At 62.7% G+C, this 228630-nt stretch carries 204 protein-coding genes, 3 tRNA genes, 2 rRNA genes, 3 pseudogenes and 1 riboswitch (2 of these 213 running past the window's edge); of the genes and pseudogenes, 108 read left to right on the top strand and 104 right to left on the bottom strand.

Translation table 11 applies throughout. The annotated features are described in order from the left end of the window. From A9K68_RS09940 to A9K68_RS09950, 3 genes are all read left to right on the top strand, one after another. Positions 1-1216: ribosomal RNA gene (locus A9K68_RS09940) — 23S ribosomal RNA — on the top strand; it begins 1605 nt to the left of the window's first position. Between the two features lie 294 nt (positions 1217-1510). After that, a 5S ribosomal RNA gene (rrf, locus tag A9K68_RS09945) occupies positions 1511-1625 on the top strand. Positions 1626-1767: 142 nt separating this feature from the next. Then, positions 1768-1844, top strand: a tRNA-Met gene (locus A9K68_RS09950). A gap of 172 nt (positions 1845-2016) precedes the next feature. On the opposite strand, the gene A9K68_RS09955 is transcribed toward A9K68_RS09950, so the two are convergent. Next, positions 2017-2805 carry an IclR family transcriptional regulator C-terminal domain-containing protein gene (locus A9K68_RS09955; protein WP_203546923.1) on the bottom strand — a complete coding sequence of 263 codons (789 nt, stop codon included), beginning with the start codon at positions 2803-2805 and terminating at the stop codon, positions 2017-2019. 146 nt (positions 2806-2951) lie between these two features. Here A9K68_RS09955 and A9K68_RS09960 point away from each other — a divergent pair, with 146 nt between their 5' ends. The 13 genes from A9K68_RS09960 (at position 2952) to A9K68_RS10020 (ending at position 14063) form a co-directional block, all read left to right on the top strand. Next, positions 2952-4148, top strand: coding sequence for an ABC transporter substrate-binding protein (locus A9K68_RS09960; protein WP_065007639.1), 1197 nt, complete (start codon positions 2952-2954; stop codon positions 4146-4148). Between the two features lie 67 nt (positions 4149-4215). Beyond that, positions 4216-5079, top strand: a complete 864-nt coding sequence (locus A9K68_RS09965; RefSeq protein WP_065007638.1) for a branched-chain amino acid ABC transporter permease — start codon at positions 4216-4218, stop codon at positions 5077-5079. 65 nt (positions 5080-5144) lie between these two features. Then, entirely contained in the window at positions 5145-6089 is a 945-nt protein-coding gene (locus A9K68_RS09970; protein WP_246811406.1) for a branched-chain amino acid ABC transporter permease, read from the top strand. Continuing rightward, positions 6086-6850 carry an ABC transporter ATP-binding protein gene (locus A9K68_RS09975; protein ID WP_065007637.1) on the top strand — a complete coding sequence of 255 codons (765 nt, stop codon included), beginning with the start codon at positions 6086-6088 and terminating at the stop codon, positions 6848-6850. Before A9K68_RS09970 ends, A9K68_RS09975 begins: the two co-directional genes overlap by 4 nt. After that, on the top strand, positions 6831-7547 hold the full coding sequence (locus tag A9K68_RS09980; RefSeq protein ID WP_065007636.1) for an ABC transporter ATP-binding protein: 717 nt from the start codon (positions 6831-6833) through the stop codon (positions 7545-7547). The genes A9K68_RS09975 and A9K68_RS09980 overlap by 20 nt, the downstream gene beginning before the upstream one ends. An 8-nt stretch (positions 7548-7555) precedes the next feature. Further along, positions 7556-8350 carry a 3-oxoadipate enol-lactonase gene (gene pcaD / locus A9K68_RS09985; protein WP_065007635.1) on the top strand — a complete coding sequence of 265 codons (795 nt, stop codon included), beginning with the start codon at positions 7556-7558 and terminating at the stop codon, positions 8348-8350. Continuing rightward, positions 8343-8732, top strand: coding sequence for a 4-carboxymuconolactone decarboxylase (gene pcaC / locus A9K68_RS09990; RefSeq protein WP_065007634.1), 390 nt, complete (start codon positions 8343-8345; stop codon positions 8730-8732). Before pcaD ends, pcaC begins: the two co-directional genes overlap by 8 nt. Before the next feature lie 32 nt (positions 8733-8764). After that, positions 8765-9490 (top strand): protocatechuate 3,4-dioxygenase subunit beta, encoded by a 726-nt coding sequence (pcaH, locus tag A9K68_RS09995; RefSeq protein ID WP_065007633.1) that lies wholly within the window; start codon positions 8765-8767, stop codon positions 9488-9490. Further along, positions 9490-10116 (top strand): protocatechuate 3,4-dioxygenase subunit alpha, encoded by a 627-nt coding sequence (pcaG, locus tag A9K68_RS10000; protein WP_065007632.1) that lies wholly within the window; start codon positions 9490-9492, stop codon positions 10114-10116. Before pcaH ends, pcaG begins: the two co-directional genes overlap by 1 nt. 32 nt (positions 10117-10148) lie before the next feature. Then, positions 10149-10994 (top strand): CoA-transferase, encoded by an 846-nt coding sequence (locus tag A9K68_RS10005; RefSeq protein WP_065007631.1) that lies wholly within the window; start codon positions 10149-10151, stop codon positions 10992-10994. A gap of 4 nt (positions 10995-10998) precedes the next feature. After that, positions 10999-11781, top strand: coding sequence for a CoA-transferase subunit beta (locus A9K68_RS10010; protein WP_065007630.1), 783 nt, complete (start codon positions 10999-11001; stop codon positions 11779-11781). A 1-nt stretch (position 11782) separates the two neighbouring features. Continuing rightward, positions 11783-12988, top strand: a complete 1206-nt coding sequence (pcaF, locus tag A9K68_RS10015) for a 3-oxoadipyl-CoA thiolase (protein WP_065007629.1) — start codon at positions 11783-11785, stop codon at positions 12986-12988. 10 nt (positions 12989-12998) lie between these two features. Next, positions 12999-14063: a 3-carboxy-cis,cis-muconate cycloisomerase gene (locus A9K68_RS10020; protein WP_065007628.1), complete on the top strand. Its 1065-nt coding sequence runs from the start codon at positions 12999-13001 to the stop codon at positions 14061-14063. Here A9K68_RS10020 and A9K68_RS10025 read toward each other — a convergent pair. Next, the gene (locus tag A9K68_RS10025; RefSeq protein WP_065007627.1) at positions 14060-14962 is read right to left on the bottom strand and encodes a helix-turn-helix domain-containing protein; all 903 of its coding nucleotides are present in this window, start codon (positions 14960-14962) and stop codon (positions 14060-14062) included. The genes A9K68_RS10020 and A9K68_RS10025 overlap by 4 nt on opposite strands. A gap of 131 nt (positions 14963-15093) precedes the next feature. Between A9K68_RS10025 and pobA the strand changes: the two genes are divergently transcribed. Next, the gene (pobA, locus tag A9K68_RS10030) at positions 15094-16269 is read left to right on the top strand and encodes a 4-hydroxybenzoate 3-monooxygenase (protein WP_065007626.1); all 1176 of its coding nucleotides are present in this window, start codon (positions 15094-15096) and stop codon (positions 16267-16269) included. A gap of 353 nt (positions 16270-16622) precedes the next feature. On the opposite strand, the gene A9K68_RS10035 is transcribed toward pobA, so the two are convergent. Then, a complete protein-coding gene (locus tag A9K68_RS10035; protein ID WP_065007656.1) occupies positions 16623-17450 on the bottom strand; it encodes a MurR/RpiR family transcriptional regulator in 828 nt (275 codons plus the stop codon). Between the two features lie 153 nt (positions 17451-17603). On the opposite strand from A9K68_RS10035, the gene A9K68_RS10040 reads away from it, so the two are divergent. From A9K68_RS10040 to A9K68_RS10095, 12 genes are all read left to right on the top strand, one after another. Further along, positions 17604-18425, top strand: coding sequence for an N-formylglutamate amidohydrolase (locus tag A9K68_RS10040; protein ID WP_065007625.1), 822 nt, complete (start codon positions 17604-17606; stop codon positions 18423-18425). 21 nt (positions 18426-18446) lie between these two features. Continuing rightward, positions 18447-19961 (top strand): amino acid permease, encoded by a 1515-nt coding sequence (locus tag A9K68_RS10045; protein WP_065007624.1) that lies wholly within the window; start codon positions 18447-18449, stop codon positions 19959-19961. A 94-nt stretch (positions 19962-20055) separates the two neighbouring features. Continuing rightward, positions 20056-21426, top strand: a complete 1371-nt coding sequence (locus A9K68_RS10050; RefSeq protein WP_065007623.1) for a glutamine synthetase family protein — start codon at positions 20056-20058, stop codon at positions 21424-21426. A gap of 87 nt (positions 21427-21513) precedes the next feature. Continuing rightward, on the top strand, positions 21514-22902 hold the full coding sequence (locus A9K68_RS10055) for an aldehyde dehydrogenase family protein (RefSeq protein ID WP_065007622.1): 1389 nt from the start codon (positions 21514-21516) through the stop codon (positions 22900-22902). A 17-nt stretch (positions 22903-22919) separates the two neighbouring features. Beyond that, entirely contained in the window at positions 22920-24092 is a 1173-nt protein-coding gene (locus A9K68_RS10060; RefSeq protein ID WP_065007621.1) for an iron-containing alcohol dehydrogenase, read from the top strand. A gap of 244 nt (positions 24093-24336) precedes the next feature. Continuing rightward, positions 24337-25443, top strand: a complete 1107-nt coding sequence (locus A9K68_RS10065) for an ABC transporter substrate-binding protein (RefSeq protein WP_065007620.1) — start codon at positions 24337-24339, stop codon at positions 25441-25443. A gap of 58 nt (positions 25444-25501) precedes the next feature. Beyond that, positions 25502-26410, top strand: coding sequence for an ABC transporter permease subunit (locus tag A9K68_RS10070; protein WP_065007619.1), 909 nt, complete (start codon positions 25502-25504; stop codon positions 26408-26410). Beyond that, positions 26407-27201 (top strand): ABC transporter permease, encoded by a 795-nt coding sequence (locus A9K68_RS10075; RefSeq protein ID WP_065007618.1) that lies wholly within the window; start codon positions 26407-26409, stop codon positions 27199-27201. Before A9K68_RS10070 ends, A9K68_RS10075 begins: the two co-directional genes overlap by 4 nt. A gap of 29 nt (positions 27202-27230) precedes the next feature. Continuing rightward, a complete protein-coding gene (locus tag A9K68_RS10080; RefSeq protein ID WP_065007617.1) occupies positions 27231-28295 on the top strand; it encodes an ABC transporter ATP-binding protein in 1065 nt (354 codons plus the stop codon). Between the two features lie 190 nt (positions 28296-28485). Then, positions 28486-30036: a sodium:proton antiporter gene (locus tag A9K68_RS10085; protein ID WP_065007616.1), complete on the top strand. Its 1551-nt coding sequence runs from the start codon at positions 28486-28488 to the stop codon at positions 30034-30036. 96 nt (positions 30037-30132) lie between these two features. Next, the gene (locus A9K68_RS10090) at positions 30133-31047 is read left to right on the top strand and encodes an endonuclease/exonuclease/phosphatase family protein (RefSeq protein WP_065007615.1); all 915 of its coding nucleotides are present in this window, start codon (positions 30133-30135) and stop codon (positions 31045-31047) included. Between the two features lie 7 nt (positions 31048-31054). Then, on the top strand, positions 31055-31900 hold the full coding sequence (locus A9K68_RS10095) for an EamA family transporter (protein ID WP_065007614.1): 846 nt from the start codon (positions 31055-31057) through the stop codon (positions 31898-31900). A 1-nt stretch (position 31901) separates the two neighbouring features. Here A9K68_RS10095 and A9K68_RS10100 read toward each other — a convergent pair whose 3' ends face one another. From A9K68_RS10100 to A9K68_RS10160, 13 genes are all read right to left on the bottom strand, one after another. Beyond that, positions 31902-32153, bottom strand: a complete 252-nt coding sequence (locus tag A9K68_RS10100) for a Dabb family protein (RefSeq protein ID WP_246811407.1) — start codon at positions 32151-32153, stop codon at positions 31902-31904. Positions 32154-32225: 72 nt separating this feature from the next. Then, complete coding sequence (locus tag A9K68_RS10105) at positions 32226-33854, bottom strand: GMC family oxidoreductase N-terminal domain-containing protein (RefSeq protein WP_065007613.1); 1629 nt, start codon at positions 33852-33854, stop codon at positions 32226-32228. Between the two features lie 12 nt (positions 33855-33866). Then, on the bottom strand, positions 33867-34628 hold the full coding sequence (locus A9K68_RS10110) for a 3-ketoacyl-ACP reductase (protein WP_065007612.1): 762 nt from the start codon (positions 34626-34628) through the stop codon (positions 33867-33869). Next, on the bottom strand, positions 34625-36127 hold the full coding sequence (locus A9K68_RS10115) for a GMC family oxidoreductase (RefSeq protein WP_065007611.1): 1503 nt from the start codon (positions 36125-36127) through the stop codon (positions 34625-34627). Before A9K68_RS10115 ends, A9K68_RS10110 begins: the two co-directional genes overlap by 4 nt. Before the next feature lie 5 nt (positions 36128-36132). Continuing rightward, the gene (locus A9K68_RS10120) at positions 36133-37248 is read right to left on the bottom strand and encodes an ABC transporter ATP-binding protein (RefSeq protein ID WP_065007610.1); all 1116 of its coding nucleotides are present in this window, start codon (positions 37246-37248) and stop codon (positions 36133-36135) included. Positions 37249-37252: 4 nt separating this feature from the next. Next, entirely contained in the window at positions 37253-38197 is a 945-nt protein-coding gene (locus A9K68_RS10125; RefSeq protein ID WP_065007609.1) for a carbohydrate ABC transporter permease, read from the bottom strand. Further along, entirely contained in the window at positions 38194-39150 is a 957-nt protein-coding gene (locus tag A9K68_RS10130; protein ID WP_065007608.1) for a sugar ABC transporter permease, read from the bottom strand. Before A9K68_RS10130 ends, A9K68_RS10125 begins: the two co-directional genes overlap by 4 nt. A gap of 163 nt (positions 39151-39313) precedes the next feature. Beyond that, the gene (locus tag A9K68_RS10135) at positions 39314-40567 is read right to left on the bottom strand and encodes an ABC transporter substrate-binding protein (RefSeq protein ID WP_065007607.1); all 1254 of its coding nucleotides are present in this window, start codon (positions 40565-40567) and stop codon (positions 39314-39316) included. 59 nt (positions 40568-40626) lie between these two features. Then, the gene (locus A9K68_RS10140) at positions 40627-42138 is read right to left on the bottom strand and encodes an aldehyde dehydrogenase family protein (protein WP_065007606.1); all 1512 of its coding nucleotides are present in this window, start codon (positions 42136-42138) and stop codon (positions 40627-40629) included. A gap of 25 nt (positions 42139-42163) precedes the next feature. After that, on the bottom strand, positions 42164-42940 hold the full coding sequence (locus A9K68_RS10145) for an enoyl-CoA hydratase/isomerase family protein (protein ID WP_065007655.1): 777 nt from the start codon (positions 42938-42940) through the stop codon (positions 42164-42166). After that, a complete protein-coding gene (locus A9K68_RS10150) occupies positions 42933-44534 on the bottom strand; it encodes an acyl CoA:acetate/3-ketoacid CoA transferase (protein ID WP_065007605.1) in 1602 nt (533 codons plus the stop codon). Before A9K68_RS10150 ends, A9K68_RS10145 begins: the two co-directional genes overlap by 8 nt. Then, positions 44531-45547, bottom strand: a complete 1017-nt coding sequence (locus A9K68_RS10155) for a Gfo/Idh/MocA family oxidoreductase (RefSeq protein ID WP_065007604.1) — start codon at positions 45545-45547, stop codon at positions 44531-44533. The genes A9K68_RS10150 and A9K68_RS10155 overlap by 4 nt, the downstream gene beginning before the upstream one ends. Then, the gene (locus A9K68_RS10160) at positions 45544-46587 is read right to left on the bottom strand and encodes a LacI family DNA-binding transcriptional regulator (RefSeq protein ID WP_065007603.1); all 1044 of its coding nucleotides are present in this window, start codon (positions 46585-46587) and stop codon (positions 45544-45546) included. Before A9K68_RS10160 ends, A9K68_RS10155 begins: the two co-directional genes overlap by 4 nt. A gap of 237 nt (positions 46588-46824) precedes the next feature. Between A9K68_RS10160 and A9K68_RS10165 the strand changes: the two genes are divergently transcribed. Further along, positions 46825-47979: a dihydrodipicolinate synthase family protein gene (locus A9K68_RS10165; protein ID WP_065007602.1), complete on the top strand. Its 1155-nt coding sequence runs from the start codon at positions 46825-46827 to the stop codon at positions 47977-47979. 144 nt (positions 47980-48123) lie between these two features. Then, entirely contained in the window at positions 48124-49086 is a 963-nt protein-coding gene (locus tag A9K68_RS10170) for a GDP-L-fucose synthase (protein WP_065007601.1), read from the top strand. A gap of 197 nt (positions 49087-49283) precedes the next feature. Here A9K68_RS10170 and A9K68_RS10175 read toward each other — a convergent pair. Together A9K68_RS10175 and A9K68_RS10180 are read right to left on the bottom strand one after the other, a co-directional pair. Next, positions 49284-49358 (bottom strand) — tRNA-Val (locus A9K68_RS10175). Between the two features lie 117 nt (positions 49359-49475). After that, positions 49476-49838 (bottom strand): response regulator, encoded by a 363-nt coding sequence (locus tag A9K68_RS10180; RefSeq protein ID WP_006199474.1) that lies wholly within the window; start codon positions 49836-49838, stop codon positions 49476-49478. A gap of 146 nt (positions 49839-49984) precedes the next feature. On the opposite strand from A9K68_RS10180, the gene A9K68_RS10185 reads away from it, so the two are divergent. From A9K68_RS10185 to A9K68_RS31645, 4 genes are all read left to right on the top strand, one after another. Then, a complete protein-coding gene (locus tag A9K68_RS10185; protein WP_065007600.1) occupies positions 49985-50941 on the top strand; it encodes an N-formylglutamate amidohydrolase in 957 nt (318 codons plus the stop codon). A gap of 26 nt (positions 50942-50967) precedes the next feature. After that, positions 50968-51102 carry a hypothetical protein gene (locus tag A9K68_RS32245; protein ID WP_281409498.1) on the top strand — a complete coding sequence of 45 codons (135 nt, stop codon included), beginning with the start codon at positions 50968-50970 and terminating at the stop codon, positions 51100-51102. Between the two features lie 243 nt (positions 51103-51345). Beyond that, entirely contained in the window at positions 51346-52119 is a 774-nt protein-coding gene (gene hisN / locus A9K68_RS10190) for a histidinol-phosphatase (protein ID WP_065007654.1), read from the top strand. A 290-nt stretch (positions 52120-52409) separates the two neighbouring features. Continuing rightward, positions 52410-52619, top strand: coding sequence for a hypothetical protein (locus A9K68_RS31645; RefSeq protein WP_246811338.1), 210 nt, complete (start codon positions 52410-52412; stop codon positions 52617-52619). 188 nt (positions 52620-52807) lie between these two features. On the opposite strand, the gene A9K68_RS10200 is transcribed toward A9K68_RS31645, so the two are convergent. After that, the gene (locus A9K68_RS10200) at positions 52808-53782 is read right to left on the bottom strand and encodes an alpha/beta hydrolase (protein WP_065007653.1); all 975 of its coding nucleotides are present in this window, start codon (positions 53780-53782) and stop codon (positions 52808-52810) included. Positions 53783-54323: 541 nt separating this feature from the next. Here A9K68_RS10200 and A9K68_RS10205 point away from each other — a divergent pair. Beyond that, on the top strand, positions 54324-54791 hold the full coding sequence (locus A9K68_RS10205; RefSeq protein ID WP_029349636.1) for an Hsp20 family protein: 468 nt from the start codon (positions 54324-54326) through the stop codon (positions 54789-54791). A gap of 69 nt (positions 54792-54860) precedes the next feature. Here A9K68_RS10205 and A9K68_RS10210 read toward each other — a convergent pair whose 3' ends face one another. Beyond that, on the bottom strand, positions 54861-55913 hold the full coding sequence (locus tag A9K68_RS10210; protein WP_065007599.1) for a low specificity L-threonine aldolase: 1053 nt from the start codon (positions 55911-55913) through the stop codon (positions 54861-54863). 468 nt (positions 55914-56381) lie between these two features. On the opposite strand from A9K68_RS10210, the gene gltB reads away from it, so the two are divergent. After that, entirely contained in the window at positions 56382-61118 is a 4737-nt protein-coding gene (gene gltB / locus A9K68_RS10215; protein WP_065007652.1) for a glutamate synthase large subunit, read from the top strand. A 144-nt stretch (positions 61119-61262) separates the two neighbouring features. Beyond that, positions 61263-62717: a glutamate synthase subunit beta gene (locus A9K68_RS10220; RefSeq protein ID WP_065007598.1), complete on the top strand. Its 1455-nt coding sequence runs from the start codon at positions 61263-61265 to the stop codon at positions 62715-62717. 174 nt (positions 62718-62891) lie between these two features. Here A9K68_RS10220 and A9K68_RS10225 read toward each other — a convergent pair whose 3' ends face one another. Together A9K68_RS10225 and A9K68_RS10230 are read right to left on the bottom strand one after the other, a co-directional pair. Continuing rightward, positions 62892-64130 (bottom strand): DUF459 domain-containing protein, encoded by a 1239-nt coding sequence (locus tag A9K68_RS10225; RefSeq protein WP_065007597.1) that lies wholly within the window; start codon positions 64128-64130, stop codon positions 62892-62894. A 122-nt stretch (positions 64131-64252) separates the two neighbouring features. Next, complete coding sequence (locus A9K68_RS10230) at positions 64253-65479, bottom strand: lytic murein transglycosylase (protein WP_065007651.1); 1227 nt, start codon at positions 65477-65479, stop codon at positions 64253-64255. Positions 65480-65682: 203 nt separating this feature from the next. On the opposite strand from A9K68_RS10230, the gene galU reads away from it, so the two are divergent. Further along, positions 65683-66597: a UTP--glucose-1-phosphate uridylyltransferase GalU gene (gene galU, locus A9K68_RS10235; protein ID WP_245485863.1), complete on the top strand. Its 915-nt coding sequence runs from the start codon at positions 65683-65685 to the stop codon at positions 66595-66597. A gap of 141 nt (positions 66598-66738) precedes the next feature. Here galU and A9K68_RS10240 read toward each other — a convergent pair whose 3' ends face one another. Next, a complete protein-coding gene (locus A9K68_RS10240) occupies positions 66739-68481 on the bottom strand; it encodes an outer membrane beta-barrel protein (RefSeq protein ID WP_065007595.1) in 1743 nt (580 codons plus the stop codon). Between the two features lie 151 nt (positions 68482-68632). On the opposite strand from A9K68_RS10240, the gene A9K68_RS10245 reads away from it, so the two are divergent. Next, positions 68633-69634, top strand: coding sequence for a KpsF/GutQ family sugar-phosphate isomerase (locus A9K68_RS10245; RefSeq protein WP_029349650.1), 1002 nt, complete (start codon positions 68633-68635; stop codon positions 69632-69634). Positions 69635-69686: 52 nt separating this feature from the next. Here A9K68_RS10245 and A9K68_RS10250 read toward each other — a convergent pair whose 3' ends face one another. From A9K68_RS10250 to A9K68_RS10285, 8 genes and pseudogenes are all read right to left on the bottom strand, one after another. Further along, a complete protein-coding gene (locus A9K68_RS10250; protein WP_065007594.1) occupies positions 69687-70151 on the bottom strand; it encodes an NfeD family protein in 465 nt (154 codons plus the stop codon). Positions 70152-70161: 10 nt separating this feature from the next. Next, a complete protein-coding gene (locus A9K68_RS10255; protein ID WP_029349653.1) occupies positions 70162-71112 on the bottom strand; it encodes an SPFH domain-containing protein in 951 nt (316 codons plus the stop codon). Positions 71113-71259: 147 nt separating this feature from the next. Next, on the bottom strand, positions 71260-72324 hold the full coding sequence (gene hemH, locus A9K68_RS10260; protein ID WP_065007593.1) for a ferrochelatase: 1065 nt from the start codon (positions 72322-72324) through the stop codon (positions 71260-71262). A gap of 144 nt (positions 72325-72468) precedes the next feature. Then, complete coding sequence (locus A9K68_RS10265; protein ID WP_065007650.1) at positions 72469-74571, bottom strand: bifunctional UDP-sugar hydrolase/5'-nucleotidase; 2103 nt, start codon at positions 74569-74571, stop codon at positions 72469-72471. Between the two features lie 178 nt (positions 74572-74749). Beyond that, positions 74750-75124, bottom strand: coding sequence for a hypothetical protein (locus A9K68_RS10270; RefSeq protein ID WP_065007649.1), 375 nt, complete (start codon positions 75122-75124; stop codon positions 74750-74752). A 196-nt stretch (positions 75125-75320) separates the two neighbouring features. Next, positions 75321-76766, bottom strand: coding sequence for a homospermidine synthase (locus A9K68_RS10275; protein ID WP_065007592.1), 1446 nt, complete (start codon positions 76764-76766; stop codon positions 75321-75323). A gap of 344 nt (positions 76767-77110) precedes the next feature. Continuing rightward, complete coding sequence (locus tag A9K68_RS10280) at positions 77111-77371, bottom strand: nitrate reductase (RefSeq protein WP_065007591.1); 261 nt, start codon at positions 77369-77371, stop codon at positions 77111-77113. Positions 77372-77399: 28 nt separating this feature from the next. Beyond that, a pseudogene (locus tag A9K68_RS10285) lies at positions 77400-78049 on the bottom strand (GTP-binding protein); the annotation flags it as partial. Between the two features lie 506 nt (positions 78050-78555). Between A9K68_RS10285 and aztC the strand changes: the two are divergent. Together aztC and aztD are read left to right on the top strand one after the other, a co-directional pair. Next, a complete protein-coding gene (gene aztC / locus A9K68_RS10290) occupies positions 78556-79542 on the top strand; it encodes a zinc ABC transporter substrate-binding protein AztC (protein WP_065007588.1) in 987 nt (328 codons plus the stop codon). 68 nt (positions 79543-79610) lie between these two features. Then, on the top strand, positions 79611-80822 hold the full coding sequence (aztD, locus tag A9K68_RS10295; RefSeq protein WP_065007648.1) for a zinc metallochaperone AztD: 1212 nt from the start codon (positions 79611-79613) through the stop codon (positions 80820-80822). A gap of 133 nt (positions 80823-80955) precedes the next feature. On the opposite strand, the gene A9K68_RS10300 is transcribed toward aztD, so the two are convergent. The 4 genes from A9K68_RS10300 to A9K68_RS10315 form a co-directional block, all read right to left on the bottom strand. After that, positions 80956-81618, bottom strand: coding sequence for an aminotransferase class IV family protein (locus A9K68_RS10300; RefSeq protein ID WP_065007647.1), 663 nt, complete (start codon positions 81616-81618; stop codon positions 80956-80958). Next, on the bottom strand, positions 81567-82712 hold the full coding sequence (locus A9K68_RS10305) for an aminodeoxychorismate synthase component I (RefSeq protein ID WP_065007587.1): 1146 nt from the start codon (positions 82710-82712) through the stop codon (positions 81567-81569). The genes A9K68_RS10300 and A9K68_RS10305 overlap by 52 nt, the downstream gene beginning before the upstream one ends. A 173-nt stretch (positions 82713-82885) precedes the next feature. Then, positions 82886-83689, bottom strand: a complete 804-nt coding sequence (locus A9K68_RS10310) for an NADH dehydrogenase (protein ID WP_065007586.1) — start codon at positions 83687-83689, stop codon at positions 82886-82888. A gap of 378 nt (positions 83690-84067) precedes the next feature. Then, on the bottom strand, positions 84068-85906 hold the full coding sequence (locus A9K68_RS10315; protein WP_065007585.1) for a M3 family oligoendopeptidase: 1839 nt from the start codon (positions 85904-85906) through the stop codon (positions 84068-84070). Between the two features lie 193 nt (positions 85907-86099). Here A9K68_RS10315 and A9K68_RS10320 point away from each other — a divergent pair, with 193 nt between their 5' ends. Next, a complete protein-coding gene (locus A9K68_RS10320) occupies positions 86100-87635 on the top strand; it encodes a sigma-54 dependent transcriptional regulator (protein WP_065007584.1) in 1536 nt (511 codons plus the stop codon). Positions 87636-88014: 379 nt separating this feature from the next. Next, complete coding sequence (locus tag A9K68_RS10325; RefSeq protein WP_065007583.1) at positions 88015-89889, top strand: DUF882 domain-containing protein; 1875 nt, start codon at positions 88015-88017, stop codon at positions 89887-89889. A 107-nt stretch (positions 89890-89996) separates the two neighbouring features. Here the strand turns inward: A9K68_RS10325 and A9K68_RS10330 are convergent, their stop codons facing one another. Then, positions 89997-90635 carry a 2-dehydro-3-deoxy-phosphogluconate aldolase gene (locus A9K68_RS10330; RefSeq protein ID WP_065007582.1) on the bottom strand — a complete coding sequence of 213 codons (639 nt, stop codon included), beginning with the start codon at positions 90633-90635 and terminating at the stop codon, positions 89997-89999. Positions 90636-90826: 191 nt separating this feature from the next. On the opposite strand from A9K68_RS10330, the gene A9K68_RS10335 reads away from it, so the two are divergent. The 3 genes from A9K68_RS10335 to A9K68_RS10345 all read left to right on the top strand — a co-directional run bounded on the left by A9K68_RS10335 (position 90827) and on the right by A9K68_RS10345 (position 93783). Next, positions 90827-91750: a rhodanese-related sulfurtransferase gene (locus A9K68_RS10335; RefSeq protein ID WP_065007581.1), complete on the top strand. Its 924-nt coding sequence runs from the start codon at positions 90827-90829 to the stop codon at positions 91748-91750. Between the two features lie 214 nt (positions 91751-91964). After that, the gene (locus A9K68_RS10340) at positions 91965-92747 is read left to right on the top strand and encodes a tellurite resistance TerB family protein (RefSeq protein WP_065007580.1); all 783 of its coding nucleotides are present in this window, start codon (positions 91965-91967) and stop codon (positions 92745-92747) included. A gap of 280 nt (positions 92748-93027) precedes the next feature. Continuing rightward, positions 93028-93783 carry an SDR family oxidoreductase gene (locus A9K68_RS10345; RefSeq protein WP_065007579.1) on the top strand — a complete coding sequence of 252 codons (756 nt, stop codon included), beginning with the start codon at positions 93028-93030 and terminating at the stop codon, positions 93781-93783. Between the two features lie 24 nt (positions 93784-93807). On the opposite strand, the gene A9K68_RS10350 is transcribed toward A9K68_RS10345, so the two are convergent. Together A9K68_RS10350 and A9K68_RS10355 are read right to left on the bottom strand one after the other, a co-directional pair. Further along, positions 93808-94188: a YciI family protein gene (locus tag A9K68_RS10350; protein WP_029349689.1), complete on the bottom strand. Its 381-nt coding sequence runs from the start codon at positions 94186-94188 to the stop codon at positions 93808-93810. A gap of 125 nt (positions 94189-94313) precedes the next feature. Further along, a complete protein-coding gene (locus A9K68_RS10355) occupies positions 94314-95498 on the bottom strand; it encodes a pyridoxal phosphate-dependent aminotransferase (protein WP_065007578.1) in 1185 nt (394 codons plus the stop codon). Positions 95499-95581: 83 nt separating this feature from the next. On the opposite strand from A9K68_RS10355, the gene A9K68_RS10360 reads away from it, so the two are divergent. From A9K68_RS10360 to denD, 5 genes are all read left to right on the top strand, one after another. Beyond that, positions 95582-96268 (top strand): GNAT family protein, encoded by a 687-nt coding sequence (locus A9K68_RS10360; RefSeq protein ID WP_065007646.1) that lies wholly within the window; start codon positions 95582-95584, stop codon positions 96266-96268. A gap of 15 nt (positions 96269-96283) precedes the next feature. After that, positions 96284-96445, top strand: coding sequence for a hypothetical protein (locus tag A9K68_RS10365; RefSeq protein ID WP_163603006.1), 162 nt, complete (start codon positions 96284-96286; stop codon positions 96443-96445). A gap of 13 nt (positions 96446-96458) precedes the next feature. Then, the gene (locus A9K68_RS10370) at positions 96459-97463 is read left to right on the top strand and encodes a cation diffusion facilitator family transporter (protein WP_065007577.1); all 1005 of its coding nucleotides are present in this window, start codon (positions 96459-96461) and stop codon (positions 97461-97463) included. A 63-nt stretch (positions 97464-97526) separates the two neighbouring features. Further along, positions 97527-97733, top strand: a complete 207-nt coding sequence (locus A9K68_RS10375; RefSeq protein WP_065007576.1) for a hypothetical protein — start codon at positions 97527-97529, stop codon at positions 97731-97733. Position 97734: 1 nt separating this feature from the next. Beyond that, entirely contained in the window at positions 97735-98712 is a 978-nt protein-coding gene (gene denD, locus A9K68_RS10380) for a D-erythronate dehydrogenase (RefSeq protein WP_065007575.1), read from the top strand. Between the two features lie 32 nt (positions 98713-98744). Here denD and A9K68_RS10385 read toward each other — a convergent pair whose 3' ends face one another. The 4 genes from A9K68_RS10385 to A9K68_RS10400 all read right to left on the bottom strand — a co-directional run bounded on the left by A9K68_RS10385 (position 98745) and on the right by A9K68_RS10400 (position 102732). Next, positions 98745-99872, bottom strand: a complete 1128-nt coding sequence (locus A9K68_RS10385; RefSeq protein ID WP_065007574.1) for a nickel/cobalt transporter — start codon at positions 99870-99872, stop codon at positions 98745-98747. Between the two features lie 4 nt (positions 99873-99876). Then, a complete protein-coding gene (locus A9K68_RS10390) occupies positions 99877-100545 on the bottom strand; it encodes a DUF1007 family protein (RefSeq protein ID WP_029349704.1) in 669 nt (222 codons plus the stop codon). A gap of 86 nt (positions 100546-100631) precedes the next feature. Beyond that, on the bottom strand, positions 100632-101531 hold the full coding sequence (locus A9K68_RS10395; protein WP_029349706.1) for a LysR family transcriptional regulator: 900 nt from the start codon (positions 101529-101531) through the stop codon (positions 100632-100634). Between the two features lies 1 nt (position 101532). Then, positions 101533-102732, bottom strand: a complete 1200-nt coding sequence (locus A9K68_RS10400; protein WP_065007645.1) for an amidase — start codon at positions 102730-102732, stop codon at positions 101533-101535. Positions 102733-103272: 540 nt separating this feature from the next. Here A9K68_RS10400 and odc2 point away from each other — a divergent pair. Together odc2 and A9K68_RS10410 are read left to right on the top strand one after the other, a co-directional pair. Further along, positions 103273-104406, top strand: a complete 1134-nt coding sequence (gene odc2 / locus A9K68_RS10405; RefSeq protein WP_029349710.1) for an ornithine/lysine decarboxylase — start codon at positions 103273-103275, stop codon at positions 104404-104406. A 265-nt stretch (positions 104407-104671) separates the two neighbouring features. Next, positions 104672-105235, top strand: a complete 564-nt coding sequence (locus A9K68_RS10410; RefSeq protein ID WP_065007644.1) for an N-acetyltransferase — start codon at positions 104672-104674, stop codon at positions 105233-105235. Positions 105236-105297: 62 nt separating this feature from the next. Here A9K68_RS10410 and A9K68_RS10415 read toward each other — a convergent pair whose 3' ends face one another. After that, a complete protein-coding gene (locus A9K68_RS10415) occupies positions 105298-105582 on the bottom strand; it encodes an SCP2 sterol-binding domain-containing protein (RefSeq protein ID WP_029349714.1) in 285 nt (94 codons plus the stop codon). A gap of 519 nt (positions 105583-106101) precedes the next feature. Here A9K68_RS10415 and A9K68_RS10420 point away from each other — a divergent pair. Continuing rightward, positions 106102-107523: a hypothetical protein gene (locus A9K68_RS10420; protein ID WP_065007573.1), complete on the top strand. Its 1422-nt coding sequence runs from the start codon at positions 106102-106104 to the stop codon at positions 107521-107523. A gap of 88 nt (positions 107524-107611) precedes the next feature. Here the strand turns inward: A9K68_RS10420 and A9K68_RS10425 are convergent, their stop codons facing one another. After that, positions 107612-109255: an MFS transporter gene (locus tag A9K68_RS10425; RefSeq protein WP_065007572.1), complete on the bottom strand. Its 1644-nt coding sequence runs from the start codon at positions 109253-109255 to the stop codon at positions 107612-107614. 283 nt (positions 109256-109538) lie between these two features. Further along, positions 109539-110570: a histone deacetylase family protein gene (locus A9K68_RS10430; RefSeq protein WP_065007571.1), complete on the bottom strand. Its 1032-nt coding sequence runs from the start codon at positions 110568-110570 to the stop codon at positions 109539-109541. 169 nt (positions 110571-110739) lie between these two features. Between A9K68_RS10430 and A9K68_RS10435 the strand changes: the two genes are divergently transcribed. From A9K68_RS10435 to A9K68_RS10470, 8 genes are all read left to right on the top strand, one after another. Continuing rightward, entirely contained in the window at positions 110740-112407 is a 1668-nt protein-coding gene (locus tag A9K68_RS10435) for an amidohydrolase (RefSeq protein WP_065007570.1), read from the top strand. A 126-nt stretch (positions 112408-112533) separates the two neighbouring features. Then, positions 112534-113628 carry an ABC transporter ATP-binding protein gene (locus A9K68_RS10440; protein ID WP_065007569.1) on the top strand — a complete coding sequence of 365 codons (1095 nt, stop codon included), beginning with the start codon at positions 112534-112536 and terminating at the stop codon, positions 113626-113628. Then, positions 113628-114548: an ABC transporter permease gene (locus A9K68_RS10445; protein ID WP_065007568.1), complete on the top strand. Its 921-nt coding sequence runs from the start codon at positions 113628-113630 to the stop codon at positions 114546-114548. The genes A9K68_RS10440 and A9K68_RS10445 overlap by 1 nt, the downstream gene beginning before the upstream one ends. Then, positions 114541-115347 carry an ABC transporter permease gene (locus A9K68_RS10450; RefSeq protein WP_065007643.1) on the top strand — a complete coding sequence of 269 codons (807 nt, stop codon included), beginning with the start codon at positions 114541-114543 and terminating at the stop codon, positions 115345-115347. The genes A9K68_RS10445 and A9K68_RS10450 overlap by 8 nt, the downstream gene beginning before the upstream one ends. Before the next feature lie 13 nt (positions 115348-115360). After that, positions 115361-116395, top strand: coding sequence for an extracellular solute-binding protein (locus A9K68_RS10455; RefSeq protein WP_065007567.1), 1035 nt, complete (start codon positions 115361-115363; stop codon positions 116393-116395). A gap of 67 nt (positions 116396-116462) precedes the next feature. Then, the gene (locus A9K68_RS10460; protein WP_082982297.1) at positions 116463-117659 is read left to right on the top strand and encodes a serine hydrolase; all 1197 of its coding nucleotides are present in this window, start codon (positions 116463-116465) and stop codon (positions 117657-117659) included. Positions 117660-117833: 174 nt separating this feature from the next. Further along, positions 117834-119015, top strand: a complete 1182-nt coding sequence (locus A9K68_RS10465; RefSeq protein ID WP_065007566.1) for a serine hydrolase — start codon at positions 117834-117836, stop codon at positions 119013-119015. A gap of 128 nt (positions 119016-119143) precedes the next feature. Further along, a complete protein-coding gene (locus tag A9K68_RS10470; RefSeq protein ID WP_065007565.1) occupies positions 119144-121456 on the top strand; it encodes a Tex family protein in 2313 nt (770 codons plus the stop codon). Here the strand turns inward: A9K68_RS10470 and A9K68_RS10475 are convergent. Next, positions 121457-122136, bottom strand: a pseudogene (locus A9K68_RS10475) (LysR family transcriptional regulator). 102 nt (positions 122137-122238) lie between these two features. Between A9K68_RS10475 and A9K68_RS10480 the strand changes: the two are divergent. The 9 genes from A9K68_RS10480 to A9K68_RS10520 all read left to right on the top strand — a co-directional run bounded on the left by A9K68_RS10480 (position 122239) and on the right by A9K68_RS10520 (position 137073). Next, entirely contained in the window at positions 122239-123429 is a 1191-nt protein-coding gene (locus A9K68_RS10480) for an acyl-CoA dehydrogenase (protein ID WP_065007564.1), read from the top strand. A gap of 380 nt (positions 123430-123809) precedes the next feature. After that, positions 123810-127187, top strand: a complete 3378-nt coding sequence (locus tag A9K68_RS10485) for a transglutaminase family protein (RefSeq protein ID WP_065007563.1) — start codon at positions 123810-123812, stop codon at positions 127185-127187. A gap of 6 nt (positions 127188-127193) precedes the next feature. Continuing rightward, complete coding sequence (locus tag A9K68_RS10490) at positions 127194-129599, top strand: circularly permuted type 2 ATP-grasp protein (protein WP_065007562.1); 2406 nt, start codon at positions 127194-127196, stop codon at positions 129597-129599. A 24-nt stretch (positions 129600-129623) separates the two neighbouring features. Continuing rightward, positions 129624-130508 (top strand): transglutaminase family protein, encoded by an 885-nt coding sequence (locus A9K68_RS10495; RefSeq protein ID WP_065007561.1) that lies wholly within the window; start codon positions 129624-129626, stop codon positions 130506-130508. Between the two features lie 159 nt (positions 130509-130667). Then, positions 130668-131774, top strand: coding sequence for a DNA topoisomerase IB (locus A9K68_RS10500; RefSeq protein WP_065007560.1), 1107 nt, complete (start codon positions 130668-130670; stop codon positions 131772-131774). Between the two features lie 113 nt (positions 131775-131887). Beyond that, entirely contained in the window at positions 131888-132262 is a 375-nt protein-coding gene (locus tag A9K68_RS10505) for a YciI family protein (RefSeq protein ID WP_029349747.1), read from the top strand. Further along, on the top strand, positions 132259-133533 hold the full coding sequence (locus A9K68_RS10510) for an RNA polymerase sigma factor (RefSeq protein ID WP_065007559.1): 1275 nt from the start codon (positions 132259-132261) through the stop codon (positions 133531-133533). Before A9K68_RS10505 ends, A9K68_RS10510 begins: the two co-directional genes overlap by 4 nt. 230 nt (positions 133534-133763) lie before the next feature. Then, positions 133764-135275: an aldehyde dehydrogenase family protein gene (locus A9K68_RS10515; protein ID WP_065007558.1), complete on the top strand. Its 1512-nt coding sequence runs from the start codon at positions 133764-133766 to the stop codon at positions 135273-135275. 682 nt (positions 135276-135957) lie between these two features. Beyond that, a complete protein-coding gene (locus A9K68_RS10520) occupies positions 135958-137073 on the top strand; it encodes an AI-2E family transporter (RefSeq protein WP_128340418.1) in 1116 nt (371 codons plus the stop codon). Between the two features lie 258 nt (positions 137074-137331). Here the strand turns inward: A9K68_RS10520 and A9K68_RS10525 are convergent. The 4 genes and pseudogenes from A9K68_RS10525 to A9K68_RS10540 all read right to left on the bottom strand — a co-directional run bounded on the left by A9K68_RS10525 (position 137332) and on the right by A9K68_RS10540 (position 140068). Further along, positions 137332-138344 (bottom strand): annotated as a pseudogene (locus A9K68_RS10525) (ABC transporter substrate-binding protein). Further along, positions 138341-139099, bottom strand: a complete 759-nt coding sequence (locus tag A9K68_RS10530; protein ID WP_065007557.1) for an ABC transporter ATP-binding protein — start codon at positions 139097-139099, stop codon at positions 138341-138343. The pseudogene A9K68_RS10525 and the gene A9K68_RS10530 overlap by 4 nt, the downstream one beginning before the upstream one ends. After that, a complete protein-coding gene (locus A9K68_RS10535; protein WP_065007556.1) occupies positions 139096-139896 on the bottom strand; it encodes an ABC transporter permease in 801 nt (266 codons plus the stop codon). The genes A9K68_RS10530 and A9K68_RS10535 overlap by 4 nt, the downstream gene beginning before the upstream one ends. A gap of 25 nt (positions 139897-139921) precedes the next feature. Next, on the bottom strand, positions 139922-140068 hold the full coding sequence (locus A9K68_RS10540; protein WP_156768265.1) for a hypothetical protein: 147 nt from the start codon (positions 140066-140068) through the stop codon (positions 139922-139924). Further along, a riboswitch (TPP riboswitch) is annotated at positions 140059-140171 on the bottom strand. Its footprint overlaps the gene before it by 10 nt. A gap of 259 nt (positions 140172-140430) precedes the next feature. On the opposite strand from A9K68_RS10540, the gene A9K68_RS10545 reads away from it, so the two are divergent. The 4 genes from A9K68_RS10545 (at position 140431) to A9K68_RS10560 (ending at position 143762) form a co-directional block, all read left to right on the top strand. Continuing rightward, entirely contained in the window at positions 140431-141207 is a 777-nt protein-coding gene (locus A9K68_RS10545; protein ID WP_065007555.1) for a sulfite exporter TauE/SafE family protein, read from the top strand. Between the two features lie 133 nt (positions 141208-141340). Then, the gene (locus A9K68_RS10550; RefSeq protein WP_065007641.1) at positions 141341-141850 is read left to right on the top strand and encodes a superoxide dismutase family protein; all 510 of its coding nucleotides are present in this window, start codon (positions 141341-141343) and stop codon (positions 141848-141850) included. 97 nt (positions 141851-141947) lie between these two features. Then, entirely contained in the window at positions 141948-142931 is a 984-nt protein-coding gene (locus A9K68_RS10555) for an ATP-binding cassette domain-containing protein (protein WP_246811339.1), read from the top strand. Between the two features lie 24 nt (positions 142932-142955). After that, positions 142956-143762, top strand: coding sequence for an ABC transporter permease (locus A9K68_RS10560; RefSeq protein ID WP_065007554.1), 807 nt, complete (start codon positions 142956-142958; stop codon positions 143760-143762). A gap of 127 nt (positions 143763-143889) precedes the next feature. On the opposite strand, the gene A9K68_RS10565 is transcribed toward A9K68_RS10560, so the two are convergent. Continuing rightward, positions 143890-144849, bottom strand: coding sequence for a DMT family transporter (locus A9K68_RS10565; protein ID WP_065011884.1), 960 nt, complete (start codon positions 144847-144849; stop codon positions 143890-143892). A 392-nt stretch (positions 144850-145241) separates the two neighbouring features. Next, positions 145242-145318 (bottom strand) — tRNA-Met (locus A9K68_RS10570). Positions 145319-145666: 348 nt separating this feature from the next. Here A9K68_RS10570 and A9K68_RS10575 point away from each other — a divergent pair. Then, positions 145667-146632, top strand: coding sequence for a Gfo/Idh/MocA family oxidoreductase (locus A9K68_RS10575; RefSeq protein ID WP_065011885.1), 966 nt, complete (start codon positions 145667-145669; stop codon positions 146630-146632). 56 nt (positions 146633-146688) lie between these two features. Here A9K68_RS10575 and mnmA read toward each other — a convergent pair whose 3' ends face one another. After that, positions 146689-147879 (bottom strand): tRNA 2-thiouridine(34) synthase MnmA, encoded by a 1191-nt coding sequence (mnmA, locus tag A9K68_RS10580; protein ID WP_065012039.1) that lies wholly within the window; start codon positions 147877-147879, stop codon positions 146689-146691. 273 nt (positions 147880-148152) lie between these two features. On the opposite strand from mnmA, the gene A9K68_RS10585 reads away from it, so the two are divergent. Next, positions 148153-148428: a DUF1153 domain-containing protein gene (locus A9K68_RS10585; protein WP_006203587.1), complete on the top strand. Its 276-nt coding sequence runs from the start codon at positions 148153-148155 to the stop codon at positions 148426-148428. A 465-nt stretch (positions 148429-148893) separates the two neighbouring features. Here the strand turns inward: A9K68_RS10585 and A9K68_RS10590 are convergent, their stop codons facing one another. Then, positions 148894-149271 (bottom strand): flagellar export protein FliJ, encoded by a 378-nt coding sequence (locus tag A9K68_RS10590; RefSeq protein WP_029349790.1) that lies wholly within the window; start codon positions 149269-149271, stop codon positions 148894-148896. A 450-nt stretch (positions 149272-149721) separates the two neighbouring features. Here A9K68_RS10590 and ctrA point away from each other — a divergent pair, with 450 nt between their 5' ends. After that, positions 149722-150417 (top strand): cell cycle two-component system response regulator CtrA, encoded by a 696-nt coding sequence (gene ctrA, locus A9K68_RS10595; protein WP_006203583.1) that lies wholly within the window; start codon positions 149722-149724, stop codon positions 150415-150417. A 119-nt stretch (positions 150418-150536) separates the two neighbouring features. Here the strand turns inward: ctrA and A9K68_RS10600 are convergent, their stop codons facing one another. Then, the gene (locus tag A9K68_RS10600) at positions 150537-150905 is read right to left on the bottom strand and encodes a response regulator (protein WP_065011886.1); all 369 of its coding nucleotides are present in this window, start codon (positions 150903-150905) and stop codon (positions 150537-150539) included. Between the two features lie 234 nt (positions 150906-151139). Then, positions 151140-151778: a histidine phosphotransferase family protein gene (locus A9K68_RS10605; protein WP_065011887.1), complete on the bottom strand. Its 639-nt coding sequence runs from the start codon at positions 151776-151778 to the stop codon at positions 151140-151142. Positions 151779-152257: 479 nt separating this feature from the next. Here A9K68_RS10605 and A9K68_RS10610 point away from each other — a divergent pair, with 479 nt between their 5' ends. Then, positions 152258-152797 carry an EipA family protein gene (locus A9K68_RS10610; protein WP_065011888.1) on the top strand — a complete coding sequence of 180 codons (540 nt, stop codon included), beginning with the start codon at positions 152258-152260 and terminating at the stop codon, positions 152795-152797. 137 nt (positions 152798-152934) lie between these two features. Further along, positions 152935-154104, top strand: a complete 1170-nt coding sequence (locus tag A9K68_RS10615; RefSeq protein WP_065011889.1) for a hypothetical protein — start codon at positions 152935-152937, stop codon at positions 154102-154104. 29 nt (positions 154105-154133) lie between these two features. Here A9K68_RS10615 and A9K68_RS10620 read toward each other — a convergent pair whose 3' ends face one another. The 7 genes from A9K68_RS10620 to A9K68_RS10645 all read right to left on the bottom strand — a co-directional run bounded on the left by A9K68_RS10620 (position 154134) and on the right by A9K68_RS10645 (position 159097). After that, positions 154134-154937: an RNA methyltransferase gene (locus tag A9K68_RS10620; protein WP_065011890.1), complete on the bottom strand. Its 804-nt coding sequence runs from the start codon at positions 154935-154937 to the stop codon at positions 154134-154136. A 242-nt stretch (positions 154938-155179) separates the two neighbouring features. After that, complete coding sequence (locus A9K68_RS10625) at positions 155180-155518, bottom strand: metalloregulator ArsR/SmtB family transcription factor (RefSeq protein ID WP_065011891.1); 339 nt, start codon at positions 155516-155518, stop codon at positions 155180-155182. 173 nt (positions 155519-155691) lie between these two features. After that, positions 155692-156486, bottom strand: coding sequence for a HugZ family protein (locus A9K68_RS10630; RefSeq protein ID WP_065011892.1), 795 nt, complete (start codon positions 156484-156486; stop codon positions 155692-155694). A gap of 36 nt (positions 156487-156522) precedes the next feature. Continuing rightward, positions 156523-156813, bottom strand: coding sequence for a CoA transferase (locus A9K68_RS31650; protein WP_082982742.1), 291 nt, complete (start codon positions 156811-156813; stop codon positions 156523-156525). 172 nt (positions 156814-156985) lie between these two features. Continuing rightward, positions 156986-157567: a CoA transferase gene (locus A9K68_RS31655; protein ID WP_246811340.1), complete on the bottom strand. Its 582-nt coding sequence runs from the start codon at positions 157565-157567 to the stop codon at positions 156986-156988. A 69-nt stretch (positions 157568-157636) separates the two neighbouring features. Beyond that, a complete protein-coding gene (locus tag A9K68_RS10640) occupies positions 157637-158398 on the bottom strand; it encodes a 3-hydroxyacyl-CoA dehydrogenase (RefSeq protein WP_065011893.1) in 762 nt (253 codons plus the stop codon). 162 nt (positions 158399-158560) lie between these two features. After that, positions 158561-159097: an N-acetyltransferase gene (locus A9K68_RS10645; RefSeq protein ID WP_065011894.1), complete on the bottom strand. Its 537-nt coding sequence runs from the start codon at positions 159095-159097 to the stop codon at positions 158561-158563. Between the two features lie 283 nt (positions 159098-159380). On the opposite strand from A9K68_RS10645, the gene A9K68_RS10650 reads away from it, so the two are divergent. Beyond that, positions 159381-160370 carry a glutathione S-transferase family protein gene (locus A9K68_RS10650; RefSeq protein ID WP_065011895.1) on the top strand — a complete coding sequence of 330 codons (990 nt, stop codon included), beginning with the start codon at positions 159381-159383 and terminating at the stop codon, positions 160368-160370. A gap of 1 nt (position 160371) precedes the next feature. Here A9K68_RS10650 and A9K68_RS10655 read toward each other — a convergent pair whose 3' ends face one another. Next, positions 160372-160872 (bottom strand): NUDIX domain-containing protein, encoded by a 501-nt coding sequence (locus tag A9K68_RS10655; protein ID WP_065011896.1) that lies wholly within the window; start codon positions 160870-160872, stop codon positions 160372-160374. A gap of 53 nt (positions 160873-160925) precedes the next feature. Here A9K68_RS10655 and A9K68_RS10660 point away from each other — a divergent pair, with 53 nt between their 5' ends. After that, positions 160926-161840 (top strand): metallophosphoesterase, encoded by a 915-nt coding sequence (locus A9K68_RS10660; protein ID WP_082982765.1) that lies wholly within the window; start codon positions 160926-160928, stop codon positions 161838-161840. Between the two features lie 110 nt (positions 161841-161950). On the opposite strand, the gene A9K68_RS10665 is transcribed toward A9K68_RS10660, so the two are convergent. The 8 genes from A9K68_RS10665 to A9K68_RS10700 form a co-directional block, all read right to left on the bottom strand. Next, a complete protein-coding gene (locus tag A9K68_RS10665; RefSeq protein WP_065011898.1) occupies positions 161951-162574 on the bottom strand; it encodes a hypothetical protein in 624 nt (207 codons plus the stop codon). Between the two features lie 120 nt (positions 162575-162694). Then, on the bottom strand, positions 162695-163519 hold the full coding sequence (locus A9K68_RS10670) for an alpha/beta fold hydrolase (RefSeq protein ID WP_065011899.1): 825 nt from the start codon (positions 163517-163519) through the stop codon (positions 162695-162697). 120 nt (positions 163520-163639) lie between these two features. Beyond that, a complete protein-coding gene (locus A9K68_RS10675) occupies positions 163640-165418 on the bottom strand; it encodes a hypothetical protein (RefSeq protein WP_065011900.1) in 1779 nt (592 codons plus the stop codon). Between the two features lie 296 nt (positions 165419-165714). Continuing rightward, entirely contained in the window at positions 165715-167454 is a 1740-nt protein-coding gene (leuA, locus tag A9K68_RS10680) for a 2-isopropylmalate synthase (protein ID WP_065011901.1), read from the bottom strand. Between the two features lie 463 nt (positions 167455-167917). After that, a complete protein-coding gene (locus A9K68_RS10685; protein WP_065011902.1) occupies positions 167918-169006 on the bottom strand; it encodes an AbrB family transcriptional regulator in 1089 nt (362 codons plus the stop codon). A gap of 57 nt (positions 169007-169063) precedes the next feature. Further along, positions 169064-169372, bottom strand: a complete 309-nt coding sequence (locus A9K68_RS10690) for a putative quinol monooxygenase (RefSeq protein ID WP_065011903.1) — start codon at positions 169370-169372, stop codon at positions 169064-169066. A 46-nt stretch (positions 169373-169418) separates the two neighbouring features. Next, positions 169419-170219, bottom strand: coding sequence for an SDR family oxidoreductase (locus tag A9K68_RS10695; protein WP_065012040.1), 801 nt, complete (start codon positions 170217-170219; stop codon positions 169419-169421). A gap of 69 nt (positions 170220-170288) precedes the next feature. After that, on the bottom strand, positions 170289-170726 hold the full coding sequence (locus A9K68_RS10700; protein ID WP_065012041.1) for a DsrE family protein: 438 nt from the start codon (positions 170724-170726) through the stop codon (positions 170289-170291). 98 nt (positions 170727-170824) lie between these two features. On the opposite strand from A9K68_RS10700, the gene A9K68_RS10705 reads away from it, so the two are divergent. Continuing rightward, positions 170825-171904: a hypothetical protein gene (locus tag A9K68_RS10705; protein ID WP_065011904.1), complete on the top strand. Its 1080-nt coding sequence runs from the start codon at positions 170825-170827 to the stop codon at positions 171902-171904. 27 nt (positions 171905-171931) lie between these two features. Here the strand turns inward: A9K68_RS10705 and A9K68_RS10710 are convergent, their stop codons facing one another. The 5 genes from A9K68_RS10710 to A9K68_RS10730 all read right to left on the bottom strand — a co-directional run bounded on the left by A9K68_RS10710 (position 171932) and on the right by A9K68_RS10730 (position 178397). Further along, positions 171932-172861: a cation diffusion facilitator family transporter gene (locus tag A9K68_RS10710; protein ID WP_065011905.1), complete on the bottom strand. Its 930-nt coding sequence runs from the start codon at positions 172859-172861 to the stop codon at positions 171932-171934. A gap of 28 nt (positions 172862-172889) precedes the next feature. Beyond that, entirely contained in the window at positions 172890-175079 is a 2190-nt protein-coding gene (locus A9K68_RS10715) for an anthranilate synthase (protein ID WP_065012042.1), read from the bottom strand. Positions 175080-175339: 260 nt separating this feature from the next. Beyond that, positions 175340-176413, bottom strand: coding sequence for a succinylglutamate desuccinylase/aspartoacylase family protein (locus A9K68_RS10720; RefSeq protein WP_065011906.1), 1074 nt, complete (start codon positions 176411-176413; stop codon positions 175340-175342). A gap of 149 nt (positions 176414-176562) precedes the next feature. Then, positions 176563-177939, bottom strand: coding sequence for an FAD-containing oxidoreductase (locus A9K68_RS10725; protein WP_065011907.1), 1377 nt, complete (start codon positions 177937-177939; stop codon positions 176563-176565). After that, entirely contained in the window at positions 177936-178397 is a 462-nt protein-coding gene (locus A9K68_RS10730; RefSeq protein ID WP_065012043.1) for a DUF4126 domain-containing protein, read from the bottom strand. Before A9K68_RS10730 ends, A9K68_RS10725 begins: the two co-directional genes overlap by 4 nt. A 145-nt stretch (positions 178398-178542) precedes the next feature. On the opposite strand from A9K68_RS10730, the gene A9K68_RS10735 reads away from it, so the two are divergent. Next, complete coding sequence (locus tag A9K68_RS10735) at positions 178543-179100, top strand: sugar O-acetyltransferase (RefSeq protein ID WP_065011908.1); 558 nt, start codon at positions 178543-178545, stop codon at positions 179098-179100. Positions 179101-179109: 9 nt separating this feature from the next. Here A9K68_RS10735 and A9K68_RS10740 read toward each other — a convergent pair whose 3' ends face one another. Then, positions 179110-180096, bottom strand: coding sequence for a helix-turn-helix domain-containing protein (locus A9K68_RS10740; RefSeq protein ID WP_065011909.1), 987 nt, complete (start codon positions 180094-180096; stop codon positions 179110-179112). A gap of 129 nt (positions 180097-180225) precedes the next feature. Here A9K68_RS10740 and A9K68_RS10745 point away from each other — a divergent pair, with 129 nt between their 5' ends. Next, on the top strand, positions 180226-180873 hold the full coding sequence (locus A9K68_RS10745; RefSeq protein WP_065011910.1) for a cysteine hydrolase family protein: 648 nt from the start codon (positions 180226-180228) through the stop codon (positions 180871-180873). A 69-nt stretch (positions 180874-180942) separates the two neighbouring features. Here A9K68_RS10745 and A9K68_RS10750 read toward each other — a convergent pair whose 3' ends face one another. Next, entirely contained in the window at positions 180943-182622 is a 1680-nt protein-coding gene (locus A9K68_RS10750) for a formate--tetrahydrofolate ligase (protein WP_065011911.1), read from the bottom strand. 39 nt (positions 182623-182661) lie between these two features. On the opposite strand from A9K68_RS10750, the gene A9K68_RS31660 reads away from it, so the two are divergent. Then, the gene (locus tag A9K68_RS31660) at positions 182662-183240 is read left to right on the top strand and encodes a hypothetical protein (RefSeq protein ID WP_246811341.1); all 579 of its coding nucleotides are present in this window, start codon (positions 182662-182664) and stop codon (positions 183238-183240) included. Further along, positions 183237-183461, top strand: coding sequence for a hypothetical protein (locus A9K68_RS10760; protein WP_065011913.1), 225 nt, complete (start codon positions 183237-183239; stop codon positions 183459-183461). Before A9K68_RS31660 ends, A9K68_RS10760 begins: the two co-directional genes overlap by 4 nt. A gap of 33 nt (positions 183462-183494) precedes the next feature. Here A9K68_RS10760 and A9K68_RS10765 read toward each other — a convergent pair whose 3' ends face one another. From A9K68_RS10765 to A9K68_RS10790, 6 genes are all read right to left on the bottom strand, one after another. Continuing rightward, a complete protein-coding gene (locus A9K68_RS10765) occupies positions 183495-184637 on the bottom strand; it encodes a DUF2333 family protein (RefSeq protein ID WP_065011914.1) in 1143 nt (380 codons plus the stop codon). Between the two features lie 34 nt (positions 184638-184671). Next, positions 184672-185976 carry a DUF6638 family protein gene (locus A9K68_RS10770; RefSeq protein ID WP_065011915.1) on the bottom strand — a complete coding sequence of 435 codons (1305 nt, stop codon included), beginning with the start codon at positions 185974-185976 and terminating at the stop codon, positions 184672-184674. 141 nt (positions 185977-186117) lie between these two features. After that, on the bottom strand, positions 186118-188028 hold the full coding sequence (locus tag A9K68_RS10775) for an ATP-binding protein (RefSeq protein WP_065011916.1): 1911 nt from the start codon (positions 188026-188028) through the stop codon (positions 186118-186120). Between the two features lie 24 nt (positions 188029-188052). Further along, complete coding sequence (locus tag A9K68_RS10780) at positions 188053-189198, bottom strand: hypothetical protein (RefSeq protein WP_029349869.1); 1146 nt, start codon at positions 189196-189198, stop codon at positions 188053-188055. A gap of 35 nt (positions 189199-189233) precedes the next feature. Next, positions 189234-190322 (bottom strand): hypothetical protein, encoded by a 1089-nt coding sequence (locus A9K68_RS10785; protein WP_065011917.1) that lies wholly within the window; start codon positions 190320-190322, stop codon positions 189234-189236. A gap of 296 nt (positions 190323-190618) precedes the next feature. Further along, a complete protein-coding gene (locus tag A9K68_RS10790; RefSeq protein ID WP_065011918.1) occupies positions 190619-191230 on the bottom strand; it encodes a thymidine kinase in 612 nt (203 codons plus the stop codon). A gap of 217 nt (positions 191231-191447) precedes the next feature. On the opposite strand from A9K68_RS10790, the gene A9K68_RS10795 reads away from it, so the two are divergent. From A9K68_RS10795 to clpS, 4 genes are all read left to right on the top strand, one after another. Then, positions 191448-192395: a choline ABC transporter substrate-binding protein gene (locus A9K68_RS10795; protein ID WP_082982767.1), complete on the top strand. Its 948-nt coding sequence runs from the start codon at positions 191448-191450 to the stop codon at positions 192393-192395. A 157-nt stretch (positions 192396-192552) separates the two neighbouring features. Further along, positions 192553-193407: a choline ABC transporter permease subunit gene (gene choW, locus A9K68_RS10800; protein WP_065011919.1), complete on the top strand. Its 855-nt coding sequence runs from the start codon at positions 192553-192555 to the stop codon at positions 193405-193407. Then, the gene (choV, locus tag A9K68_RS10805) at positions 193404-194585 is read left to right on the top strand and encodes a choline ABC transporter ATP-binding protein (protein WP_065011920.1); all 1182 of its coding nucleotides are present in this window, start codon (positions 193404-193406) and stop codon (positions 194583-194585) included. Before choW ends, choV begins: the two co-directional genes overlap by 4 nt. A gap of 164 nt (positions 194586-194749) precedes the next feature. Continuing rightward, positions 194750-195055, top strand: a complete 306-nt coding sequence (clpS, locus tag A9K68_RS10810; RefSeq protein ID WP_065011921.1) for an ATP-dependent Clp protease adapter ClpS — start codon at positions 194750-194752, stop codon at positions 195053-195055. A gap of 170 nt (positions 195056-195225) precedes the next feature. On the opposite strand, the gene A9K68_RS10815 is transcribed toward clpS, so the two are convergent. From A9K68_RS10815 to A9K68_RS10830, 4 genes are read right to left on the bottom strand one after another with little or no spacing between them, the layout of a single operon-like run. Continuing rightward, positions 195226-197313, bottom strand: coding sequence for a hypothetical protein (locus A9K68_RS10815; protein ID WP_065011922.1), 2088 nt, complete (start codon positions 197311-197313; stop codon positions 195226-195228). A gap of 3 nt (positions 197314-197316) precedes the next feature. Next, entirely contained in the window at positions 197317-200142 is a 2826-nt protein-coding gene (locus tag A9K68_RS10820) for a DUF4159 domain-containing protein (protein ID WP_065011923.1), read from the bottom strand. Beyond that, positions 200139-201053 carry a DUF58 domain-containing protein gene (locus A9K68_RS10825; protein WP_065011924.1) on the bottom strand — a complete coding sequence of 305 codons (915 nt, stop codon included), beginning with the start codon at positions 201051-201053 and terminating at the stop codon, positions 200139-200141. The genes A9K68_RS10820 and A9K68_RS10825 overlap by 4 nt, the downstream gene beginning before the upstream one ends. After that, a complete protein-coding gene (locus A9K68_RS10830; protein ID WP_065011925.1) occupies positions 201053-202057 on the bottom strand; it encodes a MoxR family ATPase in 1005 nt (334 codons plus the stop codon). Before A9K68_RS10830 ends, A9K68_RS10825 begins: the two co-directional genes overlap by 1 nt. 146 nt (positions 202058-202203) lie before the next feature. Between A9K68_RS10830 and A9K68_RS10835 the strand changes: the two genes are divergently transcribed. Genes A9K68_RS10835 through A9K68_RS10845 form a run of 3 tightly spaced genes read left to right on the top strand, consistent with a single transcriptional unit; the run spans position 202204 to position 204761 of the window. Further along, a complete protein-coding gene (locus A9K68_RS10835) occupies positions 202204-202833 on the top strand; it encodes a DUF1285 domain-containing protein (RefSeq protein ID WP_065011926.1) in 630 nt (209 codons plus the stop codon). A 30-nt stretch (positions 202834-202863) separates the two neighbouring features. Beyond that, complete coding sequence (locus A9K68_RS10840; protein ID WP_065011927.1) at positions 202864-203496, top strand: CoA pyrophosphatase; 633 nt, start codon at positions 202864-202866, stop codon at positions 203494-203496. After that, positions 203493-204761 (top strand): CCA tRNA nucleotidyltransferase, encoded by a 1269-nt coding sequence (locus tag A9K68_RS10845; RefSeq protein ID WP_065011928.1) that lies wholly within the window; start codon positions 203493-203495, stop codon positions 204759-204761. Before A9K68_RS10840 ends, A9K68_RS10845 begins: the two co-directional genes overlap by 4 nt. Before the next feature lie 152 nt (positions 204762-204913). On the opposite strand, the gene A9K68_RS10850 is transcribed toward A9K68_RS10845, so the two are convergent. The 3 genes from A9K68_RS10850 to hemF form a co-directional block, all read right to left on the bottom strand. Further along, entirely contained in the window at positions 204914-205099 is a 186-nt protein-coding gene (locus A9K68_RS10850) for a DUF1059 domain-containing protein (protein ID WP_029349897.1), read from the bottom strand. 344 nt (positions 205100-205443) lie between these two features. After that, a complete protein-coding gene (locus A9K68_RS10855; RefSeq protein WP_029349900.1) occupies positions 205444-205704 on the bottom strand; it encodes a DUF1344 domain-containing protein in 261 nt (86 codons plus the stop codon). A 246-nt stretch (positions 205705-205950) separates the two neighbouring features. Continuing rightward, complete coding sequence (gene hemF, locus A9K68_RS10860; RefSeq protein WP_065011929.1) at positions 205951-206865, bottom strand: oxygen-dependent coproporphyrinogen oxidase; 915 nt, start codon at positions 206863-206865, stop codon at positions 205951-205953. A 107-nt stretch (positions 206866-206972) separates the two neighbouring features. Here hemF and A9K68_RS10865 point away from each other — a divergent pair, with 107 nt between their 5' ends. Then, a complete protein-coding gene (locus tag A9K68_RS10865) occupies positions 206973-207230 on the top strand; it encodes a hypothetical protein (RefSeq protein ID WP_065011930.1) in 258 nt (85 codons plus the stop codon). On the opposite strand, the gene soxR is transcribed toward A9K68_RS10865, so the two are convergent. Then, a complete protein-coding gene (gene soxR / locus A9K68_RS10870; RefSeq protein ID WP_065011931.1) occupies positions 207227-207673 on the bottom strand; it encodes a redox-sensitive transcriptional activator SoxR in 447 nt (148 codons plus the stop codon). The genes A9K68_RS10865 and soxR overlap by 4 nt on opposite strands. Before the next feature lie 171 nt (positions 207674-207844). Continuing rightward, the gene (locus tag A9K68_RS10875; protein WP_065011932.1) at positions 207845-208303 is read right to left on the bottom strand and encodes a tRNA (cytidine(34)-2'-O)-methyltransferase; all 459 of its coding nucleotides are present in this window, start codon (positions 208301-208303) and stop codon (positions 207845-207847) included. A gap of 416 nt (positions 208304-208719) precedes the next feature. On the opposite strand from A9K68_RS10875, the gene A9K68_RS10880 reads away from it, so the two are divergent. The 4 genes from A9K68_RS10880 to A9K68_RS10895 are packed head-to-tail and all read left to right on the top strand — an operon-like array spanning position 208720 to position 213269. Next, positions 208720-209172 (top strand): hypothetical protein, encoded by a 453-nt coding sequence (locus A9K68_RS10880; protein WP_065012045.1) that lies wholly within the window; start codon positions 208720-208722, stop codon positions 209170-209172. Next, complete coding sequence (locus tag A9K68_RS10885; RefSeq protein ID WP_065011933.1) at positions 209156-211030, top strand: ABC transporter ATP-binding protein; 1875 nt, start codon at positions 209156-209158, stop codon at positions 211028-211030. The genes A9K68_RS10880 and A9K68_RS10885 overlap by 17 nt, the downstream gene beginning before the upstream one ends. A 10-nt stretch (positions 211031-211040) precedes the next feature. Continuing rightward, on the top strand, positions 211041-212924 hold the full coding sequence (locus tag A9K68_RS10890) for an ABC transporter ATP-binding protein (protein ID WP_065011934.1): 1884 nt from the start codon (positions 211041-211043) through the stop codon (positions 212922-212924). Positions 212925-212954: 30 nt separating this feature from the next. After that, a complete protein-coding gene (locus A9K68_RS10895; RefSeq protein ID WP_029349917.1) occupies positions 212955-213269 on the top strand; it encodes a DUF6665 family protein in 315 nt (104 codons plus the stop codon). Positions 213270-213498: 229 nt separating this feature from the next. Here the strand turns inward: A9K68_RS10895 and A9K68_RS31285 are convergent, their stop codons facing one another. Both A9K68_RS31285 and A9K68_RS10905 read right to left on the bottom strand, forming a co-directional pair. Further along, positions 213499-213819, bottom strand: coding sequence for a hypothetical protein (locus A9K68_RS31285; protein ID WP_203546946.1), 321 nt, complete (start codon positions 213817-213819; stop codon positions 213499-213501). Then, the gene (locus tag A9K68_RS10905) at positions 213794-215170 is read right to left on the bottom strand and encodes a winged helix-turn-helix domain-containing protein (RefSeq protein ID WP_065011936.1); all 1377 of its coding nucleotides are present in this window, start codon (positions 215168-215170) and stop codon (positions 213794-213796) included. The genes A9K68_RS31285 and A9K68_RS10905 overlap by 26 nt, the downstream gene beginning before the upstream one ends. An 89-nt stretch (positions 215171-215259) precedes the next feature. On the opposite strand from A9K68_RS10905, the gene A9K68_RS10910 reads away from it, so the two are divergent. Further along, a complete protein-coding gene (locus A9K68_RS10910) occupies positions 215260-215628 on the top strand; it encodes a hypothetical protein (protein WP_065011937.1) in 369 nt (122 codons plus the stop codon). A 252-nt stretch (positions 215629-215880) separates the two neighbouring features. Here the strand turns inward: A9K68_RS10910 and A9K68_RS10915 are convergent, their stop codons facing one another. Next, positions 215881-217164 (bottom strand): tetratricopeptide repeat protein, encoded by a 1284-nt coding sequence (locus A9K68_RS10915; RefSeq protein WP_065011938.1) that lies wholly within the window; start codon positions 217162-217164, stop codon positions 215881-215883. Further along, positions 217136-217570: a winged helix-turn-helix domain-containing protein gene (locus tag A9K68_RS10920; RefSeq protein WP_082982746.1), complete on the bottom strand. Its 435-nt coding sequence runs from the start codon at positions 217568-217570 to the stop codon at positions 217136-217138. The genes A9K68_RS10915 and A9K68_RS10920 overlap by 29 nt, the downstream gene beginning before the upstream one ends. Before the next feature lie 192 nt (positions 217571-217762). On the opposite strand from A9K68_RS10920, the gene A9K68_RS10925 reads away from it, so the two are divergent. Together A9K68_RS10925 and A9K68_RS10930 are read left to right on the top strand one after the other, a co-directional pair. Then, positions 217763-218119 (top strand): hypothetical protein, encoded by a 357-nt coding sequence (locus A9K68_RS10925; protein ID WP_246811343.1) that lies wholly within the window; start codon positions 217763-217765, stop codon positions 218117-218119. 264 nt (positions 218120-218383) lie between these two features. Beyond that, complete coding sequence (locus tag A9K68_RS10930; protein ID WP_065011940.1) at positions 218384-219001, top strand: cupin domain-containing protein; 618 nt, start codon at positions 218384-218386, stop codon at positions 218999-219001. A 140-nt stretch (positions 219002-219141) separates the two neighbouring features. Here the strand turns inward: A9K68_RS10930 and A9K68_RS10935 are convergent, their stop codons facing one another. Further along, complete coding sequence (locus A9K68_RS10935) at positions 219142-219498, bottom strand: cupin domain-containing protein (protein WP_065011941.1); 357 nt, start codon at positions 219496-219498, stop codon at positions 219142-219144. Between the two features lie 313 nt (positions 219499-219811). On the opposite strand from A9K68_RS10935, the gene petA reads away from it, so the two are divergent. The 4 genes from petA (at position 219812) to A9K68_RS10955 (ending at position 223413) form a co-directional block, all read left to right on the top strand. Beyond that, entirely contained in the window at positions 219812-220372 is a 561-nt protein-coding gene (petA, locus tag A9K68_RS10940) for a ubiquinol-cytochrome c reductase iron-sulfur subunit (protein ID WP_029349928.1), read from the top strand. Positions 220373-220389: 17 nt separating this feature from the next. Then, on the top strand, positions 220390-221694 hold the full coding sequence (locus tag A9K68_RS10945) for a cytochrome b N-terminal domain-containing protein (protein ID WP_065011942.1): 1305 nt from the start codon (positions 220390-220392) through the stop codon (positions 221692-221694). An 89-nt stretch (positions 221695-221783) separates the two neighbouring features. Further along, entirely contained in the window at positions 221784-222656 is an 873-nt protein-coding gene (locus tag A9K68_RS10950) for a cytochrome c1 (RefSeq protein WP_065011943.1), read from the top strand. A gap of 211 nt (positions 222657-222867) precedes the next feature. Next, positions 222868-223413 carry an adenine phosphoribosyltransferase gene (locus tag A9K68_RS10955; protein ID WP_065011944.1) on the top strand — a complete coding sequence of 182 codons (546 nt, stop codon included), beginning with the start codon at positions 222868-222870 and terminating at the stop codon, positions 223411-223413. 191 nt (positions 223414-223604) lie between these two features. Here the strand turns inward: A9K68_RS10955 and A9K68_RS10960 are convergent, their stop codons facing one another. The 3 genes from A9K68_RS10960 to corA form a co-directional block, all read right to left on the bottom strand. Then, on the bottom strand, positions 223605-224075 hold the full coding sequence (locus tag A9K68_RS10960; protein ID WP_065011945.1) for a MaoC family dehydratase: 471 nt from the start codon (positions 224073-224075) through the stop codon (positions 223605-223607). Further along, entirely contained in the window at positions 224072-224533 is a 462-nt protein-coding gene (locus A9K68_RS10965; protein WP_065011946.1) for a MaoC family dehydratase, read from the bottom strand. The genes A9K68_RS10960 and A9K68_RS10965 overlap by 4 nt, the downstream gene beginning before the upstream one ends. A gap of 122 nt (positions 224534-224655) precedes the next feature. Further along, positions 224656-225630, bottom strand: coding sequence for a magnesium/cobalt transporter CorA (corA, locus tag A9K68_RS10970; protein ID WP_065011947.1), 975 nt, complete (start codon positions 225628-225630; stop codon positions 224656-224658). A 434-nt stretch (positions 225631-226064) separates the two neighbouring features. Between corA and A9K68_RS10975 the strand changes: the two genes are divergently transcribed. After that, positions 226065-226982 (top strand): three-Cys-motif partner protein TcmP, encoded by a 918-nt coding sequence (locus A9K68_RS10975; protein ID WP_082982747.1) that lies wholly within the window; start codon positions 226065-226067, stop codon positions 226980-226982. Here A9K68_RS10975 and A9K68_RS10980 read toward each other — a convergent pair. Both A9K68_RS10980 and ychF read right to left on the bottom strand, forming a co-directional pair. Beyond that, positions 226937-227689, bottom strand: coding sequence for a DUF5131 family protein (locus tag A9K68_RS10980; RefSeq protein ID WP_065011949.1), 753 nt, complete (start codon positions 227687-227689; stop codon positions 226937-226939). The two genes, A9K68_RS10975 and A9K68_RS10980, sit on opposite strands and share 46 nt — an antisense overlap. A gap of 143 nt (positions 227690-227832) precedes the next feature. Beyond that, positions 227833-228630, bottom strand: the 3' portion of a protein-coding gene (gene ychF, locus A9K68_RS10985; RefSeq protein WP_065011950.1) for a redox-regulated ATPase YchF. It continues 306 nt past the right edge of the window; the window shows 798 of its 1104 coding nt (coding positions 307-1104); its start codon lies beyond the right edge, outside the window; its stop codon occupies positions 227833-227835.

Consider the following 228630-nt stretch of genomic DNA (forward strand, 5'->3'; position numbering starts at 1 on the left):
GCTTGAGAGAACTATGCTGAAGGAACTCGGCAAATTGCACGCGTAACTTCGGAAGAAGCGTGACCCTTTTCCACGCAAGTGGAGGAGGGTGGCACAGACCAGGGGGTAGCGACTGTTTATCAAAAACACAGGGCTCTGCGAAGTCGCAAGACGACGTATAGGGTCTGACGCCTGCCCGGTGCTGGAAGGTTAAGAGGAGGGGTGCAAGCTCTGAATCGAAGCCCCAGTAAACGGCGGCCGTAACTATAACGGTCCTAAGGTAGCGAAATTCCTTGTCGGGTAAGTTCCGACCTGCACGAATGGCGTAACGACTTCCCCGCTGTCTCCAGCATAGACTCAGTGAAATTGAATTCCCCGTGAAGATGCGGGGTTCCTGCGGTTAGACGGAAAGACCCCGTGCACCTTTACTATAGCTTTACATTGGCATTCGTAGTGGCATGTGTAGGATAGGTGGTAGGCTTTGAAGCCTGGGCGCCAGCTCAGGTGGAGCCACCCTTGAAATACCACCCTTATCACTATGGATGTCTAACCGCGGCCCGTTATCCGGGTCCGGGACAATGTATGGTGGGTAGTTTGACTGGGGCGGTCGCCTCCTAAAGAGTAACGGAGGCGCGCGATGGTGGGCTCAGAACGGTCGGAAATCGTTCGCTGAGTGCAATGGCATAAGCCTGCCTGACTGCGAGACTGACAAGTCGAGCAGAGACGAAAGTCGGTCATAGTGATCCGGTGGTCCCGCGTGGAAGGGCCATCGCTCAACGGATAAAAGGTACGCCGGGGATAACAGGCTGATGACCCCCAAGAGTCCATATCGACGGGGTTGTTTGGCACCTCGATGTCGACTCATCGCATCCTGGGGCTGGAGCAGGTCCCAAGGGTATGGCTGTTCGCCATTTAAAGCGGTACGTGAGTTGGGTTCAGAACGTCGTGAGACAGTTCGGTCCCTATCTGCCGTGGGTGTAGGAATATTGAAAGGATCTGTCCCTAGTACGAGAGGACCGGGATGGACGGATCTCTGGTGGACCTGTTGTGGCGCCAGCCGCATAGCAGGGTAGCTATATCCGGACGGGATAACCGCTGAAGGCATCTAAGCGGGAAACCCACCTTAAAACGAGTATTCCCTGAGAACCGTGGAAGACGACCACGTTGATAGGCCGGGTGTGGAAGAGCGGCAACGCTTGAAGCTTACCGGTACTAATAGTTCGATCGGCTTGATCGTTCTCATTACTTATGCCCATTTTGGGCGACAATCCTTCGGATTGCGCCGAGATGGTTTGTTCTCACTCACGCTTGTTCCGCCCTGCGGGCGGCGCTACGTGGGTGCGGCGCATCGGCGCCGACGGTCGGTCGACCTTGCGAAGCTTCGCTTCGAAAGGCGCCATGACCATAAGAACGCTAAAGGCACACATAAGACCAGCGAACAGCTCAGAGAGAGCAGAACAGGGTTCCCTATTCGCTACTCACTATTGGCTATTCGCTCAAAAAGCTTCTCGAACAACGTGCGCTTTGCCGACCTGGTGGTTATGGCGGAGCGGCTGCACCCGATCCCATTCCGAACTCGGCCGTGAAACGCTCCAGCGCTGATGGTACTTCGTCTCAAGACGCGGGAGAGTAGGTCGCTGCCAGGTCTGCAAAACGCACGTTGTCAAAAAATCCAAATCTTCTCTCTACCAAAACAGGCCCGCCAATCGGGAACCCGGGCCGCGCAAGCGGCCCTTTCAGTTGGCGGAACTTGTACCTAAGTAAAGCGCTGACTTGCTTAAAAGTTGACGCGGGGTGGAGCAGCCCGGTAGCTCGTCAGGCTCATAACCTGAAGGTCACAGGTTCAAATCCTGTCCCCGCAACCAAATACCAAAACGGCCCGCCTCACGCGGGCCGTTTTGCGTTGGGAGACAGGCACGGCGCGGCCAGTTTGATCCTCATCAAGTTACCCGTGGTGACGACGCCCATTGTGAGTAGGCGCATATCGGCGATTGAACCCATCAGGTGCGCTTTCAGAGAAATAGATGTCTTTCGTCGTTACAACGTATAGCGGATCGCTTGGCTCGCCGCCTGAAGCACGGGCAGAAAGCGTTCCACCATCTCGGCCGGTTGGAAGCGCGCGGCCTGGGTGCCGATGTTGATGGCGATGGTGACGGTGCCGTTCTGCTGCCGGACCGGCACGGCGATGGAGCGCAGGCCGATCTCCAGCTCTTCGTTGATCGCGGCATAGCCCTGCTCGCGCACGTCGCGCAGCGTTTCGCGCAATCGATGCTTGTCGGTGACGGTGAAGCGGGTGCGCGGCTCCGTGCGAACACGATCGAGGTAGGCATCGATCTCGGCTTCGGGCTGATGGGCCAGGATCGCCCGGCCGAGAGAGGTACAATAGATCGGCAGGCGACTGCCGACGCCCAGGCCCACAGACATGATTCGGCGTGTGGCGGAACGGGCGATATAGACGATCTCATCGCCATCGAGCATCGCCGCCGAACTGGACTCTCCCGTTTCCTCGGAGATTTTCTCCAGGAAAGGCTGGAGCCTTGCCGGCACCGAAGCGGATGACAGGTAAGCATAGCCGAGGCGCAGGATGCGCGGACTGAGACTGAAGTAGCGTCCGTCGAATTCGGCATAGCCGAGCCGGGTCAAGGTGCGCAGATAGCGCCGCGCCGCGGCACGTGTGATGCCAGTCAGCTTCGCCACGTCCGTGAGCGTCAGGCGCGGGCGGACCATGTCGAATGCCTCGATGACCGCGAGGCCTTTTTCCAGGCTGGCGACGAAATCCCGGTCCTCGCCCCGTATTTCCCCAGCTCCAATCCGATCAGCTTGCATCGACATCTGTCCTCCCGGCGAGCCGCCATTGCGCAAAGGGCGCCCTCACTTGACTCTCAGATTCAATAGAGTACACATGTTCGTATTGGCTTGCAATGTTCGCAATGCGCACATTTATCGTCAACTGCCGCATCTGCGGACGAGTTATGGGAGGAAGGAACGTGAATTTCAGGAACTTGCTTGGCGCGGCTTTCGGCGCACTTCTTCTGGGCGGCGTCTGCTCCGCTGCAGCCGATACGGTCAAGGTCGGCATTATCGGGCCGTTCTCCGGTCCCTTCGCCCTCCAGGGGAAGAATTTCCAAGCGGGCGTCCAGGCCTATATGGGGCTCAACGGCAAATCGGTGGCCGGTCATGATGTCGAGGTCGTCTACCGCGACCTGCCTGCCGCCAACCCGGCGCAGGCGCGCGCTCTCGCGCAGGAACTCGTGGTGAAGAACAAGGTCCAGTATCTCGGCGGGGTCTATTTCACGCCGGATGCCATGGCGATCGCGCCGCTTCTGGTGCAAGCGAATACGCCCCTGGTGATTTTCAACGCCGCGACCTCGGCAATCCTGACGAAGTCGCCGCTGGCGGTGCGCACGTCCTTCACCACCGCGCAGACCACGACGCCGCTCGGCCAGGTCGTGGCGGATAACGGCGTCAAGAAGGTCATTTCCGCCGTCAGCGACTATGGACCGGGCATCGACGCGGAAGGCGCCTTTAAGAAGGCCTTCTCGGCGGCGGGCGGTGAGATCGTCGATTCGATCCGCATGCCGATGAACACCAACGATTTCAGCCCGATAATGCAGCGCGTCAAGGATTCCGGCGCCGAAGCTGTCTTTGCCTTCCTACCATCCGGTCCGACCACGCTCGGCTTCGTCAAGTCGTTCAACGAGACTGGGCTCAAGAAGAGCGGCATCAAGCTGTTCGCGCCCGGCGACCTGACGCAGGAGTCCGATCTTCCTGCGCTTGGCGAGGCGGCGGACGGCACGCTCACCACATTCCACTACGCAGTCTCGCACGACTCGCCGGAAAACAAGGCCTTCGTCGAGGCGGCCGGCAAGGCGCTGGGTAACCCCGCCGAGCTTTCTTTCCCGGCAGTCGGCGCGTTCGACGGCATGCACGTCATCTACAAGATGATCGAGGCGACCGACGGCAAGCAGGACGCCCAAAAGGCCGTCGATGCGGTCAAGGGCCTCTCCTGGACAAGTCCGCGTGGTCCCGTTTCCATCGATGCCGACACGCGCCACATCACCGAGAACATCTATCTGCGCCAGGTGGCGAAGGACGCCGACGGCAAGTTCATCAACAAGGAAATCAAGACCTTCGAGAACCAGAAGGATCCTGGTTTGGCCGCCAAGTAGGCAGCCCATGCCGGGATGCGGCTGCGAAGCCGCATCCCCAACCGCTCTCCACGGCCTGGCAGTTTTCATGCAGACGACCCTCAGCATCGCCACGGACGCCTTCGCCTACGGCATGGTGCTATTCATCATCTCGATCGGCCTGTCGCTGACAATGGGCCTGATGCGGGTTGTGAACCTCGCCCACGGCGCGTTCGCCATGATCGGCGGCTATATCGCCTCCTATATCACACGCGATCTTGGCTGGGGATACGTGCCGGCGATCCTGCTGGGCATTGCGGGTACCATCATCATCGCCGCGCCGTTCGAGCGCCTGCTGTTTCGCCGCATTTATGGCAAGCCGGAACTGCTGCAGGTGCTGATGACCATCGGCATCACCTTCTGTGTCATCGGCGTCACCAACTATTTCTTCGGCCCGACGCTCAAGACCATTCCCCTGCCGGATATCCTGACCCAGCCGGTCGATATCGGATTTCGCACGATTGCCGCACACCGGCTCTTCGTGATGGCCTGCGGCGTCGGCGTGGCTGCGGCGCTGTGGTTCCTGATCGAAAAGACGGGCTTCGGGATCAAGCTGCGTGCCGCGGTCGACAATGCCGCCATGACCGATGCGCTCGGCGTGCGCACGCCGGTCGTCTATGCCATCGCCTTTGCTGTCGCCGTCGGCCTTGCCGCCTTCGGCGGCATCATCGGCGCCGAGTTCCTGCCGGTGGAGCCCTATTATGCGCTGCGTTATATGGTGCTCTTCCTGGTCGTCGTCTCGGTCGGCGGCGCGGGCTCGATCCTGGGCACGCTCGTGGCTTGCCTGGCGCTCGGCGCGGTCGATACGGTTGGCCGCTACCTGATGCCCGATTTCGGCAATTTCTTCTTCTACGCGGCGGTCATCGCCATCGTTTTCGCCTTTCCTCGCGGTTTCTTCGGGAGAGCGCAATGACCCAGCCAGCCATGGACGTCTCCGCAGGCGCGCCGACCCGATCATACCCGCTCTATCTGCGCGACATGGCGGGTGTTGCCGCGATCCTCGTGGCCGGAGCGGCCGGTTACTGGCTGTTTCCGGACAACCTTGCGCTGCTTACCCGCATTATCGCCGTGGCGCTTTTGGTGCTCTCTCTCGACCTCATCACCGGCTATTGCGGCGTCGCTTCGCTCGGCCAGGCGACCCTGTTCGGCGTTGGCGCCTATGCGGTTGGCTTCGCCTGCGTGCATGGCGGTGTCACCGAACCGCTGACGCTTATGCTGATCGGAGCCGTTGCCGGGGCGACCGCCGGACTTGCCATGGGCGCCATCATGCTGCGCGCGCACGGGCTGGCGCAGCTCGTGCTCTCCATCGCCATCGTGCAATTGGGCCACGAGGCAGCAAACAAATTCACCGGCTATACTGGCGGCAGCGACGGTCTTGCCGGCCTGTCCGTCAGTCCGCTGTTCGGCGTCTTCGAATTCGATCTGTGGGGGCGCACGGCCTATCTGTTCGGACTCGCCCTCCTCGTTGTCGTCTTCGCGCTGCTGCGCGTTGTCGTCTCCTCGCCCTTCGGCGTCCTGTGCCGAGGCGTTCGTCAGGATCCGGTGCGGGTGAAGGCAATGGGAGCTTTCGTCTTTCCGGTCATCTTGAAAATGTTCGTTATTTCAGGGGCCGTAGCCGGTCTGGGCGGCGCGCTTGCGGCGATCTCGACTCAGGTGGTCGGGCTGGACAGCATCAGTTTCGAGCTTTCGGCGAACGCATTGGTCATGCTCGTTCTCGGTGGTCTCGGCACGCTCTACGGCGCGCTGGTCGGTACGGTGATCTTCATGGCGTTCGAACATGTCGTCTCGGCCATCAACCCCTTCCACTGGCTGACCATGGTCGGTGCGCTGCTGGTCGCGGTGGTGTTGGTCGCGCCGGGCGGGCTGGTCAATCTGGCGGGGAAGGTTGGCCGCATCGGTCGTAGCAAGGGGAGCAAGCCATGAGCGATCTCTTCCGCGTCGACGATCTGACCAAATCCTTCGGCGGACTTGCCGTCAGCCGCGCCATATCGCTGGCCATGGCTCCGGGCGAGCGGTTGGCGCTGATCGGGCCGAACGGCGCCGGCAAGACGACCTTCGTCAATCTGGTGACCGGCCAGCTCAGGCCGAATGCTGGCCGCGTCGTGCTGAACGGCGAGGACGTGACCTCGCTCGGCGCGGTGCGGCGGGTGCGTAAGGGGCTGGTCAGGACCTTCCAGGTGACGCGGCTGTTCGCCGAGATGACGCCGCGCGAGCACGTGACTCTTACGGTTCTCCAGCGCGAAGGTAAGGCGACCGGAATCATCGGCCGCTTCCTCGGCAATCACACGGTGGCGGAGGAAGTGGACGATCTGCTCGATGTCCTCGGCCTCGCCGAGAAGGCGGACCGTCCGGTTGGCGAGATCGCCTATGGCGAGCAGCGGCTGCTCGAGATCGCCATCGCGCTCGCATTGAAGCCGAAGGTGCTTCTGCTCGACGAGCCGGCCGCAGGCGTGCCCTCCAGCGAGACGCCGCGAATCGAACAGGCGCTGGCCCGCCTGCCCGACAGCCTCGCGATCATGATGATAGAGCACGACATGGACCTTGTCTTCCGCTTCGCCCGGCGTGTCGTCGTGCTGGCGGCGGGCGCGATCATCTTCCAGGGCCCGCCGGCCGAAGTCGCCGCCGACGCCAGGGTGCGCGAAGCCTATCTGGGGAATTACGCCAATGCCCGCCGCGTCGCTTGAGGTAAAGGGACTGAAGGCCGGCTACGGGCCGACGGTCGTGCTGGAGGATATCTCCTTTGCTGTGCCGGCGGGGTCGCGGCTTGCCGTGCTCGGTCGCAACGGCATGGGCAAAACGACGCTGCTGTCCAGCCTGATGGGCATGAACCGGCGCTATGGCGGCGCCATTCTACTCGACGGCGGCGATGTCGCTGCCTTGCGCAGTTCGGAGCGGTGCCGGCGCGGCCTGGGGCTGGTGCCGCAGACGCGTGACATCTTCAGGTCATTGACGGTGGAGGAGAACCTTCTCGTCGGCATCAAAGACAGGAGCCGTGGCGTCATCGCCGAGGCCTACGACATGTTCCCGCGGCTGAAGGAACGCCGGCGCAATCTCGGCTGGCAATTGTCCGGTGGCGAGCAGCAGATGCTTTCAGTGGCGCGCACCATCCTCGGGCGGCCTACGGTACTCCTTCTCGACGAGCCGCTCGAAGGACTGGCGCCGGTGATCTGCGAGGAACTGATGGCGGCATTCACACGGCTGGCCGCCAAGGGCGAGACAACGATCCTGCTGGTCGAGCAGAGGCTGGAAAGCGCGCTGGATTTCGCCCAGTCCATCGTCATATTGGAACGCGGCCGCATTGTCTGGCACGGCGCCGCCCACACGCTGCGTGCCGACCATGGACTGGTGGAACGCTACATCGGCGTCGGCGGACTGCATTGAGATCGCAAATGGCATTCGTACGCGCGAACGGCATCGTCCTCCACACGAAACTTCTCGGTCAGCCGGAGGGACCGGCGCTGGTGTTCAGCAATTCGCTCGGCAGCGATTTCCGCATCTGGGAGGATGTCGCAACGCTGCTCGGGCAGCGCTACCGCATCCTTCTCTACGACAAGCGCGGACACGGCCTGTCGGACGCGCCAACAGGCCCGTACACGATCGACGATCATACTGACGACCTTCTCGCTCTGCTCGATCAATTCGGCTTCGAGGCCACGGCGATCGTCGGCGTCTCGCTCGGCGGCATGATCGCGCAGCGCCTAGCGGCGCGGGCACCTGACCGGGCGAAGGCGCTAGTACTCTGCTGCACGGCCACCAGGATCGGGACGGCGGAAGGCTGGGCGAACCGCATCACCTCCGTGGAAAGCGGCGGCATCGAATCGGTCGCCGATGGCGTGCTGAAATTGTGGTTCACCGAGGCCTTCCGCCGAGACCGCGCCGCTGAGTTTGAAGGCTGGCGCAACATGCTCGTGCGCACGCCCGCCCATGGTTATCTCGCAAGCTGCGTGTCGGTGCGTGACGCCGACCTGCGCGCCGACGCGGCAGGGATCGCGGCGCCGGTGCTTTGTGTAGCGGGCGATCAGGACGGCTCGACGCCGCCCGACCTCGTGCGCGGCATGGCGGATCTCATCCCCAATGCCCGTTTCGTCCTGATCGAGGGCGCCGGCCACATTGCCTGCGTGGAAAAACCGGGCGAGCTCGCGGGCCTTATTGAAAACCATCTCGACGGAGCAGGTCATGGCTGAGGAGAGCGCGCACTACAAGGCAGGCACCGCTGTGCGCCGCAAGGTGCTAGGTGACGCTCATGTCGACCGCGCCAGCGCGCAGGTCGACGACCTCGACCACGATTTCCAGATCTTCATCTCCGAGGGCGCGTGGGGTTCGGTCTGGTCGCGGCCGCATTTTTCGCTGCGCGAGCGCTCGATCGTCACAATCGCCCTGCTGGCCGCCCTGGGCCAGCACGAAGAGCTCGCCATGCACATCCGCGCGACGTTGAACACGGGCGCGACGAGGGAGGATGTGCGCGAGGCGCTGATGCATGTGGCCGTCTATGCCGGCGTGCCGGCCGCCAACCACGCCTTCAAGATCGCCAAAGCAGTCTATGCCGAGCTGGAGCCAGAGAAATGAAGCTCCACAATCCGGGGCAAGGATGAAACCTCATGTCTGACCAGGGATCGTTCTTTCAGCGCGACAGAAGCTGGCATCCGCCGGCCTTCACGCCGCAATACAAGACCTCGGTGCTGCGTTCGCCGCAATTCGCGCTGCTGTCGCTCGAAAACACCGTTTCGGAGATGACCGGCCCGCGCTTCGGCCACAGTCAGCTCGGACCGCTCGATAACGACCTGATCCGCAACTACATGCAGACCGGCGAACCGATTGGGCAGCGCATCGTCGTGCACGGCAGGGTGCTGGACGAGAACGCCAAGCCTGTTCCGGGCGTGCTGCTGGAGTTCTGGCAGGCGAATGCGGGCGGCCGCTACCGGCACAAGAAGGAGGCCTACCTCGCGCCGCTCGATCCCAATTTCGGCGGCTGCGGACGCACCATCACCGACGAGGAAGGCCGCTACCGGTTCCGCACCGTCAAGCCCGGCGCCTATCCGTGGCCGAACGGCGTCAATGACTGGCGGCCGGCCCACATCCACTTCTCGATCTTCGGTCACGCTTTCACGCAGCGGCTGATCACGCAGATGTATTTCGAGGGCGACCCGATGATCTGGCAATGCCCGATCGTCTCCACGATCCCCGACCGCAACGCGGTCGGGCGGCTCGTCGCCGCGCTCGACCGCAACAACACTCTGCCGATGGACGCGCTGGCCTACAAGTTCGACATCGTGCTGCGCGGCCGCCGCTCGACGTTCTTCGAGAACCGCATGGAGGGCAACTGATGGTCCAGAGACTCGACATGCTCAAGGAATCGCCCTCGCAGACGGCGGGTCCCTACGTTCACATCGGCTTGACCCCGAACTGGTGCGACATCACCGGCGTCTATCCCGAGGATCTCGGCCGCACCATGGTTGGACCTCAGGCGAAGGGCGAGCGAATCGTCGTCACGGGCCGCGTCCTTGACGGCAGCGGCACGCCGCTCAAGGACGCGCTGATCGAGATCTGGCAGGCGGACGCCGCGGGCCTCCACAACAGCCCAATAGAGAAGCGTGGCAAGGCCGATCCACACTTCACCGGCTGGGGCCGCCAGCCGACGGACGGCGCGACGGGCGAATACCGCTTCGAGACGATCAAGCCCGGCCGCGTCCCCTATGTGGATGGCCGGCCGATGGCGCCGCACATCATTTTCTGGATCGTCGCGCGTGGTATCAATATCGGCCTTCACACCCGCATGTATTTTGCCGACGAAGAAACGGCCAATGCCGAGTGCCCAGTGCTGGCGTGCATCGAACTCCGGGTGCGCGTGCCGACACTGATCGCCCGGCGCATGGAGGAAGACGGCCGCGCCGTCTACACCTTCGACATCCGCCTCCAGGGCGAAAACGAAACCGTGTTTTTCGACGTCTGAATGCGCAATCGCAGAACCACTGAAAGCAGATCATGGCCAAGTTCCAGAGCCTCCCGGAGGCCGTCGCCGAGAACCTCCACGACGGCGACACCGCCGCCTTCGAGGGTTTCACCCACCTCATCCCGCACGCCGCCGCGCATGAAGCGATCCGGCAGCGCCGCATGGACCTGACCCTCATCCGCATGACGCCCGACATCATCTACGACCAGATGATCGGCATGAGGATGGCGAAGAAGGTGATCTTCTCCTATGCCGGCAATCCGGGCGTCGGCCTGCTCAGGCGTATGCGAGACGCGATCGAGAACGGATGGCCGCGCTCGATCGAGACCCTCGAGCACAGCCACGCCGCGATGGCCAACGCCTACGAGGCCGGTGCCGCCGGCCTGCCCTGCGCGGTCTTCCGCGGCTATGTCGGCGCCGACCTGCCCAAGGTCAATCCCGAGATCAGGAGCGTCACCTGTCCCTTCACCGGCGAAAAGCTCGCCGCGGTCCCGGCGCACCGTCCCGATGTCGCCTTCATCCACGCCCAGAAGGCCAGCCGCCGCGGCGACATTCTGATCGAAGGCATCATTGGCGTACAGAAGGAGGTGGCGCTGGCAGCCAGGCGCGTCGTGGTGACCGTGGAGGAGATCGTCGATGATTTCGATGACCTGCATCCGAATCTGTGCATCCTGCCGCACTGGACGATAGCGTCGGTGGCGCATGTTCCCGGGGGCGCCCACCCATCCTACACGCAGGGCTATTACGCCCGCGACAACGCCGCCTATCTCCTGTGGGACAAGATCTCGGCCGACCGGGCGCTTTTCACCGAATGGATGCAGAAGAACGTGCTCGACGCCGGACCCGAGGTCTTCGCAGCGCGCGTCGAAGGATTGTGAGCCGATGACCAGCGATTTCACGCCCAACGAGATGATGACGATTGCAGCCTCGCGCGCGCTTTCCAACAACGACGTCTGCTTCGTCGGCATCGGCGCCCCGTCGGCCGCCTGCAACGTGGCGCGACTGACCCACGCGCCCGAGATCACGCTGATCTACGAAAGCGGCACGATCGGCACCGCACCGGACGTGCTGCCGTTGTCCATCGGCGATGGCGAGCTTTGCGAGACGGCGCTCACCACTGTGGCCGTGCCGGAAATGTTCCGTTACTGGCTGCAGGGCGGGCGCATCTCGATCGGCTTCCTCGGCGCCGCCCAGCTCGACCGCTTCGGCAACATCAACACCACCGTCATCGGCGACTACCGCAAGCCGAAGGTGCGTCTGCCCGGCGGCGGCGGCGCGCCGGAGATCGCAACCTCTTGCGGTCAGATCTTCATCACCATGAAGCAGGCCACGCGCGGGTTCGTCGAGAAGCTCGATTTCTATACCTCCTTCGGCCACGGTGACGGCGGCGACCATCGCCAGCGCCTCGGTCTCAAAACGAAGGGACCGACGCTGCTGATCACCGATCTGGCCGTCTGGAAGCCCGATCCGGAGAGCAAGGAATTCACGGCCGTTTCCATGCATCGCGGCGTCACGCGCGACATGGTGCAGGAAACCTGCGGCTGGAAGGTGCGCTTCTCCGACAGGCTGGAAGAAACGCCATCGCCTACCGAACTGGAGCTTTCGACCTTGCGCGACCTGCAGCGGCGGACTGAACTGGCGAATGGCGGAAAGAGGGGCCAATGAGATGAGTGAGGCTTTCATCTGCTCCTTCGTCCGCACGCCCATCGGCCGCTATGGCGGTGCGCTGTCGACGGTGCGGGCCGACGATCTTGGCGCGATCCCGCTGAAGGCCCTGCTCGAGCGCTATCCGGGCGTCGATTTCGAGGCGGTCGACGACGTCGTCTACGGCTGCGCCAACCAGGCCGGCGAGGACAACCGCAACGTGGCGCGCATGTCGCTGCTTCTCGCCGGCCTGCCACATACGGTGTCTGGCACGACCATCAACCGGTTGTGCGGCTCCGGAATGGAAGCGCTGATCACCGCAGCGCGAGCCATCAAGTCCGGCGAGGCGGAACTGATGATCGCCGGCGGCGTCGAGAGCATGTCGCGCGCGCCCTTCGCTATTGGCAAGGCGGAGGTCGCCTTCTCGCGTGCGGCCGAGATTTTCGACACCACGATCGGCTGGCGCTTCGTCAATCCGCTGATGAAGAAGCAATACGGTGTCGATTCCATGCCGGAAACCGGCGAGAACGTCGCCGAGGCGTTCCAGATCTCGCGTGCCGACCAGGACGCCTTCGCCTTGCGTTCGCAGCGGAAGGCGGTGTCCGCGCAAGAGAACGGCCGTCTGGCGAAGGAGATCGTTCCCGTGACGATCCCGAAGGGAAAGGGCGATCCGGCCGTCGTCTCAAAAGACGAGCATCCGCGCGCCGACACCACGCTGGAGGTCCTAGCCAAGCTGCCGACACCGTTTCGGGAAGGCGGCACCGTCACGGCGGGCAATGCGTCCGGCGTCAATGACGGCGCCGCGGCGCTGATCGTTGCCTCCGAAGGCGCGATGCGCAAATACAGGCTCGAACCGCTTGCCCGCGTGGTCGGCGGTGCCGCGGCCGGCGTACCGCCGCGCATTATGGGGTTCGGCCCGGCGCCCGCAACCCGGAAATTATGCGCGCGGCTCGGTCTCAAGCCGTCCGACTTCGACGTGATCGAACTCAACGAAGCCTTCGCCAGCCAGGGCATAGCGGTGCTGCGCGATCTGGGCATTGCTGAAGACGCCGATTTCATCAACCCGAACGGCGGGGCGATCGCGCTCGGCCATCCGCTCGGCATGTCGGGCGCACGCATTGCCGGCACCGCGGCTCTGGAGTTGAAGCTGACGGGCAAGCGCCGGGCACTGGCGACCATGTGCATCGGCGTCGGCCAGGGCATTTCCGTCGTGCTCGAGGGCGTCTAAGGTAAGCCTGATGACCGGTGCAACCTCACGACCGCTGGTTTCGGCCCTCGTCGGCGGCGAGGCGGTCGGGGCGATTTTCTCCAACGAGGCGGAACTCGCTGCGTTGCTCCAGGTGGAAGCCGCGCTCGCGGCAGCCGAGGCGCAAGCTGGATTGATCGAGGCGGATGCGGCATCGGCCATCGCGGAGACTTGTGACAATTTCCGCCCAGACTGGCCGGGGCTGGCCGAAGGCCTGGCGAAGGACGGCGTCATCGTACCGGAACTGGTCCGCCAGCTTCGAGCCACGGTCGGTGCGTCCCACGCGGCGGCGGTCCATAAAGGCGCGACCAGCCAGGACATCATCGATACGGCGCTGATGTTGCGCCTGAAACACGCGGCGGCAACCTTCATGAACGGGCTCGGCACGCTTGCAGCGCTGTTACGGCAACTCAAGACGCGCCATGGAGCCGTGCCGCTAATGGCGCACACGCGCATGCAGCGGGCGGTTCCCTTCACCGTCGCCGACAAGATCGACACCTGGGTTGCGCCGCTGGAGCGGCAGACGGCGGCGCTGGATCTGATGAACAGTGACCTCTTCGTCGTTCAACTCGGCGGCCCGGTCGGCACGCGGGCCAGCTTCAATGGCATGGGCGATGCCATCGCGCGGGCAATGGCCGACATGCTGGGCCTTGGCGATGCACCTTGCTGGCATTCCCAGCGCGACCGGATCGCGGTCTTCGCGTCCTGGCTTTCGGTGACGTCGGGCATTTTCGGCAAGATCGGCCAGGACATCGCGCTGATGGCGCAAAACGAGGTCGGCGACGTTGGCATCGTCGGTGGTGGTGGGTCTTCCGCCATGCCGCATAAATCCAATCCAGTGCAGGCGGAGCTGCTGGTCGCACTGGCTCGCCTGAACGCCGGGCTGCTCGGCACGCTCAATCAGGCGCTGGTGCATGAGAACGAGCGTTCCGGGGCGGCCTGGACGCTGGAATGGCTGGTGCTGCCGCAGATGACGGTCGCGACGGCGGCGGGCATGGAAAAGGCGGCCACACTGTTCGAAGGGTTGCACTTCCTGCCTGGCGAACCCGACAGCTAGGGTCGGGACTCGGGCGAACCGCGCCGCTGTTGCAGCGCCCTGTATTGCAGCGGGGTCATTCCCGTCCGCTGCCTGAAAAAGCGCGCGAAATAGGCAGGGTCGTCGAAGGAAAGCGTGAGCGCCACCTGCTTGGCGCTCAGCGTTGTGAAGGTCAAATGCCGCTTGGCCTCCAGCACAAGCCGCTGGTGAATGACGTCAAGCGCGCTCGAACCGAGATGCTGCCGGCAAAGGCGGTTGAGATGCGCGGCCGTCAACCCTAACCGCTGAGCATAGGCTTCTATCGGCAGGTGCCTGCGGTAATCCTGGCCGACGAGATCCCGAAAGCGTTGCAGATGGCGCATTGCCTTTTCGGCGGTCGACGCATCGCTTCGGTCGTGCGGCAAGCGCTGCCGATGCAGCGTGACCAGAATTAGCGCCAGCCTGGCCTCGATGACGGCGAGCCGCCCCGGCGCATGGCCCTCGAACTCCCGCGCCAGCGCTGCGATGTCGGCAGCGATCGCATCAGCCTGATCTTGTGCGTCGAGCGGCACGATGCGCGGCGCGCGGAAACTAGCCATCGCTTCCGGCACTGCGCCGAGGATGTCGCCAAGCCGGTTGTCGAACAGGGTCAGAACGCTGCCCTCCACGTCGGGCGAGAAGGTGTAGCCGTGCACGATCAGCGGCGGCAGGACGATGACGCATGGGCCGGTCAGCGTCCGCTGCTGGCCGTCCGAGATGAACTCCGCCCGGCCGCTCTTCAGATGCAGGATCTGGAACAGGGTCTCGTGCCGATGCGGCTCGATGAGGTAGCCGTGAAGGCTGCTGCGTGACTGGATCGTCTCGCAGTGCAGCCAGTCGGCGCCGGGATCGGCGGCGACTTCGCCATAGAGCGCATAAGTTGGAATGGCATGGGCGGTCATGGCGGCGCCGATCTCTCTAGGAATGTTCGGATTGTCCTATCCTAAGCCTGCTTTGTCCATTGGCAGGCGGTCGCTCAGGCGCGATTGTGCGTTCAGAGCGCCGACGCACAAGGCCGGCGGGAGGAATTGTCATGCGCACGAAGGTCGTCATCGTCGGAGCCGGCCCCGCCGGTCTACTGCTCGGCCGGCTTCTGGACACGCATGGCATCGACAACGTCATCCTGGAACGCCGCAGCCCCGACTATGTGCTCGGCCGCATCCGCGCCGGCGTGCTTGAACGGGGCACGGTCGAACTGCTGGAGCGTTCCGGCGTCGCGGAACGCCTGCACCGCGAGGGCTTGGTGCATAACGGCGTCGAACTGAGTTTCGACGGCCACCGGCAGCGTCTGGATTTCTTAGCGCTGGTCGGGAAGACCGTCACCGTATATGGCCAGACTGAGGTGACGCACGATCTGATGGATGCCCGCGCCGCCTCGCACGCGACGACCGTCTATGAGGCGGAGAATGTCACGCTGCACGGTTTTGATAGCGCGTCGCCTTCCGTACGCTACGAAAAGGGCGGCGTTGGCCACGAGATAGCCTGCGACTTCATCGCCGGCTGCGACGGCTTCCATGGCGTCTCCCGCGCCAGCGTGCCAGACAAGGCGCTCTCGACCTTCGAGCGCGTCTATCCCTTCGGCTGGCTGGGCGTGCTGGTTGAGAAGCCGCCGGTTTCGGACGAGCTGATCTATGCCAACCACGAGCGCGGCTTCGCGCTGTGTTCCATGCGTTCGCCGACGCGCAGCCGCTATTACGTACAGGTGTCCACTGACGAGCATGTGGAGGCGTGGTCGGACGAGCGCTTCTGGGACGAACTCAGGAACAGGCTGGACGCCGAAACCGCCGGGCGGCTGCAGACAGGAGCCTCGATCGAGAAATCCATCGCACCGTTGCGCTCCTTCGTGGCCGAGCCGATGCGCTTCGGTCGCCTGTTCCTTGCCGGCGACGCCGCCCATATCGTGCCGCCGACCGGCGCCAAGGGGCTCAACCTGGCGGCGCATGATGTCGGCTTGCTCGCCGACGCGCTGATCGAATTCTATGAGGAGCGCTCGCAGGCGGGCATCGATGCCTATTCCGCCCGCGCCCTCGAACGGGTGTGGAACGCCGAACGGTTTTCCTGGTGGATGACCTCGATCCTGCACCGGCTGCCGGAAACGGATGCGTTCGGCCGCCGCATCCAGAAGGCGGAACTCGACAATCTAAGGCTGTCGAGGGGGGCAGCTAGCGCTTTCGCGGAAAGCTATACCGGAGCGTTCGCGGCGAGCTGAGCGCAGATCGCCCACCGTCGCTTTCGCCAGATTTGCGGCTTGGCGCGGCCAATTTGATTCTCATCAAGTTGCCCTACGGTGAATACCTTGCAGACCGGACATGGACCGGTGGGGACGAATAGGCGGGCTGACCGGCCGCAGTCCTGAAAATTGATGCACCTGCGGAACAGCCATGAAAAACCGGGCCTCGCATTCGAATTTTTTGGGTACAGTTCACCAAAATCCCTGAAAAATGGCTCTAACTTATGAAAAAATGATGCGTCAAATGCGGATGTCTCGAAAAGTGATTCTGAAAGTAGTTGAAAAAACTACTCGAAAAGTACGTTTTGCTGCGGTCGAGTCAGGCCGCGTTCCTACCGCAGGCTTTCCAACTCGCGGATGCGTTTGGCGCTGTCGGCCTCGAGCTGCCGGGTGACGGCGCCAATCAGCGTTTCGGCAACGACGAAAAGGGCCGCCGAAGAGTCCCAGGCCGAGGGCACGGCGGTGCGCCCGGCGATGACATGGCGGGCGAAGCGGGCGATCGGCGACAGCCACTGGTCGGTGAACAGCACGATCTGCACGCCGCGCTGGTGCGCCGTCTCGGCGAAACGGACGAGGCTGTCCTGGTAGCGCCTGATGTCGAAGATCACCAGCACGTCGCGCTTGCCCATGTCGATTAGCCGGTCGCGCCAGACGCTTTCCTGCCCGGCGAGGTGAAAGACATTGGGCTGGACGATGGCAAGGTGGGCGGCCATGTAGCGCGCCAGCGGATCGGTGAAGCGGCCGCCGATCAGGAAGGTTTTGCCGCGGCGGTCGGCAAGTTTTGCGACGATGTCGGCAAGCTGCTTGTCGGACAGGTGCCTGAACGTCTCGCGCATGTTGTCGAGCGTCGCCTCCAGCATTGGCGACACCGCGCCGCCGTTCGGCGATGGCGGGTTGAGCGTGCGTGACGCCGGCGACTGCAGTTGCGCCGCCAGTTCGTCCTGCAGCGCCGACTGGAATTCCGGGTAGTTCTGGAAGCCGAGCCGGGCGACGAAACGCAGGATGGTCGGCGAGGAGACACCAGCGGCAGCCGAGAATTCGGCGACCGTCTTCAGGCCGATCAGCGGATAGCTGGCGATCAGCGTCTGCGCTGCGCGGCGCTCGCCCGCCGGCATCGCGCCGATGCGGTCCGAGATCAGTTCGGCAATGCTCGAAATCATCTTTTCCCCAAGCCCCGGCCGTTTTGCCGAAATCGCATTTGACCCGAAATCGCGTTTGACAAAGCCCGGCAAACTGTATGAAATCATCCACAGGGACGCAATGAGGCAAAATACGTAACATACAATACAGCGCTCCCCGGGGACGACAGGATAATGGAGACAGCACGGCCCGCCAGCCTTGCATCGCCTGAGACCGTGAGGGTGACGAACCCCGGCGGATCGAGCCCTTTCGTGCTGACCTGCGACCACGCCTCCAATTTCCTGCCGCCGGAATTCGGAACGCTCGGCCTTGCTGCCGAAGAGCTTTCCCGCCACATCGCCTGGGATCCCGGCGCGCTGCCGGTGGCCCGACGCATGGCCGCGGCGCTTGACGCGACGCTGGTCGAGACCGGCATTTCGCGCCTTGTCATTGACTGCAACCGGCCACTGGACGCGCCCGACCTGGTGCCGCCGGTCAGCGAGACCACGGCCATTCCGGGCAATACCGGCCTGTCGGAAAAGCAGCGAACCGCGCGCATCGCTCTGTCCTGGCAACCCTTCCATGATGCGGTCGCGAGTATCATCGACAAAAGGCTGGCGCGCGGGTTCGAGACGCGGCTGGTTTCAATCCATTCCTTCACCCCGGTCTACAAAGGTATGAGCCGGCCCTGGCACATCGGCATCATCCATGACGAGGATCGCCGGCTGGCAGCGCCGCTTGTCGCCGCGCTGCAGCGGCTCGCCGGCGTCACGGTCGGCATCAACGAACCCTATTCGCCGGCCGACCGCGTCTATTTCACGCTGGAACGGCACGCGCGTCCGCGGGGGCTGCCCTGCGCGATGATCGAAATCCGCAACGACGAAATATCCGACGAAGCCGGGCAGCGAAAATGGGCGGATCTGCTCACGGGGATTTTGTCCGATCTCGAGCCGTCATCCGGATCCCAGGGATCTGGCCGGCGCGGGCTCGGCCATCCGGTGGAACCGGTCAACTGACAAGAAGAAGGGGACTTTCAAATGGCAGGCGGTAATACGAAGCAAGTCGGCAGCGTCGCATACGCGAAGCGCGACAAATCTTATTTCGAGGACCGGCAACTGGTGCGTCACGCCAATGTCTGGCATCTGTGGGCGCTCGGCGTGGGTGCCGTCATATCGGGACATTTTTCGGGCTGGAATTTCGGATTCGGGACGGGCGGCTGGGGCGGCATGCTGGTGGCCGGCATCATCATCGCCATCATGTATATCGGCCTCGTCTTCTCGATCGCCGAGATGAGCCCGGCTTTGCCGCACACCGGCGCTGCATACTCCTTCGCCCGGACGGCGATGGGGCCATGGGGCGGCTTCATCACCGGACTTTGCGAAAACGTCGAGTATGTTGTGACGCCCGCCGTCATCGCCTTCTTCATTGGCTCCTACATGGGAGGCATCTGGTCGGTCGCCTTTCCCGACTCCAGCGTCTGGCCACCACTTTGGTGGCTGGTGACCTATGCCGTGTTCCTGGCGCTGAATATTTTCGGCGTCGCGCTGTCCTTCCGCGTCACCCTGGTCGTGACGCTGCTGTCGCTCGCCGTGCTGATCGTATTCTGGATCAGCGCCATTCCGAGCATGGACTTTTCGCGCTGGGCGCTGAACATCGGTGTCGGCCCGGACGGAGCGGCGATGGAGCTTCCCGAAGGCAATGGCTCGATGTTCCCGTTCGGCTTCTCGGGCGTGCTGGCGACGCTGCCCTTCGCGGTGTGGCTGTTCCTGGCGATCGAGCAGCTTCCGCTGGCGGCCGAAGAGTCGGTCGACCCCAAGCGCGATATGCCGCGCGGCATTATCGCCGGCATGCTGACGCTGATCGTCTCGGCCTTCATGATCGTGCTGCTCAACCCGTCGGTCGTCGGAGTCGGTTCCTTCAAACTCGCCACTTCCGGCGAGCCTTTGCTTGACGGGTTCCGGGCGATTTATGGCGACTCGGGCGCAGTGCTGCTTGGCCTCATCGCGCTGATTGGGTTGATCGCAAGCTTCCACACCATCATCTTCGCCATGGGCCGCCAGGTCTATTCGCTGAGCCGCGCGGGCTATTTCCCGTCGGCGCTGTCGGTGACCCACAAATCCTACAAGACTCCCTATGTGGCGATGTTTGCGGGCGCCATCGTCGGCTTCGGCATCATGCTGATCATGTGGTTCGCGCTTGGCGGCGATACGGCCGGTTCGCTCATCGGCTCGGTGTTGCTGAACATGGCGGTGTTCGGGGCGATGTTCTCCTACATCCTGCAGGCGGTGTCCTTCATCTTGCTGCGTCAGAACCAGCCGAACATGGAGCGTCCTTATCGCAGCCCGCTCGGCGTCCCGGGCGCCGTGCTGACGATCGTCATCGGCGTGGTCACCCTGCTCTACCAGATTCAGGACGCGAACTTCACCAAGGGCGTGGTGTGGGTGGCGCTGTGGTTCGCCATCGCGATCGTCTATTTCGGGCTGGTCGGCCGTCACAAGCTGATCCTGTCGCCGGAAGAAGAGTTCGCGCTGGAGCACGCGCAGAAAGCCTGACCTTCCTCGAACCCGAAAAACACCCGGCCGCTTCTCGCGGCCGGATCCAGATTTGAACTCTCGAAGCGCCACAAAGGCGGCGGAGCTTGCAAGAATGGCCGGAAATTTTTCTTTCGATCAGTTGAAGAAGGCGGTCTCAAGCGGTGAGGTCGACACGGTGCTGGCCTGCATCGTCGACATGCAGGGGCGGCTGGCGGGAAAGCGGTTCCTGGCCCAGTATTTCGTCGATTCCGCCCATGATGAGACGCATGGCTGCAATTATCTCTTGGCCGCCGACATCGATATGGAGCCGGTGCCCGGCTACAAGGCGGCGAGCTGGTCGAAGGGTTACGGCGACTTCGTCATGAAGCCCGATTTGTCGACGCTGCGGCGCATTCCATGGCTGGAAAAGACGGCGCTTGTGATCTGCGACGTGCTTGACCACCACACCCATGATGACCTGCCGCATTCGCCGCGCGCCATCCTGAAGAAGCAGGTCAAACGGCTGAGCGAGCGCGGCTATATCGGCTATTTCGCCTCCGAGCTCGAATTCTATCTGTTCAGCGAAACCTACGATTCGGCTCGTAAGAAGCACTGGCAAGGCCTCGACACAGCCTCGCCCTATATCGGCGACTACCAGATCGGCATCACCACCAAGGAAGAAGGCGTCATGCGCCGGCTGCGCAACGAGATGGAAGCGGCCGGCATACCGATCGAGAACTCCAAGGGCGAGTGGGGTCCGGGCCAGGAAGAAATCAACGTCCGCTATGCCGAGGCGCTCGACATGGCCGACCGCCACGTCATCCTGAAGAACGGCGCCAAGGAGATCGCCGAGTCTGAAGGCAAGGCGATTTCGTTCATGGCCAAGTACAATTACGGGCTGGCCGGCAATTCCAGCCACATCCACAATTCGCTGTGGAGCGCCGACGGCAAGACGCCGCTTTTTTATGACAAGAATGCCGAATGGACGCTGTCTACGCTCGGCCAGCAATGGGCGGCGGGCCAGCTCAAATACGCCAAGGAATTCACCTGGTTCCTGGCGCCCTACATCAACTCCTACAAGCGCTTCCAGGCCGGCACTTTCGCGCCGACCAAGATCATGTGGAGCCAGGACAACCGCACCGCCGGTTTCCGCCTGTGCGGCGAGGGCACCAAGGGCATCCGCATGGAATGCCGCATCGGCGGTGCCGATCTGAACCCCTATCTCGCCTTCGCCGCGCTGATCGCGGCCGGCCTTGCCGGCATCGACGAAAAGCTTGAACTGCAAAAACCCTTCGTCGGCGATGCCTATCAAGCCTCGCAGCTGCCGGAAATTCCGAAGACCCTGCGTGATGCCACCGAGACGCTGGCGAAATCGGAGATGCTGAAGCAGGCGCTCGGCGACGGCGTGCTCGAGCATTATGTCCATACGGCACACTGGGAGCAGTTCGAATACGACCGCCGCATTACCGATTGGGAACTGCACAGGGGGTTCGAGCGGTACTAAACTACGCCAGTGCTGCCTTCGGCCTTTGGTGCCGGACGGACGGGCGGCCAAACCGAGATTGTCATCTAACCGTGAGGACCCAAAGGAATGACCGAAACGGTCAAGATAAAATCTCCCGTTGATGGTTCGATCTATGCCGAGCGGCCTGTGGCCACGGACCAGGCGATCAATGCGGCGGTCGAGCGTGCCAAGGCGGCGCAGGAGAAATGGGCTGAGACACCGATCGTCGAGCGCGGCAAATACATGCTTGCCATGTTGGAAGCGTTGGTCGCCATGACCGACGAGATTGTGCCGGAGATCGCCTGGCAGATGGGTCGTCCGGTGCGCTATGGTGGCGAGTTCGGCGGCGTCAGGGAACGTACCAGCTACATGGTCGAGATCGCCGAAGCGGCACTCAAGCCGGTCCTCGCCTCCAATCCGAAGGACGGGTTTCGCCGCTATGTGAACAAGGTGCCGCTCGGCGTGGTCATGGTGATTGCGCCGTGGAACTATCCCTATCTCACCGCCGTCAACACCATCGTGCCGGCGCTGATGGCCGGCAGTGCCGTCATCCTTAAGCATGCGGCGCAGACGCTGCTGGTCGGCGAACGTTTTCAACAGGCGTTCGACAAAGCGGGCCTGCCCAAGGGTCTGTTCCAGAACCTCATCATGAACCATGTGCAGACCGAAAAACTGCTCGGCACGGGCAAGATCGACCATGTCAATTTCACCGGCTCGGTTGGCGGTGGCCGCGCCATCGAAAAGGCCGCGGCAGGCACCTTCATGACGCTCGGCCTCGAACTCGGCGGCAAGGACCCGGCCTATGTCCTGGCCGACGCCAAGATGGATCATGCCGTCGCCAACCTGGTCGACGGGGCCTTCTACAATTCCGGCCAGTGCTGCTGCGGCATCGAGCGCGTCTATGTCCATGAGAACGTCTATGATGAATTCATCGAAGGCTTTATCGCCGAAACCAAGAACTACGTCGTTGGCAACCCACTCGACCAGGCGACGACGATGGGGCCGATGGCACAGGCGCGCTTCGCCGACCTGATCCGCGAGCAGAAGGCCGAGGCGCTGCGCAAGGGCGCCAAGGCCCACATCAACATGAAGGTTCCCAATGACGAGCAAGGCTCGCCCTATCTGGCGCCAGAGGTGCTGACCGAGGTCGATCATCAGATGAGTGTCATGCGCGAGGAAAGTTTTGGGCCGATCGTCGGCATCATGAAGGTGCGCAACGACGAAGAGGCGATCGCGCTGATGAACGACAGCCCCTATGGGCTGACAGCCTCGATCTGGACGCGCGATATTGAGCATGCAGTGGCGATCGGCGACCGTGTCGAGACCGGCACCGTGTTCATGAACCGCTGCGACTATCTCGATCCGGCGCTGGTCTGGACCGGTGTCAAGGACACCGGCAAGGGCGCCGCCCTGTCGGCCATCGGCTACGACAATCTGACGAGGCCGAAATCATATCACTTGCGTGAAGCCATCTGAATTTCTGAAAGATAAAAATGTCAAAACTCATTTCCAAATGGAATTATCCGACAACCGTGCGCTTCGGCGCGGGACGCATCAAGGAATTGCCTGATGTGCTTGATGCCACGGGCATCAAGCGGCCGCTCTTCGTTACCGATCCGGGGCTAGCCAAGCTGCCGGTGGTCGCCTCGACGCTGAAGATCCTCGACGACGCCAAGGTACCCTATGGCGTGTTTTCCGAGGTCAAGCCGAACCCGGTCGACTCCAACCTGACCGCCGGCATTGCCGTGTTCCAGAAGGGCAAGCATGACGGCGTCATCGCCTTCGGCGGCGGTTCGGCGCTCGACCTCGGCAAGCTGATCGCCTTCCAGGCCGGCCAGGCGCGGCCGGTCTGGGATTTCGAAGATATCGGCGACTGGTGGACGCGCGCCAACTCCGATGCGATCGCACCGATCATCGCCGTGCCGACCACCGCCGGCACCGGCTCGGAGGTCGGCCGCGCCGGAGTCATCACCAATGAAGCGACCCACACCAAGAAGGTCATCTTCCATCCGAAACTTTTGCCGGCCATCGTCATCGCCGATCCGGAATTGTCGGTCGGCATGCCGGGCTTTATCACAGCCGGCACAGGCATGGACGCGCTTGCTCACTGCCTCGAGGCCTATTGCGCGCCGGGCTATCATCCGATGGCCGACGGCATCGCTGTCGAAGGCGTGCGGCTCGTCTTGGAGAACCTGCCGAAGGCCTATGCCAACGGTAAGGATCTTGTCGCCCGCGCCCACATGATGAGTGCGGCCGCCATGGGCGCCGCCGCTTTCCAGAAGGGGTTGGGCGCGATCCACTCGCTGTCGCATCCGATCGGCGCGCTCTACGACACCCATCACGGCATGACGAACGCCGTGTTCATGCCTTATGTGCTGGCCTTCAACCGCGACGCCATCGAGGTGCGCATCGCCCGGCTCGCGGCTTATTGCGGCATCAAGGGCGGCTTCGAAGGCTTCGCCAAGGCCGTCATCAAGCTTCGCAAGGAATTGAAGGTGCCGCACGCGCTGCCGGGCCTGATCAAGGGGCTTGACATGGACAAGAAGCGCAAGGGCCTGATCGCCGACATGGCGGTGGTCGATCCGACCGCCGGCGGGAACCCGGTCAAGCTGACCAGGAAGGCGGCGCTGACGCTGCTCGACAATGCCATTGCCGGCACCGTCTGAGACGGTTTTTCGCGCCGAAAGTTGATCTGGGAAATTGAGGGCAAAGAAAGGGGAAAAAATGGAAGTTAAGACAGAAGTTCGTTAGCCGGAAAAATAATCGCAGAGCGATTGCTACAGCCGGTTAAAAAGAGTTTACTTTTTCGTACTGCAGGGCATCGCTTTCACAAAGCTTTCATCGGGCTGTCACACGAAAACGATACCGCATCGCAGGCGTCCAACGGCGTCAGTTCAACGGAGAGAACACATGTTCAAATTCACGGGAAAAGTGCTTTCCCTTACGGCCGTCGCCCTGATGGCGACCTCTGCCATCTCGTCGGCGCAGTCCATGGATGAACTGGTCGCCGCCGCCAAGGCGGAAGGCCAGCTCACCACCATCGCGCTGCCGCACAGCTGGTGCGGCTATGGCGACGTCATCGCCGGCTTCAAGGCGAAGTATCCGGAAATCACCATCAACGAGCTCAATCCCGATGCCGGCTCCGGCGATGAGATCGAGGCGATCAAGGCCAACAAGGACAATAAGGGCCCGCAGGCGCCTGATGTCATCGACGTCGGCCTGTCTTTTGGCCCGTCCGCCAAGGCAGACGGCCTGATCCAGCCCTACAAGGTGTCGACCTGGGATACGATCCCTGACAGCGCCAAGGATGCCGATGGCTACTGGTACGGCGACTACTACGGCGTGCTCGCCTTCGGCGTGAACAAGGCCGTCGTGCAGAACGCACCACAGGACTGGGCTGACCTGCAGAAGCCGGAATACGCCAACTCGGTGGCGCTCGCCGGTGACCCGCGCACCTCGAACAACGCCGTCATGTCGGTCTACGCCTCGGGCCTCGCGGCTGGCGGTACCGGCGGCCAGGACGCAGCCGCCAAGGGTCTGCAGTTCTTCAAGCAGCTCAACGATGCCGGCAACTTCGTGCCGGTCGACGGTGAAGCGGCAGCTGTCGCCCAGGGCACGACGCCGATCGTGATGAACTGGGACTACAACCTGCTCGCCATGCGCGACAAGATGGCCGGCAATCCGGAAATCGAAATCGTCGTGCCAAAGGGAGCAGTGGTCGCAGGCGTCTACGTACAGGCGATCAGCGCCTATGCGCCGCATCCGAACGCCGCCAAGCTGTGGATGGAGTATCTCTACTCGGACGAAGGCCAGCTCGGCTGGCTGAAGGGCTACTGCCACCCGATCCGCTTCAATGATCTCGCCAAGAAGGGCGTGATCCCGAAGGAGATGCTGGACAAGCTGCCGGCTGCCGAGAACTACGAAAAAGCGATATTCCCAACCTTGGAGGAACAGAACGCCGCCAAGAAGGAAATCAGCACGAACTGGGATGCCATCGTTGGCGCCGTCGTGAAGTAATTCATAGGGCGCCGGCCGGTTCGCCGGCCGGCGCCCTATGCCAGACTTCGGGAATTCCATGGCAGAGTCCACAATCTCCCAGACAGCCCGCGTCAGTCCTGGCGCGCCGGAGATCAGCCGCCTTCGGCTGCCACTGCATTGGTTAGGCGTAACGCCGTTCTTCGTTTTCGCGCTGGTCTTTCTGATCCTGCCCACTGTAGGGCTGATCGCGGGCGCGTTCAAAAATGCAGCCGGCGACTATACGTTCGACAACATCATAGCGTTGTCGCAACCCAAGCTCGCCGCGGCCTATTGGGTATCCATTCAGATCAGCTTTGTTTCTGCGGTCCTTGGCGCGTTGATCGGCCTGGCCATGGCGGTGGCAGTGGTTCGCGGAGGCTTGCCGCCGTGGTTACGCTCGGCGACCTTGACCTTCTCGGGCGTCGCCTCGAATTTCGCGGGCGTACCGCTGGCATTCTCGTTCATTGCAACGCTAGGTCGGCTCGGAGTGGCGACGATCCTGTTGCGTGACGTTTTCGGCATCAACATCTATTCGCTCGGCTTCAGTATCTTTTCGTTTTGGGGCCTGATTCTCACCTATCTCTATTTCCAGATCCCATTGATGATCGTCATCATCACGCCGGCGGTCGATGGGTTGAAGAAGGAATGGGGCGAAGCTGCCGCGACGCTCGGGGCAACCAATTGGCAGTATTGGCGCATGGTGGTCATCCCGGTGTTATGGCCGAGCTTTCTCGGTACGACGGTCCTCCTCTTTGCCAATGCCTTCGGGGCGGTCGCAACGGCCTATGCACTGACGGGGCCGTCACTCAACATCGTGCCCATCCAGCTGTTCGCGCAGATTCGCGGCGACGTGCTGTACAATCCGAATCTAGGCTATGCGCTTGCATTCGGCATGATCGTCATCACCGGCCTGGCCAACCTCTTCTATATCTTGTTTCAACGGAGAGCCGAACGGTGGCTGAAATGAAGCAAGGCAGCCGCTTTTGGGCTTGGCTCGTTTTTGGCGTGGGAACCACTTATTTTGTCCTGCCGCTTTTGGCGACCTTTGAATTCTCGTTGCGTAAGCGGCGAGGGGAATATTCCTTTGACGCCTACCGCTCAGTCTTCGGAGATCCGAATTTCCAGACGACATTTACCTATTCCGTCGTTGTGGCGGTCTTCACCATCCTTCTGGGCGTACTGCTCGTTGTCCCGACGGCTTACTGGATACGGCTGCGGCTACCGAATCTGCGGCCGGTCGTAGAGTTCATCACGCTGCTGCCCCTGGTTATTCCCGCTATCGTCATCGTCTTCGGCTACATCAGAATGTTCGGTTCGAATTCAACGCTGCCTTTTCTGGCGACAGCGCGCGGCACCGATGCTCTGCTGGTCATCGGCTATGCAGTGCTGGCGCTGCCCTATATGTACCGGGCGGTCGATACCGGTCTCAGGACCATCGACGTCAGAACGCTCACCGAAGCCGCACAAATCCTCGGCGCCGGCTGGACCACCATCATCGCTCGCATCATCCTGCCGAACGTACTGATCGCTGTCTTATCCGGCGCGTTCCTGAGTTTCGCCATCGTCATCGGCGAGTTCACCATGGCCTCGCTGTTGAATCGCCCAGCCTTCGGCCCCTATCTGCAGAACATCGGCGCCAACAGTGCCTATGAGCCGTCGGCACTGGCGCTCATTTCGTTCGCCATCACCTGGGGCTGCATGTCGCTGATCCAGATCCTGTCGCGTTTTGCGCCGCGATCGGCGAACCGGCCAAACTGATCGAAAAGTACTGATCGAAAGAAAAAGCCATGGCCGAGCCATTCCTCTCCATCCAGCAGGTGCGAAAAGCCTTCGGCGCCACCACCGTCGTCCAGGACTTCAATCTCGACGTCGAGCCGGGCGAATTCGTCTCCTTCCTCGGACCATCGGGCTGCGGCAAGACGACGGTGCTGCGCATGGTCGCCGGCTTCGAGGAACCGAGCGCCGGCAAGATCGTGGTGGCCGGCAAGGACATCACCCGGCTCAAGCCCAACCAGCGCAATGTCGGCATGGTGTTCCAAGCCTATGCGCTGTTTCCGAACCTGACGGTGGCGCAGAACATCGGCTTCGGGCTGAAGGTTGCGGGCATGCCAAAGGCCGATGCCGACAGGCGCGTTGCCGAGATGCTCGACCTCATCAAGCTGCCGCAGATGGGCGACCGCTATCCCTATCAGCTCTCCGGCGGCCAGCAGCAGCGTATCGCGCTGGCGCGGGCCATCGCGCCGAAGCCGAAGCTCCTGCTGCTCGACGAACCGCTGTCGGCGCTCGACGCCAAGGTGCGCGTGTCGCTGCGCGAGGAAATCCGCTCGATCCAGAAGAAGCTCGGCATCACCACCGTCTTCGTCACACACGACCAGGAAGAGGCGCTGTCGATTTCCGACCGCATCGCCGTCATGTATGGCGGCAAGGCCGAGCAGGTCGGCACGCCGTTCGAGATCTACAACCGGCCGGCGACCAAGTTCGTCGCCAATTTCGTCGGCACGCTGAACGTGATCGAAGGCACCGTCACCGACGCGGCGTCGGGCAAGGTGCGCGTCAACGCGCAAGAGATCTCGCTGCAGGGAAAGCTCAACGGCTCCAAGTCCGGCGACACGCTGTCGCTGGCACTGCGGCCCGAGGCGATTTCGCTCGGCCGCCATCCCGGCCGTGACGCCAGCCTTTCGGGCGAGATCACCGAAGTGCATTTCCTCGGCTCGGTCATCCGGGTTCGCGTCGGCATCGGCGGCAGCACGGTGTCGCTCGACACGTTCAACAGCCCGGCCACCCCGCCGCCCGCCGTCGGCGAAAAGGCCGAGATTTCCTTCTCGTCGGGCGACATGCTGGTGCTGCATTAGGGGAAGAGTGAATGATGAATAGTGAATGGTGAATAGTGAACAACAAGAAGTCACTTTACGCGCCGAAATTTCTCTGCAAGCGACCATTCACCATTCACCATTCACCATTCACCATTCACCATTCACCAGCACCCGAAGCCGTCGCCTTTTTTGCAGTGCCAATCGCCCGGCTTCACCGCTACGATGAGGCATGGCGCTTTTCGAGCTGACCCTTGTTCTCCTGCTGATCGCCGTCGCGCTGACGGCGTTGTCGCGGCGTCTCCAGGTTCCTTATCCCTCCTTGCTGGCGTTGGCAGGCGCGGGCATCGCCTTCCTGCCGTTTGCACCGACCATCGAGATCGATCCCGAACTAGCGCTCGCTCTGTTCATCGCGCCGGTGCTTCTCGATGCTGCCTACGACACGTCGCTGCGCGATCTCAATCGCTACAGACTGCCACTTGCCTTGCTGGCGCTTGGCGCCGTCGTTTTCACCACTGCTGCCGTGGCGCTTGTCGGATGGACAATGGCAGGCTTGCCGATCGCCGCGGCAATCGCCCTCGGCGCGATCGTGGCGCCGCCCGATGCCGTCGCAGCGTCGGCCGTGCTTGGGCAGTTCAAGGTGCCGCACCGCGTCACCGCGATCCTGCAAGGGGAAAGCCTGCTCAACGACGCCACCGCGCTCCTGATCTACCGCATGGCGGTTTCCTCAGCTGCCGGCTCCATCCTGCTGAGCAGCGCGGTTCCGATGATCCTGCTGTCGACGGTTGGCAGCCTTGCCGCTGGTTACGTGCTCGGCCGGTTGTCCCTCGTCACCCTCAGCCGCATCAGAGATCCGGCAAGTGGCACGGTGGTGCAATTTGCCGGAACGTTCGGCGTCTGGATCCTGGCCGACAGGATCGGGCTCTCCGCCATCATAACGATCGTGGTCTACGCCATGACCATCGCGCGCACCGCGCCGCGCCGCATGCCGGCCAGGAATCGCGTCAGTTCCTACTCGGTCTGGGAGACTGCTGTCTTCGTGCTGAATGTTCTGGCCTTCGTCCTGATGGGACTTCAGGCACGGTTGATCGTCGGAAGGCTTGCCGAGCAGGGGCAGGTCGAAGCGTTCGTCTTCGCCGCAGCCGTGCTGGCTGTTGTCATCGTCTCGCGTCTCGTCTGGGTGCTGGGATGCGGCGCGATCATGAGGTGGCTTGCCAGCTTCGGTGACGCGGATCGGCAGGCGGAAGCCCCGTCGTTCCGCGGCGGCGTGCTGATCGGCTGGTGCGGCATGCGTGGACTGGTCACCCTTGCGGCAGCGTTTGCCTTGCCGGCCGACTTTCCCGGCCGCGACCCGATCGTGCTCGCCGCCTTCTCGGTCGTTCTCGGCACATTGGTGCTGCAAGGCATCAGCCTGAAGCCGCTGCTGCGCTTGCTTCGTCTCGATCCGGACGAAATTGTCGACCGCGAAGTCGCGCAGGCGCGCGTCGCCATCATGCAGGCAGCGCTGGACGTGTTGAGCGGCAAGACATCGAATGCCGCGGCTATGGTCCGCGAGCAATTTGCCGCGCAGCGCGTGATCGCCGAAAATCCTGACGACGCCCAGGCAGCGACCGAGTACGACAGATTGCGTCTCTATGCGATAAAGAGCCAGCGTGACGCGCTGGAACAGCTGCGTATCGACGGCACGATCGGCGATGAAGCGTATCATCGCCTGGAGGAGGAAATCGACTGGTCGGAATTGGCCGCCTCTCCGCCGGGACGATTCCAGCCGCTGACGACTTAGCTGCGCGCTGTCTGGCCCAAGCTCTCTCCATCCGGCTGCACATTGCAACCAATCCGCCAACCCGCTACTGCCATCACGAAATGAGCCGGTTAAGCAATGAAGCTGGTCAGCTACAACATCCAGTACGGTTTCGGCAGCGACGGCCGCTACGATCTCGCGCGCTCCGCCGAGGTTGTCGCTGGCGCAGACATCATCGCGTTGCAGGAAGTGGAACGGCACTGGCTGCGCAGCAACGAAGATGACCAGCCGGAAATCCTTTCCCGGCTACTGCCGGAATACCATTGGGTTTATGGGCCGGCCATCGACATGGACGCCAGCGAGCGACATGACGGTCGCATCGTCAACCGGCGGCGGCAATTCGGCACCATGATCCTGTCCAAGCTGCCGATCGTCTGGTCGCGCCTGCACACGTTGCCGCTGCGCCGCACGGTGTGTCCCCTCAACACCCGCAACGCGGCGCTTGAATGCATGATCCGCACCCCTGCCGGTCCGGTGCGGGTGCTGTCGCTCCATCTCGCGCATATCGCCGTCGAAGAGCGGCTGGAGCAGATCGATTACCTGCTCGCCGAGCATCGCCGTGCACCGTCCGACGGCGGCCCGTGGAGCGGCGCCGATGACGAACCCGAGCGCAATTGGAGCAATGGCGAGCCGGAGCCGGAAAACCCGCTGGCGGCGATCTGGATGGGCGATTTCAACATGGAGCCGGGCAGCGCCGAGTGCCGGCGCATAGTCGGCAGCACGCCGTACCATCGCGGTGCTGCCTATCTCGACGGTTTTGTCGATGCCGCCGCTGTCGCCAGCGAACCGACGGCGGATTTCCATACCCATGTGAAGACCATCGACGGCAGGCTGGCAAAGCGCCGGCTCGACCATTGCTTCGTCGGCGGGATGTTGGCGGGCCGCGTGCGCTCGGTCAGTGCCGATATCGACGAAATCGCCTCCGACCACTTTCCGCTGCGGGTCGACATCGACCTGGAAACACCGTTCGCGACCGGGACCGGAGGCGGATGAGCCGCCGATGACCTTGTCCGTCTTCCTCGCGGTGCTTGCCGCCGCCGCCATGCACGCGATCTGGAACGCGCTGGTCAAGGTCCATCTCGACCGCTTCCTGTCGATCACGCTGATGACGCTCGGCATGGGCGCCGTGGCGCTTCTGGCACTGCCCTTCGTCGAGGTGCCGAGGGCGGAAGTGTGGCCGTACATCATCGCCTCGGTGATCTTCCATATGGGCTACAGGACGTTTCTGATCGGCGCCTACAAGGCCGGCGATTTCGCCCAGACCTATCCGCTGGCGCGCGGCACGGCACCGCTGCTGGCTGCGCTTGGCGGCATGGTGGTTGTCGCTGAAGTTCCGACACCGCTGGCCATCGTCGGGATCGTTCTTTTGTCGGCCGGGACGCTGGTGCTGTCGTTTCGCGGCGGCGCGCATCTGGAAAGGCTGAACGCGCGTGCCGTCGGCTTTGCGCTGGGTACATCGATCTTCATCGCCGGCTATACGCTTTCAGACGGCAGCGGCGCGCGGCTGGCCGCAACTGCATCGAGCTATGCGGCATGGCTGTTCGTCTGTGATGCGGCATGGGCGCTGGTGCTGTGCCTGATCTTTCGCGGACCAAAGGCGCTGCCGGTGCTGGCGCGCGACTGGAAGGCGGGCGTGTACACCGGCGTGCTCAGCGGCGCCGCCTACTGGATCGTGATGTGGGCGATGACCAAGGCGCCGATCGCCTCGGTCGCGGCGCTGCGCGAAACCTCGATCCTGTTCGCCATGATGATTTCGGTGTTTGCGCTCGGCGAGAAGATGACGGGATGGCGCGGTGCCGCCGTGCTCAGCATTGTTGCCGGGGTGGTCGCGCTGAGGCTCGGGTAAGCTAAGCGCTTATATCCAAATCGAACACCATCAGTCCATCCGTGCCGCCTTCAAGCGCCGCGACCAGCCGGGCGCCGGCTCGGCTGTGAGCCTCATGCATCAGATAGGCGTCGCGTGCTGCGGCATCGCGGAAGTCGATGGTGAAGCCGTGCGTGAAGCCGCGCGCGAACGGTTCCGGGCTGGTGTTGGCGCTGAATTCGAGCTTGCCCATGCCGTCGATCAGCCTTCGCAATGCTTCGAGAGCGGCATGGATTGCCGCTCGCTCGTCGTCAGTGACGTCATTCCGGAATCGAGCGAAGACACAGTGCCTGTCATTCTTGGGATCTCATGCCGCTTGGTTGGTGGAAAACACGGCCGGCGGCAGCGGTTCGCGGCCAAGGATCAGATCGGCGCCTTTTTCGCCGACCATGATCGTCGGTGCATTGGTGTTGGAGGAGGGGATGCGCGGCATCACCGAGGCGTCGCAGACGCGCAGACCCTCGATGCCGCGCAGCCTGAGGTCGGGCGTTACCACGCTCATCGCGTCATGGCCCATGCGGCAGGTGCCGACAGGGTGGTGGTCGGTCTTGGAACTGCGGCAGGCATAGTCGAACAGCTCGTCGTCGCTGGTGAGTTTCGGTCCCGGCAGCACCTCGCGCAGCACGTAAGGGGCAAGCGCCTTCTGCCGCATGATCGCGCGCGCCAGCCTGAGCCCCTTGATCGACATGTCGCGATCGTGGGGATCAGCCCAGTAATTCGGATCGATCAGCGGGCTGTCGGCCGGGTTGGCACTGTGCAGCCGTACCGTGCCGCGTGAACGCGGGCGCAGGAAGGCCGAGTTCAGCGTCACGCCCGGATTTTTCAGCTTCTCGACGCCGGCCTCGATGCCGGAGCCGAGGCCGAGATGGAGCTGGATATCGGGCGACGCGGCGGTCGGATCGGCGTACCAGAAGCCGCCGGTCTCGAAGAGGCTGGAGGCAACCGGTCCCTTCTTGAGCAGCAGATACTGCAGGCCGGCCCACACCGTCCGGTGCAGCTTGGCGTAGTTGTCGTAGGTGTGGTCGCCGGTGCATTCGGCAATGACGAACAGGTCGAGATGGTCCTGCAGGTTGGAACCGACACCGGGCAGGTCGTGGACCGGCGTCACGCCGACCGACTTCAGTTGGTCGGCCGGGCCGATGCCCGACTGCATCAGCAGCTTCGGCGAGCCGATGGCGCCGGACGAGACGATCACTTCGCGCTCGGCGCGCAGGATCGTCGGCTGACCGCCCGGCCTGTCGATGATCTCGACCCCGACGGCGCGGCCCTTGTCGATGACGATGCGCGTCACCAGCACATTGGTCCTGACGGTCAGGTTCTTGCGCTCGCGGATCGGCCTGAGATAGGCGACCGAGGCGGAGGAGCGCCTCGCGTCCTTCTGCGTCAATTGATAGTAGCCGACGCCTTCTTGGGCTACGCCGTTGAAGTCCGGATTGAACGGAATGCCTATCTCCTGTCCGGCGCGGAAATAGGCTTCGCAGATCGGCAGCGGCGCAATCGGGTTCGAGACGCCGAGCAGGCCCTGATCGCCGTGAAAATCGTTGGCGTAGCGCTGGTTGTTCTCGGCCCGCTTGAAATAGGGCAGCACGTCGCGATAGCCCCAGCCGACAAGGCCGTCTTCCTTCTCCCAGGCGTCGTAATCGCGGGCATTGCCGCGCGTGTAGATCTGAGCGTTGATAGAGGAGCCGCCGCCGATCACCTTGGCCTGCGTGTATCGAAAGACGCGGTTCTTCATGTGCCTCTGCGGCACGGTCGACCAGCCCCAGGCGGCAATGCCCTTGGTCATCTTGGCGAAGCCGGCCGGCATATGGATCAGCGGATGCCAGTCCTTGCCGCCGGCCTCGAGCAGCAGCACCTGATGCGAGGGATCTTCGCTCAGCCGGTTGGCGAGGACGCAACCGGCCGGGCCGGCGCCGACGATGATGTAGTCGGTCATGGCGTCACCTGTTCACAGCCTCGGCACCGACAGTGCGCCGTCGACATTGATGATCGAGCCGGTCGAAAAGCCGAGCTTGCCGCCGGCGAGTGCCGCCACCGCGGCGCCGACATCGGCGGCTTCGCCCCAGCGCTTCGCCGGCACCAGCCCGCCGTCGATCAACGCGTCGTATTTGGCGGTTACGCCTGATGTCATGTCGGTGCGGATAATGCCCGGCCGCACCTCGAACACACCGATATTTTCGGCGGCGAGCCGCAGCGCGAGGGTCTTTACCCACATCGAAAGCCCAGCTTTGGAGATGCAATAGTCGGCACGTTCGGGCGACGCCATTTCGGCGCTGACCGAGGTGATGGTGATGATCGATCGGGGGTAATCACCCGGCGTTGCAAGCATCGCCCTGGCAACGGCCTGGCCGAGGAAGACCGTGCCGCGCAGATTCACGCTGAGGATCCGGTCGAAATTGTCCGGTCTCAGTTCCAGCAGGTCGCCGCGCACGACCGCGCTGATGCCGGCATTGTTGATCAGGCAATCGATGCGACCGAAGGCGCTTGTCGCGGCATCGACCAGCGCTGCATGGCTGTCGAGATCGGCGATGTCGCCGCAATGATAGGCGAATTTCGCGCCATGGGCGGTGATGTCAGCGGCAAGTCCGTCGGCGGCTTTTTCGGCAAGGTCCACGACAAGGAGGTCGAAGCCCGCATCGGCCAGCGCCGCGGCGCAAGCGAGGCCGATGCCACGTGCGCCGCCGGTGACGATGGCTGCCGGGCGGGTCATGCGACAAGCTCCGTCTTGCGGATGTGGTCGGCGACGCGCAGTGCTTGTGCTGCGATCGACAGCGCCGGATTGACCGCCGCCGAGTTCGGCAGGAAGCTAGCGTCGACGACAAACAGGTTCCGGTGGTCGAACGAGCGGCAGAACGGGTCGAGCGGCGAGGTCGCCGGATCGTCGCCCATCTTGACCGTTCCGCACTGATGCGACGGCGTGCGCTTGTCGAAAGGCCGCGACAGGACGATCGGATAGCCGCAGGCACGGAAATTCTCGCGCATCACCTTGGTCAGCCCGTCGAGCGACTGCATGTTGGAGCGCCGCCACTGCATGACGATATCCTTGCCGTCGACCATGATGCGGCTTTCGGGATCGGGCAGGTCCTCGCACATCAGGTACCAGTCGACGGCGTGGCCGGCCATGAAGTCCAGCGCGAATTTGGGTGCAAGCCTGACGTTGCCCCTCAGGATATGGCCGTCGATCTTGCCGAGAAGCTGGACGTTGCCGAGCGGCTTGCCGCCTTTGCCGTCGGACAGATAGTAGTCGTTGAGCATCAGCGTCTTCTGGTAGACGGATGTGTTCCTGCGGCGCGGATCGATCGCCAGCATAGCGCTCGAATTGTGGTTCATGAAGTTGCGGCCGACCTGGTTGGAGCGATTGGCAAGGCCCTTTCCGTCAGAGGACGGCGAGCGCAGCAGGATGACCGCCGAATTGACCGCGCCGGCCGAGAGGATGACCAGCTTTGGCGTCACTTTCTTCAGCGTGCCATTCTGGCGATAGTGAACGGCGGCGATTGTCGTGGCATCCGATGAGGCTTCGAGATATTCGACATGAGCACCGGTCTCGAGCCTGATGTTCCGGTCGGCAAGTGCCGCCGCCAGCGGCCCCGTTTGGGCGTCGACCTTGCCGGCTCCGGTGTTGGGAAATGCGTCCCAGCCTGTCTTGCCGTCCTTTAGCCAGGCATCGATATCGACGCCGAGCGGCAGCGATGCCGGATGCAGGTCGAGGCCCTTGAGTTCGGCGCGGGCGCGGGCGATCGGCGGCTCGTCCGGCACCGGCCCGAAGGGATAGGGGATCGAGTGGAACGGTTCGGTCGGGTCTTCGCCGAGTGCGCCGCGCACGCGAAAAAGCTGCTCGGCCTTGGAGTACCACGGCTCGAACTCCTCATAGGAGAACGGCCAGGCCGGCGAGACGCCGCCATAGTGCTCCATGGCGGAAAAGTCTTCCTTGCGATAGCGGATCAGCACTGCGCCATAGAATTTCGAATTGCCGCCGACATAGTAATAGTTGCCGGGGTTGAACGCAGCACCCCCGGCCTCGCGCCACATTTCCTTCGGCCGGTAGTGGCCGTCGACGAAGATGGCGCGCGTGTCGCGGGTGTGCGGCGTCGCTGGCAGCTTCTTGCCGCGCTCCAGCATCAGGATCGAGGCGCCACTGCCGGCAAGGCCGGAAGCGATCGTGGCGCCGCCGATGCCGGAGCCGATGATGACGATGTCCGGGTTTGTCATGGCTGTCAGAGGATACGGTTCTCGGTCGCCGGATCGAAGAACACCGCCTTGGTCAGGTTGAAGGCGAGCGGCGTGACCGTGCCCGGCTGGATGTTGGCGTCGGCGCGCAGACGCGCCACCACCGCCTTGCCGCCGAGATTGGTGACGGCGAAGGTATCGGAGCCGGCCGGTTCCACGACTTCGATGTGACAGTCGGCGGTGGCGATGTTCGATGCGTTGCGTTCGGCTCCTTCAGGATCGGTCAGGGCCTCGGGGCGAACGCCGAAGATGATCGGCTTGCTGTGGAATGCCGACAGACCCGTCGGCGCATCGGCCAGCGGCAGCGAGATCGACTCGCGCGCCTCGCGCTGCAGCACCACGGAAAGCGCATTGCCATTGCCGCCGATCGTCGCCGGGATCAGGTTCATCGCCGGCGAGCCCATGAAGTCGGCAACAAACAGGTTGGTCGGGTTGTTGTAGATTTCGGCCGGCGTGCCGAACTGCTGCACCTCGCCGTCGCGCATCACCGCGATCTTGGTGGCCAGCGTCATCGCCTCGATCTGGTCATGGGTGACGTAGACGATCGTGGTGCCGGTGGTCGCGTGCAGGCGCTTTATCTCGATGCGCATGTCGACACGCAGCTTGGCGTCGAGATTGGAGAGCGGCTCGTCAAAGAGAAAGAGCTTGGGGTCACGCACCAGCGCCCGGCCCATGGCTACGCGCTGGCGCTGGCCGCCGGAGAGCTGGCTCGGCTTGCGCTGCAAGAGATGGCCGATCTGCAGCACTTTCGCCACCTTGTCGATCGCCTTCTGGCGCTCCGCTGCCGGGACGCCGCGCATCTCCATGCCGAAGGCAATGTTTCCCGCGACCGTCATATTCGGATAGAGCGCGTAGCTCTGGAACACCATGGCGATGTCGCGCTTCGAGGGGTGGAGATCGTTGATCGTCCGTCCGTCGACACGGATTTCGCCTTCGGTGATGGTTTCCAGGCCGGCGATGGTGTTGAGCAAGGTCGACTTGCCGCAGCCGGACGGGCCGACCAGCACGAGGAAGCCGCCCTTTTCGAGATCGAGGTCGATGCCCTTCAGGATCTCGACCGATCCGAACCGCTTCCTCAGCCCATCAATTTCGAGAAAAGCCATTCGATTATCCTTTGACGGCGCCGGCCATCAAGCCGCGCACGAAATAGCGGCCAGCGACCACGTAGACGAGAAGGGTCGGCAGTGCGGCGATCATCGCCGCCGCCATGTTGACGTTGTATTCGACGACACCAGTCGAGGTATTGACGACGTTGTTCAGCGCCACGGTCATCGGCATCGCGTCACCGGTGCCGGCATAGGCCGAGGCGAACAGGAAGTCGTTCCAGATGTTGGTGAACTGGTAGATGACGGTGACGACGAAGATCGGCATCGAATTCGGCAGCATGATGCGCCGGAAAATCTGGAAGAAGCTGGCTCCGTCGACCTGTGCCGCCTTGACCAGTTCGGTCGGGAACGCCTCGTAATAATTGCGGAAGAACAAAGTGGTGAAGCCGAGCCCGTAGACGACGTGGACAAAGACCAGGTTGACCGTCGGATTGCCCAAACCGAATGAAAATCCCGTTGCGTTGCGCAGCGTCACGCCGAAACGGCCGAGGCTGCCGAGGATCGTCGCCATCGGCAACAGCACCGACTGGAACGGGATGAAGCAGGCAAACAGCATCAGCCCGAAAACCAGCGTGTGGCCGCGGAAGCGCCATTTGGTCAGGACATAGCCGTTGAGCGCGCCGAGCAGCGTCGAGATCAGCACCGCCGGAACCACCATCTTGATGGAGTTCCAGAAATAGCCCTTGATGCCGGCGCAGGTCAGGCCGACGCAGGTCTCGCCCCACGCCTTCAGCCACGGCTCGAAGGTCGGCGCCTGCGGCAGCGCCAGCATGTTGCCGTTCTGGATCTCGTCCATGGTCTTGAACGAAGTCACCAGCATGACGAACAGCGGCATCAGGTAGAACAGCGCGAACAGCGCCAGCAGGCCATAGATGACGATACGGTTGATGGTCCTGGCGCTGATGCCGCCAGTGCTCTGGCGAGCGGGGGTGGCAATGACACTCATCGCGGCCGCTCCCTAAGCTCGGAATAGAGATAGGGCACGATGATCGCTGTGATGGTCATCAGCATGATCACGGCGCTGGCCGAGCCGACGGCCATTTCGTTGCGCTTGAAGGTGTACTCATACATGAAGTTCGACGGCAGCCAGGCCGAGCCGCCTGGCCCGCCGCTGGTCAGTGCTACGACCAGATCGTAGGACTTGATGGCGAGGTGGGCGAGCACGATGAAGGCCGACAGGAAGATGGGCCGCAGCAGCGGGATGACGATGCGGCGATAGAGCTGGAAGGTGGTGGCGCCGTCGATCTGCGCCGCCTTCATGATCTCGCCGTCAATGCCGCGCAGGCCGGCGAGGAACATTGCCATGATGAAGCCGGACGCCTGCCAGACGCCGGCGATCACCACGGTGTAGATGACGAAATCCTTGTTCTTGATCCAGTCGAAATGGAAGCTCGTCCAGCCCCACTGGTGCAGCGTCTGCTCGAGGCCGAGGCCGGGATCGAGGAACCATTTCCATGCGACGCCGGTGACGATGAAGGATAGCGCCATCGGGTAGAGGTAGATCGGCCGCAACATGCCTTCGCCGCGGATCTTCTGGTCGAGCAGGATGGCCAGGAAAAGGCCGAGCGCCAGGCAGATGAAGATGTAGAGAAAGCCGAAAATGCCCATATTGGTGATCGACGTGTACCAGCTCGACGGCGGGTCGCTCTCGAAAGTCCAGCGCCACAGCCGCTGATAGGCGCGCGGCCCTGATATGGCATAGGACGGGAAGGTCTTGGAGTTGGTGAAGGACAGATAGACCGTCCACAGGATGAAGCCGTAGACGAAGACGATGGTGATCGCAAAGCTTGGCGCCAGTACGATCTTCGGCAGCGCGTCCTGCAGGCGCGAACGCATGGAGACACCCGGGCGGGCACTATGCTCCGGCGTCAGCTTGATCTGGGTCGTGACCGTAGTCATGGGCTCCTCCCTCTCGGGGTCCCTTCACCGCCAGGCGGGGAAGGATAGCCCCGTCGAGACGGGGCGTGTTGGTTGATCGCCGGCGCCATTCCGACCAGAGGCCGACCATCCTGCTTGGTGGAACCTCCCCACCGGAGCGGGGAAGGTCCTTTCATGCCGGTTCTTATTTGGCGTCTTCGATTGCGTTAACCAGCTGGGTCACGGCCTCGTCCGAGGTCTTGATCTGGCCGTGGACGAATTTCGAGACGACGTCCTTATAGGCATTGGCGACGGCCGGCGGCGCGCCATAGCCTTGCGCCAGCGAACCGAACAGCGTGCCGCCTTCGTTGGCGGCCTTCAGGTCGGCCATGCCCTTCTTGCCGCAAGCGTCGAAGTCGGTGTCGGGCACGTCGGTGCGGGCCGGGACGGAGCCCTTGACGACGTTGAAAGCCGACTGGAAGCTCTTCGACAAAGTGGCGGTGGCTAACGCAACCTGGGCGGCCTTGCGGTCCTCCGGAACGTCGAACATGCCGAACATGTCGGAGTTGTAGACCACGCTGCCGTCGGTGCCCGGGAAGCGGTAACACAGGAAGTCGGTGCCCGGGGTCTTCTTGGCGGCGTTGAATTCGCCCTTGGCCCAGTCGCCCATGACCTGCACCAGCGCATCGCCCTTGATGACCATGGCGGTGGCAAGGTTCCAGTCGCGGCCGGAGAAGTTCGGGTCGACATAGGTGACGAGCTTGGCAAGGTTGTCGAACGACTTCTTCATCGTGTCGGACTTGAGCTGCTCCTCGTCGAGGTCGTTGAAGGCCTTCTTGTAGAACTCAGGTCCGCCGGTCGACAGCACGACCGAATCGAACATGGTGGCTTCCTGCCAGTTCTGGCCGCCGAGCGCGAGCGGGATGACGCCCGCCGCCTTGGCCTTGTCGAGCAGCGCGATGAATTCGTCGAAGGACTTGGGCTCGGTGCCGCCGATCTTGTCCATCACCGCCTTGTTGATCCACAGCCAATTGACGGAGTGGACGTTGACCGGAGCCGCGACCCACTTGCCGTCATAGACCGAGAATTTCTGCAGGGCGGCCGGAACGGATTTGTCCCAGCCTTCCTTTACCGCCGTCTCGGTCAGGTCGCCCATCACGCCGGCCGCGGCATAATCGAGCACGGTATAGCCGAGCATCTGCGAGGCGGTCGGGTAGTTGCCAGCCGCGACCATCGCCTTCAGCGCGGTCATGGCGGCGTCGCCGCCGCCGCCGGCCACGGGCACGTCCTTCCAGGCAAAACCTTGCTTGGCCAGATCCTCCTTGAGCACGTTCAAAGCAGCCGCTTCGCCGCCAGACGTCCACCAATGAAGCATCTCGACTTCCTTGACGTCCTGAGCGTGAGCCGCGAACGCAAGACCCGAGCCGAGAGCCGTTCCGATAAGCAATTTGCGCAACATGTACTTCCTCCCTTGTTGCAGCTACACGACCGGCGGTTGTCCGCCGGGTTCTTCCCAACTCAGCCGACCCACCATCCGGTGCGCTGGCCGCGATGAAACTGGATCGTCTTTTCCTCGGTATAGTCCTCGACGGCGCGCTTGCCGAGTTCGCGTCCGAGACCGGACTGCTTGTAGCCTCCGAAAGGCAGCTCGGGATAACCTTCCATGAACGTGTTCACCCAAACGGTTCCCGAACGCACATTCCGCGCCACCGACATGCAGGTGTCGATGCTGGCGCTCCACACGCCCGCCGATAAACCATAGGGCGTGTTGTTGGCGATGCGCAACGCCTCTTCAATCGATCCAAAGGTCAGGACCGACAGCACCGGGCCGAACACTTCTTCACGTGCAATGGCCATGTCTTCGGTGACGCCGCGAAGGATGGTCGGGTCGAGATACTGACCGGCACTGGAGGCGATCTGCTTGCCGCCGCTATAGACGCTGCTGCCGTCGTTTGCCGCCGCCGCCACGTAGCCGGTCACCTTGGCCAGGTGCTCGGAAGAGATCATCGCGCCGACCTTGGTGCTGTCGTCGAGCGGATCGCCGACGGTGACTTTGGCGGTGAGCGCCTTCACTGCGCCGAGGAAGTCGTCGGCGATCGCCTCGTGGACGATCAGCCGGCTGCCGGCGTTGCAGCATTCGCCGGCGTTGAAAAAGCCGCCGAATACCGCCGCGTCGGCTGCCGCTTCGAGGTCGGCGTCTGGAAAGACGATCTGGCCGTTCTTGCCGCCGAGCTCCATCGATACTTTCTTCAGAGAGTTCGCAGCCGACGCCATGGTCATCTTGCCGACCCGGGTAGAGCCGGTGAACGACACCATCTCGACCAGCGGATGGCTGACCATCGGCGCGCCGACATCGGCGCCCAGGCCAGCGAGGATGTTGACGACGCCATCCGGCAAGCCGGCCTGCATCAGGATGTCGCCGAGCACGAAGGTCGAGGCCGAGGTCATCTCGCTCGGCTTGACCACCGCCGTGCAGCCGGCGGCGAGCGCGAACGGCAGTTTCTGGCTGACGATGAGAAAGGGAAAATTCCACGGCGTGATGATCGAGACGACGCCGATCGGTTCACGCAGCACGACGCCCAGCATGGCGTCGCCGAGGTTGGCGTAGCTTTCGCCGTGGAGCGTGCGGGCAAGCGCCGCGGCATAGCGCCAGATGTCGACGGCGCCGCCGATCTCGCCGCGCGCCTGGGCGATCGGCTTGCCGGATTCCAGCACGTCGAGCCGGGCGATCTCCTCGAGCCGCGCCTCGATCAGGTCCGCCGCGTTGAGCAGGATCGCGGCGCGTTCGCCGGCCTTCATGCGCGGCCACGGGCCGGTCTCGAAAGCCTTGTGCGCGGCGGTCACCGCCGCCTCGACTTCCGCCGCGCCGGCTTGCGCATAGCGCGAAACGGTGAAGCCGTGGCCGGGGCTGTCGCGCTCCAGTGTGCGGCCGTCGCGCGCATCGACGAACTTGCCGTCGATCAGCAGCCGGTAGCTTTTCGGCGCTGCGGCTGCCTCGGCGGGCATGGCGATGGTGAGGGGCAAGTTCATGTGATTTCCAGGTTCCGCATGCTTTTTAGGATCTTGAAAACGCTGGTTTCTGCTTGGTCTTGAAAGCGTCGATGCCGGCCTTGAGGTCGCCGGTCAGCGCGATGAAGCCGCTGGCCAGCGCCTCTGTCGCGGCAGCACTTTCCTCGCCCTCGGCGACCGCGATCATCAGCTTGGCGGCCTCGGTTGCCAGCGGGCCGCGCTCGGCAATCTTGCCGGCCCAGCCCTGGGCCTGGGTGAATGCCTTGCCTGTGTCGACCACCCGGTCGACGATGCCCAGTGTGAGTGCTTCGGCCGCCATGAAAACTTCGCCGCCGATTGCCATGCGCCGCACCGTCTGCGCACCGAAACGGCGTACCGCGCGCTGCGTGCCGGACCAGCCGGGCACTACGCCGATTGAGGTTTCCGGAAAACCTAATTTCACCTGCGTCTCGGCGACGCGGAAGTCGCAGGCGACCGCCAATTCCAGCCCGCCGCCCAGCGCATGGCCGGACAGAACGGCGATGGTCGGCTGCCGCAGCCGCGCCAGCCGGTCGAAGACGCGGTGGCCATAGCGCACCCATTGCACCTGAAAATCGGCGGCATTCATTCGCGACCACGCTTCGACGTCGCCGCCGGCGCAAAAGCCCTTGCCTTCGCCGCACAGCAGCACGACGCGGACGCCGTCCGCGGCCTCGGCCGCGTCGAGCGCGGCCTCCAGCGCGCGCAGCATCGGGATGTCGAGCGCATTGAATTTCTCCGGCCGGCGCAGTGTGACGATGCCGAGGTCGCCGTCGGTTTCAAAGGTGACGAGACGCTCAGCCATGCGCGCCTCCAAGGGAGGCGCCGCCATTGAGCGACAGTCCGATCGGCCGGTCACGATAGAGCGCGTCCGGTGTCACTTTCAGGTCGTTGGCGACACCGAGCGGGATCTCGGCCTGCGCCAGCACGTCGCGCTGAAGGTCGATGCCGGGTGCCAGCTCAGTCACCATCAGCCCATCCGGCGTCAGCTTCATGACGCAGCGTTCGGTGACATAGGTGATGTCCTGCCCTTGCGCGACGGCGCGCTTGCCCGAGAAGGAGATATGCTCAACCTCGCCGACCACCTTCTTGACCTTGCCTTCCCCGTCGATGCGGATGCCGCCATCGGCCAGCGACAGCTTGGCCCCAGCAGTGAAGAAACCGGAAAACACGATCTTCTTCGCCCGCGCGGTGATATCGACGAAGCCGCCGGCGCCGGCGGTGACGTGCGGCCTCGCTGAAAGCTTCGACACGTTGACCGAGCCGTGGCGGTCGATCTGCAGGAAGGACAACAGCGACGCGTCGAAACCGCCGGCCTGGAAGTAGATGAACTGGTGTGGCGAAGGCATGAAGGCGTCGGCGTTCGACGAGCAGCCGAACTTGAAGTCGAGCAGCGGCACGCCGCCGACCGCGCCCTGTTCGATTACCCAGGTGACCTTGCCGTGCTGGCCTTCTTCGAGAAGGATGCGCGGCACATTGGCCGAGATGCCGAAGCCGATATTGACGGCCATGCCGTCGGCAAGCTCCATGGCGACGCGCCGCGCGATCACCTTCTGGACGCTCATCTCGGCGTTGCGGAAGGTCGACAGCGGGCGGAATATCTCGCCCGAGATGGCCGGGTCGTAGGGTGTCAGCGTCGTTTGCAACTGGTCGGGCGCGACCACGATGTGGTCGACCAGCACACCGGGCACGCGCACGTCATGCGGTTTCAGCGTGCCGTTCTCGACGACGCGCTTGACCTGCGCGATGACTATGCCGCCGTTGTTACGGGCAGCGAGCGCCTGTTCCAACCCGCCGAGATAGGCGCCCTCATGCTCATAGGTGAGGTTGCCGCGCTCATCGGCCGTCGTCGCCCGGATGATCGACACATCAGGCACGATCGAGCGGAAATAGAGCCATTCCTCGCCGTCGAACTGCTGCACCGAAACGATCGGCTCGCTCGCGGCCGCATTCATGGCGCAGCCCTGGTGACGCGGGTCGGCGAACGTGTCGAGGCCGACCTTGGTCAGCACGCCGGGGCGCTTGGCGGCAGCCTCGCGATGCATGTCGAACAATATGCCGGATGGCACGTTGTAGGCGGCGACCGAATTGTCGCCGATCATCTTCCAGATCTGCGGCGGCTCCGAAGATGACGGGCCGGAGGGATAGGAGCCGCACAGCGTCCGCCTCAGCAGGCCGGGCTTGGCCAGATGGTCGATACCCTTGATGCCGTACATGTCGCCGGCGGCGATTGGATGCAGCGTCGTGATGTTCTTCGGATGGCCTTCTGCCTCGAAACGCTCGCCGATGGCGGCAAGCACCGCATCCGGGCAGCCGAGACCGCTTGACGACGACACGGAAACGACCATGCCGTCCCTGATCAGGCTGGCGGCTTGCGCTGCGGAGACGAGCTTGCTCACCCTGCGCCTCCGAGTTTCGGATCGATCGCGGCTGATTTGCCGGACTTGGCGGATTGCAACGCCGCTTCGGCTGATGTCAGCGACCAGACGCCGTCCTCGCCGGTGGCCGACGGCTGGCCTTCGCCACGGATCGCCGCATGGAACTGGCGCAGGGAACGGACATAGAGATCTTCGCGGTCGAAGCTCAATTCCTCCTCGCCCTTTGCCGTGCGCAGCAGCACAGAGCCGATCGGCTTCTGCGTCATCACATCCTTCGCGATCAGGGAGCCTTCGCTGCCATGCACCTCGAAGCCGGTGCCGGCGAATTTGGTAGTGAAACCCTCATGCGATTGGGCGATGACGCCCGATTTGAAGCGCCAGATGCACATGGCGCCGTCCTCCAGGCCGCCGGCGGCCATGCCTGCGGCCTGGGTGAACGCCGAAACCTCGAGCGGATCGTCGCCGAGCACGAAGCGCAGCGTATCGGCGTCGTGCACCGTAATGTCGAGCACCACGCCGCCGCCGGCTTCCGGCCTGGTGATACGCCAGCCCTGCAGATTCTCAGGCAAATAGACGGAGTGGAAGACGCGCGCGGCAATCGGTCTGCCGATGCGGCCGGCGGCGATGGCTTCGCGCATCGCCCGGTGCGAGCCGGCATTACGCAGATGGTGGTTGGTGCCGAGCACGATGCCGGCCGCTTTGGCGGCGGCGACCATTGCGCGCGCATCGGCGCTGGTCAGCGCCAACGGCTTTTCGCACAACACATGTTTTCCCGCCCTGATGGCGGCTAGTGCCTGTTCGAGATGCAATTCGTTGGTGGTCGAGATGTAAACGGCATCGATGTCGGAGCCGAGCAATTCAGGGAGCGTCGAGACGGCAAGCGGAATGCCGTTCTCCTTGGCATAGGCCGTAGCTCGCTCCGGGCTGGAACTCATCACCGCCGCGATCTCGTTGTTTGATTGCGCGCGGATGGCGCTGATCATGAATTGCTTGGCTATCGTGCTCGCGCCGATCAGTCCCCATTTGACGGTCATGCCGCGTCTCCCATTCCCGCACGGCGATCAGGACCGCAACTGTCCCTGACGACGAGATTGACGGCGCCGATATGATCCTCGGCGCGCGTGGTGCGCGACTGGATCATCTTCAGCATGACATGCGCGGCGCGCTCGCCGAGCCCTGCCGAATCCACCGCGACGCTGGTCAGCGCCGGCATGTAATGCTGGGCTTCGATCACGTCGTCGAAGCCGACGACGGCGAAATTCGCACCGGGCTCGAGGCCGCGCTTGCGCAGCGCCAGCATGACGCCGAAGGCGACCGCATCGTTGAAGCACAGCGCCGCGGTCGGCGGCTCGGCCATCGCGAGAGCTGTTTCCAGGCAGGCAATGCCGCCCTTGCGGCTGGTTTCGCCTTCAACTACAAGTGTATCGCGTTTGGCTATGCCGAGCGCCTCACAGGCTTCGCGAAAACCGCCCAGCCGCTCGTGATAGACCACCAGGTCCGATGAGCCGCCGAAGAACGCCAGCCGGCGATGCCCTTTGCCGATCAGATGGGCGGTGGCGAGCCAGGCGCCGCGATGATTGTCGGGCGCGATCACCGGAATGCGGCTTTCAGGAAGGCGGCGCATGGTGAAGACGATCGGAAGGCCCGCCATTTCGATGCGGCGGAACGCACCGGGAGTCGTGCCGCGCGCCGGGGACACGATCAGCCCGGCGACACCTTGCTCCATCAGCGATTTCAGCACTTCTTCCTGGCGCACCGGGTTCTCCGCCGTGTTGGCGATGAACGGCACGACGCCCGCCGACTGGAAGACACGCTCCATGCCGACCGCCATTTCGGCGAAAAACGGGTTGGTGAGATCGTTGATGACCATGCCGATGACGTTGGAATGGGCCTTGCGCAGATTGGCGGCACCGCGGTTGTAGACATAGCCGACATCCTCGATCGCCTTGCGGACCTTCAGCGCGGTTTCAGGCCGGATCAGATCGCTGCCCTGCAGCACGAGCGACACCGTCGATTTGGACACGCCCGCCTCGCGGGCAATGTCGAGTATTGTCGCCTTGGGCCTGCTGGCCATCCAGATCCGTCCTCCCGGTATTTTCTGGTCAGATTATTGGAACGTTCTAATTCGGGGCTGGATTTGAGTCAATCAGGATTCTTCCCGAATTCAGAAAAACGAGCTCTCAACGGCTAAAGGCCACACTTTAAGGGTCTTTCTCGCTGCGTGCAGCATTTCGGCGCCGTGGACTGAGAAATCGTAGAAGGTTGATTTATTGGAACGTTCCATTTATAAGGGCGATCAAGGGAGAGATCGATGGACATTGCCTTGCCCGAGGACGGCGGTCGCGGCACTCGCTACCGCCTTGTCGGCCAGCCGGCACAGCCGGTGATCGGCGCGCGGTTTTCCCGCATCGCCTATGCCGCCGCCCATGTCGTTGCCGACCCCCTCGCGATGACCGATCCGTGGTCTCATCCAGCGGTCGACTGGGAGCGCACGATGGCGTTCCGCCACCATCTGTGGCGGCTCGGCTTTCGTATCGCCGAGGCGATGGATACCGCACAGCGCGGCATGGGTTTCGACTGGACAAACGCCAGGGAATTGATCCGCCGCTCGACCGCCGACGCGCGAACCGTCGACGGCGCCGATCTCGCCTCGGGTGCCGGAACAGATCATCTGGCGCCAGGCACCGTCAGGACGCTCGACGATGTCATCGCGGCCTATGAAGAGCAGTTCGGTTTCATCGAAGGCCTGGGCGGCAAGGCGATCATGATGGCCAGCCGCGCGCTGGCGGCTGTCGCCAAGGGTCCCGACGATTATATCAGCGTCTATGACCGCATCCTGTCTCAATCGTCAGGCAAGGTCATCCTGCACTGGCTGGGCGACATGTTCGATCCGGCGCTGAAGGGTTATTGGGGCAGCCCTGATTTCGACACCGCGCTCGACACGGTGATCGCCGTCATCGAAAGCCACGCCGGCAGGGTCGAGGGGATCAAGATATCGCTGCTCGATGCCGGCAAAGAGGTTGCCCTGCGCGACCGGCTGCCTGAAGGGGTCGTCATGTTCACCGGCGACGATTTCAATTACCCCGAGCTGATCGCCGGCGATGGCGAAAGACATTCGCACGCGCTGCTCGGGATTTTCGACGCCATCGCGCCGGTCGCCAATGCCGCGCTGGGGAAACTGGCCGACGGCGACCGCGCCGGCTATGACGCGCTGATGGCGCCGACGGTCCCTCTGTCGCGGAAAATCTTCGAGGCGCCGACCGAGTACTACAAGGCCGGTATCGTCTTTATGGCGTGGCTGAACGGCCACCAGGACCATTTTTCGATGGTCGGCGGCATGCAATCGGCGCGCGGCATTTGCCACTACGCCGATGTGTTCCGCCTTGCCGACCAGGCCGGGTTGCTGGCCGACCCGGAGCTTGCCGTCGCAAGAATGAAGAGCCTGTGCGCCGTGGCGGGTGTCTGACCGCCATACCACAAGAAGAGTTCGTCCAAGTCTCCGATTTGCCTTGTCCGTGCAAATCTGTATGCGGTATGCGTCCGAGGGCAGGACCATCCGGCGCGCCGACGCCCGTTGGTCACAGCAGCCGTTCTGCATAGGGATACGCCAATGGATTTCGACCTTCACGGCAAGCGCATTTTCGTGGCCGGGCATCGCGGCATGGTCGGCTCGGCCATCCTGCGCAGGCTGGCGGACGAGGACTGCGAGGTCCTGACCGCATCCCGCGATGAACTCGATCTCAGGGATCAGGCCGGCGTTCGGCGCTGGATGGCTGGCCACAGGCCCGATGCGGTGGTGATGGCAGCGGCCAAGGTCGGCGGTATCCTGGCAAACAACAGGTTGCCGGTCGATTTTCTGCAGGACAATCTCATCATGCAGACCAATGTCATCGAGAGCGCCTTTCGCAACGAGGTGCAGAAATTGCTGTTCCTTGGTTCGTCCTGCATCTATCCGAAATTTGCGGCGCAGCCGATCTCCGAGGACGCCTTGCTGACCAGCCCGCTGGAACCCACCAACGAATGGTATGCGATCGCCAAGATCGCCGGGCTGAAGCTGTGCCAGGCCTATCGGCGCCAATACGGTGTCGAGTACATCTCGGCGATGCCAACCAACCTCTATGGCCCCGGCGACAATTTCGACCTCTCCACCAGCCATGTCGTACCAGCCCTTATGCGCAAGGCGCACAAGGCCAAGCGCGCCGGCGACAAAACCCTGGAGGTCTGGGGATCTGGCACGCCGATGCGCGAGTTCCTGCATGTCGACGACGCCGCCGACGCTCTGGTGTGGCTGCTGAAAAACTATTCCGGCGACAGCCACGTCAATGTCGGCTCGGGCGAAGACATCACCATCGCCGAGCTGGCCCGCACCATGCTGTCCGTCGTCGGCGCCGAGGCGGTGCTCACATTCGATGCGACGAAGCCGGACGGCACACCGCGCAAGCTGATGGACGTGTCGCGCCTGTTTGCCACGGGCTGGCGTCCGCGATACTCGCTTCAGAGCGGATTGGAGCAGACCTATGCCTGGTTTCTCCAGCATATCGAGACGGGCGATCTCCGCCTCGGCGCGGCCTGAGCCTCAATCGACGCTGGTTGCTGCTACCAGACATGACGGTTTGGGCGGTCTATTGGCCATGGCCATTTCAAAATCGCTCGCCGAAGCATTGGCTGGGCTAAAAAATCAAGGCGTCCGATTTTGGCATTCTCGAAAATGCGGCACACGCCGCCCAGCCTAGAAATGCCCGCAAGACGAGAGACGGTGGATTGTCTGGATGGTGGGCGTGACAGGGATTGAACCTGTGACCCCTGCAATGTCAATGCAGTGCTCTCCCGCTGAGCTACACGCCCATCCGAAGCCGCGCATACACCATTTTTGCCACGGCGCGTCAATAGGAGGAAAAGGAAAGGACGGTTCGCCTTGCCGCGCCGTTGGAGACGCGCCGAAAGCCGGCAGCGGAAAGCGCGTCAGGCCGCCTGCAGCATCTTTTCGACCTCGTTGACGAGGTCGCGCAGATGGAACGGCTTCGACAGCACCTTGGCGTCTTTCGGCGCCTTGGAATCCGGATTGAGCGCAACGGCGGCGAAGCCGGTGATAAACATGACCTTGAGGTCGGGATCGATCTCGGTGGCGCGGCGGGCGAGTTCTATGCCGTCCATCTCCGGCATGACGATATCAGTCAAGAGCAGCGAGAAGGGCTCTTCGCGCAGCCGCTCATAGGCGCTGGCGCCATTGTCGAAATCGCTGACCTGGTAGCCGGCACGCTCCAGCGCCTTGACGAGGAACCGGCGCATGTCATCGTCGTCTTCCGCCAGTAGAATGCGTGCCATCTTATCCTGTCCGAATCACCCGCCCGAGACTGCCGTGGGCAGCCCGTTAACCATCCTGTATATGAGGAGGTGAGGGTAAACATCAAGTGAACGATAAAGGCCCGATCGGCCTTTAACAATGCGGTCCGGACGCCGAAACGCTGGACATGCGGCCGGCGAGGTGGCACTTTTCCAATCATGATGCATTGGTGTTTCCGGATTCGTTCAAATTGAAAACGGCAGCCGAGGATTTTTCGGTCGTTCCCCCCTTCGAAATCCGGTCGGGCGCCGAACAGCGCGTCCCCTTCCTCTTCAACTCACCGCATAGCGGCCGTCACTATCCGGACCGGTTCCTGGCGATGGCAAGGCTGGATCGAAACGCCATCCGCCGCTCCGAAGATTGCTACGTCGACGAATTGTTCGGCGGCGCCGTCGCGCTCGGCGCGCCGATGCTGGCGGCAAACTTCCCGCGCGCCTATCTCGATGTCAACCGGGAGCCGTGGGAACTCGATCCGCGCATGTTCGCCGAACCCGTGCCGTCGTTCTGCAACATCCGCTCGGCGCGCGTAGCCGGCGGGCTTGGCACGGTGCCCAAGCTGGTGGGGGAGGGGCTCGAAATCTATGCCGGCCGCCTGCCGCTGGCGGAAGCCGTCGCGCGCATCGAGGCTGTCTACAAGCCTTATCACGAGACGCTAAAACGGCTTTTGACCAGGACCCATGCGCGGTTCGGCTTTGCCGTGCTGATCGATTGCCACTCGATGCCGGCGAGCATCAGGGTCGGCGACAGCGGTGTCAGACCCGACTTCATCGTCGGCGATCGTTTCGGCATCTCCGCCTCGGCAGCGTTGACCGAGACGGCGATCGGCCTGCTGATCGGCATGGGCTACACCGTCGCCCACAACAAACCCTATGCCGGAGGCTTCATCACCGAGCACTATGGCCGCCCCGTCCGCCATCTCCATGCACTGCAGATCGAGGTCAATCGCGGGCTTTACATGAACGAGCGGACGTTCCAGAAATCCGCCGGCTTCGATGCACTCGCCGACGATCTGGCACAATTCTCGGCCGACCTGATGGCGATGCCCGATCACGATTTTATCGATCTGCCGCTTGCCGCCGAATGATGCCAAAAATCGGAATCGATTTTTACATGGGAATTCTGGGCCAAATAACAGGTCTTGCGCCAGATAAAGGCATCCGTGTGCTGGTCGGAAAGGCGCGCGATGCGCTGGATGCCGCGCCGAAAAAAAGACCGCATCGTTTGCACGACACGGTCGAAGTCTAGGGAGGAAACGCCCAAGGAGGGCATGGACAGGAAAGCCTGTCCGAGAACAAATCTATTGTGCGATGCACAAATGTCAAGCCGTCGACCGGCGTTTTTAATTCACTATGATGTGGAAATTGGATATCGAGGGCGCTAGCGTTGCATTCGAGCAACAGTTGTCGATGCGCAAAAGTTCCGCACGCCCTTGTTTTGGCGGAAAACCACAGGCAAACGACGGTTCCAGCACGCACGCGGGAGAATCAGTTGGACATCAGCATCGATTTCATGCGGCGCATTGCGCATGCCGCCGCAGCCGAAACCTTGCCGCGCTTCCGCAGCCAAGGCGCGGTCGCCAACAAGGAGCAAGGCAGCTTCGACCCGGTCACCGAGGCCGACCGCGAGGCCGAGCGGGTCATCCGGGCGCTTATATCAGCGGAATATCCCGATCACGGCATCCTCGGCGAGGAGCATGGCAGCGAGAACATATCCAGCAGGCATGTGTGGGTGATCGATCCGATCGACGGCACGCGCGCCTTCATTTCCGGCCTGCCGGTGTGGGGAACATTGGTCGGCCTGACGGTCGACGGCGATGCCATTGCCGGCATGATGTCGCAGCCCTTCACCGGCGAGCTTTTCTACGCCAACGCGTCCGGTGCCCATTATGAAGGCCCGGGCGGGCCGCGAAGACTGACGACGCGCAAGACAACAAGCCTTGCCGAGGCGACGCTGTTCACCACCACGCCGGCACTGTTCAAGGGAGACGCGCGTCTGCGCTACGACCTGTTCGAGCGGCAGGTCCAACTCGCCCGCTACGGCACCGACTGCTATGCCTTCGCCATGGTCGCGGCAGGAAGCGTCGACATCGTCGCCGACCCCGGTTTGAAACCCTACGATATCGTCGCGCTGATCCCGATCATCGAGAACGCCGGTGGCGTCGTCACCACCTTCGAAGGCGGACCGGCGGAAAGGGGTGGCGACATCCTGGCTGCGGCAACGCCGGAGCTTCATGCCGCCGCGATGTCGGCGCTGCGTGGCTGAGCGTGGAAAGCGTTCGGGCGGTGATTCCGCTCTCTGCTATGGAAGTGATGTCCCGGAGGGATTCACATGCCGACCCAGCCAACAACCAACCATTCCGAAGATGGGTCGGCAGAAAACGCTCCGGCAGACGGGCGGCCCGATTTCGATTTCTTCTTTGGCCGCTGGAACGTCAGCCATCGGAGGTTGCAGAAGCGCCTGCAAGACGACACAAACTGGGACGTGTTTGGCGGGACATGCGAAGTGCGCCCGATCCTTGGCGGCCTCGGCAATGTCGATGACAATGTGATTGAATGCCCGTCGAGGCCTATCGCGCCGCCACGTTGCGGACGTTCGATCCGGCGACGAGCCAATGGTCGATCTGGTGGATCGACGGCCGCAACCGGGCGACCATCGATATTCCGATGCGCGGCACCTTCGAAGCAGGCGTCGGCACGTTCCTGTGCAAAGACGTCTTCGACGGACGCAATCTACGTTCGCTTCCTGTGGTCGCGGATCACTGAAAAATCGGCGCGCTGGGAGCAGGCTTTTTCACCGGATGTCGGCAAGACCTGGGAGACCAATTGGATCATGGATTTCGTCCGGCAAGTGTAGGCAGCCGATCGACTTGGAAGGCATTTTTTCAAGCCGAGGCATGGATTTCAATGAGTTGAAGCGCTCTTTGCGCGTCCGGAGGGAGTGCGGTACTCAATCAACTCGTGTCGTCGCTTCCCGGGATGAAGGCATTGAAGGCGGCAAAGAACTGCTCGCGATAGAAGTCGGCTTCCTGCAATATTTCATGGCGTGCACCATCGATCACCAGCAGCGAACCGAGGCGCAGACGCCTGGTGTAGGTTTCCACCGCCTTGGTCGAGACGACCTGGTCGGCGCCGGCGGCGATCACCAGCAAGGGTACCTGGATCCTGGCCATGAAGTCGGGGTCGCTGATGGCCTCGGACGCCTCCGCCGCCGCTTTCAGCCAGCGTATCGTCGGGCCGCCGAGTGCCAGTTGCGGGTAGGTTTCGTAGATCAGCGTGTTGCGCCGATACCGCTCCGGATCCGATGTCACCATGTTGGCAGCAAACGGAATGGTTCTTCTGGGCCGCGGACCCCAGGCGGCATAAAGCTTGCCAAGGCCCAGAAGACAGAACAGCGAGCAGAGGCGGCGAACGGTGGTTGTCGAGACCGGCAGGTCGGGCACGGCCAGGAATGGCGCGATCAGCACCATGCGCCGTACGCGGTTCACCATCGACGGCGCAGCAAGCAGCGTAATCACCGCCCCAGCCGAATGGGCCAATATGTAATATGGGCCCCGGCAGTCGGGCAGCACGATCTCCTCGAAGAACTGTTCCAGGTCGCCGGTGTAGTCGAAGAAGCTCCGGACATAGCCGCGCTCACGGTCGCTGATCAGCCGATCGGAACCGCCCTGGCCGCGCCAGTCGAGGGTGGCAACGCCAAAGCCGCGATCGGCAAGGTTGCGGATGGTCTCGAAATACTTTTCGATGCACTCGTTGCGGCCGGTCAGCACGACCACGGTGCCCTTCATCGGGCGGGCAACGGCGGGAAAGAGGCCATAACGGATCTTCTTGCCGTCGCGCGTGGTGAAGAAACCACCGGCCGCATTTTCCGGTAGCGGATTGCCCGGAACTTCGCGGAAGAGGGGAATTTCGTTAAGAAGGTCCGTCATTCGGCGCTGCGTTTGTGTGTCGCTGCCTGCATGGCGCAAGCTTTGGTAGGCATAGACGTCCATGCAGCAAAAGCAAAGGAATTCCGGACGCGTTGGAGAGGCTGAACGAGGCAGCCAGCAAGTGAGGCCGAAAGCAGCTTGCGGCATGCTTCCGGCCCCCGTCGATCCGGGAGGAAGGGACGTTACACCCGGTCGGCCTCGTTGCGGTATCTCGCGCATAACCCCGAAAATCGCACCCGATTTTCGCTGTGAATCATGCGCAATCAAAGTGTTACAGCGTCGTTTGCGTGTCCGAGGGAACGCGCGACGCCGTAACCGCCGCCTGTTCCTTGATCCTGGAACCAGTCTAGCGCGACTTAGCTGAACGCCCGCCGAAGCCGCGGTTCATCTGCCGTTCATCGAGAAATCTTGAAATGCTTTCACGTGTTCCCCAAATGTCTGTTGCGGCCGCCAATGTCGGGGCCGCTGGCCTATCCGGAACGCCGTCACGGGTTTCGCACCGGCCATACGCAAACCTTGTTGCTCAACAGGAGAACACACTATGCGTCACGTTGATTTTTCCCCGCTCTATCGTTCGACCGTCGGTTTCGACCGGCTGTTCACCATGCTCGATTCGCTTGCGCAGCCTGAAAGTGCGCAGACCTATCCGCCCTACAACATCGAGCGCACAGGCGAGGATTCCTATCGCATCTCGATGGCGGTCGCCGGCTTCTCGGACGACGAGCTCTCGATCGAGGCTCACCGCAACGTCCTGACTGTCACGGGTGAGCGCAAGGAAGAGGGCAATGGCGAAGGCTCCGAACTGCTTTATCGCGGTATCGCCGGCAGGGCCTTTGAGCGCCGCTTCCAGCTTGCCGACCACGTTGACGTCGTCGGCGCCTCGCTGAAGAACGGCCTGCTCTTCGTCGACCTCAAGCGCAATATTCCCGAGGAGCTGAAGCCCCGCAAGATCGCCATCACCGCGTCTTCGGCGAAGGCCAAGCAGATCGAGGCTAACACCGCCGCGTAAGCCGCGTCACAAGCCTCAGGGACGAAGGGCGGCGCCTGGCGCCGCCCTTTTTTGGTGGATAAGGTGTCGCTATCCAGTAACTAGCTGGCCAAAGCGGTCGACCTCTTCGGCCGTGGTCGCAAAGCTGGTGACGAAACGGTAGAGCGCCTCGTCCTCGCCGATATGGCCGTCGAAGCCATGCGGCTTGTGCCAGTCGTAGAAGGCGGCACCGGCCAATTGCACCCGTTCAGCCTCGGCCTTTTTCATCACCGCGAACACTTCGTTTGCTTGCGGCAGCCAGGCCAGGCGAGCCGACGGGGAAACCTCGATCAGTGCAGCAAGGCGTGCTGCCGTAACGTTGGCGTGCCGGGCCGTGTCAAGCCACAGGTCGTCCTTGAAATAGGCTTCGAACTGCGCGGCGACGAAGCGCGATTTCGAGAACAATTGCGCCGCGCGCTTGCGCAGGAAGGCCAGTTCCCTGGCGCGGTCGAGATCGAATAGCACGATAGCCTCGGCGCACCAGCAGCCGTTCTTGGTACCGCCGAAAGAGAGGATGTCGACGCCGCGCTTCCAGGTCATCTCCGCCGGCGTCGTCTCTAGCGCGACCAGCGCATTGGCGAAGCGGGCGCCATCCATGTGCAGCGGCAGTTTGTGATGCTTGGCGATCGCCGAAATCCGGGCAATTTCGTTCAGTGTGTAGATGGTGCCGACTTCGGTCGACTGGGTGATCGACACCGCCATCGGGCGCCCGGAATGGACGATTTCAGGCGCGAATCTGCCCACTGCCCTGTCCAGGTTGTTCGGATCGATCTTGCCCAGCGCACCGTCGACGGGATAGAGCCGTGAGCCGCCGGTAAAGTATTCCGGCGCGCCGCATTCATCCTCAATGACATGCGACTCTCGATGGCAGAAGGAAATGCCGCCTGATTTGTTATAGGCGGTCAGCGACAGCGAATTGGCGGCGGTGCCGGTCGCCACGAAAAACACAGCGACCTCGCGCTCGAAAATTTCGTTGAAGCTCTGGTAGACAGCCTGGTCAAGGGCGCCGTCGCCATAGGCGGTGGAGAAGCCGCCGGCGTGGGCGGACAGGCCCGCGGCGATGTTGGGATGGGTGCCTGCCCAATTGTCGGAAGCGAACTTCATACGTTTGCCTGTGCTAGAAAATTCGATGCAACCTTGGCCGCTTTCGCATGCCGCTCGCAAGTGCCAAGCACCGAATAGGCGGTAACGCCAGCGAGAGCGGAAAACAGGACATAGGGGCGAAGGTTGCGTTTTGGCGTGGCCGCGCGTAATTTTCTGTCGCGGACAGCCCAAGATTGTTGTGAATCGGTCTTGTGCGCGTACGTGATTTCTGTCATAAAAATTTAGGACAGTAGTGCTGTCTTATTTTGTCGCACAAAACAGGCTGGATTGGCGTATCATTAGGCCTCTCCGGCCGCTGCCGCGAGCGACAGATAGACGGCCCGCTCTGGCCTGTACGATTACCGGATGCGAACCAGACCGCCTGGTTCGGCAAGGATTTCGCAAGACGTGCCGTAAGGATGAGAGGGAAGCTCATGCGCTTCCCAACGGAAACCAGCGCCCTAAGGGCTGGGGATGGAGGACAGGACGATGACGGAAGTGACGCCATCTGCGACGAACGGCCCGGCCGCGCAGACGAAAGCGCCAGCCGTCAAAAATCGGTCCCGAACCAAAATTGAGCGAACCGACACCGGCTTCGCCGCGCACGGCCTGTACGATCCGCGCAACGAGCACGATGCCTGCGGCGTCGGCTTCATCGTCAACATGAAGGGCGTGAAGTCGCATCAGATCGTCAAGGACGGCCTTGCGGTGCTCGAAAACCTGACGCATCGCGGCGCCGTCGGCGCTGATCCGCTGATGGGCGACGGCGCCGGCGTGCTGGTGCAGCTTCCCGACCGCTTCTTCCGCGAGGAAATGGCTAGCCAGGGCGTCGAATTGCCCAAGCTCGGCCACTATGCCGTCGGCCATGTGTTCATGCCGCGCGATCCGGAGCTTCAGGCGCATATCGAAGGCATCATCGCCGAGGTGGCGCAGCTCGAGGGCCAGCCGCTGCTCGGCTTTCGCGATGTGCCGGTCGACAATTCATCGCTGTCCAAGGCGCCTGATATCGCGGCTTCCGAACCGGTCCAGCGGCAGGTGTTCCTGGGCCGTGGCGCCGAGATCGAGAGCGACGACGATTACGAGCGGCGGCTCTACATCCTGCGCAAAGTCATTTCCGGTCGTATCCACGAGGAGACCAAGGGCGTCGACAATGGCTTCTATGTCGTGTCGATGTCATCGCGGACCATCGTTTACAAGGGCATGTTCCTGGCTTATCAGGTCGGCGCCTATTACAAGGATCTGACCGATCCGCGTTTCGAGACGGCGCTGATCCTGGTCCACCAGCGTTTCTCGACCAACACCTTCCCGTCGTGGAAGCTAGCGCATCCCTATCGGATGGTCGCCCACAATGGCGAGATCAACACCCTGCGCGGCAACGTCAACTGGATGGCGGCGCGGCAGGCTTCGGTCGATTCCGAACTGTTCGGCAACGACATCTCCAAGCTGTGGCCGATCTCCTATGAGGGGCAGTCGGACACCGCATGTTTCGACAATGCGCTCGAATTCCTGACGCAGGGCGGCTACTCGCTCGCTCACGCGATGATGATGCTGATCCCGGAAGCGTGGGCCGGCAACAAGTTGATGGATCAAGATCGCAAGGCCTTTTACGAATACCACGCCGCCCTGATGGAGCCGTGGGATGGGCCGGCGGCGGTGGCCTTCACCGATGGCCGCCAGATCGGCGCCACGCTCGACCGCAATGGGCTGCGCCCGGCGCGCTACATCGTCACCGACGACGATCGCGTCATCATGGCCTCGGAAGCCGGCGTGCTGCCGGTGCCGGAGGAGAGGATCGTCAAGAAGTGGCGGCTGCAGCCCGGCCGCATGCTGTTGATCGACCTGGAAAAGGGCCGCATCGTTTCCGACGAGGAGATCAAGTCGGAGATCGCGACCAGGCATCCCTACAAGAACTGGCTCGCCAACACCCAACTTATTCTGGAAGACCTGAAGCCGGTCGAGCCACGCGCATTGCGCAGGGACGTCAGCCTGCTCGATCGCCAGCAGGCGTTCGGCTACACCCAGGAAGACACCAAGCTGTTGATGTCGCCGATGGCGACCACCGGCCAGGAAGCGGTCGGCTCGATGGGCACCGACACGCCGATTTCGGCGATGTCGGACAGATCGAAGCTGCTCTACACATATTTCAAGCAGAACTTCGCCCAGGTCACCAACCCGCCGATCGACCCGATCCGCGAGGAACTGGTGATGAGCCTGGTGTCCTTCATCGGGCCGAGGCCGAACATCTTCGACCTCGTCGGCAATTCGCGTCGCAAGCGGCTCGAAGTGCGCCAGCCGATCTTGACGAATGGCGATCTCGAAAAGATCCGCTCCATCGGTCATACCGAGGACCGTTTCGACACCAAGACGATCGACATCACCTATGCTTCGAACGAAGGCGCAGCCGGCATGCAGGGCGCCATCGACCGGCTGTGCGAGCGCGCCGAGGCGGCGGTCGCCGGCGGCTACAACATCATCATCCTGTCCGACCGTCAGCTCGGGCCGGACCGCATCGCCATCCCGGCATTGCTGGCGACGGCGGCGGTCCACCATCATCTGATCCGCAAGGGCTTGCGCACCTCGGTGGGGCTCGTTGTCGAGTCCGGCGAACCACGCGAGGTGCATCATTTCTGCTGCCTTGCCGGCTATGGCGCCGAGGCGATCAATCCCTATCTCGCCTTCGACACGCTGCTCGACATGCATAAGCGCGGCGAGCTGCCGGCCGAGGTCGACGCCTATGAGGTTGTGTCCCGCTACATCAAGTCGATCGGCAAGGGCATTCTCAAGGTGATGTCGAAGATGGGCATCTCGACCTACCAGTCCTATTGCGGCGCGCAGATCTTCGACGCCATCGGGCTGAAGACCGATTTCGTGCAGAAGTATTTCACCGGCACCGCGACGCTGATCGAAGGCGTCGGGCTGGAAGAGATCGCGGCCGAGACGGTCAGCCGCCACGCTGACGGCTTCGGCAACGACCCGGTGCTGCGCAACAGCCTCGAGGTCGGCGGCGAATACATGTTCCGCATGCGCGGCGAAGCACATATCTGGTCGCCCGATGCGGTGGCCACTCTGCAGCACGCTGTGCGCCAGGGGTCGTGGGAGACGTTCAGGGACTATTCCGCTCAAATCGACAGCGAGACGGCGCGGGCGCAGAGCATTCGCGGCCTGTTCAAGATCAGGTTCGCCGAAGAAACCGGGCGCAAGAAGGCCGCGCTCGACGAGGTCATGTCGGCGGCCGATATCGTCAAGCGGTTCTCGACCGGAGCGATGTCCTTCGGCTCGATCTCCAGGGAAGCGCACACCACGCTGGCGCGCGCCATGAACACCATCGGCGGCAAGTCGAACACCGGCGAGGGCGGCGAAGAGGCCGACCGCTACCTGCCGCTGCCGGGCGGCGGCAAGAACCCCGAGCGTTCGGCGATCAAGCAGGTTGCCTCCGGCCGGTTCGGCGTGACGGCGGAATATCTGGTGAATTCCGATGTGATGCAGATCAAAGTCGCGCAAGGCGCGAAGCCCGGCGAGGGCGGTCAGCTGCCCGGTCACAAGGTCGATGCCACGATTGCCAAGGTCAGGCATTCGACGCCCGGCGTCGGCCTGATCTCGCCGCCGCCGCATCACGACATCTACTCGATCGAGGATCTGGCGCAGCTGATCTACGATCTCAAGAACGTCAATCCGGCGGCTGATGTCTCGGTCAAGCTGGTGTCCGAAGTCGGTGTCGGCACGGTTGCGGCCGGCGTCGCCAAGGCGCGCGCCGATCACATCACCATTTCCGGCTACGACGGCGGCACCGGCGCATCGCCGCTGACCTCGCTCAAGCACGCCGGCAGCCCGTGGGAATTGGGCCTTGCCGAGACGCATCAGACGCTGGTGCTCAACGGCCTCAGGTCGCGCGTCGCGCTGCAGGTCGATGGCGGCCTGCGCACCGGCCGCGACGTCGTCATTGGCGCGCTGCTTGGCGCTGACGAATTCGGCTTCTCGACCGCGCCGCTGATCGCGGCCGGCTGCATCATGATGCGCAAGTGCCATCTCAACACCTGCCCGGTCGGCGTCGCGACGCAGGATCCGGTCTTGCGCAAGCGCTTCAAGGGTACGCCGGAACATGTCATCAACTTCTTCTTCTATGTGGCTGAAGAGGTCCGGGCGTTGCTCGCCGAGATGGGTTACACCCATCTCGGCCAGATCATCGGCGACACCGATCTCTTGGAAAAGCGGGCGCTGATCCAGCACTGGAAGGCGCGCGGGCTCGATTTCGGCAAGATGTTCTTCAAGCCGGATGCCCCGCATGAGGCGGTGCACTGGACTGAGCGGCAGAAGCATCCGATCGACGACGTGCTCGACCGCAAGCTGATCGAGTTGGCCAAGCCGGCGCTGGAAGCCAGGCAGCCGGTCAGCATCGAGCTGCCGATCCGAAATGTCGACCGTTCGACCGGCGCCATGCTGTCCGGTGAAGTGGCAAAGCGCTTCAAGCACAAGGGCCTGCGCGAGGACACGATCGCCGTGAAACTCACCGGTACCGCCGGCCAGTCGTTCGGCGCCTTCCTGGCGCGTGGGGTTTCGTTCGAGCTGGTCGGTGCGGCCAATGACTATGTCGGCAAAGGCCTGTCGGGCGGCCGCATCGTCATCCGCCCGCCGGAGAACACCAAGATCGTCGCAGCGGAGTCGATCATCGTCGGCAACACGGTGCTCTACGGCGCGACCGAGGGCGAGGCCTATTTCAGCGGCGTCGCCGGCGAGCGTTTTGCGGTCCGCAATTCGGGCGTGGCCGCCGTCGTCGAAGGCGTTGGCGACCATGGCTGCGAGTACATGACCGGCGGCATTGTCGTCGTCATCGGCCAGACCGGCCGCAACTTTGCCGCCGGCATGTCGGGCGGCGTCGCCTATGTGCTCGACGAGGAAGGTGATTTCGCCGAGCGCTGCAACATGGCGATGGTCGAACTGGAACCCGTTCCCGAAGAAGACGACCTGATGGAGAAACTGCTCCATCATGGCGGCGACCTCGACCACAAAGGCCGCGTCGACGTGTCCGGCGACATGACCAGCCATGACGAGGAGCGGCTCTATCAGCTGATCTCGAACCACGTCCATTATACGGGTTCGGTGCGCGGCCGCGAGATCCTCGACAACTGGGCGACTTTCCGGCCGAAATTCCGGAAGATCATGCCGGTCGAATACCGTCGCGCGCTGATCGAAATGGAGCGCATGCGCATGGGCGTGGCGGCGGAATAGGCTTTGGGAGTTGCCGGGAAGCCAGGCTTCCCTGTCGACGCCTTCATCAACAATCCTAGCCTCGGACTGAAGGTTGCCATGGCTGCCTTATGAGGTTAACGGGTGCGTCTTCGAGCGCGCCATCTGGACAGCAGGGACTGGACTATGGGCAAGGTAACAGGGTTTCTCGAGATCGATCGGCAGGTGCACAAGTACCAGCCGGCTTCCGACCGCATCCGGCATTTTCGCGAGTTCACGCTGCCGATGTCGGACAAGGAGGTCGAGAAACAGGCCGCGCGCTGTATGGATTGCGGCATCCCGTACTGCCACGGGCCGACCGGCTGCCCGATCCACAACCAAATCCCGGACTGGAACGACCTCGTCTACAATGGCGACTGGGACAATGCGATCCGCAACCTGCACTCGACCAACAATTTCCCGGAATTCACCGGCCGCATCTGTCCGGCGCCTTGCGAGGAAGCCTGCACGCTCAACCTCGAGGACATTCCGGTCGCCATCAAGACGATCGAGCAGGCGATCGCCGACAAGGCCTATGAAACCGGTCATATCCGGCCCTATCCGCCGGAAAAGAAGACCGGCAAGCGCGTCGCGGTCATTGGCTCGGGGCCGGCCGGCATGGCGGCCGCCCAGCAGCTTGGCCGCGCCGGCCACGACGTTCACGTCTATGAGCGCGAGAGCCGGCCGGGTGGGCTGATGCGCTACGGCATCCCCGACTTCAAGATCGAGAAACACTATATCGACCGGCGCATCGAGCAGATGCAAGGCGAGGGCGTGAGCTTCCATTGCGGCGTCAATGTCGGCGTCGACAAACCGGTGGCGGAGCTGCTCGCCGAATACGATGCTGTGCTTTATTGCGGCGGTTCGGAAACACCGCGCCCGGCCAACATTCCCGGCGACGATCTCGACGGCGTGCATGATGCGATGCCCTATCTGGTGCAGCAGAACAAGCGCATCGGCGGCGAGCCGATCCAGTCGGTGGCGTGGCCCTCGCGGCCGATCGTCGCCGGCGGCCAGCATGTTGTCGTCGTCGGTGGCGGCGACACCGCATCCGACTGCGTCGGTACCGCCTTCCGCCAAGGCGCCGTTCGTGTCACCCAGCTCGACATCCGGCCGCAGCCGCCGGAAAAGGAGGACAAGCTTTCGGTCTGGCCCTACTGGGCGACGAAGATGCGCACCTCGTCCTCACAGGCCGAAGGCGCCGAGCGCGAGTTCCAGGTGGCAACGCTCGAATTCATCGGCGAGGACGGCGCGTTGACCGGCGTCAAATGCTGCGAGGTCGATGAAAAGCGCAAGCCGATCGCCGGCACGGAATTCGTCATCCGCGCGGATCTCGCCTTCATCGCCATCGGCTTTGCCGGGCCGGCTACCGTCGGACCGGTGTCGGAACTGGCTGGCCAGATGAAGATCGTCATCGACAGCCGCCGCTCGAACAACGTCGAGGCCAATGACCGCGACTACAAGACCAGCGTCGAAAAGCTCTATGCGGCGGGCGATGTGCGCCGCGGTCAATCGCTGGTCGTCTGGGCGATCCGCGAGGGCCGGCAGGCGGCTCGTTCGATCGACGAGGCGCTGATGGGATCGAGCGTGCTGCCGCGCTGAGTCTGTCTCGAGCGCTACTCCTGCGGCCATCTGAAGGCGCTTTCTGCCGTTCCGGTGCCCGGGGCAGGTTTAATGCATGTCGCGCAAAAGTGTGCAGCGGTTTTGCGATAACGACATGCTTAAAAAACAACAACCTAAAGCGCGTCGCATGAGGCCGGTCACACGCGACGCGCTTTAGGGAGTGATCGCCGTGGTCGTTTCGGTTGCGGCCGCCGCCGCAGGCTGTCCCCTGGGCGGCCAGGAAAAATCATCGGCGCGGCCGGGCGAAGCAGCGGGCGCCTTGCCCTCGACGACAAGTTTTTCGCCGGGCCCGTCCGCCTTCGCCGGCGATGCGGCGCCGAGAAGTTCAGAACCGCCATCGAGCGCCGGATCGTTGAGCAGCATCGGCACGGTGCGATCGACGGCCATGGGTGCCGGTGCCGGCGCCCCGACGGGAGCGCCCGCTGGCGCGTAAGCTGCCGGTGTGCCCGTGGGCGCGGTCATTCCAAGGATCTTCATCAAGGGTTTTTCGGCATAGAAGGCGAGCTTGCGTTTGCCGGCTTTCGACACATAGATGCCGTCGTCGGTGCGCAGGCGCACCGGCTGGCCGTTGATATCAGGTCCGCTGGTGACAAAGGCGCCGTCCTCGTCGACGAAACCGTCCCAGATGTCGACGAATTCGCCGCCATGGCTTTCGGCCGTCGAGCGGTAAATGTCGTTGAAAGCCAGCATGTCTGAGGTCATCTTCGGCGCCTTGAATGCCGGCATGCCGACCCATAGATACGGCACCTTGGCCGCTGCAATGGCGTTACCGAACGCTTCGGTCCGGCGTTCGTATTCGTTGGTCCAGGCCTCGGACCGCGGCTGTTCGCGTTCCCCGTTCACGCGCATTTGCTGCCGATCGTTGGAGCCCAGCATGACGATTACGGCCGCGGGCTTTTCGGTCTCGATCAGCGACTTGATCTGTTCGGGCCAGTTGTAGAAATCGTCACGCACGAAACCGGACGAACCGTTGCTGCGAACGACGATCCTGATCTTGGTGTTTTCGGCAAAGGCGGTATCGAGACCTTCGCCGAGGCCGCTCGCCATGAAATCGCCGACCACCAGAACGGTGCGGGCATCCGGCGCCTTCTCGACAATCGGGGTTGCCGGCTCAGCCGGCCGGCGCGGCGCGGCGCGGGGCTTTCTTGCTTTTAGCTTCCGTGGCCCGGCCCTCTGGATCTGTCGCGGTGGTTCCATCCACTCGGTTCGGCCCACCCGCTCGCTTCGGCGCAGAAACAACAAGTCGCGCAGCGACCAGCCACGCCTTTGTTCTTCCTGCGCCACGGCCGGCGTGTGAAAGACGGCGGCAGTGCTGACTGCCAGGACGGCAATAGCCAGAATCAGGATCGGCACGCGACGAAGGATCACACGGATACGCGAAGCCGAAACCAATTACCCTCTCCATCCCTTAAGAGCGCCGGACCCTCAACCGTGCCGCCGCTCAATCTTTTTTTGAGCATCGGATTTCCCCAAAACCGGTTTGGGCCGATGCTCCAGGTCTGCCCTATGCGAGGCTAGTTCTGCCTGAGCCATTTGAGCACTTCCATGCTCGGATGTCCGTCCTGGGTCAAGCCAGCCTTCGCCTGGAAGGCCATGATGGCGGCTTTCGATCCCTCGCCGATCTTGCCGTCGAACTTGCCGTCATAGTAGCCGTACTGGGAAAGCCGCTGCTGAAGCTCTTGCCTCTCCTCGAAGGAGAGCTTCGTGAAAGGCCGCTTCCAGTCCTGCACCAGCCCACCATGGCCGGCGATTTCGTCGGCAAGAAGGCCAACGGCAACCGCGTATTTGTCGGCATTGTTGTAGCGCTTGATGACCGAAAAATTCTTGATCATCAGGAAAGCCGGGCCGCCGCGGCCGCCTGGCACCTTCAGCGTGGCCTTCTCCGCGCTATTCTTGAACGGCTTGCCGTTGACACGCGTGACACCCAGCGCTTGCCATTGCGACAGTGACTTCGATCCGGCGGGGAACTTCTTTCCGTCGGGAAGGCTGACTTCATAGCCCCAGGTCTTGCCGGCCTGCCAGCCGTTCTTCTTGAGCAGATTGGCGGCCGTTGCCAATGCATCGGGAATCGAATTCCAGATGTCGCGCTTGCCATCGCCGTCCATATCGACCGCATAGGCCTGATAGCTGGTGGGAATGAACTGGGTATGGCCCATGGCGCCGGCCCATGAGCCGCTGAGGTGGCGTTTGTCGATGTCGCCCCTTTGCAGGATTTTCAGCGCCGCGATCAACTGGGTGCGGGCAAATTTCGATCGTCTCGAGTCGGCATAGCCAAGCGTTGCCAGCGAACGCACGACATTGCGCATGACATCGTCGCGCTTGAGGATTTCGCCGTAATTCGATTCCATAGACCAAATTGCCAGCAGGATATGACGGTCGACGCCGTATTTTGCCTCGATCCTGTCCAGCCATGGCTTCCACTTCCTGGCCATCTGCTGGCCGACAGCGACCGACTGGTCATGGACGCGGTTGTCGAAATAGTCCCAGGCGGGCGCGGTGAATTCGGGTTGATAACGCGCTTTTTCCAGCACGACCGGGTCGGCATCGCTGATGCCCTCGAATGCCCGGTCGTAAACGGCGCCGGAAACACCGCTCCGCACCGCGGTGGCGCGGAAGCTGGCCACCCATTGCCGGAAACCGGCGTCGGCAAAAGCCGATCCGGTGGGCATCAGCAAGGCAAGCGACAGGCTGGCGGCCGCAACGATGCTTGTGAAGCGCTTTGCGGCGTTGCGAACGGACATCTTTTCCTCCTTCTTCATCACAGGAAGACTATTCATCGCCGAACCCGGTTAGCATTTAGTTTACCATAGGTGGCGTTGGGAACGAAAAGGCGGGTTGGTGCTTTACAGACTACGAATTTCTTCTGACCAGCCGTTCCATAATCCTCGATTCCGGCACGAAAATGTCTTGAAGCGGGATTGCCGAACAGGCTTAGAAGCGGATAATTGACAGCATGAAGAGAGTTCGCAAGGCAGTTTTCCCGGTCGCCGGCCTCGGCACGCGTTTTCTCCCGGCCACCAAGGCCATACCCAAGGAAATGCTGACCGTCGTCGACAGGCCAGTCATCCAGTATGTGGTCGACGAGGCACGCGAAGCCGGGATCGAGCATTTCATCTTCGTGACCGGCCGCAACAAGGCGGTCATCGAGGACCATTTCGACGTCCAGTTCGAACTCTATGACACGCTCGCCCAGCGCGGCAAGGACGACGAGCTCGCCCGCCTGCAGCGGCTGCAACCCTCGCCTGGGCAAACCAGCTTCACGCGCCAGCAGGTGCCGCTGGGCCTTGGCCATGCCGTCTGGTGTGCCCGCGAACTGGTCGGCGACGAGCCCTTCGCGCTGCTTTTGCCTGACATGATCATGCAGTCGGAAAAAAGCTGCATGAAAGAGATGGTCGAGCTTTATGCCGAGACCGGCAACAACATCGTCGCGGTTCAGGAATGCGACCCCGCCGAGGCCCATAAATACGGCATCGTCGGCCGTGGCGAGGATACACATCACGGTTTCCGCATCACCGGTATGGTGGAGAAGCCGAAGACCGGCACGGCACCCTCCAATCTATACATCAACGGGCGCTACATCCTGCAGCCGGAGATATTTGGGATTCTCGAGGGCCAGGAGAAGGGCGCCGGCAACGAGATACAACTCACCGATGCGATGCTGAAGCTGGAGAAGCAACAGCCCTTTTATGGGTGCCACTACCAGGGGCGCACCTTCGATTGCGGATCGCCGGAAGGCTTTGTCGAGGCCAATGTCGCCTTCGCGCTGTGGCGCAGCGACATAAACGGACGCATGGCGGGCGTTATCCGCCAGCTTTTCGACGAGATGAAACTTTCAGAGCAGCGGGGCGCGGCGTTCTAGCTATGTCGCCCAAAAGCATGCCCTCGGGCTTGAACCGATGGTGCGCAACGGTTTTGGCATAAGAACAAGGTCCTCAAAACCACCGTTCCCGCCACGGCCTGACTTGAATCTCGACATGCCCCAAACCTTCAACGGTTTGTTTTACGGCTGCAGTGTCACCCCGACGAAGATGCTGTGGGCGGTGTAGTCGCGGCCCTCCAGATTGCTGGTCTGTTTTTCAGTCCTGGCGCGGGTGGTCAGTCCGGCATACCGGTTCAGCCACCATGTCAGTCCGGCCTCGGCGCTCAGCGTCAGATCATGGCCGTCCGACCCGATGTAGTCGCGCCAGTCCACGCCGAGAGCTGCGTTCCCGATCAGGTTGGCACGGATTTCCCGCTCGCCGGTGAGGCGGCCGGAGTAAAGGATGTCGCCGCTTTCGTTGGCGGTCGTTGTACCCTCGACGATCGTCTGCCCGGTGAGGCCGATCGTGGTGCCGCGTTCCGGCGACCATCTGAGGTCGGCGTTCACCGTGGCACCCGAAATTGCCGGCAGGCGGTCGTCGTCAATCGCCTCCCGCAGCCAGCCGGCCGAGAATTCGCCGGCAAGCTTCTCGCCAAGATCGACCTCGGCGCCGGCCCGAACGCCAAGCCGCGTCGAGGATCGTTCGAAACCATTGGTGTCGACGCGCAAATCATAGACCCGGCGGCCGATTTCAACCTCGGTGAAGGGAGTGATAGCGGGGGAAATCTCGTAGCCGGTGCGCAAAGTGGCGGTATAGAGCGTCGAGTCGCGGTCTTTCTGCGACAGCGTGCCGCCCGTCGAAAGCTTAGCGTCGCCGTAAATGTCGTGTTCGACAGCGCCGGTCAGGGCGAAGCGCATCTTGCCGGCATCCTTCTCGAGCGCAAGGCTGCCGTCAATGGTCTGGCGCACCGGCTGCTCGACGGTGCCTTCGATGACGACTGGCGATGAAGCCGATTCGGGCGCCGCCTCGTAACCGAGCTTGGCGATAGCGCGCAGATCGTTGTCGAGGTCGACATTGAGCGTGCCATCGACACGGCCCCGTGCCTCCTGAACCTCGTCGCCCGATATAGTCTTGAGAAAGGTGCCGTAGCCGTCGATGACAGCCAAATTCTCCCGCCAGTCGGAGATGGCATTGAAGCGCAGCGTCGTTTCCGACAGCAGGGCCGGCTTGCCTTCGCTGCTTGAATCGGCATTTGATGACGCCGTCAGGCCTTGCTCGAGCGTTGGCCTGATCACGAAGGAGCCGACTTTGATGCCGGTGGCGGCGAACGGGTCGTCCTCGGCCCTTTTATCCCTGCCTTCGATGGCTTCGGCGCGCTCAGCGCCCGGATCGAGTTGCTGCCTGTCGGCGGAATCAATGGTCATGGCACGGCGATTGGTGGCGTCCTGGTCAGTTTCGCCGGTGTCCGTGTCATCCATCGTGGCTGCAGTCGCGGCGGTGGCTTGTGTCTCGGCGGCTTCGTCTTGATCGGCCGCCCCTTGCGTTGCGCTCGATGGCCGGCGCGGCGGGACGGGAGCGGGGGTGTCCGCAAACGCATCGTCGGTGGCCTCCGGCGGATCAAAAATGGTGCCAGTCGCGGGTGCCGTGTCGTCGTCCTGTACGGCGCCCGGGCTGGCCGGCTGATAGGTGGGCGCCGGCGCAGTGCTCTGGGTGGTTGCGCCGGCCTGCGCCGTCTGATCCTCGGCGCTGGCCATGCTCAATTGCCTGGTCTTGCGCTGCTGGTCGTCCAGAATTGCCGATTCTGAAACCTCGCCGCGCAGCTCGGTTACCTGGGCATAGGGCTGCGCAGGCCGCAGCAAGGCAAAGACGCTGGTCGCCAGCAGCAAGGCGCAGACCGCTTTGCCGTTTCGTCTTCTTTTCTTTTCAGGCTGGGCCCCGGACATCGCCACCACTGCTTGCGCGGCGCACGCGCGCCATACTTACCGAACCGTAAATGGGGATGGTTAACGGAGGGTTGAGGCAGCGGTGGATCAGGCCTCGCTGGATGGCAATTCCGTTGGACAGGCGCGCGGCAAAGCGCTAATCGCATCAGCCATGCATGCGAGATCCCCAGACAAGAAGCGGCTCGATGGGCAAGCTTCGATCGCCTCGGCGCTTAGAACGGTAGCGACTGAGCAGGCCGGTGTCGCGGCGCTCGCGGCCGCGCTCGAAAACGGATTGACCGAACCGTTCGCGCACGCCGTCGACATGGTGTCGCAAATCGAGGGCCGCGTCATCGTCACCGGCGTCGGCAAGAGCGGCCACATCGGCTCAAAGATCGCCGCAACGCTCGCGTCGACCGGCACGCCGGCTTTCTTCGTCCATCCTGCCGAGGCCAATCATGGCGACCTCGGCATGATCGCCAAGGACGATGCCATCATCGCCATGTCGTGGTCGGGCGAGAGCCGCGAGCTCAAGGGCATCATCGCCTATTCCAGGCGCTTCTCGATTCCGCTGATCGCGGTCACTGCCGGAGAGCGATCGGCGCTGGCGCGTGCTGCCGATGTGGTGCTCCTGCTGCCGCGTGCGCCGGAAGCCTGCCCGCACGGCTTGGCACCGACGACATCGACGCTGCTGCAACTGGTGATCGGCGATGCGCTGGCCATCGCGTTGCTCGAAGCGCGCGGCTTCACGCCGGATCATTTCCGCACCTTCCATCCCGGCGGGCAACTTGGCGCCAATCTGACGCAGATCCGCGACATCATGCATGTCGGCGACAGGCTGCCGCTGGTGCCTTCGGGCACCGGAATGCGCGAAGCGATCCTCGAATTGTCGCGCAAGGGGTTCGGCTGCGTGGCGATAACCGCCGCGGATGGTGCGCTGATCGGCATCGTCACCGATGGCGATATCAGGCGCCACATCGGCAGCAATCTTCTGGCGATGAGTGTCGATCAGGTCATGACCAAGAAGCCGAAGACCGCCGGGCCGGATACGTTGGTGGCGACGGCGCTGCAGACGATCAACAATTCGGCCATCTCCAGCCTGATGGTTGTCGAGGGCGGACGGCCGGTCGGACTTGTCCATCTGCACGACCTGCTGCGCATCGGCGCGGCCTGACAGACCTCAGGCCTGTTTGAAAAGTCGCCCGCCGAGATGGGTAGGATCGGTCCTAAACCGCCTCGACCGTCAGCTCCAGATCGGTGTCGGCCGCGCCCGTCACGCGCACCTGCGTGCCGGCCGGCAGATCGGGGCCTGAGACGCGCCATAGCGTGTCGCCCAGCTTTATGCGGCCGCGCCCGTCCTTGATCGGCTCGGCAAGTGTCGCCATTCTGCCGATCATTTGTTCGCCGCGGCGATTGAGCAGCGGCTGGTCGGTCGGGTCATGGCGTCCGCCCGCCAGTCTCTTGCCGACATAGGCTGAGATCAGCGACAAAGCGAGGAAGGCGAGAACCTGGATCTGCCAGGTCCAGAATCCTGCGTCCCAGATGAGCAGGGAGACTGCACCGATCAGCAGCGCGGCGATGCCGATCCATAGCATGAAGATGCCCGGTGCGATGACCTCCATTACGAGGAGAACAAAGCCGATAACCATCCAATTCCAGGGACCGAGTTCCGAAATGATGCGGTCGAACATCGGATCGGCCTCAGCTTTCGCTCGGGCGAACTACCGGCGGACGTGAAGCTTGCCGCGGCGGGCCGGCATTGCCCTCGCTCCCGAAGACTTCCTTGGCGATCGCGCCGATGCCGCCGAGCGTGCCGATCAATGATGAAGCTTCCATCGGCATCAGCACGACCTTGCTGTTTGTGGCGGAGCCGATCCTGGTCAGCGCTTCGGTGTATTTCAGCGCAACGAAGTAGTTGAGCGCCTGCACGTCGCCCTTGGCGATCGCTTCCGACACCACCTGCGTGGCGCGGGCCTCGGCCTCGGCCGAGCGTTCGCGCGCCTCGGCGTCGCGGAAGGCGGCTTCCTTGCGGCCCTCGGCTTCCAGGATCTGCGACTGCTTGAGGCCTTCGGCGTCGAGGATCTGCGCGCGCTTGTTGCGTTCGGCCATCATCTGGCGACCCATCGATTCGACGAGATTGGCCGGTGGGTTGATGTCCTTGATCTCGACGCGGGTGATCTTGATGCCCCAGGGATGCGCCGCCTCGTCGACGACGCGCAGCAGGCGTTCGTTGATGGCGTCGCGGTTCGACAAAAGCTCGTCCAGGTCCATCGAGCCCATCACGGTACGGATATTGGTCATAGTCAGGTTGAGGATGGCGTTCTCCAGCCCGGCGACCTGGTAGGCGGCCTGCGCGGCGTTGAGCACCTGGTAGAACGCCACGCCGTCGACGGCGACGGTGGCGTTGTCGCGGGTGATGATCTCCTGGGTCGGGACGTCGAGCACCTGCTCCATCATGTTCAACTTGGCGCCGATGCGGTCGACGAACGGCACGATTAGGTTGAGGCCGGGGCTCAATGTCTTGGTATAGCGGCCAAAGCGTTCGACGGTATAATTATAGCCTTGCGGGATTGTCCGGATGCCTTTGAAAAGCACGAGCACGACAAGAGCGACAAGAACAAGAAGCGCGATATCGAAACCACTGAAATCCATTTGGCCCTCCCTCAGATGCCGGCCACGGAACTGTTTCACGCGGCCGACTTCACCAAACACTTAAGTGTGTTTCAGGAACGTTACAATCAGGTGATAGTGGATTACGGTGCATAGAAAGCGGGTTAGCGGCGCGCGATTGTATCCGCTTCAGATCCAGCCCGACAATTCGCGCCGCACCATCGCCTCGATCACCGCCATGCCCTCGGCACTGTCATTGAGGCAAGGGATGTGCGCGAACTTCTCGCCCCCGGCATGATGGAAAGTCTCGGCCGCCTCCCTGCCGATCTCGTCCAGCGTCTCGATGCAGTCGACGGAAAAGCCCGGATTGACGATGGCGATCGATTTCACGCCTTCTCCAGGCAATTTCTCGACCGTCTTGTCGGTGTAAGGCTGCAGCCACTCCTGCGCACCGAAGCGCGACTGGAACGTGGTGATCAGCTTCTTCTCATCCCAGCCGAGCTTTTCCCGCAGCAGCCGGGTCGTCTCAAGGCAATGGGCCTGATAGGGGTCTCCCTTGTCGGAATAGGGTTTCGGAATGCCGTGATAGGAGGCGATGACCACCTCCGGCTCGAAAGCGAGGGTCGCCAGATGACGCTCGATCGAACGGGCAAGCGCCTCGATATAAACCGGTTCGGCATAGTAGGGCGGCACGCTGCGGATCGCCGGGGCGCGGCGCATCTTCATCAGCGCGCGAAACAGCTGGTCGTTGGCGGTCGCGGTGGTGGTCGCGGAATATTGCGGATAAAGGGGAAAAGAGAGAATGCGGTCGCAGCCCTGCGCGACCAGCCCTTTGGTGACGCTCTCGGTGGAAGGATTGCCGTAACGCATCGCCCAGTCGACGGTGACGCCGGGCAGGTCGCGCAGCGCCTCGGTCAGCTTTTCGCTCTGAGCGCGGGTGTATGTGCGCAGCGGCGACTCGTTACGCTGCCGGTTCCAGATCCTGGCATAGTTGGCGCCCGACTTCTTCGGCCGCGTGGTGAGAACCAGCCCGTAGAGGATCGGGTACCAGATCGCCTTGTTGAGCTCGATGACGCGCGGATCGGACAGGAATTCCCTGAGATAGCGCCACATCGGCTTGAATTCTGTGCCGTCGGGCGTGCCGAGATTAACCAGCATGACGCCGATCCTGCCCGCCCCGACCGGCGGCTGTCCTGTCGGCGGCGGGCCGAGGACCTTCGCAGCCTTGGGATCGACAGGGTTGGAAAGCGTCATAAGGGATCTCCGGACACCGCGCGAAACTAGCGATGCCGCGCCGGTTTTCAATGCAGCGTCTGGCCGCACCTTATCTTATCTCAGGGGGAAAGCAGAAAACCCGCCCGGTTACCCGGACGGGTTTTCCAACAATGACGGAAGAATTTAGTTTGCGGCCGGGATGGTCAAGGTCACGCCGACGGGAAGTCGGCGCGCCTCATAGTCCTTGTTGGCGTCGGAGATCGTTTTCCACTTGGCGCCATCGCCATAGGCTTTTTCCGCCAGATCCCAATAGGTGTCGCCGGCAACGATCACATGGCTGCTTTCGGCCGGCTTTGCCGGCTCGGCAGGCGCAGCTTCGGCTGGCTTGGCTGGTTCCTGGGCCGGTTCCGCCGCAGGAGCCGGTGCCGCGGGCGCCGTCTCGGCTGGCTTTGCCGGCTCGGCAGGTGCCGGCGTTGCCGGGGCGGGTTCCGCCGGCACGGCTGGCGGCGTCGTGGCGATATCGTCCGAACCGGCCGGCGGTTCGGGCATCGCTGGCTCCGCAGTCGCGGCTGGAGCCGTTTCTGCTGGTTTTGCGGGCTCGGCCGGAGCGGGCGCAGCCTCGGCCGGCTTCGCCGGTTCCTGGGCCGGTTCCTTGGCCGGTTCCGCCGCGGCGGCGGCCGTGATCTCGGTGATGCGGCCATCGAGCTTCGGCGTATAGGGCCGATGTGCACTGAGATAATCGGCGACCACCTGTTCGAGGCCCGGTCCGTAATCATAGGCGTTCTTGGCCTTGTCGGCGAACACCTTGTAGCCGTCGCCGCCCTGGCGCACATAGTTGTTGGTGGCGACCAGGTAATCCTTGTCCGGATTGATCGGGGTCCACGCGCCGCCTTGCATGAGTTCGACCGACTTGACGCGCCCGGCATTCGGGGCAGCCGATTTGTCGAATGAGTACTTCAGGCCGGCAACCTGCGGGAAGCGTCCGGCGCCGTCCTCGATCTGGCTGAGACCGTTCTCGAGCCCGGTAATCAGATCCTTGCCGGAAATCTGGAAGGTCGCCAATGTGTTCTGGAACGGCAGCACGTTCAGCACTTCGCCCATGGTGACGGTGCCCTGGTCGATCGAAGCGCGCAGACCGCCGCCATTCGTGATGACGATCTCCACACCCTGGTCCTTGACGCGGTCAAGGACGGCATCGGAGACGAGATTGCCCATCTCGCACTCGCGGGTGCGGCAGTTCTCACGGCTGCCGTCGATCGCTTTGGTGGTTTCGGCGACCTCCTGGTTCTTCAACGCCTCGATCGGCGCGCCGAGCTCCTTGATGCGGGCAAGCACCGCGGGATCTGGCGTGATCGACTTGTCGAGGTAGATCGGGTCGCCGCTGGCTTGCTTGACGACGCCGTTGTCGTCAAACACGACCTTGAACTCGCCGAGATATTTCGAATAGGACGCCGCCTGGACGACCGGCACTTTGTAGCCGTCCGGATTGTCGACCATCGTCGGGTAGGGGCCTTCAGCCTTGGGGTCAGTGTTGGACAGCAGCGAATGGCTGTGGCCGCCGACCACCACGTCGACACCCGGGATCTTGGCGATGACGTCGCGCTCGCGCTTGTAACCGATATGGGTGACCGCGATGATCTTGTTGACGCCTTCTCCCTTCAGCTTCTCGACCTCTGACGTGATCGACTTGACGTCGTCCTCGATCGTGACGTTAGGGCCTGGCGAAGCGAGCTCCGGCGTGTCGTTGGTGACCGCGCCCACGACGCCAATCTTCTGGCCGCCGACCTCGATCACGATCGACGGTTTCACGCGGTCACCCAGCTTGGATTGCGCGTTGGCCTTCACATTGGCGCCGAGCACCGGAAATTTGATCATATCCAGGAACGGCGCCAGCGCCGCCTCGCCGTCGTCGAACTCGTGATTGCCGACCGCCATGGCGTCGAATTTCATCTGGTTGAGGAATTCGCCTTCGGTCTTGCCCTTGTAGGTGGTGTAGAAGAGCGAACCCTGGAAATTGTCGCCGGCGCTGAGCAGCAGCACGTTCTGACCTTCCAGCTTCTTGCGCTCCTGGCCGATCGCCGTGATCAGCCGCGCCGCGCCGCCGGTGCACTCGCCCTTGGCCTCCTCTTCGGCAGAGCAGGTCGATTCATATTTGTTGTTGCTTTCGATGCGGCTATGCCAGTCGTTGATGTGCAGGATGTTCAGCGTGTAGTCGGCAAAGGACACGCCGGCTGACAGGCCAAGCGTAGACGCCGACAGGGCGGCAATGGCGGCGATCTTCTTCATCTTCGTCTCCCGGATGACCTGTTTAACGCCCTTGCTCGACTGGAACATAACAGCCAGCTTTTCGCCCATGTTCACATCGCGTTTTAGGTGATGCAAGCGGAATCGGGGCCAGCTTTGCCGGCGCAAAAAGGACGGCGTCCTCAAGCCGCCGTCCTTTGCAAAGCAGTTCAGTATGGGCTCAGGTGCGTCGCGTCAGCACAAAGTTCTGCCCGCTCGCACTGGTGCAATTAAGCTGCGAGGTGGAGATCAACAAGCAGTTGAAGCTTATCGGCGTCTGGCGGATCAGCGAAGTGCCATTGATCGCGACCGAAGTACCGCCGGTCATGGTGTAGCTGCCGTCGGCAAGTTTCTGGCCGGTGTCGGTCGCGACGGTATTGAAGCTGCCGGCGGCGAAGGTCGACAGGCCGGTGCCTTGCGCGTCGATCCATGAGCCTTCGACCGCGTTGCGCGTGGCCAATGACGGCCCGCCCGGGCCGGCGGTGGTGCACGCCGCCAAGGCGACGGCAGCGGCCGCGACAATGCCGGCCGAAAGCTGTTTGCGCGCAATCGTCATCATCAAAATCCTCTCCTCTCGCATCGGCCGGAAAATCGATCCGATTTTTCGGTAAGCACGATGCGTACATTCAAAGCGCTATACTTTGTGCGTCCAAATGGACGCACGTCGCTCTAGGCCCCACCTTTCCTTCAATCGCCCGATTTCCAGGCGATTGCAAGGCAGTGAAACATTGCTATCGAACGAGGATGTTGCACTATCGAACGAGGATGTTGCGGAATTGCCATGGGTCGTTTTTGTCGAGGTCTTCCGGGAACAGACCAGGGCGGTTATCGAGCGGCGTCCAATCGGTGTAGTAGCCCTTGATCGGCCCCAGATAGGGGGACTGCACTTCCAGGCAGCGCCTGTAGTCCATCTCGTCTGCCTCGACGATGCCGGCCTCGGGATTTTCCAGCGCCCAGACCATGCCCGCCAGCACTGCAGACGTGACCTGCATGCCCGTGGCGTTCTGATAAGGCGCCAGCTTGCGCGCTTCCGCCAGCGACAGTTGCGAACCGTACCAATAGGCGTTCTTGTCGTGGCCATAGAGCAGCACGCCGAGCTCGTCGACACCGTCGACCAGTTCGTTTTCATCGAGCACGTGATGCACGGATTGCGCCTTGCCGGCGGCACCGAACATCTCGTGCAGCGACAGCACGGCGTCGTTGCAGGGGTGGTAGGCGTAGTGGCAGGTCGGACGATATTGAACCTTGCCCTTCCTGCCGCGCAAGGTGAAAAAGTCGGCGATCGAAATCGACTCGTTGTGCGTCACCAGGAAACCGTATTGCGGACCGGGCGTCGGGCACCAGCTGCGCACACGCGTGTTGGCGCCCGGCTGCTCCAGATAGATCGCGGCCTTCGAGCCATGCTTGTGCTTCTTGCCGTTCTTCGGCATCCACGTCTCATGCGTGCCCCAGCCTAGCTCGGCCGGTTGAAGCCCTTCCGAGATGAAGCCTTCGACCGACCAGGTGTTCCAGAACACGTTCATCGGCTTCGGCTTCTTGGTGCGCTGTGTGTCGCGTTCGGCGATGTGGATACCCTTGACGCCGGCCTTCTTCATCAGCCTGGCCCAACTTTCGCGATCGTGCTGCGCGGGCTCCGAGAACTCGAGGCCGAGATCGGTGGCGAGGTTGACCAGAGCCTGCTTGACGAACCACGAGACCATGCCTGGATTGGCGCCGCAGGTGGAGATTGCGGTCGCCCCGCCGGGATGCGCGTGCTTTTCTTCGATCATGGATTCACGCAGCGCGTAGTTGCTGCGGCTGGCATTGTCGGCCTTGGTATCGAAATAGAAGCCGAGCCACGGCTCTACGACGGTGTCGATGTAAAGCACACCCAGCTTGCGACAGAGCCGCATCAAATCCACTGAGCCGGTGTCGACCGAGAGGTTGACGCAAAAGCCCTGGCCACCGCCTTTGGTCAGCAAAGGCGTCAGCAGCTTCTTGTAGTTCTTCTTGGTCACCGCATCCTGCACGAAGGTGATGTCGCGCTCGTCGAGCAGCTTGCGATCGGTATCGCGTGGGTCGATGACCGTCATGCGGGACTTGTCGAACTTGAAATGGCGCTCGATCAGCGGCAGCGTTCCCCGCCCGATCGAGCCGAAGCCGATCATCACGACAGGGCCGGTGATCTCGCCGTAAACGGGCCAGTTTTCATTCGCCATTTTATCGATTACTCCCTCAGACACGCTGAAAAGCCGGGGCGTTCTTTGCCGGACGGCCAAGCGCTACAACCACAGATCATTGTCATAAACCAGCGAAAAACCGCGAGCTACGCCGCATTGGCCACGTGGTTAAGAGGACGACCAGCCGATCGTGGCCGTCAGAACCTTGTAGTCGCGTTGAGCAAAGTCGAGCGCCAGCAAATTGCGCGGCGAAAGATGCGGCGAGCATTAGCTCTCGTCGACGGTTCCCGATCCGGGTCGCAGCACGATGCCTCGGCGACTCTTCCGCAAGCGCTCACAGCTTTGGCCTACAGGCCAAACATTCTGCGGATACGCCAATCTATTCACCCTTGCGGCAGATCGCGCGAGGTGACATCGGCGATTGCCTTGTGAATCCGGATCGTCTCGATTTTCTCGCCGGGACGCATTATGCCGATCACCGTTTCGATGTCGGGACAGCCATCTTTGCGGCATACGAGCTCCGTGACGGACACCACGACGTCGCCATCGAGCCCGCGGGCCTCGCGAACCCAGACCTTGATCTGGCCGGTCTTCTCCGGCAGGGCAAGCCCGCGCGGGGCGAGTGGGTTCGCGAGGCGATTCATATACAGTCCTGTCCCAAAGGCGCCTTGCCTACGCACTCAGAGCCTCTACAGAGTCCACGTCGACACAGCATTTGAGGAAGCCGTCTTCAATCATGCCCTTGGGAAGGTTGCGGCCGATAAACACCAGCCGGCTTACGCGCTTCTCCCCTGCTTTCCATGGGCGCTGGTGGTCGCCTTCGAGCAGCATGTGGACGGCCTGGACGACAAAGCGGTCGTCATCGCCCTTGAACGCCAGGATGCCCTTCATGCGTAGCATGTCGATGCCGAATTTCTGTGTGATCATCTGGATCCACGGCAAGAACTTGCCCGGATCGATCGAAGTTTCCGTGACGAGAGAAAAGCTGGTGACGTGATCGTCATGCTCATGCTCGTGTTCTGCGTCGAGAAAGTCCGGCTCGACTTCGAGGACACGGTTCAGATCGAACGCGCCGCGATCCAGAACCTCGTCGAGTGGAACATTGCAATGTGTGGAATGCTGATTGCAGCCGTCGGGTTGATCCTGCGAATGCGCGCCTCCACTGCATTGCGTTCGATCGGCCTTACCAGGTCGGTCTTGTTGAGTATGACGATATCGGCGAAAGGGAGTTGCTCCTGCGCCTCGTGCGCATGATCCAACTCGCCGAGGAGATGCTTCGCATCGACGACCGTGACGATCGCGTCGGATCGCGCTCAGGCTTTCGATCCTGTGAACCAGGCCCTCCTCGATGAGCCGATCCAGCGCGCGATAGATCTGTAGCGGTGAGCGGAGCCCTTCCTGACGAAGGAATTCAAGCAGTTCGTAGGCCCCCATCGGCCGCTCGGAGCGCGCGAGCGCACCGAGAACCAACTGGCTGATTACGTCTAGGCATCCGTTGTTCCTTAGTGTTCCACGCAGTTTCGAGCACAACGGTTACCGTGAGTTATAACATAACGGTTTCGATTGACGAACGTGATAACATAACATAACGCATCGTCAAGAGCGGGGCTGACTTTGATGCTTTCCATGGAGATGGAGCAAATGGCGGTCGGTGTGACCTTTCAAGACCTCACGCTGGGCTACAACAGCCATCCCGACGGAATCGTCCGGCCCGGCGGTCATCCGGTCGGCGGGCGTACATTCTTCCATCTTTGCCGGCGCGCAGCGTGCTCGGCACGCGTCCGGCATATGTCCCAACAGAGCCACTTGAACAGAAGGAGTTGATCGAATGTCCTGGACGCTGAAGCTTGCCGCCGTGGTGGGCGTCATAACATCATTGCCAATCATCCCGTCGGTGGCCGCGGCCGAGAACCTCAAGGTTGTCGCCAGCTTCTCGATCATCGCCGATTTCGCCAAGAATGTCGGTGGCGACCGTGTCGACATCATCACGCTGGTCGGCCCTAATGGTGACGCCCATGTCTACGAACCGAAGCCGGCCGACGCGGCCACCGTCGGTTCTGCCGACGTGGTGCTGGTCAACGGCCTTCAGTTCGAGGGCTTCCTTCAGCGTCTCGTCGAGGAGAGCGCGACGAAGGCGCCGGTCGTGGAGTTGACCAAAGGCGGCGAGGTGTTGCGCAACACCGAGGAAGAAGGTCACCACGACCAGGATAAGGCCGCCAAGGGCGGGGAAGGGCACGCCGCGGAGGCGGAAGAGGGCCGTGAGGAAGGGCACCATCATCACGGCGAGTCCGATCCTCATGCATGGCAGTCGGTGCACAATGCCGAACTCTATGTGAAGAACATCGCCGATGCCTTCTGTGCCGCCGATGCGGCCGGCTGTGACACCTATCGGGCCAATGCCCAAACATACGGCCGGCAGCTCGAGGGACTGGAAGCGGAGATCAAAGCTGCTGTAGCTGACGTTCCCGAGGACAAGCGCACGATCATCAGCTCCCACGACGCCTTTGGGTATTTTGAGCACGAATACGGCATAAAATTCCTCGCACCGGAGGGCGTCTCCACCGAATCTGAGGCTTCAGCCTCCGACGTCGCGGCCCTCATCAAACAGATCAGGCAAGACAAGGCTTCGGCAATCTTCGTGGAAAACGTCACCAATCCCCGCCTGATCGAACAGATCGCCAGCGAGACGGGCCTGAAAGTCGGCGGTGAACTCTACTCCGACGCCCTGTCGGATAGGAACGGCCCGGCTGCGACCTATCTCGAGATGATGCGGCACAACATCACGACGATGAAAGGCGCGATCCTCGGAAGCTGACCGCCACGGAGCAATCCGCCTCTTCGTCGACCACAATCAGTTATGTGATAACATTCAAGGAGAATACCGTGAGGACAAATTGGGCGTCAGCCACGGCCATCGCGCTGTTTCTGTCTCTATCAACAAGTGCTGCCCATGCCGAGGAGGTGACCGCCTGGCGCCTCTTCATCTCAGATCACGCGGACCCGAAGGTGACCGTAGTCGATGCAGTCGATGGCGAAAAGCTCGACACGTTCCATCTCAAAGGGCCGGCATCGCTCCATCGGAGCGAAAGCGGCCGGACCGTGTTCGCCGTGCAGGGCGCGGCCGGCGTCGTTACCGGGATCGCGAGCGGCATTTCCTTCGAGGACCACGGCGAGCACGGCGACATCGACGTCGAAGCGCCGAAGCTTGCCGGCGTCGAGATCGCAGGCAAGAAGCCGTCGCATTTCGTCGAGCATGACGGAGACCTCGCCGCTTTTTTCGACGGCGAAGGTGTCGCCCGCATCATCTCCGAGAAGGCCGTTCTGGAAGGCAAATCGGATTTCAGGGAAGTGAAGACGGACGCGCCGCAGCACGGCGTCGCAGTCGCCTATGGCTCCCATGTTCTCCTGTCGGAGCCGAACAGGGAAAAGCCGGACGAACTCCCGGTCGGCATCAGGGTCGCTGACGAAGCCGGCGCGCCGATCGGCGGCATCCACGCCTGCCCCGACCTCCACGGGGAGGCGTCTTCCGGCAATATCCTGGCTTTCGCCTGCGCGACCGGTCTGCTTGTTGTCACCGATGGCGACGGCACCCCGGCGATCCGTCACCTACCCTATGCCGATAGCCTGCCGGACGGCAAAACGACGACGCTGATCGGCGGCAGAGGCCTGCAATATTTCCTCGGCAACTACGGCGCCGACAAGGTGGTGCTGATCGATCCGACGGTCGAGAGCGACGCATTCCGGCTGATCAGCCTTCCGACGCGCCGCGTGCATTTCGTGGTCGATCCCGTTCGTGCGAAGTTCGCCTACGTCTTCACCGAGGACGGCCAGCTTCACCAACTCGACGTGGTGAAGGGGGAGATCGCAAACTCGCTCAAGCTGACCGATCCCTATTCGATGGACGGTCACTGGAGCGAGCCGAGGCCGCGCGTCGCGGTCGCCGGCGACAGGATCGTGGTTACGGATCCTTTGAAAGGCGTGCTGCGTCTCGTTGATGCGACATCGTTCGAGAAAACCGGCGACATGGCTGTCGAAGGCAAACCCTTCAACATCGTTTCCGTCGGCGGCTCCGGTCAGACCCACGAAGGCGAATAGTCGCTCCTCCCAAGCGGCTGCCGCGCGTCCGGCCCTTTCTTGCCGGGCCGGACGCATCTTCCCAACTCGCAAAGCAAAACCATGCTCGAGACAAAGTCATGGGCGTGTCGTCTGGTGCCTTTTCGGTGCGTTTTCAGCCCAGCCGTGCCGGGATCAATCCGCGCAGGGAATTGCCGACGAACAGCGCTTTGGCCGATTTCAGATCATCCAAGGTGTAGATTGCTTCGCGGGCGCGGCCTTCGTCCAGCAATTCGCCGCGCAGTACGCCAGGCAGCAGGCCGCAATCGAGCCGCGGCGTTGCCAGCGCGCCGTCGCCGAAATCGGCGAAGAGATTGGTGATCGTGCCCTCACAGATTTCGCCACGCTCGTTGGCCAGCAGCACCTCGTCGGCCCGGCTGATCAGATATTCGGCTCGCGCCCGCTGATAGGTGTCCCGGCGACTCGTCTTGTGGCGCAGCAGCGTGTCGCTTGAATCGAGCCGCACCCGCGCCAGTTGCAGCCTCCACACCTTGTCGGCTCCATGCGGCTCGTAAGGCAGCGCCGAGACCGTCACCTTGCCGCTGCGCGACAGGACGAGGCGTGTGCGCAAGGCCATGTCCGGCCGGTCGACGGCGTTCCTGAGCATCTCGCCGACCTTCTGCGGATCGCAGGCAAAACCCAGTTCGGCTGCCGAGCCATAAAGGCGGGCCAAATGGCGGTCGAAACGGAGGAAGCCTTGGCCCGGCTGCCAGCGCATGGTTTCGATCAGCTCGAAATCGGCGGTGTTCCCGTCGCGTAGCGCGCTTTCAGCAGGCACTCCTGATACTCCTCCTCGGCGGTCGAATCGAAGACGACGCCACCACCGATATTGTAGACGGCTTCGCCACTGGAAAAGAGCGATATGGTGCGGATCGCCACCGAAAAGCGCATCCTGCCGCCAGGCGCGATCCAGCCGATGGCGCCGCAATAGACATCGCGCGGCGTGGCTTCCAAGTCGTGCAGGATTTCCATGGCGCGGATTTTTGGAGCGCCGGTGATCGATCCGCATGGAAACAGCGCAGCGAAGATCCGGCGGATGGTGAGGTCGGGCAAGAGCTTGGCCCGCACGCGGCTCACCATCTGATGGACGGTCGGGTAGCTCTCGATGCGGAAAAGCTCCGGCACCTCCAGCGTGCCGACCTCGCTGATCAGCGAGATATCGTTGCGCAGGAGATCGACGATCATCCGGTTCTCAGCCTGGTTCTTCTCGTCGTTGCGCAAGAACGCCTTCAGCCGCTTGTCCTCCGCCTTGGTCGCGCCGCGCGGGGCGGTGCCCTTCATCGGATGCGTCTCGATCATGCCTTCGGCGTCGACCTCGAAGAACAGTTCCGGCGAACGCGACAAGACGACCGGATCGCCGAGTGCGATCAGCGCGCCATATTTCACCGGCTGGCGCTCCGTCAGCGCGTCGAAGGCGGCCAGCGGATCGCCCGACCACTGCGCATGAACTGGGAAGGTCAGATTGCCCTGATAGCAATCGCCCTTGCGAATGTGATTGTGGAGCCGCGCAAAGCGTTTTGCGTAGTCTTCTGAAGACCAGGCAGCCCTTGCATCGAAGATCGGACCGTTGGTCGCCGGCGCGTTGCTGGACACGACCGCCTGTTCGACAGGGGCGTCGAAGATCCCCAGGCAGACAAGCGGGGCGCGGCGTCCGCCCGGCAGCAGCGGAACGAGCTTCGGTTCGAGCAGGTAGCCGGCCTCGTAGGAGAAATATCCGGCCAGCCATTTGCCAGCGTCATGCGCGGCCTGGGCGATTTCCAGCGCCGGCAGGAAATCCTCCGCCTCATGCGCCACGATGATGTCGGCCGGACGGTCGAAAACGAGCTGATGCGCGCGCTCGTCATTTCTGAAAATTGCAGAGGGCAGGGGCATGGGACTCGGATGCTGCGATCGATGACGCCAGCTATCGCTCTATATGGGGGCTCGAACGCGCGCAATCGAGAGAGCGTCGTCTCAAGACGCAAAGGCAGCCTTGGTGCAAAAGCAAACCGGCGGCACCTCGAAGGCACCGCCGGTCTGTTATGTGCTCGATACCGGCAGGCAATTCAGGTGTTGCTCGCGGTTCCCCCGGTCGGGAAGCGGCGCGCGAATTCCTCCTCATCGCCGGCGGCAAGCAGTTTCGCCTGCTCGATCCAGCGCTCACGCTCGATGCGGCCGTCGAAGTTCAACGTCTCCTCGATTCGCTCGACGTCGGCGGCCGTCCAGGCGGCGATTTGCGCATAGGTTGTGACTCCGAGCCCGTTGAGCAGTCGCTCGTTGGCCGGGCCGATGCCGATAAGGCGGCGCAGATTGCTGGCTTTGCCAGCCGCCGCCTTTGTTGTCGCGGCTTTCTTTGCCGCTGACGCAGCGCTCTTCGGTGCAGCACCAGTTTTCGATGCGGGAAGTTTTGGCGCACTTGCCTGTGACGCGCTCGCTTTCGACGCACTGGCCTTCGGAGCGGCTGCGGCCTTCGCGGCCGCCGGTTTCTTGGACGTGGTCGTGGCTGGCGCGGTCTTTGCTGGCCCGTTCTTGGACGCGGTCTTTGCCGGTGTCGACTTGGCCGGCGCGGTCTTGGCCGGCGCGGATGTCGCCATCAATGCCGACGGCGCCGGGATTGCTGCGTTTGTCGCACCGGTCTTGGTGCCATGTGCATCGCCCAACTGGCGCTCCAGGTCGGCGCGGGCGCCGCGGCATACTTCCAGCTCGCCGGTCAGGCGGTCGGCGTCGGCGCGCAGCCTGTCGCGCTCGCTGCGCGTGCGGTCCATGTCACCGCGCAGGCTGTCGAGCTCGCCACGCAGGCGTCCCCAGATGAACCAGCCAACCAACACACCTACCAGGAACGCCAGGAGCATGTAGAAAAAAGTGCCCATTGTCTTTCTCTCCAGTCCGATCCATCTGCCGTGGCCTGGAGTGGTGACCTTGGCACAAGGACCATTCAATGGTGGCTCCGCTGTTCGCGGAACAGCCGGCTTAGATCGAGCTGTCGGCGACCGGCTTTTCCTGCCATGACCAACGGCCGCTGTCGCATTTGCCGAAGCGCCGTGACCGGACCGAAGATTTTTTCCTGGCCTGAGCCCCGCGCCCGACTGAGCTTGAGGCGGGACGCTATCATACAGCTTCCGGAAAGCTAACGGAAAAATTCCACGGAGAGTTATTTAAGAACAGATATTTAGGGCCAAGAATAGAATGGTCTCAATATGCATTGCGGCTAATCTGTTCTGTCAGCCCCGGATGTTCAGCGCTGTGCGTCAATTGTCCAAAGCTTCGAGCTCGTCGATCAGCCCGCCGATCACGCCAAGTCCGATCTGCCAAAAGGCAGGGTCTGTGGCGTCAAGGCCGAAGGGTGCCAGGAGCTCGGAATGATGCTTGGTGCCGCCGGCGCGCAGCATGGCAAAATATTTCTCCTGAAAGCCACGCTCGGCATTCTGATAGACCGCATAGAGCGAATTCACCAGGCAGTCGCCGAAAGCATAGGCGTAGACGTAGAAAGGCGAATGGATGAAGTGTGGAATATAGGTCCAGAAGACCTCGTAACCGTCGCGCAGCTTGATCGCCGGCCCGAGGCTTTCCGCCTGCACTTCCAGCCAGAACTGGCCGAGCCTGTCGGATGTCAGTTCGCCGTTCTTGCGCTCGGCATGCACCTTGCGTTCGAATTCGTAGAAAGCGATCTGGCGCACGACCGTGTTGATCATGTCCTCGACCTTCTGGGCGAGCATGGCCTTGCGCTCGCGTTTGTCCGTGGTCTGGTCAAGCAGCGAACGGAAGGTCAGCATCTCGCCGAAGACGGATGCGGTCTCGGCCAGCGTCAGCGGCGTCGAGGCCATCAGCGCGCCCTGGCCTGCAGCCAGCACCTGATGCACGCCGTGACCAAGCTCATGCGCCAGCGTCATCACGTCGCGCGGCTTGCCCATGTAGTTGAGCAGAACATAGGGATGCGCCGACGGCACGGTCGGATGCGCGAAGGCGCCCGGCGACTTGCCAGGCCTTACCGGCGCGTCGATCCAGTTGCGGTCGAAGAAAAGCCGGGCGATCTCCGCCATGTCAGGTGAAAAGCGCTGATAGGCGGAAAGCACCGTGTTCTTGGCCTCGTCCCAGCCGATGATCGCTTGCGGGGTCTCCGGCAACGGCGCGTTGCGGTCCCAGTGATTCATCACTTCCATGCCGAGCCAGCGCGCCTTCATCTGGTAGTAGCGGTGCGACAGACGCGGATAGGCGTCGCGAACGGCTGAGGCCAGCGCATCCACCACGCTGCGCTCGACGCGGTTGGCGAGATGGCGAGAATCGGCGATGTCCTCGAAGCCGCGCCAGCGGTCGGAAATCTCCTTGTCCTTGGCCAGCGTGTTGGTGACCAGTGTGAACGTGCGCAGATTCTTGCGGAAGGTTGCGGCAAGCGCTTCAGAGGCCCGGCGGCGCACCTCGCCATCGGCGTGCTGGAGGCGGTTCAGCGCCGGCTCCAGGGTAAGCTCCTCGCCATCGATGTCGAAGCGCAGATCGGTCATCGTTTCGTCGAACAAGCGGTTCCAGGCGCCGCGTCCGGTAATCGACTTCTCATGGAAAAGCTGCTCGACGCGATCTTCCAGCTGGTAGGGTTTGTCCATGCGCAGATCGAGCACCCACGGCCGGTAGTGAGCGAATGCGGGATCGGCAGCAAGCGCGGTTTCGATCGCGGCGTCGTCGATGAGGTTCAGTTCGAGCGCGAAAAACAGAAGATGCGCGCTGGCGTCGGTCATCTTCTCCTGAATATCGCCATAGAGCTTGGCGCGCTGCGGATCCGCGGTGTTGCCGGCATAGATCAGTCCGGCATAGGAGACGATCCGGCCGATCAATTCCTCCAGCGCCTCATATTCGGCAAGTGCCTCGCCCAGCCTGCCGCTGTCGGCACGCTCCGCCTCGGCTGCGAGCGTGCCTTTCCAGCGGCTCTCGAAGCTGATGGCATCGGCCGCCGCCCTGGCGATGTCCCGCTTCAGCTCGGGGGCGTCCATCCCGGAATAGAGATCTGCGAGATCCCATTCCGGCAGGTCGCCAAGCTCCGCCGCGCCCTGACCGGACGCTGCCGCCGCAAGCTGCCGACCAAAAACCATGCGCATTGCCGATACTTTCCAGATTGCAGGACCCAAGCGGCCAGACTCAAAGAATCAAATGGGCATGAGAAAGCCGGTCAAATCCTAAGGAATTCGTTCACCGGGTTTTTTGAAACCTTATTTAGAACCCTGTGCCAAGATGATCCATAGGGCGGATTCCCTTGGGTGGGCATATTGGGCGAGCATCGTTGAACCAGTCATGACAGGTTCCATACTCATAGTCGACGATGATCCCGTGCAGCGCAGGCTGCTCGAGGCGGCCGTGACGAAATTCGGCCACAGCGCGATCATCACGGATGGCGGCGAGGCCGGTCTCGACGCGCTCGACGGGCCCAACGCGCGCGACGTGTCGGTGGTCATCCTCGACCTCGTCATGCCGGGCCTCGACGGCATCGGCGTGCTGAAGGCGATGCGTGAGCGCGGCATCCAAGTTCCGGTCATCGTACAAACCGCCCAGGGTGGCATCGAGACCGTCGTTTCGGCCATGCGTCATGGTGCTTTCGATTTCGTCGTCAAGCCGGCATCTCCCGACAGGCTGCAGGCATCGATCGGCAATGCGCTCAAGGTCGAGGCGGTCGAGGGCGAAGTGAAGCGCACGTCGCGGCGGCGCGGCGGCCATCTGACCTTCAAGGACATGATCACGCACAGCCCGGCGATGGACCGGGTGATCCGTCTCGGCCAGAAGGCGGCCGCGTCCAACATCCCGATCCTTATCGAGGGCGAATCCGGTGTCGGCAAGGAACTGGTGGCGCGCGCCATCCAGGGCAGCGGCGATCGCCGCTCCAAACCCTTCGTTACCGTCAATTGCGGCGCCATCCCCGACAATCTGGTCGAATCGATCCTGTTCGGCCACGAGAAGGGCTCGTTCACCGGCGCCACCGAAAAACACACCGGGAAGTTCGTCGAAGCGCATTCGGGCACGCTATTTCTCGACGAGATCGGCGACCTGCCGCTCGACGTGCAGGTCAAGCTGTTGCGCGCCGTGCAGGACGGTGAGGTCGATCCGGTCGGCGGGCGTTCAACCATCAGGGTCGACATCAGGCTGATCTCGGCGACACACCGCAATCTTCTGCAGCAGGTCAAAGACGGCAAATTCCGCGAGGATCTGTTCTATCGCCTGAACGTCTATCCGATCTTCGTGCCGCCGCTGCGCGATCGTCGCGACGACATCCCTTATCTGGTCGAGCACTTCCTGGAGAAGGTTGCGCCCACCGATCCACGTCACCGCCTGCACGGCATTTCGGCTGCGGCGCTCACCATGCTGCAGGCCTACGACTGGCCGGGAAACATCCGGCAGCTGGAAAACGCCGTCTTCCGGGCCTCGGTGCTTTGCGAAGGCGATGTGCTGACCGAAGAGGAGTTTCCGCAGATCCGGGCGCAGGTCGAGGGCACCGTCAACCTCGATGCGGATGGAGCGTTGCACGCGTCGCCTTTGGCCATCGAGCCGCCTGGCGAGGACGTGCCGGCCGATAACGGCATCGCTGCAACTGAGCTCGATCCGCCGGCCAGGCCGCAGCCCCGATTCGGCACGCTGCGGGCACTCGACGAACGCGGCAATGTGCGCGCGCTGGCCGACGTCGAACTCGAAATGATCAAGCTCGCCATCGACCATTACAACGGCCAGATGAGCGAAGTTGCCCGCCGCCTCGGCATCGGCCGCTCCACGCTCTACAGGAAGCTCAAGGAGTACGGCATCGATCCGGAAACAGGCCGTATCGACCGGCTTGCTTCCTGACTAAGCAAGTCCGGACCAGCTTGTCAGCCTGGCACCAGGACAATCGACAGTCATCGACCGGGCGTGACGCGCGTCGGGGTGACGCGCTTGCCGGCAGTGTTCACGCATTGAGGCAGCCGGTAACAGATCGTGTTCAGGCAAAGGCCGAAACATGATCTAAACCAGCAGTTTACCAAGAAACCCCGCGCAATATTTTTGACGGGATATTGCCACGGTGTTACCGCATTTCGGCTTCAATAAGCGATGATTAACCATTAGGATCGATATTCGGATGCGAACACCACCGCATCCGTTGGTCAAATCCGGGGACAAACGGCAGCCTGCAAGGCCTTTTGATTTGAACAAAGTCGAACGACACACAAACGGGCGGCATTATCACATGAGCGTCTGGCCGAGATGGCTGGCAGCAGTGATTCTCGCCTTTGGCTTCCTTACAGCGGCTGCGACCGGCGCCAGCGCCCAGACACGTTCGCTGAAACTCTATAACCTCCACACCAAAGAGAAGGCGGAGATCGTCTTCAAGCGCGGCGGTCGCTACGACCAGGCGGGTCTGAAAAAGATCAACGTCATCCTGCGCGACTGGCGCCGCAACGAGCCGACCAAGATGGATCCGCGCCTGCTGGACCTGGTCTGGGAGGCTTACCGGCAGAGCGGTGCCACCGACTATATCCAGGTCGTTTGCGGTTATCGTTCGTCGTCCACCAACTCGATGCTGCGCAGCCGCAGCAGGGGCGTCGCCAAGAAAAGCCAGCATATGCTCGGCAAGGCCATGGACTTCTACATTCCCGGCGTGCCGCTGAAGAAACTGCGCGACATCGGTCTGCGGATGCAGGGCGGCGGCGTCGGCTATTATCCGAGGTCCGGCTCGCCCTTTGTCCACATGGATGTCGGCAATGTGCGCCACTGGCCGGGCATCAGCCGCCAGGAACTGGCGCGTGTGTTCCCCAATGGCAAGACGCTGCATGTGCCGAGCGACGGCAAGCCGCTGCCCGGCTATTCACAGGCGCTCGCCTCCTACAAGGCGCGCAAGGGCGCCGGCGCTCCCGCCATCGAACTGGCCAGCGCAGGTGGCGGTTTCAAAAAGTCCGGTGGTCTGCTGGCGGCTTTCTTCGGCGGCGGTGAAGACGAGGCCGATGACAGCGCCGATGTGGCAGCGGCGCCAGCGCCGAAGTCAAAGAGCGTGAAGCTGGCGACCGCCAAGCCGGCGCCGGCCGCCAAGAACAGCAAGCTTCCGGGCATTGCCATCGTGTCGCCTCAGGATGCGAAGCGCGCCGAGATTCCGCAAATCGCCGATGCGCCTGCTCCGGAACCGGAGGAGGACACGCCGGAAACGATCATCGCGGCGCTGCCGGCGCGCAGTGTGCCGCTGCCTGATTTCGCCCCGCGTCCGAAGACCGATGTCGGCGCTCAGCCGCCCGAAAACGTTCCGTTCGGCGTGGCGGATGCCACTGCCACCACTGAACAGGCGGTGGCGACCGCGCAAGCGCCGGCAAGCGCTCCCTTCGGCATGGCCGAGCCGTCCGCTGTCGCCGATGCGGCGCAGGTTGCGGCCAACAACATTCCGTTGCCGACCTGGCGTCCCGATCACTCGCTGCCGGCCGACCTTGCAGCGACCGACCTTGCGCCGCAGGACAAGGATGTGCTTCTGGCGCTGGCGGATACGGCCGGGCACGGCAAGACCGCTACCGATGCGTTCCCGGTGCTGCCGTCGGCTCGGCCCGATCTGGCGCAGCCTGACTTGGCCCAGCCTGATTTGGCCCAGACGGACCAGGTTCAATCCGATGCGGTCAAGGCCGTCCTCGAGCGGGTCAGCGCAACCGACGAATACCAGGTCGCTTCGCTCTCCCAGCCGAGCTCGATTCTCAGCGATGCGGCGAACGGCAATGCCGCATCGCCGCGCGAGGCTGTCTTTACCCGTCCGGCCGGCTCGGATCCGGCCGCGGCGATCGGTGCGGGTGTGAAGACCACCCGCAAGGCAGCCAGGGCAACCGCCCGTGACCTGAAGCCTGGTCCCAAATCCGTGGTGGTCGCCGCGGAGCCGAAGGCCGCGCGCTGGGCATTGAACAGCGGCGAGAATGTCACCACCGTCTCCAGCGCGACGACGGCGCCGCGCTATGCCTACAATATCGTGCACACGCCGCCGACCGAGGTCTACACCGCGGGCTTCCAGCCGAACGATCAGCTGGCCGACGCCAACCGGTTCACCGGCAATGCCGTCAAGTTCATGTCGGTAGCCCGCTTCCAGACCAAGTAGCGGATCGACCAAGCAAAATAAAGCCGCGCCGGACAACCCGCGCGGCTTTTTGGTGTTCGCAAACAAACGCCGCGATGCAGCCAGTCCGCTTGGGGATAAGAGTTTCTCTACCGCCCGAGCTTGCTCGCCGCGCGCGCCAACGCCTCGATTTCGTCCCACCTGCCGGCCGTGACCAAATCGTCAGGCGCCACCCAGGAGCCGCCGACGCAGATGACGTTGGGCAAGCTCAGATAGTCGGCGGCGTTCTTGCCGGTGATGCCGCCGGTCGGACAGAATTGCACATCGGTCAGCGGCGAGGCGAATGCCTTGAGCGACGCGATGCCGCCCGACTGTTCCGCCGGGAAGAATTTCAGGAAACGCAAGCCTGCCTCGCGGGCGGCCATGATCTCACCCGGCGTGATGGCACCGGGCAGCAACGGAACGTCGCTGTCCTTCGCCGTCGCCAGAAGCTCGCGAGTGATGCCGGGGCTGACGATGAACTTGGAGCCGACTGCTGCCGCCTCGCCGAACTGGCGGGCGTCCAGAATGGTGCCGGCGCCGACGACGGCGTCCTCGACTTCGCTTGCCACAAGCCGGATCGCCTCCAGCGCGTCAGCTGTCCGCAGCGTGATCTCGATCGCCGGCAGGCCGCCGCGCGCCAGGGCACGCGCCAGCGGCACGGCATCGGCGACGTTGGCGATCTTCAGCACCGGGATTACCGGTTGGCCGTTGAGGAGCGACAGGAGCTTTTCGGTCTTGCTGGGCATTGTCGTCTCTCCGGTATTGATCCGTTCAACCGGTTAGCAGAAGGCCGTTTTTCTGTCCACGAAACGAAGCGTGTCGCGATGTCACGCACTGCCGGCAATGCCGTCAGCACCGGCCGTCAAAGCCACCAGGGAGAGGCTGATCCACGCGTCAGCCTTGAATCGGCTTTCACGAGCGTTTAGTGGCTTCGGCGATGACACTGCCCAATCAACCTTTTCGCGTTGCCGCGCTCTACAGGTTTGCCCGGCTCGACGGCTTCGAGGCGTTGCGCGCACCACTCGCCGCCTTTTGCTGCGGACGCAGTATCAAGGGCACGCTGCTTCTGGCGCATGAGGGCATCAACGGCACGGTCGCCGGCAGCGAAGCTGACATCGCCGCGCTCATCGATCATCTCCAATCCATCGAAGGTCTCGCCGGTCTCGAAGTCAAGTACAGCAGCGCCGCGCAGACGCCGTTCCACCGCATGAAGGTGCGGCTGAAGCGCGAGATCGTCACCATGGGCGTTAGGGATATCGATCCGGCGGCAAGCGCCGGCACCTATGTGGCACCGGCCGATTGGAACGCACTTATCTCGGATGCGGGCACGATCGTCATCGACACGCGCAATGCCTACGAGGTATCGATCGGCACCTTCAAGGGCGCGGTCGATCCCGCCACGACGAGCTTTCGCGAATTCCCGGCCTGGGTCGAGCAGCACCGGGCCGAGCTCGTCGGCCGGACGGTGGCCATGTTCTGCACCGGCGGCATACGCTGCGAGAAGGCAACGGCCTATGTGAAGTCGCTCGGCTTCGCGGATGTGTTCCATCTCAAGGGCGGTATCCTGAAATACCTCGAAGAGGTGCCCGCCGAACAGAGCCTCTGGCAGGGCGAGTGCTTCGTCTTCGACGAGCGCGTCTCGGTGTCGCACGGGCTGGTCGAGGGTGAGGCGGAACTGTGTCGCGCCTGCCGGCATCCGCTGATCGGGCAGGACCTGTTATCGCCGAAATACGCCGCCGGCATCTCATGCCCGCATTGCTTCGATGCCCGTTCCGACGAGGATCGCGCGCGCTACGCCGAGCGTCAGCGCCAGGTCGAGCTTGCAGAAGCGCAAGGCAGGGCTCCGCACATCGGACGTTAGAGCGACGTGCGTCCGCTGGACGCACAAATTACGCTGCAACGCGTTGCATTTCGGGCCGATGCGTTAGGAGACGGCAGATCCTGACATCATCCCGTTTCCGCCATCATTGGCAAAGCGCTCATCGGTCATTGTAATGTCAATATGCGGGGCCTACCTCTTCAACGTCCGAAAACCCGCCCGTCCACGTTCGGCCGGGCCAATTCTGGAGGCATTGATGTTCGATCCCAAGAAGCTCCTCGACGATCTGCTCGGCTCGCAAATTCCCGGAACGGGGTCGACCGTCCGCGACAAAGGGGGTCAGGCGGTGCAGATGGCCAAGGACAATCCGCTGGCGGCCGGCGCACTGGCCGCGGTGCTGCTCGGAACCGGCGCTGGCCGTCAGGTCACCGGCACTGCGGTGAAGCTCGGCGGCCTGGCCATGATCGGCGGTCTCGCCTACAAGGCCTACCAGAACTACAAGAACGGCAAGGCGCCTGCGGAAACGGCCGCAGCCGGCTCGCCGGAATTGTTGCCGCCGCCCGCCGACACCAGCTTCCATCCCTCGCAAGCGCCGCAAGGCGAGGACGAATTCACGCTGACGCTGGTGCGGGCGATGATTTCGGCGGCGAAGGCCGACGGCCATATCGACGACGACGAACGGCAAAAGATCGCCGGCAAGCTCAGCCTCTCGGGCATCGGCTCCGACGCGGAGAAGTTCCTGATGTCGGAGCTGGAAACGCCGCTCGACCTGGATACGCTGGTCGCCGGCGCCCAAACCGACGCGCAGAAGCTCGAACTCTACACCGCCTCGCGCCTCACCATCGATCCGGATACGCGTTCCGAACGCGGCTATCTCGATCTGCTCGCCGGCCGCCTCGGGCTGCCGGACGCACTGGTCGACCATGTCGAGGCGACGGTGTCAGCGGCAAAGGTGCCGGAGTCAGGGGTGCCGGAGTCAGGGGCGCCGGAGTCAGGGGCGCCGGAGTCGGACAAAGCAACCGCCAGCTCGCGCTGGTAGGCTTCAGGGCCGCGGAGGGCGGCAATCCGGGCGCCGCTCTCGCGTTAATGTCTCGTTTACCTAGGAAGCGCATAACTTTAGGTAGTCGGATCGGCTTTCCTCCTCCCAAGTCCGGTTCAGATCAGGGCGGCCGCCAATGGCCGCCCTTTTGTTGAAGCCGGCTGGCGCATAATCCGAAATCGGAATCGATTTTTGGAAGCGATCATGCGCAAAATCAAATTGCTCGAAATCAAGCTGCTATAGCGTCCTTGCGGACACGCGGCGCTGTAGGAGGACAGTTATGACAAACTACAAAACGGCCATCGTCACCGGCGCCGGCACGGGCATTGGCAAAGCCGTCGCTACGGCGTTGCTCAGGTCCGGCTGGAACACGGTGTTCTGCGGACGCCGCAAGCCGGTGCTGAACAAGGCGATCGACGACGCCGGATCGACACAAGCCAAGGCGCTGGCGGTCGCCTGCGACATCAGCAAGGCCGATCAGGTCGACGAGATGTTCGAGACCGTGGCGGCGGCTTTCGGTCGTGTCGACCTGCTCTTCAACAATGCCGGCACAAGCTACAAGTCGACATTGATCGACGAGATCCCCGTCGAGGTGTGGAACGAAGTCGTCGGGGTCAATCTCACCGGCTCGTTCCTGTGCGCCCGCGCCGCCTTCGGCGCCATGCGCAGGCAGCAGCCGATGGGCGGCCGCATCATCAACAACGGCTCGGTGTCGGCTTACGCACCGCGGCCGGGCTCAGTGCCCTATACCGCGACCAAGCACGCCATTACCGGGCTGACCAAGACGCTGGCGCTGGACGGCCGGCCTTATGACATCGCCTGCGGCCAGATCGACATCGGCAACGCCTTGACCGACATGGCGCAGGCGATGACGGTCGGGGTGCCGCAAGCCAATGGCTCCATCGCCGCCGAAGCGGTGATGGATGCACAGCAGGTCGCCAATGCCGTCGTCCATATGGCCAGCCTGCCACTCGACGCCAATGTGCTGTTCATGACCGTGATGGCAACGAAGATGCCGTATGTCGGGCGAGGGTAGTCGCTCGAAGACTCGACGGGCGGTCTAAGACTGCGTAGCCGAAAGCGGCACGCCGGGAAGATACAGCGAAATGGGGCGGATTTCGTAGACGGCGGTTGGATTGACGCGGCGTAGGTCGCGCGCAATCGCGATCGCGGCATCGCGCGTGGCGCAATCGACGACGTATAGTCCCAACAATTGCTCCTTGGTCTCGGCGAAAGGCCCGTCAATGACCATTCCGGCGCCCGGCCCGCGCAAGGTACACGCGTCTTGTGTCGCCCCGAGCCGGGCTGCCGGGCCAAGGGAGCCTTCGCGGTATAGCCGTTCGTTGATCTGGAGCAGGTCGGTCATCAGCGCCGCATCCTCCTCCGGCGTCAGCGCCGCGACCACTTCTTCCACGTGATAGGCGAGGATGGCATAAAACATCTGACGTCACCTTTCTTCGGTCGTGAATTCTTTCGCCGGACGCGCAATGAGCGCTGTAGCACTTTGATTTGCGCATGATCCCTAGCGAAAATCGATTTCGATTTTCGCTGTCATACGTTTTGTCCTCACTTGCCCAGAAATGCCTCGATCCGCTCCAGCGCGCGCAGGATGTTCTCTTCGGAATTGGCGTAGGACAGCCTGATATAGCCTTCGCCGAGAATGCCGAAATCAGGTCCGCCAATCAGCGCCACGCCGGCATCCTCAAGCAAGGCAGACGCCAGCTTCTTGGCCTTCCAGCCAGTTTTTGAGACGTTGGGGAAGGCATAGAACGCGCCCTTCGGTGTGATGCAGGACACGCCTGATAAGGCGTTCAGCCCTTCGACCACGACCTTCCTGCGGCGGTCGAAGGCGCGCATCATCTTGTCGACGTCGTCCTGCGGACCGTCGATGGCGGCGATGCCGGCATATTGGCTCGGGGCATTGACGCAGGACCAGCAATTGACTGCCAGCTTGCGCACCTTGTCGTAGAGGTGGGCGCCCTTGTCGCCGTTCGGCCAGACCGACCAGCCCATGCGCCAGCCGGTCATCGCCCAGGTCTTCGACCAGCCGTTGAGCACGATCAGCCGGTCGCGGATTTCAGGGAAATTCAGCAGGGAGCAATGCGTCTCGCCGTCATAGGTCATCACGTCGTAGATCTCGTCCGAAAGGATGGCGATGTCCGGGTGTGCTTCCAGTCCTTTGACCAGCTTCTCGATCTCGGCGCGGGGGGTAACCCCGCCGGTCGGGTTGGCCGGCGAGTTTAGGATCAGCAGCCTGGTCTTTGGCGTGATCAGCGCCAGCGTCTCCTGCGCCGAGAAGGCAAAGCCATTCTCCTCGCGCATCGGCACCGGCACCGGAGCAGCACCGGTGAACTCGATCATCGAGCGATAAATGGGAAAGCCGGGATCGGGATAGAGAATCTCGGCGCCCGGTTCGCCGAACATCAGGATCGCGGCGAACATGGTCGGCTTGCCGCCGGGCAGGATCATCACCGTCTCGGGCGAAACCTCGACCCCGGTGGTGGTCAGCGTGCGCCGCACCACCGCTTCGCGTGTCGCCAGCAGGCCGTTGGCCGGCGTATAGCCGTGGTGGCCGTCACGCAGCGCCTTGATCGCCGCCTCGACGATGTGCTGCGGCGTCTTGAAGTCGGGCTGACCGATGCCAAGATTGACGATATCGCGGCCCTGATGGGCGAGCGCGGTGGCACGAGCCAGCACCGCGAAGGCGTTTTCCTCGCCGAGACGATCGAAGGCCGAAATCGTGTGGAGCATTTTTCCCGTCCGTGTGGTTCTTTCACCGAGCGAGCGTTTTTGTGAGCGTCCGCTCACAAAAGTCAAACGGATTGGAGCTTTGGGTGCCGGAAAATCTCAAGAATTGGCAACCGCGCCCGCGGCCCGAACGCAAAGTCCTGGAGGGGCGCACTGTCAGGCTGGAACCGTTCAACGCCGAAAAGCACGGCGACGGCCTGTTCGATGCCTCGTCGGTGCCCGATATCGATGGCCGCTTCGCCTGGCTGTTCGACTATCCACCGCAGACTCGCGCCGCCTTCCAGCCATGGCTGGACAAGGCCGAAGCCAGCGAGGACCCGCTCTTCTTCGCGGTCATCGACAAGGCCAGCGGCAAGGTCGCCGGACGCCAGACGCTGATGCGCATCGATCCGGCCTATGGCGTGATCGAGATCGGCAACATCTATTGGGGGCCGCTGATCTCGCGCAAGCCGGCGGCGACGGAAGCGCAGTTTCTGTTCATGAAATACATCTTCGACGAGCTTGGCTATCGCCGCTACGAATGGAAATGCAACAACCGCAACGAGCCGTCGAAGCGCGCGGCGGAACGTTTCGGCTTCAAGTTCGAGGGCATTTTCCGCCAGCATCTTGTGGTCAAGGGCGAAAACCGCGATACCGCGTGGTACTCGATTATTGACAAGGAGTGGCCGGCCCTACGCAGAGCCTATGAGGCATGGCTCGATCCGGCCAATTTCGATGGCGACGGCCGCCAGAAGCGACGGCTCGAGGATTTCCGCGCCGAGTTCGGCGCCTGACCATGATCCCGAAAAGTGGAAACCGGGTTTCGGGCAAGATCATGGTCAAACAAGGACCTTGATCCCGAAAAGTGGAAGCCGGTTTTTGCTGCGCTGACCTTCGGTTCGGGCAAGATCATGGTCAAACAGGAAGATAAAGCCTCCATCCCGATTCTGCCGGGATGGATCAGGCTCTAACAGGAGTTCGCAGATGGCGCACACCCATGACCATGGTTCGCACGGGCATGACCACAGCCACGGCGCCGGTCCTGTGCACGGCTCGACCGACAAGAAACGGGTGCTGATCGCAGCCTGCCTGACCGCCGGCTTCATGGTCGTGGAAGCGCTCGGCGGTCTCTTCACCGGATCACTGGCGCTGCTGGCGGATGCCGGCCACATGCTCGCCGATTGTATCGCGCTCGGCCTTGCCTGGTATGCTTTTCATCTGGCCGGCCGGCCGGCCACCGTTCGCCTCACCTATGGTTTCGGCCGGGTCAAAACGCTGGTCGCCTATACCAACGGCATCGCCATCTTCGCCATTGCGCTGTGGATCATCTATGAGGCTTGGGAACGCCTGCTGACACCTGCGCCCGTGCTCGGCGGGCCGATGCTGGTCGTCGCGATCGCCGGTCTGCTGGTCAATATCGGCTCCTTCTTCGTGCTGCATGGCGGCGACCGCGACAGCCTGAACATGCGCGGTGCCATCCTGCACGTGCTCGGCGACCTGCTTGGCTCGGCGGCGGCGATCATAGCTGCGCTGATCATCCTGGCAACGGGCTGGACGCCTATCGATCCGATCCTGTCCGTCCTTGTCTCGCTGCTGATCCTGTCCACGGCCTGGTCGCTGATGCGCGAAGCAGCCCATGTCCTGCTCGAGGGCGTGCCGGCGAGCCTCGATCGCGACCTGATCGCAAGGGACATAGAGGGGACGGTCAAGGGCGTGCGCGAGGTGCATCACATGCATGTCTGGTCGCTCGACGGGTCGAGCAACATGGCGACCTTGCATGCCTGCCTCAACGATGGCGTCGATGCTCACAAAGCGGTCAGCGCCATCAAGAAGCGGCTTGCCGCCGAGCATGGCATTGCCCACGCCACCGTAGAACCGGAATTCGGCCATTGCGCCGACAGCCACGACAGCCACGATGGACACGATGGGCACGATGGCGAGCACGACCATGCGCACGATGCGGCTCCGCATCATGGCCACTGTCACTGACACCGGGAGTTACATAGCATTGGTAACGAACTTGATGAATTCCCGCCGCGTCAGGGCCGCGTGATGGATCGCGACACGCGCAACGCGGCGATAGGCGCCCTCTGGGTGCTGCTGCTGTTCGGCATCGCCGCCTACTATTTGCCAACCGTGATGCTGGCGGTCGGCCGAGTCTCGACCATTCTTGCCGCTGTTATTGCCGCTGTCTTCATGGTGGCCATTTTCGTCGTGTTTTGGCTGCGTGGCCGCAGCCAGCGCAAAAAGGTTCATTGATATGCGTATTTTGATTACCGGCGCGGCAGGCATGGTCGGCCGCAAGCTCATCGCCCGGCTGGCGAAGGACGGAACGCTCAGCGGCCGGAGGATCGCCGCGCTCGACCTTCACGATATTGTGCCGCCGCAGGCGCCGGCACTGGAAGGCGTCGGTGTTACTATCCATACAGGCGATCTCGCCGCGGCGAGCGGGATGGAACGGCTGGTCGCGTCACGCCCGGACGTGATCTTCCATCTCGCCGGCGTCGTGTCGGGCGAGGCGGAAGCCAATTTCGATCTCGGTTATCGCGTCAATCTCGACGGCACACGGGCGCTGTTCGATGCCATAAGGCTGGCGGGGTTTGCGCCACGCGTCGTCTTCACCTCGTCGATCGCCGTGTTCGGCGCACCGTTCCCGGACATCATCCCCGACGAATTCCACCCGACGCCATTGACCTCCTACGGTACGCAGAAGCTGATGGGCGAAGCATTGCTCGCCGATTATACGCGGCGCGGCTTCTTCGACGGCATCGGTATCAGGCTGCCGACCATCTGCGTCAGGCCCGGCAAGCCCAACAAGGCCGCGTCAGGCTTCTTCTCCGGCATCATCCGCGAGCCGTTGAGCGGCCAGGAAGCGATATTGCCGGTGCCGCGCTCTGTCGTGCACACCCACGCCAGCCCGCGCTCCGCGGTGAATTTTTTGATCCACGCAGCAGGGATCGACGGCAGCGCCGTCGGGCCACGCCGCAACCTGACGATGCCCGGTGTCGCCGTCACGGTCGGCGAGCAGATCGAGGCCTTGGAACGCATTGCCGGCGCCGAGGCGGTGAAACTGATCCGCGAGGAGCCCGACGAAACGATCTGGGCGATCGTCAAGGGCTGGCCGACACGGTTCGAAGCGCGGCGGTCGAGGGAGCTTGGCTTTGCCGCCGAAACCAGCTTCGACGATATCATCCGCGGCCACATCGAGGACGAGCTGGACGGCAAAATTGCCGGTTAGCTAACGCGCGTTCGATCGGACGGGCGAAGGCGTCATCCGCCAGCGGTCAGGCTGGCCGAAAGCAGCAGCAGCCCGAACAGGAAAACGAAGGCTGCGCCGCCGATCTCGACGATCGAATGTATGCGGTTGCCCATGCGGCCGTCACCGGCGAAATAGACCGCCCAGTTCTTGGCCGTCACCGCCAGCGTCGCCAAGATCGAGACAGTGATCGCGGTGCCGAGCGCCATCGCCAGCACCGACAGGACGCCGCCGAACCACAACCCGTTGAGCATCGCAAAGCTCAGCACGATCAGCGCGCCCGAGCAGGGCCGGATACCGACCGCAGCCACCGCCGACCAGGCGGTGCGCCAGTCGAAGCGGTCGCCGGAAAGCAGCGTCGGGTCGGGCGCGTGTGAATGCCCGCACGTCTCGCAGACTTCGCCCGCCGCATGGTGATGGTGATCGTGCCCGCTATGGTCATGGTGATGGTCGCGTGCGCCGTGATGATGGTCGTGACCGTCATGGCCATGTGCGTGAAGCGCATGCACTGAATGCGTATGTGAGTGGCCTGCATGTGAGTGGCCGGCATGGGCCGCCGACAGGCTGTAGGGAGGGTTGGCGCCGAACAGGCGAAGGATAGCGGGGCCGGCCTTGCGCCACAAAAGCCAGGCGCCGAACAGGGTGACGAAGACAAAGCTCGTGACTTCGAGGAACCATGCCGCATCGGTCATCGATATGGTGGTGCCGCGCAGGACGAAGTAGGCGAGCATCATCACGAGGATCGCCGTCAGCGCCTGCAGCAGGGCCGAGACAAAGGACAGCATGATGCCGCGCTTGAGCGCGACTTCGTTCGCGACCATGTAGGACGAGATCACCGCCTTGCCGTGCCCGGGGCCGGCAGCATGGAAAACGCCATAGGCGAAGGACAGGCCGATAAGCAGCCACAGCTTGTTGCCGTCCTCGCGCATCGCCTTCATTGCGCCGGCAAGCGCGCGGTAGAATTCCTGCTGGCGCAGGTTGATCCACATCAGGATGTGGGCGAATGGGCCGGTGGTGGGAGCCATCCCGTCATTGGTGCCGATGCCGAGCGAGCTCTGGGCGTGGGCGGCGCCGAGGAAGTGCGTCGTCACAAGGGCGACGGCCAAAAGGCCGAAGGCCAAACGCAGGGACGGTTTCGTCACCGGATTATCCTTCTGGCTGACAGTTCAGTTCAAGCTTGGTCGCGAAGATCTTGCTCATATCGGTGCCTGTCGGATCGTTGAAGAAGGCGTCCGTCAGGGTCTTCTGGTTCTCGGCGAGCGCCTCGTCGGGGTTCGGACGAACGACTTTGCTCGCGCATGTCGACGGCATGCCATCGACTTGCAGATTGGCATCCTCGGTGAAATCGATCGCCGTGTAGAAGGTCGGGTCATAGACGCCAATATCGATCTTGCCGGCCAACTTCATCGGTGCCTTCGGTTCGGATTCGAACAGGATGATGAGTTGATCGTTCTCGAAATTGGCCATCAGCTGCGGCGGCGGGTTCATCGCCTCGTCCTTGCCGTCGACGGTGACGAGCTGGAAGTAATTGAACTCCGCCAGCGAAGCATGGACGGTGTCGGCGACTTCCTTCAACTCCTTGTCATCGAGCTTCAGGTCGGAATTCTTGTCGAATTCCATCATAACCGTACTCGAAAACAAATCGTCGAAGCGCCAGAGATGGCGCAAAGCCTTCACAGTTTGGTGATCCGGACTGAGGACCACTTCGAGGCGAGCCTCGGCGAAGACGTGCGGATGCACCTCGGCTGGCCCGACCGTGGCAAATGTCGCCGCTATGGCCGAAGCCATGATGATTGCTTGCCGTTTCAGGTGCATTCTCGGTCGCGATTCCATCAGCTCGGGTAAAATATCGAGAGTTACCAGAAAGGGGGCGAAAATGGGACCGCAAGGCGGCTGAAAGCTCATGCGTTGTCAATCGTCTTGAACCACTGCACCAGGAAATCGACAAAGACGCGAACCTTCGCAGGCAAATAGCGCCGGTGCGGATAGACGGCGAAGATGCCGCCACCCGGTAGGATGCGGTCATCCAGCGCGGCCACCAGCCGGCCACTTTCTATGTCGGGCGCGGCGATGAAATCCGGTAGGATGGAAAATCCCAATCCCGCCACGGCGGCGGCCCTTGCCGCCATCGGACTGTTGACCTCGATCGGACCGGAGACCGAAACGGTTACCGTATCGCCGCTGTCGCCCTTGAACGGCCAGTTGGTCAGCCAGCGGCCATTGGTGTCGATGATGCAGGGCACGCGGCCAAGGTCCTGCGGGCGCACAGGCATGCCGTGCTTGGCGATCAGTTCGGGAGATGCGCAGAGCCGCACCGAAAACGGCGCCAGGCGCCTCGCGATCAGCGAGGAGTTTTCCAGCCGCGAAATGCGCACCGCCAGATCGAAACCTTCCTCGACCAGATCGACGAAGCGGTCGTCGAGATGAATGTCGAGCACGATGTCGGGATGCTGCTTGGCGAAGTCGATCAGCGACTGGCCGATCGGTGCGTCAGCAAAAGTGCGCGGCGCCGACAGCTTGATCCTGCCGCGAACGTCGCCGGAGGATTCACGCACCGCATCGGCCAGGCTGTCGACCTCGCGGACGATTTCCGAGGCGCGGCGGTAATAAGTGTGGCCGGCTTCGGTCAGCGAGAACTGCCTGGTGGTGCGGTTGAGCAGCAACGCGCCGAGCTCGTCCTCCAGCTCGCGCACATATTTCGACAGCAGCGCCTTGGAGCGGCCGATCTTGCGCGCCGCTGCCGAAAAACCTTCGGCCTCGACCACGTCGATAAAAGCGCGCATGCGGGTCAGCGTGTCCATGTCATGCGCTCCCTTGGTGAGCTGAAAGGATACGCGCGGCAAGCGTCAGCAGCTGCCGGTCGCTGTTCTTAGGTCCAAGCAGCGAGAGGCCGAATGGCGCACCGTCGGCCTTGCCCAGCGGCAGGGTGATCTGCGGAAAGCCGGACAGGCCGGAAAGGCACAGCAGCCTTAGCGCGCGCTCGCGATAGGTCTGCAATTCGTCGAATGAGGCGGCCTTGAGCGGGGCGGCACCTGGAGCGGTCGGCAGCACAAGAACACCGTCCTCGCCAAGCAGGTCGGCAAGTTCAAGACGAAACGAAACGCGACGTTCCGTTTCGCGTTGTACTGTTGCGAGGTCGATGGTCGCGCCATGCTCGAAACGCTCCTTGACGCCGGGGCCGAGCATCCGGTCATCCTGCGAGATCCAGGCACCATGATTTTGCCAGGCCTCGTACCCCTGCAGCTTGCGGAAGCACCAATAGAGATCATCGGTGGAATGCGACAGCGGGGCAACGGTGCGCGGCGCGCCCAGCAACGAAGCGACAGTGCGGACCATGGCGCGATATTCGTCGGCCTGCTGCGGGCCGAGCACGAGGCGGTCCAGCGCGTCGAGCGCCAGGGCGCGTGCCAAGTCGTGGCGTTGCCGATCGTCGTCGAGCAGCACCGTGCCGACCTTTTCGTAGGTGGCCATGTCCCTGGCGAACCAGCCGAACGTGTCCAGTGAAGGGGCCAGCGGCATGGCGCCTTCAAGCGAAATGCGGCCATGCGTGGTCCTCAGGCCGATCAAGCCGCAAAAGCTTGCCGGCGCGCGGATCGAGCCACCGGTGTCGGATCCGATGGCAATCTCAGCCAGCCCGCCGGCAACCGCGGCGGCGGAACCGGAGGATGAGCCGCCGGTGACGCGGTCCGGCGCTGCCGGATTGACCGGCGACGGAAAATGCGCGTTCAGCCCCATCAGGGAGAAGGCCAACTCGTCGGTCTGCGTCTTGCCGACAAAGCGCGCGCCCGAATCAAGCAGCGCCTGGACGGCCGGCGCTGTCGCCGAGGCGGGTGAAGCCTCCCGGTGTTTCTGCGGATTGCCGCAGCCGGTGCGGTAGCCGGCGACGTCGTAAATATCCTTGACGGCCAGCCGCAGGCCGGCAAGCGGGCCGGCTTGCGCATTGGACACTGGGATATCGTCAAGGTCGAGAAAAGCGTTCAGAGGGCCGCAAGTGCCTGCCATGCGTTCGATATCCGGATACAGTTGTTGCAACATTGTTCGGCGCCAGGAATTTTACAACCTGGCGTACGATTTTTATTGATTGTGAAATCCTTCGACCTTATATCGCGCTTGCCCAAAGTCGCACGTGCCTGTGGGTGTCCGCCGATCCTCAAATGGTGAGGGATATCGGTAAGGTAACTGGAGCCAACCCCTCCAGTCGGTTTAGCGGCCAACCGCCAGACCGAGGACACCTTGAAGCAACGACGGTGCGGGCCTTTCTGGTGTTCTGCCGGTCGTCCAAAGACCGGGGTTACTGAAGAGGCACACCTTCATTGCCGGCAGTGCGGACGGGTCTCCCATCCAAGCCAAGGCAGACAAAGCGAACCGAGGCCGGGCAAGGCCAAGGTTCACCGCCGCGAGACGGCGCTTCATGGTTCCGGGGTCTCCACCGGCTGGTTCCATGGATTTGACGTCCGCCTTTGTCCACCGCGTGTTCGCGAGTCGATGACCCGCGTCCCGCAGCCTTTGTGCGCGCCGAAAGGCGCTGATGGAGAGACCCCGATGGCTACCCAGCGCATCCTTGACTTCCTCGCCACCCGACGTCCGAACGGCCCTTGCCTCGTCGTCGATCTCGATGTCGTGCGCGACAATTTTCGCGCCTTCGAGAAGGCGCTTCCCGATTCGAAAATCTACTATGCGGTGAAAGCAAACCCGGCGCCGGAAATTCTGCGCCTCCTTGCTGCGATGGGCTCGTCCTTCGACACCGCTTCTGTTGCCGAAGTCGAGATGGCGATGGACGCCGGTGCGCCGGCGGACCGCATCTCCTTCGGCAACACCATCAAGAAGGAGCGCGACATCCAGCGCGCCTATCAGCTTGGCATCCGGCTGTTCGCGGTGGACTGCGTCGAGGAGGTCGAGAAGATCGCCCGCGTTGCACCCGGCGCCCGTGTGTTCTGCCGCGTGCTGACCGACGGCGAAGGCGCCGAATGGCCGCTGTCGCGCAAGTTCGGCTGCGTGCCGGCGATGGCGGTCGACGTGCTGCGCCATGCCAGGACGCTCGGCCTCGACGCCTACGGCGTGTCGTTCCATGTCGGCTCGCAGCAGACCGACCTGACCGCTTGGGACCGCGCGCTCGGCGACGCTAAAAAGGTGTTCCTCGCCCTCGCTGAGGAAGGCATCGTCCTGAAGATGGTCAATATGGGCGGCGGATTTCCGACCCGTTACCTCAGGGATGTGCCGGTGGCGCAGGCCTATGGCCAGGCGATCTTCTCTGCGCTGCGCAAGCATTTCGGCAACGCGATTCCCGAGACGATCATCGAACCGGGCCGCGGCATGGTCGGCAATGCCGGCGTCATCAAGTCGGAAGTCGTGCTGATCTCGAAGAAGGCCGACAATGACAATGTGCGCTGGGTGTTCCTCGACATCGGCAAGTTCGGCGGTCTCGCCGAGACGATGGACGAGGCAATCCGCTACCCGATCATGACCGCGCATGACGGCACCGAAACCTCGCCGTGCGTGCTCGCCGGCCCGACCTGCGATTCGGCCGACGTGATGTACGAGAAGACGCCGTATCCGCTGCCCCTGTCGCTGACCATCGGCGACGAGGTGCTGATCGAGGGCACCGGCGCCTACACGACGACCTACGCCTCGGTCGCCTTCAACGGCTTCGAGCCTCTGCGATCCTACGTGATCTGACGGCTTCGGCCCTCAGATCACCCGGTGCGGGCGACGAGATCGCCCGCTTCGGTCCGCCTGTGGAACAATCCGCTCGTGAAGGATCGCGGAAATGGAAATTGTGGATTTCATTGTTGAAGGCGCTTTCGGCCGGCAAATCTCCCCCCTTGAGGGGGAGATGGCTGCAAAGCGGCCAGAGCGGGTCGGCTCAGCTGTCGCGACCTCTCTTGGACTGTGTGGGGCCGGCGCTTCAGGCGCGGCGACCCCCTCTGTCGCCCTCGGCGACATTTCCCCCTCGAGGGGGGAGATTGCTGGCGCCTTCGTCATCACCGCCGAAACCGCTGCCGACGTTTCGGCGCGCGAGGCTTTGCTCGATCGCGCCATGGGGCCGAAGCGCCGGAAAAAATCGTCGGAAAAGCTGCGCCGCGGCCGCCGGCCTTCGGAAGGCCTGGCCTTTATCGCGCGCGATGCATCGGGCGCTGTCACAGGCACCGTGCGGCTCTGGGATGTCGTGCTGGGCGAGGGCGGTCGGGCAGCCCTTCTGCTTGGCCCGCTCGCCGTCGATCCGACAATCAAGAATGCCGGCATCGGCTCGGCGCTGATGCGCCATGCAATGGCTGAAGCCGCCCGCCTCGGCCATGCGGCGATCCTGCTGGTCGGCGATGCGCCCTATTACGAGCGCTTTGGGTTTTCGGCCGAAAAAACCGGTGCGCTGGCCATGCCTGGACCTTATGAGCGGCACCGCCTGCTGGCGCTGGAACTGGTGGAAGGCGCGCTCGCCGAGGCGCGGGGCACGCTCAGGGCGGCAGGGCGCAAGCTGAAGGCACAACGGCTGCCGCTCGCTGCCTGACGGATCGGAAACAAGCCGCCGTCCGTCGGGCGGCGGCTTGTTTTCATCCCGAGTTGGTTGGATCAGCCGATCAGCTGGCTCAGTGCCATGGCGACGCTCATGTCGCCTTCGACCTTTATCTTGCCGGACATGAACGCCATGGTCGGGTTGAGATCGCCTGCTATCAGCGACTCCAGATCGTCGAGCGAAAGCTTTATGGTGCAGTCGGCCGGCGCGTCGGTGGTGGAGACATCAGCGCCGTCGATGACGATGACACCGTCGCTGCCGGTGTCGAATTTCACGGAACGATCGAACCCGGCACTCGCCACGCGCGCGCTGATCTTGTCGGCAATTTCCTGAACGCCCATGGCCGTTCTCCTCGTCTCGTTGCGTTTGTCGCAGAATGGCACTTCGATCTGGCCGAAGTCGCCGTCTTGCGCATTTCGCGATCACGGTCGCTGGCGCATATAGCTTTGGGTTGACGTTTACGTCAACGCAGTTCCCCGAGATGAAGATGGTTTTATCGCCGCAGTGAAGCTGCTCCGCGAGATCTGTCGGGCGAAGGTCAGGGCGCGCCCAGCCGCCCGCCTGTCACGTCGTGCCTGTAACTCTGGCGGACGTTCCTCCGGTGGGTTGTGTCCAAAGCCGGCGGCAATCGGGGCAGTTACACGGTTTACGTCATTCAAACAGACGAGGACAGTGGCCAAGCCTGTCCCTAGCGTGGACTCGGCCTCATGCGCTCAGAGTGGTGTAAACGGGACCATGACAGCAGATTCAAGAGCGGTCATCTCACGCGGCGACCGCGTCAGGGGAGGTAGGATGAACCCGTATCTGGCAGGCGAGGATCAAGACCCCATGATGGCGCTACAAGAGGGGGATGTTCAGTCATGAGAATCAAAAGTCTGATCAAGCGTGCCGAGAAGGTGGACAGAGCGTTCAAGGAGCTCGAAGCCGATTTGGCGAATGCGTTCGACGAGTGTCTCAAGCTAGACGACCAATCGCCGTTGAATGACGTCCCGGATGAGAATCTCGCGGCAAAGAATGACAACTCTCAGCCTGAGGACGACGCGGACACTCCCGAGATCGCATTACGGCTGACTTCCCACGCACAAACCCGACTGGCTGCGTTAAATGCCGTTGATGGGCTCTTTGACGATGCGCGGGAGTATCTGGAGGAGATCAACACGAAACTGTCGGAGATCGCGACCTCGCATCATCTGACAGGCGAATTCCTGAAGCTGCTTCACGGGGACATTCTTCGCGCCAATGAACTGGAACTGGCAAATGTCAGCCTGACCACGCAGCAAAGAGTGCTGTCGGAGCAGCTCCACGACGCGACCAAAAAGCAGCGCGAGCGTCAAAGTGCTGTCGAGGCCCTGCAGCAGCGCGAGACAAGCCTGGTCGAGGACAAGGAGGCACTTCGCGGTGCGCTGGCTGCAGCAAGGCTGGAACTCGTTGTGGCAGGCAATGCGAGCGCAGAACGCGAAGCGGAGTTCGGCGATCTCGTCAAAACGCTTTCGGCCAGAACGGCCGAGGCCAACAGATGCGCACGCGAGAACGACATCCTAAGGGAAAAGCATGTCAGCCTGTCGATCGATCTCGACAAGGCGCTGAAACGGGAAGCTGAGGCGCGGCACAGGCTGGATGAACTCTCGACAATTCATGCCAGTGATGCGACGCGACTTTCGGAACTGCTGGCTGCGCTCGGCAAGAGCGAGAAAGAGGAGATGCGGCTGCAGAAATCGCTCGATATCGCGCAAGCGAAGCTGTCGGAAATGACGGAAGCGGCCCGTATCATGGAAAGTGACAGGGAAGCCGAGCGTGCGCGTAGTTTCACGGAGATCGGCGGCCTGCGTTCTGAAATTCGCAACCTCCAATCACGATTGGAAATTGCCTCGAACGAGAACAGTCAAGCCGCCAGCGAGATCGCCAATCTCAAGGCTCAATGGAGCGACGCTGTGGCCGAAAAGCAAATTGCGGAGGAAAGGTTGTCCGCTCTCAGAAAGGAGAACGAAAACGACAAGATACACCTTTCGACGGTGAGCGCGAATTTTTCGCAGCTTTCCCTGCAGCAGGCATCCGAACAGATACAGCTCGATGTCCAGAGGCAGGAATGCGAGGATCTGCGAGCCGAAGTCGCGTTGCTCGATGCTCGGGTCAAGGAACTGTTGCCCTATGAGCGTCTCCACAAGGCCACAAACGCCAGACCGCATGAGAACGGCGTGGTCGAGATCACCGGTGTCGTGGCGGAGAAGGCTCGCGCCACAAGCAGGCGGCGCGTCCGTACGAGCCTGCGCGCTGCATCCTAAGGCGCGGGTGGGCCGCGCCGATTAGGGTACGTGTGAGCCATCAGCTTAGAGCGTCATGTGCTCATTCAACTGGCCACACCGGCACGGCCTAATGCTCGATCGGTCCTTTCGGCATGACGATCGCCGTGCCGGCGGTTGTCGGACGCTCGATCATACGGCGGACGCGCGGCGGCTCGTCGCCGCTGTGCAGTGCCCGTACGCGCTCGCCGACAACGGCGTCGGCATGGGTGGCCCGCTTGTTGTGGCGGATGTATTCGAGCCATGTCGGCGTGTGATAGTGCTCGATCCATATTGCGGGATTTTCGAGATCGCGCGCCAGCGTCCAGTTGCGGGCGCCGTCACGGCGGCGGATGCGGCCGCGTTCGGCCATGGTGGCCAGGAATTCCGGCACGTCCTCCTCGCGGATGATGTATTCGATCATGATGGCGATAGGGCCGCTGCGCAGTTTTAGGTCGAGCGCAAGATGCGGCTCCTTGAAACGGTTGGTAGGATCGAGGTTGAGTACTGCCTGCTGCGGCAAAGGCAGCAAGAGGCCGATCGCGCCGCCCGCCAGCATCGCGACGGCAGCCGCGATCAGCGCGAATTCGGCGCCATGCGCATCGGCGACGACGCCCCAAACCCAGCTGCCGAGCGCGATGCCGCCGAAGGTAGCCGTCTGATAGACCGAGAGCACCCGGCCGACCACCCAGCGCGGCGTCGACATCTGCACCGTGACGTTGAAATGCGACAGCGCGATCACCCAGCAGGCGCCGCCGATGAGCAGCCCAAGCGACGTCTGCCAGGCGTGGTCGCTGACGGCGGCGTCGAAGGCGCAAAGCGCGAAACCGGCGAATGCCATGCGCACCATCGTCTCGCTGGACAGGATCTGCCTCAGCCGGACGCTGATCAGCGCGCCGCCGACGGCACCGATACCGAACGCACCGAGCATGATGCCGTAGGTCAAGGCATCGCCCTTGACGACATCGCGCGCCACCAGCGGCAGCAGCGCCAGAACCGCGCCGGCGCTGAAGCCGAAAGCCGCACCCCTGACCAGCACCTTGCCGATATTGGGCGACATGGCGACGTAGCGCAGGCCGGCGCCCATCGCCGCCCCCAGCGTCTCGCGCGGCAGTGTCGAGGCTGGCAGGTCCGGCTTCCAGCGGGCAAGCACGATGAGGAGCCCGACATAGCTCAAAGCGTTGGCGGCAAAAGCCGCTGCAGCACCTGCGGCGGCAACGATGATGCCGCCGATCGCCGGGCCGACGCTGCGCGTCAAGTTGAAGCCCAAGGAGTTGAGCGCGACGGCAGCCGGCAGCTTGGCGCGCGGCACCATATCGCCGACAGAAGCCTGCCATGACGGGTTGTAAAGCGCCGTGCCGCTGTTGATCAGGAAGGCGAAGGCGAGCAGCGTCCACGGCGTTATCAAGCCAAGATAGGTGAACACGGTCAGCAGAACCGAGACGACCAGCATGAAGGTCTGGGCAATCAGCATGACCTTGCGCCGGTTAAAGCTGTCGGCGATGGCACCGGCAACGAGCGCAAACAGCATGATCGGCAAGGTGGTTGAGGCCTGGACCAGCGCGACCTGATAGGACGAGGTGGCGATCGTGGTCATCATCCAGGCGGCGCCGACGCCCTGGATCAGGCCACCGAAATTCGAAACCAGACTGGCGGACCATACGGCGCGGAAAATGCCGTGCCGGAACGGCGCCAGCGCCGAGACGCGTTCGCTGTCCGGCTCGTCGTCGATCATAGATGCTTCCCCGACTTCAACTGCTGCCTTCTTCCAGAATCGATCCCCTCATACCGTTCCTTCAAGGTAGAGCATGACTTCGCAAAGGGCGAAGGCCTTTTCAAAGGAGATCATGGTCCAACAACAGGATAGCGTACGCTGGAACAAGTCAGCGGCCACCCTTGCAGGCGGCGTGAAGCGCTTCGGTGAGGGCGGCCCGCTAAATTTTACGAATGTCGTTATCTCAAACCGCTGCGAACCCTCGGATCAAAACGCCCGAGGGGCAGGCTATGGGCGACATGCATTACCGATCTTCGAATCCGGTCAGCACGCCGACGGCGTTGATGCCGATTTCCTCGACGGCATAGCCGCCTTCCATGACGAACAGCGTGGGCAGGCCGAGCTTGGCGATGCGACGGCCAATCTTGGGATAGTCGCCGCTTTTCAGCTTGAACTTGCTGATCGGGTCCTTCTCGAACGTGTCGACGCCAAGCGAGACGACAACGACATCGGGAGCGTAAGCCGCAAGTTTCGCGCAGGCGTCCTCCAGCGAAGCATTCCAGGCGTCCCATGCGGTGCCGAACGGCATGGGGTAGTTGACATTGAAGCCTTCGCCGGGCCCTGAGCCGCGCTCGTCGGCATGGCCAAGGAAAAACGGATATTCGGTCATCGGGTCGCCATGCAGGTTCAGCACCTGCACGTCGCCGCGGCCGTAGAAGATCTCCTGCGTGCCGTTGCCGTGATGGTAGTCGACATCGAGGATCGAGACGCGCTTGGCGCCCTGGTCGCGGAACCATTGCGCGGCAACCGCGGCGTTGTTGATGTAGCAATAGCCGCCCATGAAGGCAGCGCCGGCATGATGGCCGGGCGGGCGGCAGAGCGCGAAGGCTGATATCTCGCCGTCCTTGACCAAGGCGCCCGCAGTCAGCGCCACGTCATAGGACGACTTGATCGCCTGCCAGGTGCCTTTGACGAAGGTGGCGCCGCCGTCGAAGGAGTAAAAGCCAAGCAGCGCATCGATGGTGCTGGGGCGTACATCGCCGCGCAAGCCGCGCGTCGGCCATGTGAAGGGGATGGCCGAACCTGTCCGGCCCGACGCTTCCCAGAGCGGCCATACGGTCGGCAGGAAATCGATGTAGTCGCTGGTATGCACTCTCCTGGCGGCGGCGAGGTCGTGGGTCTCGGGTGGCAGGATCGGGCCGAGCTTTTCGCTCTCCACCCTCGCCTTGATGAAATCGGCGCGCGAGGGCTTCTCGAAGGCCGGCACGATGGCGCCTGAAATGAGTTCGAAATTCCCGGCATGGCCGGCGTGGAGAGGGGAGAAAACAGTCTTCATTCTGCCGGCCGGTTCGCTCTTCGAGTTGCGTATCTGTGGTTGACGAACTGCTTTGTGGCAGAGAGTTTCAGCGCCGCCAAGAGGCATTCCGGACCGCTGTTGCGAGTGGCAGCGGACGGCTTGCCAGGCGCCAATACTCTGCTAGCCTAAGCTCAAACGGGAGAAAATTATGCCGCCATCGGCCGATCTGATCGTCGAGAACGCCAGCATATTGACGATGGATCCCGATACTCCCCGCGCCGAAGCCATAGCTATCAGGGACGGCGAAATCATTGCGATCGCAGATCGCGCGACCGTACTGGAGCACAAGGGACCCGGCACGCGCGTTATCGACGCCGAGCGCGGCTCGGTCGTCCCCGGCTTCGTCGAAGCGCATATGCATCTTTTCGCCGGCGCGGCCGAGCTCCATCACCTCCAGCTGATGGGCATCCACGGTTTCGATGCGCTTTGCGATGCAGTTCGCCATTATGCAGCAAAGCGGCCGGATCTATCCGTCCTGCAGGCGCAAGGCGCCGACTATACCATCCTGTCGGCGACTGAGCGGGTCAGCCGCCATCACCTCGACCGCATCCTGCCGGACCGGCCCTTCGTCATGGCAGCGCCCGACCACCACACAATGTGGGCGAACACCAAGGCGCTGGAATTGGCCGGCCTGCTTAGAGGCAAGCGGCTTGGTCCCGGCAATGAGATCGTCGTGGGCGACGACGGGCTGGCCAGTGGCGAATTACGTGAGAGCGAGGCCTTCGGGCCGCTGATCGCGCTGGCTGGCGAGGATCGCGTACGGCTCGGCCTGGCCACCGGCGGCGAGCCGGACCCGAAGCCGACGCCGGCGGAGCAGGCCTCCGACCGGGCGATCATGCGCCGCGGTTTGGAATGGTGTGCCAGGCACGGTATCACGTCGATCCAGAACATGGACGGCAATTTGCACCAGCTCGAACTCCTGTCCGAGATCGAGACCGAAGGCGGCTTGCTGTGCCGCGTGCAGGTGCCATTCCACTATAAGAATTTCATGACCCTCGACATGCTCGACAAAGCCTCAGTGATGGCTGAGCGCTACCAAGGCGAATGGCTGTCGTCGGGCATGGTCAAGGTGTTCTATGACGGCGTGCTCGATTCGTGGACGGCGGTGATGGTCGAGCCCTATGCGGATCGTCCGGATTGGATAGGCGAGCCGCTTTTCACGCCGCAGCAATTCATCGATCTTGCCGTGGCCGTCGACAGGCGCGGGCTGCAGATGGCGGTGCACTCGATTGGCGACGGCGCCGTGCGCGCCGTGCTCGACGGCTACGAAGCAGCGCAAAAGGCGAATGGCAGGCGCGACAGCCGGCATCGCGTCGAGCATATCGAGGTGGTCACCGCCGCCGACGTACCGCGTTTCGCAAAGCTTGGAGTCATTGCCTCGATGCAGCCACCGCATCCGCCGGGCAGCATGGGCGTGCCGCTGGAACCAACGGTGTCGCGCATCGGGCCTGCCCGCTGGCCTCTGAGCTATGCGTGGCGGACGCTGAAGAATACCGGCGCGCGCGTCGTCTTCGCCTCCGATTGGCCGGTCTCGCCGATCGATCCGATTCTGGGCATTCAGGCGGCAGTGCTGCGCAAACCATGGGCAAACAGCGATCCCGACCAGAGTTTCTCGCTGCATGAATCGCTTGCGGGCTATACAGTGGAAGGCGCCTATGCCGAGTTCATGGAGCATCGCAAGGGCCGCCTGAAGTCAGGCTTTCTGGCTGATCTCGTGGTGCTCTCAGGCGACATCGAGGCGACCGCGCCGGAAGCGCTGCATACGGTGCGGCCGATGACGACGATCTGCGGCGGCAAGGTCACTTATCAGGCCTGACGGTGGCACGGGAATTGCGTTCTGAATCGACATTCAGATGTATGCTTGCCAAGCCATGCGCCGTGTGCTGACAATCGAGTGGGAACTGGATCCGCCCTGAAGAGCGGACACAAGAATGGGGTAATCGTGCCGGAACAACCGGGTAAGAGTGCAATTGAAGTTCGTGGCGTCCGCAAGGTATTCGGTACCGGGGAGTCACAGGTGGTCGCCCTCGACACGGTTTCGGTGTCGATCCGCGAGAATGAGTTCTTCACCCTGCTTGGTCCATCCGGCTGCGGGAAGACAACGCTCCTGCGGCTGATCGCCGGCTTCGATTTCCCGAGCGCCGGCGAGATCCTGCTGCATGGCCAGGACATCGCACCGTTGCCCCCGTTCAAGCGGCCGGTCAACACCGTGTTCCAGAACTATGCGCTGTTCCCGCATATGACGGTGGCCGAGAACATCGGCTTCGGCCTCGAAATGCTCGGCAAGCCCAAAGCCGAAGTGAAGGCGCGGGTTGCCGAGATGCTGAAGCTGGTCAAAATGGAAGCGCTCAGCGGCCGCCGCACCAGCCAGATATCGGGCGGACAGCAGCAGCGCGTGGCACTGGCGCGGGCGCTGGCGCCGCAGCCGAAGGTGCTGCTGCTCGACGAGCCGCTGTCGGCGCTCGACTTCAAGCTGCGCAAGGACATGCAGATCGAGCTGAAGCGGCTGCAGCACGAGACCGGCATCACCTTCATCTTCGTCACCCACGACCAGGAAGAGGCGCTGACCATGTCGGACCGCATCGCGGTGATGTCGTCGGGCAAGATCCTGCAGGTCGGAACGCCTTGGGATATCTATGACAAGCCGGCGGAGCGCTTCGTCGCCGACTTCATCGGCGAGACCAATTTCCTGACCGCGGCTATATCAGGCATGGCCAACGGCAAGGCACGAGCAACGCTCAAATCCGGCGCGACGATCGACGCGACCGTGGCTGAGGGCTTTCAGCCGAAGGACAATGCCACCGTGGTGGTCAGGCCGGAACATGCCAAGCTGACCAGCGGCAAGGGCGACCTGTCGGGCACGGTCGAAAACATCGTCTATTTCGGCACCGACACGCACATCCATGTTCGCCTGGACAGCAGCGAGGCCTTCACGGTGCGCCAGCAGAACACGCGCAGCGCCGGCTGCGGTTTCGAGCGGGGAGACAAGGTCGGCATTTCGATCGGCAACGACGCCGCACAAGTGCTGAGGGACTGATGGCGAGCGCGGAAGAAGTCGCCGAGGAAGCCGAACGCAGAGATATCCGCGATCGCTGGCTGCTTTCAGCGCCGGCACTGATCATCATCTTTCTGGCGGCGACCGGCCCGCTGGTGATCGTCGTAATCTATTCGTTCCTGACGCCGGGCCCCTATGGCGACGTGGTGTGGAAATTCTCCACGGACGGCTGGCTGTCGGTGCTGATGCAGCGTGACATCTTCGACGACACGCTGGCCTTCGCCGACGCGCATCTGTCGATCTTCTGGCGCTCGGCCAAGCTGTCGTTCCTGACGACGATCCTGACGCTGCTCTTTGGCTTCCCGACCGCCTATTTCATCGCCACCCGGCCCGCGCGGCAGCGCAACGTCTGGCTATTCCTGATCACCATCCCCTTCTGGACCAATCTGCTGATCCGCACTTTCGCCATCCAGGAGGTGATCCGCAACGAGGGCATCGTCAACACGGTGCTGATCAAGCTCGGCATCATCAGCCAGCCGATCCAGATGATGTTCACCGATTTCGCGCTGATGGTCGGCATGACCTATGTCTATCTGCCGCTGATGGTGCTGCCGCTCTATGCCAGCATGGAGAAGATCGACTTCCGGCTGGTCGAGGCGGGTTACGACCTCTATGCCAACCGCTTCCAGGTGCTGAGGCGGGTCATCATCCCGCTGGTCAAGCCGGGCATCATCGCCGGCTCGATCCTTGTCTTCATCCCGGCGCTGGGCGCCTACGTCACCCCGCGCGTGCTCGGCGGGTCGAAGAATATGATGCTCGGCAATCTGATCGAGCTGCAGTTCGGGCAAGGCCGTAACTGGCCGCTCGGCTCGGCGCTGTCGCTCTCGCTGATGGCAATCGTGATGGTCGCGCTGCTCTTCTATGTCCGCTCCGCCGGGCGTCACGGCGGCGCGCATGGCTAGCCGCTTTGACATTCGCCGGCAGACCGGCTTCACGACAATCGCGATGATCTGCTTTTTCGCGCTGTACCTGCCGATCGTCACGGTTGTCGTCTATGCCTTCAACGCAGGCAGTTCGATCGCGATCTGGGAAGGCGTGTCGCTGCGCTGGTTCTATCAGGCCTGGAACAACGACCAGGTCGTCGATGCCTCGATCCGGTCGCTGCAGATCGCTTCGGTCGCCGCGACTATTGCCACGATCGTCGCCACCATGGCTGCACTCGCTACGACCCGAACGAAACCCTATCCCGGCCTCGGCTTCAAATACGCCTTCATCAACCAGCCGCTGATGGTGCCGGAAATCGTCACCGCGGTGGCGTTGCTGATCTTCTTTTCGCGCATCAAGATCTGGACCGGCTATTCGGGGCTGGGCTACCTGATGGCTGCGCATACTGCCTTTTGCATTCCCTTTGCCTATCTGCCGATCCGGGCGCGGCTCGAGAACATGGATCTGTCGTTGGAGATCGCTGCGGCCGACCTCTACGCGACACCCTGGAAGGCTTTTCGGCGCGTCACCTTTCCGCTGCTGTGGCCAGGCATCCTTGCCGGGCTGATGCTGGCCTTCGTCATCTCGCTGGATGATGTCGTCATCACCGAGTTCGTCAAGTCCGGCGGCCAGGATACGTTGCCGACCTACATGCTCGGCCAGTTCCGGCGCATTATCACGCCGGAAATCAACGCGATTTCGACGGTGTTCCTGCTGATCTCGATAGTGATCGTCACCGTCTTCTTTTTCATCAGCAGGAAAAAGGATCAGGAGTGACAGGAGAGAAACGATGAATTGGAAACTGACTGCGACGGCGCTCAGCGCCGCGCTGTTCGCCTCGGCGGGTCTCGCCCGCGCCGATGGCGAACTCAACATCTACAATTGGGGCAACTACACCAGCCCCGACCTCATCAAGAAATTCGAGGAAAAATACAAGGTCAAGGTGACAGTCACCGACTACGATTCCAACGACACTGCGCTGGCCAAAATCCGCCAGGGCGGCAGCGGCTTCGACATCGTGGTGCCCTCGGCGAGCTTCGTGCCGATCTGGATCCAGGAAGGGCTGCTCTTGGAGACAGAGCCGAACAAGATGGAGAACTTCAAGAACATGGACCCGAAATGGGTCGACGTTCCTTTCGACCCGGGCCGCAAATACACCGTGCCGTGGCAGTGGGGCACGACCGGCGTGACGGTCAACACCTCCGTCTACAAGGGCGATCCCAACACTTCCGCCATCTTCCTGGACCCGCCGCAGGAACTGGTCGGCAAGGTCAACGTCGTTCCCGAAATGGCCGATGTCATGCATCTCGCCATCAGATATGTCGGCGGCGAGCCCTGCACCGGCGACAAGGAGGTGCTGAAGAAGGTGCGCGATGCGCTGGTGGCTGCAAAGCCGAAATGGATCTCCATGGACTACGGCACGGTCGAGAAGTTCGCCAAAGGCGATTTCGCAGCCAGCGTCGACTGGAACGGCGCGTCCTTCCGCGCCCGCCTGCAGAACAAGGACATGGTCTATGGCTATCCGAAGGAGGGCTATCCGATCTGGATGGACAATCTCGCGGTGCTGAAGGACGCCAAGAACGTCGAAAACGCCAAGTTGTTCCAGAACTTCATCATGGATCCCGAGAACGCCGCGCTGATCTCGTCTTTCGCGCGCTACGCCAATGGCATCAAGGGATCTGAAGCCTTCATGCCTGAGGACATGAAAACGGCGCCGGAGGTCAACATCCCCGCCGAGTTCGCCGACAAGGGCAAGTTCATGCTGAACTGCGCACCCGACGTGCAGGCACTCTACACCAGGATATGGACCGAACTGCAGAAGTAATCGCATCGTGACGGACCCGGCGGCGGGCGCCGCCGGGTCTGTTTTCATGTTTGCCGGGGCGCACCTCATGACATCCTACCGCAACAGCGAACCGGTGCCACCGATCATGCAGGGCTCGCCGCCGCTGATGGTGCCTCCGAAGCTCGACTGGGACAGGGGACCCTGGAATCGATGGGCGTTCCAGCATATCCGCGAAATTCTGCCGACCGTCGAAGTCTGGCGCGGCAATGGCCATCGCCGCCGGTTCGAGCGAGCCGAAATCGATCTCGATGCGCTGCCGGTGAGCGACAGCACGGGCGCACCGACGACCCTGGCCGGGCTGCTCGACGAAACCTATACGGACGGGTTGCTCGTGCTCAAGGACGGCAAAATCGCCTATGAGCGCTATTTCAACGGCATGGCCGAGCGCACGCTGCATCTGTCGCAGTCGATGGCGAAGTCGGTCACCGCTTCGGTGTTCGGCATACTGGTCGGGCGCGGCCTGATCGATCCGGCCAGGCCGGTGACGGCGTATCTGCCGGAGCTTGGTGGGACCGGCTGGGCGGGCGCCAGCGTGCAGCACGTGCTTGACATGACGACAGGCGTGCGTTTTTCCGAGGAATACACCGACCGCTATTCCGATATCGGCCAAGTCGATGTCGCCAGCGGCTGGAAACCGGTGCCGCCGGACAGCGATCCGACCTTCGAGTGGCCGTCGCATATGTTCGAATTGATCCTGCGGCTCAAGGAGACAAGCCGGCCGCATGGCGCTGCCTTCGAATACCGTTCGATCGAGACCGACGTGCTCGCCTTTATGATGGAGCGGGTGACCGGCAAGCGGCTGGCGCACCTGGTTTCGGAGGAACTCTGGCAAAAGCTCGGGGCGGATGAAAGCGCCTGTTTCACCGTCGACAGCGCCGGCTACGCCGTGGCCGATGGCGGCTTCAACGCCACGCTGCGCGACTATGGCCGCTTCGGCCAGCTGATCCTCGACAATGGCGGCGGCGTGGTGCCGGCCGACTGGATCGAGGCGACGCGCAATGGCAGGCATGGGCCGGATTTCAATCCCAGCCTGCCGAAAGGCAGCTACCGCAACCAGTTCTGGATCGAGGATCCGCGCTCACGCGCGCTGATGTGCCGGGGCGTGTTCGGGCAGCTGATCCATATCGACTGGAACACGAGAATGGTCGTGGTGAAGCTTTCGAGCTACCCGGACTTCACCGACATCGCCTATTCGGTGGCGACGATGAAAGCCGTCCACGCGATCGCTGCCGCGCTGGCCTAAGAGACCGTTTGGAAACTCTACTCTGGCGGCCATCTGATGGCGTTTTCTGCGCTTCCGGTGCTCACGGACCCAAATGTCCGCTGCGCGCCGGTTCTCGAAACCACCACCATATGACTCGCCAGAGCGAATTTCGAAACAGTCTCTAAGTTCCAAAAAAAATCGAGAGGTAACACCATGACCGGCAAGACAGCGTTCGAGACCAGACATGGCTTTGCCCGCAACCAGGTGCTGCTCGACTACTGGCGCGAAAGCCCGTTCAGCCGGTGGTCATTCCAGAATGTCGGCGAGTTGGTGCCGAGCGCACGTCTCGCAGTCGTGCCGGGCAGTGGCGAAATACCGGTTCAGGATTTCGGTGGGCTGCTTGAGGAAAAGGTCGCGCTGGCCGGCGGCCCGGAGACCGTTGCGGCCTTTCTCAGGCGTTCCGATACCGACGCGCTGACGATCATGAAAAGCGGCAAATTCGTCGGCGACTGGTTCGCACCGCATATGCAGTTCGGTGCGCGCCACATCATCTTCTCGATCAGCAAGTCGCTGACCGCCATCCTGGCCGGCATACTGGAAGGCGAAGGGATCTTTGATCCGCAGGCGCCGGTGACCCGCTATCTGCCGGAAGCTGCCGGCTCGGCCTATGGCGACGCCAGCGTGCGGCATGTGCTCGACATGACCATCAGCCTCGACTTCGAAGAAGCGTATCTCGATCCGGAGAGCGCCTTTGCCCGCTATCGCCGTGCGACGCTGTGGAATCCGGGTGGCGGCACCGAAAGCCTAGCCGATTTCATCCTGACGCTGCAGCGCCTTGCCGAGCCGCATGGCCGGACGTTCCGCTACCGCTCGCCCAATTCCGACCTGCTCGGCATCCTGCTCGAACGCGCATCCGGCCAGCGCTTCGCCGAACTGATGCACGAGAAATTGTGGCTGCCGCTCGGTGCAACGAGCGAAGCGTCGGTGACGGTAGACAGCGAGGGCACCGCCCGCACGGCCGGCGGCATTTCAGTCACGCCGCGCGATCTGGCGCAGGTCGGCGAGATGATGCGGCAAGGCGGCACGGCCAATGGCCGCCGCATCGTGCCGGAAGCCTGGGTGCGCGACACTGTCAGCACAGGCGGAGACAGCGAGGCCTGGCAGCGTGGCACGATGGCGTTCCTCTTTCCGCAAGGCCGCTACCGCAACAAATGGTACCAGACGGGCGCGGCAAGCGGCGCCTTCTGCGGCATCGGCATCCACGGCCAGTGGCTCTATGTCAATCCGAAGGTCGAGGTCGTCATCGCAAAGATGTCGTCGCAGCCGGAGCCGGTCGACGAGCCGCTCGATGTCGATATGGTCGCCTTCTTCGAAGCGCTGAGCCGGATGGTCTGACTCTATCCAGGCCGACCGCCATCGCAGCTTTCCTGTGGACCTATTGCGCGGTTGAAAACGCCGCGGTTGGCGGAGCGACGCTCTGCGCTTATGGTCGCCGCTCTTTTCGACAAGACAGCAGGAACGACATGGCATCCGACATCAAGCGCATCGCAGCCATCATAGCAGCCGAGATCGCTGCCCGGCCCGAACAGGCCGCCGCGGCGATCGGCCTGCTGGACGAAGGCGCGACGGTGCCGTTCGTGGCGCGCTACCGTAAGGAGGTCACCGGCGGTCTGGACGACACGCAGCTGCGCCTGCTTGCCGAGCGGCTCGCCTATCTGCGCGAACTCGATGCGCGCCGCGACACCATCCTTGGTTCGATCCGCGACCAGGGCAAGCTGACCGAAGAGCTTGAGGCCAAGATCGCAGCGGCCGCCACCAAGGCGGAACTCGAAGATATTTATCTGCCCTACAAGCCGAAGCGCCGGACCAAGGCCGAGATCGCCCGCGAGCGCGGGCTCGGACCGCTGGCCGAGGCCATCCTTGCCGACCGCGCGGCGGTGCCCGCCGAACTGGCGCTGGCCTACATCGGCGAAGAGGTGGCCGACGCCAAGGCGGCGCTCGAGGGCACGCGCGATATCCTGTCAGAGCAGTTCGCCGAGAATGCCGATCTTGTCGGCAAACTGCGGACCTACATGAAGGAACGCGCCTTCATGCGGTCGCGCGTCGTCGACGGCAAGCAGGAGGCCGGCGCGAAGTTCTCCGACTATTTCGACCATGTCGAGCGATGGGCCCACGTGCCGAGTCATCGCGCGCTGGCGATGCTGCGCGGCCGCAACGAAGAGGTGCTGTCCCTCGACATCGAGATCGATGCCGACGACGCGTCACCGGTGAAGCCGGTCGAACGGATGATTGCCGACGCCTCCGCCATCGGCCGCCATTTGCCGGGCGATCGCTGGCTGATGGAGGTGGCCGGCTGGACCTGGCGCATAAAGCTGTCGCTGCACCTGACGCTCGATTTGATGCGAGATCTGCGCGAGCGGGCCGAGGAGGAGGCGATCCATGTCTTCGCCCGCAATCTGAAGGATTTGCTGCTCGCTGCCCCGGCCGGCTCGCGCGCCACCATGGGCCTCGATCCCGGCATCCGCACCGGCATCAAGGTGGCGGTGGTGGACGGCACAGGTAAGCTGTTGGCGACGACGACGGTCTATCCATTTCCGCCAAGGAATGATGTGCGCGGCACGCAAGCCGAACTCGCAAAGCTCGTCCGCCTGCACAAGGTCGAGCTGATTTCCATCGGCAACGGCACCGGCAGCCGCGAGACGGAAAGGCTGGTGGCCGACATGCTGTCCGATATGCCTGCCGAGTCCGGGCCGAAGCCGCTCAAGGTGATCGTCAGCGAGGCGGGTGCCTCGGTCTATTCCGCCTCGGCAACGGCGGCGGCGGAATTTCCCGGCCTCGACGTGTCGCTGCGCGGCGCGGTGTCGATCGCGCGGCGGCTGCAGGATCCGCTCGCCGAACTGGTCAAGATTGAGCCAAAGTCGATAGGCGTCGGCCAGTATCAGCACGATGTCGACCAGTACCGGCTCGGCCGCTCCCTGGAAGCGGTGGTCGAGGACGCGGTCAATGCCGTGGGCGTCGACCTCAACACCGCCTCGGCGCCGCTTCTGGCGCGGGTGTCGGGTCTTGGCACATCGCTGGCCGAGGCCATCATCGCTCACCGTGATGCGGCCGGCCCCTTCGCCAGCCGTCGTGACCTGTTGAAGGTGGCGCGGCTCGGACCGCGGGCCTTCGAGCAATGCGCCGGCTTCCTGCGCATTCCCAACGGCACCGAACCGCTCGATGCCTCGGCCGTGCATCCGGAGGCCTATGGCGTGGCGAAAAAGATCGTCGCCGCCTGCGGACGCGACGTCCGCTCGCTGATGGGCGACAGTGCCGCTCTCAAGGCGCTCGATCCGCGGGTCTTCGTCGATGAGCGGTTCGGCCTGCCGACAGTGCGTGATATCCTGGCGGAACTGGAAAAGCCCGGCCGCGATCCGCGCCCCGGCTTCAAGACCGCGAGCTTTGCCGACGGTGTCGACGACATCAAGGATTTGAAGCCCGGCATGCTGCTGGAAGGCACTGTCACCAATGTCGCGGCGTTCGGCGCTTTCATCGATATCGGCGTGCATCAGGACGGCTTGGTGCATGTCTCGCAACTGGCCGACCGTTTCGTCAAGGACGCGCATGAGGTGGTGAAAGCCGGCGACGTGGTCAAGGTGCGTGTCGTCGAGGTCGACATCAAGCGCAACCGCATCGGCCTTTCGATGCGTCGGGATGGTGACGGCGGTACACCGAAGCCGCGCGACAATGGCAACAGACCGGTGCCGCGCGCGCCGGCGCCGCAGCGTCAGCCGGAGCGGTCCGCGCAGCAAGGCACGTTCGGCGCCGCATTGGCCGATGCGTTAAAGCGGAAGTAATCACCCTACCACTGGCACGCGACTGAGCAGCCAGTCGCGAAAGCTGGCGACCGGCGGATGGCCGCGCTTGTCGTGCGGCACAACCAGGTAATAGGCGCTGCGGCTTTGCATCGGCCGGCCCGGCGCCGTCACGAGTTGGCCGCGCTGCAATTCGCCTGAGATGAGGACCTGCGGCAGCAGCGCCACGCCGAGCCCGGCCATGCAGGCCTGGGCGGCGGTGCCGAATTGCTCGAACTGCATGCCCGGCCCGGTCGGAGCGCTCAAACCCTGATGCTCGAACCACTCGGTCCATGCGCCGGGCCGTGTCGCCATATGCAGCAGCGGCAGGCGACCGATATCGGCGGGTGTGGCAATGGCGCGAAGGTCGGCAGGATGGCGAGGTTCAAGATGCCACTATGCCGATTGCTCATCAATCCAAGGGCTGCGTCGCGCAATTGACCCAGCGCGGCGCGCACCGCTTCGGCATAGATCTCGCCTGCCGCTGACAGCCTGACATTGCGGCTGTCGCGTTCAAACAGCCGCCGGCCGAACTGGTCTTCCAGCAGCCTGATCTGCCGGCTGACGGCGCCCTGGGTCAAATCGAGTTCCTGCGCGGCGGCGGTAAAGCTGCCCAGCCGGGCCACCGCCTCGAAGGCGGCAAGGGCGCTGATACCAGGCAAAAGGCGGCGCTGAACGTTCATGATCCATTACTAACGCTCATTGATCGGTGAAGCAATTTCGTTTGATTTTTTCGAACTGGAAGCCGATAAGCCCGGGCATCCCCGCATTTGGAGACCGAGGCCATGGCAGCCGACAAGAACGCATTCGTCTGGAATGATCCTTTCCTGATCGAGGACCAGCTTTCGGAAGACGAGCGGATGGTGCGCGATGGCGCCGCGGCATTCGCCGCCGACAAGCTCGCCCCTCGGATCGAGGAAGCCTATCTCGAGGAAAAGACCGATGCCGGGATATTTCGCGAGATGGGCGAGGCCGGGCTGCTCGGCATAACCATTCCGGAAGAATATGGCGGACTCGGCGCCAACTACGTCACCTATGGGCTAGTGGCGCGGGAAGTCGAGCGCATCGACTCGGGCTATCGATCGATGATGAGCGTGCAGTCGTCGCTGGTGATGTATCCAATCCACGCCTATGGCTCGGAAGCGCAGCGCAAGAAATACCTGCCGAAGCTCGCCAGCGGCGAGTGGATCGGCTGCTTCGGCCTGACCGAGCCGGATGCCGGTTCCGACCCGGGCGGCATGAAGACGCGAGCCGAGAAGACGGCGAACGGCTACAGGGTCTCCGGCTCGAAAATGTGGATTTCCAACGCGCCAATCGCCGATGTGTTTATCGTCTGGGCGAAATCGGCCGCGCATGACAACGAGATTCGCGGCTTCGTGCTGGAAAAGGGCATGACAGGCCTCTCGGCGCCGAAGATCGGCGGCAAGCTGTCGCTTCGCGCATCGATTACCGGCGAAGTGGTGATGGAAGGCGTCGAGGTCGGCGAAGATGCGCTGCTGCCCAATGTAGCAGGCCTGAAGGGTCCGTTCGGCTGCCTCAACCGGGCGCGCTACGGCATCTCCTGGGGTGCGATGGGCGCGGCGGAAGATTGCTGGCACCGGGCCCGCCAATACGGCCTCGACCGCAAGCAGTTCGGCAAGCCGCTGGCCGGCACGCAGCTTTTCCAGAAGAAGCTCGCCGACATGCAGACCGAGATCGCGCTCGGCCTGCAGGGCAGCTTACGGGTCGGGCGGCTGATGGACGAAGGCAAAATGGCGCCGGAGATGATCTCGATCGTCAAGCGCAACAATTGCGGCAAGGCGCTGGACATTGCCCGCCAGGCCCGCGACATGCATGGCGGCAACGGCATCCAGATCGGCTACCATGTCATGCGCCACGCGCAGAACCTCGAAACCGTCAACACCTATGAGGGCACGCATGACGTGCATGCGCTGATCCTCGGACGGGCACAGACCGGGTTGCAGGCGTTTTTCTAAACGGCCATGCCCTTCGCTTCGTCATCCTCGGGCTTGACCCTGGGCTTGACCCGAGGATCCATGCCGTGAGTCGAGGCGCCGCTGCGGTGCAGGATCTTTCAGGGCAGGGTCACGACAGTGGTTCGTGCTGCACTGCTGCATTCTTCGGTTAGCGTCACGGCATGGATGCTGGGGTCTCCTTGCTCCGCCCCAGGACGACGAAGACCCGAGGCCTTCGCCAATCGCAGATGCTGGAGGCCAGCGGTGACCAGTCGTATTAAGCGGAGTTGCGTTCAATAGCTGCTTAAATTAGGTGCACCGCAACATCTCTGCTTGGAGAATGGCCAGCATTCGTGTCAGGGTTCGCCGAATTCGTTTGAAACGCCGACTTTCGGGGCCCCATGGCAATTCTGGCAGCCGTCTACCACCTGACCCATTACAAATATGACCGGCCGGTCGTTCTCGGCCCGCAGGTCATCAGGCTGCAGCCGGCGCCGCATTCCCGCACCAAGGTGCTCAGCCATTCCTTGAAGGTCGGGCCGGCGAACCATTTCGTCAATCTGCAGCAGGACCCCTACGGCAACTTCCTTGCGCGTTTCGTGTTTCCAGAACCTGTGACGGAGCTGAAGATCGAGGTCGACCTCGTTGCCGACATGACGGTTTATAACCCATTCGATTTCTTCGTCGAGCCGTCGGCCGAAACGTTTCCCTTCGAGTATCCGGAAGAGATCAGCGACGATCTCGCCATCTACCGGACGCCGGAGCCGGCCGGGCCGCTGCTGTCGGCGTTCCTGCAGACCATCGATCGCAGTCCTACCAACACCGTCAATTTCGTCGTCGACCTCAATGCGCGCCTGCAACGCGAGATCGCCTATATCGTGCGCATGGAAACCGGCGTCTTCTCACCCGAGGAAACGCTGGCCGCCAAGAAAGGCTCGTGCCGCGACACGAGCTGGCTGCTGGTGCAGATCCTGAGGAACCTCGGCATCGCCGCGCGCTTCGTCTCCGGCTATCTGATCCAGCTGAAACCCGACCTCGTCGCGCTTGACGGGCCGCCCGGCACCGCCGTCGACTTCACCGATCTTCATGCATGGTGCGAAGTCTATCTGCCAGGCGCCGGCTGGATCGGCTTCGACCCGACCTCCGGACTGCTCACCGGCGAAAGCCATGTGCCGCTCGCCGCGACGCCGCATTTCCGCAACGCCGCGCCTATTTCCGGCATGGCCAGCTTCGCCAATGTCGAGTTCGGCTTCGACATGCGGGTCGACCGCATCGCCGAGCATCCACGCATCACCAAGCCGTTCTCCGACGAAAGCTGGCAGGCGCTTGACGCGTTGGGCAACCAGGTCGATGCCGCGCTCGAGGCCGGGGACGTGCGGCTGACCATGGGTGGCGAGCCGACCTTCGTGTCGATCGACGATTTCGAGGCGGAGGAGTGGAACACCGCCGCCGTCGGCCCGACAAAACGCGAAAAAGCCGATGCGCTAATCCGCCGGCTGCGTGAGCGTTTCGCGCCCGGTGGCTTCCTGCACTACGGGCAGGGCAAGTGGTATCCGGGCGAAAGCCTGCCGCGCTGGACCTTCTCGCTGTACTGGCGCGCCGACGGCGAGCCGGTGTGGAGTGATCCATCGCTGATCGCACGGGAAAAAAGCGAGGCAGTTGTCGGACCGAAGCAGGCTGAAGGCCTGCTGACGGCGATTGCCGATGAACTCGGCATCGACAAGACCATGGTCAGCGAAGCCTATGAGGACCCGGCCGAGTGGCTGCTCAAGGAAGGCAAGCTGCCGGAAAATGTCGATCCGTCCAATTCGAAGCTGGACGACCCCGAGGAGCGCAGCCGCATGGCGCGGGTGTTCGAACGCGGCCTGACCAAGCCATCGGGCTATGTGCTGCCTGTCCAGCGCTGGAACAGCCAAGCGTCCGGACCGCGCTGGCGTTCGGAGAAGTGGAAGACGCGGCGCGGCAAGCTGTTCCTGGTGCCGGGAGATTCACCGGTCGGCTACCGCCTGCCGCTCGGCACGCTGCCCCATGTGCCGCCGGCGCAGTTCCCGTATATCGTGCCGGTCGATCCTTCCCTGCCGCGCGGACCATTGCCGGCGCGCGAGACTATTTTGCCTGGAGCCGCTCCTTTACCGGAGGCTGCCCCGGCCGAATTGGAAGGCGCCGACGAAATGGTGCGACGCCAGCAGGCGGCGTCCTTCACCGCCGCGACCGGCCAGCAGGACCGTGTCGAACAGGAAATCACCGAGATCGGCGGCGCGGTGCGCACCGCACTGTCGGTCGAGCCACGCGACGGGCGGCTTTGTGTATTCATGCCGCCGGTCGAGGCGCTGGAAGACTATCTCGAACTGGTCGCGGCGGCCGAGAACGCGGCAAAGGTTATCGGCCTGCCGGTGCATATCGAGGGCTACGGTCCGCCTCACGATCCGCGCCTCAACGTCATCCGCGTGGCTCCGGATCCCGGCGTCATCGAGGTGAACATCCATCCGGCTGCGAACTGGCAGGACTGCGTGGCGACGACCACAGCGATCTACGAGGAGGCGCGGCAGACGCGGCTCGGCGCCGACAAGTTCATGATAGACGGCCGCCACACCGGCACAGGCGGCGGCAACCATGTCGTCGTCGGCGGCGCAACACCCAACGACAGCCCGTTCCTGCGCCGCCCCGACCTGCTGAAGAGCCTTGTCCTGCAATGGCAGCGGCACCCGTCGCTGTCCTATCTATTCTCCGGCCTGTTCATCGGCCCGACCAGCCAGGCGCCGCGTTTCGATGAGGCGCGTCACGATTCGCTGTACGAGCTCGAGATCGCGATGGCGCAGGTGCCGCATCCGGACAGTGGCAGCGCGCCGTTGCCGTGGCTGGTCGACCGGCTGTTCCGCAACCTTCTGACCGACGTGACGGGGAACACGCATCGGTCGGAAATCTGCATCGACAAGCTGTTTTCGCCCGACGGGCCGACCGGCCGGCTGGGGCTGGTCGAGTTCCGTGGCTTCGAGATGCCGCCCAATGCGCGCATGAGTCTGGCGCAGCAATTGCTGGTGCGCGCCATCATCGCCCGCGCCTGGAAGAATCCGCTCGATGGCCGCTTCGTGCGCTGGGGCACGTCGCTGCACGACCGTTTCATGCTGCCGCACTATGTCTGGGCGGATTTTCTCGACGTGCTGGACGACCTCAAGCTGAACGGCTTTGAATTCCGTCCCGAATGGTTCGACGCGCAGCTCGAATTCCGCTTCCCGTTCTGCGGCGAGGTCCAGCATGCCGGCATCAAGCTGGAACTGCGGCAAGCGCTGGAGCCGTGGCATGTCATGGGCGAGCAGGGCGCCATCGGCGGAACCGTGCGCTTCGTCGATTCCTCGGTCGAGCGGCTGCAGGTGAAGACCGAAGGGCTTAACCCGGAGCGTCACGCGGTCGTCTGCAACGGCCGCATCGTGCCGATGAAGGTGACCGACACCAGAGAGATCGCGGTGGCGGGCGTCCGCTTCAAGGCCTGGCAGCCGGCATCGGGCATGCATCCCGCGCTGCCGGTAAATACGCCGCTGGTCTTCGACATCTACGATCGGTGGTCGAGCCGGGCGATCGGCGGTTGCGTCTACCATGTCGCACATCCCGGCGGGCGCAGCTACGACACCTTCCCGGTCAACGGCAATGAAGCGGAGGCGCGACGGCTCGCCCGCTTCGAGCCGCGTGGCCATACGCCGTCCGGCTCCGTGCTGCGCGACGAACGAGCCTCTGAGGATTTCCCGATGACCCTTGACCTCAGGCGACCTGCAAGACTCTGATCAGCCATGGCAAAGGGGAATCACAAGAAAATACGCGGCAGATCGCATAACCTGCTGGAGCATTATCAGCCGATCGACGGTGTCGTCGACGAGATGGTCGATGCATCAGGCAATCCCCGCCCGGTCTGGAAGGACTTCATCGAGGCACTGGAGGAACTGGGCCCCGAAAAGCTCGCCCAGCGCTTCGCTCGCGCCGACCAGTATCTGCGCGACGCCGGCGTCTATTACCGCGTCTACGACAAGGCCGGCGCCAATGAGCGCGAATGGCCGCTGGCGCATGTGCCGCTGCTGATCGAGGACCAGGAATGGGCCGCGATCAGCGCCGGGCTGGTCCAGCGGGCCGAGCTGTTCGAGGAAACGATCGCCGATATCTACGGGCCGAACCGCCTGGTCGAGAAGGGCATCTTGCCGCCGGGGCTGATCGCAGCCAGCCCGGAATATTTGCGGCCGGTCGTCGGCACCAGACCGGCCAGCGGCCATTTCCTGCATTTCTGCGCCTTCGAGCTCGGCCGTGGACCGGACGGCCGCTGGTGGGTGCTGGGTGACCGCACGCAGGCGCCGTCGGGTGCCGGCTTTGCGCTGGAAAACCGCGTCGCAACCACGCGTGCGCTGTCCGACATCTATGGCGAGATGCACGTGCATCGCCTTGCCGGCTTCTTCCGCCGCTTTCGCGACGCGCTGAACGGCTTGGCCAAGGTATCAGGCGGCCGTGTCGCCATCCTGACACCGGGGCCGCTCAACGAAACTTATTACGAACATGCCTATATCGCCCGCTATCTCGGCATCATGTTGCTTGAAGGCGAGGATCTGACCGTCTCCGGCGGCCGGCTTATGGTGCGCACCGTTTCGGGGCTTATGCCGGTCAGCGTACTGTGGCGACGGCTCGACGCCGCTTTCGCCGATCCGCTGGAGTTGCGGCCGGAGTCGCAGATCGGCACGCCAGGGCTGGTCGAGGCGATCCGCCGGGGAGCCGTCTCAGCCGTCAACGCGCTCGGCTCCGGGCTGATGGAAACGCGGGCGATGTTCGCCTTCCTGCCGAAGATTTCGCGCGAATTGCGCAACGAGGGACTTCTGCTGCCGAGTGTCGCGACGTGGTGGTGCGGGCGGGATGCGGACCGTGACCATGTGCTGGCTAACCTCGACCGCATGGTGATCGGTCCGGCGCTGTCGACGCGGCTTGCCTTCGAGGATGACGATTCCACGAGGCTGGGCTCGGCGCTGGTTGCCGGGGAGCGGGCCGAACTGATAGCCCGGATCGAAAGGGACGGCAGCGACTTCGTCGGACAGGAAGCGGTGACGCTTTCGACCACGCCGGTCTATGTCGGCGGCTGGCTGGAGCCGCGACCAGCAGCCCTGCGCGTCTATCTGGCGCGAACCGCGGAAGGCTGGACGGTGATGCCCGGCGGTTTTGCCCGCGTCGGCTTTTCGCTCGACCCGACGGCAATCGCCATGCAGCGCGGCGGCCAGGCGGCGGATGTGTGGGTGGTCAGCGACAGACCGGTGGAGCGCGAGACGCTGCTGCCGCAGGAGCACGACACCTTCACCCGCACCTTGCCGGGCAGCCTGCCCAGCCGCGCGGCGGAAAATCTGACATGGCTCGGCCGCTATATCGAGCGATCGGAAGACACGGTGCGCATCCTGCGCGCCTATCACGTGCGGCTGGCCGAGGCATCCGACCCGGACATGCCGCTGCTTGCCGATATCAGAGATTATCTCGAACCGTTCGGCATCGACGTCGAAACCGCGATCCCGCCGGGGCTGATCGGCACACTGGACAGCGCCGTCTACAGCGCCGGACAAATCCGCGACCGCTTCTCGCCCGATGGCTGGCTGGCGCTGAAGGATCTGTCGAAGACCATTCATCAATTCGCCACGACGGTGGCGCCGGGCGATGATGCGACGCGGGCGATGACGGTCATCCTGCGCAAGCTCGCCGGGTTTTCCGGCCTGCTGCATGAGAATATGTACCGCTTCACCGGCTGGCGCTTCCTGGAGATCGGCCGGCGGTTGGAACGCGGCATCCAGATTGCCCGCACCCTCGCCAGGCTGACCAGGGCTGCGGCGCCGGACGGCGCGCTCGACATGATGCTGGAGATCGGCGACAGCGTCATGACCCACCGGCGGCAGTATCCGGTGCAGGCCGGCCGGCGCACTGTGATCGACCTCCTGGTGCTCGATCCGCTCAACCCGCGCTCCATCCTGTTCCAACTCGAGCGGCTGAAGGCCGAAATCGCGCTGTTGCCTGCTGTCGGCGGCGAGGGGCACATGTCGCCGGCGGCGAAAGAGATCCTGCAGCTCAACACGGCGATCGCCATCAAAGAGCCATCGGACATGACGGCGCCGGCCCTGGCCGATCTCGCCAACGAGATCGGCGGCCTCTACAACAGCCTCGCCAAATCCTATTTCGGGTAGCGACGGGTTCGGATAAAGGCGGGCATGCTCTACGACATCAGGCTCAAGCTACGTTACGATTACGATGCTGCGGCCGGCGGCGGCCGCCATCAGGTGCGCGTGCTGCCGCCGACGGTATCGGGCGTGCAGCGCGTGATCGCCGCTTCGTTGTCCTTCGCACCGGCGCCGAGCGAACGCTCGGATTTTTCCGATTTCTTTGGCAACAATGTCACGTCGATCGCCTTTCGCGACGTTCACGATGCGCTCGACATCAGGATGAGCGCGCGCGTCGCGGTTTCGCGGCCGGAACCTGGGCTTGACGTGTCGCCCGACATTCGCCGGCTGAGGGAGGAACTCGATGCGGTGCGGTCGCTGTCGCCTGATACACCGCATCACTTTCTGGCTGCCAGCGACCATGCCGGCATCGATGCGGCGATCACGGCCTACGCGCGGAGCAATGCCGGCAACTCCGCTGTCAGCACGGCCATGGACCTGTGCAACCGAATCTACCGCGATTTCACCTATGATGGCGAGGCGACTACGGTGCAGACCCGGGCAAGCGATGCCTTCGACCTGAAGCGGGGCGTCTGCCAGGACTTTTCGCATATCATGATCGCCGGCCTGCGCGGCCTGGGTGTCCCCGCCGGCTATGTCAGCGGGTTCCTGCGCACCATTCCGCCGCGCGGAAAACCGCGGCTGGAAGGGGCCGACGCCATGCATGCCTGGGTCAAGGTGTGGTGCGGGCGCGACACCGGTTGGCAGGAGTTCGATCCGACCAATGGCATGCGGGCAAGCAACGACCACATCACCGTCGGTCATGGCCGGGACTATTCGGATGTAGCGCCGATCGTCGGCGTCCTGAAAACAACCGGAGGGCAGGTCGGCGAGCAAGCAGTCGACGTCATTCCAGTCGTGCTGGAAAAGGCATAACGGCAAGCGAGGCCGCACTCGATTTCTAGGCGCCGAACGTAGACAGAGGAAGGCTCCTCGAACGCACACGCGGTGAGCCTGACATCATTCTGAAAGCCATTCACGGAACCAGCGGCGGGTCCGGCGCTTATCTACGGGAAAATTTCTCGCGGAGAGGACATGTTGGACAAATCCGGGTCGCCATCCGGCCGATCGGCTGGCAAGGAGGTTGCACCAAAAGACGGGGCGCCGACAAATGGGTCGCAAGCCTCTGCCGATCGAGCCTCCCTTACCTACCTCACCGACGCCGAGCCCGGTATCCGGCGTCTCAGGGCTGGCAAGGGATTCTCATATAAAGGCCCTGACGGGCAGGGTGTCGACGACGACACTATGGCCCGCATCAGGGCGCTCGCCATTCCACCGGCGTGGACGGATGTGTGGATCTCGCCGGATGCTGACGGTCACATCCAGGCGACAGGCCGTGATCAGCGCCGACGCAAGCAATATCGGTATCATGCGCTATGGGCGGAGGAGCGTGACGGCGTCAAATATTCGAGCCTGGTTGCCTTTGCAGAAAGCCTGCCTGAGCTGCGACGCCAGATCGATGCCGATCTGCGCCGTCACGGCCTGCCGCTGGAACGCGTTGTCGCCGCTGTGGTCTGGCTGCTCGACAACACGATGATCCGCGTCGGCAATGCCGCCTACGCTCGCGACAACAACAGCTTTGGGCTGACCACGCTGCGCGACCGCCATGTCGACATCAATGGCTCGAGCCTGCGTTTCGCTTTCAAAGGCAAGTCCGGCAAGGAATGGAAGCTGAAGCTCGTCGATCGCCGGATCGCCAGGATCGTGCGCGGGGCGCAGGATCTGCCGGGCCAGAAGCTGTTCCAGTATCTCGACGACGACGGAAGCAGGCGACCGATCCGATCCGACGAAGTCAACCGCTACATCAGGGAGACGGCAGGGGCGGATTTCAGCTCCAAGCACTTCCGAACCTGGGGCGGCACTATCCATGCTGCGTCACTGTTTGCGCAAACCGAACGACCGGAAAGCCGGGCACAACAGAAGCGGGTGATGAACGGCCTCATCGACAAGGTCGCCGAGCGGCTGGGCAACACCCGCGCCATCTGCCGCAGATGTTACATCCACCCGCAAGTTTTCGATGCCTGGTCCGAAGGACGGCTGCTCAGCGAAATAGCGGATGCGAACAAGCGGAAACGATCGATACCCGGTCTTGACGACGAAGAGGCTCTCGTACTGAGATGGCTGAAGGCGCAGGGGAGCTGAACCGAACGGAGCCGCCGCAGGCTTTCGTGATCCGTGCAGGACGTAATTTTTTGTCGACGTCATGTCGGGATAGGCCCTAGTGTTTCGTCCTTTGACAGAGAAAAGGACGACCCATGCTTTACGCGATCCTCTGCTATGCCTCCGAAGACGTCGTCTGCTCCTGGAGCAAGGAGCAAGATGACGCTGTCATGAAAAAACTCCTGGGCGTGCAGGAAAAATACGCTCAGGCGGGCCGGCTCGGCCCGGTCGCGCGGCTGCTGCCGACAACCGCTGCGACAACCCTAAGAAAGGTCAAAGGCGAAGCCGTCGTCATCGACGGACCATTTGCCGAAACCAAGGAACAGTTCCTCGGCTTCTATACGCTCGAATGCGCCGATCTCGAGGAGGCCGTCGACTTTGCGCGTGAACTTTCCGAGGTCAACCCGAGCGGCGGCTCCTACGAGATACGGCCGGTTTCGCTCTTCAATCCCGCCAAGGTTTCCGCATGACCGACCTTACCTGGATCAGCACGGCGATCAGCACTGCCCGCCCCCAGGCGATGGGCGCGCTGCTGCGCTACTTCCGCGATCTCGATGCGGCGGAGGAAGCCTTCCAGGACGCTTGCCTGCGAGCTCTGAAGAACTGGCCGACAAACGGCCCGCCGCGCGATCCGGCAGCCTGGCTGATCTTCGTCGGCCGCAACAGCGGCATCGACGCGGTGCGCAAACGTGCCAAGCAGGCGCCGCTGCCGGAAGAGGACCAGATCTCCGACCTGGAAGATGCCGAGACCGACATCGCCGAACGGCTGGACGGCGCGCACTACCGCGATGACATATTGCGGCTGCTGTTCATCTGCTGCCATCCTGACCTGCCGGCGACGCAGCAGATCGCCGTGGCGTTGCGCATCGTTTCAGGCCTGACCGTCAAGCAGATTGCCCGCGCCTTCCTCGTCGGTGAAAGCGCCATGGAGCAGCGCATCACCCGTGCCAAGGCGCGCATCGCCGATGCCGGCGTGCCGTTCGAGACGCCGGGTGCGGTTGAGCGGTCCGAACGACTGGCCGCCGTCGCTGCCATGGTCTACCTGATCTTCAACGAAGGCTATTCGACCAACAGCGGCGAGGCACCGGCCCGCGCGCCGCTCTGCGAAGAAGCAATCCGGCTGGCCAGGCTGCTGCTTAGGCTGTTCCAGACCGAGCCGGAGATCATGGGCCTGACGGCGCTTTTGCTTCTCCAGCATGCGCGTGCGCCGGCGCGTTTCGACGAGAATGGCGAGATCGTGCTGCTCGAAGACCAGGATCGCAGCCTGTGGAGCCGCAAGATGATCGACGAGGGGCTGGCGCTGGTCGACAAGGCGCTGCGCCACCAGAAGCCCGGTCCCTACCAGGTGCAGGCCGCGATCGCCGCCCTGCATGCGCGGGCGGCGAAGCCCGAGGATACGGACTGGAACGAGATCGACCTGCTCTACAGCTTGCTCGAGCAGATGCAGCCGTCGCCGGTGGTGACACTCAATCGCGCCGTCGCGGTCGCCAAGGTGCGCGGGCCGGAAGCGGCACTTGCCATGATCGAGCCGTTGGAGCAAAGGCTTTCCGGCTATTTCCATTTCTTCGGCCTCAAAGGCGGCCTGCTGATGCAGCTTGGTCGTGGCGAGGAGGCGCGCATTGCCTTCGACCGTGCCATCGCTCTTGCCAACACGGCAGCCGAGGCCGCCCATATCCGCATGCATATCGACCGCCTGATGAAGGAAGGCGCCGCGCGGGGAACCGCGCAGACAGCGCGCTGAACGAGTCACTGGTTCAACGGTCTGACCTTGGCTTAGACCATGCCGGGGTGGCGATTTTTCCCTGAAACGAGTAATGCCACGCCATGACAGCGCCTGATGTGCCGATTGGTACAGGGACGGCATGGCACAAGGCTTTGGCAAGTTTGTTTTATGCATGTCGTTGTCCCAAAACCGCTGCGCACTTTTGGGCGACATGCATTATGAGCGACGGGATCTGAAAGGGAAAGAAAATGACGATTGCGAAGGAAACAGCCGGGTTACTGGCGAAACTGGGTGTCGCTGAGGACGCGCTTTCGGGCGGCGATCTTATCGTGCGCAGCCCGGTGACAGGCGAGCAGATCGCCGCGCTGAAGACGATCTCGCCGGCCGGTGCGGCAAAGACCATCGATGCCGCCCACAAGGCCTTCCAGGCCTGGCGTCTGGTGCCGGCACCGAAGCGCGGCGAGCTGGTGCGGCTGCTTGGCGAGGAACTGCGCGCGCACAAGGCCGAACTTGGCCGGCTGGTGTCGATCGAGGTCGGCAAGATTCCGTCCGAAGGGCTCGGCGAAGTGCAGGAAATGATCGACATCTGCGATTTCGCCGTCGGCCTGTCGCGCCAGCTCTACGGCCTGACTATCGCCACCGAGCGGCCCGGTCATCGCATGATGGAAACCTGGCACCCGCTGGGCGTCGTCGGCGTGATTTCGGCCTTCAACTTCCCGGTCGCGGTGTGGTCGTGGAACGCGGCGCTTGCGCTGGTCTGCGGCAACGCTGTGGTGTGGAAGCCCTCGGAAAAGACGCCGCTGACGGCGCTCGCCTGCGAGGCGATCTTCAAGCGTGCGGCAGAGCGTTTCGGCGATGCTCCGGAAGGTTTGACGTCGGTGCTGATCGGCGATCGCGCCGTCGGCGAAATTCTGGTCGACCATCCCAAGGTGCCGCTGGTCTCGGCCACCGGCTCGACCCGCATGGGCAGGGATGTCGGTCCGCGGCTGGCAAAACGCTTTGCGCGCGCTGTGCTGGAGCTAGGCGGCAATAATGCCGGCATCGTCTGCCCGACGGCCGATCTCGACATGGCCTTGCGCGCCATTGCGTTCGGCGCCATGGGCACGGCCGGGCAGCGCTGCACGACGCTGCGGCGCCTGTTCGTGCATGAGAGCATCTATGATGCCTTTGTTCCGCGCCTCAAGAAGGCCTATGAAAGCGTCTCGGTCGGCAATCCGCTGGAGACATCCGCGCTGGTCGGACCGTTGATCGACAAGGCAGCCTTCGACAGCATGCAGAACGCGTTGAAGGAAGCCGCCGCTCACGACAGCAAGGTGACCGGCGGCACGCGGGTCGACAATGGCCATCCCGACGCCTATTACGTTCGTCCGGCGCTGGTCGAGATGCCCAAGCAGGTCTCGCCGGTGACGGAAGAGACCTTCGCGCCGATCCTCTATGTGATGAAGTACTCGGATTTCGACGCCGTGCTCGACGAGCACAACGCGGTCGGAGCGGGGCTGTCGTCGTCGATCTTCACCCGCGACCTGCAGGAATCCGAGCGCTTCCTCGGCGTCGACGGGTCCGACTGCGGCATCGCCAACGTCAACATAGGCACATCGGGGGCCGAGATCGGTGGTGCCTTCGGTGGCGAGAAGGAGACCGGCGGCGGCCGCGAGTCGGGCTCCGATGCCTGGAAGGCTTACATGCGGCGCGCCACCAACACGGTGAACTATTCCAAGGCGCTGCCGCTGGCCCAAGGCGTATCCTTCGACATCGACTAGGCTGGTGAGACCCTCGTCGTGGCGGCTATGCCAATAGCTGCCACGATTTATCTCGGTCGCCGTTCAGCGGCTTCCGGGAGATCCAAAACAGTCTGCGAAAGCCGCATCAAGGATGGCGAGCTAACGCCGGCCTTTCCCGTGTCCTCGCCATCTGGCGGAATCTGTAGAGCGCCGGTAGCGAGGTCGCGCGGCATGCGCGCCTGTTCGTCAGCGGCAATCGAAGCTGCCGCAGACCGTGACGATGAATCTTCGGATGTGGCTCTATGGAGCGGCTGATGTGGCCCACCACATCTCGTTGAAGCGTCAACCGAGGCGACCCATATACGCACTGCGTCGGATGTTTTCCTCCCATTGCGTCCGGCGCGTTCCCCTCTGGAGGTTTTAAACCTTCATGCCTGGCCGGACCTTAACAGTCCGGCCTTTTTTCTATTGGTCCTGTGAAGCTGCGAGTTCGCGAGCGAGCTGTAGAACCGCCGTAGGTCAGAGCATCCACGACCGGGCAGGCCGCGGTGCTGGCATCGGGCACGGGTGCCCAGCCGGCATAATCAGCCCAATGAGCGAGAAAATGTCCGTGACATTGTCGTCATATTCCACAGCGGCCTAGCCGTAGGGGTGCGGCAACGGAAGCTGCCATTTTGTCGGGAAATCCACTAGGCTCGCTTGGTTTGCGACACGGCGAGAGGTGCCCGACCTGAAACAGATGCCCGATATGAAACAAATGAGATTGCTCGGCATCGTGGCCGCGACGGCGATCGGTCTGTATGTCTGCTATCTCTTGGCATTGCCTTTTTTGCCCGCATTGACGTGGGCGCTGGTGTTGGCAATCGTCCTGTATCCGGCTCATCGACGGGTCGAGGAAAGGCTCAGGAACCAAAACCTGGCTGCACTGATGTCAGTCAGCATCGCGGCGGTTGCAGTCGGCCTGCCGCTCATCTTCGTGGCACAGCAGCTTGTTCGCGAGGCGGTAAACGGCGCCACCTATCTGGAGGAGGTCATCCGGGGTTGGAACACAGATGCCTTCGTGTCGGGCTATCCCAGGCTTTCGGCGGTTGCCCAGTGGGTTGAGAACCAACTCGATCCGGCCGGCACGGTCGCCGCATTTGTGCAATGGCTGACGGGACAAAGCACATCGCTATTGCGCGGCTCGATCAATCAGGCTGTGATGTTCGTGCTGACTTTCTATCTGCTGTTCTATTTTCTGCGGGACCGTGAATCCGCCCTGCGGGGGATCGAGCGTCTCTCGCCCCTGCGTGCACCGGAGACGGCATACATGCTGTCGCGCCTTGCCGAGACGGTACATGCGATCCTGATAGGCACCGTTTTTGTCGCCGCTGTGCAGGGAACGCTGGGCGGCCTGATGTTCTGGTGGCTCGGCCTGCCCACGCCGGTCTTCTGGGGCCTGGTAATGGGACTTCTTGCCATCGTGCCAGTGCTCGGCGCATTCGTGATCTGGGTGCCGGCAGCGATCTATCTCGCACTGGAAGGGTCTTGGGCAAGCGCAGCGATCCTGACCATCTGGGGCGGCGGCGTCGTCGCCGGCATCGACAATCTGCTCTATCCGATGCTTGTCGGGAGCCGGTTGCGGCTCCACACAGTGATGGCCTTTATCGGCGCGGTCGGTGGCATCGTCCTCTTTGGAGCATCCGGACTCGTCCTCGGCCCTGCGGTGATCGCGGTCACCATCAGCCTCATTGACATTCTCAAGAAACGGTTGAACGGCCAACCCGGGGCGGAACTGACGCCAAAGCGCTACACGAAGCCATCACGTCAGTCCGGAGCCGGGCCTAGTCGTGAGTAGGCACCGCCACGCGCCCCTGTTCGATTCTAGACCTAAAGACTTGGCAGGCCGTATCGCTCGCGAAGGGTGCGCTCACCCCCAGCGTCCAAAACTTCCGAACGCTCCAGCAAAGGCATCACGTCGTCGATGAAGCTTTGCTGGTCGACCCAATAGTCGAGGCTAGTCGAGGCAAGCGGGTCGCTTGGGGTATGCACCAACCGGCCTCGTGACTGCCGAGGCTAAAGATCACGGCATTGAGATATGTGCACAGCGGCGGGCTCATTTTTCGCCGGCTATATAGGCGTTGCTGTAATAGGCCGCGAAATCGGGGCGTTCGCCGATCAGGTTTCCATCGCTGTCGCGCAGGGCGCCGGCCTCGAACAGGTAGTCGCCGATCGCCTCCATCTTTGCTGGATCGATCGTGCCGATCGCGCCGGTGGGGCTTTGCAGATAGTGGCCATCGACCAGCGCCTTCAGGGATGCTTCGATCAGCGGACGGTCGGTCAGCACGTCGCTGTTTGCTGCGATCAGGATATCAGCCGCTTCTTGCGTTTCGACGGCGAAGGCATAGCCGCGCCTGGTCGCGGCGATGAACGCAGTTGCCGTGTCCTTGTTCTTTTCGAGGTAGGCCCGGCTCGAGCCAATGAAATTGGTGTGTTGGTCGGGCACGCCGTAATCGGCGTAGCGGAAGGCGCGTTGGGCCTTGCCGTCAAGTTCCGCTTTGATCCCCTCCCAAGTATAGACTTCGAGCGTAAAATCGACTGCGCCATTGGCCAAGGCCTCATAGGCGGAGGTGCGCCCAGCGTCACCGTTTCGAATTTGCCCTCGCCGCCATCATGGCGGATGATGGTGCCGATCAGCGCATTCTCCCAGGCGCTGCCGAAACCGCCATAGGTTAGGCCGTCCAGGTCCCTTGGGGACTGTATGTCGGCGCGGTCGGCATTGAACACCAGCCTGCCGGTTTCTGTCTGCATGATGGCGTAGGTGGCGACGAGGTCGGCGCCGGCGGTGCGTTGGGTGAACAATCCTATGGATCCCAATATACCGAAATCAGCCACGCGGTTGGCGATCAGCGTACCGGCCGCAGTGTCGCTGTAGGGCAGGATCTGCACGTCGAGCCCGGCCTCGGCGTAGAAGCCTTTCGCCTGGGCGACATAGAGCCCGACATGGTTTGTGTTCGGCGTCCAGTCTAGTGCGACGGTGACAGTCTGCTGGGCGCGGACGGACGTGACGGGTCCGAGCCCGGAGATCAATGCGGCAGCGATGAAGAGGCGTCTGGAAAGCATGGTCATGTCCTTTGGGCGGGCTGTGGATCGGGCAGGGTATCGAGGATGTAGGCTTCGATGGCGCTGGCTGCCGGCGAGACAAGATCCGTGCGCGGGCGCGGAAGAGGTATGGCGATTTCGCGCAGCACGCGGGCGGGGCGGCTGCTCAGCACATAGATGCGGTCGGACAGGAAGACTGCCTCGCGCACGTCGTGGGTGATCAGCAGGACGGTCCAGCGGTGTCGGTCCCACATCATCGCAAGCCAGCGCTGCATGCCGGTGCGCGTGAGGGCGTCGAGTGCGCCGAACGGTTCGTCGAGCAACAGCATGGCGCGGCCCTGCACGACGGTACGCAACAGCGCGGCGCGCTGGCGCATTCCGCCCGAGAGCTGCGCCGGATACCTTTGCTCGAAGCCCGCAAGGCCGAATTCGCCGAAGAGCGGCGCCACCTTGTCGCGCGCCGCCTTGCGGGACATGCCTTGCACTTCCAAACCGAGCGCGGTGTTGTCGATAACCGTGCGCCAAGGCATCAGGGCATCGTGCTGCGGCATGAAGGCAAACGGTCGGCGCGCGTCGGCCAATGGCCGCCCGTCGAAGTCGACACCGCCGCCGTAGCCTTCGAGACCGCCCGTCAGCAATTTGAAGATCGTGGATTTGCCGGCTCCGGAGGGGCCGAGGATTGAAACGAATTCGCCCGGCTCGACATGCAGGGTGATGCCGGCAAGCACGTCAATGTCGCCAAAACGCTTGCTGACTTGGCGCAGCTCCAGCCGCCTGCTCATGATTTTCGTGCGGCATCGAGCCGCTCCCATGGCACGGCGGCGCGCTGGATCAGCACCGTGGCGGCAAACAGGGCCAGCGTGAGCAAGGCGCTGATCAGCACGGCTGCGAGCACGAGATCGGGCCGGAAATTGTTCTTGGCGTTGAGCATGTAGATGCCGAGCCCTTTGGCCGCGCCGGCATATTCCGCGAAGATGGCGCCCACCACGGCGTAGGTGATCGAGATACGCAGCCCGGCGAAGAAATAGGGCAGCGAGGAGGGCAGGCGGGCCAGCAGGAAAATGCGCATGCGGGAAGCGCCCATCGAACTCAGAAGCGCCGAGATGTCCCGATCCGTCGATTCGTAACCCTGCACCAGCGCGACCAGCATGGGAAAGAAAGTCACGAGGGCGACCAGCATGATCTTCGGCGTCAGCCCGAAGCCGAACCAGAGAATGACCAGCGGGGCGATCGCCACCAGCGGCAGCGTCTGGCTAATGATGAAGACCGGGAACAGGGCGCGGCGCAGCGGTTTGAAGAAATCGATCAGCACCGAAAGAAGGAAGGCAACGGCCAGCGAGCAGGCGAAGCCCACCAATGTGGCACTGGTGGTCGGCACAGTGTTGTCGAACAGCGCCTGGCGCTGCTGGATGGCCTGGGCGAGAATGCGTGACGGCGCGGGCAGCGTGGTGGGCGAGATGCCCGAGATGCGCGCATAGAGCTCCCAAGCCAAAACCAGCGTGCCGACAGATAGCAAGGCCGGTCCGATCTTGGCGAACAAGGCTGCGATTCGCGGCGCGGCGGAGAAAGATTGGGACATGCGAGACCTGTCTGGCCCGAAAAGATCAGCGCGGGGCCGGGCTGTTGGCCGAGACCGTGAGGTCGGTCGTGACATGGCCCTCGGGCGTGCCAACCGGGAGCGTCGAAATATTGACGACGCCGACGAACTCGCCGGTCATCGGATCAAGAGAAATCTGTGCGTCGGAAAACATCGCCCGCCTCGCTCCGCTGGTATTATCCAGATCAGCTCTAGGGTTTACGGGCTTGCAGCCCATCTCTCAGCCCCGACGATACGGAGCACCCCTGTGGATGGCGGCAATTAAACAGATATGGGGTGGAGCTGCAAGTCAGGGTCCGGCCCCGTGAAACTTCGGGTCGGAGGAGGTGGGCCGCAGTGCTATGCGATCGCAGCGGGTGCGGAAAGGCGACGATCGAGTGGACAGTTTCCCGTTCGTCGCCATTGTCGATGCCAGGCGTTTGGTGAATTGTGGAAGCATGAAGACATGAATTGCATTCGTTGTAGGCAGAGGGTTTCTATTTCGCCCATTACGACCGCGCTTTGTTGGAGAGCCAAATGCAAGAATTTATCCTTTTTGCGCTCGTAGGGTTTGTAGCTCAGGCTGTCGACGGGGCTCTCGGCATGGCCTACGGCGTGGTTTCCTCGACAACGCTGCTGGGGTTTGGCGTGTCTCCTGCACACGCTTCGGCTTCAGTTCACGCGGCTGAGTTGTTTACCACTGCGGCCTCGGGTTCGGCTCACCTCTATCACCGCAATATCGACTGGAAACTTTTCTGGCGGCTGATGCCATTTGGCGTGCTCGGCGGCGTTCTCGGCGCTTTTGTGCTCACCTCGTTTGAGGGGGCGATCATGAAGCCATATGTGACGACATACCTTGCGCTCGTCGGAGCTTGGCTCCTGTTCCGTTCCTTCCGGCGTATCCCAAGCAATCCGGTCCCTGCAAGCGTGGTGCCTCCCCTTGGGCTTGGTGGTGGATTTCTCGATGCCGCAGGGGGTGGCGGATGGGGACCAATCGTAACGACGGGCCTTCTTGGTTTTGGCGGGACGCCCCGCTACGTTATTGGAACGGTAAATGCGAGCGAGTTCCTCATCACGCTCTCGGTGTCTCTGACCTTCTTGTTTGCATTACTAACGGGCCATTGGGCGGAGGCAGGAGAGCTAACGGAAAATCTACTCTCTGTCGCCGGCTTGATCCTTGGCGGCGTAGTCGCAGCGCCGATGGCCGGTTGGGTAGTGAAGTCAATCGCAGAAAAGACGCTTCTCAGGCTCGTTGGTATTCTCATCATACTGCTGGCAGGCTGGCAAACCGCGCAACTCTTCGAATTGGTGTAAACTGAAGACACGTCGAAAAAGTTGTCGGCGTCGCTTCCCTGGCGGCCGTGCCGGAGACGAAAACTCAATTCCCAAATGGAACGAAGAGACCCCTTTGATGTTTGGCTTGCTTGGACAACCGGAGGACGAGTCGATGAAAAAATTGGTTGCAACAGCAGGGTTGGCGCTGGCGGTCGCGATGCCCGCAGCGGCTCAGGACACCGCGACCGCGAAAGCCGAATTCGTCAACATGGCTGGCGAGAAGAACGGAACGGCCACGCTGACCGAGACCGCGCACGGCGTGCTGATAGCGTTGGAGGTAACAGGACTGCCGGCGGGTGAATGGGTCGCATTCCATATTCACGAAACCGGGAAGTGCGACCATCACACCGGCCATGCCTCGGCCGGTGGGCACTTCAATCCGACGAATGCCGAACATGGATACCTCACCGGGAAAGGCCCGCACGCGGGCGATATGCCAAATCAGCGGGTCGGCCCCGACGGCGTTTTGCGTTCGCAGGCTTTCAACAGCGTGGTCAAGCTGGATGGTGGAGATACGGCCATACGAGGCAAGGCATTGATGATCCACGGCGGACAGGACGACTACAAAAGCCAGCCTGCAGGTGATGCCGGAAATCGTCAGGCCTGCGCCGTGATCGAGTGAAAACCCCGAAATGAGTAGAGACCTGTCCGACATATGATCTGACCGGCTCTTCAGCCTCGGCCAGGTAGATGGTCGGAGCCTCCAGCGTGATGATTGCATGAACGACACTTCTCCTAAGGGTGTGCCTTCTATGGGCCTTGCCCAGTCAGCCATTTCCGCTCGCGGCCTGGTCAAGACATTCGGCAAGCTGCGCGCGGTCGATGGTATCAATCTCGATGTGCCGCGCGGCATGATTTTCGCCATCTTGGGCCCGAACGGCGCCGGCAAGACAACGCTGATGCGGATGCTCGCGACGCTGTCGCGCCCCGACGCCGGCTCCGCGACCGTGATGGGGCACGATCTCGTGCAGGCCCCGCATGAGGTCCGTGCGGCAATCGCGATGACCGGGCAGTTCGCTTTGCTCGACGAGCACTTGACGGGCCGGGAGAACCTCGTCCTGCTCGCCCGACTCTGGGGTTTTCGCGGTCGCGCCGCGAAAGCTCGTGCGGACGATTTGCTCGCGGCTTTCGGCTTGTCCGAAGCGGCGACGAAGCAGGTGAGGGATTACTCAGGTGGCATGCGAAGGCGGCTCGACATAGCCGCCTCGCTGGTCGTCACGCCGGGCGTGCTGTTCCTTGACGAGCCGACCACAGGCCTCGATCCGAACGCCCGCAAGGATGTCTGGGGCATGATCCGCGGCCTCGCCGAGGCCGGCGTCACCATCCTGCTCACCACCCAATATCTCGAAGAGGCCGATCAACTTGCAGCGCGCATCGCCGTCATCGACCACGGCAGGAAGATCGCCGAGGGTACCAGCCGCGAACTGAAGGCGGCCACCGGCTCCGGCTTTCTCCGTGTCGCGCTCGCCGATGTCGCTCGGCTGGACGAAGCGGCGACCATTCTGGAACGCCGGCTGGAGCACCCTGTCCAAACGCAGTGCCGAAGGCGCGGAGCTCTCCGTCCTTGCCCGCACAGCGAAGACCGCCAACGAGGCGCTGGCCGAGCTGGTCGCCGCCGGCATCGAGCTGTCGGATTTCTCCATGGGCCAGCCCAGCCTCGAGGAGGTCTTCTTCGCGCTGACGGGCCAGCCGGGCCTGAGTGAAACCCGCAAGGAAGGCGACAAGCCATGATCGACACGACATCCCTGCAGCGGCTGCAAAGCGTCGCCCGACCTAGAACCCCATCAGCCCTTTCCAACGCGCTCGTCTTCGGATGGCGCGCTGTGCTGAAATTCAAGCATGTGCCGGAGCAGCTCTTCGATCTGGTGATGACTCCGATCATGTTCACGCTGCTCTTCACCTTCGTCTTCGGCCGCGCGCTCGCCGGTTCGCCTGGCGACTACCTGCAGTTCTTCCTACCCGGCATCCTGGTTCAGACCGTGGTGTTTAACGCAGTCTATTCGGGCATGGGATTGTCGACCGATCTCGGCAAGGGCTTGTTTGACCGCTTCCGATCGCTGCCGATCTGGTCGCTGTCTCCGTTCGCCGGCCTGATGGTGGGCGACATCCTGCGCCATTTGATTGCCGCCTCGATCATTCTTACCATCGGGCTGATCCTCGGCTACCGGCCTGAGGCAGGCATCCCCGGCGTGCTTGCCGCCTTCGCCATGCTGATCGCCATCGGGTTCGGCATGGGCTGGGTATTCATCGTGCTTGGCCTGCTGATCCGCACGCCAACCACGGTGATGACGCTCGGCTTTACTTTCCTGTTCCCTCTCGTCTTCGCCTCCAACATCATGGTCGACCCCGGAACCATGCCGGACTGGCTGCGGGCTTTCGTCGAAGTCAATCCAGTGTCGCTGATGACGACGGCGCTGCGCGGGCTGATGGGTGGCGGGGCGACACTCAGTCAGGTCGTCCTCGCCCTGATCGCGCCGGTAGCGCTGACCGCGATCCTGGCGCCGACGACCCTATGGCTGTATCTCAGAAGGTGATTGGTTCTGCGCATGCCGCAGACGGACCGCCGATCCAAGCGAAACCGTCGAACATTATCTGGCGTGATGTGCGCCTCGGCTCTTGATCGCTAAGCGCCGTCTTGGGTTCGGCTGTGCGGATGTTCTCCTACGCGACGTGCACCGTGCGCTGCCTCGGCTTGATCGCGGTGGCGAGCAGCAGGCCGGCGACGATAAAGGCAGCGCCGGCGAGGTCGTAGTCGTGCAAGCTTTCCCCAAGGAAAAGATAAGCGAGCACGGCGACGAAGACAGTCTGCAGATAGAGCAGCATGCTGGCGCGCCCGGCACCAAGCGTCTCGACGCTGCGGTTGTAGAGGTAATACATCAGAGCGCCGCCCGGACCAGCGACATAGGCGAGTGCCAGAAGGCCGTTCGCATGCAGCGCCGAACGCTCGCCGGAAAACAGCTCCCAGAGATAAAGGGGCAGTGCGACCAGCGCGCCGGCTCCTAGCAGCAGGACCACCATCGGCAGAAGCTCGATAGCGAATTTGGAGCGACGCAGCAGCACGGTGTAGAGGCCCCAGCAAAACGCGCTGCCGACGATCCACAACTCGCCGGGATTGAACTGGAGCCGCATCAGCGCGGTAAGGTCGCCGCGCGCTACGATCACCACCATCCCGACCAGAGCGAGCAGCGCGCCAAGAGCCTTCCAGACGCCGAGGGGCTCGCCGAGCACGTAGCGGGCAAGCACCATGGTCATGATCGGCGACAGCGCCATGATGATGCCGGCGGTCGTCGCGTCGGTGTAACTGAGGCCCGTGTAGATCATGCCCTGACAGAGGGTCAGCCCGATCGCGCCGATGGCCAGCACCTCGATCGCCCGGGACTGGATCAGCACGAGCATCGCCCCGTGATGACGATGGACGATAGGCAGCAGGATTCCGCAGGCGAGCGCCAGCCGCCAGAAGCAGAGCGCCCAAGGCGGCATTTCGGGGGCAACCCACTTGGCTGCGATGTAGACGCCGGCGGACAGGAGCCAGCAGAGCGTCGCGGTGGAATAGGCGAGAGGAAGCGATACGCCGGCAGTCGCCTTGGCTACGCTTGGATGGGCTATCGGCAGCGATTGCATGTCCCTCTCCTCCCACTGCGGATCTTAGCAAGATTGCTGCGACTTGCCGAGCAGCAACGCCACCTATTTCACCCTATTTCACCGATCCTTGTGCGGCGGTTTTTTGTTTTCCGTGTGGAACACAGGCCAGCGACGAAAGTTCGGCTTCTGCAGCCGCAGACAAATGCTGCCAGATCGGATCCTCCCCGCCGATCACAGCCCGCGTCCTTCTCCCAGGGGCGCGGGCCTCCTCTGATCCCAACAGACCGTTGCCCGCGACCTCTCCCGGAGACGCGGGCTTTTCAATCGCGTCCGCCTCGCCGGCAGAACGCGCGAAAGCGCAAGCAGACGAATGCTGCTTAGCGTTCCCGCCGCTAAGCGGATCAAAATTATTAAGCTATTTCAGAGAGTTGTGGTAGCGGGAGAGGGACTTGAACCCCCGACCCCAGGATTATGATTCCCGTGCTCTAACCAACTGAGCTACCCCGCCAGGGCGGCGAAAGGTCCGAAATCCGCCTTAAATCAGAAGGCATGTCGAAGCGTTCGCCAAGGTCGGGCGGATATAAGGTTGGGACGCCAAGCCTGTCAAGCATCGATGCAGCCGGCATGCCGGCACATTCTATCGCATCGTGCTTCCGAAAACCGGAATCGATTTTCGGAAAGCACGATGCGAAGGTTTACGGTCTTGAGACGCGTACTTGTGCGTCCCAAGCGGACACAGGTCGCTCTGATGGCCGAAAAGCTTTGCCGGGCAGATAATTGCGCACAGAAATGCCGGGGTTGAGTTCGGCGGGGCCCGCCGCTATGTCTCGGCCACGAAATTCTAGAGTTGGAATTGATGAAACCGCGCATTGCAGTCCTCGGTTGCGGATACTGGGGCAGCAACCACATCCGCACCCTCAAGGCGCTCGGCGCGCTGCACGCGGTCTCGGACGTCAACCCTGCCCGCGCCGAAGGCTTCGCCAGTGAGCAGGATTGCCTGGCGATCGAGCCGGAGGCGCTGTTTGTCCGCAGCGACGTCGATGCCATCGTAATGGCGCTGCCGCCGCAGTTCCACGCCGATATGGCGGTGCGCGCAGTCCAGGGCGGCAAGGACGTGCTGGTGGAAAAGCCGATCGCGCTGACGGTGGCGGATGCCGAGCGCTCGGTGAAGGCGGCGGCCGACAATGGCCGCGTCTTCATGGTCGGCCATGTGCTGCGCTTTCATCCAGCCTTCGAGACGTTGAAGGCGCTGATCGACAGTGGCGAGCTCGGCGAGGTCCGCTATATCCATTCGCACCGCCTCGGGCTCGGCAAGTTTCATACCGAGAACGATGCGCTGTGGGACCTTGCGCCGCACGATCTGTCGATGATCCTGGCCATCACCGGCACGGAACCGATCGAGGTGCGTGGTGAGGGGGCAGCGCTCCTCGACAATCTCAGCGATTTCGCGCATTTGCACATGCGCTTTCCCAATGGTCTGCGCAGCCATCTCTTCGCGTCGCGGCTCAACCCTTACCGCGAGCGGCGGCTGACCGTCGTCGGCACCAAGGCGATGGCGGTGTTCGACGATGTCGAGCCGTGGGAGCGCAAGCTCGCCGTCTACCGCCACGCGGTGTGGCAAGACAGCGGCCAATGGGCCTTCACCACCAACGAGCCGTCCTATGTGGCGGTGGGCGAGGGCATGCCGCTGACGCGAGAGCTCGAGCATTTCCTCCAGTGCATCGAGACGCGGGCAGAACCGCGTACCAGCGGCGAGGAAGCCATCAGGGTGCTGCGTATCCTGACCGCTGGCACGGTTATCCACACCGGATCGTCTTCCTGAGAGAAAATGCGGCTGTATCAGAGCCTGATCCATCCCGATAAAATCGGGATCTTCGTCTATTCGGCGGGAATCTGCGCCGGGCGGGCTGCCAGCCGCGTCAGCATCGCCTCGGCCTCGGCGCCACGCTCGGAACGCTCGATGAAGCCGCCGCCGAACACGCGGGCTTCGTTGCCGTCGTCGGAATAGAGCACGCAGGCCTGGCCGGGCGCGATGCCGGACTCGCCGTCGACCAGTTCAACCGAAGTGATCCCGGCGTTGTGATGCAGCACGGCCGGGCGCGGCGGGCGTGTCGAGCGGACCTTGGCGAAAAGCTCCAGCCCAGCCGTCGGGATATCTGACAGTGCAGCGTCGCCCAGCCAGTTCATGTCGCGCAAATAGATCTTATGCGTCTCCAGCGCCTCGCGCGGACCAACGACGACGCGGGCCCGGTCGGCGTCGAGATGGACGACGTAGAGCGGCTCGCCCGACGCGATGCCGATGCCGCGGCGTTGACCGATCGTGTAGCGCAAAATGCCTTCATGGCGGCCGAGCACGCGGCCGTCGATATGGACGATGTCGCCCGGATTGGCAGCAGTCGGCTTCAGCTTGGCAATGATGTCGGAATATTTGCCCTGCGGGACGAAGCAGATGTCCTGGCTGTCCTGCTTAGCGGCGACCGTTAGCCCCATTTCCTCGGCGATGGCGCGAACCTGCGGCTTCGACAGGCCGCCGAGCGGAAAGCGCAGATAGTCGATCTGCGCCTGCGTGGTGGCGAAAAGGAAATAGCTCTGGTCGCGGTCCGCGTCGACAGGCCGGTACAGTGCGCGATGGGCGCCGTTGGCTCCAGAGCGGATGTAATGGCCGGTGGCCAGCGCGTCGGCACCGAGCTCCTTGGCGGTCGCCAGAAGGTCGGCGAATTTCACCGTCTGGTTGCAGGAAACGCAAGGGATCGGCGTTTCGCCGGCCACATAACTTTCGGCGAAGGGGTCGATCACCGCCTTGCGGAAGCGCTCCTCGTAATTGAGCACATAGTGCGGAATGCCGAGCGTCTCGGAGACGCGACGAGCATCGTCGATATCCTGGCCGGCGCAGCATGAGCCGGCCCGGTGCGTTGCCGCGCCGTGGTCGTAGAGCTGCAGCGTGACGCCGACGACGTCATAGCCTTCATGCTTCAATAGGCCGGCAACGACCGACGAATCGACGCCACCCGACATGGCAACAACGATGCGGGTATCTTCGGGGCGTCCGGGAAGGTCGAGGCTGTTCATGGTTCTTTCGTTCTGCACGGCGCCCTGGATGACGGCGCTTGAATGCCAATGGCCGGAATATAGGTCAAGCTTTCCGGGTGCGCCAGCTTCGCGAGCCGGCCGATTTTTTCTAATGGATACGGCGCTTGCGGGCAGATGCCTCAAATGCCGACGAAAAGACTAACGCGCCGTTCATGATCCTTACTTACCTATTAGGGTTCGCTTAGGCAATTTTTAAAGCTGTGGCGGTAATGTGGTGGGGATTGGGTCTTTGAGTTTTTAGTAGAGAGTACGATGACCGATCTTGTTAGACCGCGCGTCAAATATGTTATCGGGCCCGACGGCAGCCCCCTTACGATTGCCGATCTGCCGCCGACGAACACACGTCGCTGGGTTATCCGGCGCAAGGCCGAAGTGGTAGCGGCGGTGCGCGGCGGGCTTCTGAGCCTCGAAGAGGCATGCCAGCGCTATAAGCTGACCACCGAGGAATTCCTGTCCTGGCAAGCGTCGATAGACGAATATGGCCTTGCCGGGCTGCGCACGACGCGCATCCAGCAATATCGGCATTAGGGCTGGTCCAAGTAAGTCAAAAGGCGCGACAATCCGCGCCCTTTTTTGCTTTGCCGCAACGGCTGTCTCTGCTTCAGACCGTCAGCACCATATTGCCGATCGGCATGGCGGCGGGAAAGGCATGGATTGCGCCTGCGCCATCGAGCAGGTCTTTGCCACATTAGGTGGCAAGCTCTTTCGCATCGACCTTGCCAAGTTCCACAGGGCCTGCGCGGTCGGCCCCGCTGGACATCCGCTCGACGCGCCGAACTCGGCCAGAACCTGATGGGCTGCTCAATCAGATATGGTCCTGGTCGGAACCGCATACGCCCGACATTAGGATGCCCGGATGCGGCCGGTCGCGGAATATGAAGGGGATTTGGTAGCATAGGCCTGAAACTGGCGGCTGCTCGACCGATGAGCGGCGACATTCCAGATGAGCAACGCCCTGATCGCTGGGTGTTGACTGGCCTTAAAGCCGTGTTTTCAGCCGATCATGGCGCTGCGGCCGCCGGTCTCGGCGTCGCGAATCTTGGTGTCGCGTGATTCGAGCATTTCCGCTTTGGAAAGCTCCGCTTCGGCTTCGCCGAGCAGTGATTCGGCAACGCTTCGCTGCTGGGCGAGGTCGCTTTGCGAATTTCTGAGATTGTCGCGGCGCAGGCGCGCTGCCTTGGCGAAGGTCGGATAGGCAAAATGGTTGATGTCGGTGATGCCGGCTTTCTTTTCTTCGGCAGTGATCTGAAGCTCCAGTTCGACAGCCATGCGCTCGAATTCGGCGATCATCATGTCGAGTTGCAGCAATTGCCGCCGCTTCTCGTTCACCTGAAACTGCTTCAGCCGAACGAGGTTTTCACGTGACTTCATGATTCGGTACTCCTGAAAACGCACACCTGCACATATCGTCCAATCCACCTGGCAAACTCAGGCTTCACCCGTCTCCACCGACTTTACCGGAACTATGGGAAACAAATTCCTAAAGTTTTTTGCCGGCGGTAACGATTCGTTTACGGGCATTGTTAATCATACGGCTCAGGACTTAAGGCCAGGTAAAAATTCCGGCTTTCGATGCGGAAGCACGGCCAGCGAGTTTCTGGAGTCACTTAGCCTGACTCATTAATGTTTTGCATTAGAGTTTTGGTTTTGTGATTCACTATTAGATTCAACAAGGTGTAGAAAGGGGTTAAAAAATCTGATACCGTCGACGGCACGGAATTAGGTTTTGTTAACCATTCGATGGCAGCCTCTGCTCAGGCAATCACTGCTCCGGTCCTGGACGGGTCGTGAAATGGTCCGGCAGCAGAAAAGGGGAATGAAATGCGTGTTCTGCTGATAGAAGATGACAGTGCGACCGCACAAAGCATCGAGCTGATGCTGAAATCGGAAAGTTTCAATGTCTACACGACCGATCTTGGCGAAGAAGGTGTCGATCTAGGCAAGCTCTACGACTACGACATCATCCTTCTCGATCTCAATCTGCCCGACATGTCGGGATACGAGGTCTTGAGAACACTTCGCCTTTCCAAGGTGAAGACTCCGATCCTTATCCTCTCCGGCATGGCCGGCATCGAGGACAAGGTACGTGGCCTCGGCTTCGGCGCAGACGACTATATGACCAAGCCGTTCCACAAGGACGAACTGGTTGCCCGCATCCACGCCATCGTGCGGCGTTCCAAGGGCCATGCCCAGTCGGTGATCACCACCGGCGACCTGGTGGTCAATCTCGATGCCAAGACCGTTGAGGTCGGTGGGCAGCGCGTGCATCTGACCGGCAAGGAATACCAGATGCTGGAGCTGCTCTCGCTGCGCAAGGGCACTACGCTCACGAAGGAAATGTTCCTCAACCACCTTTACGGCGGCATGGACGAACCGGAACTGAAGATCATCGACGTCTTCATCTGCAAGCTGCGCAAGAAGCTCGACGCCGCTTCCGGCGGCCAGAACTACATCGAGACGGTTTGGGGTCGCGGCTATGTGCTGCGCGAGCCGGAAGATATCCGCGTCAGCGCCTGAGCTGACGACGCCGATCCGATCGATTTTCCGACAAAAATCCGGCTTCGGCCGGACTTTTGCGATTGTAGCGCAGACATTAGAGCGCCGACCTCCGGGGCCATGTGCCAGGGGTCGGCGAATCAGGCTGCAATTCTCAGAGTGCGGAAGCACTCGAGAAGTTGCGGGCGATTGAACGGCTTCAGCAGATAGCCTTGAGCGCCGGCGCGCTTTGCCCGCATGATCGAAGCGACGTCGACCTCAACCAGCGAAATCAGGATCTGGGGCTGTATCGGACTTTCGATGGCGCGTACGCGGCGAATGACGTCCTCCGCCTGCATGTCCGGCAAGGCGCCGTCGACGACGATGATATCCGGCATGTCAGCAGTGCACATCTCGACCGCGTCAAAACCGCGCGCAGCTTCGATGACCAGCATGTCGGAACCACCCAGGATGCGCTTTGCGACCTTCCTGATGACGCTCGAATCGTCGATGAACATGCAGCGTTTCATTTCCGGGCCCTCTGTGCCATGCGGCAATCCGGCAGCGTCGCGGTACTGAAAGGCACGGTAGGATCAATCCGGTAAAGAAGCTGAAAAGCCAATAGATAAAATTTTGCAAGACCAGCTTTTACGGAACTTCTTGACGATGCTTCGGTCGAATTAGCCTGGAAGGTTCATGTCATTTATCCGTTGGGGGCGTAGTAAACATTGTCTAAAAATAGTTGTCTGTTCTTGTCACTCACCTTAGTAACTTGAAGCGGCCGATAGCACGATTTCTTCTGCGGTTGCGTGTATCGATATCGTCATGTTCGCCTCGCGCGCCAGAAGCAGCGTGTAGTAGGGCTGCACCGAATGCGCGTCGATCGGTTCTTCAGGCTTGTTGCCGGAATGGAGTTCCAGGAATTTGGGCGGCACGCGCAGCATCGGACCGCTCGCGGCGAGCGCAAAGCGTGGTTCTGTGTCGAGGTTTTCAAGCGTAACCGTAAGCTTACCGCCACGCGGAATGGCGGCGTTGGCGACGAGAATTAGGTTGAGCAGGAGCTTCACCTTGTTCTTGGGCAGCAGCGCACGGGTTCCGTTCCAGACCAGTTCCGGCTTTTCGTTCTTCAAAAAGGCGATCGCAACGGCCTCGGCGTCCCCCGTGTCGATCATCATGCCGGCAGAACCGGCTGCGCCGAAGGCGATGCGGGCGAATTGCAGGCGGGCCGAAGCGTTTCTTGCGCTCTGGCGAATCAATTTCATGGCATCTTCGTCGGCGCCGCCTTCGTCGAGCAGCTCAAGCCCGTTGTTTATGGCGCCGACCGGCGAAATGATGTCGTGGCAGACCCGGCTGCACAAAAGCGCTGCGAGATCGGGTGCGGAAAGGGTGAAAAGCTCGGCCATCGGCGAAAGTCCCTGCAAAATTTCACTAAAAATGGCCGGGCGATCAATGGTCACGCCTGTCCACACGAATCACGCTCTCTCCCAAGGCCTACTGAATACACAGCGCCTGAGCGTGCAGCAACAAATCCGGAATTGCTGTTATCGAAAATGGTGTGTTCACGCAGGGGGCGGATACTGCGCGGGCGACGCGAAACCGGCTCGAAACCAGCCTTCTAACCGCCATCTTCATGTGAAAGCTTAATGGTTGAAAAAGGATTACGGCATAGTTTGCCCATAACAGTCATCCTTAGCGGCCGCCAAAGAGCCGCACGGATGCGAGGCGTCGGCGAAAGTGCTCCCTGACGGAGATTGGAAGCATGTTTTCCCGATACTACGACCGGAGCTTTTTCCGTGTCATCACCGACCGGAGTTTTCTCCGTGTCGTCTCTAACCGGGTTTCCCGTGTCATCTCTGACCGGAGTTTTTCCCGTGTCACCTCAATGGCGATTGCTCTGATGGGCCTTGTCGTCGTCTTTTCAACCTTCCCTTCGCGGGCCCAGGAATACACCGCTCAGGAGATCGTCGATTCCGGGCATAAATTCTTCGGCGCAACATCGGGCGGGCTCGCCACCGTCGTCGAGAAGATTTTCGCCTCCTACGGCCTGCCTAATGGCTATTTGCTTGGCGAGGAGGGCTCGGGCGCACTGATCGGTGGCCTGACCTATGGCGAAGGCACGCTCTACACCAAGAATGCCGGCGATCACAAAGTGTTCTGGCAGGGCCCGTCGCTCGGCTGGGATTTTGGCGGCGAGGGCTCGCGGGTGATGATGCTGGTCTACAATCTCGACGATGTGAACAGCCTCTACAATCGTTTCGGCGGCGTTGCCGGCTCCGCCTATCTCGTGGCTGGCGTCGGCTTCAACGTGATGAAGAACAACAATGTGCTGCTGGTGCCGATCCGTACCGGCGTCGGCGCCCGGCTTGGCGTTAATCTCGGTTATCTCAAGCTTACCCAGCGTGCCACCTGGAATCCGTTCTGAGCGGCGGTTGCCTCGTCATCCCGATTGGTTCCAGGGTCGAAGACTTGAACATTGCTGCGGCAGACCCTTGCCGCAGCACTGGAATTCCGTCATGCGAACGTGGCACAGTCCCTAACGGTCCATAACGGATAGTCACCTTGGTTCAGTCGGTCCTGTTCTTTGTCCTCGGCTTTCTCTGCGCCGGCTTTGTGGCGCTGATGATTGCCCCGGCCATCTGGCGGCGGGCCGTGATGCTGACGCGCAAACGCGTCGAGGGCTCCATGCCGCTGACGCTGGCCGAGATTCAGGCGGAGAAGGATCGCGTCCGCGCCGAGTTCGCCATGTCGACGCGCCGGCTCGAAATGAGCGTCAAGTCGTTGCGCGAAAAGGCGGCCGAACAGCTTGTCGAGATCAGCCGCGGCCGCGAGGCCCTGAAGGAGCTGGCGCTCGAGCGGAAGGACAAGAAACAGGCCCTTTCCGAACTCGAGGCCAAGGGCGAAGACCTTCGACAGCGCGAAGACCAGCTGCAGCTTTTGTCGGATCGGCTTGCTCAAACCGAACATGCCCTGGAAAAGCGTGTGCTCGAGCTGAAAAAACTGGAGCATATGTATGACGACGCCAGTTTTTCTTCCAGCAGCCGTCAGATCGAACTTGTGGCGCGCGAGTCCGAACTGCAAAGGTTGGCCGACGACATTTCGGTGCTGCGTGGCCAGCGCAAGGAGGCGGACAGGCGCCAACAGGAGAGCGCGGCCGAGAGCAAGGCCGCACGAGACGCGTTGAAGGCCGAGAAGAAAAGGACCGGCGAACTGGACAAGAAGGTCGAGCGCCTGCTCGCCACGCTTGCCGATCGCGATGACAAGCTTGACCGCCGCGAAAAGGAAATCGCGCGGCTTCGCCAAAAGTCGAAAAGCGAAAGCGTGGAAAACGCCTCGGCGGTTCGTCTCGTCGGAGTGCAAGGTAGTCAGGGCGATGCGGCCGTCAAGGACGACGACGACACCCAGAACGCCATCGCCAAGCTCGACTGCGACCGAGAGCGGTTGGAGGCGAGGCTGACGGAACTGGCCCGCGAGAACAAGAAACTGAAAACGGAGCTTGCCGCCTTCGAGGCATCCAAATCCGAAGACGGCGACGATGCGCGCCGCGCCAGCGCTGCATTGCGTGAGCAGATGAGCGACCTGGCGGCGCAAGTCGTCGCCCTGACGGCGACGCTCGACGGGCCGGAGTCGCCGATCGCAAAGGTTCTTGCGGCACCCAACCAAGCGGGAAGCGGCGAACGCAGCCTTGCCGATCGCGTGCGGGCGCTGCAGAAGGCCGAATCGACGCATTGAACCCAGGCAGTGATGCTGTCTTCTGCGGCTCAGGTGCTGCTTGCCGAAAAATGATGTAAGGCGATGGCTGACGCGGCGGCGACATTCAGGCTGTCAAAGCCTTCTGCCATATCGATCCGCACCGTCCGCAGACGGGCGAGCAGGCTTTCGGGCAGGCCTTCGCCTTCGGCGCCGAGATAGAGCGCCAGCCGTTCAGTCCTTTTCGTATCGCGGATGCCGGTTCGCCCGCGCGGCGACAAAGCGAACTGGCCGAAGCCCAGCCGGTCGAGCGCTGTGGTGAAGCCGATGGTCTCAGTGAAGGAGGCGAAGGGAACTTTCAGCGCGGCGCCGACCGAAACGCGGATCGCCTTGCGGTACAGCGGATCGCAGCAGGTCGAGTCTAGAAACACGGCATCGGCGCGGAAGGCGGCGGCGTTGCGAAAGATCGAACCCATATTGTCATGGTTGGCGATGCCGACCAGCACGACGATCAACGTCCGGGCGGGCAGGGTATCCAGCAAGGCCTCTGCAGGCTGCGCCGCGCCTTTGCGGCCAATCGCCAATATGCCGCGATGCATGGGAAAGCCGGCAATCCTGTCCATGACCTCGCTGGCCGCCACGTAGACCGGAAGGTCCACGGGTGCTTTGCGCAGGGTTCCGTCGAGGCCTGCCAGCCGATTTTCGAGTACCAGCACCGATTCGGCCGCAAAGCGTTTGGCCTCGAGCAGCATTTCGAGCACCACCTTTCCTTCGGCAACGAAACGGCCCTGCCGGCCGGCAAGATCGCGCTCGCGGATGTCGAGATAAGCGGCGACGCGCGGGTCGTGCGGGTCGTCGATACGAATGGGGCGCATGCTTGCCTCAGCTGACTCGCATCGGCCCGATCGTGGTGAGCTTTCCGACAGCACGACGCGTGGATCCAAAGTGTTAGAGCGTACTTTCTGCGTCCAACTGGACGCAAGTCGCTCTTAGAACTTGTTAGCGAGGTAAGGGTGCCCGGGCCAGTTCTTGCATTTATGGATCTCGTTATCCCAAAACCGCTTCGCACCCTCGGTCAAGCCCAAGGGCAGGCTTTTGGGCGACATGCATTGGCCGGTTACGTCCCGGAGCGACGCGGGCGGTATGCCATCTGCGATAGCTCACCCTCGCCGAAAATCCCGTCCAGCGTGTTGAGAAGTTCGCGCACGGCATCGGATTTACAGGAATAGTAGATCATCTGCCGGTCGCGCCGGGTCTCGACGAGATCGAGCGCCCGCAGTTTGGCCAGATGCTGCGACAGGGCGGATTGGCTGAGCAGAACCTTCTCGGCGATAGCGCCGACCGACATTTCACCGTCGGCCAGATAGTTCATGATCAACAGTCGTTTCTCGTTGCCCATCAGCGTCAGAAACGCAGCCGCTGATTCGGCATTGGCAATTAGCTTTTTCGAGACCATCGATCCCCCATGCCTTCCTGCTCATCTGGCGCTATGGGGGCAATAGCGTCTGATTCCATAGGCTCACTCGCGAATGTGCGCTGGCGATTCAACGCTACCGGGAAAGCGTAGAACATCTCGCTCAAACCTCAAGACTTGCTTTCGGCCCGACGCGATTAACTGTCGGACTGTGTTTAATCCGCCACTCGGCCGGTTTTTGCCATGTCGACCAGAATATGCCTGAGCTCTCGCGCCGTCCTCAATGGCTCGGGAAAGAACACCCGGCAGACATCGTCGCCCAGCGCCAGGTCCATGCCGTCGGCGTCGAAGCCGGTGACGACCCAGCCGTCGCCCACCGCCTTGGCGAAGTGGCGCGCGTAGACGGCGATTGCGTCGCTATGGTCGGCATTCATGTGGTCGAGGGCGGATTGTTCGCCAGCGGCAAGCTCTTCGACGATCGGTGCGGTCGTGACCAGATCGGCGCGTTCGAGCAGGTAGGCCTTGCCAAAGCCGCCGTTGAGACTGGCGCGCTCTGGCTCGAGGCGGAAGATCGAGAAGTCGCCAAGACCGGCATAGAGCTTCGCCTTGGGGTTGCGGTTGAGATAGCGCCGGTCGGCGCGGGCGTGCTCGCCGGATCCACGCTCAAGCCGTGCTGCCCGACAGACGAGCGTCAACCGCGGGTGCGCCAGCGGGTCGCCCTTGCCGGGCTCGCCGACAAGCAGCGAACAGCGCGGGTCGGCAAGGATTGCGCCGGTATGGGCGGACAGCATCGATACAAGGATCAGCGGCGTGCCGTCGAGATCGGTGGCGACGCCAACCCTGCTGGCCAGCGGCGAACCGGTCCCGGGTTCGATCACCGCCAGCGCGCCGAAACGGGCACTGCGGATCAGCGTCTTTGCCAGCCTGATCGCTTCGGCGTCGGTCTCGCGGATCACGTCCTTCTTTCGGTCGGCCAAAATCCACACCGTCTTAAGCTGATGTTTAGTCATGGTTATCAACCTATCACACCGGATTTGACAAGGGCTTCAGTTTCGATTTTCGGGAAGGCCGAAGCGTGCCAGCACGGTCGCCGCCTGACAATCGCGATCGGCCGGCATAGCGGCAAGCGTCGGCCGGGAGCGCGAAAAACGCGGCGCCGGGGCGGGGCGCTCAAGCGCACCCGACGTCACAAAGGCGTTGCGAGCGCGATTGTGGGGATGATCCCTGGCTTGCCGCAGGGACAGAACCGGTGCAACACAAGCATCGGTCGCCGCAAAGAGACGGTCCCAGTCGTCCCGTGTCTTCTGCCCGACTCGATCGACAATGGCGGCGCGCATCTGCGGCCACAATGTCCTGTCGGCGGCAGTCTTGCGAATTCGGCGAAGAACAGGGGTTCAAGGCAGCCGACGGCGACGTGGCGTGCGTCCGCCGTCTCATAGGTATCGTAGAAGGACGCGCCGGAATCGAGCAGGTTCGCGCCGCGCATGTCACTCCACAGGCCCGCTGCCATCAAGGCGTGCACAGTGTCGTCAGCATCGAAGCGCCCTCGGTCATCGCGGCGTCGATCACCTGGCCCGCCGGAGCGCGAACGCTCAAACAGGGGGCCAGTGCGCCGGCACCAGCATAACGGCGCCGCCGCCATAGTCGGCGACGACGTTGAGCGGGGGGGACTGGCCGGCCTCCTTCCTGGCCGATGGCGTGCAGCACACCCGAATAGGCGAGGTAGGTGATGTCGCGGCTGGCACGATCCGATGGCGGTCCGTTATGGCCGAATCCCGTCGTGCGGCCGTAGATCAGCGCCGAGTTGCGTGCCAGTACCGCGTCCGGCCCAAGACCAAGCCGCTCCATGACATCGGGACGAAACCCTTCGCTCAGCATGTCGGCCCTTTCGGCAAGGCGCAGCACCAGTTCGGCGCCTTCCCAGCGCTTCAGGTCAAGCCGCAGGTTGGAGCGGCCGTGACGGTCGATGTGGTATTCATCCGGTAGCGTCAGAAACGGCCGGGTCGACCCAGCCCGCTCGATGCGCAGCACCTCGGCTCCCATCTCCGACAGCATCAGGCTGGCTAAGGGCACCGGTCCAATCCCGGCCATCTCGATCACCGTCAGGCCGGCGAGCGGGCCGGTCTTCGCCTGCGGGGCGACTTAGGCACTCATGGTCGGCTACTTCGGCGCCATGCGGATGGCGCCATCGAGGCGGATGGTCTCGCCGTTGAGCATCTGGTTTTCGATGATGTGCAGCACAAGGGCTGCATATTCGGAAGGCTCGCCGAGACGGGACGGGAAGGGTACCGCAGCGCCAAGCGAATCCTGAACCTCTTGCGGCATGCCGGCCATCATCGGTGTCTTGAAGATGCCGGGCGCGATGGTGCAGACGCGAATGCCCGACCGGGCAAGGTCGCGCGCCACCGGCAGCGTCATGCCGACGACCCCGCCCTTGGAGGCTGAGTAGGCCGCCTGGCCAATTTGACCGTCATAGGCGGCGACCGATGCCGTGTTGACGATGACGCCGCGCTCGCCGCCCTCCAGCGGCTCAAGTTTCGCGGCCCGGTCGGCGACGAGGCGGATCATGTTGAAGGTGCCGATCAAATTGACCTCGATCACCTTGCGGTACTGCTCGAGCGGGTGCGGGCCGTCCTTGCCGATCGTTTTCATGCCGATGGCGATGCCGGCGCAATTGACCAGGATACGGGGTTCGCCGAACTTTTTTACCACTTCCGCCACTGAAGCAGCACCGCCGTCGGCGCTGCTTACGTCGCATTGGATGGCGATGCCGCCGATATCGGCCGCAATCTTCGCCGCACGCTCCATGCCGAGGTCGAGGATGGCAACGTCCGCGCCCTTCGCGGCCAGTGCACGTGCCGTCGCTTCGCCGAGGCCGGATCCGCCGCCGGTGACGATCGCAATCTGGCCGTTCGGGTTCATGTCGGCGTCCCCCACCTAAAGCGCTCGCGTTATCTAAAGCGCGTCGCGTTCTCTGTTTTTATGCATGTCGTTACCCCAAAACCGCTGCGCACTTTTGGGCGACATGCACCATCGGCCACATGCTACGAAGCCCGACAGGACGGCGCAACCGCATCCGGACGGTCACGCCATCGCGGCGACGTTCGCGGCAATCCTTGCCTGATCGGCGTGGCAAACCTCCCCCACCAGCCTTGCCACCGCGCCCGGCACGATCTCGTGCGACAAAAGCCGGTCGAGATCGACCGGGCGCGGCATGGAGATTTGCCCACGCGGGATTCTCTTGAAGCCGAGCGGGCCGTAATAGGGCTCGTCGCCGACAAGCATCACGGCCGGCGTGCCGGCCTTGGCGGCGGCCTCCAGCGCGATTGCCACCAGCCGGCGGCCGATACCGAGATTCTTGAAGGCCGGCCGCACGGCAAGCGGTCCGAGCATCAGCGCGCGACCGGAGCCGGCCGCGATGCGCGTCATGCGAACCGAAGCGACAACGATATCGCCATCGACGGCCACGAAGGACAGGGCGCGTTCGTGCGGGCCGCCCTCACGGATCTTGTAGGCGCCCAGCACGAAACGGCCCGGCCCGAAGGCTTCGTCGTTTATGGCTTCGATTTCGGGGTCATGCGCCGGATTTTCCGGCAGGTATTTCACGTCGGCAAGGCTCATGGTCTTTGCGTTCCGGTATACGGGAAAAGGTTTGCTGCAAACGGCAGCGTTCGCCAATCAGCGCTTCATCAAGCGCGGGCGCCCTTTCGTCGTCGGTCGAACCGGATCAAAGCGAAGTCGAACATGCGGATTTTCCGCTAGCACCAATCTTCAGCCACTGCAATCGGCCGTTTGCTTGCCGCCCTTCGGTTGCCGCCCTGGCGATTGACGAACTGTTCAACGCCTGGCGATTTCCGCATCGTCGGTTTGTGCCTACATCCCTACGAAGGCGAAAGGACATCGGATGGGATTGCTGGTCGGCGGCAAATGGCAGGACAGCGGGTACGACACCAAGGGCAGCGACGGCGAGTTCGTGCGGGCGCAGTCGCAATGGCGCGACTGGGTCACGGTTGACGGTACGCCGGCCGAAGGCCGCAAGCGCGGCCTCAAGGCCGAGCCGGGCCGCTACCACCTCTATGTCTCGCTTGCCTGTCCCTGGGCGCACCGGACGCTGATCATTCGAGCACTGAAGAAACTCGAGGACGTGATTTCCGTCTCGGTCGTCCATCATTTCATGGGCGCCAACGGCTGGACCTTCCTGGCCGAGGACGGCGCCACCGGCGACACGCTCTACGGTTTCGATTTCCTGCATCAGATCTACACCAAGGCCGATCACGCCTATTCCGGCCGCGTGACGGTCCCAGTTCTGTGGGACAGGCGAGAACAAACAATCGTCTCCAATGAGTCCTCAGAGATCATCCGGATGCTCAATTCAGTCTTCGACAAATGGGGCGATGCCAGCCTCGATTTCTATCCGAAAGCACTGCGCGGCGAAATCGACGCGGTCAATGCGCTGGTCTATCCCTCAGTCAACAACGGCGTCTATCGCGCCGGCTTCGCCACCACGCAAACGGCCTATGAAAAAGCGTTTGGCGAACTGTTCTCGGCGCTCGATCAACTCGAGGATCGCCTATCCCGCCGGCGTTATCTCGTCGGTGACCGCATCACCGAGGCCGATTGGCGGCTGTTCACCACGCTGGTCCGCTTCGATCCGGTCTATGTCGGCCATTTCAAGTGCAACCTGCGCCGCATCGCCGACTATCCGAATCTGTCGAACTATCTGCGCGACCTCTATCAGGTCCCCGGCGTCGCAGGCACGGTGAGCCTCTACCACATCAAGGCGCACTATTATGGCAGCCACGAAGCTCTCAACCCGACGCACATCGTGCCGGTCGGGCCGGAACTGGACTACGCGGCGCCGCATGATCGCAATCGGTTCAGGAAGGCGGCGTGACCTACCAGTAGGGCGACGCCGTCGCGCCGCCAAAAATCTCGGCAATCCGTCGCAGTGTGGCCGGCGTCGTTGCCTCCGGCAGGCGGTCGAGAGGAAAGAAACCGGCTGCGGCGATCTCGCGGTCCGGCAGCTTCGGCGCCGTCTGATTGAACTGCTCGACCAAATAGAGCCCGACATGGTCGCGGCGGCTGGCCCGACGGTTGAAATGCATCGATTTCAGCACCGGCGGCGCGGTCAATGCAATATTGCCCTCCTCGGAGAGCTCGCGCGCCAGCGCCTCGATCATCGTCTCGCCCAGCTCGACGCCACCGCCGGGAAGCTGCCAGCCCGGTACATAGGTGTGGCGAATGAGGAACACGGAATTGGACGTGCGGTCGTGGATCAAGCCGCGCACCCCGAGCGTCATCGGCCGCCGGAGCACGAAATACAGATGAAACAGCCTTGCCCTGAGACCCGGCCAGCCGGCCTGGCGGCAAACTTGTTCCAGATCGGGCTGCGTCATCACCCACGAAACCGTGGGTGGAAAGCAGCGCGCGCGTCGCTTATGAAGAGGGGATGTTCAGGCTCGCGCATATTTCCGATATCCATCTGGGACCGCTTCCCGGTGTAACCTATCGCGATCTCGCCTCCAAGCGGGTGGTCGGTTACGTCAACTGGCAGCGCAATCGCCGCCGCCACATGCGCGATGCCGTCATCGACACGATCGTCGCCGATATCCAGGCGAGCGCACCGGATCACCTTGCTGTCACCGGTGATCTGGTCAATCTGGCGCTCGACGGCGAGATCGAGATGGGCAAGCACTGGCTGGAGACGCTGGGTTCTCCCGATGATGTGTCGGTTGTTCCAGGAAACCACGACGCCTATGTGCCTGGCGCCTTCGACAAGGCCTGCCGGTCGTGGACGGCATGGATGACCGGCGACGGCGTCAATACGCCGATCGATCGCGACGCCTTTCCGTATCTGCGCGTGCGTCGCAACGTCGCGCTGATCGGTGTGACGACGGCGCGGGCCACGGCTCCGTTCATGGCCAACGGCTTCTTTCTGGAAGACCAGGCGGAAAGGCTGCGCGAAGTGCTCGATGCTACGGCCAAGCTCGGACTGTTCCGGGTGATCATGATCCACCATCCGCCAGTGCGCGGCGCCGTTTCGCAGCCCAAGCGGCTGTTCGGCATTGCCCGCTTCCACAAGGTCGTTCAGCGGCACGGGGCCGAGCTTGTGCTGCACGGCCATTCGCACGAGCCGACGCTGTTCTCCATCAAAGGGCGCGGCGCCAAAATTCCGGTGGTCGGCGTCGCCGCCGCAGGGCAGGCGCCAGGCGGCAGGCGTCCGGCGGCGCAATATAATCTGTTGGAGATCGATGGCGATAAGGACAATTGGCGGATCAGGCTGACGCGACGTGGCCTGACCGGCCCGGCCATCCCGCCTTCCGATCTGGAGATTCTGGAGCTTGGCGCGGACGCTATGGCCTAGAGCCTATTCCATCCCGATGGAATCGGGATGGGGCTCTATCTTCTTGTTTGACCATGAGCTTTTCCGAAAACCGGATTCCACTATTGGCTACGCCGACCTTCGCTTCAGGGTCATGGTCCAAAAACCAGTCCCATCGCAACAAGGCGGTCCCAGAACAACACGATCGATACAGCCAGCCCGACCAGGGCGCCGGCGGCGATCAGGCCAAGACCGGAGAGAAACGCCGACCAACCCTTGCCGCGCCGCACGGATCGCAGTGGCGGCTCGGCTTCCGGGACCAAGGCACGTTTCAGGCTGGCGACAGCCTGCTCGACCCCGCCTTCCATCATTCGCTGGCGTTCGACGACGCGCTCCGCGACATAGCGCGTCACCTGATCGGCAACCGGTTTCATCTCGGTTGATTCGGCGAGCACCACCCGGCCGATGCGTGTGTCCTTGAGGAAGCGATAGGTGCGGCGGTCGCGCCCCATGGCGACATGGCTGACGGCGTCGATCCATAGGCGCGGCTGCAGCCCGGACGAGACGGCGAAGTCGAAATTGTCCATGTCGGCGGGCACGTCGGCGAAGATGGGCGCGAGTTCGGCGGCAAGCAAATCGAGCCGCATGCGATGCGCCTCGCGCATGTCGACTACGACGTCGTCGCGGTCGGCGAAGGCGTTTTTCACGTCGCGTATGGCGTCGGACAGTTTTCGCGACTGATCGATCTGGGTGATGTTCTCGCCTGCATCCTTCATCGGCGTTGCCTCGCGGGTTTGGTTAACACCGAATTAACACAGCCGTTGGCAAAATGCACTTGCGAGATCGATAGGCCGTTAAGCGGCTTACCAGACCAAAGCCAGCCCGAAGCCGCACCATCAGTCTTTGGCAGGCAGGGATCGATCCGCCGCGGCGGCGGATTTTGGACGACGCGGCCTGCTGCGGCGTTTCATGTTGCGGCGGACGATCTCGGCGATAAGACCGGGCGCTTCCTCGACCAGCATATGGCCGGCCTCCAACACGTGGTGCAGGTGGAAATGCGCCGGCAGACTATCGGCCTGTGTGAAGGGCAGCACCGCGTCATCTATCCCCCAAACCACCATCACCGGCATATCAAGTGTTTCGAGCCGTTCGCGCGAGATGACGCCCTGCCGATCACCCCTGGTCATAGAGGCCGCGATCTCGACAAGTTTCTGCAACTGGCCGAGACGCGCACGCATTTCGCCAAGCATATCCACGATGCGCTCCGAGGGCAGGCTTTGCGGTCCGGACATGGCGGCCAGGCAGGCGCGAATTTCACTCTTGCCGGCAGCGGCGGCGTAACGGCGCAATAGCGGCCCGTTGATCTCAGTCCCAAAACCGCCCGGCGCCAGAAGCGTCAGCGAGGCTATCCTTTCGGGCTCGGCCAATGCCATCAGCACTGCCGCCGCACCGCCCATCGAATGGCCGACGAGATGCACCCTCCTAATTCTGCGTGCGGCGAGGTCTGCAAGAACGGCCCGAGCGGCCGCCTTGGCCGGGCCACCACCCGGGAAATCGAGGGATAGCCCATGGCCCGGAAGATCATAGGCCAGCGTCCGTGAACCAAGTGCCAGTGTCGAAATCACCTCCTGCCAGTCGCCGTGACAACCGCCGAAGCCATGCAGGAAGACAACCGTCTTCGGGCCGTTGCCCCGTTCGGCAGCGTAAAGGGATGAAATCATGAATCTTATGGTTTTACTGCAAAATCAAACAGTACGCGAGGTTCCAGATTGTAGCTCGACTGCGCCTTGTCCAAGCCGATCGCCAGTGAAGTTCCCGCGATCAGCCGTGCGTTAGAAGCGCTAGCTGGCATTGCCGAGCCCGGCGGCACGCAAGGCCTCGACCAGCCGGTCGATCAGATCGGCGGGGTATCTCCGCTCGACAAAGGTTGCGCGCGGATCAGCAGCGAATTTCGGGAATTTGACAGTCATCTCGTCCGCGAGTTCGTGCGCCAGTTGATTGCGGCCGGTTGCCTTCGCGCCGATCAGCCGCGCAGCCAGATAGTGCGATTTCGTGGGCGTCGCTTGCAACGCATCACTGGCAAGCGCGGCCTTATTCATATCGCCCGCCATGAACTGCCCGACGAAAAGCCCGTAGTCCCACCAGGTCGGATGGGCGCTGGAAGTTTCGGCGGCGTGAGCTAGGATCGGTGTTCCCTCCCTATACCTGCCGGCAAAAATCAGCCCATAGGCGTAAGCTGCCGCCATGCTGAGGTCGTAAGGGTTGAGTTCGTAGGCCTTGTGCATCCAGCGGATCGATTCCTCCGAATTGCCGAGGCGGGAATTGAGATAGCCATAGGCACGGTGGGCATAGGGACTGGTCGGCCCCATCTGCACGGCGCGACGGGCAAGCGACATCGCCTGTTCGATCGTGGCGCCGGCCGGATAGGCGTAGTGATCTGTGGCCGCCTCGAGATGCAGGGTCGCGAGCTCCGAATAGACGAGTGACGATTTCGCATCCTGGTTGATCAGGTTTTCGAGACAGCGATAGGCAGCCTCATGGGTTTTGGCGCCCTGGTCGAGATAGTACTTGTCGTTGAGCAGCAGACATTCCGTGAGGCCGGTCTGAAGGCCGCTCTGTTCGATGTAGTTGTAGATCGTGCCAGAGGCGGGAACGGCCGAACTCAAAATGCCGGCGACACTATCCTCGACGGTGGAGGGTGTGTTGTCGGCGGCAGTCAAGTTGCGTGACAGCAGGACCCGTCCGGTCGCCACGCTTTGAAGCTCCAGAGTGACATCGCCCGCCGTTGGTCCCGGCAAGACATCGAATACGAAGCTGATTGCATCGGTGACCGGATCGGGCGAGCCGTCGGCGTCCCGACCGATGAAGTTGACCGTGTCGAAGCCGCTGAGGCCGGCGCGCAGCGATGCCGCGACGCGGGCAGCCTCGGCGCTGTTGGTTTTCACCGCAATGTAGACGAGCGGAAGGCTTTCAATCGGAGCCCATGGCGCAATGCTGCCGGTTGCCACCGCGTTTTCGATCGTCGAAGCGGCATCGCTTCCCGCCAGCAATGCGCCGCTTCCCTGACGAAGGATCAGCACGCCCAGCATGGCGATGACCAGAGCGATCGCCAACCAGAAGAACTGGAGATGGCGCAGCAGCGACGGCGCCGGCTCGCGAACGACAGGGGACATCAACGATACGGCAGGTGCGGCCATGCGGGGTTCTTCGAGCGATCCCGACAAGGTGGCAGCAGCCTCGGTGTGTTCCTTCGGCGCCGGCTCGGCCGGCAGGCGGATCGCGTTGAGTTCATAGGATGGAACATAGCCGCCACGGGGAATGGCGATGCGGATCGGCTCGGCAACGCCCTCATTGGCGAAGTAATGCTGCAGAAGCTCGCGCAGCCTGCCCGCCTGCACCCGGACCACGGCGTCGGTCGACGGATCGAAATCGCCGTCCTTGCCGAAAACATCCATCGCGATGGAAAAGCCCTTGAGCTTGTCGGCTTCGCCTGCCTGCTCGCGCTCGACCAGATAGCGAAGCAGCTTACGCGCTCGTTCGGATCTCCCGAACGTTTCGCTGGCTAGCAATCGCTCCAACGTCTCGCGCACTGCGGGGGCGGCAGGCGTGGCATGCTGCAAGTGTCGATCCTTTCGAAGTCGGCACAGGTTGAGACGCAATCATATAGAGCCTGCACTGCCATACAAGCATGCATCCATTATGCGATCGCGTACCCCACCGGATAATTTTCCGGTGGTTAATGGCGCGAAAGGCCAGAGCAAGAAGATACCATGTGGGTTCATCTTGCTCCAGCGCTGTTAGCTTTCGACAGCTTGTCTAGAGCGGTTCATCTTTGGTAGAACCGACGAACGGCTCTAAGTATTTGTTTTTAGGCAATTCGGACGGAAAACCGCTACACACTTTTCCTGGGATTGCTCTACTCGACCTTTCGGCCGACAATGCGATTGGCGGCGGAAACCACGGCTTCCAGCGAAGCGGCCACGATGTTGGTGTTGATGCCGGCGCCGAACAGCTTGCCGCCGGGATGCTCCATCTCCACATAGGAGATGGCCGAGGCATTCGAGCCGCGCTGCATGGAGTGCTCCGAATAGTCGAGCACCGACATCGGCACGCCGACATGGCGCGACAGCGCGTCGACAAAGCCGTCGATCGGGCCGGTTCCGGAGCCTGAAATCGTCACCTCCTTGCCCCTGTCGAGGATGATCGCCTCCACCGCACGCCGGCCCTTGGTCTCAAGGTCCGGATAGGTGTGGTGGTCGAGGAACTTCAGCCGCGCGCCGGGCTGATCGACATAGGTGTCGAGAAAGCGCTCATAGATGCGCTTGGCCGGCACCTCCTTGCCTTCGGCGTCGGTGATCGCCTGGATCGCTTGACTGAACTCTATCTGCAGGTTGCGCGGCAGGTTGAGGCCGTAGTCCGCCTGCAGCACATAGGCGATGCCGCCCTTGCCGGACTGCGAGTTGATGCGGATGATCGCCTCGTAATTGCGCCCGACATCGGCGGGATCGATCGGCAGATAAGGCACTTCCCAGTGGGGCGTGTTGGCCTTGCGCAACGCCTTCATGCCCTTGTTGATGGCATCCTGGTGCGAGCCGGAAAAGGCCGTATAGACGAGCTCGCCGACATAGGGATGGCGCTCGGGGATCTTCAACTGGTTCGAATATTCATAGACGTCCTTCATCCGATTGATGTCGGAGCAGTCGAGCTCGGGATCGACGCCTTGCGTGTACATGTTGAGCGCCAGCGTGACGATGTCGACATTGCCGGTGCGCTCGCCATTGCCGAACAGCGTGCCTTCGACGCGGTCCGCGCCCGCCATCAGACCGAGTTCGGTGGTGGCAACGCCGGTGCCGCGGTCGTTGTGCGGATGCAACGAAATGAGCAGGTTCTCGCGGTTGTCGAGATTGCGGCACATCCATTCAATGCGATCGGCATAGATGTTGGGTGTCGACATCTCGACCGTGGACGGCAGGTTGATGATCAGCTTGTTTTCCGCCGTCGGCTTCACGATTTCGGTGACGGCGTTGCAGATTTCCAGCGCCACTTCGAGCTCGGTGCCGGTAAAGCTCTCCGGCGAATATTCAAAACGATAACCGCCGCCGGCCTTCGCCGCCATGTCGGTGATCATCTTGGCCGCATCGGTGGCGATCCGCCTGATGCCGGCAACGTCCTTCTCGAAGACGACGCGGCGCTGCAATTCGCTGGTCGAATTATAGAAATGCACGATCGGGTTGGTGGCGCCCTGCAGCGCCTCGAAGGTGCGGGTGATCAGTTCCGGCCGGCACTGCACCAGTACCTGCAGCGAGACATCGGCTGAGACATTGCCGTCTTCGATGCACCAGCGGGCAAAATCGAAATCGGTCTGCGAGGCCGACGGGAAGCCGATCTCGATCTCTTTGAAGCCCATGTCGAGGAGCAGGGCGAACATGCGCGCCTTGCGCTCGTGGCCCATCGGGTCGATCAGCGCCTGGTTGCCGTCGCGCAGGTCGACCGAGCACCAGATCGGCGCCTTGTCGATGACCTTCGAAGGCCAAATGCGGTCGGTGAGACCGACCGTCGGGTAGGGTTGGTATTTCCGGGCTGCCTCCGGCATGCCCCGCGCTGCATCCTTGCCCATCTCCCCGCTGTCTGCGCGGATCTCTTCTCGTGCGTTCATTGTCGTCTCTCCCGGCGGCTCGCGGGATCCGCCTTCAGGCGGATTTGGTGCCGAGCGGCGCCTTTACCAGATGTTCATTCGCTTGATGTGACTTGCCAATTTTGAGACTGGCCAAGGAGCATGCGCGTGAGCGGCGGTTCGACCGCCGGGCGCTCCTTCAGCGAACCCGGCGATCGCCGATAAGGCCGAGAAGCAGCAGAGCGGAAGCAAGCGCGCGCACGGTCTCGCCAGCAAAGCCGGTCTGACGGGAAGCGACGGAGGTGGCGCGGTTGATCATGGCGGTTTTCATACAGGAGCAGCCAAAGAGAGGCAAGTGGGGCCGAACGACTGGCGTTTCCTATACCTACACGACGCAGTCCTGTGCGACTTGGGCTGGTCCTTCAGCGGCCCCGAGCAGATTGCGTCGCGCCTGATCCATTTAGGTGACAGCGCCGCAGGCCTTTCTGGAGCCGCAAATTACCCTCTATTCTCTCAGACTTCGCGCCACCAGCCGCGCCACGCTCGGTCCGACCAGCAACACGACGAGGAAGCGGGCCGATTGCAGCGCCATGACGAAGGAGATGTCGACGTGCTGTGCGGCGGCGGCGATGATGGCGACGCTGTCCATGCCGCCGGGGCTGGTCGCCAGATAGGCGGTCAGCGGATCGATGCCGAGCACATGACTGATCATGAAGCCGAGACCGCCGCAGAAGGCGATGAGGATGATGATCGAACCGACGATCTGCGGCAGCGCCCGCGTCGCGTGCTGCAGAATTGCCCTGGTGAAATTCAGGCCGATGGTCCAGCCGATCATCGTATAGCCGAGGGCAAGCAGCCAAGGCGGCAACTGCATCGGCACGCCTAGTCCGAGATGCACAGCAGTGCCGAAAATGAAGGTGCCGAGGAAGAAGGGTGACGGCAGCCTGAGCAGCTTTCCGATGAGGCTGCCGACGAGCGCCACGCCAAGTGTCCCGGCAAAGGCTGTTGGATCGATCGGCGGGAACCAGATGACGGCCGGGACCTCGATGCCTGATGTGTCGACCCACATCTTTGCAACAAGTGCGGCAGTCACCGAGACGAAGATGACGCGCAGATATTGCATGAAGGCGACGAGGCGCTGATCGGCGCCGAAGGCGCCTGCCATCAGCACCATGGCGGTGGCCGCGCCCGGCGATGAGCCCCAGACGGCGGTGGTGCCGGGCAGGATGCGCCAGCGGCTGATCAGCCAGCCGAGCAGGCTGGACGCCGCAACGGTCGCCACCACGGTGCCGAGGAACAGCGGCCATTCCTTGTAGAAGACCGGAAAGATGTCAGGGGAGATCGAAGCGGCGACAAGGCAGCCAACGATCGCCTGGGCGGCGCCGAACAAAGGGCGCGGCACGCGCACCGTGGCGCCGTTGGTGCCGGCCAGGATCGCCGCCAGCATCGGTCCGATCAGCAGCGCTGCCGGCAAGGCGCCGAATTCAAGCGCGCCGGCAAACAGGATCGAGAAGATCAGCAGTGCCAGCCACTGCCAGACTTTGGGCACCCGCGCCATGCGTTCGACGGTCGGCTGGTCTGGCAGGGAATCCATTTTTCGGTCTTAGCCCCGAAGCGGGGAGATGCGAACCCCCGCGGCGGCGAAAATGCGTCAGCCGGTTTTGACGGCCGGCAGGCCGAAGCCGCCTACGGGCCGGGTCTCGACCTGGAATTCGAAGCCGGCGATGATCGGCCGCGCCTTGGCAATCGCCGCCTGGACTTCCGGCAGTTGCAGCGAAGCCTTGTGGCTTGCCTGGTCGGTCCACACTTCGGTCACCCAGATCGCGTCGGCATCGGCCGGATCGGTGGCGATGATGTAGCTCAGGCAGCCAGGCATGGCGCCGGTGCTGGCAAGCAGGACATCCATCATTGAGTCGCGCTGGCCGCGTGCCGCCCGCATCTTGCCGATCAGACCGTACATTGCCGTTTTCTCCGTTGGCTTCCGCGGCAAGTATGCAGGTCGCCGCTCACGGCATCAACTGGCCACCATTCACCTCGATCACCTGGCCGGTGATGTAACCGCTCAACAGAGCGGACGAGAGGAACAGATAGGCGCCGACGCAGTCCTCGGGCGTGCCGGCGCGGCACTGCGGAATGGTAGCAACCATGCCCTTCATCTGCTCCTCGGTCGAATAGCGCTCATGGAAAGGCGTCGCGATGGTGCCCGGCGCCACCGCGTTGACGCGGATGTTGAAGCCGATCAGTTCCTTGGCCATGCCGCGGGTCACATTGGAGACGAAGGCCTTGGCCGAGCCATAAAGGCCGGCGCCGCCGCCGGCGCCATTGCGCGCTGCAATCGACGAGGTGTTGACGATGAAGCCGCCCTGGCGCTTCAGCCATGGCATCGCCTTGCGCGAGGCGGTCAGCACGGAGCGGGCGTTGAGGTCCATCACCGCGTCGTAATGCGCCTCGGTTTGCTCGGCATAGGGTACGCGCCCAAGCATGCCGCCGGCATTATTGACCAGGCCATCGAGCCGGCCGAAGTGTTGCGCGCTGTCCTCGACGACGCGCTCGACATCGGCGGAGATCGAGAAATCGCCCTGGATCAGGAATACCTCGCCGCCTCCGTTGCGGATGGTCCCGGCCAGGTTTTCGGCAGCTGCCCGACTGGAATTGTAATGCAGTGCGACGCGGCATTTCTGCGCGGCGTAGGCCAGTGCAAGTGCCGCCCCGATGCCGGTCGAAGCGCCGGTGATCAGCACCGCCTTGCCGGCGAGGTCGGGGATGACCAGGATGGGGGTGACAATGGCGGTTATGGTGGCTGGCACGTCTATTCCTCCGGGACTCTCCCACCCTTCGTAGGGCCTCGCCGCCCTCATGTTCAAGTCAGTAGCGGTTCAGGGCCGCAAATAGGCGTAGCCCTGGCGTTGCAATTCGGCGAGCTTGACGACACCGCCGGTCTCGGCGGCATGAAAGCCGTCGAGCAGATCGGTGAGCGCAACATGCATGCCATGCATGGTGTTGGCGCAAGCATGTGAGGTCAGCCCGTCGCGGACCAGGCCGGAAAAACGGCTGGAAATGGCAGCTGATGCGCTCTTCGACTTGAAAGCGGCGAGTGCCGGGCCATGCACGACCAGCACGATGTCGACCTTGCCGCCGGTGCCCTCATAATGGTTCTTGATATTGCCCAAAACGAACCCGACCTTGTCGAGGTCGCTGAGGTGGTAGGCGACCTTCTGCCTTTCCTCTTCCACGGCCGCTGCCTTGACGGGGCGCAGCCCGAAAAGGCCAGCGGATCCGGCAAGGCTCAAGCGGAAAATATCGCGGCGTCGCATCATGTCATTCTCCAGAATGCCGTCCTCGCAAATTGCGTGGCTTCGGCCTCGATCCTAGCATAAATTGAAGTCACGTCCTGTCGGGCGAGGAGGGGCAGATGACATCAAATACCATTGTGGCCGCCGGACTTGGTGTCGCCTTGCTTGCCGCTGTTGCCGGCACCGCCCTTGCCGAGGATACGCCTAAGCTCACCGAACTCAGCCCGGACGGCAAGGATGCCTGTTTCGGGCGTGTCTATGATGCCGCACATCTCAAGGTACGTCCGAACCAGAAGGTGGGACGGATTTTCTTCTACTACGGCAGCGATCCGGTCAGCCATCCCAACGAGGAGCCGAGCAGCGGTCCGTCCGGCTACAACGGCTTCATGGCGACGACGGTGCGCGGCGCCAAGAAACCCGAGTGGGTTGGCGGTTGGTGCGGCAAGGATGATCCGCAGTCGAGCGAGCTTCATTGCGGCATGGAATGCGACCGCACCATGGCCTTACTGAACGTTGATGAAAAAGGCCGGCTGATCGTCTCCGGCGTGCATCGCAACCTTTATCTCGATGCTGGCGCCGAGGATGAGCTGGGTGAAAAGGAATACGCCAAGCAGGCGCTCGGCACAGAAGACGACGGCTTTCGGCTCGACCGTATGCCGACGCAGACCTGCAAGGCCGAATTCGCGCGCATCGATCCGGTCGATCCGGCGCTGGGAGCACCGCTGCGTGAGCGGCTGAAACCGGACCAGCCGTTCTGCTACGGGCGCGACTACGATGCCGCGCATCTCGACTCGCATCCCGATCAGCTTACCCACACCATCAGGGTTTTCCGGGGCCCGATCGAGCTGGCCTCCTTCGCCAAGGGCGGCGATCCGGCAAGCTGGCCAAGCGGCGCCGACATAGCTGTTTCCGTAACCACGCGTCGGAACGCCGCCGAGGTCACGCAGAGCTACAGTTGTGACGGCGAAGCGGACCAGTGGCGCTGTGTCGCGAGCGGAAAGACGAGCGACTTTTCCTGCGACATCGCAGCCAAGGAGATTTATCTGCGCCGCGGCGCCAACGGCACGATGATGCTGGCCAATCCCAACAGCAGCCTGCCGATCATCGACCTATGCTCGAAGACGGCCGAAGGCGAGACCGCATCCGACGACAAGGTCTACCGACTGGAGCCGATGCCGCAATCCGCCTGCATGCCTTGAGAAGTTTTGAGGGCCTACAGAACCGCCTCACGCGAACGGCACGGCCGTCGTGCCCTTGGGCAGCTTTGCCTCGTCGTCGGGCTCGACATGAATGGTGACGCGCACCGAGGGGATCTCGGCCTTCAGCGCATCCTCGATGCGGTCGCAAATGACGTGGCTGGCGCCCACCGACATATCGGCATCGACGACCAGGTGGAACTCGATGAACGTGGCGCGGCCGGCAATCCGCGTCTTCAGATCGTGGACTTCCATTGCGCCCTTGCAATTTGCCGAAATGACGTCGCGGATGTGCATGTGCTCCTGTGTATCGACGGCGCGGTCCATGAGCCCGTTCATCGACGAGCCGATGACGTGCCAGCCCTGCCACAGGATGTTCAGCGCGACGATGACGGCAAGAGCGGGATCGAGGACTTGCCAGCCGGTGAGCACGGCACCGACCAGACCAATGAACACGCCGACGGAGGTCGCCACGTCGGTCATGATGTGCCTGCCGTCGGCAACCAGTGCCGGCGACTTCTCGGCACGGCCGGCACGGATCAGCGTTAAGGCCCAGAAGGCGTTGATCACTGTCGCGACACCGTTGATGGCGAGGCCGGTCCAGGGCTGTTCGAGTGGGGCGGGATGCCGCAAGGACCACCACACTTCGTTGAGGATCAGCAGGGCTGCCAAAACGATCAGCACACCTTCCAGCACGGCCGAGAAATACTCGGCCTTGTGATGGCCGAATGGATGATCCTGGTCGGCCGGCTTGTAGCTGACCTGGATCGCCCAATAGGCTGCGGCCGAGGCAATGACGTTGACGATCGATTCCAGCGCGTCGGAATACAGCGCCACGGAACCGGTGACGTGCCAGGCCGCCAGCTTCAGGCCGAGCACGACGAAAGCGACGACTATCGACCAGAAGGCGAGGCTGGCGACCTTGCGCTTGGCGGTGGTTTTCGGATCGATTGCGGTCATTGATTGCTTCCGGCCGCCGAAACCGGAGCTAAGCCGCCTTTTCCTTGGCCTTGCGCGGCAGATGCGCAACGATGTTCTCGATGATGCGCATGCCGGCATTGTGTCCGAGAGTCATGATCGATTCCGGGTGGAACTGCACCGCAGCGATCGGCTCCTTGCTGTGCTCGAAGGCCATGATGACGCCTTCTTCCGTCTCGGCCGTGACGACGAAACCATCGGGCAACCGCACCGGATCGGCGAAGATCGAGTGATAGCGGCCGACCGTCACCTCCTTGGGCAGGCCGGAAAAGATGATGCCCGGCTTCGACACGCGGATGCGCGACGGTTTGCCATGCATTGGCACGTGCAGCTGCCGCAGCTCTCCGCCATAGGCCTCGGCCAACGCCTGCAGGCCGAGGCAGACGCCGAAGATCGGCAGGTCGCGCGCGCGGGCCCGTTTGATGGTGGCGGCGCAGTCGAAGTCCTTCGGCGTGCCGGGACCGGGCGACAGCACGACCAGGTTGGGTTTCAGCCGGTCGAAGACCTCGTCCGGCACAGGTGTGCGCACGGTCGAGACATTGGCGCCGGTCTGGCGAAAATAGTTGGCCAGCGTGTGGACGAAGGAGTCCTCGTGGTCGACCAGCAGGATGTTGACGCCGTCGCCGACGCGCGCGGTGGCGCGTTCGGTGTCGGCGGCATTGCCTGACTTGGCGTCGCGGATGGCGGAGATCATGGCGGATGCCTTCAGTTCGGTTTCGGCTTCTTCTTCCTCGGGAATGCTGTCGAAGAGCAGCGTGGCGCCGGCGCGCACCTCGGCGATGCCATCCTTGATGCGGATGGTGCGAAGCGTCATGCCGGTGTTCATGTCACCGTTGAAATTGACCATGCCGATCGCCCCGCCATACCAGGCGCGCGGGCTCTTCTCGTTCTGCTCGATGAAGCGCATCGCCCATAATTTCGGCGCGCCGGTGACGGTGACCGCCCAGGCATGCGACAAGAACGCGTCGAAGGCGTCCATGCCTTCGCGCAGCCGCCCTTCGATGTGATCGACGGTGTGGATCAGCCGCGAATACATCTCGATCTGGCGGCGGCCGATGACGCGCACCGAGCCTGGGTCGCAAACCCGCGACTTATCGTTGCGGTCGACGTCCGAGCACATGGTCAGCTCGGATTCGTCCTTCTTCGAATTGAGCAATTTCAGGATCTGCTCCGAATCGGAAATGGCGTCGTCGCCGCGCTTGATCGTGCCGGAGATCGGGCAGGTCTCGACACGGCGGCCGTTGACGCGCACGAACATTTCGGGCGAAGCGCCGATCAGGTATTCGCCTTCGCCGAGATTGATGAAGAAGGAATAGGGCGACGGGTTGATGGTCTTCAGCTTGCGTGAAATGTCGGAAGGCGGTGTCTCGCAGCGCTCGTAGAACATCTGGCCGGGCACCACCTCGAACAGGTCGCCGCGTTTGAAGCTCTCCATCGCCTTGCGCACCAGATTGGCATATTCGCCCGGCTCATGGTCGCCGCGCGGCGGAATGCGGTCGGCGGTCTTGAACGGCTCGACGATCTCGTCGCGGGGCAATCCCTCCGTCGAAAACTCGTCGCCGGAATAGTCGTAGCGGTCGGTCCAGGCCTTGGTCGAATAGTGATCGACGACCAGGATCTCGTCGGGCAGGAACAGCACAAGGTCGCGCTGGCTTTGCTGGCGCTCGAGCTTGTAGTCGACCGGATCGAACTGGAAGGCGAGATCGTAGCCGAAGGCGCCGTAGAGGCCGAGATTGGCGTCTTCCTCCGTCTTGAACAGAGCGGTTATGGTGCGCAACACGGTGAAGACGGAGGGAACGCGGCTGCGTTCTTCTTCAGTGAAGACACGGCCGGGCCTGGCCACGTCGAGGCGGATCAGTCTTTTCGAGGTCTCGGCGATCGTCACGTCGTCAAGGCCGCCGAGCGCCTTGCCGATCACCGGTAGAAGCATCTCGCCACGGCTGTTCAGCGCCTCGATGCGCACGGCGCGGCCGCGCGCCGAGATCACCAGCGGCGGGTCGATGATGGCGGTGTCCCAGCGCGTATAGCGGCCGGGGTATTCGTAATTCGAGGAAAACACGGCGCCACGGCGCGCATTCAGCCCGTCGATATAGGCGTCGATTGCGCCTTCGTAAGGCCGATCATGGCGTTCGCGGGTAATCGTCACGCCACCCGCCGTGACGAAGCGCTCCGCCCCGTTCTCCAGAATTTTCGTCGTCATTGCCGTCTCCATCAGCGTCTTGGCTATTTCAGCGTCTTGGGGCAACGGACCCGGGGATGGCTTGAAAAAACAAATGGCCGCCCGGACATCCCGTTGCGGCCACCTTCTATTTTCACGCGCACGCGTTCGAACAGGCCGCTGTCAGCGAGCCCACCACCAAACGGTCTTGATCGAGCGCATGTTCATGGCGATTCCAATAGCGGCGATTGAACGGCCACGCAACTGGATTCAATGACGCGCTTGGCGAAGGGCATAGGCCGTCAGTCCTCCAGCGTCCCCGACCTTGCGTCGGCGCTCTTCCTGTCGCCGACCAGCTTCAGCAGGTCTTCGCCGGCACGGATGATGCGCCGGGAACGCCGTGTCAGGATGATGCCCGACTGCGGTGCGAACACTTGCGTGCGGCCGTCGGGCTCACCTGGCGCATGGACGATGGTGGCGAGCAGTGCGCCTTTTGCCACACGGTCGCCGGGCTTCACCTCGTAAAGGACCGCGCCCGCTCGGGGCGCCGGCATCATGTCGACGTTTTCGAGCGGTGCGACAATGCCGGTGAAAAAATTAGGCCCGGCAAAGCTGCCGGGCTCGGGCAGGATCTGATCCACGATCACGCCGCGTGCCACCAGCAGCCGGTACAGCCCTTCCGCATCGGAGGCGGCCAGAGCGCCATTGACATCAAGTATACCACGATATTCGACCGTGGTGGCGACGCGCCGGTCGAGGCGCGCGACATCGGCGGGAACGTTCTGGTACAGCATGATCGAGGCGCCCTCGAAGGTGCCGTCGGTGTCCTCATCCCACAGCACCACCGCGTCGACGCCCATGACGGCCGCGCAATCCGCCATCGCCGGCCACAGGCTGGTGTGGACATAGAGGTAGGCGAGGCCCTCGTCGTCGCAATGCAGGTCGAGCACGATGTCGTGGCCGATGGAAAGCTGCAGCAGCCGGATCTTCAGCCGCTGGTCGACGGTGCCACGGGTCGTGTCCGGCAGGAGTGAGATGTCGGGCGCGGCCAGCAACGGAAAGCCGCGGTTGAAGTTGGTGCGGGTGCCCAGATGGAAGCGGCCCTGATGCTCGCCGAAATGATACTGGGCGCGGCCGATCGGATTGGCTTGCGGTACGACGGTGATATTGCCCTTGATGCGGCCCTCCGCTTCGGCTTTTCCGAGCATCGGCATCAGCGCGTCGATGGCGACGACGCCCGGCAGTTCGCCGGCATGCAGCGCTGCCTGCAGATAGGCTGAAGATGCCGATTTGTCCGCTCCCTCGAAGCGGAACACCGGGAATCCATAGGAAACGCCCTCGCTGTCGCCGGCGATGCGCTCGATCGATTTTTGCATGATATTCCTCCAAGAAAGAGGCCGAGCACATGCCCTTTCGCCGATACGCTGTCGATTGGTCCAGCTTTTCGCGCTATGGGCGCAGGACTCTCTCGGCCGGCTCCCGAAGGGGGTGCGTGGACACTACTGGTTCCAAACGCCTGCCCGGCCTATGCCAGCGGCTTCAATTCCTGGGCAATGGTGGGCAGAAGTTCGGAGACGTTGGGGTGGATATGGGTTGCCCGCGCGAGCGTGCTGACCGGCGCCTTGGCGTACATCAGATCGAGCACGCAGTGTATCGCCTCGTCGCCGCCGGGGCCGAGCACCGAACAGCCGAGGATTTCCTTGGTGCCGGCGTCGACCAGGATCCTCATGAAACCTTGCGTCTCGCCTTTCTCGACGGCGCGGCCGACGCGGGTCATCGGCCGCTGGCCGACCAGCGCGCGACGCCCGGACTTTCTTACCGCTGTCTCCGTCATGCCGCAGCGGCCGAGCGGCGGATCGGTATAAAGCGCATAGGCCTCGATGCGGTCGCTCACCTTGCGCGGATCGTTGTCGAGCAGATTGGCGGCGACGATCTCGTAGTCATTGTAGGAGGTGTGGGTGAAGGCGCCTTTGCCGTTGCAGTCGCCCATCGCCCAAATGCCGGGCACGCTGGTGCGCAACTGGTCGTCAACGACAATGAAGCCGCGTTTGTCGACCTCGACGCCGGCTCTGTCGAGGCCGAGATCGTCGGTGTTGGGCGTTCGGCCCAGGGCCAGCAACACATGCGAGCCGACCGCCGGCGCCTTGTCGGCGGAGAAGGTCACGGCAATTTCGTTGCCCTTTCTGGCGAAGCCGATGTCATCGGCGCCGAGATGGACCGTGATGTCTTCGTTTTTGAAGATGGACAGGATGGCGGCTGAGACATCCTCATCCTCGCGGCCGATCAACCGCGGGCTCTTTTCGATCACAGTGACCTCTGATCCGAAACGGCGGAACATCTGCGCGAATTCGAGCGAGACGTAGCTGCCGCCGACGACGACGAGATGGCGCGGCAACTCGTCCAGATCCATCATCGACGAGTTGGTCAGGTACGAAATGTCGTTGACGCCTGGCAGGTCGGGCACCGAGGCTCGGCCGCCGGTGTTGAGGAATATCTTCTCGGCGCTCAGCAGATCGTCGCCGACGCGCACCGTGTTGGCGGATTCGAAGCGCGCATGGCCGCGATAAAGCGTGCATTTGTCCATGCCGGCAATCCAGCTTTCGAGGTTGCCGCGGGCGTCGTTCGACACCTTGTCCTTGCGCGCCTTGATCGCCTTGTAGTCGACGCCGACCGGGCCGGAGAGCGTCACGCCGTAGTCGGCGGCGCGGCGGGCAAGATGCGCGGCATAGGCGCTTGCCACCATGGCCTTGGTCGGCATGCAGCCGGTATTGACGCAGGTGCCGCCAACCAGTTTTCGCTCGATCAGCGCCACGCTCATGCCGGCCGCCGTCAGCCGGCCGGCGAGCGGCGGGCCGGCCTGTCCGGCGCCGATGATGATGGCGTCGAATGTCTTTGCTGTCATGCCACCGCCGCCACGATCAGCAGGCCGCCGACGATCGCTACCGCGTCCTCGATGAAGGCTGCAGGCGGATCCTTGCCGAAAGCGGCGGCCAGGCGTTTACGCAGCTCGGCGCCGCCCAGCGTGCCGATCACCGCGCCGATGGCGCCGGCGATCAGGCCGCCGATCGTGGCGCCGCCGGTCGCGCCGATCACTGCGCCGGTGAAGGCGCCCATGACGATGCGTGCGCCGAACTGCTGTGGGACCTTGCGGCTCGGCGTCGACGGCAGCTGGTCGGTGACGAGCTCGGCGACGGCCAGGATGGTGAAGATGCCGACGGTGATCCAATGGCCCATGAAACCAGCCCAGGTTACGGCGACCGGCAGCCAGCCGAGATAAGCGCCCCAGGCGACGGCGGCGGGCGCGGTCATGGCGCGAAGGCCGGCAACGACGCCGATCAGAAGTGCAAGGATGTACAGCATGATTGATCCCCCCTCGATCACACGGACTAGGCTAGCATAGGATCGGCATTTGACCAGAGGCCTGCGATCTCTGCGTTACCCGATTTTTATGGACTGTGCTTTGACACCACGTTGAAACAGCAGGGTAAGACAGGAGGGCATCGCCTTGAACGGAAGCGAGCGCATAAATATGGCCGCGGGCGAGTGGTATACTTGCCTCGACTCAGAGCTGGAGGCGCTGCGCATCCTCGCTCGCGACGCGGTGTTCGAACACAACAGCTTGCCGCCCCGGCAACGTGGCGACGTCGGACCTGCCTTGAAGTCGCTGCTCGGCGCTGCGGGCGAGCGCGCCCGGATCGAAGCGCCGTTCCACTGCGCCTACGGCTTCAACATCTTTCTCGGCGACGGCGTCTTCCTCAATGCCGGCTGCATCATCCTCGATACGGCGCCAGTCCGCATCGGGAAGGGAACGCTACTCGGCCCCAACGTGCAGATCTACTGCGCCGAGCATCACAAAGAGGCAGCGGGGCGACAGGCCGGGCTGGAGATCGCCAAGCCGGTCGAGATCGGCGACAATGCCTGGATCGGCGGCAGTGCGGTCATCCTCGCTGGGATCAGCATCGGCGCCGGCGCTATTGTCGGAGCGGGTGCTGTGGTGACGCGCAATGTGCCGCCAAACACCACGGTTGTGGGCAACCCGGCGCGGCCGGTCAGGCGCGGCTGAGCATCCGGATCAACGCGAGGCGGCGTGCGCGTCCTGATCAGCGTTCTTCGAGAATTCGCGCCGGTACTGCGCGGGCGAGGTCCTGAGCCGTGCCGCGAAGTGCTGGCGCAGCGACGTGGCGCTACCGAACCCGGCCTCGAAGGCAACCGTGTCCATCGATTTTTCCGTTGCTTCCAGCAGCCGCTGCGCCAGCGCGACGCGCTGATCGATCAGCCAGTCGCCGAAACTGGTGCCGATCGTTTTCTGGAAGCGGCGCGTGAACGTCCGGCGGGTGAGACCGGCGGCGTCGGCGACGCTGTCCAGACTGTGCAGATCGCCAAGCGTTTTGCGCACCGTGTCAAGGGCCTGTGTGAAGCGATCCGCGTTGCCGGTCCTGGCGATGGGGCGTTCTATGAACTGCGCCTGCCCACCTTGCCGATGGGGAGAAAGCACGATCTGCCGGGCAAGTCGAAGAGCCGCCTCGGCGCCGTAGCGGGCTCGCACGATGTGGAGACAGCAGTCAAGCCCGGCGGCGACGCCGGCAGATGTCATGACATCGCCATTGTCGATGTAGAGCACGTCCGGATCGACGATCATGTCGGGATAAAGCGCCTGCAGCTGCTCGGTATAGGCCCAGTGCGTCGCGGCTCGCCGCCCCGAAAGCAGTCCGGTCGCCGCAACAGCGAAGGTGCCGAGGCACAGTCCGACAATCAATGCGCCGTTGCGGTGCGCTCGCAGCAGCGCCTCTACCAGAACCGCAGGTGGCGGATTTTCGAGATCTCGCCAGCTTGGGACGATGACGATGTCCGCGCCATCGAGGCTGCCAAGCCCTTGCGGCGCAGTCACAGTCAATCCTGCTTCGGTATGGATAGGCCCGCTTTCGATCGCACAGATGCGGAAGTCGAAGCGCGGCAGGCCGAGCGCGGCGCGGTCTTCGCCGAATACAAGGCACGGCACGGAAAGGTGGAACGGACTGATGCCATCGAAGGCGATGGTGGCAACGATCGGATCGGCCATGCTGAGCACCGATAAGGGTTAGATCCGATTTGTCCCAATCCTTTTGAATAATGTCAATTGGGACACTTTTGCAATCCGGCAGCAGGCCTATCCTCGACCAATCAAAGCCAAACGGGAAAGGAAAGCTCAGTGTCTGAACCAGTCAAAGGCAAGGCGCCACGCCGCGCCCTCATCGTCGTCGACATCCAGAACGACTATGATGGCGGCAACCTGGCCATCCAATATCCGCCGTTTCGCGACAGCGTCGTCAACGCAGCACGAGCGATGGACGCAGCCGCCGAGGCAGGCGTCAAGGTCGTGGTCATCAAGCAGCTGGCGCCCGAAACGTCGCCGATTTTCGCCAAAGGGAGCCACGGCGCCGAATTGCATCCCCAGATATCAAGGCGAAGCCGCGATCATTACGTCGAAAAGACCTTGCCGAGCGCCTTCACCGGTACGGACCTCGAGGACTGGTTGCGCGCCAACGCCATCGACACGATTACCGTCGTTGGCTACATGACGCATAATTGCGATCTCTCGACCGTTATCCACGCAGTCCATATGGGTTTTGCGGTGGAGCTCCTGTCCGACGCCACCGGCTCCGTGCCCTATGCCAACAGCGCCGGCTATGCTTCGGCCGAGGACATCCACCGCGTGGTGACTATCATACTGCAGTCGCGCTTCGCTGCCGTTCTCAAGACCGCCGAATGGATCGACTGTCTGAAGACCGGCACGCTGCCCGAGCGCGACACGATCCACGCTTCCAACCAGCGCGCGCTGGCACGGAACGCCGCTTAGAAGTCTGTCGTGGATAAGCAAAAGGCGCCGCAGCGATGCGGCGCCTTTATCATTCCGGCCTTCGAAATCTCAGAACAGACCTTCGATCTGGCCCATTTCGTTCAGCAAGATCTTCTCCGAGGACGGCGCCTTGGGCAAGCCGGGCATGGTCATGACCTCGCCGCAGATGACAACGATGAAGCCGGCGCCGGCAGACAGCCTGACCTCGCGCACCGGCACGGTGTGGCCGGTCGGCGCGCCGCGCAGGTTCGGGTCGGTCGAGAACGAGTACTGCGTCTTGGCCATGCAGACCGGCAGGTGTCCGTAGCCGGCGTGCTCCCAGGCGTGGAGCTGGTCGCGCACCGACTTGTCGGCGATCGCTTCGGAACCGCGATAGATGCGCTGGACGATGGTGTTGATCTTCTCGAACAGCGGCATCGCGTCGGGATAGAGCGGCGCAAACTGCGAGGAGCCGGATTCGGCCAGCGCCACCACCTTGTTGGCGAGTTCCTCGATGCCGGCCGAGCCGTGGGCCCAGTGCTTGCACAGGATCGCCTCTTCGCCCATCGAGGCGACGTAGTCCTTCATCGCCCTGATTTCAGCGTCGGTGTCGGAATAGAAATGGTTGATGGCGACCACGGCCGGCACGCCGAACTGCCTGATATTCTCGATGTGACGGCCGAGATTGGCGCAGCCCTTCTTGACCGCCTCGACGTTTTCCTTGCCGAGGTCTTCCTTTTTGACGCCGCCGTTCATCTTCATGGCGCGCACGGTGGCGACGATAACCGTGGCCGCCGGCTTCAGGCCGGCCTTGCGGCACTTGATGTCGAAGAACTTTTCCGCACCGAGATCGGCGCCAAAACCGGCTTCGGTGACGACATAATCGGCGAGCTTCAGCGCCGTCGTGGTGGCGACGACCGAGTTGCAGCCATGCGCGATGTTGGCGAAGGGGCCGCCATGGACGAAGGCCGGGTTGTTCTCCAGCGTCTGCACGAGGTTGGGCTGCATGGCGTCCTTGAGCAACACGGCCATGGCGCCGTCGGCCTTGAGGTCGCGGGCGTAGACGGCCGACTTGTCTCGGCGATAGGCGACGATGATGTCGCCGAGGCGCTTTTCCAGGTCCTTCAGGTCGGTGGCAAGGCACAGGATCGCCATGACTTCCGAGGCGACGGTGATGTCGAAGCCCCCCTCGCGCGGAAAGCCGTTGGCGACGCCGCCGAGCGAGCAGATGATCTCGCGAAGTGCGCGGTCGTTCATGTCCATGACGCGGCGCCAGACGACGCGGCGGATGTCGATGCCGAGCTCGTTGCCCCAGTAGATATGGTTGTCGATCAGCGCCGAAAGCAGATTATGCGCCGTGGTGATGGCATGGAAATCGCCGGTGAAGTGGAGGTTCATATCCTCCATCGGCACGACCTGCGCATAGCCGCCGCCGGCAGCACCGCCCTTGACGCCGAAATTCGGCCCGAGCGAGGCCTCTCGGATGCAGACGATGGCCTTCTTGCCAATGCGGTTGAGACCGTCACCGAGGCCCACCGTCGTCGTCGTCTTGCCTTCGCCGGCCGGCGTTGGGTTGATGGCGGTAACGAGGATCAGCCTGCCGTCCTTGTTTGTCTTCACCGACTTGATGAACTCGGCCGAGATCTTCGCCTTGTCGTGGCCGTAAGGCAAAAGGTGCTCGCTTGGAATGCCGATCTTCTGGCCGATGGCCTGGATCTGCTTCTTGTCGGCGGCGCGCGCGATCTCGATGTCGGACTTCACTTCGGCCATGGCGGCTTTCCTCTGGATTGGACGGTGGAGGGGACGGGTTTGATCAGTGTGGTCGCAAGCCTGTTCGAAACAGCCTGGCACTTCAGGCGAGGGCACGTTCTAACCCTGTCGCTGCCGTGGCGTCAACCTGCATGCAACTATGTTTCCTCTAGAGAAAGGCAGCTCTCTGTTTCCCGGTCGACCTGTCCCGGATCTTCGCGCCCGGTTGTCGCGCCGTATAAAAGCCAGAGCACGCGCCGTCCTGCCGTCTCAAAACAGCCGCGGAATGCACGGAATGCGACAGGGTTCGAGCCCCGGTCGGCGCTTCGAACGGCCGCGTTAGAATGCGCCGATCTGGTGCATCAGCCCCAAGCCGTCAAGCTGGCCGAAATGTTCGACTACGATGCCGTTCTCAACGCGATCGATGTGAATCACACCAACCGATACGCATTTTCCGCTCGGTTCGACACCATGGAAGACGCCGGTGTGCGTGCCCTGAAAGCGGCCGCGCGTGACCACCTTGTCGGCGTCGCTGACACAGTCGTCGACGACGTGATGTCCGTCCGGAATCCAACAAAGAACTCGGTCAGCGATTTGCGCCAGTCATCGAAGCCGATCGGGTTGGCACTGCCGAGATGAACGGCGAGATCTGGAGAGACCAGACTGGCCAGTTTGTCCCAGTCTTGCGTGTCGACCGTGGCGTAGAAATTTCGAGCAACTTCCCGGATATCCATCTCGTGTCCTCGCTGGCCGCCGCCCAGCGGTTGAACGACGACGAGGCAGTCAGGTTCCGCTCTCCGCGACATGCGGCCGAGCTATTGCCTCGACAAGTTGCCGATTTCGACCAGGGACAGCGGTGATTTCAAGCCAGGACGTCTTTCACTATTGGCCCTTCACCGATCCAGAACGGACCTGACCTCGACGAGGTTCGATCGCACCCTAAGCACATAGAAACCCATCGTGGTGAGGTGGGTGGGCATGATCCAGCCATCCTCGCGGCCGTTCGAGATTATCAAAGGCTGGATGGCGAGCGCCGCCTTGAGCTGGCCTTCCACGCTGTTCCAAAGTGGTGTGAGGCCGCGATTGTCGAGGATCTGCTGGAAGTCGTGATGCGCCGCCGTCAGGATGCCGTAATAGCCGTAGAGCTGGCCGTAGGCGAACCAGAAGCGGTCGTCAGCCCGCGTGTCGAACCAGCCGCTGTTGAAATTCTGCGAACGGTCGCGGATCAGGTCCGACGTCGAGCCTATGTCACTCGCGATCCGGTCGACGAACTGCAACAGATTGTCGGCGCGCGCGTTGAAGACAACCTCGCATTTCATGAGCCGGTCGTTGAAGGCGCGAAGGCTGCTCGCCGCCGTGCGATAGAAACTCGGCGTCGGGGTTTTCGGACCAAAGGGCCTGAGGCCGAAATACCAGGTTTCCTCGTCGAAGGTGATCGCGCCGCGCGCATCCTGCAGGTTCTGATCTATCTGGCTGGTGCCGCGGACGCGGCCCAGCGTGTCGACAAGCTCGACAGCGGTGCGCCGGATGGCCTGATTGACCCCGCGCTGGAAGGAGGCCTTGTTGTCGAGAAACGGCGTGCGGTCCCAGTCCATGCCGAAGAACCCGAGCTTGTAGAGTATCATCGACGAGATCCAGGCGTTCTCGTTGACGTTGAAATCGATGAGATCGGCCGCGACCTGGACAATGGCCGAGTTGGTGCAGGTCTTGACCTCTCCCTCGACACCGGCGGTTTCCCCGGTGGCGGAAGGAGCGGGCTGCGCCGGGGCGGTTCCGGCCGGCTGCGTGAAATTATATGCCTCCGCATACGCGGGATTGAAATTGCTCCAGACCTGCGTGTTCCAGATGAAGTAGCCGTAGAGGCCGATCACCATGAGCAGAGCGAGGCCGAGCACCGCCTTCAGGATCCAGCCGCGCTGCGTATACCAGTGCCCGGCCCACATGAACGGCCACAGGATCACGCCGACGGCGAAGCCGATGCCGCGGCCGATCCACTGGAAAATCCGTGTGAAGAAATTCACGATCGGATCAAGCATGGCGATGTCACCCCCTCATCAGTCAGCCGGTCATTCAATCGGTAAGGCCGTAGAGGCGTGTGCGAAACGCCACCTTTTCTTTCAGATATGTGGTTTTCAGAACGTCCACAACATGTGATCTCCAGGCGTCGCTGAAGCCGTCATAGTCCCTGTAGAATCCCGGTTTGTTGAAGACGTAGCGAGAGACGAAGTCCTGCGGCACGAAATCCGAGATCAGCTGGTTGGTCAGCCAGGCGTCGGGATGGCCGGGCTTGGCCCGGATCACCAGGAAGCGCTGGTGCGGGAACACGTCTTCGATTTTTAGATAGCCAAGGTGAGCGATCTCGCGCTTGGCGGCGTTGAGGAAGGGAAAATTGCCGTCCCTGGTGATCAGGTCGGCATGGCCGTGGATCCAGGTCTGCAGCCAGACCTTGTCGACATCGGTCAGATTACGGTCGGGCTCGGCGTCGCGGATCAGCGCGCGCACCACCATTTCGGCGCGATGTTCGAGATAGCCTGATGTTTCGATCCATGAGGCACGCGGCAGTTCGATGCGGCCGGTCGCGGCGAGGAACTTGAACACCCGGTCGGCATCATTGATCGAGAGGTAGCTCACTTGCCACGGTCGCGAGCGACGGAAGCCTGGGGCTGCCGGGTCGCTGATCACCGTCGTCATGTCCGGGTCGATGAACACATAGAGCCCGCCGAAATGGCTGGTCCAATAGGCGCTGTGACGAAAGATCACCTGATCCGGCACCAGCGCGTTCTCGCGGATGTCGCCGCAGATCTTGGCCAGCTCCACCATGCGGGTGAGCATGACGTTGTCGCGCCAGGCGTCCGGCTCCTGCTTCAGCTGGTCGACGAGCTTGCCGAGTTCGGCGGCCTTGCCGAGCACGTCTTCCGCCGACAGCACCTTGAACTCGACCTGGTTGATCGACAGCAGATCCTCGATGTCGTCGACCTTGGGGACCGAATCCTCGATCTCGCCGTAGATGACATCCTTGATGGTCAGCGCGTCGATGGCGCGCTGGTTCGTCGACATGAACTCGAACATCAGTTGCGACGTATTGGAAAAGGCGGTGTGGACCACCGGCAGGTCGATCTGCGACGGCGTCAGGATGATGAAACGGCGGTTGATCTCGTTGGGATCTAGGTAGTGGTAGTCGCCGCATTCCTCGGCCACCTGCGGCGAGAAGCCGGTGCGGTCGATCTCGAAACTCTTCAGCTTCGTCGGCTTCAGGCCGAAGGCGACCAAAGCCTTGTTGTAGCGCTGGATGAGATGCGGCTCGTCGATGGTCAGCAGCCGGCCATAGATCAGCTCGTTCTCGCGCAGCAGATCGGATTTCCTGGCGGGGCTCATCTATCCCTTCTCCCCTTGTGGGAGAAGGTGGCCGAGCGAAGCTCGGCCGGATGAGGGGTGTTCCAGCTTGACGAATACCCCTCATCCGTCGCGTTCGGCGACACCTTCTCCCACAGGGGGAGAAGGGAGCGTCGGCGCATCTCAAGCATTCCACAGGCCCTTCTTCTTCAATTCCTCGATCTCGCGCACCGCGCGGTCGCGCAGGCGGGTGTCGCGGATCAACTTGGTCACCGCCGCGTCGTCGGACTTGTCGGAATAGCGGAACTCCGAGTCGGCGTAGCGGTTGACCTCCTGCATGACCATATCCATCGAGAACGGACCGCGCAGTTCCTCGATCATCGCCTTCTTGTCGTCGTAGCCCTTGTGGATGAAGACTTCCGGCTTCTCGAACCATTCGTCCGGCAGTTCGATATCCATGGCGCGCATCTTGATCGCATCGGTGACGTTCTTGATGGCGCGGCCGGTGAAGCGCGGCTCGGCCTCCTTGATCATGTGCAGATAGGTGCCGATGTCGGCCATCGATTTCGGTGCGCCGTTCTCCTTCATGTAGCGCTCATAGACCTTCATCAGCCCGTCTTCCTTGGGCTTTTCATGCTCTTCATAGGCTTCCATCACCGCGCGCTGGATTTCCTGGGCGGCATAGAGCTTGTGGTCTCCGAGCGGGATCTTGTGGTTCTTGCCGGCGAGCAGCACGAAAATGTCGATGTAGTCGTCGCGCGTTTGTGGCCCATCGACCAGCCAGCGGGCGCCGGCGCGCTGGCGCAGCGCGTCGTCGACGTTTTCGGGATAGTTGGAGAACATGCCGAAGGAGCAGTTGCCGCGCACCACGGTGCCGGCACCCGCAAACGCGTCCATCAGGACACCGGTGATTTCCTGCTGGCCTGCCGAGGCGCGATCGTCGGAGCGGCGTGCCGCCACCTGATCGATATCGTCGATGGTGCCGAAGCCGATGACGCGCGGGTTCAGCACATTGTTGATGAACTGGCGGCAGTTCTGGCCCGACTTGCCCTGGTAGGAGGAGATCTGGTCGACGCCGAAATTCTCGTAGGCGAAGGGATAGCCGGCGACCTGACAGTAGCCGTTGACGAGACCGGCGATCATCTGGATCAGCGTCGTTTTTCCGGTGCCGGGCGCGCCGTCGCCGATGAAGGTGAACAGGAAGCCGCCGAGCTCGACGAACGGGTTCAGCTCGCGCTCGAAATCGTAAGCCATCAGCATCTTGGCGAGCTTCACCGACTGGTACTTGGCGATGTGGTTGCCGACGACCTCTTCCGGCTTTTTGAAGGTCATTACCAGCGGCTTCGACCGCTTGCCCGGCGCGACGTCGAAGCCGTCAAGGGTGAAGTCGTCGACGTCGATGCGGATATGCGCGTTCTCGAACGGACCTATGCCGTCGAAGCGGCCCTTTCGCGCCAAAAGCCCGTCGATGGCGACACGGGCGAAGGCGCGCGCCCGGGTCATCAGATCGGCATCGTCCTTCGCACCTGATATCGCCCTGTCGAGGCCGGCCACGATCGACTTCACCGCGTCCTGCGGCGTGTCGAACAAAAAGTCCGGCTCCGGCGTGTCGTTCGGCGCCTCGCCGTCGCTGTCGATCAGCTGGAACAGATACGAGGCGAGGCTGAAGGCCGAAATATAGGCCGAGGCTGACAGCAGCTTCTTGAAGGTGGCGGCCTCGTCGCTTTCGAGCGGCGCGCGGGCGTTTTTCGCCTGTAGGCTTTCGAGGTCGGAGCCTTCGGCGAAGACGTCTGAAATGGCCAGTGCGATCGCCAGCCCGCGCCGGGTGCGAAACAGCAGCATGTGCTGCGCAATGCTCAGCAGCTGGTCGCCGGGATGGACGGCGGCGACGGTCTTGGAAAGCTCGACCTCGCGCGTGCGGCGAACCGAGCCGACCGAGACGGTCGAGACGAAGCGGCGGTTGGTGCCGGCCAGCGCGGTCCCGGATTCCCGCGACGGGTCCTCGAGCACGACGATGCGGGTGATGAAGCTCTGCGCGGTGGCGCGATGCTTTTCGATTGCCGCTTCCGAGATCGTGGTCAGGCCGGTGTCCATGAAGGATGCTCCGCGGTTTGACGGTCAGACGTCACTGATGACCTGTCCTTTGGACAGGATGTGGACCTTGTAGCCGGAAAAGATCTTCTGCGCCTCGCCGGCGGCGTAGAGCGCCTGATAGGCCTCATGCGGGATCAGCGCATGCTTCTCGTAGCTCGACACGCCCTGCCGCGCGGCCTCGAGATCGTCGGTGTCGATGAAGAATTCCTGCGTCGTCTTCTCGCTCGAAAATAACCCCTTGCGGCCGGGCTTTTCGGCCTTGGAGTAGACCTCCTGGATGGTCCAGGTCAGCAGCCAGGCGTTTTCCGGTTTGCGCACCTTGTCCAGAACGTCGCTGACCGTCGAATTGTTGTCGGTGATCCCGGCGGAATAGAACGGGCCGAGCACGACGCGGCGCAGTTGCTTGGGGTGGAGTTGCTCGAAATCCTTGTCGAGGTTGACGGCGATCGTCGCCGGCGACAGCGTATAGGCGGAATTCTTCTCGGTGAAGTCGTCGAAGCGGTGGGCTAGCTCGGGATTGAGCAGGCCTTCGACGGGGAGCGGAATGTCGACCTTGTCGTTGAGCTTGCCGTTGCGGTCGACAAGCTGCCCGATCATCTCTTCGGAGGAATCCTCGACCGTCACCATGTAGACCAGCGGCAGGTTGGCGCTGCCGTCGAAGGCGGCCCAGTGGACGAGGTAGTAGGGCCGCCCGGTCTTCGGATTGACCGAGACTTTTGCCGTCTGCGCCAAGGTGAACGGCCCGAAGGTCGTCTCGCTCCTGACACCCTCCAGATAGAGCCGTTCGGCCATCGACTTCTGCAGCGCTTCGGGGAATTCCTTGTGGCGCAGGATGAAGTCGGCCATTTCCTCGCGCAACTCGTCGGCCAGCGGTATGTTGGCGAGACGCGTATCGGCCTGGCGGCGATCGTTCTCCAGCTCGAGCACGTTCTGGAAGACCGGAAAGCCGCTTTCGGCGCGCGAAATTCGGAACGTCTCCATGAAGCCCAGCCGGTTGCGCCAGCAGGAAAAGGAGTTATCGAGCCGCGCAATATATTCGGCGACGATCTTGGCGACAATGCCGTGCCGGTAGAGCGGCGAGCGATCGTCGCGCATGAACACTTCGAGGCCGCTGAGTGCCGCCGTGATCGCCGAGAAATAGCGCGTTGCCGCTTCGTTTTCGGGGGTCATGCAGCCAGCCCTTCGGAGCGATGCGAGTGCAGCAATTATGACTGCACGTAGTTTGCGGCATTGTGCTTCTTCAGCACGTCGTCGAAGCGGCGGGCAAAGGCATCGTCGGCCAGCTTCTTGCGGCGCTGGATGTCGGCGGTCGCCACCATGTTCTTCTCGTGCATCTCGAGGAGATCGCCGATGTGCTTCTGAGAGGCCGCGCCGATACCGGCCATGGTCTCCTCGGCGGTGTTGTCGACCTGGCTGCCCAGCGTGTTGATCTTGTGGGCGACGTCCTGCTGGGCGGCGGTCTTCAGCGAATCTTCCAGCGCCTTGTAGAGCACGATGCGCTGCTCGGTATCGATGGTCAGCTTGTTGATCAGCGTCGACTGCGCCGCGATCTGGTTGTTGAGCGAATCGACGAAGGTCTGGAACATCGAGGTGTAGCGCTCCAGCGTCTGGCTTTCGGCCAGCAGTTCCTGCTCCTTGGCCTGCTTCTCGTTGTACTCCGTGGCCAGTTTCGAACGTTCGCCTTCGAGCTCGGTGCGCTCCTTCTGGCTGGTCGAGGCGGCGATCTTGTTCTCGATGTCGAGCAGCATCGGATTGAGCTCCTCGATGCGCTTCTGCACGGTCTCCAGATTGGACATGGTTGCCTTGCGGCGCTCGATCACCTGCGACAGGCTGGCCTCGGAGGTCTTGTAACGCTGGTCAAGGATCTGCTTCTGCGCCTTGAGGATGCCGACAATGGTGTCGGATTTCGCCAGCAGCTCCTGCAGATTGCCGGCCAGCGACATGTTGCGGACGCGGTCGGTGCGCATGCGCTGCTTGCTCTGGTCGGAAAATATACCGACGAAGCTTTCCCAGCCGGTGTAGTTCTTCATGCTCTCGAATTCGGCGCCGAAGACGTTGGTGGCGTCCTCCAGCCCGATGATCAGGTCGGCGATGTTGCCTTCCATCACCTTCTGCTGCTTCAGCACATCCTCGATGCGGGCGTTCTCGAGGTCGAAATTGGCGTCGCCGATCTTCTTGTCGGTCTTGGCGAGCGTGTCGAGCACCGTGCCGGATTGCTCGATTTTGGTGCGCATGTCCTGCACGACCTGCTTGGTCTTGGCAATTTCGGCATCGAAATTCTGCAATGTCGCCATAGGGGCCTCCCGCTTCGGCATTTGTTCGTGTCGCGAACCGCCGCGAATATATGTGCGGCATAGGGGGAAGGGAAGGCGGAAGATTAGGAGTTTGCGAAGGACAGCGCCGAAACCCGACACAAAAAACCCGCCTCGGCGGCGGGTCGTTGGCGCGATCAGCACCATGCCCAAACCAATAGCATAACTGCCGTCGCAAAGCAACGAAGCTCACCGATCGCAGTTTTCCTTGCCGCAGTTCTTCCCCCTCTGTCCTGGCACCGTTCGATCCATGCGCACGCAACGCGGAATAGCGCTGGTCAGGCTTTGGTGAAGCCGATGAAATCGTCGGGCGCGACGCGGCCCATTTCTTCTTCCCAATGGCGGCGGCAGAGCGAGACATAGACATCCTTGCCGATCGCCACCTGTTCGCCCTGTCTCGCCACCTTGCCGTCCGCGCCGAGGCGCACGACCATCGTCGCCTTGCGGCCGCAGCGGCAGATGGTGCGCACCTCGCGTAGATCGTCGGATATCGCCAGAAGCGCGCGCGAGCCGGAAAACAGCTTGCCCTGGAAATCCGTGCGCAGGCCGTAGCACATCACCGGAATGTTCAGCCGGTCGGCAATGCGGGCAAGCTGCCACGCCTGCTCCTCCTCGAGGAACTGCGCTTCGTCGACGAAGACGCAATGCACGGTCGTGTGGTCGTGATGCTCGGCGACCCGGGCGAACAGATCGTCGCCGTCGCGGAACATCTCGGCCTCCGTCTCCAGGCCGATGCGCGACGAGATCAGCCCGGTATCGCCCTTGCGGTAGTGGCCGGCGACGAACAGCATCGTGGTCATGCCGCGCTCGCGGTAATTGTACGAGGCCTGCAGCAGCATCGTCGTCTTGCCGGCATTCATCGTCGCGTAGTGGAAGTACAGCTTGGCCATGCCGCCCTTTTAAGCCGAGTTGTCCCGGCGCGGGGAGGGGGCGCCCTGACATTTCACCAGAAAGCGGCGAACGTGTCGCTGATCGGCCAGCCCGCGCCGTTGGTCACGATTGTCTTATCGCTTGAAACCGCACCAGAATGGTGTTTGGCTGACGAAACAAGGCGGAGACAAAACCGCAACTTCGCTTCGCCGATAGATCACAATGGGAGAATACATGATGTCGCGTATGAAACTATTCGCCGCCGGCTTCGGTCTGGCGGCATTTCTTTCCGCGGGCGGCGCACTCGCCGCCGAGCCGGAAAGCTGCAAGCCGGTGCGTTTTGCCGATGTCGGCTGGACCGACATCACCGCCACCACCGCTACCGCCAGCGTTATCCTCGAAGCGCTCGGCTACGAGCCCGACGTGCAGGTCCTGTCGGTTCCGGTCACCTACACCTCGCTGAAGAACAAGGACGTCGATGTCTTCCTCGGCAATTGGATGCCGACCATGGAAGCCGACATAAAGCCCTATCTCGAAGACAAGTCGGTCGAGACGGTCGTAACCAACCTCGAAGGCGCGAAGTATACGCTCGCCGTGCCGCAGCACACCTATGACGCCGGTCTCAAGGATTTCGCGGATATCGCCAAGTTCAAGGACAAGCTCGACAACAAGATCTACGGCATCGAAGCCGGCAATGACGGCAACCGCCTGATCCTCGACATGATCGCCTCCAACAAGTTCGGCCTGAAGGATTTCGAGCTCGTCGAAAGCTCGGAGGCCGGCATGCTGTCGGCGGTGCAGAAGGCTGCCGCATCAGGCGAAGACGTGGTCTTCCTCGGCTGGGAGCCGCATCCGATGAACGCCAACATCAAGATGGCCTATCTGTCGGGTGGCGACGAGGTGTTCGGCCCGAATTTCGGCGGCGCGACCGTCGCCACCAACGTCCGGGCCGGCTACACCACCGAATGCCCGAACGTCGGCGCGCTGCTCAAGAACATGGTGTTCTCGCTCAAGATGGAAAACGAGATCATGGGTGCGATCCTCAATGATGGCGCCGACCCGAAGGCCGCGGCTACCGAATGGCTCAAGGCCAATCCGGACGCGATTACCCCATGGCTCGCCGGTGTGACGACCTTCGACGGCGGCGACGCCGCGGCCGCCGTGAAAACTGCGCTGGGTTCGTAGCAGATTTACACCCTCCCCCTTGCGGGGAGGGTCGGCGCGGCACGCGCCGCGGTGGGGGTGGTGCAGAACGGAGCATAACCGTGACCACCCCACTCCGCTGCGCGGTTCGACCCACTCCGCCAGGGGGAGGGCGAAGTAGAATGAGGGGACATTTGCCATGGATCCGGTTTCGCAACTGATTTCGAGCTTCAAGATCCCGATCGGGCGGTGGGGCAAGACCTTCTTCGACTTTCTGACCACCAATTTCGAATGGTTTTTCGACAGTATCGCCGACGGGCTCACCGTCGTTCTCGACGGGTTGGTCGATCTTTTGCTGCTCGTCCCCCCGGTTCTCCTGGTTGCCGCCATAGCCGGGCTTGCCTGGTACCTGCAGAAATCATGGAAGCTGGCGCTTGCCGTCGCGCTCGGCCTCCTCTTCATCGTCAACCAGGATCTCTGGCAGGAAACCGTCGAGACGCTGGTGTTGGTCGTGGCCGCCGCTGCGGCCTCCATGGCCATCGGCGTGCCGATCGGCATCTGGGCGGCGCATAACGAGCGTGGCTACCGCTATCTCCAGCCAATCCTCGACCTGATGCAGACTATGCCGACCTTCGTCTACCTGATCCCGGTGCTCATTCTCTTCGGCCTCGGCATCGCTCCCGGCCTCATCGTTACCGTCATCTTCGCCGCTCCCGCGCCGATCCGCCTGACCCATCTCGGCATCACCTCGGTGCCGAAACCGATGATCGAAGCCGGCGAGGCCTTCGGCGCGACAAAACGCCAGCTCTTGTGGAAAGTAGAGCTGCCGGCGGCGCTGCCGACCATCATGGCGGGGCTGACGCAGTGCATCATGCTCTGCCTCTCCATGGTCGTGATCGCTGCGCTCATCGGCGCCAACGGCCTTGGCAAGCCGGTGGTGCGCGCGCTGAACTCGGTCAACATCCCGCTCGGGCTCGAGGCCGGCCTCGCCATCGTCGTGCTCGCCATCATCCTCGACCGCATCAGCCGCATCGGCACGGGAGCCGCCAAATGAGCGCCGCGGTCGATTTCAAGAATGTCGACATCGTCTTCGGCGCGGCGCGAAAGGAAGCGCTGGCGCTCGTAGACAGCGGCGCGACGCGTCAGGAAATCCTGGAGAAGACCGGCGCCGTGCTCGGCTGCGCCGGCGCCAATTTGACCGTCAACGAGGGCGAGATTTCCGTCCTCATGGGCCTCTCCGGCTCCGGCAAATCGACGCTGCTCCGCGCCGTCAACTTGCTCAACGTGCCGGCGCGCGGCAATGTCATGGTCAGGGACGGCGACCGCATGGTCGATGTCGCGACCTGCGACGCCGCCACGCTGCGCCACATCCGACAGACGCGGGTCGCCATGGTGTTCCAGCAGTTCGGCCTTCTGCCCTGGCGCACCGTCGCGGAAAATGTCGGCTTCGGCCTCGAGCTTTCCGGCGTGTCCGACGTCGAGCGCAAGGCGCGCGTCGAGCGCCAATTGAAGCTCGTCGGCCTCGACCAGTGGGCGTCGAAATACGCCCACGAACTTTCCGGCGGCATGCAGCAGCGCGTCGGGCTGGCGCGTGCGTTTGCCACCGAAGCGCCGATCCTGCTGATGGACGAGCCGTTCTCGGCGCTCGACCCGCTGATCCGGACCAAGCTGCAGGACGAGTTGCTGCAGCTTCAGGCAGAATTGAAAAAGACCATCATCTTCGTCAGCCACGACCTCGAGGAGGCGCTGAAGATCGGCAGCCACATCACCATCATGGAAGGCGGGCGCATCGTGCAGACCGGCGCGCCGGAAGACATCGTGCTGCGCCCCGCCAACGACTATGTCCGCGACTTCATCGCCAATGTGAATCCGCTCTCGGTGCTGACCGCCTGGAACGTGATGCGCGACCGCCGCGACCTCGAGCACGGCGAGGACGGCTGGGTGTGGCTCGACCGCCGCAAGACGACGCGTTTCAAGATCGACGAGCACGGGCTGGTGGCGGCGGCCGAGCGCGACGGCAAGCCGGCGTTCTGGGTGTCCTGCGCCGATGTCGAGGCGCAGCCGGAGGAGACGGCGCAGGTGTTCTGGGCCAATCCCGGCACCTCGCTGAAGACCGTGATGCTGGCCATGCACCGCTCGCAGACCGCACCCGTGGCGCTGTTCGACGACCAGTCGCGCTTCGTCGGCGCCATCGGCATCAGGGACGTGCTGTCGGCGGTGTTGAGAAGGTAAGCTTTCTCCTCGGAGGGAGGTCGACCCTAAGCCGCCAGCGGCAATCTCAGACTTGTGAACGGCGCGCCCGCCGGAAAGGCGGTTCGTGCCCGGCTCAAATGGACGCCCGCTTTTGCCTATGCCAGAATAAACGCGAAGTTTCTTGCGCGCAGTTGCCGGTTCCGATGCCTGAGATCGTCACCAAACCCCGCACCACAACGAAGCCGCAAATCGAACGGCCGAAGCTCTACAAGGTCATCCTTCTCAATGACGATTTCACGCCGCGCGAGTTCGTGGTGACGGTGCTCAAGGGCGAATTCAAGCTGAGCGAAGACCAGGCGCGGCGGGTGATGATCACCGCACACCAGCGCGGCGTCTGCGTCGTCGCCGTCTTCACCAGGGACGTCGCCGAGACCAAGGCGATGCGGGCGACCGATGCCGGCAAGGCCAAGGGCTACCCGCTGATGTTCACGACGGAACCGGAGGAGTAGTGCCGTTTTCTCCTTCTCCCCCTGTGGGAGCGGGTGGCCGAGCGCAGCTCGGTCGGATGAGGGGTGTTCCAGCTTGGCGTCGACGGCATCCCGTCCAGCACCCCTCAACCGTCTTGGCGCTGCGCCAATCCACATTCTCCCACAAGAAGAGGAGAAGGATAACCGCTGCGCTACCGCCCCTCGCGGTACCACATCGAGCCCAATGCCAGAAGCAGCAGGCCGAGGCCGAGGAACCCGCCGAACAGCGGCACGCGCGAGACGGCCTTCAGCACGCTGTCGTCGGTGGTGCGCAGGCCGATCCAGTCGTTGCCGGCGGCCGCGCCCGTGGAGCGGACTGGGACGACCGACGGCAGCGTCACGCCGCCGGTGAGGTTGCCAAGGGCCGACGATTGCGCCAGCCGGCGCACACTGCCGCCGGTGGCCTCGGCCGGCGCTTTCAGCCGGTTCTCGGTGGAGACGACGTCGGTGAATTCCGGTGCGTTGACCGGGCCGACATGGGCAAGCGCCTTCAGGTCGCCATTGCCGACCTGGTAGAGGCCGATCTCGCTGGTTTCGATGCTGCCCAGGAAGACGCCGGGTTCGGCTCTCTCTAGCTTGACGGTCATCGCCTTGCCGGACGGGGTGATGATCTGCGCCGGGCCGGGATCGTCGCTCATCGTCTGGCGGCGGATTTCCAGCATCATGCCGCGACCGTCGGCGGTCAGCCGCTCCTCCTCGAGTTCAGGCTCCTTCATCAGCCAGTGGGCGATGCGGCGATAGAGCTGGACATGCGGGCCGCCGCCCTCGAAGCCGCGCGCCCATAACCAGCCCTGGTCGGACAGAAACATGCCGACGCGGCCTTCGCCCTTGCGGTCGAGCAGGAGCAGCGGACGGTTGTCGGCGCCCTTCATCACCGCCTCGCCCTCGGGGTTCTCGACGCCGATGGTGCGGAACCAGCGGCTCCAGTGCGGCGGCTCGGTGGCGGAACCGTCGAGCCCGCGCGTCACCGGATGGCGCTGGCCGAGCTCGGTGAGGCGCGGATAGAAGGCCTTGTCAACGATTTCTCCGGTCGGCATCGCCGGCAGCGCCGACATCAAAGGCGTGCGGGCGATGGAACTTTCGCCGGCATATTCGGGCCCTGCCGCGATCAGCAGGGCGCCGCCCTTTTCGACATATTCGGCGATATAGTCGTAATAGAGGATGGGCAGCACGTCGCGGTGCTGATAGCGGTCGAAGATGATCAGGTCGAAATCCTTGATCTTCTCGACGAACAGCTCGCGCGTCGGGAAGGCGATCAGCGACAATTCGTTGATCGGCGTGCCGTCCTGCTTTTCCGGCGGCCGCAGAATGGTGAAGTGGACCAGATCGACCGAGGCGTCGGATTTCAGAAGGTTGCGCCAGGTGCGCTCACCGGCATGCGGTTCGCCGGAGACCAGCAGCACGCGCAAATTCTCGCGGATGCCGTCGATCAGCGCGATAGCGCGGTTGTTGGTGTCGGTGAGTTCGTCGGGCTCGGGATCGATAGCGAGTTCGACGATGTTGCGGCCGGCGCCGGGAATGGTCACCTGCAGCGGCATGGCCTGGCCGATGGTGGCGCGCTCGACCGAAACCTGCTCGCCATTGACCGACACGCGCACGTCGACCGAGCCGGCCTCATTGTTGGTGCCGATGACGCGATAGGTCATTTCGAGCGGCTTGCCGACCAGACCGAAGCGCGGCGCATTCTCGAAGCGGATGCGGCGATCGTTTTCCTGGTCGTTGCCGGTGATCAGCGCGTGCAGCGGGGCGTTGAAGTTGGGTGTGCCGGCGGGGGCGTCATGCACCTCGCCATCGGTGATCATGATGGCGCCGCCGATGCGCGAAGGCGGCACGTCGCGGAAAGCGCTTTCAAGCGCGCCGAAAAGCCGCGTTTCGGTGCGCTCCTCGGCGGCTTCCGACTTGCCGGCCTCGACGACGCGGACGTCGAACTGCTTGAAGCGGCCAAGGCGCTGCTGAAGCCCGGCCAGCGCCTCGTCGGTCTGCTTGGTGCGCTCGCCAATGTCCTGGCTCTGGCTGCGGTCGACAACGACGGCCACAACGCTTTTCAGCGCCTCGCGCTCTTCGTCGAGGAACACCGGGTTGAGCAGGGCCGCACCCAGCGCGAGCAGGCCGGCGAGACGGAAGACCGCGCCGCGCTGGCGAAACCACAGGCCGACCAATGCCAGCAGCAACAGCGGCGCCAGCACCAAGCCAAGCAGCGGCCAGGAGATGAGCGGTTCGAAGGCGAGCGACCAGTTCATGGCTTACTGCCCCAGCCGTTCGAGCAGCACCGGCACGTGCACCTGATCGGATTTATAGTTGCCGGTCAGCATGTACATCATGATGTTGACGCCGGCGCGTAGCGCATAAATGCGCTGCATCGGGTCTGACGGCACGGTCGGCAAAAGCGGGTCGCCATTCTCGTCGACCGCCCAGGCGCCGGCGAAATCATTGGCGGTGATCATGATCGGCGAGACGCCGTCGCCCGTGCGCACCGGGCGGTTCTCGGTGTTGGTGGCTTCGAGCGACGCCGCGACCCAGAGCGGGCCGCCGGCGAATCGTCCGGGAAACTCAGGCAGGATATAGAAGGATTTCGTCAGTACATGATCCGACGGCACCGGTTCCAGCGGCGGCACGTTGAGATTGCCGAGGATGTCGCGCAGCCGCTCGGTCGCCGGACTAGCCGAATCCGCGCCGATGCCGGTGGCGAACTGGTCGCGCGTGTCGAACAGCACCGTGCCGCCCTGCTGCATATAGGCGTCGACGCGGCCGATCGCGGCCTGGCTCGGCATCGGTGCGGCAGGGTCGATCGGCCAGTAAATCAGGGGATAGAAGGACAGCTGGTCCTTCGAGATATCGACGCTCGCCGGCGCCCCCGGCTCGAGCGCGGTCTTCTCGATCAGGAAGCGGGTCAGGCCCTCCAGCCCGGCTTGGCTGATCGAATCGACGCTCCGTTCGCCGGTCTGCACATAGGCGATCCGGGTCTTCGAAATGTCCTCGATCGCCCGCTCGTCGCCAGGTTTGGAATCGTCGGCGCGGGCGATGTCGGTGTGGCCGACCAGCGCGCCGAGCGCCATCAGCAGAGCGGCTGTGGTTGCAGCAGCCGTGCCGGCGCGGCGCGGCCGGCGCGAGAACAGGCCGCCCATCCAGAACACGGCCAGCGTGTCGAGCACCATCAGCAAAAGGGCTGTCGCCACCAGCGGGCCCTTCAAATTGTGCGATTCGTCGAAGGCGTACTGGATGGTGGTGATCGGCACGGTGATCTGAGGACGGACCAGCGGTGCAAATCTGCTTTCAGCATTGAGCAGATTGTGGGCGAGGACGCCGGTTTCGGAGCCGTAGAGACCAGGCGGGTTCTCGAACGTCACCGGCAGCGGGCCGGCGCCCGGCACCAGCGGCCGTGCATCCGGCGTCGGCGGCACCAGCGTGCCGTCGGCTGATATCATGCGGTATGGCGCCAGCGAGGTGGCGGCGGCTTCGGCATTGGCGACCGCTGCACCCTGATTGCGTGACAGTTGCACGATGCGGCGCAGCATCTCGACGAAGCTGCCGGAGATCGGCAGGTTCGACCAGGTCGCCTCTGGCGTGACATGGAACAGGACGAGCGTGCCCTTGCCCTTCTTCATCCCGGTCACCAGCGGCGTGCCGTCGGCAAGCGTGGCCCAGGTGCGCTCGACGATGTCGGGCGTCGGCTCGGCCAGCACCTGCCTAGTGACGGTGACTTCGGCGGGCGGAGCGAGGTCGGAGAAGGGACCGGTCTTCGGGAAGTCGGTGACCGGCTGCGGCGTCGTCCATGACAGCGCGCCGCCGAGCGAACGCTCGCCGGTACGCAGCCTGACCGGCAGCAGGTCGTCGTCATTGCCGGCGGCCACCAGCCGCGAGCCGGCGAACCGCACCAGCGTGCCGCCATTGTCGACCCAGTCGACCAGCCTCTGCCGCACCTGCTCCGGAATGGTGCCGACATCGGCCATGACAATCATCGCCGGCTTCTGGTCGAGGAGCTGCGGGATGGCGTCTGCAAGGTCGGCGCTCGACGGCTCAGTCAGATCGGCGAAGGGCTGCAGCGCGCGGCGGATGTAGTACAGCGGCGACAAAAGCGGCTGCGCCTGGTCGGCTTCGGCCTGCGACAGCAGTCCGACGCGACGGCGCTTGGAATTCTCATCGAGCACGCGGACGGCGCCGGCCTGCCGCTGGCCGTCGAGCGCAATCGAGGCGAAGTCGTTGCGCAGTTCGAACGGCACCGCCATCGTGCCGGTGGCGGTGGATTCGCCCGGCGAGAAGGTCAGCGTGGCGTCAGCGATGCGGCGGCCCTTGTCGTCAAAGGCGCCGGCGGTCACCTGAGCCGGGGTCGGATCGCCCGGCGCGCGGATGGCGGTCAGCTCGAAGCCGTCCACCTGGTTGTCGGCGCCGGTCAGGCCGATCAAGCTAGGCCGGTCGGAGGCGGCCCAGACGACACGGGCGGCGTTCTTCGACAAAAGCATGTTGAAGGCGGCCTCGTCGCCTTCCGCCGCCAGACCGTCGGCGAGCACCGCGACACTGGCGCCCGGCAAGGTCTCCAGGGTTGCCGCGACGCGGGCGTAGACAGCAGGGCGGTCGGTCGGGATCGGCCGCGGCTTTGCCGCGCGCAGCCGGTCGAGCGCGGTGGCGGCGTCGAAGGGACCGATCTCGGCGTTCGGCTTCTCGGCGGTGAAGGCGATGATGACGGGCACGTCGTTGGAGCTGGCATCGGTGATCAGCCGTTCGGCAGTGGCGACGCGCTGGCCCCAGTCGGCGGCACTTGCCCAGTCATTGTCGATGACCAGCGCAAGAGCGGCACCCTCGGCCGGCAGTCTTTCACGCGGGTTGAAGACGGGTTCGGCCAGCGCCGTAACGATAAGAGCCACCATCAGCAGCCTGAGCAGCGTCAGCCACCACGGGCTCTGTTGCGGCGTCTCCTCGCGCTTCAGCACCCGGGCCAGGATCTTCAGCGGCGGGAAGACCTCGGTCTGCGGTTTGGGCGGGGTGAACCGCAAAAGCCACCAGATCACCGGCAGTGCAAGAAGGCCCCACAGCACCATCGGCGCCCCGAAGGAGAGCGGCAACCAACTCATGCGCGGATTCTCCCGGCTGAGCTGCCATCGACGGTCATCGCCATGTGGACACGCACCAGCGCATCGGAGGCGAGACGGTCGGTGTGGTTGACGGTGAAGCTCCAGCCGAGCCGCTTGCACCAGTCGGTCAGCTCCTGGCGGCGGGCGATGTAAAGCAGTCGGTAATCATCGCCCAGCGTTTCGGCGCGGCCGGCGGTCAGCTTGTCGCCGGTCTCGGGATCGGTGAACTCGGTGCGGCCGACATAGGGGAATCTCTCCTCGGCGGGGTCGGCGACCTCGATCAGATGGGCACGCACGCCGTGGCGGGCGAGCACGTCGAGCCAGGCGATGGTGTCCTCGACCGGATCGAGGAAGTCGCTAACGATGACGATGTCGCAGAAGCGGCGGATGGCGGACAGGTCGGGCTTTGCCGGCAATTCGCCGGCATGGGTGAGTTGTGCTGCGATGCGCTCGGCGCCGTTGCGGGCGGTGAACGGATCGGTCAGTCCGGGCCAGGCGATGCGTTCGCCGCTGCGCGACAGAAGCTCTGCCATGGCCAGCGCCAGCACCAGCGCGCGGGATTCCTTCGAGACGGTGGCGCCGGTCGATTTGTAGAGCATGGAAGGCGAGGGGTCTGCCCACAGCCACACCGTATGGGCGGCCTCCCATTCGCGGTCGCGCACATAGACGTGGTCGTCGCGGGCCGAGCGGCGCCAGTCGACGCGCGAAGAATCGCCTTCTACATAGGGCCGGAACTGCCAGAAATTCTCGCCGATGCCCCGCTTGCGGCGGCCGTGCCAGCCGGCGATCACGGTGTTGACGATGCGGCGTGCTTCGACCAGCAGGTCCGGCACCAGCGACGCCCGCAACCGACCGCGGGCGAGCGCGTCACGCGTCGCCGCCGGTGCCTGGGCCTCGCCTATACGCGCCATCAGATGCCTTTTGCCAGTTTCGCCACCACGTCGCGCACGGTCGTGCCCTCGGCACGGGCGGCAAAGGTCAGCGCCATGCGGTGCTGCAGCACAGGCTCGGCCAGCGCTCTGATATCGTCGATCGACGGCGCCAGCCGTCCGTCATAGAGGGCGCGGGCGCGGGCGCACAGTGTCAACGCCTGACTGGCGCGCGGGCCTGGCCCCCAGGCGACGTGCTTGTCGGTCTCGGCATTGCCCTGGCCGGGGCGTGCCGAGCGCACCAGTTGGAGGATCGCCTCGACGACGCTTTCCGGCACCGGCATGCGGCGAATGAGGGTCTGGATCTCTTTCAGCCGCGCCGGCTCCAGTACGTTCTGCGCCTTGGCGTCCTCGATGCCTGTGGTTTCCAGAAGAATGCGGCGCTCCGCCTCGATTTCCGGATAGAGGATGTCGACCTGCATGAGGAAGCGGTCAAGCTGTGCCTCGGGCAGCGGATAGGTGCCTTCCTGCTCCAACGGGTTCTGCGTCGCCAGTACGTGGAAGGGCGCCGGCAGGTCGTGGCGGACACCGGCAATGGTGACGTGGTATTCCTGCATCGACTGCAGCAGCGCCGACTGGGTGCGGGGTGAGGCGCGGTTGATCTCGTCGGCCATCAGCAGCTGCGCGAAGATCGGCCCGGAGATGAAGCGGAAGGAACGCTTGCCGAATTCGTCCTGCTCCATCACCTCGGAGCCGAGAATGTCGGACGGCATCAGGTCAGGCGTGAACTGGATGCGGCGGGAATCGAGGCCGAGCACGATGCCCAGCGTCTCGACCAACTTGGTCTTGGCGAGGCCGGGCACGCCGACCAGCAACGCATGGCCGCCGGCGAGCAGCGCCACAAGCGTGCGTTCGACGACGCTTTCCTGGCCGAAGATGACGCGGCCGACGCCATCGCGAACCCTGGAAATGTCGGCCAGCGCCGTCTCGGCCTGGGCGATCATGTCCTTTTCGCTGACCGGGCTTTCCTTGATCATCACGCTCATGCAGCATCGATCCTTCTCGTTGGAGATACCGGCTTGCACCTTCGACGCTGCAGAGTGCCGCGATTCGGCCTCGCATGGCGCCTGTCTTTGAACTTAAATCACTGGCTTAGGCTGACAAGCGGAACAACAGTGACTATTTCGTGACCATGACAGAACGCGCCGACGATCGTGAAGAGAGCCTGACGGCCGCCACCGAGGCGTGCGGACTGGAGGCACTGATCTCGCGTGCCGCCCGCGCGGGCAAGGGGCCGGCGCCCGTTGAGCGCTGGAATCCGGCCTTTTGCGGCGATCTCGACATGGAGATCAGAGAGGACGGCACCTGGTTCTATCAGGGCACGCCGATCGGCCGCATGCCGTTGGTGCAGCTGTTTTCCTCCGTGCTGCGCAAGGACGAAGACGGCACGACCTATCTTGTAACACCGGTGGAAAGGGTCGGCATCCGCGTCGTCGACGCGCCCTTCATCGCCGTCGAGATGGACGTTTCCGGCAGCGGCGATAGCCAAGTCATCACTTTCCGCACCAATGTCGGCGACGTGGTCGAGGCCGGACCGGACCATCCGCTACGCTTCGTCGATGAAGACGCGACCGGTGGCCTGAAACCCTATGTGCTGGTGCGCGGACGGCTGGAAGCGCTGGTGGCGCGGCCGGTCATGTACGAACTGGTCGAGCATGGCGAAGAGATCGATGTCGGCGGCAGAAGGATGTTTGCCGTCCGCTCGAAGGGCGCGGTCTATCCGATAATGCCCGCGGAAAAACTGCAGCGGCTGAGTGCATGATCGGCAGCGTATGGTGGACCAGGTGACGCTATGGACCAAGTGACGCGGGGGCCGTTTTCGGCCGAGGATTTTCGCGCCCGCGTCGCGGCGCAGCCGCTGGCGCATGCCGCCGACGATTATGGCGACCATCGCTTCAACCCCGGCCATCCGCGTTTGAAGCTCGCAAAGGCGCTGCGCGATGCCGCCGTGCTGATCCCGGTGGTCGATCACGGTCGCGATGCCACGGTTCTGCTGACCAAACGGGCGGAAAAGCTGCGAAACCATTCGGGGCAGGTGGCCTTTCCGGGCGGCACGATCGATCCAACCGATCCGAGCCCGGAGGCGGCGGCATTGCGCGAGACATTCGAGGAGATCGGGCTCTGCCAGGACCGGGTCGAGATCATCGGCCGCATGCCTGATTACGTCTCCGGCAGCGGCTACCGCATCGCCCCGGTGCTGGGAATAGTGCGGCCGGATTTTTCACTGACGCTGAATTCCGAGGAGGTCGACGCCGCCTTCGAAGTGCCGCTGCGCTTCCTTATGGACCCCGCCAACCACGGCCGCGAAAGCCGCATGTGGAACGACCTCGAATGGGTCTTTTACGAGATGCCCTATGACGGACAACGCATCTGGGGCGTCACAGCCGGCATCATCCGCACGCTCTATGAAAGGCTCTATACGTGAGCGGCCGGGTGTCGCTCGCGGGCAAAGCCGACTGGCTCGGCGAAAAGCACCTGCAGCGCCTGCTGGCGGCGCTGGCGGATGGCGGCGAGGAGGCGCGTGTCGCCGGCGGCGCGGTGCGCAATGCGCTGATTGGCCAGCCGGTCGCCGACGTCGATATTGCCACCACGACCGTGCCTGATGAAACCATCCGCCGCGCCGAGGCGGCGGGCTTCAAGGCCGTGCCGACCGGCATCGAGCACGGCACCATCACGATTGTCGCCGGCGGGAAGCCGTTCGAGGTGACTACGCTGCGCGCCGACATCGAGACCGACGGACGGAGGGCCAAGGTGTCGTTCGGACGCGACTGGAAGGCCGACGCGGAACGGCGCGATTTCACCATCAACGCGCTCTATGCCGAGGCCGACGGGACGATCGTTGACCTGGTCGGCGGCGTCGCCGACATCGAGGCGCGCCGGCTGCGTTTCATCGGCGATCCGGAGGCGCGCATCCGCGAGGATTATCTACGCATCCTGCGCTTTTTCCGCTTCTTCGCCTGGTATGGCGACGGCCGGCCGGATGCCGAAGGGCTGAAGGCCTGCGCCCGGCTCAAGGAGGGGCTTGGCCAACTCTCGGTCGAGCGCGTCTGGTCCGAGCTGAAGAAGCTGCTGTCGGCCCCCGATCCATCGCGCGCCTTGCTGTGGATGCGCCAGGCCAGCGTGCTCACCAGCGTTCTGCCGGAGACCGAGAAATGGGGCATCGATGCGATCCATGCGCTGACCAGGGCCGAGAAGGATCTAGGCTGGACGCCGGACCCGCTGCTCAGGCTGGAAGCGATCGTGCCGCCGGACGCCGCGCGGCTGAAGACGCTCGCCGAGCGGCTGAGATTCTCCGTCAGCGATGCCGGCCGTCTCAGGCAGTGGGCGCTGACAGCGCCTGTCGAGCCGAAGACGACCGAAGCGGAACTCGCAAAACGGCTCTATCGTGGCGATCATCAGGGCCTTGTCGATCGCTTGCGGCTGTCGCTCGCTTCCGCTCGAGGCCGCGCCGTCGAGGACAATGACGCGCTGCTCGAAGCCGGCGGCTTCTCGCGCCTGCTCGCCTTCGCCGGAAAATGGAAAAAGCCTGACTTTCCGCTCAAGGGCGCCGATCTGACGACGCTTGGCGCGTCGCCCGGACCGAAACTCGGCGCAACCTTGAAAAACCTCGAAAACGAGTGGGTCGAGTCTGGCTTTGCGCTGGATCGCGGCGCACTTCTCGAGCGCGCCGCAGAAGCACTCGAAAGTTAGAAAACGTTTGGAAACTCTACTCTGGCGGCCATCTGATGGCGTTTTCTGCGCTTCCGGTACTCACGGACCCAAATGTCCGCTGCGCTCCGGTTCTCGAAACCACCACCATATCACTCGCCAGAGCGAATTTCGAAACAGTCTCTTAGGCATAGTCAGGCCGCGTCGCGGGGCTTTTCGATGCGCGAACGGATGGCTTCGATCATCGTCTCGCGGATGATCGTCTCGCCATGCGTCTCACGCATGTGCTCGACCGCACGACGCATGATCTCGGCTTCCTCGTCGGCGCGCGTATGCCAGTCACAACCCGGAACGAGCGAGCCGCAGTGGAATTCCTTCATCGGATTCTCCCTTTTTCCTCCTCGGAGCGCCGCATCTGCTCTGACACGGAAGCTCCACACCTTGATCGACGCATGATCCCTGGCGAACCGGAATCGGCATTCGGGTCATGCGCTGGCCGAGCCAGCATAACACGATCGAATGGTTTTGGTTACGTTAGAGCGCCGCGCGTCCGGTGGACCCGGAAAGGACGCTCCAACGTTTTGTCATCTGCGCATGATCCTTCCGAAAACCGGAAGCAGTTTTCGGGGTCATGCGCGAGAAACCGAAAGGGCGGAGCAGCGCTGCTCCGCCCTCTTACGCTACCCCGGCGGCAAGACCTCGTCTTGCTCCAGCGAGCAGGCGATCACTTCACGATCCTGACTGCCTCGGCAATTTTGTGCTTGCCGCTCATGTCCCACGAAACGCGGACCTTTTCGCCGGCCTTCAGGCCAGGGTTCTTGAAGGCCTTGGGCAGCGTAAAGGCAGATCCGTCATCCAGAACAAGGCTCATGGTTGTTCCATCATAAGTTTTGACCGTGCCCGTGGTGTGCTTGACCGCTGCGAAGGCAGCGCCACCAGAGGCAAGAACGGCAGCAGCCGCAACCGACATAATAAGCTTGCGCATGGCATGCTCTCCTGGAAAATGAGGGCACCATTTTGGGAAGGTGCCCCGCTCAATCATGGGCCGTCCGGTCGCGTCGGTCGCGGTTCTAGGGGAGGATGAACCGCCGGCGTTTCCCGGCCCGGAACGAAAAATAGTCTTGCTTTTTCAATTGGATATTAGACGAAAAAGATATTCTGCGCGCCACATTCGCCGCCAAAATCAAACGATTTGGACCTGATTGCGGCTCACGTCCAACTCACCGAGATTTTACGGCCATTTCACTTCCGGCGGCAGGCTGGACAGGATCGAGGCCACGTTGCCACCGGTCCTCAGTCCGAAGATAGTGCCGCGATCGTGAAGCAAGTTGAATTCGACATAGCGGCCGCGGCGAATGAGCTGTTCTTCACGGTCGCCGTCGGTCCAGTTGTCGTTGAAATTGGCCCGCACCAGATGTCCGTAGACGACGAGAAAAGATCGCCCGACATCCTGGACGAAGTTGAAATCGGCGTTCCAGCCGCCTTTGTCCTCACCCGAATGCAGCCAATCGAAGAAGATGCCGCCGGTGCCGCGCGGTTCGTCGCGGTGCGGCAGATAGAAATACTCGTCGCACCAGGCCTTGAATTTTGCGTGGTCGGCGACGCCAGCGTGCTTCTCGCAGGCGAATCGCATGGCCCTGTGGAAGGCAACCGTGTCCGGGTCGTCCTGGGTGCGGCGACGGTCGAGCACCGGCGTCAGGTCGGCGCCGCCGCCGAACCACTGGCGCGAGGTGACGACCATACGCGTGTTCATGTGCACCGCCGGCACGTTGGGGTTCCACGGATGGGCGATCAGCGAAATGCCACTCGCCCAGAAGCCTGGGTCTTCCTCGGCGCCCGGCATCTGCTTCCTGAACTCCGGCGAGAACTCGCCATAGACGGTGGAGGTGTGGACGCCGACCTTCTCGAAAACGCGGCCACGCATCATCGACATGGTGCCGCCGCCGCCCTTGCCGGCGTCGCGCTCCCACGGCGTCCTTTCGAAGCGGCCGGGCGACCATGAGGCCTGCGGCCCCTGCAGGTCCTGCTCGATCTGCTCGAAGGCGGCGCAGATGCGCTCGCGCAACGTCTCGAACCACAGCCGCGCCTTCATCTTCTTCTGTTCGATGTCGGCCGGCAGCCCCGCCGGTATTTCGGGTCGTTGCAAATGCTGTCTCCGGCTGTGGGGCGCGTACCCCGACAAATGACTCGTCTTTTCCGGCCGCGATCCCTAATCTCTTAGGTGCAAGGGTCAAGTGTGAATGGAGTTCTTTCGTGCGCACCCCGGCAAGACCGCCGCTGGATGACCTGAAGAAGAGGCTCGACCGTTCGCGCGCCCAGCGCGAGCGCATGCCACGCGACGGGTTCCTGCGCGAGACCTTCGTCCTGCCGCGCTCCGATGCGCGGCTTAAGGCGAAGGAGTGGTTCGAGCGCTTTCCCAAGCAGGCCTACTGGACCGAGATCGAAAGCTGGTTCGAGCGGCCGGGCGACGTCATCGAGTTCACCATCAGGCGATTGCCGGCGGCAGATTAACGAGCGACCAACAACCGCCTTGCTCCTGGGCCTTGGGCGCTCAATCGGTCTTCTTTGTTCCGCAGCGGGCACTTGTCGATCGACATGCAGCCGCAGCCGATGCAGTCGGTCAGCCCGTCGCGCAGCTTCTTCAGCTGGGCAATCTTGCGATCGAGCTGGTCGCGCCAGGCCGTTGAAAGCAGATTCCAGTCCTCGCGCGTCGGCGTGCGGCCTTCAGGCAGCGATTCAAGCGCAGCACCGATCTCGGCCAGCGAGATGCCGACCTCCTGCGCGATCCTGATGATCGCCACACGCCGCAGCACGTCGCGGCCGTAGCGCCGCTGGTTGCCTGATGTGCGGTGACTGCGGATCAGGCCGCGCGCCTCGTAGAAATGCAGCGCCGACACCGCCACCCCGCTTCGCATTGCCACTTGTCCGACTGTCAATTCCGTTGCTGCAGCCATCTTGGGATTTTCTGCTTGACCTCAAGTTAAGTTGAGCTTGTAACGAAGAAACCCTTGATATGCAAGCCGCAGGAGAAGGCGATGTGCGCCTGGGTGAGAATGACAAGAGACGGTGCAGTCGTCGGCCAGAAAGCGGCCGTGTTCGCTGCGCCCACTGAGGGTCTGCAAATGCTATCCGAGCTGCCGGATCGCTTCGCCGGCCACCATGGCGACCGAAAGCGCGACGTTGATGCTGCGCGCGTCGGGCTGCATCGGGATGATCAATCGCGCATCCGCCGCCTTGTGGACAGGATCCGGCACGCCTGCGGATTCACGGCCGAACAAAAGAATGTCGGCATCGGCGAAGGCGAAATCGGTATAAGCGGTCGCAGCTCTCGTCGACAGAAGCACCAGCCGCCGTGCTTCGCCTCTGCGCCAGTTCTCGAAGGCGTGCCAGTCGACATGCCGGGTCAGCGCCGCCATTTCGAGATAGTCCATGCCGGCCCGTTTCAGCGCCCGGTCGGAGAGCGGGAAGCCGGCCGGTTCGATGATGTCGACTCCGAGACCGAGGCAAGCCGCGAAGCGCAGGACTGTCCCGGTGTTGCCGGCGATATCCGGCTGGTAGAGCGCGATGCGGAGACGGTTGTTCATTTCCGGATCCTTCTAATAAGTGGCAGATCGGCCACAGCAGGTTCGCGGTTTTGGAAATTGCTGGACTGGCGGGTGGTCATTTTGTGCGAAGTCGGCTATACGCCGGGCATTGTCAAACCGAACCGATGGAGGGGTAATTCATGATGATCATGTACATCCAGCGCCCCTCTTGTGGGCTTGCCAGCCTGCCGGCGGTTTCGGTACGACGATTCTCCTGACGCTTTAGACTTCGATCGCACCGATTCTTAGCCGAAACCTTTTTCGGCCTTCGAAGGAATCCTGCGATGTTTTTCAAGCTGTCGAAGGGGCTGAACGCCCCACCTGAACACGCCTCTGTTCAATCCCCGCCTTTCGCCGGCCATTCGCCCGCGAACAGGCCTGACTTTTTTCCGTATTTTCACATGGAGGACGGACCGATGTTCGATCCCTGCAAGATTCCCGGCTCGAGAAACCTGCACGAGCGCAGGATGGCGACCTGGGCGCTTTTGATCGGCGAAACCTATTCGTCTGCGGCTCACGCCGAGACCCGCCGGCGCCCGCATCGCGGCATGCTGCCGGACGTCGATTTCTCGCGCGCGGTTCCCGACCGCAGCCGGCCGTCGCTGCTGCGCCGGATCATCAGGCTGATCCGGCCTGGCGCAGAGACCGTCGCGACACTCCGGGTCGTCGACACAGCGCTGTCAGGATCGTCAAACGAGCCTGTCGGCGAAAAGCCCGCGACATCCTATATTGCGCGAAGCAGGACCGGCGGCTCGGGTGATTCCGGCAAGCCGGTATTTGACGCTACGCGCTCCAAGGATGCCACGCGCTCCGCGCCGCGTGAGCGAAAACAAGCACATGAGTACCAAGACAATGTTCCGCTGGTTTGAAACAAGGCTCGATCCGTTCCCTGCCGAGGAGCCGGTCGAGCCGCCGAAGACGCTGATCGCCTTCTGCGTCCACTATACGCGCGGCGCCTGGCCCTACATCGCGATCGATGCGATGCTGGTGACCGCTATCGCCCTTGCCGAGGTGTGGATGTTCGGCTTCATGGGCCGGATCGTCGACTGGCTGTCGGCGCAGAATCGCGAGACATTCCTGCAGACCGAGGGCTGGAAGCTCGCCGGCATGGCTTTCATCGTGGTTTTCGCGCTGCCGGCGACGGTCTGGTTCCATGCGCTCCTCAACCAGCAGACGCTGATGGGCAACTATCCGATGCGTATCCGCTGGCAGGTGCATCGCTACCTGCTCAAGCAGTCGATGGCCTTCTATCAGGACGAGTTCGCCGGACGCATCGCGACCAAGTTGATGCAGACGGCGCTCGCCGTGCGCGAATGCGTCATCAAACTCATCGACGTGCTCAATTATGTCGTGGTCTATTTCCTCGGCATGCTGTTCATTGTCGGCTCGGCCGACTGGCGGCTGGCGGCACCGCTTGCCGTCTGGCTTGCCGGCTATGTCTTGCTCCTGCGCTATTTCATCCCGCGATTGGGCAAGGTCGGCGAGGAGCAGGCCAACGCGCGTTCGACCATGACCGGCCGCGTCGTCGACAGCTACTCCAACATCCAGACGGTAAAGCTGTTCTCGCATGCGCGGCGCGAGGCGTCCTTCGCCCGGGAAGGCATGGCCGGCTTTCTCGATACGGTCTACCGGTCGATGCGGCTGGTGACGCAGCTCTACGGCCTGCTTTACGTCCTGAACTCACTGCTGTTGTTTTCGGTCACCGCGATCTCGCTGTGGCTGTGGCTCGGCCAGGTAGTGACGATCGGCGCTGTCGCCCTGGTTATCGGCCTCGTTCTCCGGCTCTGGGGCATGTCGCAATGGATCATGTGGGAGATGTCCACCCTGTTTGAGAATATCGGCACGGTGCAAGACGGCATCAGCTCGATCTCGCTGCCGCGCGTCGTCGAAGACAGGCCTGGCGCCAAGGACATTGTCGTGGCCAAGGGCGAGATCCGTTTCGAGGACATCCGCTTCCACTACGGCAAGCAGAAAGGCATGATCGAAAGGCTGTCGCTGACGGTGAAGCCGGGCGAAAAGGTCGGCATCGTCGGCCGCTCGGGCGCCGGCAAGTCGACGCTGGTCAACCTTCTCTTGCGCTTCTACGACCTTGAAAACGGCAAGATCCTGATCGATGGCCAGGAAATCGCGGCGGTGACGCAGGATTCGCTGCGCGCTCAGATCGCCATGGTCACGCAGGACACCTCGCTGCTGCATCGTTCGGTGCGCGAGAACATCCTTTATGGCCGGCCGGACGCCAGCAACGAGATGCTGGTCGAGGCAGCACGCCGCGCCGAGGCACTTGATTTCATATCAAGGCTTTCGGACGCCAGTGGCCGCACGGGTTTCGATGCGCATGTCGGCGATCGCGGCGTCAAATTGTCCGGTGGCCAGCGGCAACGCATTGCCATTGCCCGCGTTATGCTGAAGGACGCGCCGATCCTCATTCTCGATGAAGCTACGTCTGCGCTCGATTCCGAGGCTGAGGCCGCCATCCAGGACAACCTCTACAAGCTCATGCAGGGCAAGACCGTCATCGCCATCGCGCACCGGCTCTCGACCATCGCGGCGATGGACCGGCTCGTCGTCATGGACAAGGGCCGCATCATCGAGGAAGGTTCACATGAGCAACTCGTCGCCAGCGGCGGGCTCTACGCGCAGCTTTGGCAGCGCCAATCGGGCGGCTTCCTGCTCGACGACGGTGCCGCCGCCAACGATGCCATCGCTAGGGGTCAAGCAGCAGAATGATGGCAGCAGAATGATGATTGCCGTCTATCGCTGGTTCGAGAACTGGGTCTATCCGTTCAGGGAGCCCGCGGGGCTTCGGCCACCGGTCAGCGTCAGGGGTTTCCTCTGGCACTATGTCGGCCAGGCGAAGGTCGCCTTCTTCGCCATGCTGGTCATCGGCGGTATCGCGCCGCTGGTCGAGGCTGGACTGTTCTACTTCGTCGGGAGGCTGGTCGACATTCTCGACCAGCTCCCCGGCGAGCGCAGCTGGGATGCGCTGTGGACTGCCGCCGGTCCCGAACTTGTCTTCATGGCCGCCGTGGTGCTGGTCGTCCGCACCATCGTCGTCGGCCTGGCGGCGCTGGTCGACGAGCAGACCATCACCCCCGGCTTCTACAATCTGGTGCGCTGGCAGGCGCACCGTCATGTCTCGCGCCAGTCCTATGCCTTCTTCCAGAACGATTTCGCCGGCCGCATCGCGACCAAGGTCTGGCAGGCGGGCCAGGCGACCGGCGATTTGATGGAAAGCTTCATCGCGGTCGTCTGGTTCATGGTCGTCTATACGGTGACGACGCTGGTGCTGGTCGCCGGCCTCGACTTGCGGCTGGCGGTGCTGGTGGTGATCTGGATCACCGCCTTCGGCTGGCTGGCCAAGCGCCATCTGCCGGCGATCCGCAAACACGCCGAGGCAACCGCCGAGGCTGGTTCGATGATCACCGGCCGCATCGTCGATTCCTATTCGAACGTGCAGACGCTGAAGCTGTTCTCGGCCGACGGCGATGACCGCTACATCAGGAGCGGCTTCGATATTTATCTCGAGGCGCTACGCCCGTTCACCCGCAGGCTGACCGGCGTGCGCATGGCGCTGACGACGCTGTCGGGTGTCATGATCACCGCGATCGCCTGTTTTGCCGTCTATCTCTGGGTCGAAGGCTCGATCTCAGTCGGCGCCGTCGCCTTCACGCTGTCGCTGGTGTTGCGGCTCAACATGCTGCTCGGCCGACTGATGATGCAGCTCAACGTCATCCTGCGGAATCTCGGCGTGCTGGAAAACTCCAAGGCGTTGATCTCGCAGCCGCTCGGGCTGACCGACGCGCCCGACGCCAGGGAGCTTGTCGTGGTCGGCGGCCGCATCGACGTGAAGAAGGTCGAGTTCCACTACGGCAAGGGGTTCGGCGTGCTCAACGGCATCGACCTTGTCGTGCGGCCGGGCGAGAAGGTCGGACTTGTCGGGCCATCCGGCGCCGGCAAGACGACGCTCGCCAATCTGATCCTGCGCCTCTACGACCTCGAGGGCGGAAAGATCACCATCGACGGGCAGGATGTTGCCAAGGTGACGCAGAATTCGCTGCGCGCCAGTATCGGCGTCGTCAGCCAGGATACCGCACTTTTCCACCGTTCCTTGCGCGACAACATCAAGCTCGGCATGCCCGAAGCAACCGACGCCGAGGTGATCGCGGCCGCAAAGAAGGCCGAGGCGCACGACTTCATCCTCGATTTGCGCGACAATCGTGATCGCCAGGGCTACGAGGCCTTTGTCGGCGAGCGCGGCGTGAAATTGTCTGGCGGCCAGCGCCAGCGCGTGGCGATCGCCCGCGTCTTCCTCAAGGACGCGCCGATCCTGATACTCGACGAGGCGACGTCGGCGCTCGATTCCGACATCGAGGCGGCCATCCAGGAAAATCTGGCGAGGCTGATGGAGAACAAGACTGTCATCGCCATCGCGCATCGGCTGTCGACCATCGCGGCACTCGATCGCCTGGTGGTGCTCGACGGCGGCCATATCGTCGAACAAGGCACGCATGACGAACTGGTCGCGCTCGACGGGCTCTATGCGCGGCTGTGGAAGCGGCAGTCCGGCGGCTTCCTGTTCAACGAGGAGAGCGTGCTGGAGGAGACGCGGCCGGCGGAGTAGGCCCAGGATTCAGCAAAACCGGAGTGGAGCATGTCGGTGCGAATGCCATCGAATTTCGGACGGTCGGGAGCGCAGGAGAGCGCGCTCGACCTGCTCGGCCATGAAATTCTCGGCGAAAAGGCGGCGGCGCTCGGCCGTGCCGGCCGCCGCGTGGATGAAACGCTGGCGAGGTTGCGTGAACATGGCGACGATGGCGAACATCGTGCCCGGCTGCTCAGGGACGCGGCGGAGGCCGTCCACGGCTATTTCATCCAGCGCGAATTGTGCGGCTTGCGCAAGCACGACGCAGTGATCCGGGAATACAACATCCCCAAGGCCGTGCTGGCCAGGCTCGGCGCGAAATAGACAATAGTGTTGAAAACCTGATGGTACCGAAGACGAAATATCGATTTCGACCCGTTCCAGAAGTTCGGGTGCGAGCGCATTATGGCGAAAGTCGGCCCGATTGCCGACTTTCCCGCACGCAATGTTCCTTGCGAAGGATGACCCTACATTGAGCGCAATCAGCGCTTGTACGCCCTAAGACTTCAAAGGTTTAGTGGCCAATCGGTCTTCTGCCGGGCCGCATACGCGGTCACTCCGGCAAGCCCGCGAACCGCATGTGTCCGATCCAGCGCTCGAGGCTCCCGGGAGCGGTGTAATTCTTCTCCCACTGCTTGCGTTGTTGGCTGATGGAGTCGCCGGGCGAGTCTTTGAGGAAAACCGCAAGCGCTTCCTTTGCCTCCCGCTGGTTTCCCAGACAAGCGTGGATCCCCGCAAGCATTCGGTGTGCGCCGCTCGGGATTCTGGACATTTTCCGCATCGCCGTCAGCGCGGCCTCGCAATCGTTCTTTTCCCAGAGCGCCCAGCCCATGTCCCAGTGGTACCAATCAGGGTGGAAAGGATCGATGCCCATCGCCTGCTTGATCCGGTCGATAGCTTCGTCGATTCGGCCGACAAAGAGCAGCGGGGATGTACTGCCGGCGAGGACATTCGAGGCGCTGGGATTGAGGGCGATCGCCTGATCGTACCGCGCAATGGCCTGCTCGATCTCTCCGGCTTCGGTATGAATTTTGGCGCGGGCATAATGTGCGTTGGCATCGTCCGGAGCGAGCAGAATGGCCTTGTCGGCGTATTCGGCGGCGCGCTTCAACGCCTCGTCGGGGTTTTTCCTGCTTGTGCCAGAAAACCGCGTCATTGCGATAGGAAAAGGCCAGCCCGATATAGCCGAACTGGGCGTTTGGATCCGCTTCGATCGCCTTGAGGCTGAACTGCCGTAGCAGCTCGTTCCCCGCGGCGGAGTTATCCTTTTCGTTCTCGGCAAACCCCATCAGGACATAGCGGAGCGCGCTGACCTGCGCGGCATCGCTCTGTGGCAAGGGTCGCTCGATCCTTCGCCCGACCCGATCCGCGAGCGTGCGGATGATCTTCTCCTGGACGACGAAAAGATCGCCAATCTCCTGGTTGTAGGTGTTGGCCCAGACATGCGATCCGTCATGCGCATTCAGCAACTGGGCGGTTACCTTCAGCCGGTCTCCGATTTTCTGCTGGCTGCCTTCGAGCAGGTAGTCGACGCCGAGTTCATCTCCAATCTGCCTGGCGTCGACCGGCTGGCCGCGATACCTGAAGCTCGAGTTCCGGGCGATGACGGTGTAAGTCTTGCTCCGTGCCAGCTCGGTGATAATCCCCTCGGCGACGGCATCGCTGAGATATCCCTTGTCCGCACCGGTGCTGAAGTCCTCGAAGGGAAGCACCGCGATCCTCGACATGTCGCTCGAAGGAACTGGAGTGGCTCGCCATATATTCGCGTCGTAGGATGCGCCGATCGCTGCCACGACGAGGACGACTGCTGCAAGAACGAAGCCGCGCCGCGAGAACCGTGTCGTTGCTCGTTCGGTGCCGGCTGCAGCGTTTGGGTCCGCCGCGTCCAATGGATCGGCATTCAGCCGGTAGCCCCGCTTTGGGAGGGTTTGCACGATCACGTGTTCGTTATCCCCCAACGCGCGGCGAATATCGGCAATGCATTGGGTAAGGCTGTCGTCGGTGACGAAGGTATCGGGCCAAACCGCCTGCATCAGCGCATCCTTGGACACGATCTCGCCTGGTCGCGCCGCGAGCGCGGAGAGCACCTCAGCGGACTGGCTGCGAAGGTCAACCGCTTTGCCTTCAACCGTTTGAAGCTGTTCGCATTCTGTCATGAAGACAAAACCGCCAAACGTGATCGCTTCAGCAGATTTCGGGTCGATTTCAGGAGTCTTTCGGGACATTTCACCTCTCTGGCGCGCTTCCTGGCGCAGCCAATTCGGTCGTCACTTCCAACTGATCCCAACAGCACCGGATTGGAAAGGAGGAAAACATGAAAAGCACCAAGCTCATCATCGCTCTCGCTCTTCTCTTGGCGGCGCAAACGGCCGCAAAAGCGGATTCCCGCATCGCGAAAATCTGTGCTGATCATGTCAACGAGGTTGCCTCGGACGACGTTCATCCCAACTCCGGCGGTTATTATGCCGCCAGCCTTAAGTCGATGGACGACCGCGCGATGTTCACTGCTATCACTGTCACAATTCATCTGACCAACCAGGGAAAGCTAATCAGGCTCTCCCACGTGAAACCCATGACCTCCATGGCCGAGTGCAGAGCTTGGACTCATCAGCAGGAGTTCATGCGCGGACTCCCCGGCTATCTCGCCACCTTCCATTACTGCGACTACGCATCGGAACCGTGATTTTGCAGAGTGTGGCTGTTCACGCTCGGACCGCAACCTGGCCTCAAGCGTTAACGCCCGAGCTGCGATGAGTTTAACGAGCGAAGGCAGGCGGAGACAGGGAAGGGCTGCATGAAAGTGAATTCTTCACTTGCGCGGATCCCGCATGTTTGTCGGATCGAACCGAAGCCGCATTGGCACGGCTCATTCGCCGTTGCCGCGTGGCGCATCGCGAGCGCCGTTGCCAACTCGCCAACGCCCGAACAACGACCATCAGTTTGCAAGGCACTCGGGAAGACGCACGGGTTTGTCGATCTTCGCCAGTAGCTCGGGGCTGGCGCAGGGCGGGAAACCGGCAAGGCGCATGGTTTCCACGAGACGCTTGCGGTCCGCATCTGTGTTGACAAGAGGTTCGTTCACCCTTCCCTCGATGGTCAGGTCGGGGAACCGTTTAAGGGCCTCGCTGATCAGGGTTTTCGCCTCCTCGATACGCCCGACTGCCGCCAGCGCGGCGGGGCGATATGTCCATCCCCAGATCCCATAATTCTCCGGCGCCAACCGGTCCATCATTAGCAGCGCGTCGTCGTAGCGGCCGACCACAAAATAGGCGTGGGCAAACAACCTGGTGCTCCACAACGGGTAGTTCGGATTGAGGTGGATCGCCTGATCAGCCATTTCGGCGCCCCTCTCGGCCTCGCCAAAAGTAGAAGCCCAAGGCACATAAAAGGTCACGATCTCGAACTGATTTGGAGCCATTCGCAGGGCAGCGTGGAATTCCGCCTTGGCGCGCGCGAGATCGCCCTTTACGACCAGGCTCCGGGCGAGAACGGCATGCGCTTCGGCATCGGCCGGATCGAGCGCGACTGCACGTTTAGCGGCTTCGGCGGCGATACGTCGATTCTTTTCGGGTTCGATGTCGAAACTGGCCAGCACGGAATGCGAATGGTGCAGTTCCACCCAGGCGCGGGCCAGCGTAGGGTCCAGTTCGGTGGCGCGGCTGAGAAGTCTGATGGCTTCCTCGACGTCGGCGCGATTGATTTGTTCCAGCTTCTCGGTACCGATGAGGTAGAGTTCGTAGGCGTTGAGGTTGCCGGGAGGTTTGCGGTGCGCCGTTATCCGGCCTGCCTCTTGGATCAGGCCGGCGCCGCCGCCAAGCCGGTTGGAGACCTGCTCGGCAATCTCCGTCTGAATCGCAAACAGGTCCCGGTCCGGCCGGTCCCACCGGTTCGACCATAGATGATTACCGGTCTTCGCGTCGATGAACTGAGCCGTAACCCGCACGCGATCGGCTTGGCGTTGAATCGAGCCTTCGACCACAAAGCCCGCGCCGAGCGCTGCACCGACCTCAGTCGGGTTGGCCGGCTTGCCTTCGTAGACTTCCGTCGAGTTATGGGCAATGACCCGGAATTCCGGAAACCGTGCGAGATCGGTAATGATATCCTCTGTGAGCCCGCCGGCCAGACGCTGCACACTTGCTTCACCGCCGATCGCTTGAAACGGCAGCACCGCGACGGATGGCAGGACCGTGTCAGAACGCTTCTCGATGGCGAGACCCATGAAGAGCCAGACTGCGCCTGCCGCCAACAAGCCCAGCGCCACAGTCGCCGCGGTCCATCTCCACCCTACCGGCGCCGAAGGCGGGTCCGCGGCCACGATCGCCAGCCTGTATCCGCGTTTCGGCACGGCCTTGAGTACTGACTGGCTCTCGCTCGTGAAGCGCGCGGCGGATGTCGCGTACGCATTGCACCAGACTGTCGTCGGTGACGAATACGCCTGGCCACACTGCCTGCATCAGCTCATCTTTGGTGACCAGTCGGCCGGCGTTTTCCAAGAGATATTTCAGGAGGTCGAAGGCCTGCGGTCTGAGGGCGATCTCGCGCCCTTCCCGGTCACGCACAAACCCTCCGGCAACATCGACGATGACGCCGTTGATGGCGAATGTCCGGGCAGCCCGGAAATCCATCCTCCGCCTCCCACGGGGGGATTTCCAATTTATTATAGCAAATTCCTGCAAAGGCTTGAATGCTGACGGAACATCTTTGTTTTCGGCAAATTTTCACCGATCTATCACCAGTTGTTCGTTACATGGGTGCGGCGACGATCCAATGTCTCAGTCGTTCCGAAGTTTGGAATCCGAAGATTTGGAATCGGTTCAATGCTGAGACCCCGTCCCCTGCCGACCGTTGCCGCCATGTTCGTGGGCGGGGCTCTTTGTTCGCCGGGTGTCAGCGCGCACGATGCAGGAACGGGATGGTACTACCCGCCCAGCTGCTGCAACGGCGATGGCGCCCTCGGCGATTGCCAGATGATCCCGGCCAACTCAGTGACGGAAGCGCCGGATGGTTTTGCCGTAGTGCTGTTCCCCGGCGACCACCATCTGGTGACGCGAAAACAGAGCTTCCGAATCCCGTACGGCAGCGAGATCAGGTCGAGCGACGGCAACTATCACATCTGCCTTTACCCGACGCAGGCCACAGTCTTCTGCTTCTTTGCGCCGCCCGGATCAGTGTGACTGCTGCGGGGTCATGACCACGTCGGTGCCAGGATGTCTGCTGCAGCCGGCATTTACAGTGCAGCCGAATTGCCAGTGCCCGGCGCGGTCGCGCCGCAAGCGGACCTTCGTGCGATCCGACCTCTTTGGCGGCAGACGATCTCTGGGTGGCCCGAAATTTGGTCGTGCCGTAAGGCGGCACAGATGCTATCTTAGTAGCAGCTAATTATTGGGGTAGCAGCTGATATTGGGTCGAGGGGACGACCATGCAAAGGAGGACCGACCATGAAGCCGCATTCTCTCAGCGCCCGCCGTATTGGCGTGCTTCTGTTCTCACTGTGTGCTTTCGGGCTGATGACGTCAGCCTCAATGCCGGCAGAAAGCAAATTCGCCGTCAAGCCGGTGGTTGAGAAAAAGCTGAAGGAACTGCCGCCCGGACCATTGTTTTGGCGGCTGGAAAATTTCCCAACGCTGGCGCAGGCCCAGAGCGCTGCCGGCCCGACCTCGCTTGCGGCGGAGGCCGCGGGCAAGGTCTGGCTGTTCACGCTTGGGCCGAAGGATGGCTCGACGCCCGGCGGAGCCAAGGTCGTCGAGATCGGACCCCTTCCGACGATCAGCGCCAGCGAGTATTTGCTGCGCGTCAACCGCGCCGGCGGAGCGCCCGGTGCCAAGACGCCGATCCATACGCATCCGGGACCGGAGGCCTTCTATGTGCTGGCCGGCAAGCTCGGCCAGAGAACGCCCCACGGCGTAACCTACGCCGAAGCCGGCAAGGCCATGACCGGACACGGGGCCAACACGCCGATGGAAGTGTTCAGCGCCGGCACAACCGATCTCGATGAGCTGGCCATCTTCGTGGTCGACGCCAATCAGCCGTTCTCGTCGCCGGCCAGCCTCGACTGAGACGACATTTCCCGGGGTGGCGCGAATGTTCGGTACGAGCTGAGGCGGCACCCCAGCGTCAGATTTACACCACCAGTTGCCCCCGATTATTCCGAAAACCGGTTCCACTTTTCGCTGACGCGGACCTTCGGGATCATGGTCTACTCCAGCCAGTCGGTGATGAAGCTGCCGTTTTCGTGGATGTCGGTGGTCTCCAGCGGGCCTGGGCCGATATTGGTGAATTTGTGCGGCGTGTTCGGCGGCACGACCAGGATCTGGCCGGCCGACGCCTCGATCTGCCGGTCGCCGACGGTGAACAGCCCGGTGCCAGTGCGAATGATGAAAATCTCGCAATAGGGATGCATGTGCAGCCGCGGGCCGCCGCCGATCTCCTGCAGATAGTTGAAGATCAGGCAGCTTTTGGAGCCGTAGGTGCCGCACTGCAGCTCGCCTTGCCAATGGTCGGGCCAGCGGTCGGGCGCCTTGGCCCATTTGTCGCGGTCGATGACATGCGCCATGAGCCGAGGATAGACCGAGGCCGGGGCTTCTGTCGAGGCAAACGCAGGCGCTGCTTTGCGGTTGATTTACGGTCGTTTTCGGCGTGTTCGACATGTGCCCGTCGCCACGCCGCCCGACGTCGAATTGCGTCCCCGCGACAATCTGCCCTTGTGCCTTCACCCGTCTGGACAAAAACGGGCTTCACGCATAAACCGAAGGCCAATTGCCGGAGGAATTCGCAAGCCTGTTCGCCATGCGCTGTCGGGTTGGCGTGAAAGAGCGGGGAACAAGCCTCGGCCACCGGCACGGAAGAGGCGAAAGGATCAGGCACCCGTGAGCGCAACCGACATCCAGGATCCCAACCGTCGTGATTTTCTCTACGTCGCCACGGGCATGGCCGCGGTGGTCGGCGCGGGTGCCGTCGCCTGGCCGTTCATCGACCAGATGCGCCCGGATGCCTCGACGCTGGCGCTGGCCTCGGTCGAGGTCGACGTCTCCTCGCTGACGCCGGGGATGTCGCTTGTCGTGAAATGGCGCGGCAAGCCGGTTGTGGTGCGCAACCGCACCGAACAAGAAATGAAGGACGGCGAGGCGGTCAATCTGGCCCAGCTCAAGGATCCGCTCGCCCGTAACGCCAATCTGCCGGCCGATGCGCCGGCGACGGACGCCAACCGCACCATGCCGGGCAAAGAGGCCTGGATAGTGATGGTCCAGGTCTGCACCCATCTCGGCTGCATTCCGCTCGGCCAGGAAGGCGAGTTCGGCGGCTGGTTCTGCCCGTGTCACGGTTCGGTATACGACACGGCCGGCCGCGTCCGCGGCGGGCCGGCCCCGGAGAACATGACGGTGCCGGTGTTCCAGTTCATTTCCGACACCAAGATCCGTATCGGCTAAGGCTAAGGGATATTTCGATGAGCGAGGGACACTCGACCTATACGCCCAAGACCGGTATCGGACGCTGGTTCGACGCCCGCATGCCGCTGCCGCGGCTGGTCTATGACAGCTTCGTCGCCTATCCGGTGCCGCGCAACCTCAACTACGCGTACACTTTTGGCGGCATCCTGGCGCTCATGCTGGCGGCGCAGATGCTGACCGGCATTGTGCTGGCCATGCATTATGCGGCGGACAGCACTCTCGCCTTCGATTCGGTCGAAAAGATCATGCGCGACGTGAATTCGGGCTGGCTGTTGCGCTACATGCATTCGAACGGCGCGTCGTTCTTCTTCGTCGCGGTCTACATCCACATCTTCCGCGGTCTCTACTACGGTTCGTACAAGGCGCCGCGCGAGCTTCTGTGGATACTCGGCTGCATCATCTACCTCCTGATGATGGCGACAGGCTTCATGGGTTATGTGCTGCCCTGGGGGCAGATGTCGTTCTGGGGCGCGACCGTCATCACCGGCTTCTTCAGCGCCATCCCGCTGGTCGGCGACTGGATCCAGCAGCTTTTGCTCGGCGGCTACGCCGTCGACAACCCGACGCTGAACCGCTTCTTTTCACTGCACTATCTGCTGCCGTTCATGATAGCCGGCGTCGTCGTGCTGCATATATGGGCGCTGCATGTGGTCGGCCAGTCGAACCCGACCGGCATTGAGGTCAAGTCGAAAACCGATACCGTCGCCTTCACCCCCTACGCGACCATCAAGGACGCGTTCGGGATGCTCGTGTTCCTGTTCATCTTCGCCTACTTCGTCTTCTACCTGCCGAATTTTCTCGGCCACCCCGACAATTACGTCGTCGCCGACCCGCTGAAGACGCCTGCCCATATCGTGCCGGAATGGTACTTCCTGCCGTTCTACGCGATCCTGCGCGCCATTACCTTCAATATCGGGCCGATCAACTCCAAGCTTGGCGGCGTGCTCGCGATGTTCGGCTCCATCGCCATGCTGTTCCTGGTGCCGTGGCTCGACACTTCGAAGGTGCGCTCGGCGGTCTACCGGCCCTGGTACAAGCTGTTCTTCTGGCTGTTCGTGATCGATGCCGTCCTGCTCGGCTGGCTGGGTTCGCAGCCGGCTGAAGGCAGCTATGTCTTCATGGCGCAGATGGCTACATTGTTCTATTTCGCCTTCTTCCTGGTCGCGCTGCCGGTGCTTGGCCTGATCGAGACTCCTCGGCGGTTGCCGAATTCGATCACCGAGGCGGTGCTCGAGAAGAACAAGCATGGCGGTGGCGGGCATCCGGCTCGCGCGACAGCCGCACCGGAAACCAAGGGCTGAGCATGACCCCGAAAAGTGGAGACCGGTTTTCGGACAAGATGATGGTCGAGACGACGACAGCGCGGCAGAGAATCTCAAGGGGATTTGGTATGAAGAAGATTCTCACCTCGCTGGCGCTGCTCGGCCTTGTGTTGGCAGGCACTGCGACCGCGACCACAGGGACGATCGCCCAGGAGGAGGCGCACAACGAAGCCGCGCCGACGCATTTCCCGATACACGAGCCCAAGGAGATGGACTGGAGCTTCGCCGGGCCGTTCGGCACCTACGACAAGGCGCAGTTGCAGCGCGGGCTCAAGGTCTACAAGGAAGTCTGCGCGACCTGCCATTCGATGAAGTTGGTGGCGTTCCGCACGCTGGAAGACCTTGGCTATTCGGAAGCGCAGGTCAAGGCGCTGGCGGCCGAGTACACGATCAATGATGGCCCCAACGATGCCGGCGACATGTTCGATCGTCCCGGCATACCGTCCGACTATTTCCCGGCGCCGTTCCCCAACGATCAGGCAGCAGCGGCCGCCAATGGCGGGGCTGCCCCGCCCGACATGTCGCTGCTGGCTAAGGCGCGCGGCGTCGAGCGCGGCTTTCCGCGTTTCGTCTTCGACATCTTCACGCAATACGCCCAGGGCGGTCCCGACTATATCCACTCGCTGCTGACCGGCTATGACGAGCAGCCGCCGGCGGGCATGGAGATACCGGAAGGCACGCACTACAATCCGTACTTCATTGCCGGCGTGTCGCTGAAGATGCCCAACCCGCTCTCCGACGACCAGGTGACCTATGACGACGGCGCGCCGCAGACGGTCGACCAGTATTCCCGCGACGTGTCGGCCTTCCTGATGTGGGCGGCCGAGCCGCATCTGGAAGCCCGCAAGAAGACCGGCTTTCGCGTGCTGGTCTTCCTGTTGCTGTTCGGCGCGCTGGTCTATCTGACCAAGCGCAAGGTGTGGGCCGGCGTGGCGCACTGAGCTACGCCACCAGATCGAAAGGGCGTCGAAAGGCGCCCTTTTGCATTTCCGAACACTGCCTCCGAAGACCGCCGGCCCAGTCCTTTGCCGGACAATTTTCTTCCAGCCGCCATATCGCGGTAGCCGTCTCTGGCCGCGCCGGGTTACCATCGGCCGGAGTTCCTTTTCACGTCTTCAAGTCGAATCGGACGAATGCCCGGAGAGCCGCCCCATGAAACCTTCGCTCGAAGACACGCTGCTTGCCGCGATCCGCACCATTCCGGACTATCCCAAGCCGGGCATCCTGTTTCGCGACATCACCACGCTGCTAAGCAATGCGCGCGCCTTCCGCCGCGCCATCGACGAGCTGGTGCATCCCTATGCCGGCCAGAAAGTCGACAAGATCGCCGGCATCGAGGCGCGCGGCTTCATCCTTGGCGGCGCCGTCGCCCATCAGCTATCGGCCGGCTTCGTGCCGATCCGCAAGAAGGGCAAGCTGCCTTACGAGACGGTGCGCGTCGCCTACAGCCTCGAATACGGGCTGGACGAGATGGAGATGCACAGGGATGGCGTGTCTCCGGGTGAGAAGGTCATCCTCGTCGACGACCTGATCGCCACCGGCGGCACGGCGGCGGCGGCGGTCCAGCTGTTGCGGCAGATCGGCGCCGACATCCTCGCCGCCTGCTTCGTCATCGACTTGCCGGACCTCGGCGGCCGCGAGAAGCTCGAAGCGCTCGGCGTGCCGGTCAGGACGCTGATCGGATTCGAAGGGCATTGATGCGCTTTTTCCTTCTCCCTTTGTTTGTGGGAGAAGGTGGCCTCGCGAAGCGAGGTCGGATGGGGTGTTGGACCGATCGCAGCGCTAGCGCTTCCAATTGGATTTTTGCCGTATCATTTCTTCCAACACCCCTCATCCGTCTTGGCGCTGCGCGCCAATCCCACCTTCTCCCACAAGGGGAGAAGGAAAGCTCACCCCACCTTCACCAGCACGGCGCTTTCGAACTCGATGACCTTGTCGCCGGTCGAATCGAAGGCTTCCGAGCGAAGCGTGAGCAGCCGCCAGCCCGGCCGTGACATGATGGGGCGGTGGGCAAGCGCTGTACGGGTGAAGGTCACGGTTTCTCCGGCATAGACGGGCTTCAGCCATTTGAGGTTCTTGAAACCGGGCGAGGGGCCGAATTCGGGTGCGGGTCCTGCGCCGACCCAGCGGGCGCCCCCGGCCTCCACGCCGGCCTCGAGGTTCAATTTCATCCAGGTTGCAGCTGTGTGCCAGCCCGACGCGCACAGGCCGCCGAATACGCTCTTCTTCGCCGCCTCTTCGTCGAGGTGGAATATCTGCGGATCGTATTTCCTGGCGAACGCCTTGATCGCCTCGGGTTCGAATGCATGCGACCCAAGCGTGACGGTGACGCCGATGCAGAAGAACTCGTCGAGGCTCACGCGCTGGCCCCTCGCGTCAGGAACATGACGGTATTCTCGAGTTCGAAGACGCCTTCGCCACGCTGGTTGAAAAGCTCGCTGCGCAGGGTGACGAGGCCGAGCTGGGGCTTGGACCTGGACAGGCGCTTGGCAAGGACGGTGGTGTTGCCGCGCAAGATGTCACCGGCCAGCACCGGCTTCTTCCACCGGACCTGGTCGACGCCGGGGGCGCCTTGCGAGGTCGAGTCCAGCAGGAAGGCCTCGCACAGCATGCGCATGAACATCGCGCAAGTGTGCCAGCCGGAGGCCGACAGCCCGCCAAGGATGCTGGCCTTGCCCGCCGCCTCGTCGAGATGCATCGGCTGCGCATCGAACTCTTGCGCGAATTCGATGATCTCGGCCGCACTCACCAGCTTCGTCCCGAGGTCAAGCGAGGCGCCCTCGACGAAATCCTCATAGGCCCAGGTCTTTCCGGTCATGGTCTGGAATCCGGTTCAAGTTTGTACGATCGCCACGGATCGGGGTTCCCGGATGCAGGCAGGGCGCAATTTGGTCAAGTAATTTCTGGTGCGCCAGGCCATCGCGCCCAACGGAATAGAAGCTACAACCAGCCGCGGCGGCGGAAATACCAGAAAGGCAGGATCGCCGACACGATCATCAAGCCGATGGCGAAGGGATAGCCGAGCTGCCATTTGAGCTCGGGCATGATGTCGAAATTCATGCCGTAGATCGAAGCGACCAGCGTCGGCGGCAGGAAGATGACTGCGGCGACGGAGAAGATCTTGATGATGGCGTTCTGCTCGATCGAGATCATGCCGAGCGTCGCGTCGAGCAGGAAGTTGATCTTCTGCGACAGGAAGGTGGCGTGGTCGGCGAGCGACAGCACATCGCGCGACAAGGTCTTGATGCGCGCGCGGATGTCCTTGCTCATCTTGGTCTGGGTCGAGGCGTGGGCGAGAAAACCGGCGAGCCGCTGCAGTGAAATCAGGCTGTCGCGGATCGAGGAGGCGATGTCCTCCTTGCGGCCGATCGCCTTGAGCAATTCCTGGAAGTCGCGGTTGCGCTTGGAAACCTTGGTCGAGCGTGCCTCGAAGATGTCGCGCGAAATCGTCTCGATGTCGCGGCCTGCGCGCTCCAGAATGTCGGCGAGGCGGTCTACGATCGCCTCCAGCAGGCCGATCAGGATGGTGTCGCCGCTGGTGCAGCCGGTCGCCACCTTCTCGGCGCGCAGCGGAAACGTCTTGAAGGCCTTCGGTTCGTGATAGCGCACGGTGATCAGCCTGTTGCCGGCCAGCACGAAGGTGACCGGCGACATCAGGGGATCGTCGGCCTCGGTCTGGGCCGGCAGAATGGCGGTCATGAAATAGGCGCCGTCCTCGACGTAAAGGCGGCTGGAAATCTCGATCTCCTCCATCTCCTCGCGCGTCGGAATGGCAACACCGAGCCAGGCCTCGATGGCAGCTTCCTCTTCCTTTGTTGGGTTCAGAAGATCGGCCCAGACGATCTTGTCGCTGTTTGCCAAGAGATCGTCGGCGAGGCGCAGGCGATCATTGTCCACGACGAATGCCTTGATCATCACCGGGTCTCCCTTGCTGAGGCCAAAAGGATGGGTTCGAGCGGGCGCGTCGTTTCGGATTGCACGGGACAGGCGCTTTCGACGAAAGCACGGGCCGGTGCAGACGCCCCTTAGACCGGGCATTGCGGGCAGTCAAGCCGCGCAGAAACCGCCCGTGCGGCGCGCACGAGGCTGTGATCGCGCCGGCGGCCATCAGGGCGTCAAACGGCCTTTCAGGACAAAATGTAGCTGAGACGGCGGGACGTGTCGCATGATGCAGACAGAGACGATTGGGTGCTGCTGCAAGTTTAACCTGTCCCACCTTTCTGATGTTCTGCGATAGACGCGGAAGAGGTCGAGCAACACTTGGCCTTGTTCATTTTTCACCGCATTAAATATCTAGACACCAGTTTAATTCTAGGCTTGGATATGCGCCGGGGATTGGGGATCGAAAATTGGCGGCGCATGTTTTTGGTGGACCTGATACATCGAAAAAACTTCTGTGTTTACAGGAGTATTTACAGGCATTTTCCATTGCACTTCGGAATCAGCAGTTCGCTTGCATTTACATTGACGCGTTTGCTGGCTCTGGAACGCGGACAGAGGTGCGCCCTGGTTTGCCGCTATTTGGACCAGATTTCGCCGAACCGGAGGAAATCACGACACCGGGATCGGCGCGGATCGCGATCGAGATCGATCCACCGATGCACTCAGTTGTTCTGATCGAGCAAGACGCGTCTCGATTTTCAGAACTCCGAGCTTTGGTTGACGAGTATCCAGATCGCAAGATCATCCTACGAAATGGCGATGCCAATAAACTGGTCCAACGCTTATGCGTGAACACCTCCTGGCGCGGCCCTAAAACTATTGGGCGCGGAATACGGGGGGTCATCTTTCTGGACCCCTACGGCATGGAGGTGTCCTGGAAGACAGTGGAGGCGATTGCCAAGACCCAGGCGCTGGATTGTTGGTACTTCTTTCCGCTGTCAGGCCTATACAGGAATGCTCCGCACGATCCGGCGAAACTCGATCTTAGCAAGCAAGCAAGTCTAGATCGTGTCTTAGGCGCGACAGACTGGCGCTCCCGCTGGTACAACCACGAAGTTACGCGGGCAGACATTTTCGAAACGCGAGGACAAGCTGTGCGCAGGGCTGACGTAAACGCAATCGAGGTCTATGTGAAAGAGCGACTCCAAACAGCCTTTAAGGGTGCCGTCCTTGATCCGGTCCGGCTCCACCACAAGAATGGTGCGCCGCTGGCGTCCCTTTTCTTTGCGGTATCGAATACTAGCTCGGCAGCAGTGAAGCTGGCGACAGACATGGCATCTCACATTCTCAATTCTGGTAGGTCATCCCACAAGCGCTCACGATAGATTCGACCTGTCGCTCTTTTGTTCTTCCCGCCCCATTGCTTGAAAAAGAAGGCTGCATCGGCATCAGTGCATTGATCGAAAATCTCATCGATCCACGTCGGATCCATCGGACGTGCGTTGGGTCCACTTTCTCCGCCGACTATCGCCCAATGAATTCCTGCCAAGCTTGCGCCCGCCACAGAGCCTATCAGCGGCTCATATGAGACAAACCTTATGGCCGCTGGAACGGCTCGAAGTTCATCCAATCTGTGAAGCACCCGACTGTCCTCGACGCTTGTTCCGAGCCATACGTTCGACAGTACTCTAAAGCTGTCCAGCGACAGGATTTCCGCCATCCTATCTGGGCGCTTGGTGAGAATTTGATAAGTGTGGCGCGGGGTATCTCCCATGACGCGCCAAACCTCGCGAATGAAGTCCACCGGCACATCGGTGTGAAAAAGGTCGGACATCGAGTTGACGAAAACGCGGCGCGGTTTCTTCCACGAAGCGGGAATGTCGAGAGAGGCGCTATCAAGCCTTATCCTGCCTGTCCATTTCGCCCTTCCACCGCCTTTCCGTGTCAGCCCGGCATACTTCGTGACACCCATCGCTTCGAGGCGGGCAGCCATGCGCATGGCGTAGCAGTTGGTACACCCTGCCGTGAGGATCGAGCATCCTGCGACCGGGTTCCACGTTGCGTCAGTCCACTCGATTGATGTCTCGGCCATTTCCGCGCTTCTCTTCGTCAGCTTAAGACTGCCTGAAGATCGTAAACACCCCAATAAATTCTACTATAGGAATTTTTTCACATCAAGGACCCTAGTTCGATGGCTGCTTAAGTTGCCTCACGATCCCGCTAAAGTACGAATAATCAGGTGTTGAACTTGAACAGCATGATGTCGCCGTCCTGGACGACATACTCCTTGCCTTCGTCGCGCGCCTTGCCGGCTTCCTTGGCCGCCACTTCGCCGCCCAGCGTGACGAAATCGTTGTAGGCGATGGTCTGGGCGCGGATGAAGCCGCGCTCGAAATCGGTATGGATGACGCCTGCCGCTTGTGGCGCCTTGGCGCCCTTGTGCACGGTCCAGGCGCGTGTCTCCTTCGGGCCGACGGTGAAATAGGTGATGAGCTGCAGCAGCTCGTAGCCGGCGCGGATCACCTTGTTCAAGCCAGGCTCATCGAGGCCCAGCGTCGCGAGGAATTCCATTTCCTCTTCGTCGCTGAGCTGCGCGACCTCGGCTTCGATCGCCGCGGAAATCGCCACGGTGCGGGCGCCTTGCGCGGCAGCCATCTGCTCGACCGCCTTGGTGTGCGCGTTGCCGGTGGCAGCATCGGCCTCGGCGACATTGCAGACATAGAGCACGGGGTGCGAGGTCAAAAGGTTCAGCCCCTGCAGGATGCGCAGATCCTCCGCGGAAATGCCATTGAGCAGGATGCGGGCCGGCTTGCCGGCCTGCAGGAGTTCCAATGCTGCTTCCATCATCGGCAGTACGGTCAGCGCCTCCTTGTCCTTGCCGGAAGCGCGCTTGCGGAACTGCACGATGCGGCGCTCGAGGCTGTCGAGGTCGGCGAGCATCAGCTCGGTCTCGACGGTCTCGGCGTCGGCGACGGGATCGATGCGGCCCTCGACATGGGTGATGTCGTCATCCTCGAAGCAGCGCAGCACATG

It is taken from the genome of Mesorhizobium sp. AA22, from assembly GCF_001672375.2.
Lineage (GTDB): Bacteria > Pseudomonadota > Alphaproteobacteria > Rhizobiales > Rhizobiaceae > Mesorhizobium > Mesorhizobium wenxiniae.

Excerpts from the sequence above, each read along its gene's own strand:
- A9K68_RS10080 (WP_065007617.1), top strand. The coding sequence starts at position 27,231 with ATGGCCGAGCCATTCCTCTCCATCCAGCAGGTGCGAAAAGCCTTCGGC.
- A9K68_RS10025 (WP_065007627.1), bottom strand. The coding sequence starts at position 14,962 with ATGACCGCCCATGCCATTCCAACTTATGCGCTCTATGGCGAAGTCGCC.
- A9K68_RS10075 (WP_065007618.1), top strand. The coding sequence starts at position 26,407 with ATGAAGCAAGGCAGCCGCTTTTGGGCTTGGCTCGTTTTTGGCGTGGGA.
- pcaG (WP_065007632.1), top strand. The coding sequence starts at position 9,490 with ATGGTCCAGAGACTCGACATGCTCAAGGAATCGCCCTCGCAGACGGCG.
- A9K68_RS31655 (WP_246811340.1), bottom strand. The coding sequence starts at position 157,567 with ATGGCCGGGATTGGACCGGTGCCCTTAGCCAGCCTGATGCTGTCGGAG.
- A9K68_RS10785 (WP_065011917.1), bottom strand. The coding sequence starts at position 190,322 with ATGGCGACATTGCAGAATTTCGATGCCGAAATTGCCAAGACCAAGCAG.
- A9K68_RS10535 (WP_065007556.1), bottom strand. The coding sequence starts at position 139,896 with ATGTCCCAATCTTTCTCCGCCGCGCCGCGAATCGCAGCCTTGTTCGCC.
- A9K68_RS10880 (WP_065012045.1), top strand. The coding sequence starts at position 208,720 with ATGTTCGATCCCTGCAAGATTCCCGGCTCGAGAAACCTGCACGAGCGC.
- A9K68_RS09960 (WP_065007639.1), top strand. The coding sequence starts at position 2,952 with ATGGGAGGAAGGAACGTGAATTTCAGGAACTTGCTTGGCGCGGCTTTC.
- A9K68_RS10395 (WP_029349706.1), bottom strand. The coding sequence starts at position 101,531 with ATGGACACGCTGACCCGCATGCGCGCTTTTATCGACGTGGTCGAGGCC.
- A9K68_RS10660 (WP_082982765.1), top strand. The coding sequence starts at position 160,926 with ATGTTCAGGCTCGCGCATATTTCCGATATCCATCTGGGACCGCTTCCC.
- A9K68_RS10400 (WP_065007645.1), bottom strand. The coding sequence starts at position 102,732 with ATGGCAGGCACTTGCGGCCCTCTGAACGCTTTTCTCGACCTTGACGAT.
- A9K68_RS10470 (WP_065007565.1), top strand. The coding sequence starts at position 119,144 with ATGGCATCCGACATCAAGCGCATCGCAGCCATCATAGCAGCCGAGATC.
- A9K68_RS10185 (WP_065007600.1), top strand. The coding sequence starts at position 49,985 with ATGCGGCCGGCGAGGTGGCACTTTTCCAATCATGATGCATTGGTGTTT.
- A9K68_RS10040 (WP_065007625.1), top strand. The coding sequence starts at position 17,604 with ATGGAGACAGCACGGCCCGCCAGCCTTGCATCGCCTGAGACCGTGAGG.
- A9K68_RS10255 (WP_029349653.1), bottom strand. The coding sequence starts at position 71,112 with ATGGATTTCAGTGGTTTCGATATCGCGCTTCTTGTTCTTGTCGCTCTT.
- A9K68_RS10155 (WP_065007604.1), bottom strand. The coding sequence starts at position 45,547 with ATGACCGTCAAATGGGGACTGATCGGCGCGAGCACGATAGCCAAGCAA.
- A9K68_RS10720 (WP_065011906.1), bottom strand. The coding sequence starts at position 176,413 with ATGCAAAAATCGATCGAGCGCATCGCCGGCGACAGCGAGGGCGTTTCC.
- A9K68_RS10885 (WP_065011933.1), top strand. The coding sequence starts at position 209,156 with ATGTTCCGCTGGTTTGAAACAAGGCTCGATCCGTTCCCTGCCGAGGAG.
- A9K68_RS10930 (WP_065011940.1), top strand. The coding sequence starts at position 218,384 with ATGAAGCCGCATTCTCTCAGCGCCCGCCGTATTGGCGTGCTTCTGTTC.
- A9K68_RS10700 (WP_065012041.1), bottom strand. The coding sequence starts at position 170,726 with ATGCGACGCCGCGATATTTTCCGCTTGAGCCTTGCCGGATCCGCTGGC.
- A9K68_RS10435 (WP_065007570.1), top strand. The coding sequence starts at position 110,740 with ATGCCGCCATCGGCCGATCTGATCGTCGAGAACGCCAGCATATTGACG.
- A9K68_RS10165 (WP_065007602.1), top strand. The coding sequence starts at position 46,825 with ATGGACATTGCCTTGCCCGAGGACGGCGGTCGCGGCACTCGCTACCGC.
- A9K68_RS10750 (WP_065011911.1), bottom strand. The coding sequence starts at position 182,622 with ATGGCCGAAGTGAAGTCCGACATCGAGATCGCGCGCGCCGCCGACAAG.
- A9K68_RS10445 (WP_065007568.1), top strand. The coding sequence starts at position 113,628 with ATGGCGAGCGCGGAAGAAGTCGCCGAGGAAGCCGAACGCAGAGATATC.
- A9K68_RS10850 (WP_029349897.1), bottom strand. The coding sequence starts at position 205,099 with ATGAAGGAATTCCACTGCGGCTCGCTCGTTCCGGGTTGTGACTGGCAT.
- leuA (WP_065011901.1), bottom strand. The coding sequence starts at position 167,454 with ATGAACGCACGAGAAGAGATCCGCGCAGACAGCGGGGAGATGGGCAAG.
- gltB (WP_065007652.1), top strand. The coding sequence starts at position 56,382 with ATGACGGAAGTGACGCCATCTGCGACGAACGGCCCGGCCGCGCAGACG.
- A9K68_RS10620 (WP_065011890.1), bottom strand. The coding sequence starts at position 154,937 with ATGCGCCCCATTCGTATCGACGACCCGCACGACCCGCGCGTCGCCGCT.
- A9K68_RS10350 (WP_029349689.1), bottom strand. The coding sequence starts at position 94,188 with ATGTTTTATGCCATCCTCGCCTATCACGTGGAAGAAGTGGTCGCGGCG.
- A9K68_RS10200 (WP_065007653.1), bottom strand. The coding sequence starts at position 53,782 with ATGACGGACCTTCTTAACGAAATTCCCCTCTTCCGCGAAGTTCCGGGC.
- pcaH (WP_065007633.1), top strand. The coding sequence starts at position 8,765 with ATGTCTGACCAGGGATCGTTCTTTCAGCGCGACAGAAGCTGGCATCCG.
- A9K68_RS10645 (WP_065011894.1), bottom strand. The coding sequence starts at position 159,097 with ATGAGCCTTGCCGACGTGAAATACCTGCCGGAAAATCCGGCGCATGAC.
- A9K68_RS10180 (WP_006199474.1), bottom strand. The coding sequence starts at position 49,838 with ATGGCACGCATTCTACTGGCGGAAGACGACGATGACATGCGCCGGTTC.
- A9K68_RS10280 (WP_065007591.1), bottom strand. The coding sequence starts at position 77,371 with ATGAATCGCCTCGCGAACCCACTCGCCCCGCGCGGGCTTGCCCTGCCG.
- A9K68_RS10605 (WP_065011887.1), bottom strand. The coding sequence starts at position 151,778 with ATGGCCGAGCTTTTCACCCTTTCCGCACCCGATCTCGCAGCGCTTTTG.
- A9K68_RS09975 (WP_065007637.1), top strand. The coding sequence starts at position 6,086 with ATGAGCGATCTCTTCCGCGTCGACGATCTGACCAAATCCTTCGGCGGA.
- A9K68_RS10355 (WP_065007578.1), bottom strand. The coding sequence starts at position 95,498 with ATGCTCCACACGATTTCGGCCTTCGATCGTCTCGGCGAGGAAAACGCC.
- A9K68_RS10560 (WP_065007554.1), top strand. The coding sequence starts at position 142,956 with ATGATCGACACGACATCCCTGCAGCGGCTGCAAAGCGTCGCCCGACCT.
- A9K68_RS10455 (WP_065007567.1), top strand. The coding sequence starts at position 115,361 with ATGAATTGGAAACTGACTGCGACGGCGCTCAGCGCCGCGCTGTTCGCC.
- A9K68_RS10430 (WP_065007571.1), bottom strand. The coding sequence starts at position 110,570 with ATGAAGACTGTTTTCTCCCCTCTCCACGCCGGCCATGCCGGGAATTTC.
- A9K68_RS10875 (WP_065011932.1), bottom strand. The coding sequence starts at position 208,303 with ATGAACAACCGTCTCCGCATCGCGCTCTACCAGCCGGATATCGCCGGC.
- A9K68_RS10765 (WP_065011914.1), bottom strand. The coding sequence starts at position 184,637 with ATGCTTGATCCGATCGTGAATTTCTTCACACGGATTTTCCAGTGGATC.
- A9K68_RS10375 (WP_065007576.1), top strand. The coding sequence starts at position 97,527 with ATGGATCGCGACACGCGCAACGCGGCGATAGGCGCCCTCTGGGTGCTG.
- A9K68_RS10005 (WP_065007631.1), top strand. The coding sequence starts at position 10,149 with ATGGCCAAGTTCCAGAGCCTCCCGGAGGCCGTCGCCGAGAACCTCCAC.
- A9K68_RS10055 (WP_065007622.1), top strand. The coding sequence starts at position 21,514 with ATGACCGAAACGGTCAAGATAAAATCTCCCGTTGATGGTTCGATCTAT.
- A9K68_RS10685 (WP_065011902.1), bottom strand. The coding sequence starts at position 169,006 with ATGGATTCCCTGCCAGACCAGCCGACCGTCGAACGCATGGCGCGGGTG.
- A9K68_RS10205 (WP_029349636.1), top strand. The coding sequence starts at position 54,324 with ATGCGTCACGTTGATTTTTCCCCGCTCTATCGTTCGACCGTCGGTTTC.
- A9K68_RS10480 (WP_065007564.1), top strand. The coding sequence starts at position 122,239 with ATGGCAGCCGACAAGAACGCATTCGTCTGGAATGATCCTTTCCTGATC.
- A9K68_RS10340 (WP_065007580.1), top strand. The coding sequence starts at position 91,965 with ATGTTCGATCCCAAGAAGCTCCTCGACGATCTGCTCGGCTCGCAAATT.
- A9K68_RS10530 (WP_065007557.1), bottom strand. The coding sequence starts at position 139,099 with ATGAGCAGGCGGCTGGAGCTGCGCCAAGTCAGCAAGCGTTTTGGCGAC.
- A9K68_RS10610 (WP_065011888.1), top strand. The coding sequence starts at position 152,258 with ATGGCGATTGCTCTGATGGGCCTTGTCGTCGTCTTTTCAACCTTCCCT.
- A9K68_RS10575 (WP_065011885.1), top strand. The coding sequence starts at position 145,667 with ATGAAACCGCGCATTGCAGTCCTCGGTTGCGGATACTGGGGCAGCAAC.
- A9K68_RS10565 (WP_065011884.1), bottom strand. The coding sequence starts at position 144,849 with ATGCAATCGCTGCCGATAGCCCATCCAAGCGTAGCCAAGGCGACTGCC.
- A9K68_RS10835 (WP_065011926.1), top strand. The coding sequence starts at position 202,204 with ATGACAGAACGCGCCGACGATCGTGAAGAGAGCCTGACGGCCGCCACC.
- A9K68_RS10510 (WP_065007559.1), top strand. The coding sequence starts at position 132,259 with ATGACCGACCTTACCTGGATCAGCACGGCGATCAGCACTGCCCGCCCC.
- pobA (WP_065007626.1), top strand. The coding sequence starts at position 15,094 with ATGCGCACGAAGGTCGTCATCGTCGGAGCCGGCCCCGCCGGTCTACTG.
- choW (WP_065011919.1), top strand. The coding sequence starts at position 192,553 with ATGGATCCGGTTTCGCAACTGATTTCGAGCTTCAAGATCCCGATCGGG.
- A9K68_RS10855 (WP_029349900.1), bottom strand. The coding sequence starts at position 205,704 with ATGCGCAAGCTTATTATGTCGGTTGCGGCTGCTGCCGTTCTTGCCTCT.
- A9K68_RS10370 (WP_065007577.1), top strand. The coding sequence starts at position 96,459 with ATGGCGCACACCCATGACCATGGTTCGCACGGGCATGACCACAGCCAC.
- A9K68_RS10770 (WP_065011915.1), bottom strand. The coding sequence starts at position 185,976 with ATGAGCCCCGCCAGGAAATCCGATCTGCTGCGCGAGAACGAGCTGATC.
- A9K68_RS10335 (WP_065007581.1), top strand. The coding sequence starts at position 90,827 with ATGACACTGCCCAATCAACCTTTTCGCGTTGCCGCGCTCTACAGGTTT.
- A9K68_RS10330 (WP_065007582.1), bottom strand. The coding sequence starts at position 90,635 with ATGCCCAGCAAGACCGAAAAGCTCCTGTCGCTCCTCAACGGCCAACCG.
- A9K68_RS10505 (WP_029349747.1), top strand. The coding sequence starts at position 131,888 with ATGCTTTACGCGATCCTCTGCTATGCCTCCGAAGACGTCGTCTGCTCC.
- A9K68_RS10265 (WP_065007650.1), bottom strand. The coding sequence starts at position 74,571 with ATGAAGAAGATCGCCGCCATTGCCGCCCTGTCGGCGTCTACGCTTGGC.
- A9K68_RS10705 (WP_065011904.1), top strand. The coding sequence starts at position 170,825 with ATGACATCAAATACCATTGTGGCCGCCGGACTTGGTGTCGCCTTGCTT.
- A9K68_RS10420 (WP_065007573.1), top strand. The coding sequence starts at position 106,102 with ATGAGAATCAAAAGTCTGATCAAGCGTGCCGAGAAGGTGGACAGAGCG.
- A9K68_RS10325 (WP_065007583.1), top strand. The coding sequence starts at position 88,015 with ATGAGCGTCTGGCCGAGATGGCTGGCAGCAGTGATTCTCGCCTTTGGC.
- A9K68_RS10120 (WP_065007610.1), bottom strand. The coding sequence starts at position 37,248 with ATGGCTTTTCTCGAAATTGATGGGCTGAGGAAGCGGTTCGGATCGGTC.
- A9K68_RS10310 (WP_065007586.1), bottom strand. The coding sequence starts at position 83,689 with ATGGGCACTTTTTTCTACATGCTCCTGGCGTTCCTGGTAGGTGTGTTG.
- A9K68_RS10515 (WP_065007558.1), top strand. The coding sequence starts at position 133,764 with ATGACGATTGCGAAGGAAACAGCCGGGTTACTGGCGAAACTGGGTGTC.
- A9K68_RS10275 (WP_065007592.1), bottom strand. The coding sequence starts at position 76,766 with ATGGCGAATGAAAACTGGCCCGTTTACGGCGAGATCACCGGCCCTGTC.
- denD (WP_065007575.1), top strand. The coding sequence starts at position 97,735 with ATGCGTATTTTGATTACCGGCGCGGCAGGCATGGTCGGCCGCAAGCTC.
- A9K68_RS09970 (WP_246811406.1), top strand. The coding sequence starts at position 5,145 with ATGGCGGGTGTTGCCGCGATCCTCGTGGCCGGAGCGGCCGGTTACTGG.
- A9K68_RS10545 (WP_065007555.1), top strand. The coding sequence starts at position 140,431 with ATGCAAGAATTTATCCTTTTTGCGCTCGTAGGGTTTGTAGCTCAGGCT.
- A9K68_RS10135 (WP_065007607.1), bottom strand. The coding sequence starts at position 40,567 with ATGTTGCGCAAATTGCTTATCGGAACGGCTCTCGGCTCGGGTCTTGCG.
- A9K68_RS10815 (WP_065011922.1), bottom strand. The coding sequence starts at position 197,313 with ATGAACTGGTCGCTCGCCTTCGAACCGCTCATCTCCTGGCCGCTGCTT.
- A9K68_RS10655 (WP_065011896.1), bottom strand. The coding sequence starts at position 160,872 with ATGACGCAGCCCGATCTGGAACAAGTTTGCCGCCAGGCCGGCTGGCCG.
- A9K68_RS10020 (WP_065007628.1), top strand. The coding sequence starts at position 12,999 with ATGACCGGTGCAACCTCACGACCGCTGGTTTCGGCCCTCGTCGGCGGC.
- A9K68_RS09965 (WP_065007638.1), top strand. The coding sequence starts at position 4,216 with ATGCAGACGACCCTCAGCATCGCCACGGACGCCTTCGCCTACGGCATG.
- A9K68_RS10710 (WP_065011905.1), bottom strand. The coding sequence starts at position 172,861 with ATGACCGCAATCGATCCGAAAACCACCGCCAAGCGCAAGGTCGCCAGC.
- A9K68_RS10550 (WP_065007641.1), top strand. The coding sequence starts at position 141,341 with ATGAAAAAATTGGTTGCAACAGCAGGGTTGGCGCTGGCGGTCGCGATG.
- A9K68_RS10010 (WP_065007630.1), top strand. The coding sequence starts at position 10,999 with ATGACCAGCGATTTCACGCCCAACGAGATGATGACGATTGCAGCCTCG.
- A9K68_RS10490 (WP_065007562.1), top strand. The coding sequence starts at position 127,194 with ATGGCAAAGGGGAATCACAAGAAAATACGCGGCAGATCGCATAACCTG.
- A9K68_RS10910 (WP_065011937.1), top strand. The coding sequence starts at position 215,260 with ATGAAAAGCACCAAGCTCATCATCGCTCTCGCTCTTCTCTTGGCGGCG.
- A9K68_RS10775 (WP_065011916.1), bottom strand. The coding sequence starts at position 188,028 with ATGGACACCGGCCTGACCACGATCTCGGAAGCGGCAATCGAAAAGCAT.
- A9K68_RS10980 (WP_065011949.1), bottom strand. The coding sequence starts at position 227,689 with ATGGCCGAGACATCAATCGAGTGGACTGACGCAACGTGGAACCCGGTC.
- A9K68_RS10650 (WP_065011895.1), top strand. The coding sequence starts at position 159,381 with ATGGGATTGCTGGTCGGCGGCAAATGGCAGGACAGCGGGTACGACACC.
- A9K68_RS10590 (WP_029349790.1), bottom strand. The coding sequence starts at position 149,271 with ATGAAGTCACGTGAAAACCTCGTTCGGCTGAAGCAGTTTCAGGTGAAC.
- A9K68_RS10465 (WP_065007566.1), top strand. The coding sequence starts at position 117,834 with ATGACCGGCAAGACAGCGTTCGAGACCAGACATGGCTTTGCCCGCAAC.
- A9K68_RS10905 (WP_065011936.1), bottom strand. The coding sequence starts at position 215,170 with ATGTCCCGAAAGACTCCTGAAATCGACCCGAAATCTGCTGAAGCGATC.
- A9K68_RS10270 (WP_065007649.1), bottom strand. The coding sequence starts at position 75,124 with ATGACGATTGCGCGCAAACAGCTTTCGGCCGGCATTGTCGCGGCCGCT.
- A9K68_RS09955 (WP_203546923.1), bottom strand. The coding sequence starts at position 2,805 with ATGCAAGCTGATCGGATTGGAGCTGGGGAAATACGGGGCGAGGACCGG.
- A9K68_RS10145 (WP_065007655.1), bottom strand. The coding sequence starts at position 42,940 with ATGGCTGAGCGTCTCGTCACCTTTGAAACCGACGGCGACCTCGGCATC.
- A9K68_RS10830 (WP_065011925.1), bottom strand. The coding sequence starts at position 202,057 with ATGAGCGTGATGATCAAGGAAAGCCCGGTCAGCGAAAAGGACATGATC.
- A9K68_RS10485 (WP_065007563.1), top strand. The coding sequence starts at position 123,810 with ATGGCAATTCTGGCAGCCGTCTACCACCTGACCCATTACAAATATGAC.
- A9K68_RS10345 (WP_065007579.1), top strand. The coding sequence starts at position 93,028 with ATGACAAACTACAAAACGGCCATCGTCACCGGCGCCGGCACGGGCATT.
- A9K68_RS09980 (WP_065007636.1), top strand. The coding sequence starts at position 6,831 with ATGCCCGCCGCGTCGCTTGAGGTAAAGGGACTGAAGGCCGGCTACGGG.
- A9K68_RS10095 (WP_065007614.1), top strand. The coding sequence starts at position 31,055 with ATGACCTTGTCCGTCTTCCTCGCGGTGCTTGCCGCCGCCGCCATGCAC.
- A9K68_RS10600 (WP_065011886.1), bottom strand. The coding sequence starts at position 150,905 with ATGAAACGCTGCATGTTCATCGACGATTCGAGCGTCATCAGGAAGGTC.
- A9K68_RS10825 (WP_065011924.1), bottom strand. The coding sequence starts at position 201,053 with ATGGCGCGTATAGGCGAGGCCCAGGCACCGGCGGCGACGCGTGACGCG.
- A9K68_RS10305 (WP_065007587.1), bottom strand. The coding sequence starts at position 82,712 with ATGCCCCTGCCCTCTGCAATTTTCAGAAATGACGAGCGCGCGCATCAG.
- A9K68_RS10105 (WP_065007613.1), bottom strand. The coding sequence starts at position 33,854 with ATGACCGACTACATCATCGTCGGCGCCGGCCCGGCCGGTTGCGTCCTC.
- A9K68_RS10245 (WP_029349650.1), top strand. The coding sequence starts at position 68,633 with ATGCATGCGAGATCCCCAGACAAGAAGCGGCTCGATGGGCAAGCTTCG.
- A9K68_RS10060 (WP_065007621.1), top strand. The coding sequence starts at position 22,920 with ATGTCAAAACTCATTTCCAAATGGAATTATCCGACAACCGTGCGCTTC.
- choV (WP_065011920.1), top strand. The coding sequence starts at position 193,404 with ATGAGCGCCGCGGTCGATTTCAAGAATGTCGACATCGTCTTCGGCGCG.
- A9K68_RS10320 (WP_065007584.1), top strand. The coding sequence starts at position 86,100 with ATGACAGGTTCCATACTCATAGTCGACGATGATCCCGTGCAGCGCAGG.
- A9K68_RS10230 (WP_065007651.1), bottom strand. The coding sequence starts at position 65,479 with ATGTCCGTTCGCAACGCCGCAAAGCGCTTCACAAGCATCGTTGCGGCC.
- A9K68_RS10160 (WP_065007603.1), bottom strand. The coding sequence starts at position 46,587 with ATGGCCAGCAGGCCCAAGGCGACAATACTCGACATTGCCCGCGAGGCG.
- pcaF (WP_065007629.1), top strand. The coding sequence starts at position 11,783 with ATGAGTGAGGCTTTCATCTGCTCCTTCGTCCGCACGCCCATCGGCCGC.
- A9K68_RS10740 (WP_065011909.1), bottom strand. The coding sequence starts at position 180,096 with ATGGCCGATCCGATCGTTGCCACCATCGCCTTCGATGGCATCAGTCCG.
- A9K68_RS10955 (WP_065011944.1), top strand. The coding sequence starts at position 222,868 with ATGAAACCTTCGCTCGAAGACACGCTGCTTGCCGCGATCCGCACCATT.
- A9K68_RS10115 (WP_065007611.1), bottom strand. The coding sequence starts at position 36,127 with ATGACAAACCCGGACATCGTCATCATCGGCTCCGGCATCGGCGGCGCC.
- soxR (WP_065011931.1), bottom strand. The coding sequence starts at position 207,673 with ATGGCTGCAGCAACGGAATTGACAGTCGGACAAGTGGCAATGCGAAGC.
- A9K68_RS10085 (WP_065007616.1), top strand. The coding sequence starts at position 28,486 with ATGGCGCTTTTCGAGCTGACCCTTGTTCTCCTGCTGATCGCCGTCGCG.
- A9K68_RS10065 (WP_065007620.1), top strand. The coding sequence starts at position 24,337 with ATGTTCAAATTCACGGGAAAAGTGCTTTCCCTTACGGCCGTCGCCCTG.
- A9K68_RS10500 (WP_065007560.1), top strand. The coding sequence starts at position 130,668 with ATGTTGGACAAATCCGGGTCGCCATCCGGCCGATCGGCTGGCAAGGAG.
- A9K68_RS32245 (WP_281409498.1), top strand. The coding sequence starts at position 50,968 with ATGGGAATTCTGGGCCAAATAACAGGTCTTGCGCCAGATAAAGGCATC.
- A9K68_RS10920 (WP_082982746.1), bottom strand. The coding sequence starts at position 217,570 with ATGGATTTCCGGGCTGCCCGGACATTCGCCATCAACGGCGTCATCGTC.
- A9K68_RS10585 (WP_006203587.1), top strand. The coding sequence starts at position 148,153 with ATGACCGATCTTGTTAGACCGCGCGTCAAATATGTTATCGGGCCCGAC.
- A9K68_RS10240 (WP_065007595.1), bottom strand. The coding sequence starts at position 68,481 with ATGTCCGGGGCCCAGCCTGAAAAGAAAAGAAGACGAAACGGCAAAGCG.
- A9K68_RS10690 (WP_065011903.1), bottom strand. The coding sequence starts at position 169,372 with ATGTACGGTCTGATCGGCAAGATGCGGGCGGCACGCGGCCAGCGCGAC.
- A9K68_RS10555 (WP_246811339.1), top strand. The coding sequence starts at position 141,948 with ATGAACGACACTTCTCCTAAGGGTGTGCCTTCTATGGGCCTTGCCCAG.
- A9K68_RS10890 (WP_065011934.1), top strand. The coding sequence starts at position 211,041 with ATGATGATTGCCGTCTATCGCTGGTTCGAGAACTGGGTCTATCCGTTC.
- A9K68_RS10760 (WP_065011913.1), top strand. The coding sequence starts at position 183,237 with ATGAACGGCGAGATCTGGAGAGACCAGACTGGCCAGTTTGTCCCAGTC.
- A9K68_RS10945 (WP_065011942.1), top strand. The coding sequence starts at position 220,390 with ATGAGCGAGGGACACTCGACCTATACGCCCAAGACCGGTATCGGACGC.
- A9K68_RS10630 (WP_065011892.1), bottom strand. The coding sequence starts at position 156,486 with ATGACTAAACATCAGCTTAAGACGGTGTGGATTTTGGCCGACCGAAAG.
- A9K68_RS10130 (WP_065007608.1), bottom strand. The coding sequence starts at position 39,150 with ATGACTACGGTCACGACCCAGATCAAGCTGACGCCGGAGCATAGTGCC.
- A9K68_RS10425 (WP_065007572.1), bottom strand. The coding sequence starts at position 109,255 with ATGATCGACGACGAGCCGGACAGCGAACGCGTCTCGGCGCTGGCGCCG.
- A9K68_RS10070 (WP_065007619.1), top strand. The coding sequence starts at position 25,502 with ATGGCAGAGTCCACAATCTCCCAGACAGCCCGCGTCAGTCCTGGCGCG.
- A9K68_RS10390 (WP_029349704.1), bottom strand. The coding sequence starts at position 100,545 with ATGCACCTGAAACGGCAAGCAATCATCATGGCTTCGGCCATAGCGGCG.
- A9K68_RS10045 (WP_065007624.1), top strand. The coding sequence starts at position 18,447 with ATGGCAGGCGGTAATACGAAGCAAGTCGGCAGCGTCGCATACGCGAAG.
- pcaC (WP_065007634.1), top strand. The coding sequence starts at position 8,343 with ATGGCTGAGGAGAGCGCGCACTACAAGGCAGGCACCGCTGTGCGCCGC.
- A9K68_RS10125 (WP_065007609.1), bottom strand. The coding sequence starts at position 38,197 with ATGAGTGTCATTGCCACCCCCGCTCGCCAGAGCACTGGCGGCATCAGC.
- A9K68_RS31650 (WP_082982742.1), bottom strand. The coding sequence starts at position 156,813 with ATGCGCGCCGCCATTGTCGATCGAGTCGGGCAGAAGACACGGGACGAC.
- A9K68_RS10140 (WP_065007606.1), bottom strand. The coding sequence starts at position 42,138 with ATGAACTTGCCCCTCACCATCGCCATGCCCGCCGAGGCAGCCGCAGCG.
- A9K68_RS31645 (WP_246811338.1), top strand. The coding sequence starts at position 52,410 with ATGCCCGTCGAGGCCTATCGCGCCGCCACGTTGCGGACGTTCGATCCG.
- A9K68_RS10725 (WP_065011907.1), bottom strand. The coding sequence starts at position 177,939 with ATGACAGCAAAGACATTCGACGCCATCATCATCGGCGCCGGACAGGCC.
- A9K68_RS10090 (WP_065007615.1), top strand. The coding sequence starts at position 30,133 with ATGAAGCTGGTCAGCTACAACATCCAGTACGGTTTCGGCAGCGACGGC.
- A9K68_RS10840 (WP_065011927.1), top strand. The coding sequence starts at position 202,864 with ATGGACCAAGTGACGCGGGGGCCGTTTTCGGCCGAGGATTTTCGCGCC.
- A9K68_RS31285 (WP_203546946.1), bottom strand. The coding sequence starts at position 213,819 with ATGGGCATCGATCCTTTCCACCCTGATTGGTACCACTGGGACATGGGC.
- aztC (WP_065007588.1), top strand. The coding sequence starts at position 78,556 with ATGTCCTGGACGCTGAAGCTTGCCGCCGTGGTGGGCGTCATAACATCA.
- mnmA (WP_065012039.1), bottom strand. The coding sequence starts at position 147,879 with ATGAACAGCCTCGACCTTCCCGGACGCCCCGAAGATACCCGCATCGTT.
- A9K68_RS10110 (WP_065007612.1), bottom strand. The coding sequence starts at position 34,628 with ATGACCCGCCCGGCAGCCATCGTCACCGGCGGCGCACGTGGCATCGGC.
- A9K68_RS10965 (WP_065011946.1), bottom strand. The coding sequence starts at position 224,533 with ATGACCGGAAAGACCTGGGCCTATGAGGATTTCGTCGAGGGCGCCTCG.
- A9K68_RS10715 (WP_065012042.1), bottom strand. The coding sequence starts at position 175,079 with ATGACGACGAAAATTCTGGAGAACGGGGCGGAGCGCTTCGTCACGGCG.
- clpS (WP_065011921.1), top strand. The coding sequence starts at position 194,750 with ATGCCTGAGATCGTCACCAAACCCCGCACCACAACGAAGCCGCAAATC.
- A9K68_RS10460 (WP_082982297.1), top strand. The coding sequence starts at position 116,463 with ATGACATCCTACCGCAACAGCGAACCGGTGCCACCGATCATGCAGGGC.
- A9K68_RS10820 (WP_065011923.1), bottom strand. The coding sequence starts at position 200,142 with ATGAGTTGGTTGCCGCTCTCCTTCGGGGCGCCGATGGTGCTGTGGGGC.
- A9K68_RS10640 (WP_065011893.1), bottom strand. The coding sequence starts at position 158,398 with ATGAACCCGAACGGCCAGATTGCGATCGTCACCGGCGGCGGATCCGGC.
- A9K68_RS10780 (WP_029349869.1), bottom strand. The coding sequence starts at position 189,198 with ATGACCCCCGAAAACGAAGCGGCAACGCGCTATTTCTCGGCGATCACG.
- A9K68_RS10495 (WP_065007561.1), top strand. The coding sequence starts at position 129,624 with ATGCTCTACGACATCAGGCTCAAGCTACGTTACGATTACGATGCTGCG.
- A9K68_RS10315 (WP_065007585.1), bottom strand. The coding sequence starts at position 85,906 with ATGCGCATGGTTTTTGGTCGGCAGCTTGCGGCGGCAGCGTCCGGTCAG.
- odc2 (WP_029349710.1), top strand. The coding sequence starts at position 103,273 with ATGGCTACCCAGCGCATCCTTGACTTCCTCGCCACCCGACGTCCGAAC.
- hemH (WP_065007593.1), bottom strand. The coding sequence starts at position 72,324 with ATGACGCTTTCCAACCCTGTCGATCCCAAGGCTGCGAAGGTCCTCGGC.
- A9K68_RS10050 (WP_065007623.1), top strand. The coding sequence starts at position 20,056 with ATGGCCGGAAATTTTTCTTTCGATCAGTTGAAGAAGGCGGTCTCAAGC.
- A9K68_RS10625 (WP_065011891.1), bottom strand. The coding sequence starts at position 155,518 with ATGGTCTCGAAAAAGCTAATTGCCAATGCCGAATCAGCGGCTGCGTTT.
- pcaD (WP_065007635.1), top strand. The coding sequence starts at position 7,556 with ATGGCATTCGTACGCGCGAACGGCATCGTCCTCCACACGAAACTTCTC.
- A9K68_RS10670 (WP_065011899.1), bottom strand. The coding sequence starts at position 163,519 with ATGATTTCATCCCTTTACGCTGCCGAACGGGGCAACGGCCCGAAGACG.
- A9K68_RS10170 (WP_065007601.1), top strand. The coding sequence starts at position 48,124 with ATGGATTTCGACCTTCACGGCAAGCGCATTTTCGTGGCCGGGCATCGC.
- A9K68_RS10790 (WP_065011918.1), bottom strand. The coding sequence starts at position 191,230 with ATGGCCAAGCTGTACTTCCACTACGCGACGATGAATGCCGGCAAGACG.
- A9K68_RS10540 (WP_156768265.1), bottom strand. The coding sequence starts at position 140,068 with ATGTTTTCCGACGCACAGATTTCTCTTGATCCGATGACCGGCGAGTTC.
- A9K68_RS10450 (WP_065007643.1), top strand. The coding sequence starts at position 114,541 with ATGGCTAGCCGCTTTGACATTCGCCGGCAGACCGGCTTCACGACAATC.
- corA (WP_065011947.1), bottom strand. The coding sequence starts at position 225,630 with ATGATCAAGGCATTCGTCGTGGACAATGATCGCCTGCGCCTCGCCGAC.
- A9K68_RS10415 (WP_029349714.1), bottom strand. The coding sequence starts at position 105,582 with ATGGGCGTTCAGGAAATTGCCGACAAGATCAGCGCGCGCGTGGCGAGT.
- A9K68_RS10925 (WP_246811343.1), top strand. The coding sequence starts at position 217,763 with ATGCTGAGACCCCGTCCCCTGCCGACCGTTGCCGCCATGTTCGTGGGC.
- A9K68_RS10665 (WP_065011898.1), bottom strand. The coding sequence starts at position 162,574 with ATGAAGGATGCAGGCGAGAACATCACCCAGATCGATCAGTCGCGAAAA.
- A9K68_RS10220 (WP_065007598.1), top strand. The coding sequence starts at position 61,263 with ATGGGCAAGGTAACAGGGTTTCTCGAGATCGATCGGCAGGTGCACAAG.
- A9K68_RS10250 (WP_065007594.1), bottom strand. The coding sequence starts at position 70,151 with ATGTTCGACCGCATCATTTCGGAACTCGGTCCCTGGAATTGGATGGTT.
- A9K68_RS10915 (WP_065011938.1), bottom strand. The coding sequence starts at position 217,164 with ATGGGTCTCGCCATCGAGAAGCGTTCTGACACGGTCCTGCCATCCGTC.
- A9K68_RS10950 (WP_065011943.1), top strand. The coding sequence starts at position 221,784 with ATGAAGAAGATTCTCACCTCGCTGGCGCTGCTCGGCCTTGTGTTGGCA.
- A9K68_RS10795 (WP_082982767.1), top strand. The coding sequence starts at position 191,448 with ATGTCGCGTATGAAACTATTCGCCGCCGGCTTCGGTCTGGCGGCATTT.
- A9K68_RS10895 (WP_029349917.1), top strand. The coding sequence starts at position 212,955 with ATGTCGGTGCGAATGCCATCGAATTTCGGACGGTCGGGAGCGCAGGAG.
- A9K68_RS10035 (WP_065007656.1), bottom strand. The coding sequence starts at position 17,450 with ATGATTTCGAGCATTGCCGAACTGATCTCGGACCGCATCGGCGCGATG.
- A9K68_RS10210 (WP_065007599.1), bottom strand. The coding sequence starts at position 55,913 with ATGAAGTTCGCTTCCGACAATTGGGCAGGCACCCATCCCAACATCGCC.
- A9K68_RS10730 (WP_065012043.1), bottom strand. The coding sequence starts at position 178,397 with ATGCTGTACATCCTTGCACTTCTGATCGGCGTCGTTGCCGGCCTTCGC.
- ctrA (WP_006203583.1), top strand. The coding sequence starts at position 149,722 with ATGCGTGTTCTGCTGATAGAAGATGACAGTGCGACCGCACAAAGCATC.
- A9K68_RS10935 (WP_065011941.1), bottom strand. The coding sequence starts at position 219,498 with ATGGCGCATGTCATCGACCGCGACAAATGGGCCAAGGCGCCCGACCGC.